Below are 230,686 nucleotides of genomic sequence, written 5' to 3' on the forward strand. Positions count from 1 at the left end.
GGACCTACTGGTGACACCGGACCTACTGGTGACACCGGACCTACTGGTGACACCGGACCTACTGGTGACACCGGACCTACTGGTGATACTGGACCTACCGGACCTACCAGTGATACCGGACCTACTGGACCTACCGGCGATACTGGAGCCACTGGACCTACTGGTGATACTGGACCTACCGGACCTACCAGTGATACCGGACCTACTGGACCTACTGGCGATACTGGACCTACTGGACCTACTGGACCTACCAGTGATACCGGACCTACTGGACCTACCGGCGATACTGGACCTACCGGACCTACTGGTGCTACTGGGCCTACCAGTGATACCGGACCTACTGGACCTACCGGCGATACTGGACCTACCGGACCGACCGGTGCTACCGGTCCAACTGGACCTACTAGCGACACCGGACCTACTGGTGATACTGGACCTACTGGACCTACTGGACCGACTGGATCTACTGGACCTACCGGACCGACGGGGGATACTGGTTCTACCGGACCGACTGGACCTACGGGTGATACCGGACCTACTGGACCTACAAGCGATACTGGACCTACCGGACCTACTGGTGACACCGGAGCATTTATATTAGGAAAACAAAGTGCCCAAAAAAGTACATCTTGACTATATCATAGACGACTGGGTATTAGTTTTAATACATTCAGCTATTCCTCGGTACTCGTTGGCAAATTTCAGTCTAATGCTGATATTGCCATTTTCATGCACTGTTATTTGCTCAACAAGTTCTATCAGAACCTCTCTTGTCAGTTTATCGATATTTTCATACTTTTTAAAGGTATCTAAAAACAAATTCTCCGTACAAGTCTCATTTTCAAGCCCCGCCTTTTCTTCTTCTAAATTTATGACGATCCCGTTGATAGCATTTATTTTTCCCTCATAATCTTCCTGCATATGACAGTAATCCCTATGGGTAATCTCTCCGTCTTTCCAATCCTGGTAAATACTTTGCTTATAACCCATAATCTTGGAAAGTTCTCTTTCCTTTGCTTCTATCAGATGGTTCAATCGTATAAAATGGCTTTTCTTCAAGGGAGCATTGTTAATTATGGAGGCTATCTCAGAGAACTCTACTGCAATAAATATCATGTATTGAACCGCACACAATACTCCTTGTTCTAATTGATTGTGTTTTATCGTATGTTTTGTACAAGCTGCTTTTGACTGATCTTTATAAGTACGACAATGATAATATACATTCCCTCCCACATTGCTTCGTGTCATAGCCTTTCCACAATCAGCACAACGGAGAAAACCACTAAATAAGTACAATTCTTTTTGCTTCGGTGCCGTGCGGGTGTCCCTTCTTAAAAGTTCCTGCACTTTGGCAAAATCCTCACGCCGTATTATAGCTTCATGAGTATTTTCAACAATGAACCATTCTTCTTCGGGGACGGCTTCCTGCACATGAATTTTATAGCTTTTAATTCGATACCGTCCCTGCACCATATCCCCTATATAAATGCGATTTTTCAAAATATTATTAATGCTCATTGAACACCATAACGGATTGCTTCCTTCTGCATTAGGGTTCTTGTATTTCATACCCTTACTTTTCTTATACGCCGTAGGGCACAAAATACCGCTGTCATTGAGCTTACGAACAATTGCATTCTTACTCATTCCTTCTAAAAACCAGGCAAAAATACTCCTCACATATTCGGCTGCTTCTTTATCTACGACAAGTGCATTTTTATCTTCCGGATCTTTTAGATAGCCATATGCTGCAAAAGAGCCAATATGCTGTCCTTTCTCCCGCTTCTTGTCAAATGTTCTCCTGACACTTTCTGATGTCCCTCTTGCATGTTCCTCGTTGAGAACACCCTGAACGGGTACTGCAATACTTTGTGCATTCTGGGGATCTTTGTAAGTATCGATAGGCTGTTGGTAAAGAGAAATAAACCTCACATTATTTCGTGGAAACCAATCACCAAGATAAAAACACTGATCGCCATTGTTTCGAAAGCTTCTGGCAAGATTTTTAACGATAATACAGTTGATTAATCCCTTTTGTATATCTGCTAATAACCTTTGAAAATTCTCTCGCTCTTCGTCCGTCGTGCCACTTACACCATCATCAACATATTCATCAACATAAATGTATTCGTCACCATCTTCCTGTTGTTCAAGAAAATCAGTCAAAATAAGCCTTTGATTGGTAATGCTTTCCGATTCGTCTTTTCCTCGTTTCTCTTCTCGTGATAAACGAATGTAGAATGCCACATACCACACCTTGTTTTTAGGTGTTGTTTTGATGATATTGCACCTATTGGCTACTCGAGCCATATATCATTCTTCCTTTCACTACGTCTTTACTATGTTTTCATATTGTGTGCATTTTTCAATGGCACAAAGTAGCATTATAGGCCACTTTTCTTGCGAATGAGAAAATTTGTAAGTATATCTTGGAGAGGTGGAGCATTATCGTCAAATTCCAGTTTTATTCCCATTTCTCCAAAACGAAAGCAAAAGGGATTTATCAACATTTCTAAAGCATAATTGAAACGCTTTTCTTTAGAAAGAGACTTATCCAGCTCTATCGTACTTATGTTAGTCAGTTTCTCAACATCTACTGTGTTCATATTTACTGTCATAAAATTATCAATCATCTCCTGCGTAAGCATAATCATGCACCTCCTGATTTTACATGAATTAATATATGCATATTTGGGTATGTCCTATGAGGGAGCAAGAATGGCCACCAATTAAAACAGTCAAAGTAGTAACTGTCGATTTTTGACACTTTCATAATTTAACTTGAATTTACACTATCCAGGCATTTAGAACTTCTCCATCCTGCACTTATGTACAACAATCTGTAGACAGTGATAGCATCCGTTATATTTCTCCCCCACTCCTGGTACTGTTTTGAAGTTTCCTATTATAAACGGCCTCACCGGACCTACTGGACCTACTGGTGCTACTGGGCCTACCGGACCTACCAGCGACACTGGACCGACTGGACCGACTGGCGATACTGGGCCTACCGGACCTACTGGTGACACCGGACCTACTGGACCTACTGGCGCTACTGGACCTACCGGACCGACCGGCGACACCGGACCTACTGGCGATACTGGACCTACCGGACCTACTGGCGATACTGGGCCTACCGGTGACACTGGACCGACTGGACCTACCGGCGATACTGGACCTACCGGACCTACTGGACCTACTGGACCTACAGGTGATACTGGGCCGACTGGACCTACTGGACCTACTGGGCCGACTGGACCTACCGGTGACACTGGACCTACCGGCGACACCGGACCTACCGGACCTACTGGGCCTACCGGTGATACTGGGCCGACTGGACCTACTGGCGATACTGGGCCGACTGGGCCGACTGGACCGACTGGTGCTACTGGACCTACTGGACCTACTGGCGATACTGGACCTACTGGACCTACTGGGCCTACCGGCGACACCGGACCTACTGGACCTACTGGACCTACTGGTGCTACTGGACCGACCGGACCTACCGGCGACACCGGACCTACTGGACCGACTGGCGATACTGGGCCGACTGGACCGACTGGCGCTACTGGACCTACTGGACCGACTGGCGATACTGGACCTACTGGACCTACCGGCGATACTGGACCTACTGGGCCTACCGGCGACACCGGACCTACTGGACCGACTGGCGATACTGGGCCGACTGGACCGACTGGTGCTACTGGACCTACCGGACCTACCGGCGACACCGGACCTACTGGACCGACTGGCGATACTGGGCCGACTGGACCTACTGGCGCAACTGGACCTACTGGACCGACTGGCGATACTGGACCTACTGGGCCTACCGGCGACACCGGACCTACTGGACCGACTGGCGATACTGGGCCGACTGGACCGACTGGTGCTACTGGACCTACCGGACCTACCGGCGACACCGGGCCTACTGGACCGACTGGTGCTACTGGACCGACTGGGCCTACCGGCGACACCGGACCTACTGGACCGACTGGTGCTACTGGACCTACCGGACCTACCGGCGACACCGGACCTACTGGACCTACTGGCGCTACTGGACCTACTGGCGATACTGGACCTACTGGACCTACCGGCGATACTGGACCTACTGGGCCTACAGGCGACACCGGACCTACTGGACCTACTGGTGCTACTGGACCTACCGGACCGACCGGCGACACCGGACCTACTGGACCTACTGGTGCTACTGGACCTACCGGGCCTACCGGCGATACTGGACCTACCGGACCGACCGGCGCTACTGGACCGACCGGACCGACCGGCGATACTGGACCTACCGGACCGACCGGCGACACTGGACCTACCGGACCGACCGGAGATACTGGACCTGCCGGCGTTGTATTGGCATTTAGTAATAATGTTGCTTCGCTTAAGGTTGATACTGTACCATCTTTAGACACTGAAGTTGCTGTCGCAAATGTTTCTAATGCAGTAATAGCAGGTAATGAAGTGAAGGTTGATTATTCATTGAACTTGTCATATGTTACAACTGCAGACTACGAAATTGCCGCAGAGACACGGTTGTACCGCGATGGAACACTACTAGAAACACGTGAATTTAATCAAAGCGGATCAACTGCTGGCACACACACTTTTGCTATGCTTGGCACTTATGTAGATATTGCTCCTGCAACGACTACTTCCACTTACGAAATACGTATCATAACGACAACAGCTATCAATGTCACCTCTGTATCTGCTGTCTCACGAAATATTAACCTGCTAATATTCTAGCTCTAATCGCAAACAGCCTTGAAATTTCAAGGCTGTTTGTACTATTAAAGGAGTAGAAAATTGGTGTCAGGGTGTGTACCTAACAGTACTCAGAATCAGATTAATCTAATTATCATACAAAATACGATCACTTATGCGGAACCATACTTCGATACCAAAAGCGGTACTATACCGAAGTTTTCCATGAGAAGCGGTTCCTTAACACATTTAAATGAACCCATTTCTGCAGGCACACTTGTGGCCGTGGTCATAGGCTGGAGAGGAGACGGTGTTACAAAAGCACATTCTTCGGCGGTATCTATATGGAATCAATAACATAATCATCAGGAGGACAACCCAAAAACTTGAGCAGGTGCAAAAAATCCCCGAGGTAACAAAGGGAAATACAGACGTATACAAAAATCACTAGTAGTGTTGGAGGTTAAATGTGGCAGCACTTCCTTCATCGGATCCTCTTGACCAGACTTATAATATAAGATAAGCTTATGAAAAGAATCTTCAGGAGGTTTGCCATGGAATTCCACGAAAAACTGCAGCAGCTTCGAAAGCAGAATCAACTAACCCAAGAACAGCTTGCTGAGCAATTATATGTATCACGAACTGCTGTGTCCAAATGGGAAAGCGGCAAGGGATATCCAAATATTGAATCCTTAAAATGCATATCCAAACTTTTTTCAGTCACCATTGACGAGTTGCTGTCAAGTGATGAATTAATTGTTCTTGCGGAAACAGAAAACCGCATAAACATAAATAAAATCTCTAATTTAATTTATGGCCTATTGGATCTATCCACAATACTATTTCTATTTCTTCCCTTTTACGGCCAACCAGATGGAAGCCATGTCCGATTTGTATCACTTATCTCTTACAATGAGTCAAGTACCATACGGCTTACTTATTTTACCTTGCTGATCTTAATGTCTCTTTGGGGAGCTGCAGAACTGATCCTACGAATGTTGCAGTATGAAAACGCATTTAAAACAATCAGGATTTTCTCTTTCCTTCTGCATTCCATTGCAATACTGTTATTTATTATGACAAGACAGCCTTATATCACTGCTATTTCCTTTGTACTTCTGATTATTAAAACAGTACTATTCGTAAAGCAAGCCAAATAGCTGAATGTCCAATAAACCTTTATAAAATCACCTCTGACACGTTTCGTGTCGGAGCTTTTTGTAATTGTGACATCAGGTTTCTTGCATTTTTTTTACCCTCAATTCATAATAGAGAGGTATCCCCAAACAGACTTACTTTTGTTTCGGGAATCAAAAAATTGACGTGATAAAAGGAGGAAATTTCACTATGAACATTGATATGATTAAAATTTTCAAAGTTATTTTTCTTGGAATTGTTGAAGGAATTACGGAATGGCTGCCTATTAGCAGTACCGGACATATGTTGATTGTAGATGAATTTCTACAATTAAATGCAAGTAAGGCATTTAAAGAGATGTTCTTTGTCGTTATTCAGCTTGGAGCAATCCTTGCAGTTCTTGGAATCTTTTGGGGGAAAATGTTTCCCTTTCAATTCAAGGATAAAAAAATGCCCTATATTCGAAAAGATGTATTTTCCATTTGGTTCAAAACAGCCTTTGCCTGCATCCCCGGCGCAGCAGCCACCATTCTGTTTGATGATTATATTGAAGCTCGTTTCCAAACTCCACTTGTAATAGCAGTCGCCTTGATTTTCTATGGCATCGCTTTTATACAGATTGAAAATTGGAACAAAAAACGTTCCCCGAAAATAAATAGACTTTCTGATATTACTTGGCAGACCGCTTTTATCATCGGAGTATTTCAGGTTCTTTCCATTATCCCTGGAACATCCCGTTCTGGAGCAACAATCATTGGTGCGCTCTTAATTGGTGTATCCCGGGTGGCAGCGGCGGAATTTACATTCTTTATGGCAGTCCCTGTCATGTTTGGTTTAAGTGCGCTAAAACTAATAAAGTTCGGCTTTCACTTTACTGGATCAGAATTACTTATTTTAGGCATTGGTATGGTTACTGCTTTCTTAGTTTCAATCTTTGTCATAAACTTTTTAATGAGTTTTATTAAAAAGAACGATTTTAAAATATTTGGTTGGTACCGTATTGCTGTAGGTATCCTTGTTGTAGTTATTTCATTGATTCATTAAACATCTGATCAGAGTTAATCGGAGAATAAGAAAACCGCCTTTCTTGGAAATGAAAGATACCTTTCTTCCATTTCTAAAAAAGACGGTTTTTAATGCTTTATTTTATTTCTCTTTCCTTCTACTCATCATGCTTTTCAGACGCAGACAGGAAAGCTGAGCGATGGAGATAGGGAACCAGAACCGTAGATACGTTTCAATTGCTCCTCAAACGGCTCAATCAGTTCTCGGTAAGAGTAATTAGTCACCTCTAAGGGCGTTCTAACTGCAGAGCATTGCCTTTTGTTATTTTATGACCAACCGATCAAAACATTAACTGAAATATTTAACTCCAGATTCAAATATCTTCATGTCCTGCTCTCCGTAAATGTTTCTGGCTACGGCCTCACCTCTACGTTCAGAATGAGCCATCTTTCCAAAAATACGTCCGTCAGGGCTTGTAATACCCTCAATTGCCATAAAGGAGCCGTTAGGATTCCAACTCTCGTCCATGGTAGGGCAACCATTGCCATCTACATACTGAGTTGCCACCTGGCCATTTTTAAACAGCTTATCAAGCCATTCTCCTGTTGCCACGAAACGGCCTTCTCCATGAGAAGCTGGATTACAGTACACACTGCCTAATTCTGCTCCTGAAAGCCATGGTGACTTGTTGCTAACAACCTTGGTGTATACCATCTTTGAGATGTGACGCCCAATGGTGTTCATCGCTAGAGTTGGAGAATCATCCCTTTGCTCCACAATGGTTCCTTCCGGTACCAGTCCAAGCTTAATGAGAGCCTGGAACCCATTGCAGACTCCTAACATCAATCCGTCTCTTTGATTGAGAAGATTGTTGATTTCCTCTTTTATGAGTTCATTGCGGAACACGGCTGCAAAGAATTTGGCAGAACCATCTGGCTCGTCACCTGCGGAAAACCCCCCCGGGAACATAACAATCTGTGAATTTCGAATATCGTTTTTATATAGTTCAACAGATTCCCTGATACCTTCTGCACTTAGGTTTTTAAATACTCTTGTGGTCACATTGGCACCAGCGAGAGCAAATGCTTTCGTGCTGTCATATTCACAGTTGGTTCCTGGAAAAACTGGAATGAATACATTTGGTTTTGCAACCTTGTTCTTGCAAACGTAAATATGGTCTTTCTGAAACAACTCCTCACGTACCAGAGTCTTCTCTACTCCCGACTCAGTAGGGAATACCTCTTCCAGAGTGTCTGTCCAGGATTTTACCGCGTCTTCCAGGGTAATTGTTGCATCTCCATACGTAAATGTCTCTTTCTCTGTTACCTGGCCTAAGAGGGTGTAGGAGAATGAAAGCTCTGATAATTTATCTTCCGGAATTTCACAAATGATATTTCCCCAACCTGCTGCAAAGAAATCTTCCGGTTTTACGTTCTCTTCTATTGATACGCCAAGCTTATTGCCAAAAGCCATCTTACTGACTGCTTCGCAGATTCCATGATTCTCCACTGCATAAGCAGATAGAATACGTCCAGCTAAAATATCTGCAAACAGCGCCTCATATCCTTCCATGATCTGGCTGTAATCCGGTAAATCATAGGAATCCTTTTGGATTGAGAACAGAACAATTTTACTACCTGCCTTTTTAAATTCAGGGGTAATGATATGCTTCTGATTTGCTATGTCCACAGCAAAGGATACAAGAGTAGGGGGCACATCAATATCCTGGAAGGTACCTGACATACTGTCCTTGCCTCCAATGGAAGGCAGACCAAATCCTATTTGGGCATGGTACGCGCCAAGAAGTGCTGCAAAAGGCTGACTCCAACGAGTTCCTTCTTCAGACATTCTTCTAAAATATTCCTGGAAGGTAAAACGAATCTTTTTATAATCTCCACCTGCTGCCACGATCTTTGCTACGGAGGATAAAACAGCGTATATAGCCCCATGATAAGGACTCCAGCTAGATAAATAAGGATCAAACCCATAACTCATCATAGTAACGGTATCTGTAGTCCCTTCAAGCAAAGGAAGCTTCGCTACCATACACTGTGTTTCTGTCATCTGGTATTTGCCACCAAAGGGCATGAATACACTGCCTGCTCCGATGGAACCATCAAACATCTCCACAAGCCCTTTCTGGGAGCATACATTTATATTAGAGAGCACTTGTAGCCAAGATTTTTTAATGTCTGTTATCTTTTTCTTCTCAAATACATTGCCAGTTTTATTTGGAACCTCTAAAATAACGGAGGCCTCCAGATGAGCACCGTTGGTATCAAGAAATGCCCGGCAGATATCCACGATGGTTTTCCCTCTCCAGCTCATAACCAATCGTTTTTCTTTTGTTACCTCTGCAACAACAACTGCCTCTAAATTCTCTTCTGCTGCAAAAGAAAGGAATTGATCTCTGTCCTTAGGATCAATGACAACAGCCATACGCTCCTGGGACTCGGAAATTGCAATCTCAGTCCCATCAAGTCCTGCATATTTTTTCGGAACTTTATCAAGATCAATTTTCAATCCATCTGCCAGCTCGCCGATGGCAACCGAAACTCCGCCCGCTCCGAAATCGTTACACTTCTTAATAAGTTTACTTACTTCTTCTCTACGAAACAGACGCTGAATCTTACGCTCTGTAGGGGCATTTCCCTTCTGCACCTCAGCACCGCAGGTTTCAATGGAAGCCTCTGTATGAACCTTAGAAGAACCAGTAGCACCACCACAACCATCACGACCTGTACGGCCACCAAGAAGAATGATGATATCTCCTGGATCAGAGGTCTCGCGAATGACGTTGGCTCGTTTGGCAGCTCCCATAACAGCTCCAATTTCCATTCTCTTTGCCACGTAATTTGGATGATAGATCTCTTTTACAAATCCGGTTGCAAGTCCGATCTGGTTTCCGTAGGAGCTATAACCCTTAGCCGCCCCAGTAACAATCTTTCTCTGGGGAAGTTTTCCCTTTAGTGTCTCATGAAGAGGCTTAGTCGGGTCGGCTGCTCCGGTAATACGCATTGCCTGATAAACATAGGTACGTCCGGATAGTGGATCACGGATGGCTCCGCCAAGACAAGTGGCGGCACCACCAAAAGGCTCAATCTCTGTTGGGTGGTTATGCGTTTCATTTTTAAAGTTAACTAGCCACTCCTCTTCCACTCCATCTACTAAAACAGGAACTACGATGCTGCAGGCATTGATCTCTTCTGAAATCTCCAGATCTTCAAGCTTTCCTTCCTTACGAAGTTTTCTCATTGCCATGAGAGCAAGGTCCATAAGGCATACGTATTTATCACTCTTTCCCTGCAAAACCTCTTCCCGATCCGCCAGGTACTGATTGTAGGTATCTTCTATTGGTTCTCTATAATCTCCATCTGTAAATGACACATCCTTTAACTCAGTCTGGAAGGTGGTATGGCGGCAGTGATCGGACCAATACGTATCCAGCACACGTATCTCTGTCATGGTAGGATCCCTGTGCTCCTCACCTTTATAATAATTCTGGATATGCAAGAAATCCTGAAACGTCATAGCAAGATTCAGTCCTTCGTACAGCTCTTTTAATTCATTTTCATTTAGATCCTGAAACCCAACAAATTTTAATACATCTGCAGGTGTTTCAAATGTGGTCACCAAAGTCTCCGGTTTTGTCTCGTCTGCTTCTCTAGAGTCTACCGGGTTGATGCAAAATGATTTGATCTCTAAAACCTGATCCGGGGTAAAGGTGCCAGAAATAACATAGGTCACTGCAGATTTGATCACAGGCTCCTCATCTTCTTTTAAAAGCTTGATGCACTGCTCTGCGGAATCTGCCCTTTGATCAAACTGACCAGGGAGATATTCAACGGAGAAAACAAGATCTTCTTCCTCAGCAATATATTCTTCTAGATAATACTCGTCCACTGGAGGCTCGGAAAAAATGGTAGTAAGAGCCAACCCATAGATTTCATCAGACAGATTTTCCATATCATAACGGATCAAAACCCGCACGCCCTTAACATTAGAAATGCCAAGATAGCTTTTGATCTCTTCTTTTAATTCATTGGCTTTAACGGCATAGGCTGGTTTTTTCTCCACGTATACTCTTCTTACACTCATAATTTCCTCCTTGTAAAGAATCCATTGGTCCATTTATACCAACATCATACCATAAGATACATCAATAAGTGAAATTAATATATCTTATGTTATTAATCAGTACAATTAATATAAAATGCTCTTAATTCTCTTTTACCACTTATTTCTGGCCTCATTCGACAATTTTCGATATTTTTTTCAAAAATGCTTGAAAGTTTAATTAAATTACAATATAGTAATAAAGGATTTTTTACTAAAGGAGCGCAATATAATATGGATCTTAATCAACAATTAAAAGAATTATCCCAGAAATATTTATTTGAGGACACAAACTTCAAAACAGATGAGCAAGCACCAAACCTGGAGGTGTGCTTAACCCTACAGGAAGATCATATCGAATGTTTCATTGAAAAAGCGAGTCAGCTTAATTCAATCATTGAATCCTGTTCTAATATGATTACTATGTTTGATACCTCTGTGCCAAAGGAAATTTTGATGCAGACATCTCTTCGTTGCGGGAAGGACAATCAGCTTTACATCCGCACCACTCCCTCCATGCTGAATATACTGGTGGAAACACTGTTTGGTTAAGGATCAATATTCTTCACATAACGTGAGACGGGTCCCATGGAAACAGGGGAAGCTGACCGGTCATACTGCCGGCCTGTTTCCCCTGTTTGTATTTTAGTAAGTCTTTTGACCGATTATTTAAGGTGAGAGCTTTCATTTCTTTCTAATAATAGAAACTCTTCTGTCACCGGATTAAACTCTAAGGTAGTGATGCTGGCATTTTCTACGATGCCAGGATCTTTTTTTGTATCATACCCCATCATGAATGAAAATAAATGCTTCAAGGTGGCTCCATGAGACACAATGGCTACATCTTCCATTCCTGCAGTGATTTTTCGTATCTCATTCCATGCGCCTATGCAACGGCCTTGAATATGCTCCAGCACTTCACCGCCAGGAGGAGATACCATCTCTGGTTTGACGGTCCATCCCTTAAATTCCTCTGGATATTCTTTTTGAATCTCAGCCCATGTAAGCCCTTCCCATTTGCCAAATTCCACTTCTACAAGCTGTTTCATGGAACAAATTTCAGTATTTTGTCTCTCACCAATCATAGCTGCTGTATTGGCTGCACGTTTCAGAGGACTAGAAAATATCTTAGCCACCGGCCTTGTATCCATGGCTTCTGCCAGCTTTAGAGCCTGTCCCCGTCCAGTTTCATTTAAAGGTATATCATGAGTTCCCTGAATTTTACCTGCTATGTTCCAATCCGTCTGTCCATGACGTATCAGATATATCTTCATCCTTTTTCTCCAAATCTATTATCCTTTGTAGTCTTCATCCTCTTGTTCAATTAAATCAAATCCATCTGCACCTTCCAGTGCTTCCATATCCATATCTTCTGTATTAATACTCATGGCATCCAAAGCGATCTTCATAATTCCATGGATCTCTTCCACTGTCATCTTCATCTTATCCGCTAGTTCATCAATGGTAGCTTCTCGTCCCAGCTCTTTTGCAAGGACTGATGAGACAGTCTGAAGCACGTTGACTCTGGCCGCCAACTCTTCTGCGGTCTGTTCTGCTGACACCTCTTCCTGCACTGCTTCAAGAAGGAATTCGTTCATAAGATCACCAGCGAAACGATCAAACTCCTCTTTTGTTGGAGAACCGTCATATCGCTCTACTGCCATCATGAGTGCCATGTTCGCTTCCTGAACAAGATCGGTAAGCAGTACTCCCTTACCATCAAATTCCTTAGCATAGGAAAGAGCTGTTTTTAGATTCCCTTCCACAAGACGCTTTTTAGCCTCTTTATTGCCTTCTTTTATATTTTTCAAAAGCATCTCAGTCTCTTCTTTCGTACATGGACTGATGTCTTCCATTTCTTCTAAATACATCTGGTAAAAATCATCGTTCATATATTCTTTCCACTCCTTTTTCGTTCATTCCTGATACCTGTGCCCGTTACTATACCGCACCCCAGGAAATTTGTCAAATTCCTTTACAAACCAATCATTATCGTGATAGAATAGCCTTATACTTATAAGGAGGACTAATAATGGATATTAATTTTGAACTTTATAAAGTCTTTTACCATGTGGCTGCAACCTTAAGCTTTTCAGAAGCCTCTAAGCAGCTTTTCATCTCCCAATCAGCAGTCAGCCAGTCCATTAAGGTTCTTGAGAAAAAGCTGAATCAGACTCTTTTTATCCGAAGCACAAAAAAAGTCCAACTTACCCCGGAAGGTGAAATTCTTTTAAAGCATATAGAACCAGCGATTAATCTAATTCAAAAGGGAGAAAACCAGCTGTTAGAAGCCAATACCCTTAATGGAGGTCAGCTTCGCATTGGTGCCAGCGATACCATATGCCGCTACTATCTGGTTCCTTATTTAAACAAGTTTCATAAGGAATTCCCAAATGTGCATATTAAGGTCACAAACCAGACCTCCATTGAATGCGCTCGCTTATTAGAAAATGGTCAGGTGGACTTTATCATTACCAATTACCCAAACTCCGGCCTTTCCAACGCTCAGAACGTCAGAGTCATCAATGAATTTTCTGATGTGTTTGTTGCCAATGAAGAATACTTTCCATTAAAGGGAGAAGAAGTAAGCCTTCAAAAGCTTCAGACCTATCCGATTCTAATGCTGGACCGAAAAAGTACCACCAGTGAGTTTTTGCATCACATGTTCCAAAAGGAGCAACTGGACTTGGTTCCTGAAATCGAGTTAAGCAGCAATGATCTTTTGATCGATCTTGCCCGCATCGGACTTGGCATTGCTTTTGTACCTGATTTTTGTATCCCTGAGCATGACAGAGATTTATTTCAGGTGAGGCTTACAGAAACGCTTCCGATTCGCCAGATGGTTGTGGCCTATAATGAAAGTATTCCCGTTTCTCAGGCCACCAGACAATTTATGGACATGCTGTAATAAGCCTTTTTCCAAACCTGCCTTCTAACAAAATGGCAGGTTTTATTGCATTTATACGGTGTAAGCCATCATTGAGACTTCCCACATCTCATCCTGATACAAGAAGCCTTCTTCCATAATGCTCTCCGCAGAGAATCCAACCTTTTCATAGCAACGTCTGGCGCCTGGATTGGTATCAAATACCTTTAATGTAAGTCTCTTAATGCCAAGAATTTCTACTGCATACTGGACCGCCAAAGAAACCATCTCATACCCTGCACCCGTCCCCCGTAATTTAGGGTCTACCACAATATATCCCAAATGCACACTCTCAGCCGTATAATCTGCCTTCATCTGAAAACTTCCAACTGGTTTCCCAGCCTCATCAAGGGCTGTGAACCCCCATGAACACGTTTCCATCTCAAGCTTATCATAATATTCCACCATTTGTTTCTCCGTAAGAGGAAACGTGAAACCATCTCTGCACCACAAACGCATCATGCGTTCATCAGTGAACCATTGAATGAGGAATTTACCATCAGCTTTCTTACAGGGGCGTAGTCTAAGTGTTCTCTTCATATTCATTCTCTCCTTTTTTCTCTCGTTTGTGCCAGAAATCTTTTACAACATCTCCTACATTGTTTCGTCGGACTTCATAATACTCATCCCATTCTCTTGGGAAAAGGGCTTGGTAATCAGGTCTTAAGAACCGTTCATCTAAAAGAGCGATAATACCTTCATCGTCAACCGTTCGGATCACTCTTCCTGCCGCTTGCATTACTTTATTCATGCCAGGATATTGATAGGCATAATCAAAACCTTTTTGTTCTTTTTCATCAAAATATGCTTTTAATATATGCTGCTCCGTACATACCATAGGAAGACCGGTTCCTACGATGATGGCACCGATCAACTGGTCCGCTCTTAAATCGATTCCTTCTGAAAAGACACCACCCATAACGCAGAGCGCTACAAATGAATTATCTCGTTCTTTGGAAAACTCCTTTAGAAACTGTTCTCGTTGTGCTTCATTCATGCTGGAAGCCTGAGATAGGAATGTAAAACCAATGCTTTCTTCGGATATCTCATAAAGAACTGATTCCACCTCTTTTAAATAATGATAGGAAGGAAGAAATGCCATATAGTTCCCTTTTTGTTCCGAAACAATGACCTTGAAATAATCCACCACCTTCTGATACTCTCTTTTGTTTCTTCTAGTGTAACGGCTGCTGACATCGCCTGCAACCATAAGAAGTCTTTTTTCCTGATCAAAGGGAGAATGAGCATAAACTGCATACTCCTCTTGGTCTCCGCTCAATAGTTCTTTATAATAAGAAACAGGAAGTAAGGTTGCAGAGAAAAATATGGTTCCATTTCCTTTATTCAAGCATTCTTTTAGATTTCTGGAAGGGTTGATGCAAAACAGACGAAGCATAAATCTTCCATCGCTTAAAAGCTCTGTATAAATCCGATAATTTTCATCCACACGCTCATAAATATTAATAAAATCCCTAAGAGCAAAGTAAAAATCCAAAACCAAGTCTCGGTCTCCGAACTCTTGATGAATCTCCATAAACTTTTCCATTTCGCCAAATAGAGATAAGATGCTGGTCATAAAAAAACGGATATCTTCCAGTATCTGGTAACTTTCGCACTCTCGTTTCATCTCAAGAAGTTCTTTGTTGCACCGATCCAAAAGCCTTGCTATCTTCTGATCCATTGGTTTTATGATTTTTTTTACCAGCAGAAAGTCTTCCTTATATAAGACTGCGCTGTACATCTCTCTTGCTCTTGGAACAAGATTATGCGCCTCATCTACCAGAAATAGATATTCTCCGGAAACTCCTTCTGAAAAATACCGTTTGAGCCGGATATTTGGATCAAACACATAGTTATAATCACAAATAATGGAATCCGTCCAATTGCTGATATCTAGACAAAATTCAAACGGACAAACCTGATGTTTCTCGGCATAAGCTAATACAATGTCTCTGGTGATCCCCGTCTCCTGATGAATGATATCATAAACCCCATCTCCTACCCGGTCAAAATGACCTTTTGCATAGGGACATGCGTCTGGATTACATTCTGGGGTATCCAAAAAGCAAAGCTTTTCCTTCGCGGTTATTGTGACAGTATTCAGATACAGGCCTTGTTCCCTCAATAATTCAAAGGATTCCTCCGCTACACTTCTCGTAATGGTCTTAGCGGTTAAATAAAACAGCTTATCCCCCAGGCCCTCTCTCATGGCTCTCACCGCAGGAAATATGGTAGAGAGAGTCTTTCCGACTCCTGTCGGTGCTTGAATGAACAGATTTCTTTTTCTTTGAATGCTTCGGTATACGGAAACCACCAAGTCCTTCTGGCCGGACCGGTAAGGGAATGGAAAGGATAGCTCCTGTATGGATTCATCTCTTCTTAAGCCATGGATATACAAATATCTGGCCCATTTGACATACTCATGAATTAATCCCTGGAACCATGCTTCCAGTTCTTCAAAGGTCTTCTCCACTTGAAAACGCCGTATTTCTTCTGTTTCCATATTACAATAGGTCATCTGAATCACTGCTCCAGCAAGTGTATGGTCAAAGCAGTAAAAGTAGCCATAGCACATTGCCTGGGCAAGGTGAACCGGAACAGGTTCTTCCAAATAAGATAAGTCCTTATAGACGCCTTTAATTTCATCTATGGTAACCCCTTCCGGCTTTTCGATAATTCCGTCGGCTCTGCCTTCTATTAAGATCTGGAACTGATCCTGATCCACCGTATGCTTAAGTGATACCTCCGGTCGATAATCCGGGCCCATACGACGCTGAATCTTTCTATGAATCCTGCTGCCTTCTTGCATGGCAGTTTTTTCAAAGGCTTGGGTCCTGCGATTATCAATGTCGCCAGAACGAAGTACATACTCAACCAGATTTCTGACTGATATCTTAATGATCTTAGTGTCTGCCATGTTCCTCCATCTCTTTAATAATAAAAAAGGAAACTGTATGCCAAGTGGCTTACAATTCCCTTTTATGAGTGTTTGTTTATGCTGCGGAGCATTTCTCCGGAGCTCTCTCCTTTAAAAACGCTTCAAAATTTACATCTTCCCCATGGAGTTGAACGGTCAACACCTGTGTTAAATCCAGGCTCAAAACTCCTAAAATAGACTTTGCGTCAATGGTCACTCTATTGTAATAAACGTCTATGTCGAATTTACATTTTGCAGCAGCGGTAACAAACTTTTTTGCCTCAGCAATGGTCGGCAGCATGATCTTAACCTGTTTCATAATAAAAACTCCTTTATATTAAAGAAAAAGTCACAAATTACTTATATCATGATTGACATGATTTGTCAAATTATGCTTTGGACTTGATCCTAACACACTTTTTGTGCATGTTTTGCAGATATAGAGTTTCTTAAATCGTAATACCTATACATCTTTTTGCTGAGTACCATCATAATTGGGGAATCTTTGTCTTAGATTCTTTTTTTAAGTCAGAGGTTAACAATTTTTGATATGCCTTCTGAACTTCACTTTATTTAATTTTACCACAATCGTTTTCTCTTTAATAGTAGAATTAATTTTTTATTTTATTCGAAAAAATGGTTGCAATTTAAAAACTTCTATGCTATACTTTCTAAGTGCTCGGCTAAGGGTACAAAACGCTTTCCAAAGGGGAATAGTTCAATGGTAGAGCAACGGTCTCCAAAACCGTAAATGGGGGTTCGAGCCCCTCTTCCCCTGCTAATTATAAGTCTTAATTTCCTTGTTTTATAAGGATATTAAGGCTTTTTTGTTGTCTCATTTTTAAATATATGCACAATAAGATCTCACTTTCTTAAAGTTAATCCTTTTTCTCATTTCGATCTTCAAATATATTCTTAAATGCAAATAAGAACAGAACCCCTAACCGCAGTTGCATTTTGAAATTCTGTTCTTTTGATTCTGTTCTTAAGGTTTAATTCTAATTATTTTCTTTCATATGAAGGTCTGCAAAATCCATGTAACAGTTCCAGTCATATTCATCCATATCATGATTGCCTGTTTTAAAGTGATGACCAATTCTACCTTCCTGCACCGGATTCTCCGGTAAAGGTTGTGTTTCCTGCCCAATCCCTTTTACACCAAAGAGCTCATAGACAGGACTAGCCTCTATACAGGACTCAAACTGTCCTTGTGGGTCTGCCCATTTGTCAAAGGTCTTAGCGGAGGTATAAACAAGCCTTGGAGCAATGAGGCCAAGAAGCATATGCTGATCAAAAGGAAGTGTTTCTTCCTTATCAATGTATTTCTGATAGTTCTTACAGAACCAATAAGGGAAGCGATTGACAATATCACCGATTCTCTCACCTTTGGCTCCTCTAGATAATGCATCTCCACTGTTCCCAGCACAGCTACTCACTGCCATGGCAAAGCGTTCATCCTGTGCGGTGCCCCAAAGAGCTGTCTTCCCACCTCTGGAGTGACCAACTAATGCAACTTTTCGCTCATCAATCAGAGGCTCCATTTCAAAATAGTCCATGATACGGCTTGCTGCCCAGGACCAAGCTGTGATTGCGCCCCAGGCATCATCTGGTCTGTTTTCCACGTACTCGGGAAATAGTCTGGAAAATCCGGTGGTAAAACCTTCTTCATAATCTGGAGAAATCTCTTGGGTACGGAATGCCGCGCAGGCATATCCCCTTGAAATAATAGTTTCTGCCGGATAAAAGGGGCTTAGAAAATGTCTGGCAGGATCGCTGTCTTTTATTCCCCTGTTGCATATGGTCACAAAAGCGGGAACAGGCTTTTTCGCCTCTGCCGGAATAAATGCAACAAAAGAAAAAATAAAAGAAATGCCGTTTCTAACCGCTTCCACTTCTACCGTATTTCTAATGGCTCGTCCTTGCATAATATCTGCCGTTCTTTTAGAATCTGCCACCCGAATCTTTATTGTAACATCACTCATGTCAGGAAGAAAGCCGTACTCTTCTTCGGAAAACAGTGTAAGAAGCTCTGGTCTTCGCTTCGTAAGCCAGGTTTCCTTTTCATTGACCTTAGTCCCATCACAGCACGTTAATATGGAGGGGAGGTTTCTATTATTTTCTATCATGCCTTCTCCTCTTTCTTATTTGCCATACTGCTTAATGTCACTAGGAGCAAAACCAAAGCATTTTTTAAATACTTGAAAAAAGTAAGAGTAATCACTATATCCTAACATACGGGACACTTCATTCACTCTATTTTGAGGATTTCGAAGGAGTATCTTGGCGTTTATCATCTTTACCATAGTGACATAATTGGAAAACCCTACCCCTGTTTCTTTTTTAAAGCACTTACTAAAATAAGAAGTGGAAATTAATAGCTCTTCGCAAATATCTGATAGAGATATATTGCGTTGAATGTTTCGCTCCACATGATCGATCGCATTGTATACAAGCTTTGAATATTCTTCCCGGTTAGCACGAATCGATTGAACTTTTCCTTCCAATGAATCTGTCTCCTCTTCTTCTTCTTTTTCTTTTTTTCTAGAGAGCGTGTCAACGGCCTTCTTTAATGCCTGCTCAAGTTCATCTGTCATAATAGGTTTTAACAGAAAATCACTGACACCGTAACGAATTGCTTTTTGGGCATACTCAAACTGACTGTACCCAGAAATTATAATAAACTGAGTATCCTGTCTTTGCTGATTCACTTTTTCGATGATATCAAGACCATTAAATCCTGGCATTTGAATATCGATAATTACAATGTCTGGAGACTCTCTGTGTATGAGCTCCAGACCAGCGATTCCGTCGTAAGCTACCCCGGAGACTCTACAATAAAAGTCTTCCCAACGGGTTGATTGTGATATCGCTGTTACTGCTATCTTATTGTCATCAATAATTACTACTGAATACATAATGATCACTCCTTTTTCGGACTGTTAAGGCAAAGGAAATTCAAGCCTCACCTCCGTGTAATGAAGATATTCCGACTCTATGAATACACCATAATCCGGTCCATACATAAGTTGGATTCGATCTTGAACATTCTTAATTCCAATCCGTTTTTTCCCTCCATGGGTATGAAGGACAGAAACCAGCTTTTCGGGCGGAATTCCCTGTCCGTCATCCCATACTTTTATAATCAGACGGTCTATATCATGATAAACAGATATGCGAATGGTACACAAACCTATCTTTGGCTCCATGCCATGAACCAGAGAATTCTCAATAATTGGCTGTAAGATACAGCTTGGTATCATTGTATTTAAAAGGCTATCGTCCACATCCCACATAATGTTTAATCGATCTGGATAAATATTGTTATATAGTTCCAGGTAATTTTCTGCATATTCTATTTCCATGCTTAAGCTACAAGTAGTCTGAGTGCGGTTAATGTTACCTCTGAAAAATTTAGATAAGAAACAGATCAGCCGGCTGACCTCTTTATCTCCATTAATCTGAGCTATGCCGTTGATGGATTGAAGAACATTAAATAAAAAGTGAGGGTTGACCTGTGCCTGGAGCTCATGATATTTGAATTCCAGAAGCAAATATTCATTCTGCTGCTGTATTTCTTTTGCCTTTACAATCTCACCCATGAGATTTTGTATTCTACCTGCCATCTCATGAATGTGGGTTGAGAGTACATCCATCTGATCGCCTTTAGAGAAGGTGGTGACTTCCATATCAAAGTTACCCTTTGATATCTCGCCGATGTTGTGTAGCAATATTTGAAGATTCCTTGCCATATTTCCAAACATCAACCACAAAAAGATAATAATAAAAACGATCAAAAGAAGCCCCATCGCAGATATAAAGTAAAGTAGGTCGGATAGTGCCCTGTACTTTTTCGTCAAATCTACCTCATGGGAAATCCGTAGCCGACTTCTGTTAATAAAGTATTCTGCATACAGATAATTATGGTTTTTATCCTTTTGACTTATTTCCGAGGAGCCTTGTTTCCTATCCTGTCCAACCATGTTATCGGTGGAAAAGAGTAATTCTTCATTCCTGTCATACAGAGTGTAATTTCCTACTTTATTGCTGTCGATATTTTGAAAAATTTCTTTTAGTGAAGCATTCTGTACTTCTGCGATAACGCTACCGCTGAACTTCATGGTTCCCTGATCAAACAAATTCCTCATTAAAATAATCCCACTCTCGTTGGGACTGCTGGTCCATACGATATTACCTGGCTGATCAGAAAGATTTCCTAAATTTTTAAAATATAGTTCCTGAACCGCCTGATTATCTGGACTTTCTTCTCTTATTCTAGAATCCCTGTAAACAAGATATACGTTGTTAGATGAATCAACGATAGCGACCCAGTTAATATCATAATTTGCACTAAGCATCTCTTCCAAGCGTTTTTGAATTCTCTGTTTTAAGATAGGTAATTCTGTTTCACCCGATCCATTCATCTGACTTAAAAGTGGAGCAAATCGTTCATTCGTCGCAGATAGGGGTATGGTATCCTCTACCAGTTCCTTTAAGGAAATGTCGATATTTCTGCATATCTGCTCCGTTAAGGTATCTGACTGGTTGGTCAACTCTGTCTTAAACCAGTTACTGCTAACTTTATAAATGCATATCAACGCTCCCAGAAATGTAACACCTAAAAGAACGGTGACCGCTATCATTTTAGAATAAAGGGTCTTTCTGAAATGGATTTTTTTTTCGGCAGGTTTCATCAGCCACCTCCTGTTTTTTCCAACTATATCAACTCATAATAAGAATGTCAACGACAGAAAGCGACTGCTAGCCAAAGATCAACCCTTAACCGCACCGGAAGTGATTCCTCCGATAATATATTTTTGCAACATTAGATACAACATCAATATCGGGATAATGGAAAGAATGAACAGTGCAAATGCAAGACCTAGTTCAATGCTGTTCTCTCCAAAGAAGAAATACTGTGTCAGCGGGATGTTTCGTACCGCCTTTTGTTGAAGCAGTGTCAGAGACATCTGGAAATCGTTCCACACATTTAGCGAATTTAAAATGATAGAGGTCATTACAATCGGCTTCATAAGAGGAAATACGATGCGAAAGAAGGTTGAATATAATCCAGCTCCATCTATGTTTGCGGATTCTTCCAGCTCCTTTGGGATGCTCTTTACAAAACCAGATACTAAAAGTACCGTAAAGGCTATCTGAAACCCTACTTTTGCCATAATGAATCCATGAAGGGTATTTAACAGCTTCCATTTTGTCATATCAATATAGAGCGGCGTCATAATCGACTGAAATGGGATGATCATCGCTCCTATAAACAGATAATAAATCCCGTTATAAAACCAGTTGTTCTTTCTGGCAATAATATAGGAAGCCATGGTACAAATTAAAGTGATAATGACTACGGATACCACCGTAGTTACCAAGCTGTTTTTAAGGGCAAGACCAAAATTTGAGGTTTCAATGGCACGTGTAAAGTTATCCCAGTGAATTACCTTTGGAAATGCCAGACGATTGGCAACCATCTCTGGTTTTGATTTGACGGAGTAAATGATTGCAATATAAAAAGGGCTGGAAACCAAAAGAGTTACTGCAATTTTCAAAAGAAGTGTCAAGCTATTTTTTAATGACCGGCTCATTATATTTCCACCTCCCTGGCTCTTAGATTCTTTGATACCAGAGTACTAACAGCAAAAATAGCTAAGGTAAATACCACCGCAATTGCCTGTCCGTAACCTGCTTTAAAGTAAGTAAATAAATTATTATAGATTAACATTGCCACTGTCTCTGATGCCCTTCCAGGCCCACCTGCGGTTGCTGCCATGGGATAATCAAACACTTTCATTCCCCAAGCTAGCAATAGTGTAAAGTTTGCCGTCACTGCCGGAGCAATCATTGGAAACGTAATTGCTTTAAACTTCTGCCATGGGGTAGCACCTTCTAGTTCAGCCGCTTCATAATAATCTTTGGAAACTCCTTGAATTGCCGCGATGTAAACCACCATGCAGTATCCCGTATCTCTCCAAATGGAGATCACTGAGAGTCCAAACATAACCCAGACTGTGCTGCCTAGAGGACTTGGAATCCCAAAAACATCAAAAAACACATCACTGTATACATATCTCCAAATGTAAGAAGATAATACCAAGCTAAGACAATAAGGAACAAAGATACAAGTCCTTAAAATATTGTTGATTTTTGATTTCTTAGAAATCATCAAGGCAAAAATCAAACCAAAAATATTAGAAAATACCATTGTGACTGCAGTAAAGATTAACGTGTTTTTTATGGCATTTAAAACATTGGTATCCTGAAAAATACGGATATAATTGCTAAAACCCACATATTTTTTTACAGGACTCATTCCATCCCACTTTGTAAAGGATATAGGAAATCCTTGCAAAAATGGGTAGACCACAAAGATTGCGAATATAATCAGTGCCGGCAATACAAAGGTGAATTCCTGTAGCCGTTTTTTCGTTTTCTGGTTCATTCATGCCTCCAATCTATTAAAAAAGTCAGGGTTACACATAGCTAAAGCTACTCGCCACCCTGACTTCGTGATTTATAATATTACTTCATGAAATTACTGTCTGATGGATGCGATCTCATAATCAATGTCCTGAAGTAATTTTGCTACATCACGCTTGCTGTCATCCAAGGTGACAAACTCCTGAAGCTTGGTGCGGAATGCAGTAGAATACTCAGATGTGTAATCTGGCACAAGACTCTTAGATACAATCATATCGTTATCGATGTATGATTTGATCTCCTTGATAAATTCATCTGCATCATCGGTTGAAACAGTTACGTTACTTGTCATTAACTTAGCTGTATTCATCCATACCTTAGAGCTATCCTCACTTGCAAAGTAGTTTAATAAAGACATAACTGCTTCTTTTTGCTTTGTCTGAGATGATACTACGAATACGTCATCAATACCAACCCATAATTTATTTTCCTTAGGATCGTCAGACCATGGAGTTGGGAACATTCCAAATTCTCCGTCAGGACTAGCTGCAATTACATCTCCCATGAGCCAGCCACCGTTCATATACATAGGTCTCTGACCTGCTGCAAAGTTCTGAATTCCCTGAGTCTGGTCAACGGCTGTATCACCTGCATCTTTATAAGAAGCAAATTTAGAGAACATTTCCATTGCTTCTTTTACCTTCTCATTGTCAGACAGTTCTTTCTTGCCTTCCTGAGAGTCTCTCCATACACTTTCATTTCCAGTTGCTGCTGCCATACTTGTAAAGAAGGAGTCAAGCTCATGGAATACTCCATGAATGAAGTTGTAAGGATGGATAAAAGGTTTAATTCCTTTATCATTAAATGTATCAGCTACTTTAAAGAATTCTTCTTTGGTTTTTGGAGCTTCTACTCCAGCTTCTTTAAACATCTTCTTGTTGTAGAAAGTTGCCTTTACCTGAGCATCGATTGGGAAGCCATATACTCCGCCGTTAATGGTACATTCGTCAGCAAGCATCGGAAGTACATTCTTCATGCAATCTTCCCCTTTAAGATCCATAAAATAGCCGCCATCAACAAATTCTTTCATTGTCTGAGGTTTTCCAAACATAATATCCGGAGCTTCGCCTGCAGCAATATAATTTTTATAAGTAGCGATGTAAGAGGATGAAGCTACAACTTCCACGTCTACTTTAATATCTGGGTTCTCTGCCTCAAATGATGCGATCATAGCGTCCAAAGCATCTCTTTTTGACTGTTCTCCCATGTAATGAACCAGGCGAACAGTAACTTGATCTCCACTGCCTGTTTTTGCAGTGTCAACTTTGCTCTCTGTCTCTTTTGTCTCCTGGCTAGAAACCTCCCCAACGGTTTCTGTCTTACTTCCTGAGGAGCAGCCTACCACAGTTGCGGCCATAAGACCGGCTAATAAGAGGGCTGAAGCACGTTTTAAATACATTTTTTTCATTTTACTTCCTCCTTAAATTTAGGTTAGTAATACTACCTTCTAAATATTTTAGCAAACGAAAGCGTAAGGTCATATATTATTTTTTTGTTGTATTATTATTTATTTTGTCATTTTTACGCAGCCTAGGCATAATACAACGATATATTCTCATTATTGTGTGTCAATAATTCATTTTATCGGTTTATATTATAAGAAGGCATTAAAATACCTGAAATGATACCACCTATGTTTTCATAACTTTAAACGTCATAAGCATAGGTTGCATCTTTTCAGGTATTCTATGTCAATTAATCTGACAATCCTACAATTGCGTCCCTGACATTTCCCACACCAATCAGGCGAATGCCGGTTATGGGACCCATCTTTTCCATACATATCTTGGGAAGGATACAAGTCTTAAATCCAAGTTTTTTTGCTTCATTCACTCTTTGCTGAGCCATAGAAACGGCGCGAACCTCTCCAGATAGTCCTACCTCTCCAAATATAATGGTTTTAGAATCTACCGCCCGGTCCTTCATGCTAGACACTATGGCCATGAGGATCGCAAGATCAAGGGCCGGCTCGTTCATCCGAAGCCCTCCTGTAATATTCACATAGGCATCAAAATGGGAAAGGTCATAATGGCACCGTTTCTCAAGAACTGCCATAAGTAGGTTCACTCGGTTATAATCGGTACCTGCCGCGGTTCGCCTTGGCATACCAAATGCAGTTGCGGTAATTAAAGCCTGAACCTCCAAAAGCATGGGCCTTGTCCCTTCCATGGAGCAGGCCACTACGGCCCCAGAGGCATCCTCTGGTCTTCCACTTAGCATAAACTCGGAGGGGTTTGCCACTTCTGCCAAGCCGCTTTCCACCATTTCAAATACTCCAATTTCATTGGTAGAACCAAATCTATTTTTAACTCCCCGTATGATTCGGTAAGAGGCACTTCTCTCTCCTTCAAAGTAAAGGACCGTGTCCACCATATGCTCTAGAACTCTCGGACCTGCCACAACGCCTTCTTTGGTCACATGCCCCACAAGAAATACAGCAATTCCTGAACCTTTCGCAATTTGCAGAAGAATATTTGTAGATTCCCTCACCTGACTTACACTTCCTGGAGCAGAGGAAATCTCCTCCCGAAACATGGTCTGTATGGAGTCAATAATCACAACATCTGGTTTTTCCTCTCTTATGGCACCTTCAATTAAATCCAGGCTGGTTTCACAAAGAAATAACAGATCTCCGGTTATTTCTCCAATCCGATTTGCCCTTAACTTAATCTGTTTCAGAGATTCTTCTCCTGATATGTAGAGAACCTTTCGTCCGGAAGCGGCAAGGTTTTTGCAGACCTGTAACAGTAAGGTGGATTTTCCGATTCCCGGATCTCCTCCCACCAATACCAACGATCCTTTTACAACGCCTCCCCCAAGCACCCGGTCCAGTTCATCATATCCGGTTTTCATGCGGTCTTGCTCATCTAAGAGAATTTCAGACAGTCTGCTGGGTTTCACCTTTATGCCAGAATGACCACCTTCACTTACGGCTCCTATCCCTCTTTTCGAGACAGGCTCTTTCTTTCCCACAGGCTCTTCCACAAATGTATTCCAATCCTTACATCCTGGACACTGTCCCAGCCACTTTACAGACTCATATCCACATTCCTTGCAAAAGAATGCGGTCGTCTTCGCCTTTGCCATCTGCTTCCTCCTTAAAAAAACTGGGCCCAGCTCTTTTTAAAGAACCGAACCCAGCTAGTATTGATGTTATTTACGGTTGATCTTTACAGATACCGGTGTTCCTTCATTTAGCTCAACACTTACATAAAGCTTACCACTCATATTGGTTCCCATGCTTCCAGCAGCTTCGCCTTCTACATAAACCTCATACTCGGTATCTTCTGCTAACTGAACAGTTAATTGTGCATCTTTATCACCCTCAACCAAAAATGCAACTCCGTCATTGGATACTGCAAAATTCTCTACTGCAGTACCAGGCACGGATTCGTATACAAACATGCCGTTTCGCTCCAGCTTGGTTATCTCATAGAAAGTCTTAACTTTATATAAATCACCTGCGTGTTCAAAATCCTGTAATTTTGACTTTGTTTCTAATTTGTAATTACCAAAACTGATTGTTCCGTCTTGTTCCGTGCGGATTAACTCTTCAATTACCGGCATCGATTTGCCCTCCTAGTATTTTGTTTACTTATCCCTAATAGCGAAGCATAGATCCCATCGCTTGTAGCTATTATACACGAACCAGTGGGAAATGGCTAGCTATTTTACAAGCTCTCTGACAGAAAATTTAAGTTCCTCTTCGCCTGCTGTAACCACCACTTCATCCCCATTTTTCACTCCACCACTTAAGATCTCTTCTGCCAGCTTATCTTCCAGACTATTTTGTATGGTACGTCTAAGAGGTCTTGCTCCATACTTTTCATCATAGCCTTTCTTTATTAGATATTCCTTGGCATTTTCTTCTATAGTAAGTGAAATATTCATCTGTTCTACCGTACGTTTCATAATATCATTTAACATGATGGATACAATATCCTTCATATGATCTTTATTCAGGGTATGGAAGACAATAATCTCATCTATACGGTTAATGAATTCTGGCTTAAACAGACGTTTTACTTCTTCCATTACACGGTCCTTCATAAGTTTATAATCTGCTTTTTCATCTCCGATAGCACCAAATCCCAAACGTTTTGGCGAAATGATATTTTCAGCTCCAGCATTGGAAGTCATAATTATAATTGTATTCTTAAAATCAATCTTTCGGCCCTGGGCATCTGTAATATGACCATCATCAAGTACCTGCAACAAGATGTTAAACACATCTGGGTGGGCCTTTTCTATCTCATCAAATAAAACAACAGAATAAGGATTCCTTCTTACCTTCTCACTGAGCTGTCCGCCTTCGTCATAACCTACGTATCCTGGAGGGGAACCAATGATCTTTGAGACACTGTGCTTTTCCATGTACTCGGACATATCTACCCGAATCAGGGCATTATCAGACCCAAACATTGACTCAGAAAGGGCTTTGGATAATTCTGTTTTTCCTACTCCTGTAGGTCCTAAGAATAGGAATGAGCCAATCGGGCGTTTTGGATCTTTTAATCCTACTCTACCACGACGAATCGCTTTTGCCACAGCGGTAACGGCTTCCTCCTGGCCAATGACTCTTCCATGAAGAATGGTTTCTAGGTTTCTAAGACGCTCGCTTTCCCCTTCTTCTAATTTTCTGACCGGAATCTTTGTCCAGTTGGAGATTACATCTGCGATCTCAACCTCATCCACAATAAGACTTTTGGTTGTTTTTTCCTTCTGCCATTTTTCACGAATCTTTTCTATCTTCTCTCGCTTTTTCTCTTGCTTTTTCTTAACGACACCAGCTTTTTCATAAGCTTCTGCTTTAATAAAGGCTTCCTTCTGGTCTTCTATCTGTTCGATTTCAAGCTCCAGCTCCTTAATCTCTGCAGGTTCTGTATACATGGTCAGACGCACCTTTGATGATGCTTCGTCAATAACATCAATGGCTTTATCCGGAAGAAAACGGTCATTGATATAACGAGAGGATAATTTGACAGACGCTTTGATGGCTTCATCGGTAATCGTTACCTTGTGATGTTCCTCATATCGCCCTTTTAATCCTCTTAATATACTGATTGCAGCTTCTTCAGAAGGTTCTTCAACCGTTACTGGCTGAAAACGTCTTTCAAGTGCGGAATCCTTTTCAATGTACTTACGGTACTCTTGTATGGTGGTAGCTCCGATTAACTGAAGTTCTCCTCTTGCCAAAGAAGGTTTTAATATATTGGAGGCGTCAATGGCACCCTCCGCACCGCCAGCTCCGATAATGGTATGGATCTCATCAATAAATAAAAGAACCTCTCCATCTTCAATAACCTCAGCAATTACCTTTTTAATTCTTTCTTCAAATTCACCACGGTACTTAGATCCAGCTACCATTCCAGATAAATCCAGAGTCAAAAGGCGTTTTCCAGCTATGGTCTCAGGCACATCTCCATCGGTAATTAACTGAGCCAATCCCTCTACCACTGCGGTCTTACCAACTCCTGGTTCTCCAATGAGACAAGGATTGTTCTTGGTTCTGCGGCTTAATATCTGAATGAGACGTTTGATCTCAGATTCTCTTCCAATTACAGGGTCAAGCTTTCCTTTTAACGCAAGCTCTGTTAAATCTCTGCTGTAGCTGTCCAAAGTAGGTGTATTGCCCTTTTTATGTGTTTTCATCAGCTCTTCCTTATTAGCAGGAGCATCCTCACCCATGGCTGCCAAAACGTCAATATAGAGCTTTTGTACACTGACCCCAATGGTATTTAAAAGTCTGGATGCAACACAATCATTATCACGAATAATGGAAATGAGAACGTGTTCTGTTCCAATTAAATTTGCTTTAAAACGTACCGCTTCCCGGTAGCTGTTTTCCAAAACCCTTCTTGCTCCAGGAGTATAACCCCCGTCTTCTTGAAGGCGGACTGCTTGATCCGGTGCAATCAACTGACTGATTAAGTTTAATACTTTATCTTCTTTTACTCCATTTTCTTCCAATACTCTGGAAGCGACTCCGCTTCCTTCTTCCAGAAGGCCGATAAGCAAATGCTCTGTTCCTACATAGCCATGCCCGAGACGTTCTGCTGCCTGTACGGCCAGATTAATAGCCGTCCTGGCCTTTGTCGTAAATCTGTCTATCATAATTACATCCTCCTGCTATTTTAATTCCGGCAATTCTTTACGAATAAATTCTGCCCTGGCAATATCAAGGTCTTCCTTGCTAAGGGGGCGGTCAGAAATTTTTTGAAGAACAGCCGGCTGTATTCCAAGCATCAAGCGGTAAACCGAAACTTCATTCTTTGCCAGTACCAATCCGTCTGAAAGTGCGGCCATCAACTGGGAAAGAAAAATCATGGCATCACGAAAGGTTAGTCTTCTGGCATATTTTAGTACTCCGAAAGATTTATAAACTTCATCTTCTCTCTCAATTCTTCGTCTCTGCAGGGAAAGCTTTCTTACCTGCATCTCTTGATTGGTCAACTGAATGGCGGCTTTTGTTACCGTATCAATGATTTCCCGCTCGGTCTGGCCTAAAGTCTTTAAGTTGGATATCTCATAAAGTGATCCAAAATTTTCTTCCACATCTCCGTAAACACCTCGGACAGAAGCTCCAAAACGGCTCATATCCCCAATCAGACTTGAGAACTTTCTTCCCTGAGAGAGCATCGGAAGGTGAACGACCACAGAGGCACGAAGCCCAGTACCTACATTTGTAGGAAATGAAGTCAAATATCCAAATCGGTCATCAAATGCATATGGAAATCTTTCATTGATACAATCGTCAATCTTATCGGCCTTATCCCATAACTCATCAAGACAAAGACCTGCTCCCAAAAGCTGTATTCGAATGTGATCGTCGCAGTTTAGTACGATCCCCATATCTTCCTCCTTGGAAAGTAGAATTCCAGAAGGGTTTTTCTTTAAAAGCGCAGCTGAATTTAAAACTCTTCGTTCTTTTAAAGCAGCCCTGTCCAGTTCTTCCATCTCATTTAGAAGGGAAAATTCAAAGTTTTTTTCAGCAAAATTCCCAATATCCCTTAATCCGAATTCCAGTCGGTGAACCATCTCGCCGCTTTCTTTTTCATCAAGTTTTGCAGGGAAAGAATACTCCTGCAGATTCCTAGCAAGACGAATCCGGCTGCTAATTATCCCTGGGCGACCTGCAGGAGTCTGCTCAAACCATCTATGCATTCGTCTCATTTCCTTTCCTAATTTCTTTGATTCGGTCGCGGCAAACGGCTGCGGTTTCATAATCCTCAAAACGAAGTGCTTCTTTCAGTCTAGAATCCAGTTCAGACAATTCCTTCTCTTCCTCAGAAGTCTCATCTTTTATGGACTTTCCTCTGGTTTTGGCAGCACTCTCACTTAAACTTTCAATATTTTGATTAACAGGAGATTTTCCCGTATGGAGTAAGCTACCTTGTAGCTGTTTTATGCTGTCCTCCATTAAGGGGCCAAACACACTGTAGCAATCAGAACACCCAAACCTGCTATCCCGGACAAATGCATCATAGGTGGTTCCACAAGTGGGACATGCAATCTGATGAAGCTTATCAGGTCCTTGGTTATCATCTTCAATTCCAAGCAAGCCAGAGAGCAGCTTACCGATTGGAAACTCTCCGTCAAAAATGGCTGCGTATACTCCAAAATCCATCTCTTTCGCACACTGAGCACAAAAATGATGCTCTTTTTTTACTCCACTCACTACTTCTGTATATTGTATATTTGCTTCGCGAATCTTACATCTCTCGCATAACATAATGAACCTCCAATCCAGTGAATCACTCTTCCCTTTGGTCTGCTATAAATGACTGGAATATCTCATCTACCAGCTGGTGCATTTCTTCACTCGTTACATTTTTACAGACACCTCTAGCTAATACAACGCTTAAATCTCTGCGCATCTCGTCAAGAACCTGTATTTTATCCACATCCAGAGATACAACGGCACCTTTGCGACGGTCAAGCTTTACAAAGCCTTCCTGTTTTAGAACAGTGTACGCCTTATTCACCGTATGCATATTAATTCCTATGTTGTCGGCCATCTGGCGTACGGAAGGCAAGGGATCCCCTTCTCGAATACTTTCTGTGGCGATTCCTATGATTATCTGGTTTCGAAGCTGAATATAGATGGCTTCGTTACTGTTAAAATCAATTTGCAAAAACATATTTTCACCATCTTTCGTTATATCTGTTATATGAATATTAGCACACATCACTTATTTTTTCAATAGTCTCATCCTTTCCAGATTGCAACCTTTTCACCTTATTAATTTTATCCTTTTTTGTTTATTTCCATTTTATTCTGCAGGTCTTCCATATTTTCCTTTTGTATCTAAATACATTTTTTTATGTAGTTCAATTTTGAAAAAAAGCTGCTGCATGTCCGGGTAATCCAGCCATCATGCAGCAACTTTTTTAATTATATTATGAAATAATCTTAATTTTTAATCATCAAGATCCATAAATTCAAAATCATCTTCATCCGGATCAGACTCTTTGACAGGTTTGGAAATTGATTCTTTCTCTGGAATCTTTGGTTCTACTGGCCTTTTACGCATCTGGTCCTGAGCTACATGAGTGGCTAAGTCCCTCTCAACATCTTCAAGGCTTGATTCTACAATAAAATCATCCTCATCCAGTTTTTCCCGGTTGTTGGTAGATGGCTTGTCCGGATTTCTTTCCGGTCTTTTCGTCTCTGGAATGGTTTCTAATGCTTCCCGGTCAAATTCATCCCGGCTGTAGCGTTTGATCCTGCTTCCTGGGGCATCAGCTTCTGGCTCTTTATAAAAACGAGAATCCTCAGATCCAGATTTTTTCTTTCTGCTGTTATCAAGGTCATCTCTTACCAAGCGGTCCTTTCCAGAACCATTGTTTCCTTTTTTCAATAAAAGAATTACGACAACAAGGAGCACTAATGCTATCACGCTTACAGCTATCATAATATAAAACTGTATGCCATAATCTTTTCTAAGAGCTTCATATGTCTTTACAAGCTTCACATGCTCGTCGTAAGACACTTCTGATGCAAAATATCGCTGAACTGTCTTTTCTTTCAGATCGTAACGGTAGAATGCTTTTTCTCCATTCCAGTTCATGGCATAGAATACACAGTATTCTGGTTCTGCCTCAGAATTTACTACCCAACCAGTCACTCGAATACCATCAATATCCACGCTACGCTCTACAAAACCTTCCGGCACCTTTGTATCGGTATCAAGAGGAACGACTACAATCGCCTTTGAACTAGTTTCAACTTGTACAAATTGAGACCAGGTATCGGATTTTTCATTGTAAACAAAGAAACCACCGTTACCTCCTGCGTCTTTTAAATAAAGGAGAAGAAGGTCTTTTTCCAGTCCTTTTCCAGACATCACTTCTGTTCCCTTATAAGAATAGCTTGCTGATTCAAACCCTTCGGGAAGCGTAGATTCATCAAAGGAGGTTGCAATGCTGTATTCCGTTCCGTTAACAGTTACCTTTGCATCTGCAAACTCTGCTTCCTTTGTCTCGCCATTTTCGTTTGTAGCAGGTACCGTTTCTCCGCCTTCTGGCTTTTTCACGGTTATGGTATAGTTTTTAACGGTCTGCCCATCTTCGGCAGTGACCTTAATTACAACCGCATTGTCACCGGCTTTTAATCCTTTTTCCCCTTGAAGCGTTACGTTCGCTCCTGCATTGGCTGCCACCGCATTGACCACTAAGTCAGCCGTATTGGCATCCACCTCTGCTGTGTACTGGTCCACAGAGGCTGAAAATCCAGGGCTTAATGTTCCAGGAGAAATTTTTAAAGACTTTAATGTGGCATCCTTGGAAAACGTAGCTGGTGAGGTAACCTTAACCGTTGCACTCCCCTGCTTACTCAAAGTAATGGCTTGGGAGTTCACATCGTAAATTTCCTGGGAAGTAACCTTAATTGGTGCGTTTCCAGCCTGTAATGTCTTAAATTTCAAAGAGAAGTTAAACGATTTCTGGTCTGCGGAATCCATGGTTCCCAGAATCTTAATGGCTCCTGCACCACCGTTGGCACTGGTGCCGCTTACAAATTGTAAAATCCCTGGATCATATGACAGCATAATTTCTGCTGTTCCCAGTGCAGTGTCACTGGTGACCTTCATATTAACCGTCACTTCATTCCCCACCATAACGGAAGGGTCTGAAAATGATATCTTTGCGTTGGAAGCCCAGGATATCATCTGACCAAAAGGTCCGATTACTGCTATCATGAAGGCGGTCATTACACTGATTATGAGTTTTTTCAGTTTCCTATTCATATTGTCTCCTATTTCTGCCGAGCATTAAAGTCCCAGAACCTTCTTTTTCATAAGAAGAAGATCCTTTGAATCAACCTTGCCGTCTCCATTTAAGTCAGCGGCCTTTTTTTCTTTTTCAGACAACTTTTCCAGTCCAAGGATATAACGCTGAACCTTTAAGACATCCTTACTGCTGATCTTTCCATCTCCATCAATATCTCCAGAGGTGACAGAAGCTATCTGCGCGGCAGTCGTCTCCTGAGCCTGTGTCTGCTTTACTGTCTCTGTTACTTGTTCCGTCACCGGTTTGCTTCCTCCCGGTCCCTGTGTTATAACTCCTGTTGATGTCTGTACGGAAATATTAGTGTTTCCTACCGGGGCAATGGTTACATTGCTTCCTCCCGGAGTTCCTTTGTTTGCTTCTTCATTCGTTTTTGTCTTGCCAGAACCGCTGCTTCCAGGACCGCTTTTTCCAGACCCACTGCTGCTTGATCCGCTGCTGTTTCCAGATCCACTGCTTCCTGATGTGCTGCCTGGATTGTTTGGCATACTACCAGAATTATTGTTCCCTGTTCCAGAAGAATAAGTTGGGCCATTATTCTGACGTACTACATGAAGGATATACTCTCTGACGGTACCATTTTGTGCTGTAACTGATATCTTAATATCGTTATTGCCGTTTTGTAGTGCTATGGTTCCAGTTCCACTCACTGAGGATGCCGATGTTAAGGCAGAAGCGGAGACTTTAATGTTTGTAACGGTTGGGTCAACAATCAGATTGTATTCCAGGGTATCTCTGTTAAACGTTGGTGTCATAACAAAACCTTCCACGTTTAAGCCTGCTAACATATTATTGGTATTGCCATCACCTGTAGGCTGACTACATGGAGTTTCCGGCATATTGTTATAAATCGGTATCTTAAACTCAAGAGATGTTTTTTTCATATCGCTGTTATAGGCCTTTGAAAAAACTGCTCCCTCTGATGCTGCACCCTGTACATTGGTCATATACTGGTGTTTATATATGTTTGCACCTTGTACATTAAATTTCTTCAGATAAAATGTATCCTGCCCAACTTTCACATAGTTATTACCATAATATAGAGCTCCCCCTAAAATTGATTTATCGGAAGAGTTCCATGGTCTACCATAATTACCAGTTTGAGACGCCCACCATAAGCCTCTTTGTACCGCTGACATATTGCCAGACTGATAGGCTTCAATATTAAAGAAATTATAAAATCCTTCATAACCAGATTCAGTTCCTGAAACACTCTTTCCATTACCTGCTGATCCCTGCTCCTGAATAATCATTGCAGCAAGTACATAGGGATTGACTCCTGATTGGGTAGCCGCATTCATAATCATATTCGCATAGGATGAGCTACCTGACACCGTACCGGTGGTATCATTGGAAGAAGGAGCCGAGGTCGAAGGTCCCGTAAGACTAGCCCCTGGACCGTATTCCATAAGCACACGAGGATTCTTAGGCGTAATGGAGGCATGAGGTGCCTCTAGGCTTACATTGCCAGATCCAGAGCTTTCTGGACTTCCTCCTGTGGTTGGGCTTACTGTTCCGCCTGGACCATTGTTTTGTGTGTTTCCGGTTGGATTAGATGTATTTGACGAATTTGTAGAATTCCCGCCACTGGAAGAACCGCCGGATAAAAAGGTTCCTTTTGTCATTGTTTGAAGTCCATCCATAGTCTGTTTATTGCTGTCATAGGAATGGCTTAAAAACTGAAAAACGTTTGTCTCATCAATAAAGTTCCTAGGATCCATATAATACTTTACAATATCTTCAGAGGCAGTTACCCAACTGCTTCCGTCAAAACCTACCCAAGTACTAGTGTCCCAATTATAAGCTCCATTAAGCATGGACTTCCAGGATGACATACTGCCTGTATGTACTAGAGTCTTACCTACCTGACTCTCTTCCTTAACCGCTGTATTCCAGTCAAGGTTGGTCTTTTGAGCACGAAATACCCACTGAGGGTGCTGTGCGTGAAGTGCACGAAGACGTATCTTGTAACTCTCCGGAAATCCTTCCGCAGCTAACTGGGACTCAAAATTCCCATCCTGAGTATAGGTAGCAGGAAACTTAAGGTAGCTTTTGGTTACATAGCCAGTAACCTTTTGGCCTCCTGAATTGGATACGCGAATTTGATACCACAACGCTCCGTCAGATCCATTCTTCTCATCGATAACGCTTACAGAAGCTCCGTTGGTCAGTTTTGTTACGATAGAATAGGTCGTACCTGGCCCGCTCCTCACATTTAGTGAAGTAGCATTCACCGTGGCCGACCTCTCTGTGTAAGCATACGCATTTATGTAAGGCGTGACAACTCCAAAACTGGAATCCAGCACCAAAACACTGGCTAAAATTGCGGCCATCCTACGAGCCTTTTTATACTTTTTCATCTGTTTCTCCCAATATGCCCTAATGTATTTTAAAATTAACAATTATATGTAAATTATCCATTTATTTATTATAAAGACAAATCATACCATGTGTCAACTGAATCATCTAAAGTTCAGACAATTGGAATTATTTGTAAGAAAATCTTTATAGTTTTAAAGATCATTTCAACAAAATAATAGGTCCTTGCTAACAAATATTGCTTATGATAGACTAAAGTTCACAAGAAAATCCTATCTATAAGAGCAAAAATTCATATGATAGAATCTTCACGCGATCAACCGCAGTTTTACAAAGGTGGGTTTTCTCTTCCATCAATGAGCAATTGATCCATATAAGATAGCTCCATTTTTATTAAGATACTTATTACGGAAAGGAGTATATGATGATTCAATCATCATATAACACAAAATGCATACAGCAGATTATTTTATACAGAAGTTAGAAATGACACCTCATCCAGAAGGTGGCTTCTTTAAAGAAAACGAAACCTCCAGCGATCATACTCTGGTGACCAATGACGAAACCGGAACATCAAAATCACGAAAATTATGGACAAGCATATACTTTCTCCTAAGAGACGGTGAAGTATCAAACTTCCACCGCTTAGAGTCAGATGAAATGTGGTATTATCATGCCGGATCTTCCTTGACCATATATGTAATAACGCCAGAGGGAGAATTGTTAACAAAAGAACTTGGACTGGACATGGAAAAAGGGGAACAACCACAGGTTTTGGTTCCTAAGGGGACTATCTTTGGTTCTGCTATGAACAAAGAAGGATTCGCCTTAGTTGGCTGTATGGTTTCCCCCGGATTTGTATTTGAAGACTTTGAGTTAATTGACCGTGCTGATTTATTAGAGAATTATCCTCAGCATAAAGAGACGATTAAAAAGCTTTCCATGGAAACCACTTAAGTATTTATCATTTAAAAAATATAAGGCTCCCCTAATCGGGGAGCCTTATGCTTTTTAAACTGGATACGCTTTGCTATCCTTATCTGCTATCGTTACATCAACACCTGTCTGCTGAGCTGCACGATATTCAAAAAATTCTTTTGCAACAGCTGGGAACAGTGCGTAGGATAATACATCCTCATCCTGCTGTTTCCACTGAGCGCATTCCTTTTCAAATCTAGGAAGCTGTGGTTCAATATTATCTGCCGGACGACAGGTAATAGGAGTTTCGTTTCCGATGACCTTTTTCTGGATTTCAGCATTAAACGGTTTTACCGTCTGGCCAAATTCTCCTAAGAACATCTTTCTTGTCTCTTTCGTAACCATCTTGTAACGCTCACCGCTGATTACATTTAAAACAGCCTGAGTACCAACAATCTGGGAAGATGGAGTTACAAGTGGAGCTTCACCAAGATCCTGTCTTACTCTTGGAATTTCCTGAAGAACTTCCAAGTATTTGTCTTCCTGACCCGCTTCTTTTAACTGGCTAACCAGATTAGAAAGCATACCGCCTGGTACCTGGTACTGTAATGTCTTAATATCAACACCGAGAACCTTAGGATTTAAAAGACCACTCTTTAATGCTTCTTCACGGATTGGCTGAAAAAATCCACAGATTTCTGCCAGAAGATTCTGGTCAAAGCCTGTATCATATGGAGTGCCTCTAAATGTCTCTACCATAACCTCAGTCGCTGGCTGGCTAGTTCCAAGTGCAAGAGGTGAAATTGCAGTATCAATGATATCACATCCTGCTTCCACTGCCTTTAAGTAAGTCATAGAAGCAACACCAGAAGTGTAATGGGTGTGAACGTCGATAGGAAGCTTTGTAGAATCCTTTAACGCACCAATCAGCTCTTCTGCTTTGTAAGGAGTTAAAAGTCCTGCCATATCCTTTACGCAGATAGAAGCTGCTCCCATATCTTCAATTCTTTTCGCAATATCTTTCCAGTATTCTAAAGTATAGGCATCACCCAGAGTATAGCTTAACGCTACCTGTGCATGACCATTTTCTTTATTACAAGCACTTACAGCAGTCTGTAAGTTACGGATATCGTTTAAGCAGTCAAAGATACGGATAATATCAATACCATTTGCCAGTGACTTCTGAACAAAGTATTCAACTACGTCATCAGCATAATGATTGTAACCTAAAATATTCTGTCCGCGGAAAAGCATCTGCAGCTTTGTGTTCTTAAAACCATCCTTTAACTTTCTAAGTCTAGTCCAAGGATCTTCTTTTAAGAAACGAAGGCACGCATCAAAAGTTGCGCCACCCCAGCACTCTACTGCATGATATCCAACCTGATCCATCTTCTCTACGATCGGAAGCATCTGATCGGTTGTCATTCTTGTAGCAATCAAAGACTGATGAGCATCACGAAGGGCTGTCTCTACAATCTTGACTGGCTTTTTCTCTATATCTGCCATTGTCTTACCTCCTGGTCATTGTTAATTCTGCTCTGATTCGAGCGTTACAGGTACCGGCAGTAACCACCGGCATTATCATCTTAGTTCAGTGTTACTAATGTTGAGCCAGAATCTACGGTATCACCATTAGACACATTGATGCTAGCAACGGTTCCATCAGATGATGCTACGATTTCATTTTCCATCTTCATAGCTTCAAGAATAACTAAAACATCGCCTTTTTTTACTGCCTGTCCTACGCTTACCTTAACACCAAGGATTTTACCTGGCATTGGAGCTAGAACGGTAACAGAACCCTGAGAACCTGCTGGTGCTGGAGCCGCTACTGGTGCTGGAGCCGCTACTGGTGCTGGAGCTGCTACTGGGGCTGGAGCTGCTGCTCTTGGTGCTGCAACCTGTGTTGTACCTTCTTCTACGGATACGTTATAAACATTACCATTTACTGTGATTGTATAATTTTTCATGATGAAGATCCTCCTGATTATTTAAGCATTTTTCCATTTACTAGCTGGTGCACGTTTGATTGAACGGACAACCAGACCGCTTGGTGAACTTCCTGTACTTGCTGCAATTGCAGCAATAAGAACAATCACCAATTCCATATCATCCATAAGATTTACTTCTGCCTGACTTGCTGTCCCTTCCTGTGGTGCAGATGAAACAGCCGCTGGTGCATTAGTGCTCGATTCCTCGGAGGAACTATCTTTAGATCCACCGTTGAATTTGCGCACACCAATGATCGCCAGTACAAGTACGATAGCTCCAACTGCCAGCCAGCCATATAAATCTTCCTGGCTGTTAGCACTCTTCTCTGGTGTGAAGTCTACTGACACTATCTTTGTTAAAGTAGAATCCATTGCGACTGTGAACGTTATGCTCTTCTTTTCAAAAACAGCATTCACGGTTGCACTGTATCCTTCTGGTGTAGTCGTTATCTTAACATCGTCTCCGATGGATACCAATTCTCCCAGTTCTGGCTTTAAGCTCTTCCAAGAATCTGCCGCCTTAGAAAAGATAGCCGCCTGTTCAGCCTGAGTCTTAAACTTTTCCACATCTTCGTCCTTTAAATCTACAAACATCTGAAGAAATGGTTCTGCAATCTGCTCAAGCTGTGACTGTGCATTGGGATCTACCTGTTGTGGAGCGGTTTCAGCCTTACTGTTTATGGAGAATGAGAGGAGGCAGACAGCCATAGTAAGTCCCATTGCTATTCGTTTCAAATTCAGTTTCATATTCCTGTCACCTCATTCTAAATCGTGCCATGTTTTTTTGCGGGACGATCCTCATTTTTTGTAAATAACATCTCAAATGCAGCTGCAACCCTTGCTCTAGTCTCGCTGGCATCAATGATATCATCAACATATCCTCTCTTTGCTGCGGATACAGCGCTGGACTGAACCTGCTTGTAGCTCTCAGCCTTCTCTGCAATAAGAGCTTTTCCATTATCAGCTTTTGCGATCTCATCAGCATACATAATCTTTGCAGCTTCCTGTGAATCCATCATTCCGATTGATGCGTTCTGCCATGCATATACAACATCAGATCCAATGGACTTGCTGTTCATGGTTAAATATGCGGTTCCAAATGCATTACCGATAACAACCGTTACTTTTGGTACAGTTGCATTCGCAAATGCATAGGTCAGCTTTGCAGAAGCTTTGGCGATTGCTTTTTCTGCGCATTTTGTCGCCTCATAACCTTTTACATTAACAAGGGTAAGAAGAGGAATTTCAAATGCATCGCAGAAATTTACAAATTCAGCCGCTTTTACACAACCCTCTGCTGTTAACAAAGCGTCATACTGAGCCGTCTTAACGCCACCTTCATCATAAGCTTCTGTCTTATTTGCAACGCAGCCAATTGTCTGGCCGTTTAAGCGAATAAAGCCGGTAACCATAGAAGGAGCATAATTCTTCTTTGTTTCCATAAAGAACTGATCATCGGAAATCTGAGTCAGTGCGATGGTTGTATCTCCAACATAATTTGACAAATCAGAGCTGATGCGATTTAAATCATCACTGCACTCGCTGTAAGAAAGGTCATCTTGATTGTTAGCAGGAAGAATGGAAATCAGTGTCCTAATCTGTGACAAGATCTCTTCTCCTTCTCCAATAAAATCTACCAAACCAGTTTCTTTGCTCTGAAAATCAGCGGAAGCAGTGTTGCACTTTTCCGTATAATTTTCTTGAATGGCGTTAGGAGCGTTGACAAACAGCTTACCGCCTTTTGTCTCCATGAATGTGAAGTCTGACATCGCTGCTGATACAGCCATTCCGCCGCCACAAGCTCCAAACACTGCTGTAATCTGAGGAATTACTCCAGATGCCAGTGTCTGGCTTAAATACACTTCGCCAAAACCATTTAATGCATCTGTTGCTTCCTGAAGTCTTAATCCTGCACAATCAACGAGGCCAACGACTGGAGCACCTGTCTTCATAGCCATATTGTAAAGTTTTGTAATCTTTTTCGCATGCATCTCACCTACTGAACCACCGAGAACTGATGCATCTTGGCTGTATACATAAACAAGACAGCCTTCAATTGTACCGTAGCCAGTAACAACACCGTCAGCCGGAGTTTCTTTTGCTGACATGTTAAAGTCAGTGCTCCTTGCTGTTACGTAGCCGCCAACTTCAACAAAACTATTCTCATCAAGCAAAGCATGAATTCGATTACTTGCTGATGTTTGTGTTGAATTACTCATTTTGCAATCCTCCATTTTGTAATAAATATATAATTCTATGCGATAGGAAACCGATGAATTATAATTAACACTTATTTCTGCCGATTATAATTGTATAATTAAACCAGATGATTTACAAGCAGTTTTTAACAAAAAAAGAACAGAAAACTATGTGGTTTCCACAACTAATTGTTCCCTGTTCTCTGCGATTCTAATCACTTTGACGTATTATGTCGAGATATCCGTCGTTTTGTATATTTTTGTCTTTTAATTTTGTTAATTTTGAACATAGCTATTCTTTGATTTCAATTATGCCAAAACTGCCTTCCTCGTTCGACTGGAATGTGATTTTGGATTCGCCTTCTCCCAGCACTATATTCTTTTCTATCGTATTAAGAGAACCCGTGTCGACATTAGCCACCGCTATCATCAAATCATCTCCAAATACCATATCCGGATTTAATTTTATTAAATCTTCCCTTTTTTCAAATACTATGGTTTCTTTATCCATGCTTATGAAACTACAAGGATATTGTAACAAATCTGCCAATGACTCCAAGTCCCGATCTGCGATTGCCTCCTGGATCTTCTCAGCAAATGCCTCTGCCCTATGATCTAGTTCAAGACTTTCGCTGCTTTCCGTTGCTCCCGGTCCTTCCTGGCCTTCCTCTTCTACTGAATCTTCCTGTATCATTGCTTTTTCCAAATTGCCGGCCGCAGTTTCTGATTCCGTTGTTATCCCTGGGGTCTCTACGGAATCTACAGCTTTCTTACTGCCGCAGCCAGCCGTTAACACTGCCGCCATGATTATGACGAAACAGATACAACCGGTTTTATTCCTTATCATGTTATTGGTTCCTCCCTGCGTCCTATCTTTGCTTCGGCCACAGTATAGCACCTAAAAAGATTATAAGTCAATAGAGTTTTTAAAACTGTAAACCTTAGACTGTATTCTGTAAGAACCCGTAATTTATCCTTACCTTCGTCTGTATTCTTTATGAAGGGTAAAGCCCCTTCCTCGTACTTCATTGACCTTATTAATGATCATAAATGCCTGAGGGTCGATGCTCATTACGAGCTCATTTAACTTAGATAGCTGTCTGCCAGATATCACCGTAAGTACAGTAAATGAGGCCTGACGCATATAACCACCTTCGCTGCCTAAAAGAGTGGTTCCCCGATCCATCTTTTCCTGAATATTATGGTTGATTTCTTCATATTTATCACTGATAATTTTAACCTGCATCTGATTTCTGCCAATCAAAAGTACCTTATCAAGTACTACCGTATAAATAAGTACTAAAAGTATTCCATATAAGATCTGTTCTTTATTGGAAAAAATCATCTGGGAAAGCAAAATCATGCAATCAAATGCTGACATTGTAAGTGATACGGACAAATGTTTCTTCTTATTTAAAATCAAAGGTGGAATATCCATTCCTCCGGTTGAAGCCCCGGCCCGAATTACCATTCCGATACCAACACCAATTAAAATACCTGCAAATACAGTCCCCAGCATCCGATCATCCGTAAGGCCAGATTTGCCCAGTACCCGTTCAAAAACCCCAAGAATAAACGGATAATAAAAGGTGCTGATCAAGGTGGTAAATGCAAATGCCTTTCCAAGGACCATGACTCCCGCAATAAACATGAAGATATTAAAGACGGCTACGAAAGCAGCGATGGGAATGTTAAACTGGTTGTACGCCACCAGTGCAAGCCCGGTTGTTCCTCCTGTAATCAAGCCACCCGGTAATATAAACAGTGAAACTGCCAAAGCATATATCGTATTGCCTGCCAGAACCGTTGCAATTTTTTTCATATCCATAGTACCAAACTTCCTTTCCCACATTAAATAAGCATACCTACTATATCACGGGATATTATTTTCTACAATTTATTTTCTTCTTTTCTTATAGAGGAATTTTATGCTATACTTGATTCTGACACCGAAATCAAGGAGGGAATTCATGGAAATATATCTAATCGTAGCAGCCATTATCTGCATTCTCTGTATTCTGGCAAGTAACCTGTCTTACCGCATCGGCGTTCCGTCACTGCTTCTTTTTATCCTTTTAGGCATGATGTTTGGAACCGACGGGATCTTTAGAATTAATTTTTCCGATTATGCACTTTCTGAAACCATCTGTTCCATCGCACTGATTTTCATCATGTTTTATGGAGGATTTTGTACCAACTGGCATGAGGCAAAACCTGTTGCTGCCAAATCCATTATTTTATCCAGCTTAGGCGTGATTCTAACGGCTGTTTTGGCCGCATTCTTTTGTTATTTCGTTTTAAAAACATCTTTGCTTGAAGGTTTTTTAATCGGCTCCATCTTAAGCTCAACGGATGCCGCAAGCGTATTTTCCATATTAAGAGTTAAAAAATTAAATTTAGTAAATGGAATGGCCTCTGTTCTTGAGGTAGAAAGCGGAAGCAATGACCCAGTTTCCTATATGCTTACCATTATTGTTCTTGGGATTATGAACGGGAAATCTTCTCCTGCTACTGTGGGTCTCATCTTTGGAGAAGAGATTGTATTTGGACTTCTCTTTGGAGCGTTAGCCGGCTTAGCTGGGTATTTTATATTCCGCATGGAACATTTCAGATCCAAGGAAATGTTACCCATATTTGGTCTATCTGTGGCTCTCTTGACCTATGGCTTGTCCAATTCCGTAGGTGGAAACGGATTTTTAAGTGTATACATTGCGGGTGTCATTATAGGTAACAGCAAAATACATTACAAGGCGGAGATGGTCCACTTTTTTGACGGAATCACCGGAATGATGCAGATTGTATTGTTTTTCTTACTTGGGCTTTTGTGCTTTCCCTCGAGAATCACACCCGTTATTCTGCCATCCATAGGCATCTGGGCTTTCTTACTTTTTGTAGCCAGACCTCTAGTGGTATTCCTGATTCTAACTCCTTTTAAAGTTCCCCTTCGTCAACAGCTACTTATTTCATGGGCTGGACTAAGAGGCGCTGTCTCCATAGTCTTTGCCATACTGGCTGTTTTAAGCCCTTCTGTACTGGAACTTGATGTTTTTCATATCGTCTTTTGTGTCTGTCTTTTGTCCGTCTCCATTCAGGGCTCTCTGCTTCCATGGATGGCGAAAAAGTTAAATGTAATCGGAACTACAGACAATATCTTTCGTACCTTTAACGACTACAGCGATAACCCAGCAGTTAATCTAACTGAAATACGTCTTCCAAAAGGACATCCCTGGATTGACAAGACGTTAAAAGATATTATTATTCCAAACGGAATGATGGCTGTTATGATTATTCGAGATGGCAAAACCCTAATACCAAGAGGGGATTCCATGGTTCTTGCAGATGATTCTATTATCTTAAACACACCTGTTTACACCGATCATAGCATGAAGCTTCGTGAAGTACAGATCGGACCGTATCACCCTTGGGTAAACCAAAAGATCAGCGAGCTGACTCTGCCAAGCGATACATTGATTTTTCTGATCCAACGGGCTGGGAAATCTTTGATACCTGATGGACAGACTTCTCTACAGGATGGGGATTGCCTTATTTTAAATGCATAAGAGCATTAAAAGATTTGCAATACACCGCCTAGTATCTTACTTTATAAAGTAAAATTAATATAATGATAGATTTATAAAGCAATTAGAAATACCCTGGTAATAAGACACTTTTTATGTATCTTACCATCAGGGTGTTTTATCTTTTATAGGAATGCAATACCTACATTATATTATTCCATAAAACTAGCAGTTAAAAACTTTTGCCTTAACAAATTCTTTTTCTCCAAAGAAAGACCAATCCGTTTTGTAAGATATGTATCTATGGTATCGTAACAAGATTCAATCGCATGAAATGCCTGATTGATATAATCTTCCGATACCGTTAATAGTACACGGACGCAGTCTGCCAGCAGATCGTCTCCTGTCTTATCTCTGACAACCTTGGCAACATTTTCTGCTCCCTCCATTACATAAGTATTGGTCTGTACAAAATCTTTTACAATGGTTTCACGATCAACAGATAAGGCAGACAACAAAAGGGCCGTTCCAATTCCTACTCTGTCTTTGCCTGCGCTGCAGTGCCAGAGTACGGCACGGCCATCCGCTTCAAGAAGAAGATCGAAAAAACGTCCGTACTGCATTGCCGCTAAATCGCTGAGAACAAGGTCTTCATATAACTTACTAATATATAGTTCCGGCTTACCGCCAAGAGATGATGCATGGTCTATGAGATTTGCAAACAATTCCCTTTTCTCATGATTTTTCTCTTCTTCAAAGGTAATCCCTACTGTCTTTTCATCAAGAATTGGATTGAATATATTTAATATCCCCGGTATCTCAGGGTCTGGTTTTTGTTTTCGTTCCGTCTCAGTCCTAAAATCAATCACTGTCCCAAGACCACATTCCTTAGCTAATATCTGAAGATCTCCCTTAGTGGCCTCAAATAAGGTGCCACTGCGTATCAGCCTTCTTGGAAGAATGCTTCTTCCGTCTGCAGTCTTGATTCCGCCCAGATCCCTTGTATTTGGAAGCTTCTCAAGACTGATTCGTCCAATGGCCATATTCCCTGCTTCTTTCATCTTTATGTCATCCTCCAATCGTAATCATACCGTCAGTAACGTCCTCTAGTATACCATATTGAATTTTTAATAGAAAGAGAATATGGATTTACAACCTGGCATGGATAGATAGTTTTTTATAATGGTCTTTGCATACCAGAAAGCATTTAGTCGATTGGCACCTTCTTTTAAGGAGACGGGATAACTTTTTAAAACTTCTCCATTTAACAGGTAGACCACAGAACCAACCATCTGACCTTTTGTAACAGGAGCCTTTAATTCCCTCGGTATCTCAGTCTGTACCGTTACCTTTTCATCCTCCGCTAGAAGCATCTTTAGACTCTTTTCTTCTGAATCACTAATTCCACACGATACCATAACTGGTTCTTCCAGCCTGCCTGATGGGGGTACCCCTTCTTTTATATAGATATCTTCAAACCTAGTTTCCTGAAAAACATCTTTGTAATTGAAACGCTCTAACCCATATTGGAATAGCTTTCTGGCATCCGACCATTTATAGGTCTTATGAGGCGGCCACCCACACCCTAAAAGGGCAATGGTAAATACTCTATCGTCATCTTTTAAAGCACCAACATACGAATAACCGGCGCCTCCAGTGAAACCTGTTTTTCCAGAGATGGCTCCGTTCATGGAGTTTAAAAGTGCATTGTGGTTGTTGCAACTAAAGTTTTGTTTTCTTTTCAAATCCTGGAACGAATAGTTTTGAGTCCCAGTTATCTCCAGAAACTCCTTTTTTTTAGGTGACTGCCCGATGCAGTAATTCATGATTCTGGCAAGGTCTGCGGCAGTGGTGGAATGTTCCTTTACCTGTCCATCTTTTTCTTCCTTCGCATCTAACCCATTTGGCGTAATAAAATATGTATTGCTGCATCCCAAATCCTTTGCCTTGTCATTCATCATCTTAGCAAAACCTTCCATGCTTCCTCCCACATGCTCCGCAATCATCATTGCTGCATCATTATGGGACTCCAGCATCAAACTGTAAAGCAAGTCTTTTAAAAGGAATGTTTCCCCTTTGTAAACGCCTAAATGAACCTTAGGCTGAGAAGCTGCATTCTGACTCGCAGTTACTTCATCCGAGAGATTTCCGTACTCTAAGGCAACAATGCAGGTCATAATTTTAGTCGTACTGGCCATGGGACGTGCCAGCTCCTCATTCTTTCCATATAAAACGCGGCCTGTTGAGGCATCCATTAATACTGCGGATTGAGCATAAAGGTTTAATTCATCCTTAGTCTGAATGGGCTGTTTTTCTGTTTTCTCTTCTTCTACCGTTATTTTTTTGTTGGCAGTCTCTGTTTCTTTCAGGTTAGAAACTACAGTTCCCGTTATTAAAAGCAGAACAAAGGCTGTTGCTACCAGTAATGCTCCTATGACACGCCTCATAAAAGAGCCTCCCGCTTGACTTTATTTTATCCTATTCCGCAGTTTTTTTAAATATGCCCTTTACTTTTCGAACATATTTTCGGTATAATAAGATAGAAAGAAAGGAGTCTATTATGGAACTTAAGCGCCTGATTTTTCATATTGATGTAAATTCCGCTTTTTTAAGCTGGGAATCTGTAGACCGACTGGAAAAAGACCCAGACGCACTAGACCTTCGTACGATTCCTTCCGCAGTTGGAGGCGATGAAAAAGCCAGACACGGAATCGTGCTGGCGAAATCTACACCTGCTAAAAAATTTGGAATTACCACCGGAGAACCTCTCGTCCACGCTTTGAGAAAATGCCCTGATCTTACGATCGTACCTCCACACTTTGATACGTATTTAAGAAAATCACGACAACTCATGGATGTTTTATCCGATTATACGCCTGATATGGAAAAATTCAGCATAGACGAAGCGTTCCTTGATATGACCTCTACCATCCACCTATTTGGATCCCCCATTACTGTAGCAAACCAGATACGGGAACGGGTCTCAAAAGAACTTGGATTTACGGTTAATATTGGAATTGCACCCAACAAGCTTTTAGCAAAGATGGCTTCTGATTTTAAAAAACCAGACCTATGCCATACCCTGTTCGCCCATGAGATTGAGAAAAAGATGTGGCCACTTCCTATCGGAGAACTATTTTTTGTAGGTCACTCTGCAAGAAAAAAGATGGAAAATATTGGCATTCATAGCATCGGTGATTTAGCCGCCTGCAACGTCAGTTACTTGACTCGCCTTCTGGGGGAAAAGTATGCCATACTTATCCATAATTACGCCTGTGGAATTGATAATGATCCGGTAGAAGAACGAGAACCCTTAAACAAGGGGTACGGAAACAGCACCACTCTTTCCCATGATATCGAGGACTTAGATTCCGCTAACCAGGTTTTGTTGTCTTTATGCGAGACTGTGGGAGCAAGGCTTCGCCAAGATCACGTGCTATGCGACTGCGTTTGTGTGGAGATTAAGGACTGGGATTTTCACAGCCAGTCTCATCAAACCACCATAAATAATCCTACGGATTCTACATCAATCATTTATGAGACTGCCTGCAGGTTATTAAAGGATTTTTGGGACCGTACACCTCTTCGTCTTATTGGCGTGCGCACCACCAAAATAACGGAAGAAGGATACTGCCAGTTAAACCTTTTTGAGTCGGAGCAAGTTAGAAAAAGAAAAGAGATGGAAAAAGCAGTTGACCATATACGCAATAAGTTTGGGACTGACAGCGTGAAAAGAGCCAGCTTCTTAAAAGATGACCGCATTGTCGACCACGTATCAGGAAAAGAAAAGCATTACCACTGACCTCCGATTTCTTTAAATCCTTCCCCATAAACTTCATTGGAATCCGTTATAATCAAAAACGCCCCGGAATCCACTTCATGAATGGCTCTTCGAATGGGCACTACCTGTTTGTTATTGCAGGCGCACATAACAATCTTTTTATCATCCAGAGAGTAGGAACCTTGGCCATGCAAAAAAGTACAGCCTCTTCCGGTAACTTCTTCAATATGCAGTGCCACCTCTCTCTCATGATCAGTAACAACAAAGACCAATTTCCCCGCTCCCAGTCCATACATGATCTTATCTATGGCCATGGTCGTCACTATAGAAGAGACAAGACCAAGGATAACTGCATCAACATTTCTAAATACGAATCCTCCTAAGAGTATCACGATGACATCAATAACCAAAGAAATCTGGCCTATGGTAAAATGAGGAAATATCTTTCGGATGGCCATGACCAAGAAATCAGTTCCCCCAGTAGAGCAGTTTCTCATATAGACAATGGTCAGGCCTAATCCGGAAAAGATTCCGGTGCAGGCGGAGGCATAAAGAGGATCTCCATTATATACAGGAAAAAGAGGGACCACATAATCCAGAACCAAGGCGAATATAACCATGCTCTTCATGGATCGAAGCAAAAAGCGTCTTCCAAGAAGCCTATAGCTTACGAGTATAATAGGAATATTTAAGACTATAGTCATGATACCCATAGGCAGACCAAACAGATAACGCAAAATCAATGCGATACCTGATATCCCCACCGGAGCAAACTCTGCATTTAGGGCAAAATTATAGATAGCAATATTAAACAAAAGTGCTCCCACCACATCGCACAATAAATCAATTACTAATTCCTTTGGCGAGTATTTCTGACGAAATAAATTCATAAGTAATACGCCTCCATTTCCTATTTAATTATGGATTACAGAAAATAATCTTCTATCTCAAATTCTTTCTTTCCAATCTTCACCCGCTTGATAAGTACCACTACTTCTTCCTCTTCTTCCGAGCAGATTCCTACCGCTTCTACAACCGTCTTTCCATAGGATTCCTTTAAACTTACTTCTTTATCCATAATTCCCTGATCTGCCAAGGCTTCTGATAAATCAAGTAAAACTTCTTCCACATCTTCTTCTAGATGATTCTTTTCAAATTCCGCTTCTAACAAATCGTAAGTTTCCTGATTGAACATAAAATGTCCTCCTTTGTTTTATACAAGCTAATTATAACCTCTCGTTTTATCTTGTCAATCCCATGATGACATGATAAAATCCCTTTATGAAAATGACTATGACTTACCAAATAACACAACCTCATAATGATATGACAGTAGAACGGTATCTTCTAGATCAAGGATATTCCCAAAAACTCATCCGTCACCTGCGTAATACGGAAAATGGCTTGACCATTGATCAAAAGCTTGTATACACCATCCACAAGTTAAAGGAAGGAGATATTCTTACGGTTTTGATTTCTGAGGAGGAAAGTTCTGAGAATATTGTTCCCACAAAAATGCCTCTTCATATCGTCTATGAAGATGAACACCTTATGGTGGTGAATAAGGAGGCCGGAATTCCTATTCACCCATCCCAGGGTAATTTTTATAATACACTTGCCAATGGTATCGCCTATTATTTCAAAGAAAAAGGAGAGAATTTTATTTACCGGGCGATTAATCGGCTAGACCGAGATACCACAGGTCTTTTAATTCTGGCAAAAAATCCTTTCAGCGCATGCATTTTATCTGATATGGTAAAAAAAAGAGAGATCAGCCGTAGATATCTTGCCATTGTCTGCGGTAAGCTTCCAAAACAGGGAATAATAGATGCCCCCATCAGTCGAGTGGAAGGTTCTACTATAGAACGTTGTACAAGCCAAGATGGAGAAGAGGCCCGCACCCACTATAAGCGGTTATATTACGAGCCAACCACAGATCATTCCCTTGTAGGGCTTAAACTGGAGACAGGACGCACCCATCAGATTAGAGTTCACTTAAAGTCCATTGGGTTTCCTCTTCCTGGTGATTTTTTATACAATCCCGATTATCGATACATCAAGCGTCAGGCACTCCATTCCTTTCGTCTTGATTTCCTTCATCCAATCGAAAAAGTGCCTCTTTCTTTTGAGGCACCAATCCCTGAGGATATGCAATTTATGGGAATTACATCCGCAAAAGACCTATGGGATCGCGAGTTCTAAGTTTTAATGTATCCTACTAAATTATATTTTTTATAAAATATCTTAAATTTGCTATTATTTTCAATAATTTTTGACACAATATTAAGAGATAACTTTTGGGAGGTTCCATATGCTCTTAATAACCATAACCGCTTACATTATAATCCCCGTATATACTCTGCTCTTTGCCTGGGGAACTGATTGGTTTACTACGAATTTTTCTGTACTGGGAAACTTATACGGGCGAAAAAATATATTTTTGCTTTGGGGCATTATTGTGGGAACCTATTTTTACTGTGTACTAAAGCGAGTCATCTGCAACCTTCCCCGTAATGAAAAAGAGAAAGCCTTTAGCATAGCTGCCCTATTATTCCTGACCTTTGGAGTTTTAACTCCTTACTTACCAGATGCCCAGCCACTTCAATCCGTACTTCATGTGGTCTTATCCTTCATGGCTTCCTTTTCACTGCTTATCTGCCTGTACATGGTAATCTGGAAATTATACTGTATGAATCAGGCAGAGTATCAACCTTATCTCATCTGTATGATGGGAATCACTATGATATCTGCTGTTTTACTGGTAATCTCAGGCATTGTAAGCACAGCCCTTGAAATCTTTTTTATCTTGTCCTGTTCTGCACTTCTTCAAAAGCTTTACAGCAAAGTAAGCTCCCCCAGGTTATATTTTCGGTGGCCAGAAGAGCTATAATTCAAAACCGGGGCATGCCCACATAAGGACATGCCCCGGTTCTCAAACGATTATTCCTCGTCTTCGCCTACCAGTTCATCATATTCAGCTTCATCCAGTAATTGGTCAAAAGCATCTGCAACGATCTCATATTCATCATCATCTTCAATATTCTGAAGATCTGGTTGTCCGTCTTCGCTTTCAGAATAACGATACAGATACACTTCTCCTTCTTCTGCCTCAGGGCCTTCCATTGGTAGAAGTGCAATGTAGTCTCTCTCTGCTGCTGCAAAAATGGTAAGTACTACGCACTCCAGCTCTGATCCGTCATCCAAGGTAAGTGTTACTGTCATCTCCTCCTGGGATTCCATCTCTTCGTTTACTAAATTAGGATCCTGTGCCATCCTGTTACCTCTCTTTTTCAATTAATCTAGTTGTGGAGACATACATGTATGTCTGCCTACACTCTAACAGACAATTTATGAAAAATCAAGGGATTTTGCGTTTAATATTCAATTCCTCTTCTTGCATTAAGCCCCTGGTCATAGGGATGCTTTACCTTTTTAATCTCTGATACATAATCAGCCATAGTAACAAATGTTTGGGATGGGTTTCTTCCAGTCAAAACTACCTCCAGCCATTCTGGGCGTCCAGTGAGAAACTTAGAAACTTCTTCCTCATTCACCAGTCCATAGTTGCACACTGCCATAATCTCATCCATGACCAAAAGATCGTATTCCCCATCCACCGCTTTTATTAAGGTAGACTCAAGCAATTGGGAATAATAGATGGCTGCTTCTTTTTTTTGTTCCTCAGTCATTTTAGTAAAGAATCCAAAGCTCCGTTCGCAAGGCGTAACCGAGATACCAGGGATGTCACCTAAAGTTTTCACCTCACCAGAATGATCTGTCTTTAAAAAACGAGTGATAAGGACTTTTTTGCCGCAGCCAGCTGCCCGTACGGAAAGACCTATCGCTGCTGTTGTCTTCCCTTTTCCATCACCACAATAAATGTGTACGCAGGACTTCATCACCAATTCTCCTCTCTTAATCCCGATTGAGATACTCTTTTACAAAGCGGGAAACTTCTTGCTTTTTACTGTATCTTTCCCTGACATAATTGACATGAAGCCGTTCCTTGGCCCTTGTCATAGCTACATAAAACATCCGCCTCTCCTCTTCTAAATCAGCAGGAAGCACGGCCTTATGATGAGGGGTAACGCCTTCATTTGCATCTAAAATATAAACAATTTTGTATTCCAGCCCCTTAGAGCTATGCATGGTCATAAGGGCAACACCGTCTATACTCTGTCCTCGTTTCAATGCCTGGGCCCTAAGTTCTTCCCCATATTCTTTCATATGAAGGAACCACCGCTCATAAGTCGGATAACCTGCCGCGCTATCTTTCATCTGATCCAGGACCTCAAAAAGCTCCTCCGGTTTCATCCTTCGGTACTGAGCGTATTCTCTGATATAATCATCGTATCCAATCACTTTCCTGATATAGTTTATGGCAGCGATTGGGTCCATGGTTTTAATCATTCTAAGATCATATTCCATCTGTTCCACTCTCTCTATCATAAATCCCTTATCCTGATAAAAAGATTTTATAGATTCAAAGCTTACCGTTGGTCCTTCCAGAGCATCCCGGCTGATATAACGGTTTGGTCGGTTTAAAAACTGAAATACATTGGAACGGCTTAAATCTCCAAGGCTTCCCTTTATATAAGCTACAATGTTTTTACAGATCCAGTGATCATAGAGATTAGGGACAGAATCCTTCATGGAAAATGGTATATTGTATTCCATAAGCTTTTCAATGAGAAGCCCCGGTCCCATATTCGTACGGTAAAGAACCGCTATGTCTGACCAGGAAAAACCAGCTTTTTTATAGTCCATAATTTCCTGGACGATTTCCGAAGTCTCCTCTTTGGGATCTTGCCAGGTTCTTGTGATCACTGGCTTTCCGGGTCCTTTTTTTGGTACAATATTTTTAGGAAAACGCATTTCATTGTTCGATATTAATTTCCCGGCGGTCTTTACAATATCCCTAGTACTTCTGAAATTAATGTTTAAAAGAACTTTTTTAGCCCCCTTATAATCTTGTTCAAATCCCAGCATGATCTCAGGTTTTGCTCCCCGAAACCGGTAAATTGACTGATCGTCATCACCTACGATAAAAAGGTTATTTTGTGGTGATGCCAACATCCGAATGATTTCATACTGCACCCGATTGATATCCTGAAATTCATCTATCAGTATGTACTGATATTTTTTCTGCCATGCTTCTAAAATATCCTTTCTCTGAGTAAACAATTCATAGCACAGCACCAGCATATCGTCAAAATCAATCAGACCTGCTCGTCGCAAACGGTCTTCATATCCATGATAGAGCTGTTTAAAGATTTCCTCTGAGCAGTTTTTCGAGTAATAGTGTTCCAGTCCAATCATTTCCCCTTTTACCGAACTGATCTCAGTGAGAATTGACGCTACAAAATCCACTTCATCCTCTACCTCTACACTGCACTTATCCATCTCCTCTTTTATGTACTGGATCCTTTGATCTTCTCTTACAATACTTCTAGCATCATAACGATAGGCAAACTTTAGGATACGGAAAAAGATGGCATGAAATGTACCAAAGCTCACAGAGGTCGTTCTCCCACCCATAAGGTCTTCAAAACGGTCCTTCATTTCCCCTGCGGCTGATTTGGTGAACGTAATGACTAGGATATTTGCAGGATCCACACCCTGGTTTTTAATCAAATGACAGATGCGATGAGTAATAGTAAAGGTTTTCCCGGACCCTGGCCCGGCAAGTACCAGCATAGGACCTTTAAAATGAAGGATGGCTTCTTTTTGTGCTCCTTCGTAAATAACCTCTTCCTCCATATTTTCCTCCCTTGTGATGAAAGAAAAGCAGGGGCTCGGACGAACCGAAACCTCTGCTTCTCCTTTATTTGCTTATAAAGACTGGTTGCTCAAAAGTTTTATTCCTTTTCGGATCCTGCTTAAAGATTCCTCTTTGCCAAGGACCTCCATAATCTCAGTTGCACCAGCAGGTGTCATCTGCTTACCAGATACAGCGGTGCGAATTGGCCACATAACAAAACCTGTCTTATATTCTTTTTCTGCAACATACTTTGAAAGTACGCCATAAAGAGCATCATTGCTATAATCCTCCTGAGCTTCCAGGATAGGTAGGATCTCCTCTAGTAAAGCAAGAGAGGTCTCGCTGCCTGTCTTCATCTTTTTATTGGTGTACATGGATAGATCGTATTCCGGCAGGGATTCAAAGAAATCAATAAGATCCGCAATGTCTGGGAAAACTTCAATTCTGGTCTTCACCATAGAAGCGATTTTCTTAAGATTCATATCTTTTTTAATTACTGCTTTTATATGAGACTCTGCAAGCTCATAAAATTGATCCAAATCCATGGATTTCATATATTCGCTGTTCATCCATTTCAGCTTTGTCATATCAAATACAGCCGGAGATTTACTTAAATTATGGTAATCAAATTCCTTTATCAGCTCATCAAGGGTAAATATCTCCTGATTGCCTTCTGGAGACCAGCCTAATAATGCTACATAATTAACGACTGCCTCTGAGATAAAGCCCTGCTCAATGAGATCCTCATAAGATGCATGTCCGCTTCTTTTGCTTAGCTTTTTGTGCTCCTCATTGGTAATCAGAGGGCAATGGACATAGACTGGAACTTCCCAGCCAAACGCTTCATAAAGACGATTATATTTAGGGGAAGAGGACAAATATTCATTTCCTCTAACCACATGAGTAATGCCCATTAAATGGTCATCTACCACGTTAGCGAAATTATATGTGGGATACCCATCGGACTTAATTAATACCATATCGTCAAGTTCTGAATTGTCTACGGAAATATCTCCATAAATCTCATCATGAAAGGTAGTTTTCCCCTCGGTAGGATTGTTCTGGCGGATGACATAAGCAATACCTGAAGCCAGCTTCTCTTCTACTTCTTCTTTGGAAAGGTGAAGACAGTGCTTATCATATGTCATAATCTCCTGTCCATCTACCACCTTTTTTAAGGTATCTAGTCTTTCCTGGTTACAGAAGCAGTAATACGCTTCTCCCTTTTCAATCAGCTTCTTTGCATAATCCAGATAGATACCGGATGCCTGGCGCTCACTCTGAACATAGGGGCCCACGCCTCCGTCTTTATCCGGACCTTCGTCGTGAATCAAACGAGTCTCTTCCAAGGTTCTGTAAATAATCTCGACTGCGCCTTCTACAAAACGTTCCTGGTCTGTATCTTCTATACGGAGAAGAAAATCACCGCCTTCATGTTTTGCAATTAGGTAAGCATACATTGCAGTTCTTAAATTACCTACGTGCATGCGGCCTGTAGGACTCGGTGCGTATCTTGTTCTTATTTTACTCATTGTGAACACACTCCTATATCTTCTTTCTTATGATGGGCCAGCCCAAATGACTGGCTCTTTGGCAATTTAATTGCCGCATAGCCCATTATATACCCAACTACTGGAAAAAACAATGTTTTGAAGCAATTATCATAGATTACATACCCGGTTCCTCCTGGACTGGACCATAATCGAAACCGCCTGGACTTCCATCTGGCTGCCCCACCCCACCGGGATCCATATCTCCAGGAAAAACAGGGGTTGTAGTTTCAACTGGCTTTGTCATACCAGGACCAATCTCCTGAGGTTTTGTGGTAGACTCTTCCTTTTTTGGAAGAGACATGGCATGGTTAATCGCGCTCTCTAACTGAGGTTTTAAGCCATCATAGTACTCCGTACCAACCAACTGTTCAAGTAGCTTTCGAGCTGTATTTATCTTATCATCGGTTGTGCTGTCCCGGTATTGAAGTCCATTTAATTCCGCAATGGTAGCCGAAATTGCAGCCGCAGCCTGATCTGCTGCCATCTTTGATGCTTGGGCTGATTCTAAGTTTTTCTGGGATTGGGAATCTAGCTTTTTACGCTCTTCCTCCTGCTGCCACTTTGAAGAATCGGATCTTGCTGCTGCTTCTGCTATGGAAGAGAATAAATCCTTTCTTCCTGTCTCACTGGTTGTTTTCTCTCCTATGGAGTCTACATTTGACAAGGATACCGTTGCTGGCATATCCCAGTCCATGGCAGGAAGATCTTTGTTGATCTCAGCCATGAAATCGTGCCATATTCTTCCGGAATAAGTCTTACCGTAAACACCTGGCATCGCTTTTGGAGTATCGTATCCTACCCAGATAGCAGTTGTGTAATACTTCGTATAACCACAAAACCAGGTATCTTTGTTGCTATTAGTGGTACCAGTTTTACCTGCTGCCGGAACATTAAGGCCAAGACCAGCTCCTGTTCCGTAAGGCTTATCAAGTGTTCCCTTTAAGACATCCGTGACCATGTATGCAGTATCCTCTGTAAAGATCCGGTCATCTGCCTGATTTTGGTTATAAACCTCACCATCATACTGGCTTTTAATGCTAGTGATACAGGATTTGTTGCTGTACATTCCTTTGTTTGCCAGTACGGCATATCCTTTTGCCATGTCAACAACTCTTGCTCCCTCGGTGAAGCCACCAATACTCATACTGGTATTTCCGTTATCCATATAGCTTAAGCCGATAAAACGCATTTTTCCAAGATATGCGATCCCCTTATCCACACCAATATCTGCAAGTACCTGCCATGCAACCGTGTTTAAACTTCGGTTTAAGGCTTCCCTGACTGAAATAGGGCCAAAATACTTACCACCACTGTTTTTAGGTCCTTTATCAAATAAATTATCGTTTACCAGTCTGGAAGGATAATAAAATCCGCTTTCAAAGGCTGGAGCATAGTCTATCAGAGGCTTAATGGTGGAACCTGGTTGTCGTTTGCTTAGAAAACCTCTATTATATTCATCATCAGTTCCACGACCTCCTACAATGGCTACCACATAGCCGGTTCGGTTGTCGATACAAACAGCCGCTCCTTGAAGAGCAAGCTTACCATTCTCCTGAACGTCCTTGAATTTCTTAAGCCGCTCATCAATATTGCTTTGAAGTAGATTCTGAATATTAGTATCAAGGCTTGTATGTATTTCAAACCCGCCTTTTCTTATCATATCGCTTTTTGTTTGGTAAACCTCTTGATACTGTTCCTTATAGGCATCGTAAGCTGTCTTATTATTAAATACATATTTAAATACAAACCCATCATTCTTCATGAGTTCTAAAGTAGTCGAATGAATGGCATAGCTGGTCTGATAATTTTCCTTCATTCCAGGTTCGTATATCTTTGCCACGGTTAAAGGCTGTTCTTTTGCAAAAGTACTTTCTTCTTCTGTAATCAGTTTACGCAGTGCCATATTGCTAATGATCTGATTTCTCTTTTTCTGAGATGTCTCAGGATGGGCTACGGGATCGTATTTTGATGGATTGTTGCTAATTCCCGCAAGGGTAGCAGCTTCCCAAATAGTCAGGTCCTTGGCTTCCTTATCAAAGTAATACCTACTGGCCTCTGATACACCATAGCAGCGATTGGCATAGTAGTTGGTGTTGCAATAAAATTCCAGGATCTCTGGCTTAGAGTATTTTTTCTCCATCTGAGGTGCTGCAAAAAATTCTGTCAGCTTTCTTTGAAACGTCCTCTCCTGAGATAAATAAGTATTCTTAATTACCTGCTGAGTTATGGTGCTTCCTCCCTGGGTAATGGTTCCCTTATTCTTTACATATACTAATCCAGCACGGAGAAGGCCTATATAATCAATTCCATGATGCTTATAAAACCGCCTGTCCTCCTGAGCGATATAAGCATTCTGAAGACTTTCGTTGATTTCCGCAATCGGTACATACTCATAATGACCTGAATTAATGGTTCCTATTAACGTACCGGAGGAATCGTATATTCTCGTGTCAGTAGGCTGCGAAAAATCAGACTTGCTTGTCTTACTCATAATAGACTCTGCTTTTTCTTTGCAAGCTAAAATTTCTTTTTGATATTTTAAAAACACGGCGCCGCCAGCCAAGCATCCTAAAACCATGACTGCCAGAAACGTATAAAGAATGATTTTTATTGGTTTTAAAAATATGGACCACTTACTTTTTTTCTTCTTTCTTGTTTTTTTCATATCCGTGCGCCTCCTTCTTTTCATTTTTATATGACAAAAACGGGAAGTCTCATAACTAAGACTTCCCGTTTGTTTTCAGAGCTGCTGACGGGAATCGGACCCGTGACCTCCTCACTACCAATGAGGTGCGCTACCATCTGTGCCACAGCAGCATCTATATGGTTCTACCTTCGAACCTCGTATATCATAGCATGGGAAAATCTCTTTGTCAATATCATTTTAAAGTTTTTACATTAATGCAAATAATTACAAAAATTTCATTATTAAAGACTTGAGAACGAGGAAGAAATGACCTAACAGCTCTCCCCTCGTTCCAAAACATGTCCTCGTTAAAGAATCCCTTCAAAGCTTTCCCGAAGGGTATTACAGGAATTATTAAGATGTTCCTTCTCATCCTCTGTTAAGGTTAAAGAAAGGACCCTCTGGATTCCATTTTTATTTATGATACATGGTACACCTGCGTATACCTCTGACTGTCCGTATTCTCCACGAAGCATAGCTGATACGGTAAACACGCTGTTTTCATCTCCTAATATAGCCTTTGTAATTCTGGTAAGAGCCATACCGATTCCATAATAGGTGGCCTGTTTTGCTTCTATAATTTTATAAGCAGCTCCACGTACATCTTCCTCTATGCGCTTTAATTCCTCACGGCTTACCATATCTTCTTCTCCACCGGATCCACAAAGAGACAATATTGGCTTTGTGGCTATCATAGCCTGACTCCATGGAACAAACTCACTATCTCCATGCTCTCCAATTACATAAGCATGCACATTCCTTGGGTCTACTCTTAAGGATTCTCCAAGAAGATACCGAAGCCTTGCCGTATCAAGAGTGGTTCCGCTTCCGATGACCCTTTTGGGATTAAATCCAGATAAGGAATAGGTGATTCTTGTCATAATGTCCACCGGATTCGTCGCTACAAGAAAAATACCGTTGAAACCGGATTCTGTCACTGGTTCCACAATGGAACGAAATACAGAAGCATTTCGTTTTAACAGATCAAGTCTGGTTTCTCCTGGTTTTTGAGCCACTCCTGCACAAATAACAACGATATCTGCATCGGAGCAATCTCTGTATTCTCCAGCATAGATTTTCATATTGGAAGAAGAAAAAGCAAGACCATGATTTAAATCCATCGCTTCCCCTTCTGCCCTCTTTTTATTAAGATCAATCAATACTAATTCATCACAGATTCCCTGGTTTAACATGGAATACGCATAGCTCATCCCTACCATACCTGTGCCGACCAATGCAACTTTTCTTTTATCTGTTCTCATAATCAATCACGCTCCTGTCATTGTCATTGTTATAGTTATTTTATCGTTTGATCCAGAAAGTATACACCTTACATTCCCCGGTCAATCTTTTTAGCCATTAATTCACTGTTGCTGCTGTAAATAACTGCATTTTCACGGGTAATCTTTCCTTCCCGGTACAAGTTTAAAAGGCTGGAATCCATAGATACCATTCCTTCCGACTGACCAGTTGCTATGACAGAATCGATCTGATGGGTTTTTGACTCTCGGATCATATTACGGATTGCATTATTAAAAAACATAATTTCAAATGCTGGCTCCACGTTTCCATCCGTGTTAGGTATGAGCTGCTGGGAGACTACCGCCTGGACCACCATAGAAAGCTGCATCCGAATCTGCTGTTGCTGATTGGATGGAAAGCTGTCGATGATCCGGTCTATGGTATTAGCTGCACCTACCGTATGAAGCGTCGATATGACCAGATGACCGGTTTCTGCCGCCGTCATGGCGATACGGATCGTCTCATAATCTCTCATCTCTCCCACAAGGATGACATCAGGCGCCTGCCTAAGTGCTGACCGTAAGCCAGTTACATAACTGTCTGTATCTGTGGTAATCTCCCGCTGGGTCACTACGCTTTGCTTGTGACGATGAAGATACTCAAGAGGATCTTCCAGGGTAATAACATGGGCATTCCTGGTATTGTTGATTTTATCTATGATACAGGCAAGTGTGGTTGTCTTTCCGCTTCCCGCAGGCCCTGTCACAAGTACAAACCCTTTGTTCATTCTTGCTACATCCATGACTGTTTCAGGAATATGAAGTTCCTTATAATCTGGAAGATCAAAGGTGACCACTCGTATCACCGCCGCCAGTGAACCCCTTTGACGAAATACACTGGACCTGAATCTGCATATACCAGGTAAGGCAAAGGAAAAATCATCATCCCCATGCTCCCTTACCTTTTCCATGCTCCGGTTCCCTGCCAGATCATATAATTCCTCAATTAAAGCTTCCATCTGAGCTGGAAACAGCTTTTCTTCATTCTGGTATACGATCCTGCTCCCTATCTTATAAGAAAATGGCATGCCTGGAACAAGAAATATATCTGACGCTTTCTTAGCCACGGCTGCATTCAATAATTCAACTACCTTCATTTTCCCGTCTCCTGCTTATTTGATTCCCCTCCGTCCCAAACGGGCATGGTAGTATCAACCGCATAATCTTCGGTCTGAATCACCTTCCATTTCGCCACCCGGACGCCTCCTTCTCCATCAAAGCTTGGAGAAAGTTCAATGGAAAGGGCTTGGGAATGTGCCATTGGTATCTCGGTTGACACAGTCTTATTCTCTGGGTTGTAATAATCCCCCAGTTCCTGTTTCAAGACTTCTTCATATCCCCCAGGATCTATTACGCTTCTCTTTATTTCTTTTACATCTTCTAGAACCATCTGGTAAAATTCTTCTCCCTCAACGTCTGTTAAGTAGTATTCAGTCACTGCAGAAGCATTGCGATGTGCCAGGTCCCTCTCACTTTTTGCTGCACTTAGTGAAAGCATTCCAAATGTCACAAGGCACATAACAATAAAAATTAGAATGAGGGAAGGACCGCCAATACTGGCTCTATAAGTTATTTCTCTTTTTGCCATATTCCCACCTCCATCAGCCACCGTTTTCATGGCGCTTTACTGTAAGGCTATACAGAACCTTCTCGCCTTTTTTTATTGCCAGGATCATCTCATCTTTTTCCTGAAAATCAGCTTCTGCGACAAACACAGCCTGACCGCTTGTGATAGCGTCCCCATTCCTATCGAATTTCATAAGGTAAGAATCTGCTTTTGCATCTCCTTCTTGTAGAGAAAAAATTTCCTTTAATCCTTCATTTCCTCTTTCTTTATAAACCTCACCTGAACTTTGTGCAATCAAAACAGCTCTGTTTAAATCAGCCGCTTCCCGGCTCATAAGATCTGCCTTTACAAAGATCCTGGTGCATATTCCAGCACAGAGAAGAAAGAAAAAAACAACACCTATCATTTCCATAAGAAATACACCTGAATGACTTTTTCTATTCATCTTGTACTCCTTTACTTCGTAAGGAAAGCCATAGAGAACCGCCCTCGTTTCCTTGGGTTCTTATATGAAGAAGACCGTTATTCATCTCCATAGAGACAGGACTGCAAGATAAAATCTCATTGCCTTCTCCCAAAAGAAGTCCACTGCCCTCATCAGAGAATAGTTCCCATAATTTTCCATCCTGATAATAAATAGATGTTACATAGACAGAACCCTCTATGTCTTGTTTTATCTCAAGAACCTTAGTGCCTGACTCTTCTTTTAAAGAAACACTGCCAGCTTCATCTCCCTGTCTAACTTTGTTGGCGATATAGCTTAGAGCCACGTCCTCACGGTAAGTCATTTCCGTCCTATTATTAATATTCTCATATACTTTTCCACCCATAAGAACCAAAAACAGAGCGCTTAATACAAATACAAGAAACAATAAAAGGGTGAAAAGGGCGCCTGTCAGCCGGACTCTTTTGTCATCGTTCCCGCTCATTTGCCACCTCCCGGTGATTCTTCATGTAGATTGACGGTGATATCCGGCATAAAATTTGAGGCGAAACCACTGTAAAAAACATCATACCGTTCCTTGTCAATCTGTATTCCATAATGTTGCGCCAGATACTCCAAACTGGGTGGATATCTCCCCTCAATGGCGTAGCATTGAACCGATGCTCTCCGCAGAGCATCCTGAAGAGTATCTGCTCCTTTTGTATCTGCCTTTTGGGAAAAAAGCAAAATCCCCATTATGAAAGCCACAATCATACAAGGGAATAGGGCAAGAGAAAGAAAATTGCCTAGAACTTCTTTTAAGGAATTTCTATACTTCACTATTTTTCCCTCCTATCCAATCGCAGATAATACACCCATAAGAGGTAGCATAACAGAAAGAAGGATCAGTCCTACCGATATCGCTAGGACAGCCACCACAGTTGGCTCAAACCGGTTAATTATGTTCTCAATCCCAGTATCTGCTTCTTCTTCATATTTATTTGAAATTTCCTGCATTACACTATCTAAACGGCCACTTTTTGTTCCAACCTTAATCATCTGAACATAAAATCCAGTAAACAAACCAGTGCTCTTTAAGGCCTTATAATAATTGGAACCTGATTCTAGTTCCTCCGAACATAACCTTATTTTTTCTTCTACGGATTGATTCTCCACCAATTGACCAGCAAGCTCCATTCCTTTTTCAAGATCCAGGCCTGTTTTTAAGGTAAGTGCCAAAACAGCAGTAAAACGACGTTTCGCCGTTGCAAGAGCAATCTTGTTTTTATTTTTAAGACGACCAATCAACTGCTCTGCTGCTGGAATCTTATTTCCACTCTTTCCAAGAATCCATATAACGAATATAGCCACTCCCAAAAGACCTCCTAAAACAAGAGCAGATCCACTGAAAATACCGCCTAGTCTGGCGGCAGCAATAGAAGCCGGCGGCATCTCTGCCCCCAGCTGCTGGTATACACGTTCAAATATAGGCATTACCTTCGTAAATAAAACCAGCAGAACAACCAAAAGCATAGTGATCATGATGATAGGGTATGTAAGTGCATGTCTTATGTTTTTATAAAGCACATCTTCCTTATCATAATACTCCGCCAGAGATTCCATAATTTGATCCAAATTACCGGTTTCTTCCCCCAGCTTGACCATACGTATTACATAGATAGGATAGACATCTGCCCGTTCTAGCACTTTTGAAAATGGAATTCCAAGCTCTGCTTCCTCTGCCATTGAAAGCAATATCTTTTTCTCTTCTCCCCATACCGCATCCTCCGCCATAACAGACAATCCCTCGTCAAGAGGGATTGCAGCATGAAGAAGAAGTGATATTTGAAGGCAGAAAGCGGAAATTTCTCTAGAAGAATAAATTTTTTTCGCACTCTTTGCCATATACCGTTTCTCCTTTTCTTATATGGTTTTATTAGTAAGTGTATTTTCCTTTATAATTGGTACTTTTGGTTATATATTCTTTTATAGACGGATCGTTGCCGCCAGATGATGCAAACGTAGGGTCCATGAGCTTCCAGTCGTACCCATCAAAATAAATGACATTGTCAACCCAGCCCTGCCCTTCAATATAGACATTGACCCAGGCATGATATAGACTTCCTGTATAACCAACCACTAACTTGGTAGGAATCCCCTGAGAACGTAACATAGAAGTCATAACGGCTGCATAATCAAAACAGATTCCTTTTTTCTTAGCTAAAACCTGGTCAACATCGGGCAAATATCCAGATTGAACTGAATTAGCCAACGCAGTATCATAGGTAAAGTTTTTAACCACGTAATTATAGACGTTGGTCACCACACCCAGAGAATCTGGTGCAGACGCAGCAAGTTCTGCCCCCTTTGCGACCACCGCACTGCCAGAAGAAAAATTCACATACTGGTTTGGGTAGAGAAAAGGTTCAAACTCGTTGGTCAGGTTGACTTGCAATTGATTACTGGATTTTATGGCATACTGAGTTCCCTGGACCTGTTCCAGCACTCTGACTGTATAAGTTCCATTTCCTTCTGTTAAAGGAAATACCTCATAGGCTGATCTGGCATTCAAGTCGTAGGTATAAGTCTCTCCACCACTTTTTATTACCTGAACCTTTATTTTTTGTGAATCACCGCTATACTGAACCATGACATAGCCACTGCCCGTATTGGAGGCATCCACAAGCACTGAATTGCTGTTAAAAGTAACGGTTCCAGAAGCCTTTGGTACTTTTACGCTACCTCCTGCTGGTTTTGATGCCAGCGGAACAGCTTCTTCCTTAATGCTTACTACCGTCTTCCATTCAATGCTTTCATTTGTATTTTCAGATGCAGAGATTGATCCCTCTGGGCCCCAACCAGCGATGTAGAACATACAGGCTGCAAAAGCCGCTGCAAATAGAGTCACACCTTTTTTCATCATTATCATTCCCCCAATGCTATCCCAGACGTTGTCTCACGATTTCATAGGCAAGAACCCCAGCCGCAACCGAGGCATTTAAAGAATCAATATTTCCCTTCATGGGAATAGAAGCAACCATATCACATTTTTCTTTTAAAAGCCTGCTTACGCCGCTTCCTTCACCGCCAATAACAAGTCCGATTGGACCCTTTAAGTTTGTACGATACATGACCTCGCCTTCCATATCGGCACAGACAAACCACATACCTTTTCCCTTTAACTCTTCCATGGTAGCTGTTAAATTTGTAACTTTAGCCACTGGTGTATAGTTAAGCGCACCAGCAGAAGTCTTTGCAACCGTTGCTGTCAGGCCAACTGCACGACGTTTTGGAATTATGACACCATGAGCTCCAGCTAAATTAGCAGTACGGATAATAGCTCCCAGATTATGAGGATCTTCAATACCATCTAGTAAAAATAAAAATGGAGCCTCTCCCTTTTCCTCTGCTGCTTTTAACATATCTGCCACTTCTCCGTACTCATAAGCTGCTGCATGAGCAATTACACCCTGATGATGTCCTGCTTCTGACATCTGGTCTAAGCGCTCCCGCTCTACATAATTAATAATGGTATCTACCTTTTTTGCTTCTCTAATAATGGACTGTATTGGTCCGTCCTGAACTGCTTTTTGCACATACAACTTATCAATTGTTTTTCCGGCGCGAAACGCTTCCAATACTGCGTTTCTTCCCTCTATGGTAAATTCCTCTATCATTCTAATTCTCCTATTCGTTCTAGTCCTTTGCTTACTACGGCTATGAGCCGTTCTAACTCTCCATTTAAATAAAGATAACCGCAGAGTGCTTCAAATCCAGTGGCAGTCCTATAATCTGCCATGGTGGCATGCTTAGCCGTAGTCACTGATTTGGCATTACGCCCTCTCTTATATACGGCAATCTCTTCCGGTGTTAAATCTTCCTCTTCCAAAAGTCGTCTGATGATATCTGCTTGGGTTCCAGCATTGACTAACTTGGCGCTCTTTTTATGCATATTATTAACCTGAGTGCTTCCATGATTCATTACCTTTGTTCGGATAATGACCTCATAAACTGCATCACCCATATAGGCGAGAGCCAGAGGAGAATAACTTTTTATATCTACTACTTTTAAATGCAATGATTCTTTAAAAAGATCAGAAAATCCAGTTAAGGTTATTATATTCTCTTCCATTTTACACCTTCCCTGGTGTCCTCCAGAACAATTCCCTGATCCAGTAATTTTCCCCGGATCTCATCTGCAAGGGCAAAGTTCTTGTCTTTTCTGGCCTGCTGTCTTCCTTCTATCATAGCTTCGATCTCTTGTGCAAGAATTTCTTCTCTTTTTTCTGTTATGATACCGAGAACACCGCAGAACTTATCAATGGTTTCCTTTAAAAATGATACATATTCTTTTGAGCTGTTCCCATCTGTAGTAGAATTACTCAATTTCACCAACTCAAATATAGCAGAAATGGCATCCGCTGTATTAAAATCATCATCCATGGCAGCTTCATATTTGGCGGCTAGTTCCATGGCAAACTTTTTATCTTCTTGTTCGGAAAGAGCCACTGTCTTTGCTCCTGCCTCAAGATCTTTCAGCTTATCTACCGCTGTCAAAATACGATCCAGGCCGTTTTTGGAGGATTCCATTAACTCTTCGCTGAAATTAAGAGGACTTCTGTAATGAGAACTGAGCATAAAGAAACGAAGCACCTGCAAATCATACTTTTCACTGATGTCTCTCACCGTAAAGAAGTTTCCAACCGATTTTGACATCTTCTTATTGTCAATATTCAAAAAGGCATTGTGCATCCAGTATCTTGCAAACTCTTTCCCATTAGCCGCCTCACTCTGAGCAATCTCATTTTCATGATGAGGGAATATAAGATCCTCTCCACCAGCATGAATATCAATCTGGTCTCCCAGATATTTCTTAGACATTACAGAGCATTCAATATGCCAGCCAGGTCTTCCCTCACTCCATGGAGATTCCCAGAAAGGTTCCCCCTCTTTTTTCGGTTTCCAAAGAACGAAGTCAGAAGATTCTTCCTTCTCGCTCTCTCCAGTCACCTTAATCTCACGATATCCGGACTGCAAATCTTCCAGATTCTTATGTGAAAGCTTTCCGTAACCATCAAACGACTTGGTGCGGAAATAGACCGTACCGTCAGTTGCCTGGTACGCATGGCCTGATGCGATTAAGTCCTTTATCATATCAAGCATACCGCAAATTTCCTCAGTCGCAAGAGGATTTTTGGTAGCAGGCTTTACATTCATGGCTTCCATATCCTTTTTGCACTCTTCAATATAACGCTTGGATATGGTATCTGCATCTACGCCTTCTTCAATGGCTTTTTTGATGATCTTATCATCTACATCGGTAAAGTTGGATACAAAATTAACCTCATAACCTTTATATTCAAAATATCTTCGCACTGTGTCAAATACAATCATAGGTCTTGCGTTGCCAATGTGAATATAATTATATACCGTGGGACCACATACATACATCTTGACCTTTAATGGCTCTAATGGCACAAATTCTTCTTTTTGTCTGGATAATGTATTAAAAACCTTCATAATTTTCTCCTTTCTGTTAATTGGTCTCTATCTCCCGCAACAGCCTCCTGAACAGCCTTCGCAACCTGAAGACATGATCTTGTCATCAAAACAATAATCTTCCACAGAGGTAAGAAGGGTGATGGCCTGAGCAGAGATACCCTCTCCATTTCCGGTAAAACCTAGCCCCTCTTCCGTAGTCGCTTTTACATTTACCTTGCCCACTGGCAGATTCAGTGCATCTGCAATATTCTCCACCATCTTGGGACGATAGGACAAAAGCTTTGGTTTCTGAGCAATGATGGTAGCATCAATATTCTCAATGATATAGCCACCTTCCTCCAAAAGCTTTCCTGCCTGCTTTAATAACTCAATACTGGATACATCTTTATAGGTTGGATCCTGATCCGGAAAATGCTCTCCGATATCTCCCATTGCCGCAGCGCCAAAAAGCGCGTCGATGACAGCATGAACCAGCACATCTGCATCAGAATGACCTAACAATCCTTTTTCATATGGAATCGTTACACCTCCAATGATAAGATCTCTTCCCTCTACTAATTTATGAACATCATATCCCTGTCCAATTCTCATAATTATTCCTTTCTTCTATATATATACATTCACAGTTAAACAATCACCCGCAATTTTTTACTAATACATCGAATCTGTACATCCTTTTGACAAAAACAACTTTCTCCGTCTGTATGAACTGCCATGGGATGCTCCATGTGAATGGCAATTTCCTCGCAAGTATAAAAACGAATCCCAGTATTGGGTATCTTCATGCCTAACAAGGAACAAGCCAGTACCGGAACAAGCTTACGTTTCTTTCTATTATTCATGATACAGACCGTAAGCTTCCCATCTTCAAAACTTGCACCAGGTGCAAACTTGAACCCGCCGCCTTCGTATGGATGAATGTGGGCGGATATAAAATACACGTGATTAAATTCCACCTTCTGAACACCGTTTATTAAAATATGACCCTTTGACGGCTTCGCCAGAGCAAGCTGCTTGATTCCGATTAAAAGATAAGCCAGCCTTCCTATATGAAGCCTATGAAACAGTCCCTTTGATTTTGAAAACAATATATTATGACAAACAGCCGCATCCATGCCGATTCCTGCGCTTACAATGAACCGTCGATGTGCTACTTCTCCGTCCCCATAGGTAATAACCCCGTAATCCATGAGTTTAAAGTATTTCGGATGTAATATCCTCTCCAAACAACGGACCGGGTTCCTTGGAAGTTTTAAGCTTCTTGCCAGATCATTACCGGATCCAGCCGGAATATACCCTAAAGTAATCGAACCACAAAAGCAAAGTCCGTCTAGGATCTCGTTCACTGTTCCATCTCCGCCTACGGCAACAATCACATTGGATTCTTTACATCCATTTGTTAATTTGCCGGCATAGATTCTCGCATCTCCCGGCTTCTCTGTAAAATAAACTTCATACTCCACTCCAGATTCCTTTATGGTTTCCTCAAGCTTATTCCAGGTGTTTTGTCCACGTCCGCAGCGTGAGTTGGGGTTTACAATAAAATAGTACATGGGATCCCTCCACTTTTTGCTATTTGATAGTATATCATAAAACAGGAGAAATGAATATAAAAAAAAGGGAAAAGCTCGGCGGAACTTGACAGAATATAAAGAAATATTAACTTTATTATTTTCATTTTTATATTATCAAGTTTATATTGCGCTTCTTCTTGACTTTTTATATAATAATTATATATATGTCTGTCAGGTTTATCACCTGTGGCAATTTAATAAAATAAAATGGGGGTATTTCACATGAGAAAAGTTTATCTGTTTCTCGCCGCTGCGATAATGACCGCAGCATTCAGCATTACTGCATATGCAGGGGATTGGAAAAAGAATGATCAGGGATGGTGGTATCAGAATGACGATGGTACCTATCCTGCAAACAAGCTGACAAAAGTTGGTGAAAATTGGTATTATTTCAACGAAGTCGGTTATGCTCAGGGCGGCTTCGTCGAACTTCCAAACGGCTGGTTTGAACTTGCCGACAACGGAATCTGCAAAAACCCAATCGACCCAACCACTAAGGAACCAGCAGGTGCCCCTTATGGAGGCTGGATTCAATATGTTGATTGGTTTGGAAACAAAGAAGAACTTGGCGCCGTATATCATAATAACTTTTACTGGATCAAGTTTTATAATGTAACAAAAACTGACACATACAGTGCTTCCCAGGTAATTGAAACGCAAAACTAAACACACGAAGTACTTTGGCCCGTGTCTCTGATACCGGCCAATTTGCCTCCCGAAAAATCCATTTACAAAACAAAAAACACATTGAACCCGACTTTAACATCAGACTTCCAATGTGTTTCCTTTAGTAGCGGAAGGGAGATTTGAACTCTCGACACCACGGGTATGAACCGTGTGCTCTAGCCAACTGAGCTATTCCGCCATATGAATTTGTTTGATAGACGCTTGTCTATCAGTGGGACCTACAGGGCTCGAACCTGTGACCCTCTGCTTGTAAGGCAGATGCTCTCCCAGCTGAGCTAAGATCCCAGTGCTTATCAGGAATTTTCTGCTCTCGCTCCCGACTGCTACATTAGTATAATATGAATTGTATTAATTGTCAACACTTTTTTGTCAATTTTTTTCTTTTTTCTTTTTTCTTCCAAAACCCTGATTTCTACGTGGTTTTACGCCTTATTTTGCACCCAATAAAAGACAAATTATTTCTTTATAATAGGATTTGTATCTACTTTCCTCTCATCAGATAAAGCTAAAATCATGTTCCAGATTAAACTTCAGATCCAATCAAGGTAACAAACAGTCAATGATACAAAACTTCATCTGCTGGTTATGCCTTGCCGAATTAACTAAGGCATATTAACTGGTTCTTTAAACCAGAAGTAGAAAGGCCGCCCTGGAAATATTCCCGGACGGCCTTTCTATCTTATACAATACTATTTCAAAAAAACCGCTTTACTATTATTCTTATTCTCACGCACTTCCAAAGTGGAAATACTGTGGACAAATTTTGAAAAAGTGGAATAGCCATAATCCTTTACCTTAAAGTCTGCAAATTTCCGATGCATTCCATTGCCCAAAGCCGCCAGCTCCATTCCGTTTTTACCAGCGCCTTTCACAAGTTTGACAGCGTAATCATCAAGCTCCTGCCGTTTGGTGCGGTTATCCTTAATTCGGACTGTTACTACGTTATTGGATTTTCTCAGTTCAAAGTTATCCATCTCTTCCAAAAATTTAGAGAGGGAGCTGTATCCATAATTTCTCACGTCAAAATCAGAATACTTCTTCACAAGTCGATTGCCAATCTCTCCTAGCCCTGTCGCCTTATTTTTATCATCATTCTCTAATATAATAGAAGCAATGTCTTGTTCAATAACTTCTTTTCCGATAGCTCCGCCTCCGGTACCTTCTTCATCCTGGTCAAGAAGGACTTCCAGATTCGTAAAAACCGTACAGGCTGCACGGAAGGATTTGGGTGTTTTTTCTTCGCCCATGCCAATGACTTCTTTTCCAGATTCCCGAAGTCTACTTGCCAAGCGGGTGAAATCACTATCACTAGAGACGATGCAAAATCCATCCACATGATCTGTATAAAGCAGATCCATGGCATCAATAATAAGTGCAGAATCAGTAGCATTCTTTCCAACGGTATTGGAAAACTGTTGGATTGGAGTTATGGAATTTTCCAAAAGCTCCATCTTCCATTTACCCATCTGGGCGCTTGTCCAATCTCCGTAGATCCTTTTGTAGGTAATAACACCATAACGTGTCATCTCATCCAGAATACATGTAATATACTTCGCTGAAATATTATCTGAATCAATTAAAACTGCAAATTTTTTGTCACTCAAAACCCTATTCTCCCGTCTTTAATTGTTTTCCCTTATCCTGTCTTTTTTCTCTCGTCCACTTTTATTATATTTCATTTTTCCATTTATTACAATAACATGACAGTGGTTAATATGGGAGAATTTTAGTCACGTAATATCTTTTTTTATGTTCATAATAAAAAAGAAGTATTGAGTCAGCTTTGAAAGGAGCGTTATGATGAACAAAATTTCTTCTAGTGATAATGAAATGCCAAAAAGAGATCCTGCAACACCAACGGAATTTGTTCCCCTTGCAATTGCCACCGTACCCATGCAACCTTGGGAACAACCATATGACCCCGCATCTGCGTTAAAGAATGGAACGATTTTCCCATGTCTTAACCTTCCTTTTTACGTTACGGGAGGTGATTTGTAATGGCAGATCGATGTAATCTTCTTCAACAGATTAATGAAATTAGTTTTACGGTCAATGATTTAAATTTATATTTGGACACTCATCCTTTGGATGAAAATGCGCTTGATGCGTTTAAGCAGGCTATGGAACAAAGAAAGCAGCTCTTACAAACTTATGCCGAAAACTTTGAACCACTAACCATGAACTGTATATGTCCTGATACAAACAACAAAAGCCAGACAAAGACAAAATATCCAGGTCAGAGACATTTTACCTGGTCGGATGGCCCTTTGCCATGGGAAGGAGGAACGTTATAATGTGGACCTATGAAAAAAGATTACAGTTTCCTGTAAACATCAAAGAAACCTGTCCAAAAACTGCGTCTCTTATTATTAGCCAATTTGGTGGACCAGATGGTGAGTTAGCTGCTTCTATGCGGTATCTTTCCCAAAGATACACCATGCCATGCAAAGAAGTTGGTGGGCTATTAACCGATATTGGTACAGAAGAGCTAGGACATCTGGAAATGATATGTTCTATTATCTATCAGCTCACCAAAAATCTTTCTGTAGAGCAAGCAAAAACAGCCGGATTTGACGCTTATTATGTGGACCACACTTCAGGACTTTGGCCTACTGCTGCTGCAGGAGTACCTTTTAATGCCTGTGAATTTCAATCAAAAGGTGATGCCATCACTGATTTGATTGAAGATTTAGCCGCCGAGCAAAAAGCCAGAACCACCTACGACAACTTGATTCGTATTATCCCGGATCCTTCCGTAAGAGAACCGCTTAAATTCTTACGGGCAAGAGAAGTTGTTCATTTCCAAAGATTTGGGGAAGCTCTGGAAAAAATCAAATCTGATCTGGATGCAAAGAATTTCTACTACTTCAACCCTGAATTTGATAAACAGTTTGTAAAAAAGCCAGCCGATCAAGGATAAAGAGTCTGGCGCTGACGCGCTGTCACTTTAGTGACATCTTCCTCTTAAGCGCCATGTGCATCCTGCAGGTCGTGCTTTTTATTTTATAGGAGGGTTCGTAGAACTCCCCTATAAAATAAAAAAAGAAAGTCCGTTGATGCATACACTGCATCTTTCGGACTTTCTTCTATATTAATGTGTTATTTCTGTTCTTCGTAACTGTATTTAAGAAGCTCATATATCTCATCGGTAACAGGATCATCTTTATAATAATCATCTAAAAGTGTTATGATCTTTGCAGCAAACTCCGACGGGACAGGAAGATTCTTCACCGCTCCATGAAAATCCTCTTTCATTTGACTTACCATTTCCCTTTTTCCCGGAATAGAAAGACCATATATCTTATAGAGCATTCCCATAGCCGCACATGCCTCATTTGGTGAGGTCAGCGGTGCGTTTTCAAATCTAGTTTTAATTTCTACCGCCTGTTTGTTGATATAAAATATCATAAAATCACAATCCTTTATATATTTTTTACCTGTGCAATATCAATGAGGGTCAATTCTTTTGCTCTGTTTTCCATACTGGTTACTAAGGCTGCTGCCGTATCCAAGGAAGTGAGAACGGTTACACCGGTTTCAATGGCATTTCTACGGATAACAAACCCATCCTTGCTTCTATCAGCACCTTGAGGAGGTGTATCAATGACAAGATCAATTTCATGACCTAGGATCAGATCCATGAGATTTGGAGATTCCTGTTCCAGCTTGCGGACCATAAGTGCTTTTACTCCGTTATCATTTAATACCTTAGCAGTACCAGATGTGGAGAAAATCTTATATCCCTGAGCCTGAAATCTTCTTGCGATTTCAATGACCTCTTCTTTGTCAGAATCCTTAACCGTAATAATCATATTTTTATGTTTTGGAAGCTTGATGCCTGCTCCTGCGAACGCCTTATACAAAGCCTCATTAAAAGTCTTTGCAATTCCAAGACACTCACCTGTGGATTTCATCTCTGGTCCAAGGCTGATGTCAGCGCCACGAATCTTCTCAAAGGAGAATACCGGCATCTTAACTGCAATGTAATCCGCTTCCGGCTGAAGTCCTGGTTCATAACCAAGCCCTTTAATGGTATGGCCACAGATTACCTGCGTCGCTAAGGATACGATAGGGATACCTGTAACCTTGCTGATGTATGGCACGGTACGGGAAGAACGAGGATTTACTTCAATTACATAAACATCACTTCCGCAAACGATAAACTGAATGTTGATCATTCCTTTTACATGAAGAGCTCTTGCCAGCCTTCTGGTGTATTCCACCAGTTTTTCCTTCACCTCTTCGTCAATGCTTTGAGATGGGTACACGGAAATACTGTCTCCAGAATGGACACCTGCACGCTCAATGTGCTCCATAATTCCAGGAATTAGAATGTCTTGTCCATCACAGACTGCATCTACTTCAATCTCTTTTCCCATAATATACTTATCCACCAGGATAGGGTGCTCCTGTGCAATTAAGTTAATGATTGCAATATATTCTTCTACATCTTCATCTGATATGGCAATCTGCATTCCCTGACCGCCCAGTACGTAGGACGGCCTTACAAGGACAGGATAGCCCAGCTTATTTGCCGCAACTTTCGCTTCTTCTGCTGTATATACTGTGTGCCCTGCTGGTCGTGGAATCTCACATTCTTCTAGGATCTTGTCAAACAGTTCTCTATCTTCTGCTGCATCTACATCTTCTGCTGCCGTTCCAAGAATGGGAACTCCCATCTTCATTAACGCTTCTGTCAGCTTAATGGCAGTCTGTCCTCCAAACTGTACCACTGCTCCATCAGGCTTTTCTACATTAACAATACCTTCTACATCTTCCGGTGTCAGTGGCTCAAAATAAAGCTTATCTGCAATATCAAAATCAGTACTTACAGTTTCCGGGTTGTTGTTTACGATAATTGTTTCGTACCCTTCCTTGCTAAAACTCCAGGTGCTGTGAACAGAGCAGTAATCAAACTCAATTCCCTGACCGATACGGATCGGACCGGAACCAAGAACAAGAACCTTTTTCTTTCCGGACGTTTGAATGGCTTCATTCTCGCTTCCAAAGCAGGAGTAATAATAAGGAGTTTCAGCAGCAAACTCTGCCGCACAAGTATCTACCATTTTAAATGCTGGTATAATACCGTTATCGTTTCTTTTTTGATGGATCTCATCAACGGAAACGCCTGTCAGTGTGGAAATCACTGTATCAGGGAATTCCAACCTTTTTGCCTCTTTTAACAATTCTGTGGTAAGTGGACCTTTCTTAAGAGCCACTTCCATCTCCACAAGGATTGCCAGTTTATCAATAAACCAGAAATCGATTTTTGTAATCTCATGAATCTTCTCATAGGAGAATTCTCTTCTGAGTGCTTCTGCTATGACCCAGATTCTTCGGTCATCTACCAGATGAAGTGTTTCTGTCAGCTCTTCGTTGGAAAGCCCGGTAAAGTCATAAGACATCAGACTGTCTACGTGCTGTTCCAAGGAACGAATGGCTTTCATTAAACCGCCTTCGAAATTGGTACAGATACTCATAACCTCACCAGTTGCTTTCATCTGGGTTCCAAGGGTTCTTTTGGCACCTAAGAATTTATCAAAAGGAAGTCTTGGCATCTTAACGACGCAGTAATCAAGCATTGGCTCAAAGCTTGCATAAGTTTTCTTAGTCACCGCATTCTTGATTTCGTCTAAGGTATAACCTAAGGCGATCTTAGCTGCCACCTTGGCGATGGGATAACCAGTCGCCTTAGATGCCAAGGCTGATGAACGGCTTACACGAGGATTCACCTCGATTACGCAGTATTCAAAGCTTTCTGGGTGAAGGGCATACTGAACATTACATCCGCCTGTGATTCCAAGCTCACTGATGATATTTAACGCTGAAGTACGAAGCATCTGGTATTCCTTATCCCCTAGCGTCTGGGAAGGAGCCACAACGATGCTATCGCCGGTATGAACGCCTACAGGATCAATGTTTTCCATATTACATACGGTAATCACGTTTCCAGCGCCATCACGCATTACTTCATATTCGATCTCTTTCCAGCCAGCGATGCAGCGTTCAACAAGAACCTGTCCCACACGACTTAAGCGAAGTCCGTTTTCCAAAATCTCACGGCACTGTGCCGGATTTTCAGCGATACCACCGCCGGAACCTCCCATGGTATAGGCTGGTCTAAGTACGATAGGATATCCAATCTCTTTCGCAACTCTTAAACCATCTTCTACATTCTCAACTATATCAGAAGGAGCAACCGGCTCACCGATTTTTTCCATGGTGTCTTTAAACATCTCACGGTCTTCCGCCTTTTTAATGGTAAGAGCGGTCGTTCCAATGAGCCGCACGTTATGCTTTTCTAAGAATCCACTGTCATCTAATTCCATGGCCAGGTTTAAGCCTGCCTGTCCACCAAGAGTTGGTAGTACACTGTCTGGTTTCTCTTTTAAGATAAGTTGCTCTACCACTTCAACCGTAAGAGGTTCAATGTATACCTTATCCGCAATATCTTTGTCTGTCATAATGGTAGCAGGGTTTGAGTTTAATAAAACTACTTCCACGCCTTCCTCTCGTAAGGAACGGCAGGCCTGTGTTCCAGCGTAATCAAATTCTGCAGCCTGACCAATGATGATCGGACCAGATCCGAGAACGAGCACTTTTTTAATATCCTGAATTTTCGGCATTATTTCCCCTCCTCCATCATCTTTATGAAACGATCAAATAAGTAACTGGAATCCTGAGGTCCAGGACAAGCTTCCGGGTGATACTGAACTGTAAATATGTTTTTGTTGGTGTATTTCAATCCTTCATTGGTTCCGTCGTTGACATTAACGAAGGCGGGAACTGCTACGGAAGGATCCATGGTATCCACATCTACCACATATCCATGGTTCTGGGAAGAAATATAAACACGTCCTGTTTCCAGATCCTTTACCGGGTGGTTTCCACCTCTGTGTCCGTACTTTAACTTATGAGTATCCGCTCCTGTTGCAAGGGCCATAAGCTGATGTCCCAGGCAGATGGCAAAGATTGGTACGTTTGAATCATAAAGCTTTTTTATTTCAGCAATGATCTCTGTACACTCCTTTGGATCACCAGGACCGTTCGATAACATGATTCCGTCTGGATTTGCAGCAAGTATGTCTTCTGCTTTTGTAAGAGCAGGATACACAGTTACTTCACAGCCTCTCTCATTTAATGAACGGGCAATGTTCTTTTTGGCACCTAAATCTAAAAGTGCAACTTTCTTCCCACTACCAGGAAGAACATGGCTTTCCTTACAAGTGGTTGCCTTAACTACACCTGTAACTCCATATTTTTTCATACGTGAAATGACGTCATCGAGATTAAAACCTTCATCGGTTGTAATCATGCCGTTCATCGTACCTTTTTCTCTTAAGATTTTTGTTAGGGCTCTTGTATCGATACCACTGATACCTGGAATGTTATTTTCTTCTAAGAAATGCTGAATGGTACCCTCGCTTCTAAAGTTGCTGGGCATTCTAGATAATTCTCTGACAATGTAGCCATCCGGCCACGGTTTTAATGATTCCATATCTTCCTGACATATCCCGTAATTACCGATCAACGGATAAGTCATGACCACTGCCTGCCCCGCATAGGAAGGGTCTGTGAGAACTTCCAAATAACCTGTCATGGAAGTATTAAATACAATCTCACTAATAACTTCCCTTGTAGAACCAATGCTTGTTCCCGTAAACACAGTACCGTCTTCCAGTATTAAAAAAGCTTTCATACGCAAAGTCCCAATCCTTTCTTAATTGTATGGTTTTGAGCTGTCTAATATCAGCCCAAATTGAATAGATTATACATTATCCTGTGACATTTTTCAACTGTTTTTTCGTATTTCTTTTATTAAATTTTATACATATTATTTGAATATTTAGTATCATACGATGAAAACGGTGCATAATTATGCGTTTCCATCCTTTGAATCATATTTCACAGTATACTTTAGAGTCAATTCGGGGAAAATAGAATGGAGGTGATGAATATGATAGACAACAGTGATCTGCCCATTGGATTTACCATGGAATTAGCTCAGCACTCAGAAATACTAAACCGTTTTGCAGGACTTCCTGAAACTCAGAGAAACTCCATTATTGACGGCGCAAGAAGCATAGAAAGCCGAAATGAAATGCGCAATTATGTGGAATCTATATTCCATGAACCAAAAACATCATTTTTCTAAAAAGTCCCCCGCAGAATGGATTTCTCCCAATCTGCGGGGACTTTTGTAATGATTCCATTTCTATTGTAATATATTTATAATAATTATTTATATAAGGGGCATTCCATGATTCCATACCAAACATATAGTACGCAGGAGAACAATTCAACTGGTCTTCTTCAGATTAATGTGGTCTCTGCGGAAACCAATTTTCCCATACCCGATGCAGAAATTTCCATTTCCTATACAGGAGATCCTGAAAGCTCATTGGAGCAGGTCGTAACCGATTCTTCCGGTCAGACAGAGGAAGTCAGCCTAGCAGCTCCTCCTGTGGAATTAAGCCGTTCTCCCAGCCTGATCCAGCCCTACTCTGAATACACGCTTTTGATCCGGGCACCAGGATTTGAACCTGTTGCTATCTCAGGTACGCAAATACTTGCAGATACCATCGCTCTTCAACCGGTTCGAATGACTCCCATCGAAGATGAAGTATCTCCAGATGTACCCATCGTTATTCCGGATCATACTCTATATGGGAGTTATCCTCCTAAAATAGCGGAATCAGAAGTAAAGCCTGTTGCAGAAACCGGCGAAATCGTACTTAGCAGGGTGGTGGTACCCCAAACCATTATTGTACATGACGGAGTTCCTACCGATCCGACCGCCCCCAACTATTATGTGCCTTATGGGGAATACATTAAAAATGTGGCTTCCAGTGAAATCTATGCCACATGGCCAAGAGAAACCATTATTGCCAATGTTTTAGCGATTATGAGCTTTACATTAAACCGGGTCTATACAGAATGGTACCGAAACCAGGGATATGATTTTACCATCACCTCTTCTACTGCCTTTGACCACAAATGGATTCGGGAACGCAACATATATGAAAGTATATCTGAGGTTGTAGATGAGATCTTTAATAGTTACCTATCCAGACCTGGAATCAGACAGCCAATTCTCACCCAGTACTGCGACGGGCAACGCGTTCGGTGTCCAAATTGGATGACACAATGGGGTAGCAATACCCTTGGCGAACAGGGCTATACTGCGATCCAGATTTTAAGAAATTTTTATGGAAGCGATATGTACATTAACACGGCGGAACAAGTTTCCGGAGTTCCATCTTCCTTCCCTGGCTATAATCTCACCATTGGAGCCAGCGGAGATAAGGTACAGCAGGTTCAGGAACAGCTAGATGTTATCGCAGGTGTTTATACTGCGATTCCTAGAATCACGGCTGATGGCGTTTTTGGTGAGCAAACGGCGGAGGCCGTCCGTCAGTTTCAAAAGATTTTCAAACTACCCGTAACCGGAGTCATTGATTTTGCTACCTGGTACCGAATCTCTCATATTTATGTTGGAATCACAAGGATTGCCGAATATTCATAGATTTCTTTGTTCTTGCAACAAAAAGGAAAGCTCTCTCTCATACATTTAAACCATCACCAAATGTATAAGAGAGAGCTTTCTTTTTGTTTATAATATAGTTAACCTTCTCCACCTAAAAGATCTGCAGCTACATATCCAAGTAGAGCAAGGGATATCCCACCCATAAGCGCATAAAGTTCCACACTCTTCCAATTGACATCCCACAAGATAACAAATGGGGAGGAAAATACAAGACCAATGATAATCCGGTACATCTGGCATTCATGTTTGGTTAGGAGCCGCTCAACCACTTTTGCAAAGAGAAATATCCCAAAAGCCATACCTATAAAATAAGGGACCAAGACCATGACATTAAGAAACAAACTCGAAAAATTCATTGTGGTTAATGCCCGAATACAGGCATTGTTGGTCTGAAGAATGGGTTCATAAAATCCCAGCATCATCATAATCATGGAACCGCTGACTCCTGGAACAATCATCGTAGCCGCCGCCAGCAAACCTACAAAAAACAAGGTAATCACCCAAAGTCTTCCTGAGGTAAGATAATCGACTCCTGTTAAAACCTCCACCCCTGTGTCTCTTCCTGATGCAATCACAGTCTCAGCTATGAACGTGATTAAAATAACGACTCCGCAGGTAATTGCGGCCGTCAAAATACCCTTATTCCGGTCTGGATGTTCCTTATTAAAGGACTTTTGAAACAGAGTAGGAAGCCCCCCACCAATCAAACCTAAAAATGAAAGCTTTGTCTGTAAGGGATATGTATGAAACAGATATTCAAAGGCAAGAGAAAGGAACACAATACCTGCTACAGCTCCGATTCCATAGGGAAACAGAGTTCGTATGCTTTTTATTGGCTCTTTAAAAAGCTGTGTCACTGCATGGATAATCGTATCGTATACTCCCATGGTGATAGCAAGCATTCCTCCGCTAATCCCTGGAAGTATGTTTGCTACGCCTATGATAACACCCTTTAATAGCTCATTGATATACTTCAAGTAATTCCTCCCAAACTTCTATGGTATATCATATCCTATGCCTTTTTCACCGCTTCTAATACATCTTTTACCTGTGCAAGTCTGTAATCTGCCAGACTCTGATCAAAGCCGTACCGTTCATCTATTATGGCCGCAATTTTCATACCTGCCCTGTGGGCCGCCGTAATTCCAATGGTGGAATCCTCAACCGCCATACATTCCTCTGGCTTAACACCAAGGCATCTTGCTGTATGTAGATAGATTTCAGGATCTGGTTTACTCTTTTTAAATTGATTGCCGCTGACAACCGTTTCAAAATAACTCCGTATGCCATTTACCTCTAAAACATGCTCCACCAGTTCCAAGTGAGTTGAGGAGGCAAGCGCCAGTCGGTAGCCCTCTTTTTTAAGAAATGCAAGAACCTCAGTCGCTTCTTTCCGGTATAGCTCCCGGTAATCGATCTCCTCATATGTATGTCTTTTTCGAAACTCCTCCCGTAGCTCTTCCCAGGTTTGTCCATTGTCTACTGCCCGTTCGACTACTTCCCAGGAATCCTTTTTCGTCGCACCCACCATGGGATAAAGCTGCTCCATTTTTACAGCAGGATTCTTTGTCCTTGCGAAATCAAGCTGGTATTTTAAATAGATGCCTTCGCTGTCAATTAAAACCCCATCCATATCAAATATAACTGCCTTAATCATGTTGTCTCTCCTTGTCTTTCTTCCTGATTCAGACATTACGGGAAGAGAGACGGTTTGTCAAGCTGAAATACAAAAAAAGCCGCAGGGGCGGGGCCTTTCTCATAAAGCCTTCGTCCCGGCGACCCATAAGTGTCAATATACAGCCGGCCTTTTAACCATAAATGTATTATATCCGTACCGCCTGAGGGCCTGCTCCATACGTACTGCATTGTCAATATTGCGGAACGCACCTACCCGAACCTTGTAGAGTCCATCTTCCATCACTACAAAAGCTGGAAATGCCTGCGCTTTCAAATCATTGACCTGATCTTCCGCAAGAGAACGGACCCGATACGCTCCGGTTTGAACCTGATAATATTCCACTTGAGATTCTGATTTCTCTTGAATGGTCTTTAAAATGCTTTCTGCAATTGACTGCGCTATCTCATCAAACTTCTGATCAAACAAGTAATTATCTGCCTCATTGTCTATGAACCCAGCTTCTATCATAACCGCCGGAATATTTGTCCTTCTAAGAACTACCAACCCCGGGCGTTCAATGACTCCTATTTCACTAAATCCGGTCTTACTTAAGGCTTCCATAATGTTTTTTGCCAGCATAGCCTGTGTGCCCTGATTTTCAAATACAAGGACTTCCACCCCGGAACCGGATCCAGGAACAGGCATCGCATTGCGGTGTAAGGAAACAAAGAAATCAGCTTCTGCATCATTTCCCATCATGGTTTTTTCAAGAGGTGTATTATAGGTATCGTCAGTTCTTGTAAATCTAACATCAAGTCCGTTGTTTGCAAGAACTTTACCTACTGCCAGCGCAAGCTTTAAATTATCATCCTTTTCTTGCCGTCCGTTATAGGTCGCACCTGGATCTGCACCGCCGTGGCCGGCATCTATCACTACGATCTGTCTCTCAGCCAAAAGAAAAACTCCTTTCACATATCTCTATTGTATAACTTATGTGAGAGAAGCATCTCAAGTACCACTTTTTAATTATTTTTATTCTTTTTTCTTACAGTTGTGCCATCACATCCACGCCTCTTGGCCCTACTGGAGTTGAGAAAACAATCTGAGTACTGGTTTTTCCATATTTTTGAAGCTGTCCGATAAAAACATCAAGTTCCATGGTGCTTTCAAATGCGACTTTAATCAGCATGGAAAAATCTCCTGTCACACAATTGCATTCCAATACATTTGGTATCGACTCCATAGAGGAATAAAACTGAAGCTTATCCACTGGAGATACATCCAGATTTACAAATGCAGTGATGTGGTAGCCAAGCTTCATAGGGTCTACGCTTGCATGGTATCCGGTTATAATTTTTTCCCGTTCCAGCTTCTCAATTCTGGAAGAAACCGCAGGTGAGGATAAAAAAGTATTTTCTGCTATATTCTTTAAGGATGCTCTGGCATTCCTTTGCAGGGTCTGCACTATTTTCTTATCAATATCGTCCATATCTTCCTCCTTGAAATAAAAAAAGCGCCAGTACTACCTAAGTACTGAACGCTTTTGTTCTTATATTTTTAGCCGTTATCTTATATATCTTCTATTATTTTAATAATATCTAATTATCAAATACTTGTCAATATTTATTTTCTTAAGGAAGGCATTTTTTTAAGTCTTTCCATGGCTTCCTTTGTGTTTTCATAAGTTCCAAAAGCAGTGAGTCGGAAATATCCTTCTCCACTTGGTCCAAATCCGCTTCCAGGGGTTCCAACTACGCTGGCTTCTTCCAAAAGCAGATCAAAAAATTCCCAGGAGGTCATTCCCTTTGGTACCTTAAGCCAGATGTAAGGAGCATTGACGCCTCCATAAACCTCACAGCCAATTTCCTTTAAGCCATCGTAAATAACCTTGGCATTTCTCATGTAATAGGCTACCTGCTCTTTTAGCTGCGCTTTACCAGCTTCTGAGTAAACTGCCTCACCTGCTTTTTGAATGATATAAGGAGCACCGTTAAATTTGGTTCCATGGCGTCTTGCCCACAATGCGTGTAGGGCAACTCCTCCTCGAACCAATTCTTTTGGCACTACGGTAAATCCAAGACGAACACCGGTAAATCCAGCATTCTTTGAGAAAGAACGGAATTCAATGGCACAAGTTTTTGCCCCTTCAATCTCATAAATAGAGTGAGGGATGTTATCCTCTGCGATATAAGCTTCATAAGCAGCATCATAAAGAATTACTGCACCTGTCTCATTGGCATAATCTACCCAAACCTTTAACTGATCTCTGGTTAAAGTGGTGCCAGTTGGATTGTTTGGAACACATAAGTAGATAAGATCTGCTGCCTCTGTTGGCAGCTCAGGTACAAACCCATTTTCTGCCGTACAAGGCATGTAAACCACCTTGCTCCATTTCCCAGTCACTTCATCGTAGGTTCCAGTTCTACCGGCCATAACGTTGGAATCTACGTATACAGGATACACAGGATCACAGACTGCAATGATACTGCTCTCGTCAAATATTTCCTGGATATTGCCGCAGTCGCTTTTTGCGCCGTCAGAAACAAAAATCTCATCGGCTTCAATCTGGCATCCTCTCGAACTATAATCTTCTCTTGCAATGGTCTCTCTTAAAAAGCCGTACCCTAGATCTGGTGCATAGCCGTGAAATGTTTCTGCTGCTCCCATTTCATCCACTGCCCCGTGAAGCGCTTCTACAATCGCAGATGACAAAGGCATTGTCACATCGCCAATACCAAGGCGTATTACCTTCTTATCAGGATTTTCAATCATATATGCATTCACTTTTTTTGCAATTGTGGAAAACAAATAGCTTCCCGGAAACTTTAAATAATTTTCATTTACCTTAACCATGGGTTCCTCCTGCTTTATCTTATAGATTCGTTATGTCAAATTCCCCTTCAAATACTTCCACGGCAGGACCGGTCATAAATACATGACCGCTCTTTTCTCTGTCCCAGAAGATGGTCAGATTGCCACCCTTTAATTCTACTTCTACCGTATTTTCAGTCCGTCCACTAAGCACGGAGGCCACTGCACTGGCAGTTGCTCCCGTACCACAGGCCCAGGTCTCTCCACTTCCTCTTTCCCATACCCTCATTCGGATATAGTCTCGGCTCTTTACTTCAATATACTCTGAATTCGTCCGTTCTGGAAAGCGTTCATGGAATTCAAAAGCAGGACCAATGGATTCCAGATCCAGTTCATCGATGTGATCCATAAAGTAAACGGCATGAGGATTACCTACGGATATTCCGATAAATTCATAATCCTTACCATCAATGACAATGGCTTCTGGCAGAGTGCTGGTCACCTCAGGTATTCCCATGTCAACGGTGATCTTAACTGCTTTGTTATTTTCCTCAGTAATCTTTATATGCTTAATTCCTGCATCTGTCTCAACATCAAATTCAGCTTTATCCACCAACTTATGATCAAACACATATTTTCCCACACAGCGTATCCCATTGCCACACATGGCGCTTTCTGATCCATCTGCATTGAACATGCGCATGCGGCAGTCAGCGACCTTGGAGGGACAAATAAGAATCAAACCATCAGATCCAATACCAAAATGGCGGTCGCTGACTAATTTAGAAAGCTCTACCGGATCAGGAACCGTTTCCTCAAAGCAATTGATGTATACATAATCGTTACCTATTCCCTGCATTTTTGTAAATTTCATAACTGTTTCCTCAATTCTTATTGATTAATCAAACTCATGATCATTTGAGCGGTCTCCACCATGTTGGTACCGCTGTCCATACTGCACTTTTGGATGTATCGGTGTGCTTCTGTTTCCGACATGTGGTTTCGCTCCATTAAAAGCTCCTTTGCCTGTTGAATCATTTCTGCTTCTTCCCGGCTCCGCTCTTTGGGCTGGTTTTTTAATTTCTTACGCCTTCTTGCAAGGGTTTCAAGCATCATCCCCAGGGTGCTCACAAGATCTTGAACCTTTAAGGGAAGTCCAAGGCAAACCATATCATCTGGCACTCTTCCAGACCACTGGCTTGGAGAGGCCACCAAAAGCATCTGCATTCCAGGAGGAAGGCATTCGTAAATTTCCTGATAAACCATGTCTGCAAATCTGCATCCGCAGACCACAACTCCGCTTCCAAGTTCATCTGCACTGTTGACCGTTTGTGAACCAGAGGTGCAAACTGCGGAAACTGTAAAGCCGTTTTTCATAAGAATATTCTTTATATTTTTCGCATCCTCCGCCTTGGAAAATGCCACAATCACATTGGTCAAGCACTCTCACCTCCAGATAGCTGTATCAGGGATACAAAAGTTAATACTTATACAGGTATTCTTCTACTTCCCAGTCAGTTACATGGGCACGGAACATGCGCCACTCAGCTTCCTTTGCTTCCAGATATTTGGTAAAAATATGCTCTCCTAATACTTCTTTCACAAATTCATCCTTGCGGAATGCCTCAATCGCTTCCCCAAGAGTCTCTGGGAGCTGTTTGATTCCTCTGCTTATAATCTCCTCTTCAGGCATGCCAAAGACATTGCTGTCAACGCTCTCTGGTGGAGTCATTCCCTTTTCAATGCCATCAAGTCCTGCCGCAAGACAGGCTGCCAGTGCAAGATATGGGTTTACCGCAGAATCTGGACTGCGAAGCTCGATTCGAGTACTGGATCCTCTGGAAGAAGGAATGCGAATGAGCTGGCTTCGGTTTGCTTTTGCAGACCACGCAATATAAACAGGTGCATCATATCCTGGAACCAGACGTTTATAAGAGTTAACAAGTGGATTGGTTAAAATTGTCATGCTCTCCATATGATAGAGAATTCCTGCGATGAATTCATAAGCCGTCTTACTTAATCCCTGCTCATCTTGCGCATCCTCAAATACATTATTTCCTTTTAAATCTGAGAGAGACATATTGATGTGCATACCAGAACCATTGACTCCTGCTTTTGGCTTTGGCATAAATGTGGCATGAAGTCCATGACGCTTTGCGATAGACTTTACAGCCAATCGAAACGTCATAATGTTATCTGCTGTCACAATGCCTTCTGCATATTGAAAATCAATCTCATGCTGTCCCGGAGAAATCTCATGATGAGAGGCCTCAATCATAAAGCCCATTTCTTCCAAAGATATCACCATGTCACGGCGAACATTCTCTGCCTGGTCAATGGGAGCTACATCAAAATAACTTGCTATTTCATGCGTATGGGTGGTTGGTCGCCCCTCTTCATCTGTATGGAAAAGAAAGAATTCACATTCTGGGCCAGCTTGAAACACAAATCCCATATCATGAGCCTTTTTAAGTACCTTTTTTAATACAAATCTGGGATCTCCTTCAAAAGGAGCCTTATCCGGGCAGTGTACATCGCATATCAGTCTTGCCACTTTCCCTTGCTGAGGACGCCATGGAAATATCTCAAAGGTATCCAGATCCGGATGGAGATACATATCAGACTCTTCGCTTCGAATAAAGCCCTCGATAGAAGAACCATCAAACATGCAGCGGTTGTCTAAGGCCTTAGGAAGCATGTTCTTAGTAATTGCCACATTCTTCATCATACCGAAAATATCCGTAAACTGAAGACGGATAAATTCTACATCCTCTTCCTCCACAATACGGAATATATCTTCCTTGCTATATTTGCTCATAATACATCTCCCTTTCTTATTTCCAGAATAAAGAGTCCTTTTTCTAGGGACTCTCTGTCACATTACGTTCCTTAAAAAAGCATATTTGCTTTAAAAACAACAAAACATCCTATAGGAAGTATCTCCAAAAAAGGGTGAGCAAACACAGCCTTTTAATGGACCGTCTTTGCACCACCCTTATATGTGTAAAATATAACAGCTAACAAAAATTTTGTCAATGTTTTTTAATCTTTAAGTTTATATTTTAAAGCGCGGACCGCATTTAAAATAGCGAGTACCGATACGCCTACGTCGCCAAATACGGCTGCCCACATGGAGGCAAATCCCAGGGCTGTCAATATGAGGATAATGACCTTTACACCAATGGCAAAAACAATATTTTGCTTCACAATTTTCATTGTTTTTCTTGCAATCAGTATGATGTCAGTAAGCTTTGAAGGTTCATCGGTCATGATGACGATATCTGCAGCTTCCACTGCAGCGTCGGAACCAATTCCGCCCATGGCGATTCCTACATCTGCCCGAGCCAGAACAGGAGCATCGTTGATGCCATCTCCTACGAAAGCCAGCATGGTTCCTTCCGCTTTATTCTTAAGGAGTTCCTCAACTTTCCCTACTTTATCTCCCGGTAATAACCCGCCATAGACTTCATCAAGTCCCAGGGCCTTACCTACCGCCTGGCCAACCTCTGGTTTATCACCAGTAAGCATTACCAGTTTTTTAACGCCAGCCGCTTTTAGTCCCTTTATGGCCATAGGTACATCTTCCCTGACTGTATCGGATATGGTGATGGAACCAAGATAGGTGGTTTCTTCTGCTACATACAGGGTGGTACCCATAACGGCCTGATTCTCAGGAACCGATATTTGTAGTTGCTCCATGAGTCTCATGTTGCCAACGGAAATCTCACGTGTTTCTCCATCTAACAAAAGTTCGGATCGAATGCCGTAACCTGGAGTTTCTTCCACAGTTCCAATCATCGCTTTATCCAGAGGCTCTCCATAAGCCTCCTTTACGGATATGGCAATGGGGTGATTGGAGTGGAATTCTCCATAAGCAGCCAGTTTAAGAAGTTCCTCTTTTGATCCCTGAACCGGGTCTATATCAGTAACCTTGAATTTCCCTGTGGTAAGTGTACCAGTTTTATCAAATACTACAGTACCCAAAGAAGCCATGGATTCCAAGTAGTTGCTTCCTTTTAAGAGGATTCCCTGACTTGATGCAGCGCCAAGACCTCCAAAAAAGCTTAAAGGAACGGAGATAACCAGGGCGCATGGACAGGAAACCACGAGAAAGCTTAAGGCACGGTAAATCCAGGTATTCCAGCTTCCACCAAATAAAAGAGGAGGAATCACAGCAAGAAGCAGGGCCAAAACCACAACCACAGGAGTATAAACTCTTGCAAATCGGGTGATAAATGTCTCCGCTTTTGCTTTTCTAGAACTTGCATTTTCCACTAATTCTAAGATCTTTGCTACCGTAGAATCATCAAACAGCTTTGTCACCTGAATCTCCAGAACGCTGTTTAAGTTAATGGAACCACTAATGATGTCATCACCCTCTTTTACCTCAGCAGGCATGGATTCTCCAGTAAGGGCCTTTGTATCAAGTTCACCTGCTCCTTTTATAAGGACTCCATCAAGAGGTACTTTTTCTCCTGGCTTAACAACGATGATATCTCCTTCTTCTACCTCATAAGGATCTACTTTTTCTTCTTTTCCATCTCTTATCAGATTTGCATATTCCGGGTTGATATCCATGAGTTCTGTAATGGATTTTCTAGATTTATTAACTGCGTAATCGTTAAAAAGTTCACCGATCTGGTAAAACAGCATAACGCCAACTGCTTCTTCCATGGCACCAATGGCAATTGCACCAAAGGTCGCAATGGACATAAGAAAATTCTCGTCAAAAAGCTGACCATTTCTCATGCTACGGATCGCTCTGATTGGAACGTCATAACCTGCCGCAAGATAGGAGATGATAAACGGAATCAGATACCAGGAAGTCTTTCCTTCCAACACCATTCCAATTGCAAAAAATACAGCGCTTGTAATAAGCCTGATCACCATCTTTTTTTGTTTCTTTGTCATAGCAGCTCCTTTTGCCTTACCGCAGTATCTTAAATTCTGCTTCAGGCTCAATCTTGTTTGCAAGTTTTCTGGCTGCTTCCATAATCGTTTCGGATTTATCTTCTTCAATTTCCATGGTTAATCTCTGAGTCATAAAGCTTAAAGAAGCACTCTCCACTCCAGATAACTTCTTAACCCCCTCTTCTATCTTGGCTGCACAGTTGGCACAGCATAAACCTTCTAATTTAACAATTCGTTTCATATTATTACACTCTCCTCCATGATTTATTTAAAATAATTATTATTCGCTGATATGCTCCATTCCCTGAGCCAATATGGTCTCAATGTGGCTATCTGACAGAGAATAAAAAACCGTCTTTCCGTCTCTACGAAACTTCACCAAACGCATCTGCTTTAACACTCTAAGCTGATGAGAAATGGCTGACTGGCTCATCTGTAAAAGATTGGCGAGATCGCAAACGCACATCTCAGATTGGCTGAGTACATAAAGGATTTTTATTCTGGTGGCATCACCAAATACTTTATAAAAATCAGCCAGGTCAAGCAACTCCTGTTCCTTAGGCATTGCATTTAATACTTGGTTCACAACACTTTCATGGACGCAGATAAAATCGCATTGGTCGAAATCACTCTCGGGCTTATTATTTTTAAGATCCGGTTCCATAATGTACCTCCTTTATTACTATTATTATATGAATAACTGTTCATATGTTTATATTATCATACTTGAGTTTTTTGTCAAGGCAATTTTACGCCTGAACTTGACACCTTATTTTAACAGTGGTACACTAAGATTCCTTTTCTAATTCTATCATCACATCTAATTTCAGGAAAAGAGAATATTAATGCCACGGTAGAGTCCCCAGGAACATAATTCTGGAGAACAGCGCTTTCACTAACTGACTGCGCTCGCCGCTTGGAAAGATATTAGAACGCTCCAACCAGTTAAGACAGCTCCTACTGTCCGCTGCCGGAAGGATCACGTTCCCAAATATTACTACCAGGAGGAACTAACATGATTCAAGTGGAACACATGAACAAGACTTTTAAAGTCGCAAGAAGAAGCGCCGGCTTTTTAGAAGCTATGAAGGCACTTTTTCACAGAGAGAGTGAAACCATCCATGCTCTTTCCGATATCTCCTTTTTCATAGGAGATGGAGAGATGGTGGGCTATATCGGCCCGAATGGGGCAGGAAAAAGCTCTACCATTAAAATCTTAAGCGGAATTCTTACCCCGGATAACGGTACCTGTATCATTAATGGCCGCATCCCATGGAAGGAACGCAAAGAGCACGTAAAGGACATTGGCGTTGTATTCGGCCAAAGAACCCAGCTTTGGTGGGATGTCCCAATTATTGACTCTTATGAACTTCTCAAAGACATCTACGAAATCCCAACACAAACCTACGAAGAAAACTTAACAGAACTAACCAAACTTCTATCCCTTGGGGAGCTTTTAAAAACCCCAGCCAGACAATTATCCCTGGGGCAGAGAATGCGTTGTGAGATTGCCGCTTCTCTCCTTCACAGTCCAAAGATCTTGTTTCTTGATGAGCCTACCATTGGCCTTGATGCTGTTTCAAAGCTTGCGGTGAGGGAGTTTATTCGAAATCAGAACAAAAGGCATAACACCACGGTTCTCATTACCACTCATGATATGCAAGACATTGAGGCCCTGGCTGACCGGGTTTTATTGATCGGAAAAGGAACGCTTCTCCTTGATGGCTCCCTCTCTGACTTAATGAACCATCGGCCGAAAGAAGATGCTACCTTGGACGAAATCATCGCTACCCTTTACCGGGATTACGATATATAGGAGGCGTACATGAAAAAATACGGTTCTTTTTTTCGCATCCGTTTTATCAATGGTCTGCAGTACCGAATGGCCGCTCTTTCTGGAATAGCCACTCAGTTTATCTGGGGGATTATGGAGGTTCTTTTATTTCGTGCCTTTTATCAGGCATCTCCGGATAGCTTTCCAATGACCTTTCAAGCACTTTCCTCTTACATATGGCTTCAACAAGCATTTTTAGCTCTTTATCTCATCTGGTTCTGGGAATCCCAGTTATTTGATTCCATTACAAATGGAGATGTTGCTTATGAGCTATGTCGCCCGATTCGCCTCTATAACATGTGGTTTGTAAGGGGAATGGCTGTCCGTCTTTCAAAAGCTACACTACGGTCTTTTCCAGTTTTATTTTTTGCGTGGCTCTTGCCATCGCCTTATGGCCTTACCTTACCAGATAATTGGTACACATGGTTTTTCACCTTGCTTGCCATGACATTGGCATTTCTTCTTGTGGTAGCCTTTGGAATGATTGTTTATATGTCCGTTTTTTATACCATCTCGTCTCAGGGCGTCAAGCTATTAGCTTCCTCTGTATCTGAATTCTTAGGGGGAGCCGTAATACCTTTGCCTTTTTTGCCAGATAAGATAAGGGAAGTAGTCAATTTGCTTCCATTTGCATCTGCTCAGAACGTACCCTTTCGTATCTTTGGAGGAGATTTGGTGGGTAAGGAAATGTATCAAAGTCTTTTGATGCAGTGTTTTTGGCTCACTGTCTTTCTTTTGATTGGACGGGCCATGGAACAAAGGGCATTGAAACGTGTTGTCATTCAAGGGGGCTAAAAAGGAGGTATCTCATGAATTCATTTGGTTTATACAAAAAATATTGTCTCATTCATTTAAAATGTGTTATGCAGCATAAAGTATCTTTTTTCCTAACCACCTTTGGACTCTTCCTTATGTCCTTTAACATATTTCTGGGAGTCTATTTCATGATGATTCGGTTTCATCAGGTAAATGGATTTTCTTATCAGGAAGTGCTGCTTTGTTTTGCGATTACACTTATGTCTTTTACCATAGCAGAAGCATTCTTTCGAAGCCTGGATACCTTTGATTCCATCATTAGAAGCGGCGAATTTGACCGCATCCTTCTTCGCCCAAGGAATTGCCTATTCACTGTGATATGCAGCAAAATAGATTTTACAAGAATCGGGCGACTGTTGCAGACCATACTCATGTTTGTGTATGGTATTTTATTTAGCACCATACACTGGACTCTCTTCCGGATCATCGTCATTGTGTTAATGATTTTAAGCGGGATTATTGTGTTTGTCTCCATCTATCTTATATTTGCTTCCATCTGTTTTTTTACTCTGGAAGGGCTGGAATTTATGAATATATTTACTGACGGCGCCAGAGAATACGGGAAATACCCCATTGGGATCTATGGCAAAACCATTGTCACCATCTGTACCTACATCGTTCCCTTCTCCTTATTTCAGTATTATCCCTTTCTCTACTTAACCGGCAAAACGGAGAATGCATGGTATGGTCTATTGCCAATAGCCGGCTGTTTCTTTTTAATTCCTGCTATACTATTTTGGAGATTTGGATTATCCAGATATCAATCCTCCGGTTCTTGACATGAAAATACCAAGGGTATATAATGATTTTAATATAGTTAGTTGCAACTAATTGTTATGTGCACTCAAAAAGGAGGAGCATTATGTCTACAGAGCTTGGCGGAGTTATGGAAACACTATTAATCACACTTTATATTCGGGCAAAGGATGCCAAAAGTACAAATCCAGTTATCAACGACAGGAAAGCGGCTGAGATTGTAAAGAATATCGACTACGATTTTAAGAAGTTTGACAGTGGCACTTTATCTTATTACGCTGTGTTGGCACGAGCAAAGATGATGGATCAACAGGCAGCTGATTTTATTAAAAAGTATCCAGACTGCGTGGTGGTTTCTGTTGGTTGCGGCCTTGATACCAGATTTTCACGTGTGGATAACGGAATCCTACATTGGTATAACCTTGACTTTCCGCAGGTCATCGCTCAGCGTGAACGGTTCTTTGCACCCAATGACCGTGAAAAAAACATAGCGAAGTCGGCTCTGGACCCAACCTGGCCAGAAGATGTGAAAACAAACGGGAAGAAGCTTTTAATTATTTCAGAAGGTATGATGATGTATCTTAAGGAAGGGGAAGTGAAAGATTTTCTTCAGATATTAACAAATGGATTTGACCGCTTTGAAGCTCAGTTTGACCTTTTGTATAAAGGAATGGTCAACAAAGGGAATATACATGATACGGTTAAAAAGACAAATGCCCGTTTTAGCTGGGGTGTAAAGGATGGCAGTGAAATTACAATGCTTTGTCCAGTAATGAAACAGACAGGGCTCATTAATTTTACCGATGAACTAAAATATCTGATGCCAGGCATTAAAAAGCTATTGATTCCCTTTCTATACATAACAAATGACAGACTTGGGATATATCAATTTAAAAAGGCACAATGAGTGAAGACGATATGATGCTTCAATTTGAACCATATGATAAGGCCACCCAAATGGGTAGCCTTATGCTTTACAGGGAGTTTGTATGTGAATCATGCTATCTTCCTGCTTCCTATCTACTTAGTGACTGTTCCATCTGATCCAAAGCGAAAGGTCGCTCCATCTATTACCATATCAGTATCATGAGCCATAACTCCGTTCTGATCCAGGTAATACCGTTTTCCCTCCAGTTGAATCCAACCAGTCTGTTTTCGGTAATTCTTCATGTAATACTGATTTCCGTCAATGGTTTTCCAACCATCTGGGGAAATCAGGCCATTGTAATCTTTAAAGGAGAACTCAATGGTCACATCTCCCTCGATCCCAGCCACTCGTCCCTGGTCCGTACACTGCCATATGGTTCGGTTTTTGCAGTCATTTATTGTGCCATATCTTGCATACCAGACGTCGTATGGAATCTTACTCATATCAATGTGGTAATTAAGCCACTTATTGTTGGCATATACAATGGGGCGATACCCTGCATCAGTAATAATCTTACAAAAAGCATTGATATTATCCGTAATCTGTTGTCTGGTCAAATGATTGTCCAACAAGTACTGAGATTCTACATCATAAGCAACTGGGTAGGAAATTGGTAAATCCTTGATTTCACGGAGCACATATCTTGCCTCTTCTTCTGCTGTCATCACATCCAGTGCCTGAGTGTAAAAAAATACCCCTGTTTTAATTCCACTCTTTGCTGCATTTGTCATATTAACAACATAGAAAGGATCCTCATCATTAAGATAACCAAGTCGTATCATAGCAAAGGATACACCCGACTGAGCTACCTTATTCCAGTCAATCCCACCACTGGCTTCATTTTGGCGGTTCTGGTATTTAGAAACCGTAATTCCCTTTTCCAAAGCACCGTCGATGGGTTTTCCTGACGCATCTATATACTGACCATTTTCCTGGCTCCAAGCTTCTCCTGAAAATCCATTCATAGGTGTGGCAATTACAGTTGAGGTCACAAGGCCTGTTATGATACCTACGGCAATCCTCATTCTTAAGTTCATGTTATCATTTCCCCCAAATAAAACTATTTATTCTTCTTTATCCGGCTCTTTCCGGAACACATTGATATCATGAATCAATGTCCTAACACTGCTTAATAGCAAATCAAATGTTCCAAATTCATACAAACTAAGAAACAGCATTCCAATGGGAACCGCTAAAATCATTCCTGCAATTCCACTTATTTTAAATCCCAGATATAAAAACAGCAACGTCATAAGAGGGTCTAGACCCATGGTATCCCCAACGATCTTTGGCTGTATGATCTGTCTTAACACAAGTGTCAGCACGTATATGGCAACAAGTCCAAGTCCAAAAGCGTATTCGCCTGATACCATACGAACCAATGCCCAAGGAATTAAGATAGTACCCGTTCCAAGGATGGGAAGAAAATCAAGAAAAGCGATAATCACTGCAAGTAAAAGAGCATAATCGACTCCGAGCACCAAAAAACCTACTGCTAAAACAGTGCCGATGATAAACATAATCTTAAACTGTGCCAGAAAATAGCCACTTACCAGATGTTTGACATCCTTTTTGAAATAGCTATAATATCTGGTTCCGCCTTTGGGAATGTAGCGATGAACAAACTCCATGATCTTATCTCGATCAACAATGAAGAGATAAGAAGAAAAGATTGTCACAATAATATAGACAAGGGCTGCTGGAATGCTTTTCACCACGCTGCCTGCTGCCATGACGGTTGGAGATGCAATCTTTTGAACTGCCACATTCAGATATTGCTCGATATGAGCAAAAAACTGATTGACGGATTCCTGCATTCCCTGAGGTAAAAACTTTAAAAGTCCCTGTACACTTAATAGAAACTTCTGAATCTCTACCCAGGCCATCTCATAATACTGAGGAACGTGTTCAACAAAACCAATGGTTTCATAAATAAGTTTGGAAATCAGAAAATAAAGTGCCGCTATAATAAGAGTAAGTACACCTACCACAATCAGCACAGAACTATGCTTCCTAACGATCTTTAAACGTTTTTCAAAAAAACGCACCAAAGGATTGGCTATCACCGAGATGACCCAGCCAATCACAAAAGGCAAAAAAAACTTTATCACCCTTGGTCCCCATACACAGATTAAGTATAGGAATAGGATTGGTATTACAATATTCAATATTAGTTTCAAATATTTTTTCATAGAATCCAATTTCATCACCTATCTATATTATACTATCCCAGGAACCTTCTGGCAAATAAATTAATTCGAAAGAAAAACCTCTAAAAATGCAAATAACTGCCTCATCTCTTCCTCGGTGCCAATGGTAATTCGTAGATAATTGTCAAGTCTTGGCAGATTAAAGTACCGTACAAAGATACGATTTTCTCGAAGGGCTTTATAAATATCTTCCGCTCTTCTCTCCTTATGAGAGGCAAAGATGAAATTTGTCATAGAATCCGGAAAGATAAAACCGAGTTTAGAAAGACTTACTTTTGCTTCTTCTCTAGTCTTTATGATTTTATCAAGGCATTCTTTGAAATATTTGTCATCCTTAACGGCTTCCACTCCCAATATCAGGGAAGGCATATTCATGGTATAAGAGTTATAGGAATACTTCACATTATTCATGGCACGAATCAAGTCCGGATGTCCGATGGCATATCCGATTCTAATACCGGCTAAGGAGCGGGATTTGCTAAATGTCTGCACCACAAGAAGGTTTTCATACTTTTTAGTAAGTTCCATAGCACTTTTGCCACCAAAATCAATATATGCTTCATCAATGATAATCACAGAATTTTGATTATGTGCAATCAGCTCTTCTATCTCTTCAAGGGGCATAAAAAGACCAGTGGGAGCATTGGGATTTGGGAATATGATTCCCCCATTTGCCTTATAATAATCTTCTTTCCGAATGCTAAAATCTTCTTGAAGTACTGGTGTCTCATAGGGAATCTGGAATAGATCCGCCCAAACCTTATAAAAAGAGTAACTCACATCGGGAAATAGGATAGGAAGCTCTGAATTAAAAAAGGTGAGGAAAGCCATGGCAATTACATCATCAGAACCAACACCTACAAATACCTCATCTTCCCCAACCTGGTAATATTGTGAAAGCGCACTTACCAAATCAGAAGCTGTTGGATCTGGATATTTGCGAAATGGATCATAGTCCATCTCCTTCAATGCTTGTTTAACCCCAGGTGCTGGCGGGTATGGGTTTTCATTGGTATTAAGTTTTACCAGATCCATACCTTTTGGCTGCTCTCCAGGTACATATGGGGCAACCTTTCTTATATTCTCTTTCCAGTGTCTCATCTATTCTCCTCCTTCTTTCCCCCAAGTCCATACGCTACTGCGATTTTTTCAAAGACTGGAAGGGAACGAAGAATCTGATCATAAGAAACACAGTATGCGATTCGGACATAGGATGGACAGGCAAAGGAACTTCCTGGTACCATAAGAACTCTGTGCTCCTTGCAGAACTGGCAGAATTCTTTATCGTCTACAGGAGTCTTAACAAACAGATAGAAGGCACCCTCCGGTTTAATGCACTCAAATCCATATTCTGTTAAATGACCATAAAGTAGCTCACGGTTTCGATTATATGACTCTAAATCCACCTGCTCGTCCACGCAGCGCATAATCACCCGCTGCATAAGGGAAGGAGCATTGACGCAACCAAGCACACGATTGGCAATGGATGCGGCGGCAGACAATTCTTGAAAATCATCCATTTCATCTGGAATGACAAGATACCCAATCCTTTCTCCAGGAAGAGAGAGGGATTTGCTGTAGGAGTAACAAACGATAGTATTGTGATAAAAAGGTGTCACATAAGGAACTTTAGCCCCATCATAAGCAAGCTCTCTGTAAGGCTCATCGGAAATCAACACTATGGATTTGCCATACTCCTTTTCCTTCTCCTTCATGATCCGGGCGATGCTTTCTAACGTCTCAGAAGAATAAATAACACCACTTGGATTATTGGGGGAGTTAATAATAACTGCCTTTGTTTTATTTGTAATACGAAGCTCAAATTCTTTCAGGTCTGGCTGAAACGTTTTTGTATCAGGCGGTACCACGGACAGTACACCATCATAATTCCTTACATAAGAACCATACTCCATAAAATAAGGAGCAAACACCACTACCTCATCTCCTGGATTTAGTATGGTCTTAAATATAACGTTCATGCCGCTGGCCGCACCAACCGTCATCAGTATGTTTTCCAAACGAAAACCAGTCCCAAACCGTCTGTTTAAAGAATGGGCGATGGCATCTCTCACGTCCTCGTAACCGGCATTGCTCATATAACCATGTACTAAGGTTGACTCTTCCTCATTAAGGATATCCAAAATGGCCTTATTAACTGCCAAAGGAGCCGGTACATTGGGATTTCCCAAGCTAAAATCATATACGTTTTCACGTCCGTATAATGCTGCCAGTTTTTTTCCTTCCTCAAACATGGCACGGATGGCGGAATTGTTTTCTACGAGAGGTCTCATCTTGTCTGATATCATTATCGTTACCTTCCTTTATCCTGAAATGGTTTTACGGAAATTATATCACAAGTACTCATAGTGGTCTATGCTATTTAATACTTTAATTCATTAAATCAAGGTTGTCACTGAGAGTTCCTCTCACCTTTACAAAACAGGTATTAAACTCTTTCTCACTTATCCCAATCATGGCAAATGCTCCTCTTACAGGCTGGAAGTTTCTTTTTTCTTCCCCTGACATGTCTTGATTTAAACTTTTTGTGATTCCACTGACTTTCATCTCTATATCACATTCCCGAATGTTTTTACAAAGCACAACTACCTCATACCCACCATTTAAGCAGAGCAAATCCTCCTGCCGGAAAAAGCGTTTCAAGCGTTTTACCTGTTTGGAAAACAGAGTCCTCGCATTCTTAGCCTCCTGACCGTTTTGGTTTTTCGGGCAACTCATTACAAAAACTGCCAAGGATGAAGTCTGGAATCTTTCACGCTCCAAATACTCTTTTAATCGTTCTTGAAATCCCATGCGATCCAAGACCCCATTTACTTCAGTAGGCAACCATAATTCCTGAGAGTCAAGTCTAAGAGTCGTCCCTTTGCTATCATTCCATATCGTGCGGTAGGCTTCCATATCCTTCCTATCTATCATAACTCCATAAAGGGTGCTATCGTCTTTGACCGATAACCTGAAGTTGGATAGGACTGTAATAAAGCCCGCCTTCGTCTGTACCCGATACTGAAAATCCCACAAAGTAACTCCTGGGCTAAGTTCCTCTGACATTCTAAGGATGGCTTCCCTGTCATCAGGATGAACCATCTCTAGAAAGCTTCCCTGGAACTTTGCAGCCAGCTCTTCTCTTTTATGTTCTGTGATATCATGAAAGCGGGAGCTGGTATACTTAAATTTCATGGCTTTGCCTTTGCTGCATCTAAAATATCCACCAGGGATTCCTGAGCTTAAAAAATCCAGCTCGTCCTCCTTCTTTTCAAGTACTTCAACGGTATGCTTAAGCTTCTGTTCCGCAAGAACTGTATTGGTAATATCCATGCAAGCGCTTACCACTGCCAGTCGACCATCTTCAGCCTGAACTGTACGACCCTTGGTCATAATCCACAGATAACTTCCATCCTGCTTTCTGATCCGATGTCTGAGATTATATTCCATACCAGGATCATTACAGCAAAGAATGACTTCCCGTATGAGGCCCCTGTCGTCGGGGTGAATGATCTCAACTAGTTTTTCTCCAATGTCTCTTGAAAATCTTTCATAAGAATCGTATCCCATGAGACTTAACATCTCGTTATTGGCAAAGTAAAGAGGCAGATCTTTTTCACAATATACGCCTAGAAGACCACCTGGAGCAGCCTGGGCAAAAATGGCACTTGCCGCCCACTGGTTCTCCTCCGCCAGATTGTCAAAAGAAAGATTGCGTCCGGCAAGCTTTAATACCTCACTTAGCATTTTCTGAGAATCTTCCAACTTTTTTCTTTGTTTCATTTGTTCTGTGGCATCTTGGACCGTTCCATAATAGAGCCGGTGTTCATCCTGTTCTCTTAAGAAGAATACACGCAGATGCACCCACATCAATTCTCCACTTAACCTGTAACGCCTAAAAATACCTTCCGCTCCATGGACCGGATTCTTATATGCGTTTTCAAAGATACGCAGTACCCAGTCAATGTCATCTTTATAGACCTTGTGAAGCATGAATTTCCCGCGATCCCCTCCATCAACCGGATTATCTCCGGTAATGCGGTAATACTCTTCATTCACCCTGAGTACCTCGCAGTGATCTTCATACACATCATATAAGGCAATTGCCCCCAGCATGTTATTTAACATTGCCTCGCTGGTGATATCTTCGTTAAACAGATCTTCCAACTTAAGCTGCTTCATCTGCCTCGCCTGAATGCCTCTATAATCTAGATTCTTCTCATTCTTTAAAAGCACCTCCACATCTTTAACCGCCATCGGTTTATAATAATAATAACCTTGTCCGTAGATGCAGCCGATGTTAATTAAGAAATCAGCCTGTTCCTTTTCTTCTATTCCTTCTGCGATCACCTTAAATTGCATAACCCTGGCCATTCTTACTATGGTTTCCAGAATTCCCATGCCCCGTTTGATGCTGTTTTCATTCATATCCAGAAACTTGGTATCAATCTTTATTACATCCACATTTACATCTTTTAACATGTTAAGGGAAGAATAACCACTCCCAAAGTCATCCATAAATACAGGGAAACCCGCACGTCTAAGATCTTCCACTACTTTACGAATGAGATCGTAATCCTCAGCATATGCACTTTCCGTAATTTCAATTTCCAGTAATTTGGGATCTATCTCATATTTCTCTGCCAGCTCCTTAAAGGTCTCAACCACATTGATGCCGTAAAGATCCATACGAGACATATTAACCGAAACAGGCACTGGTACAATTCCCGACTTAATCCAGATGCTTAGCTGTTGACAGACCATCTCCCAGATATAAATATCAAGGTGTGTAATAAATCCATTTCGCTCCAATAAGGGAATGAATTCACCCGGTGTAATGATTCCCTTTTTTGGATGGTTCCACCGTACTAAGGATTCCATGCCAACGATCTTCCCGGTTAACATATTACACTGAGGCTGTGCATAAAAAATAAACTCTTTATTTTCAAGGGCAGTCTGAATCTCAGATAAGAGAACCTGGTCATTTTCCATCTTACGCTTCATACCAGGATCATACCATCCCATTCTCTTTGCATAATTGCCTTTTACGGAATTCAGTGCGATAATTGCCCTGTCGTACATGGTGCTGACTGTTATGTCCCTTTCCTCGATGCAGTAAATGCCAAAAGCAGGCAGAAACCCCGCATTCCCCCCATATTGTCTGGCATAGCATTTAATCTCTTCTTCCAGCTCTTTTAAAAGCTCAGAATCCTGGGGCTGAATGATGACAAAGTCATCTCCTCCCATGTAGCCTGCTATGGTATCACGTGTAGCTTCCATCTTTATTAAATGCTCACTGATTTTTATTAAAAAGCGATCCCCTTCTTCTTCTCCGTACCATTCATTATAGAGTTTAAAATGCTCGATATCGATAGCAATCATAAAAAAGTGTTCATGTGGTCGTTGCTCTAAAAACTGCCTTGCTCTATCAAAAAATGGACCATATCTTAAGAGACCCGTCAAAGAGTCGGTTTCATCTCTCTTCGCCTGTTGCTGCTTCTGCTCCTCTTCCTTCTTTTTCAAATTGTCCACGTCTTTTACATAACACATTACAAGGGATTCATCTCGAAGTTCATCAAGAAATAAAACCACAGTCAGACTGACCCAACGATAATTACCATCTAAAAGCTGTCTACGAAATTCCCCTTTTAAAATCTTCTCACTCTTATTAAGGCGATCAAACAAAGTGAGCCGATCCCAGAATTTCAAAAACTCCTCCCTGTCATTTGGGTGAACCATGGTTCTGAGCACCTCAGCATACATAGGAAGTAGTTCTCCCTCTTCTTGGGGAAGCTTAAATTTGTCCTTCTCACTAAAAATAATTTTATATGTATTTGAAATCAGATTCAGTTCAAATAATTCTTCATATGTTGTATTATTTGTAAGGCTATAAAACAGGCTTTTATTCTGTTCGCCAACAGGGCAAAACATAATTAACCTGCTCCCCGGATATCCCGGCCAGTCGATATGACCTGAGGATAGATTCAGCCACAGCTTGGAGGCAGCATCATAAAATATCACTTGTCCAGTATTATTTAACACTCCCGGACAGACCTTACAAGGAACCGAATTTTTCCCTAATTCCTCATAACAGTACATTCCTGCTTTCAGATTGGGATAATATGTTCTTGCCATATCATTCATATAAATGATCCGGTATTCCTGGTCAATGATGTAGATACCGGCCTCTCCATTATCAGCCGACATTTGATTCATACGTTCCCGCCTCTCCTGCATCTCATTAACTACGCACCTACTAAATTATTGTTTATTATAGTATGAAAACGATGGTTCCGTCAACAGATTCACAAAGGGATTGAATAGTATTTTTATGCACTTTTTTGACGTTTTACTCGATTTTATGCAAATATATAAGTAAAATACAAATAAATTTGTAAGAAATACGACACTCAAATTAAAAAGCCAGTGCATATCATGCGTTGAAAATTCCATACATTTTTTTTGAGTTAGAGTCCACAAAAACCAGCCACGTGTCTGGCAGGGCTTATGTCCTGTTTTTCCACATGACTGGTTCTATTTCCAGGTAGTAACATTCACTCATTTATTGAAGGGATTTTAGCTGCTCCGCCATCTCATGGGAAAGGATAAACCTGCCCACATATCCTACTTCTCCGGTCATTAGTACATTTTCATTTTCTTCAATTTCTACCTCTAATACACCGCCTGGCATATGAACATACATCTTAGGATCTGTAAGTCCCATCCGATATGCTGCTCCGGCTGCTGCACAACCACTGGTACCAGAAGCGAGGGTATACCCGGCACCTCTTTCATAGATTTCAATTTCTATGTTTGTACGGTCTAAAACCTTTAATAGCTGGGTGTTAACTTTTTCTGGGAAACAATCAGCAGATTCTGAATGTTTTCCGATCCGGCATACCAGATCTTTTGAAATGTCATTTAACCAGATTACGCAATGAGGATTGCCTATGTTTACGCAGGTAACCCGATAAGGAATGCTACCAAACATCATAGTTTCATTGAGCACCTCTCTTCTTGGTCCTGTTACGGGAATTTCATCACTGTAAAAGCTCAATTTTCCCATGGAAACCTTAATTCTGGTTCCTTCTTCATTTAAGTACTGTAAGGTTTGCTGCCCGCTTAATGTATTGATGGTAAAACGATTTTTTTGTACATATCCAGCGTCTTTTAAGTATTTTCCAAAAATTCTAACTCCATTACCGCTAATTTCTGCTTCACTTCCATCGGGATTAAGGATTTTTACTTCCAGCTTATCATTCCCAAGGATAGGTCCTACTAAGAGTCCATCAGATCCCACTCCAAAGTTTCGGTTACAGATTAACCTGATATTTTCTGTTGTTAGCTCCAGGTCGTTTTTATTAGGATCAAAGATCAGGTAATCATTCCCCAGTCCATGGTATTTTTCCAAAGTTATATTCATTATAAAACTCCTCTCCAATGATTGGCTATATCGTCGCATAAATCAGCATATGAAATTCCAGCAGCCAGGGCTTCCTGAGGAAGAAGACTAAAGGGAGTCATACCTGGCAGTGTGTTTGCTTCCAGACAGTAAATGTTTCCGTTCTCTTCCATTAAAAAATCTATTCTGGAATAATATCCAAGTCCAAGAGCCTCGTGAACGTTAAGTGCCAACCGCTCCATCTCATCCGCTCTTTTCTTTATGATGTTTGCAGGACAGATTTCCTCTGTTCTATCTGACTGATACTTATTTTCATAATCATAAAATCCAGATTTAGGAATGATCTCTATGGCCGGCAACGCCTTTCCCCCTAGAACTCCTACAGAGAACTCTCTACCGGTTATTTTTACCTCAGCCAGTATCCGCTCTTCATACTTAAAAGCGGTACGAAGTGCTTCTTCCCACTGGCTTTGATCCTCAACCATAATAACTCCTACACTGGATCCGCCGCCGCATGGCTTTGCGACACACGGGAAAGAAAAGGATTCCATAGCCTTTTCTTTTGTATATAGCTTCCAATCTGGAGTCGGTATACCAGACGCCCGCATTATTAGCTTTGCCAGATGCTTATCCATGGCTTGTAAACAGCCCGCATAGTCCGATCCTGTATAAGAAATTCCATGGGCATCCAGTACTGCCTGCATCTGACCATTCTCCCCTGCTCCTCCATGAAGAGCAAGAAACACCACATCTGCGAGACTGCAAATTTCAATCACACGGTTTCCTATAAAACCACGTTCCTGAGTAATATCAGTTAAATGCTTTAAATCCGGAGCATTTTTCCCAATCTGATGATAATAGTTTCCACCATCCTTTTGGCTTTTAAACCAAACCTCTTCGTTATCAGCCACTCCTAAATAAGAATCCACAAGGCAGACATTATGACCTTTCTCTATTAGTGCATTGGTTATCATTGCACCTGAGGATAAGGACACTTCCCGTTCAGGACTGTATCCACCTGCCAATACTACAATTTTCAATGTAATCATCCTTCTTCTTGTTGTGATCATCGGTTATATAGTTTAATTATATACAGCACTATTTATCATTTCTACCAAAATAATGCTTTTTATATTGCAGATTGTGTTGTATTATAAAAAGAGCGAAAGGAGGTAACTTTACCTATGGACAATTATGAAAAACGAGGATATTTAAACAGTGATTTCAAGTTATTTCATCTCCTTGATACAAAAAAGCAGGATTTTGAATACCACTACCATGATTTTGACAAAATTATTATCTTCATCCAGGGAGACGTGACTTACCGGATCGAAGGCTGTGCATATAAACTGGAGCCCTATGACATTTTACTGGTAAACCATAATGACATCCATAAGCCAGATATTGACCCGTCTGTCCCATATGAGAGGATCATCGTATACTTATCTCCTGGCTTTTTACAGGCTTACCAGTCAGACAGTTATGATTTAAGTACCTGCTTTAAAAAATCAAAAGAACTCCATTCCCATGTACTTCGGCTTCATTCCATGGAGAAAAGCAGTTTATACCGTACACTGACAGACCTTGAATATGACTGCACCCATGACGGTTATGCCAGAGATTTATACTGCCAGGTATTGTTTCTGGAGTTTATGATCCAGATTAACAGGGCCTCTCTGACCAATCTTGTGACGTACCTGCCTCCTGCTACCGGAGATCATAGGATAATAGCGATTATGGATTTTATCAACAGCCACTTAATAGATGATATGACCGTAGATACCATTGCAGAATCCTGTTTTATCAGTCGGTATCATTTGATGCATTTGTTCAAGGACGAGACTGGATATACCCTTTTTGATTATATTACTGAAAAGCGGCTTCTCCTTGCAAGAGATTTACGAAAGACCGGGATATCGGTAACGGAAGCTTGCTTTCGGAGTGGCTTTAAAAATTACTCCACCTTTTCACGCGCTTATAAAAAACATTTTCACGCCTCTCCTTCAGAAACGATAAAAGACAATCCCCCCATATAAACAGCTTCAATCGGGGGGATTGTCAAACTTTGATAGAACTAATCATGCTATTATTATTTAACTTTCTTCATAACAACAGTGGATAAACCATCCAGCTTCTCCCCTTTTGTCCCATAAACAATCTTATAACCTTTTTGTGGTAAGATCATCTTGACTGCTTGGGAATTAAAGTTCTGAACGATCAGATACATTGCCTTATCCGATTCTCTTGTTGTCACTTCAACGCCTTCCGGAATAAATGAAAGTGGTTTTTCAATGCCTTCTTCCTTCAGAACCGTCTCCAGAAAATCCGTATAGAACGCTTCTTCCATATCTGCGCATACATAATACATCTTCCCTTTTCCATATTGATTGCAGGTCAAAACCGGAAACCCTTTGTAAAAATCTCTTTCATAGGTCATAAGAACCTCAGCACTTGAAACCTTCACCAATTCACACAGCTTCCTGCAGATGTAGTTTTTATTTAGGAAAAGTGAGTTATTCTCTTTCGGAATAGCTATATTTTCTTCTTCGTCATAAAGTCCATCAATCTCTGTTTTTCTAAAGCCCAATACATCGGTTAAATTCCCCGGAGTCTCTCCTAAGAAGCAGCAATCCGTATCGTCTACAACACCCGACCAAAAGGTCATAACAGCCGTCCCGCCATTTTCCACAAACGCCCTTATCTTATTCTCAATTCCTGCACGGAACATATAAAGCATAGGAATTAATATAATACGGTAATCTTGTAATTCTTCATCCATATCAATGATATCGGTATTAAGTCCCTGCCTGCGAAGGGCTGCATACATTTTGTCCACCGTTTCTTTGTATGGCATCCCACAGTTTCTTGGTCCTTGGGCATCTGTAAGGGCCCATCTGTTTTCCGTATCATACAGCAGTGCTGCCTTCGATTTTTGTACGGTTTCTCTCAATTGAGCAAGTTCGAAAAGCGCATCCCCCACCTGACAAACCTCCCTAAAAACTCTTGTGTCTTCTCCTCCGTAATGGTCGATTACCGCTCCATGGAACTTCTCAGAGGCCCCACGGCTTTGACGCATTTGAAAGTATAATGCGCTGTCAGAACCATGGGCAATGGCCTGCAAAGAGGCTGCACGAAGAATGCCTGGCTTTCTTAATTTACTTACATCCTGCCAATTAGTAGATGAGGGAGATGACTCCATTAACAGAAATGGCTTTTTTAATAAACTGCGCATAAAATCATGCTGCAGCGCAGTCTCTCTTGCCGTCTCTATCTCCGGCTTCCTATGCCATTCCGGGTAACTGTCCCAGTAAAACCCCCGGATGATTTCCCAATTCCTTTGCAAGAAACTGATTGATATCCCAAACCTTTCTGCGGTAAATGGCAGAAGTATAACAATGATTATGACGGCCGCCAAAAAGCTCCCTCTCCCGTTTTGCATTCACACGAAGAACTTCCGGATATCTTTTCGCCAGCCACTGCGGCCTTGCTCCTGAAGGGGTACCAAGAATTGTATGTATTCCATTTGCATACATTTTATCCACAAGTTTTAAAAGCCAATCGATTTGATACGTTCCTTCTTTTGGTTCCAATGAACTCCATGAAAACATCCCGACTGTAATAACATTAATGTTTGCTTTCAAGAAAAATTCCAGGTCTTTTTCCAGGATTTCCGGAGAATCCAACCATTGCTCCGGATTGTAGTCACCCCCATGCAGTAGTTTACCAAATCTGTTTTTCCCACTCTTCTCCATATTTATCTCCACACTTTTCAAATATTCTAATAGCTACATTGTAGAATCTTTAATCAACACATTATAACCGAGAATTATTTTATTATAGTCTGCTTTTCCGTTTATGGCGTCTAATAGTTTTTTAGAAGCAACTCCACCAATTTCTTTGATGTCAAATTCCAGACAGGTGACTGGCGGATAAGAGTTTGCTAACAACCTGCCGCCATAGCAGGACACAACTTTTATATCCTGAGGAATCTTTACCCGATTTTTATTCAGTGCATTTAACACACTCATACAAATATTATCATCAAGGCAAAGAAGGCATTCCACATCTTTTTTCAAAAGTTCTGCCACGTCTTTTTCTACAATGGAGGGATAAACGGCTCCCGTATAAAGAAGATCTTCCTCCATAGGAACACCCGCTTCCCGAAATGCAGCCCGTATTCCTTTTAAACGGCTCTGTGTTACAATATGTCCTGCATCACCGCAAACACAAGCAATTTTCTTTATATTCATTCGAAAAAGCACTGATGTTAAATCCTTACAGCCTCCTTCCTGGTCGAAATCCACCTGAATCACTTGTTTATCCGGCCAGCTTCCAATTACAACAAAAGGAACCTTTTGTTTTTCCAGGTAACGGATCGCCATGTCACCTTCCATGGTTCTCGTAAATACCGCTCCATCTATTTTCTGCTGTTCAACCAAAGATTTTAACTCTTGAATATTGGTTGTAGTAGTCTTAACCAACAGTACCCCGTAATTCCTCGCGGAGAAGCAATCATATACACTTAGCAAAATCTCCTGAAAATAAGGTAATTGCGCATGACCTTCCTCCCCAGGCAAAAGCACACAGATATTTTTTGATTTCTTCTCTGTTTTTTCTATTATATTAGGTACATACTGGTTCTCCTTTATAAATTGAAATACCTTATCTTTTGTCTCCGAACCAATTCGACCGTTTCCTGAAATAGCTCGTGATACGGTGGTTGGAGACAGGTCTAATTTTTTTGCAATTTCTTGTAATGTAATTTTCTCGTATTCATTCTCTTTCCCATGGCGGAACTTCATAATTACCTCCTGGTCCCTCTAGCTCTAATTATTTATACCATTATACCTATTTTCAAACTCAGAAGAAAGAGAATTATCAGCCTGCCGCCGTTTTATTTTAATCCTGTACGGGACAAGTAAGCTTCATATTGTTTTTTTAACTCTTCGGTCACTTTATCAACTCCTGCACCACTTAACTTCTTTTGAAAATTAGCAAACTCTTTTTCTGTATTGTCACCATAAATACCAAGCGCAAAACTTTGTTTATACTCATCAATAATTGACTTAACTACCGTATATTCTGTTTCTACATTCTTAGGATCAAATGTAAAACCTGCAACCTCCGGATGATACTCATGATCCACTAATATCTTAGAGATCGCAACCTGTCTTTCATCCAATCCTTTTTCATCCGGCTCATCTTCGCGATTCAATGCCCATGCCCAGTTATTCCAGCTATAGTTTTTCCCTCCATCTAACGTAACACGAGTTCCTTCCTCTGATAATTCATAATGAGTTCCTTTCACTCCTCCAAGCAACAAACGATTCAAATTCACATCACTCTTCATATAATCTAATGCAAGTGCAGCTCTTTGCTGATTTTTCGATTTTGATGTGATTGCAATTGCATCAGTCGCATAGCTTGCACGACACCTAAGTGCATCTGGTGTCAAATCATACACCGCATAGGTTCCTATGTTTGCTGACTCTAAGTTTTTCCCCGCCTGGAACACACTTGTATTCCATACAAAAGAACCAGAAGTTCCGTTTTCATAATAAGCCTGTGAATCTGTTGTATCATTGATTGCATCTGCTGACCAAAAACCCTTTGCAGCAAATTCTGACATCTTCTTGCAATATTCCAAATTCAAATCAGAGCCATAGAAATAAAAGATATCGGCCGGATCTGGTGCATCTTCTTTTCCTTTGTTATAATACATCCAGTCATATCCTTCCGCAACATTTTGAATCCCCTTTGTCTGTAAGAAAGTAGTAAGTAATTGCTCTCGATTTGCATTGGTATTTAATGGTACTACACCTGTTTCTCCTTTTAGTCCTGCTAATTCCTCCAGATATTTTTGGTAGTTATTAAAACTATCGGGTACGGTTAATTTATATTTATCAATCAGATCCTGGCGTACTGCAGTCATGTTATATGCAGTAAAGGCTGCTTTTGCTTTTGGTACCGCGTAGATTTTTCCATCAATAGAAATCTGATTCCAGCTTTCTTTGGGCTGCTGTTCATGCGTGTATGGCATATTTTGTTTTAAGAATTCATCTGTCAATTCCACAAATGCTCCCTTGGCAGCCTCTTCATTATAATAGCACCATGCCGCAGTGTAAATGAGATCAACCGGTTCTCCACCCGAAAGCAAAAGAAGATACTTAGTCGTATAATCACTCCAATTTAAGAATTTAATTTCAACCGTTGTATTCAAATTAGGTTCAAAATAATCTGCGTTGGCCTGATCAGCAATTATTTGCATATCTTTTGGTTCATCCCCTAACACATACATAACGATATTTTCTCTTTTTGATAAATCATATCCTTTCCCTGCATACGGACTATCGCTTGCGATTTCAGTAGAACCTGTGCTACTTGCACCTTCTTTTAATGAATTTGCTGCTTCCTTGCCTGATCCTCCACACCCTACCAGAGTAAAAGCAGTTACACCCGCCAACGTAAGAGACAGTAGTTGTTTCAATGTCTTTTTCATTCTAATTTCCCCCTTAGAATCTTTCTTTTTTATAAGCTTGAACCTTACTCACCCCTTAACCGCTCCAATTGTAAGACCCTTTACAAAGTACTTCTGTAAAAACGGATAAAGCAATACGATTGGTCCAGTTGCTATTACCGTCATTGCAAGCTTCAATCCTTCTGAAGGAAGCTGCCCAACCTGCATTCCAGTTTGTGCCGCAACACGTTTTAAAGCATTGGTACTGTTTAAAATATTCTGTAATGTATACTGTAAATTCCAGTTATCACTGGTACTCATAAACAGCATACAATTATACCAGTCATTCCAATAAGCTAACGCAACAAACAGAGCCAGTGTTGCAATTAATGGTTTTGCCATTGGTAATATCACTTTATAAAAGATATAAAAATCTCCTGCTCCGTCAATTTTAGCAGCTTCTGTCATCTCAAACGGAATCCCTTTCATAAAACTTTTTGCAATAATCATGTTCCAGACTGAAAACAATCCCGGAATAATTAATGAATAAATATGGTTACTAAAATTAAAATATTTTGTACAAAGCAAATACCAAGGAACAAGACCACCGCTAAACAATGTCGTAAAGAAGAAGAAAAACGAGACTCCATTTCTCCAGGGAAAATCAGGTCTTGACAATACATACCCTGTCATAGCAGTAAAAAAGAGAGACAATGTGGTTCCCACTATCGTCACAAATATAGTCACGCCATAAGCACTTATTATACTTTCCGGGCTTTTCAAAGCCATTTTATAGGCTTCCAGTGAAAACTCTCTTGCTGTAACAAAAAATTGATATCCTTCCGTAACAATAATTTTTTCCTTTGTTATGGATCCAACAATAATCAAATAAAAAGGGATTACACAGGCAAGGGCAAAAATCCCGACCAATATGTATGCCATAAGATTAAATGTAATAACATCTTTTCCTTTTTTAACCTTCATCTTTTCTGCCCCCTAAAACAATGTGTAGTCTGGCTCAAACCATTTCACAAGATAATTAGCTGTACAAATCGTGACAAAACACAATACCGACTGATACAGTCCTGCAGCCGTAGACATCCCGATATTTGGCGTTGTTATCAAAGATCTGTAAACGTACGTGTCAATCACATCCGAGGACTGAAGGAGTAACTGATTGGATCCTACTAACTGATAAAACATTCCAAAGTCACCTCGGAAAATATTACCAATTGCCAAGAGTGTCATAATAAATATGGTGGGTTTTAAACTTGGTATTGTAATATAGCGTATTCTCTGCCATACCGATGCACCATCAATTTTTGACGCCTCTGACATCTCTTGACTGATACCAGCAATGGCTGCCAAATAAACAACCGTTCCGTATCCCGTTTGCTTCCACAATCTAACAAATATCATTACAAGCGGCCACTGGGATACTTGTTGATAAATGCTAAATCCCTTTATTCCAACTGCTCCTAATATGGAATTTAAGACTCCATTCTCCCCAAAGATATTTAACATTATCGTTGATACAACTACCCATGAGATGAAGTAAGGAAGGAAAATAAATCCTTGAGCTACCTTTTTAAATACCTTACCAGTGATTTCGCTTAAAATAATCGCAAACCCTACTTCAAAGATGATTCCAAAGAAAATAAAAGCCATATTATAAAGCAGAGTATTTCTGGTAAGCTCCCAGATCTTTCCAGTCACAAATAAATAATGAAAATTATCAAACCCCACCCAGGGGCTTTTTAAAAAGCCGTCATAATAATTATAATTTTTAAATGCGACAACAACACCAGCCATTGGAATATAGCTAAAAATAACAACAAATATAATTGACGGCACCAACATCAGTAAAAGTGTTCTATTTTTTTTAATATTTATTTTTAAGCGGTTCATGAATCCATCCTTTCTCTTCCGATACTCCAGGTTTTGAATCATTACACCTATTAAAATTAATGGGAGGCTGCATCCTTTATCTTACAAAACACCTGCAAAGAATCCAATGCCTTTCCCTTGGAATCAAACATGGCCATGTTGTCCCAAGAACTTCCTTTATCCTCTGTCGCATATTCGATCACTTTATCGTGGAACAGCAATTCATAATTACCAGATACCTTAGATGCAAAACCAGTTCCATACCGTCCACTTTTTTTAACATCTGCACCAATCCACGCAGGTTCCCAATAAAACCCACCCAAACCATATCCTTGTGTTCCTTCCTGCATATTCACAGATGCAACCGCCATAAAGACTGCTTCAATTGCTTTCTTTTGACCAGCCACACTTACATCATAGCCGGAATATGACATGTCTTTTAAAGAACTGACATTGTTCCCTGTCGCGTCAGCATTAGCAAAGGTATACGGATAAGCGGTTTCTGCTACCATCACTTTCTTGTTATAAGTCTTAGCAACACTTTTTAGGGAAGCGGCCAATTCATCGGGACTACCGTGCCAAAACGGATAGGCAGATACTGCAAATACATCATAATTAATTCTTTGCAAAGCTGCTTGCTCGGCATACCAGGAAGCGGTTGTATTGGGATCAGTAAAATGAAGTGCTTTCAAAATAGCTTTATTTCCAGATAAGCCATATTGCTTGTTAATCGCATCAACAGCCCCGCATCCTTTTTGCATCGCTGCCCCAACTCCAGTGGTAAGATTCCATGTGCCATCATAAAGCCCTCCCATCCCGGCCATCGTTCCCATTGTTTCGTTACCGATCTGTACCATTCCTACGTCCACTCCCGCCGACAGAAGTTTAGAAAGTGAATTATAGGTAAAATCATAAACTGCATTTGCCTTTTGCCCTGGAGTATAATCCTTCCATGCTTTTGGGGCATATTGCTTTGCGGGATCTGCCCAGAAGTCGGAATACTGAAAATCTACAAGCAATCTCATCCCATGTGCCTTCGCACGCTGTCCGATTTTAATCGCTTTTGAAATATCACTATTCCCTCCTCCATAGCCCAATTTGCTTTGAGTATCATAGGGATCATTCCATACACGAACTCGTATATAGTTCACTCCTCCATCTTTTAGAATATCAAACATATCTCCTTGATTACCATTTGCATAGTAAAATTTCTGCCCCATCTCCTCAAAGGCTACGATACTAGATATATCAACTCCCCGGATAAAACCTTCTGTAATTCCCGTTTGTTTTTGTGCCGCTTCTACCTCACAGTTTGCTTGGAAAGCCATTGCCGCACTTGCAATCAAACTAAATGCCAATGTCACACTCGTAGTAACCCATTTCCACTTTCTTTTTTCCCCCATTGCTCTACCTCTCCATTTCATATTTGCGCAATTTAATAATATTGCATAGTTTTATTGCACTATATTTATATTTTATGACAATTTTACCCAATTGTAAATAGCTACGCTATACAAATATCACAGCATTTTCTCATTTACTTTTCTATCAATCCAAAAATGCGCAATCATTAAGATTAATTGCGCATTTTTCAATATTTCTATGGTTTCTTTATAAAATCATTATTGAATCAGAGAGAAGTCTAAATGAAGTTGATAATAGAACAAAGAGTCTGGTTTGCCAGACTTTAACGCTACCACAATAGTGGCATTTTTCCTTAAGCGTATCACGTACAGCCCGCCCGTTAGAGCTTTTTATTTAATTGGATGCAATTTCTTATACATAAAAAAATACACTTTGATTTGGCTCTAAAAGCCGTTTCAAAGCGTATCTTTCTTGCCTATTTTTATTCAAGCTGCTTTCAGGAATCCCTTGTAGCACCTTCTCTATTTACCCATGTCTCCCATCATTCCTCCACGAACAGAATAGATACAACATACCAGTAAACCCTAAGTAAAACCAGGTGGCTGGATTGCTAAACCAAGTGGTAAAAAAGGACAGGATCATATATATGGCAAACTGAGCGTAAAACAGGTAGCCAATGGGGTTACGGACTCTTTTTGCCATGCGCATAAGGAAAAATGCTATAATTCCAAGAATGCAGCCAAGAAGAAGCACTCCAACGATTCCAAAGTCATAAAAGGAATCATAAAAAAGCGTAACCGTGGTCAGCTCTTCCTTTGTTACGTAGATTGGAAAATCCACAAGAGCCGGGACAAGGAACTTAAGTCCTGTAAGTGCCCATAAGGGAAACAGCATGCGAAGCCCAAAGGTATGGGAAGGAAGCCACTCCACCATACAGTTAAAATTATCATAATTGTTTGCAATATACATATATGGCTGAGTAATAAAGATTGGCATGCCACTATTCTTCATCTGGAAGATTCCGTTTAAATAAGATACATCATGACCTCTTGCAATGGTCAGCACCACATAAATCGGAATAATACCCAGAGTCAGGCCCACTGCGTAAGCGATCTTCAGTCTGTGTTCCATGGCAATATAGGTAAGAACGGCCAAACCGATTGATAAGATAAGCTGAAATCTGGATACGCACAATACAGGGATTGCACAAGCAATGATATCCATAAGCACCACCAGTACGAGTCTGATTCCATTTCTTCCCTGCTCTATACTAAAATAAATCACAGATAAGGCTGGAGCGAGAACACATAACACGGTAAAATAATGAATGCCTGTAATGTGAAAAGTGGAATAGGCATGAGGTACTCCCTTTACAAAAAACGGAATAAATCCAAGCAACATTGCCTCAGCAATAAATGCTGTGAGGGATAAAACAGTGACTAAAACCAAAGAAAAAAACAACGGTTTTTCATAACCTTTAAAGCTAAACCAGCTGGGACGATGGCCACCTATCTCTCCCTGCATTCGGGCGAAAAACTCAAACGAAACCCAAAATCCCAAAAAGGCGAGTAAAAAGCAGAGCCAGGTGATAATATTCCAATCGCTAGATAGCTCTGAAAGCTTTAAGCAAGCGATCCCCTGCCCACCTACCCAAAATAGGGAAAACAGTCCTCTCAGATGAACGATATTTTCTGTTCTCCGATAATCATAATAATACAGAAAAAGAGCGGCCAGCACTAAAACCAGGCCTGACAACCAATAAAATCCTGCCCTTGCAAACAAATAAGATGCTGCATAACTGATCAGATATACACTCATTACTTAATCCCCTTTGGTAAAAAATGACATTGCTCTACTTCTATGAAAAAGGCAGCCAACGCCCTGGCGATAGCTGCCCTTCCACTATAAATCTATTAAGAATGGCTAATAAAATCCTTCATAAAATCTTCTATTTCCTTTACGGTAGTAAAGGACATGGCTTGATCAGCCATTGCTTGTAACTCCTTCGTGCTATAGCTGGTAATTAACTTTCTCGCATTTAAGATAGCAGAAGCGCTCATACTGAATTCATTTAAGCCAAATGCAAGAAGCAGAGGAATCATTGACGGATCACTTGCCGCCTCTCCGCACATTCCAACCATAATACCTTCTTTTCGGCCACATTCAATCACATGACGAATGCTCCTTAATACGGCTGGATTTAATGGGGAATAGAGATAGGAAACCTTATCGTTGCCCCTGTCTACTGACATGGTATACTGGGTAAGATCGTTGGTGCCTATGCTAAAGAAATCTACCTCTTTCGCAAACGCGTCTGCCATCAAAGAGGCAGCAGCAGTTTCCACCATGATACCAATCTCAATATCCTTCTTATAAGCAATTCCCTTCTCATCTAGTTCCTTCTTCATCTCTTCCACAAGAGCCTTAGCTTCCCTGATCTCTTCCAGACAGGTAACCATTGGCACCATGATACGGATATTACCAAATGCACTTGCTCTTAAAAGAGCACGAAGCTGAGGTTTATAGACATCATCCTTACGGTCCAGACAAAAACGAATTGCCCGGTAGCCTAAGAATGGGTTTTCATCCTTACTAAGACCCATATATGGAATCTCTTTATCTCCACCAATATCCAGAGTACGGATAATAACTGGTTTCCCATTTAATGTAGAAGCAACTTTTTTGTAAGCTTCAAACTGTTCTTCTTCTGTTGGCATGGAAGCACGGTCCATAAATAAAAATTCGGTACGGAATAAGCCAACGCCTTCTCCATCATACTGAAGCACCTTTTCAACATCTTCTGGTTTTCCAATATTAGCAACCAGCTCCACGGTCACGCCGTCTTTTGTAATGGTTGGCTTTCCAATGTATTGCTCCAGTTCTTTCTTCTCTTTTAAGAAGATTTCCCTTTTGGCAGCATATTCTGCTTTAACGGATTCTTCTGGATTTATAAATACGGTTCCATCGGAACCATCTATTACGAGATCTTCTCCCTCAGTTACCTTATCTATAAAGCCCACCAGTGCAACAACAGCAGGAATTTCCAAAGCTCTTGCAAGAATGGCGCTATGAGAGGTCTTACCTCCCAGTTCTGTTACAATACCAGTGACATTAGCCGGGTTAATTCCAGCCGTCATAGAAGGTGTTAAATCCTTTGCAACAATTATGCTTCCCATTGGAAGGGATGCAATATCTACAGAGCTGACACCCAGAAGAATCTTCTGAATGCGAGTTTTGATATCGCGCATATCTGTCGCTCTCTGCTGCATAAGCTCGTCTCCCATGGAGGCAAACATATCAGCATATGTGTTACACACAGCCTCAACCGCATATTCACTTACAACATTCTCCCCAGATATTGTAGTCTCAATCTCTCCTACCAGCATAGGGTCGGAAAGAAGTAGAATATGCCCGTTTAAAATTTCAGCTTCCTTTTCTCCAACTCTTGTGGCAAGGTCCTTTGCCAGAGTCTCGGTTTGTTCCACCGCTAGTTTAAGTGCTGACTGAAAACGGACTTTCTCCGCCTCAACATCCTCCACTAGGTTTTTGCTGATAATAAGTTCTGTCTCTTCTACGATAACGGCTTTCCCAATGCCGATTCCCGCAGATGCGCTTGTTCCTTTCAACATTACATTTCCTCCTTATTAATGAGTGTAAATTTATCTATTCGCCAAGTCCATCCTCAACAGCCTTGACCATGGCAACCAGAGCTTCCTCTTCGTCTTCCCCCTCGCAGACAAAGGTTATCTCATCGCCGCTTTTTACGCAGGCACCCAATACACTAAGCACGCTTTTTGCATTGGCAGTCGTATTCTTAAAACGAAAACTGACTACTGAGTTAAAGTTCATGGCTTCCCTACAAAGAATTCCCGCTGGTCTTAAGTGCAGACCGGTAGGATTCTTGATAGCAATTTTAGCACTGACCATACTGAATTCCCTCCCTTCATTTATCACACTGTTTCTGACATAAGAAACAGTCTATCTATTGCGGCCCGGCCGCTTCTGTCGTTGATGCTGTAGAGCTTTCAACCGCAGTATTTGCCGGTTCCTTATGAGCAAGCACTACTATAAATGGTGTATAACCAACCACTTCTAACCCGCCCGGAATCTCTAATTTTAAAATACCCTGATTTTGTCCGGGGTGGAAATTTGTTACATCTAGAATGGCACCTAATTTCTTCACATCTAAAGAATCAAGGTCTTCTTTCAAACCTCTGACTGTGACATCTGAGGTTTCCTTGTCAAACGTATAGTTAGAATCAGCATCCATACCCTTTTTATCAAGGGTATCTAGATCCAGGCTAAATACTTTCGTAACCAGCGGTTCCACTTTCAACTTAACTTTAACGTTTTTATATTCATTTCCAACCACGGTAGTATTCGGTGGTAGATATTGACTCAAATCCAGCTCTACGACTTTATCTGCCGTAGCACCGTCAATGTTTAGCTTATCAGAGGTGATAGAAAGTGCGGACAAAGATGCTAGAACTGATTTCGTTCCCACAACCGGCACGCTTTTTACACTACTTTCAAGACCTGTGTAACGATATCCACCTGCAACCGCTCCGGATACTTCAAAATTTACAGCAATGTTCTTAGCCTTTAAGATTGATATATGACACTCTATCTCATGAGGATTTACTGTCACTTTGTTTCCCAGATCCAGCTTATTGCCATTCGCATCATATAAAATAGGAGTAACCTTTACATCCATGTCTGCATTGGCATTATTCACATCCACTTCCACTCCAATTCGACTAATCTGCCCGATTAAGGTGGAACGCCCCTCTACCGTAACGAAACTAGGCGTAGGATTAATAATCCCTAAAGCATACCCTTCTTCTGGAGTGCCTTTCGTATTAACTTGTAAATCGAACTGCTTACGTTGCAACGCCTCTGTGACAATTCTAATCACCATAGGCTTTGCCGTAATTGCGTCACTTTTCACAAGATTTTCTTTATCTTTATTAATTTCCACTGTAATCGGAACCGCTCCGGTTACATTATAATCTTTTAAATCAGCATATGCATGAAAATCTGAGGCCTTTACAAGTGATCGATCTCTTGTTCTTACCTGATAACTGACTGTTACCACATCTTTGCCTTCTATCTCGTACGCTAAGTTTCTGGCTGCCAGAACTTCTGTATTACGAATTTCTACTGTGACCGATTGGGAGTCATCAATAATAGGATTCGAGATATTGACAATCGCCATCCACACGGCAAAGGCAAGTACCAGGGATGCGACTTTCAAACCAAGATTATTTAGTAGCTTTTCCTTCATTCTTCCGCCTTCCCTTCAATATCCTAAATCTGCTTCCTTCCTCCTCAGACTGCTTTACACCGACTAATACGGAACGCAGCCCATCAGCATCAGTTATCCGCTTTAATCCTCCCTCAAGAGCTACTGTCACACGCCCAGTTTCTTCTGAGACTATGATTGTAATGCTGTCACTTACCTCACTAACACCGATTGCCGCCCTGTGCCTTGTTCCAAGATCCTTACTTATGGTCATGTTATCAGACAAAGGAAGGTAACAAGTCGCTGCTGCTACCCGGTTTCCCCGAATTACTACTGCTCCATCATGAAGGGGAGTATTATGCTCAAAGATATTAATAAGAAGCTGGCTGCTTACAATTGCACCTACCTCAATCCCTGTCCGTTCGATCTCCTTTAAGGAATCGCTACGTTCAATTACCATAAGGGCACCTGTCTTTACCTTAGCCATCTCAAAAGTTGCTTTTACAACTTCATTGATAGTCTTTTCCGTAAAAGCAGAGTTATCTTTACCATCATCAAAGGTTAAGATGCCGGTAAATGGATTCTTGCTTCCTAACTGTTCCAGAGCTTTCCGAAGCTCTGGCTGAAAGATTACGATTGCCATGGTGACGGCAGGCGTTGCTATTTTATTTAGTATCCAAAAAATATTATCCAAACGGAACACATAGGCAAAGACATAGAAAAGAAGAATTACTACAATTCCTTTCAGCAGTGTCCATGCTCTCGTATTCATAATCCAGGTTAAGACTTCATACAGCAGCACAGCTATAATCACAATCTCAACTAGATTTGTCTTTGAAATCCTGGGAATAAATGAAACCCAGGAGTACATCCCTTCTAAAAAATTTGCCATTCAAACCACCTCCCTTTTATTCCTTCGCTACCTTTGCGGTCTTTGGAGTTTTGTGGCATTTATTTTCTGAACTTTTACATCTGGCGTGCTGACTGTCAGCTTTGGTACGGCCTTGACGTAATAATAATAATCATCATCTTCAAATTGTACGTATTCCGTACGGGAATAATCCACAGCAAATACAAAAAAAGTATAAATTGCCGAAATCAGAATGGAAACAAGCATTCCTAGCAATAGGCCCAGAACAGATACTGTCACATTAAGAGCAATGTCTCCTATGAATATGACACTAAGCTGAGTAATCGTTCCTGCAATGATTGCAATCAACCAGGAATAATCTACGGATAGGTTCCGTACGATCACTACCACTAAAAGGGCCAAGGCAAAAGCACCAACCATAAGAAGCATCTGCTTATTGGCAAGAAGACTGTTCATGATCTGCATAAACTTCTGAACCTCATTCACAGACATATCATTGGTTAATACACCTGCATTCTGTTTCACATACAAAAGCGTATAATAGATAAACACACCACAACTCACAGGAATCACTGAAACAATGCTACCTGAAAGCCCTACAATGAGGGGAATGGCATAAGGAATCTTTAACAGGAAAAACAAAGGAGTTAAAACCAAAAGATAGCTATCTCCCGGCTGGAATCCATAATAAAGAAGTCCTACTACAACGATGAAAATTGCCATTACCAGGGTGATTTCTAGGGAAATCCCTGACAGGTGAATCAACATAAAACCGGATGCCAGGAACGATATCGCTCCATATGGCAAAAAAGAGCACACCAAAGCCAGAACCAATGGTACAAAAGGCTCTGTTAGTTTTGATGAAAAGCCAATATTACCGTTCATCAGAAAAAATGCCATGCAACTGAAAATGAATTTAATCAAAGGATTTACGTATATATCAAATCTGGCATAAAATCCTTTCAGCCGCTCTTTTAAAACAAGAAGGCCCATCATGATGTTCGCCCTCCTTTAGTTCTTTTTAGAGGTCTGGTATTTCCCTCGTATCGCTTGTCCAGTCTTTTTAGTTTCGATAGGTATACTTTCCCTCCGCGGATGGCATATTCATACCGTTTCCTGTAGATAAGAAAGCTAATACTTAAATAAACCAAAAGACCAATGCCATAGAAAATACCAATCCTAATACCGGCGCCAGTCAGCCGTGTCACATCCATGGTGCTGAGCCACCGTTCCATATAATACAGTCCCCATAAAAAAAGACACAAGACAAAGCTTAGAGTGTAATTGAAAAAGGACTGAAACAATTTACTTCCTATATAATCACCTTTGAAATACCGGTTTACAGGAAATATCCTCTTTCCTTCATGCTTCTCAAACATGGCAAGACTGGTCATTAATTTTATTTTCTCTTCACTTAGCATATGGTTTCCTCACTATACCATAAGATATCAATTTATTATAGCATAGAACTTTTGACAATGCGAGCCAAATAAGGAATTTTTATTATTTTATAACGAATTCTGTGTTTCCATTCATTGGTCGTTTATTTTGGATAAAAACAAGCGCAGCGAGACCGCTGCGCCGTTTTATTCATACCTTAATGCGTCGATAGGATCTGCACTTGCGGCCTTGGAAGCCGGATATATTCCAAAGAAGACTCCGACAAACGCAGAAAAACTTACTGCGGTCAGTATCACCGATGGTTTTACCACAACATGCATTCCAAGAATGGCACCGCCCAGATATACAAGACCTGCACCTACTGCGATTCCAAGGATTCCTCCAAATGCAGAAAGTATGGCAGATTCTGTTAAGAACTGGATTAGTACATCCTGTGTTTTCGCTCCAAGTGCTTTACGGATGCCAATTTCCCTTGTTCTTTCTGTAACGGAAACCAGCATAATATTCATGATGCCAATTCCTCCTACCAGAAGGGAGATGGCGGCGATACCTCCTACCGCAGCGGACAATCCACCCATTACCGAATCTACGCTTTTCATCTCATCTTCCGTGGAACTAAAAGTTATATCTTCCTTTTCCCGGTTCTTTGTCCTTGCTATATAGGATGTGAATTTGTCGGAAAAAGTCGTCATATTCGTGCCTTCCTTGGCATAGAAACGGATATTGAACAAATTGTCATCAGGCCATACAAGCAATGAATATGGAATATAACCAGATCTCGTATCGTTACTTTCCTGCATCATCTTCTCAATGGGAGTCAGATCCAAACGGTAAACTCCAACCACATTATAGTAACTGGTTACGTTATTTATAGTAGTTCGAAAGGTCTTACCTATTGCATTTTCTGTTCCGAACAGATCCTTGGCCCCACTGGCCTCTAAAACAACATTGTTCTTTCTGGCTTTTATATCGGCTTCACTGATGTTTCGACCATAAATAATATTAATTTTCTTTACATCAGGATAATTGGAATCGATTCCTTCAAATTTATATTTTATTTTATTTCGTCCCTTGATAGCCTCTCCTGCAACATTTGCCTCGCTATCCATATAGACGATCTCATCTTTGAAAGCCTCTTTGATTCGTTCCATTTCATCAAGTTTAAAGTAATCCCCACTTCTCATATCACCCCCATCTTTTGGCCATACATAAACATAGGCCAGATTGGTACCGACGTTCTTATAAAGATCAGATACCATAAAGCGCATGGTATCTCCGATTGAAACAATAGAAATTACTGCACCGATACCAATAATAATACCCAGCATCGTCAACAAGGACCGCATCTTGTTGGCCTTAATTGCATGAATGGCCATTGACATATTTTCTAACAACATGATGCTTCCTCCTTCTACTCAAATCGTAGTGCTTCAATGGGATCTGCATTGGCGGCTTTAGACGCTGGATAGAGTCCGAAGAAAATTCCCACAAGTGCGGAAAATCCTACGGCAAGAACTATAACAGCAGGATTAACCACCACAGTCATTTTAAGAAGAGTTCCTCCAATTTTTACTAAGGATATTCCTAAGATCACTCCAATGATTCCACCGCATGCAGACATGAGGGCTGATTCCGTGAGAAACTGAATCATGATATCCTTTGTCCTCGCCCCCAAGGCTTTTCGTATTCCAATTTCCCTGGTACGTTCCGTAACAGATACCATCATAATATTCATGATGCCAATTCCGCCTACCAATAGGGAAATAGCGGCAATACCACCAACGGCAGCTGACATGGTTCCTAACTGCGCATCCATGGTTCCCATCTGGTCCACCGCAGACATTGCCATAATTTCAGATTCCGGCCTGCCTTTCAGCTTCGCTACATACTGTTTCAGATCCACCGTAAGCTGCCTCATGTTTGTTCCATTACGGGAATAGAGATTAACTGCCTGAAAGGTATCGTTGGATCTGGTCAAAACGGTATCCGGAATAAAACCGGACTGGCTCTGCCCGTTCCCCAGCATCATGGCGACCATTGGGGACATATCTTTGTGATAAACCCCAACCACTTTATATTCCTGAGTAATTTTGTTTAATGTCATACGAAAGGTTCTTCCAACACTATCAGCAGTTCCAAAGAGTTTGATTGCTCCCTTGTCTTCTAAAACAACGTGATTGGCAGCTCCTTTTACATCAGATTCATTTAGAAATCTTCCATAGACAATATCCAATGGTTGCACATCAGTGTAATTGTAATCCACTCCCTGAAACTGATAAGAGACCTTTCTGCGGCCATTCACTGCCTCAACTTTATTTGAGGCGTTGCTATCAATATACTCAATCCGGTCACTGAAAATATCCTTAATCCGATCCATCTCAGCCCTTGTAAACTGATCTGACATACGAAAATCATCTACTTCCCAAGAAACCATAACCGCAGCCCTGTTTAAACCTACATCTTTGAAGGCATCTGTAAACAGATTTCTCATACTATCACCAACGGCTGCAATTGCAATTACTGCTCCAATTCCGATGATGATACCAAGCATGGTAAGAAAGGATCTCATTTTATTGGCCCGTATGGCGTGGAATGCCATACTCATATTTTCAATCAGCATGGCTTCCCTCTTTCTGCATTGTCACAGCCTCCTCTTCGGTCTGGATTTGAGGCTTGTTTTTTGTATCACTAACCAATTTTCCATCCCGAAACCGGATAATACGCTCCGTAAATGCTGCAATATCTTCCTCATGAGTTACCACAACCACGGTAGCCCCTTCCTTATGAAGTTGGGAAAACAATTCCATAATCTCAACAGAAGAAGCCGTATCTAAGTTTCCAGTAGGCTCATCTGCAAGAATCAAAGGTGGCTGGTTAGCCAAGGCTCTTGCAATCGCCACTCTTTGCCTCTGACCTCCAGAAAGTTCATTGGGCATATGTTCATAACGAGTTCCAAGTCCAACCCTCTCAAGAAGTTCCTTGGCTCTTTGTTCTCTTGCCTTTTGATTGACATGAGCATACGTCATTGGAAGCTCCACATTTTTTAAAGCGGAGGTACGGGATATCAAGTTAAACGACTGAAAAACGAATCCGATCTTACGGTTTCTAACGGTAGATAATTCGTCGGGTTCAAGGTTAGCAGTATCAATGCCATCCAGATAATAATGACCCATGGTAGGTCGGTCCAAACAGCCCAAGACATTCATCAGCGTGGACTTTCCAGAACCGGACTGTCCCATGATAGCTACGAATTCTCCCCGTTTAATGGTTAAGTTTACTCTATGTAGCCCTAACACTTTAATGGTTCCAGTATCATAAACCTTTACCATATCCACAAGCTTTATCAGATCCTCTCCCATATATTCTGTTTCATGTACGGGTTGGCTCTTTTTCTTTTTCCACATGCTGCCTCCCTCCTTTACTGACCGGACGGAGCTACTATCACCGTCATGCCGTCCTCTAACAGTTCGGCTGGAGTATCAATCACCTGCAGCCCTTCCTTAAGGGCACCTTCTTCTACCGGAATGATCTCAGTCTGAATATCACTTTCTACTCCGCTCTTTATCGGTATCATTTTTACAATATTTTGATCTACGGTTGCTATTACCATGGTTCCGTCAGTTTTCTGTATTACAGAAGCAAATGGAACTACCCATACGTTTTCAGCTTTATTTAGCTCTATCTTTGCCTTTGCAGTAATTCCAGCTATCAGGCGGCTATCCTGGTCAAGAATACGGATGGTGGTAGGAATCACTCGTTCCGTAGAACCATTGCCCTTTTCTTCTCCCGTTGGAGAAATCGAGCCTATCTCACCTTTTACTGTCTCAGCGCCTAATATATCAGCTGTGATCTCTACCGGCTGTCCTACGGACACCTTACCAATAGAATACTCACTAACATTGATTTTCATTTCTAAAACATCCAGATTGTTAATGATAAACATCGGCTTATCATCGTCTGTTTTATCTGCAAATCGGCCTACCTTACAATTAACCCGGACCACGGTTCCTGCAATGGGACTGATAACCTTTGTATTGTTTAAAGATTCTTTTTTCTGTTCCACTTCAAATGCTGCTTTCTCAATTTGAAGGGTATAAGATTCATTGGCTACTGGTTTGCCGTTTTTTAAGGTAAAGTTGCTTAGCTGGCGTTTGGCATCATTCATGGTATTGGATGCAGTCTCCATCTCTACCTGAGACGAGCTTCCTGCCTGATAGAGAGTCAGAGTTCTGTCATAATTGATTTTAGCGGTATCGTAATCCTGTTTTGCCTTGGCATAGCCATTTTCCGCTTCTCTCTGCTGATCCTGATATGTACTAACTGCCAGATCGTAGGCATTCTGTGCGATGTCCAGCTCTTTTTTTGCATCCTTATCATCGAGAACTGCTAGTACCTGGTCTTTCTCTACTTTTTCCCCTTCCTTTGCTGGAAGATCCAGAATTTCAGCATGAAGATTGGATACAACTTCTACGCTGTCTGTTCCCTGCACAGGACCACTAATCGATAATTCCTCTACTACTTCTCCCTTTGCCAAAGGAAAGGTATGAACTACCATTGCCTGTTTTTTTCCTCCTAAGATAGAAAACAGCAGGAACAGACCAAAAAATGCTCCCACACCGATGGTAATGATTTTGCGTTTCTTGCTCCACTTTTTTCTTATTTTTTTCTTTTTGTTGTTGCCTCCGCTCTCCTCCTTCATAAGATTTTCCAGTTCCTGTTCAAAGACTTCATCTGGCATTGGCTCCTTTAAGGATTCTATTTCCAGAGTATCATTATTTTCTTTGCCCTTTCGCTTAAAAATGTTCATTCCTTCTTCCCTCCTGTTATATTCCATTCCCTTTGCTTCATTATAGCGGTTTTAGAGAAGTTTTTTAAGTATAAATTTCTTATAATTTTCTAAATTTTTATACTTTTCATGTTATAACAAAAAAAACCGCCTTGCTTCCAGGTTAAACCTGGGAACAAAACAGCTTTTTTCTCTTATATTTTAAATTTGTTAGCCAGTTCTCGTAACAACCCAGCCTGTGCAGATAGTTCTTCGCTGGCAGCTGAACTTTCTTGAGCCGTTGCAGAGTTTGACTGAACTACAGAGTTTACCTGCTCCAATCCCATCAGTGCTTGACTTAGAGATTCTGCCTGTTCTCCAGAAGCATGAGATACTTCCTTAATTCTATCTACCGTATCACTAATGCCTAAAAGCACTTCGTCTAGGATTCGGCTGGTTTCTTTGGCCATCTTTGTCCCATTATCTACCGATTGTATGGAGCTGTCGATTAAATGCGCTGTGTTTTTCGCGGCCTGGGCTGATTTGTTTGCCAGATTTCTCACCTCATCTGCAACCACTGCAAACCCTTTTCCAGCTTCCCCTGCCCGTGCTGCTTCAACCGCTGCATTTAATGCTAATATATTGGTTTGAAATGCGATATCTTCAATGGTCTTTATAATTTTCCCGATTTCAGAAGATTTATGATTGATATCATCAATGGCGCTCAGAAGTTTTTGCATCTGTAAGTTGCTTTGACCAGCCGCTTCTCCCACTTGAATGGCCCGTGCCTCTGCCTGTATGGAGTTTTCAGCTGTCTTTGTAATATTTTCTGATATTTTTTCCATGGCTAAAGAAAGTTCATCCATTACACCGGCCTGCTCCATGGTTCCCTGCGCCAGAGCCTGAGAGCCATTGGCAACCTCTCCTGAACCGTTAGATACCTGTTGTGAAACTTCGGCGATCTCTCCAATCGTCTTTTTAAGTACTTCAGACGTTTGTATCAGAGAATCCTTTACCGAAACAAATTCACCGTCATAGCTATGAGTTAAATTCAAGATGAAATTTCCTCTGCCAAATTCATCAAGGGTGTGTGAGATTTCATCAATGTATTCAATATACATTACTAACCTGCCTGTCAGATTTTTCAAAGATTCTGCAAGCTGTCCTACCTCGTCTTTGCTGGTCACGGATATTTCTACTGCCAAATCGCCTGCAGCCAACTGATCCGTTACTTTCGTAAGCTTTTTCAATGGTTTTGCAATGCTCTTGGCCACAATATACATGGTAACTATCAAAATAATTCCGATGACAACAAATAACGCTGTCATGCTGATACCTGCGGCAGCAGCCACACGTGTAAAATCATCCTGATCCACAGTAATGATTGCCTTCCAGTCCGCACTGTCTATGGCTCGTGTTATTCCGCAAACCGTCTTGTTCTTATCTTTATATGTAATTACATTTTTCCCTGGATTTTCATAGTCAGCTACCATCTTAGGAGCCAGTCCGATCTCTTTGATATCCTTTAAGACCTCATTGGAATCAGGACTTACTAGTATTTTACCTGATGTGCTGATAAGACGTATTTTCCCACTGTCATGGGAGAGCTTAAATCCTTGAATTTGCTGAGTAAGGCTAGTTAGCTTCACATCAAGAGCTGCAACTCCTAACACCTCACTTCCTGAGGTGTCATAAACTGGGGCTGAAAAAGTAATTACCTGCTCTCCAGTATCCAGATCTACATAAGGCTCTGTAATAATATATCCCTTTTTTAACTGGTCATCTGTTTGAAAGACATAATCCCTTTGGTTTAAATCAAAATCAGAATCTGCGACCCAGTCTCCACCATCAAAAGCGATATTGGTATCTGCATCTGCATAATAAGCAGATAAAATTTCATCATCAGATCCCATGGTCTTTTTTAACATCCCGTAGGTCGATGGCCAGTACTGAGAGCTTTTAAGATCATCTTTGGAACTGGTGGTCATTAAAAGATTCATTCCGCTGTAATCCTTTGCCATCTGCTGGGCAATAGAAATATATCTTCTAAAATAGCTATCTGCTTCCACCGTCATTCGCTCTGCAGAAAGCGATGCGATATTGCTCTCATTGGAAATAACAGTTTTCCTGGTAAAGGAGATCATAAGAATTCCAGTACACACCATGAAGAAGACGATGACCCCTCCAATAATCAATAGAATCTTTGTCTCAATTTTTTTCATACGACTTTCCTTTCTGGAAAAAATAACATATTTTAACGTTTAGTATTATGTCATCTAAAAAAGAAAAAGTCAACTTAGTTATAGACAATATTTTCCATCAAACTACAAATAGCGACAATTTGTCAATCTTGTCCTAATTTTCTTAAAAGTTTGGTTTATTTTCCAATTTTTTTATACGAACTATAGATGGAAAATCGAAATAATATCTTGATTTAGTTTAGAAGATAAAATCTGTATCAGTAATTCTTCTATTGCAGAAATAGTTGCAATCAAACATAGCATAACTGCCACCCTCTGAATTCCTATGGTTTGAAATAACAGTGGGAAACTAAAAAGGAAAAAGCCTGTTGCCTTATTTGAATACGTATGAAGAAATACAAAAGAATGGTACTTCATAAAAGAAACAATGCCGGAAGCAAACCGAATTGCTGCAATCATAGCAATCCATAAAATAATTGGGAGTTTTAGATCAAGGTATGGGATCATGATATAAAATACTATCACTAGCATGAAGAAATCCCCCACACTGTCTAGGGCGGCTCCAAACGAACTGGAAACTCCCCATTTTCTAGCCAGATAACCGTCAGACATATCACTTAACCCACAGATTAAATAGATGATTAAAAACCAGAAAGAAAAAGGCTGAGTAAAAAGGAGCAGGAAGGATAATATGATTCTCATTGCAGATAAGATATTAGGAATATTTTTCATCATAGCCACCTCTTATCCTCCTGCTTACAGGAGGAACTAATACGTTTCATTTCTATCATTATACTGACCAATAACAGAAATAGAAAGTAAAAGTTCCTCCTAGCTTATTCTTATATCATCCAATAATTATCATTGCAGACAATGCTTCGATAGGTTTCAAATCTGGACCATTTATTTACAAATGCTCCCCTGTTGTCCTTATCAAGATGGTTGCATTCTTTCAAAAAAAGATCAAGATCTGTCTTTGATTTTACATCAAGAGCAAATCCTCGTTCATCTAGAAGCGGTAGACCGGAATATTCATATTCACCAAGGCTTATGATGTCTTTAATAGAAGCATTGCGAATGAGAACTGCTGCCGAATGCTCCACATCAATGATATCAAAATAGTCTGGATAGCAGAAGCTGTCACCCTTTACCGGGATATTGTCACCTACATGGTAGGTTTTATCCTCTGACTTTGATTTGGATAAAAATGCATGCTCCAGATTAAAATACAATTCTTCAAATATATAGCCATCCGCCCGAATGGAACCATTAACAAAATAAGGCTTCTTATTTTGGTCCTCCACATACTCTACAACACCACAAGCAGAGGTCATGTGGCTTAGACGATCAATGAGGATCAGCTCTCCTAGCGTCTTGCGATTTTGAAACAGATCTGCCACAACGTGTTCGGAACATTCTATTTCGCAGAAAAGGATTTCATTCTTCTCTCCTTTATCAGCCCTTAGATGTTCCCCGGTATTTACATCTACTTTGTATTCAATTCTTTTAATTATAGCAGGAAGCCGCTTTGTTCCCAGCTTTATTAAATAGTCCTTGGCAACACTTAGGGGTTCATCGTCCATCCAGAGTAAGGAAGCCTTTATGCTCTTTCCAGTTGGAAGTGATTGACTATCGGTAAGAACACATCCCCTGCTTACATCCACCTCCCGGTCCAACTGTATGGTAACTGCCTGCCCGGAAAATGCCTCTTTTACATCCTGATCTCCAACAAGAATCCGCTCTACCTTGGCGCTTTCGCTGCCTGGAAGAGAATATAACGTTTGACCGGTTATTACCTTTCCCGATTCGATTTGTCCCTGAAAACCTCTAAATTCATGACTCGGGCGGCAAACTCTCTGAACCGGCATATAAAAGTCGTCTCGATCCTCGTTTTCGTCTATATCCACAGTCTCTAAATATGACATCAGGGTATCCTCTTGATACCATTCCATGTGGCCTGATCTTTTTGTTACATTATCACCCTCTGTAGCACTGACTGGAATGATTTTAATATTCTTTAAATCAAGCTCTTTCGCTAAGGTTAAAATCTCTTTTGTTATCTCATTAAAACTTTCTTCCTTATAATCCACCAGATCCATCTTATTTACCGCAAAGACAAAATGATGAATTCCCATAAGAGAACAGATTCTAGAATGCCGTCTCGTCTGCACCAGCACTCCTTGCCTGGCATCCACTAAAATTACTGCCAGACTGGCAAAGGAGGCTCCCACTGCCATATTTCTTGTATACTCTTCATGTCCCGGTGTATCAGCAACAATGAAGCTTCTGCGTTCTGTGGTAAAGTAGCGGTAGGCAACGTCAATGGTGATTCCCTGCTCCCGCTCTGCCATCAAGCCGTCTAACAACAGGGAATAATCGATTTCTCCGCCTCTGGAGCCAACTTTGCTGTCGAGAATCAGTGCCTTTTCCTGGTCTGCATACAATAGCTTGGAATCATATAAGATATGTCCGATCAACGTTGACTTCCCATCATCTACGCTGCCGCATGTAATAAATTTCAACAATCCATTCATTTAGAAATACCCTTCTCTCTTCCTTTTTTCCATACTTGCCGCGCCACCGTCTTTGTCAATAATACGACTGGTTCTTTCTGACTCTACGGAGCTTAGTGTCTCTTCAATAATCTCATCTAAGGTAGAAGCCTGAGATAAAACACCTCCGGAGAGAGGATAGCAACCGAGCGTCCGGAAACGGACTTCTTTTATCTGAGGAACTTCTCCCGGATTAAACCGCAGGCGTTCATCATCCACCATAATGATATTCCCATCCCGCTCCACCACTGGTCTTTTGGCTGCAAAATAAAGGGGTACGATTGGAATGCTTTCTTGTTTTATGTATTGCCAGATATCCGTCTCTGTCCAGTTGGAGATTGGAAATACCCGGATACTTTCTCCCATGTTGATTTCAGTATTGTATAGTTTCCACATCTCCGGCCTTTGATTTTTAGGGTCCCATGCATGGGATGCATTTCGGAAGGAAAAGATTCTTTCCTTGGCACGGCTTTTTTCTTCGTCTCGTCTTCCCCCACCAAATGCGGCTGTAAATCCGTACTGATTAAGGGCTTGTTTTAACGCTTGTGTTTTCATGATATCCGTATAAGAGGAGCCGTGGTCAAAGGGATTGATTCCTTTTTTCACTCCGTCTTCATTGATGTATTCGATCATTTCAATTCCAAGGTCTTTCGCCGTCTGATCCCGAAACTCAATCATCTCCCTAAACTTCCAAGTCGTATTTACATGAAGAAATGGAAAAGGGGGCTTCTCCGGATAAAATGCTTTCATGGCAAGGTGAAGCATGACCGAACTGTCCTTGCCGATGGAATAAAGCATAACCGGCTTCTCGCATTCTGCTGCAACCTCCCGTATGATATAGATGGCCTCTGCCTCCAACTCATCTAGATGTGATAATCTGCTCATAGTTATCTCTCCTAATATTTATTTGAATCCTTGCTATTTACATCAATTGTAATCATTGTACCGTCGCTTTTCTTGACGTTCCAATGAAGAATCTCACCTTCTATCGATACATTCATGGTACTTCCATTTCCACCAATATCTGCTCCCAAATAAAAGTCAATGGCAGAAAACTTGCATTCCTTCACACAGGAGACGCATCCCCAGCAATCTTTTGGGTATCTCATATGAGCCTTATGATCTTTTTCCTCAATCAAGCTCCCTGGACATACCTCCAAACATTTCATACACCCAACACATTTATCTTTATCAATCCTTATGCTCATACTCTGCCCCCTCTACGATGTCTCTGTAAATCATCTTAAGAGTTTTATCAGTCATTTTGGAATTCACGTATTTATAATAGGCTTTGTCTGTGTCTTTATGATCCAGATTTTCATTGAAGCAATGCCATCTGGTTTCCTTTCTGTGATACAAATGAGCGATGACTGATTTGCATACAATCAGCCGCTCTCTTAATTCGTAAACCTCCAGAAGTTCTCGCATATCCCTAGCCTTTAGATTCTCCCATAACTTTAGGAGCTGACTGATTTTCTCATCTGCAAGCTGGAGATTCGTCTCATTAAACTGATAATAGGCTGTGATTCCACCTGCATATTCATCCATGATCTTTTGCATGGCCTCTTCCAACTCCTGAGCGGTAAATAATTCGTTATCACCAGTAAGTATGGTTTCATATTCTTCTATTTTAGAAGCAACAAAACTCTGGTCCACAGATTCCTTATATCCCTTATGTAGTTTGCTGATGATATCTAAGGCAGCGATCTCCCCTTCTGCCAAAGCTCCGGTCACATACTTTTGGGGACAGCCCCCTGACACATCACCTGCTGCATACAAGCCTTTTATGGTGGTTTCCCGTTTTGTATTCACCCAGTAACCACTTGCAGTATGTCCTCCCACAATATAAGGCTCTGTTCCCGAAATCTCTACGTCCTGTTCACTTGGGTTTTTGCCTGCCTCCAGCCATTTTAGAGTCTGGCTTGGCGCCATATTTAGATACGCTTTTAAAAGCTCTTCATCCTTTTCTTCACCCACCACACTGGTCTTAAGATAACAAGGACCTCTTCCTTCCAGGTTTTCCTTCACTGTGCCATATAATCGCTCACTTGTGGTAATTCCGTATTTTCTTTCATAATCTTCTCCAAGAGAATTCATCTGCTTCGCCCCAGCTCCCTGAGCGATGGTCCCCGTAGGTGCTATCGTATCCTTACACCTTAATGCGATAAAGCGCATTTCAAATGAAGTCATTTCGGCACCAGATAAAATTCCCATGGCATAACCTGCTCCTGTATTAAAAGGCGGATACCACATCTTGTGCCTGGAAAACCCTGGATTATTCGGTCGATATAACCCGGCGGCTCCCCCTGTTGCCATTAAGACAGCACCGGCTCGAATCTCATAAATCATCTCATCTAAAATACGAAATCCAATGGCGCCCTTTACCTCATTATCCTCCACAATCAGATCCGTCATGTTAACCTTATTTAAGACCGTGACACCAGGTGCCTCTTTGGCTGCCTTTGCTAGAAGTGGTTTGAAATTCTCTCCATTAATTTTAATATTACGATTCCCTCTTGCTGCGTAATTGCCTTTTTCATCTTTTAAGATTACAAGGCCCATCTCCTCCATGGCAGCTGTAACTGAGTTAAAGCGCTCTGCCGCTGTAAGGAGCAAATCTCTTCTTACGATGCCTTTGGCATCCTCTGTGGCATACGTTACATAATCTTCTGGCGTTCTTCCTTCTATGATGTAGGCGTTGATGGCATTGACCCCTGCCGCAAGACAACCGCTTCTTTTTATATTTGCTTTTTCCGCAATTACAACGGAAAGACTAGAATTTCGACTGACGGTAACAGCAGCAAAACAGCCTGCCGTTCCACCACCTATGATTAAGACATCCGTATGAACAATCTTGTGACCCAGCTTCTTATTCATGTTATCTCCTATCTCTTTCTCTATACCGGAAATTAAAAGGTGATCATTTCCTTACCAATCAGCTCTTTGTTTTCCAGTAAATAGGCACGATCATCGTCATAGGCATACATCCGGTACACAATGACATGCATTCGCTCTCCAATTTCAACAGGTCTTCGCTCCAGGGAACGGTGAGTCGTCAGCAAAATGTCTCCCACCCGTAATTTGACTTCAAGGCAATTTCCTCGAAAGGAGATGTCTTCAATCACCCCTTCCTCCGAATAATCAATGATGTCCTTAAATTTAAGGTTATCGTTTTTAAAGCTTTCTACAAATTCCGGTCGAATGACTGCGCCTTTGTATTTGCCTTTATCAAAGCCTTTTAACTGATGATATCCTTCCACCTTGGAAGATTCTCCTATAAATTCTGCCACAAAAGGAGTTCCTGGGCTTTTATAGATTTGAAGAGGCGGACCGGACTGTTCAATGCGCCCTTGATTGGTGATGATGATTTCGTCTGCTGCTTCCACAGCTTCATCCTGGTCGTGGGTGACAAAGATGCTGGTGACCCCCACCTTGTGAATCATATCACGAAGCCATTTTCTGAGTTCTCCTCTGATTTTGGCGTCAATTGCTGCAAATGGTTCATCTAAAAGGAGCAAGCTGGGATTTGGAGCGAGGGCTCTAGCAAAGGCTACCCGTTGTCTTTGACCACCGGAAAGTTGATTGGGATATCTCTTTTCCAGTCCATTTAACCCCGTCAGCTCCATAAGCTCCATAATTCGTTCCCGAATCTGCTTTTTAGGTACCTTTTTAATTTCCAGACCAAAGGCAAGATTTTCATAGACTGTCATATAGCGAAACAAAGCATAATTTTGAAACACAAAACCAATTCCCCGTTCCGCCGGGGGGATGTCATTGACTCTTTTCCCATCAATGATAATGTCACCGGAATCCGGGGTCTCAAGTCCTGCTATCATGCGTAGAATGGTGGTCTTTCCACTGCCACTTGGTCCCAACAAGGCTGCTAACTTTCCCTTTTCAATTCCAATGTTTATATCTTCTGAAGCTTTGTAGCTGCCATAGTTCTTGTGAATATGTTTCAATTCAACGTACATCACGATTTCCTCCTTTCCTATGATTCATATCTCCCTTGCTTCTTTCCAGCCTGATATTCCAATATATTTCTGGCTACGATTACAGTCACTGCCATGATAACAAGTATCGATGAAACTGCAAATGCGGCAGTAATGGAATCGCTGGAACCCGCAAGATATAAGGCATCTATCTCAAGAGGAAGTGTAAAGGTCTTTCCTCTGGCCTTTGAAAGAGCATTCACCGCACCGAATTCTCCCAGTGCTCTTGCCGTACATAAGATAACACCATATAGCAATGCCCATTTGATATGGGGAAATGTAATCTTGCGGAATATATAAAAGCCACTGGCTCCCATAAGCGCCGCTGCCTCCTCCTCATCCGTTCCCTGAGCGTGAAGCACTGGAATGATTTCTCTGGATACAAAGGGAAAGGTAACAAATATGGTGGCAAGAACCACACCCGGCAAAGCAAAAACGATTTTGATATCCACCCCAAACAGTTGATTGATTTGATTGATATAGGAATTGGCCCATCCAAGCCGACCAAAGGTCATTAAAAATGCCAGACCTGCTATGACTGGAGATATGGAAAATGGAATATCAATCAATGCGGCAAGTGTCTGCTTGCCTTTGAATGAAAATTTGGTAATGAGCCAGGCAGCTACGATACCAAAAAAGGTATTAACAAGAACGGCGATCACAGCCGCTAAAAGCGTCACCATAAGAGCAGATAACGTATATTCCGTATGTAGGGATTTTAAATAGAAAGGTATGCCAAGACTTAGAGAATTGACAATGACAGAAACGAGAGGCAATACCAACATGATTGCCATAAAAAGAACACTAACTGATATTAGAACCCATTTGATTCCTTGACTCCCACTTTTTCGATTACTTTTCATTTTGTACCCCCCTAAATATAATTCGTACGCCTTGACTGGCAGATCTGGATCATATTAATTAGCAACAATATGAGAAAGGAAATAATAAGCATCACCAGAGCGATTGCAGTGGCTCCTGCATAATCCACATAATTGAGTTTTTGCATAATTACATAGGAAACTACCTGAGTCTTTTCTTTGGCACTGTTTCCTGAGATATAAATTACGCTACCATACTCTCCCATACCCCTGGCAAATGCCAGACCAAAACCAGTCCATAAAGCAGGTTTTAATTCTGGCAATACGACTTTTACAAAGGTCCTTATCCTTCCAGCCCCTAATATGTAAGCCGCCTCTTCATATTGAGGGTCCAGCTTCTCAAGCACTGGCTGGATGGCACGAACGACAAAGGGAAGACCGATAAATACAAGGGCAATGAGAAGTCCTACCTTTGTATAGGAAATCTTTAAACCTAACTGGGCAAGGGGTTTCCCAAGAATCCCCGTATCTGAATAGAGCTTTGAAAGAGTAATACCAGCCACTGCGGTTGGAAGGGCAAAGGGTAATTCAATGAGTCCATCCATAATGCGTTTCCCGGGAAATTCATACCTAACAAGGACCCAGGCCAAGATGATTCCAAAGAAACAATTGATTACCGCAGCGATCAGAGAACACAAAATACTTGTTTGAAATGAATTTATAACGTTTTCCTTTGTTATCAATTGGATAAATTCTTGTGGCGTAAGTCTCATGGAAAAGACAAGCACTGATAGTAAGGGCAATAAAACAAGGAAAGAAAGCATCAGCAGTGTAATTCCCATGGTCAGACCAAAGCCGGGAATCACCCGATCTTTTTTTATGTACTTTTTCACCATATTAAACTCCTGTTAGAATTTTTAATTTTCATATATCTCATCAAAAATGCCGCCGTCAGCAAAAAATTTCTCATATGCCTCATCCCAACCTCCAAAATCATCAATGGTACATAACTTTGTCTCTAGATTGAACTTATTGGAGAATTCCTTTAAGATTGCTTGGTTTGAAGGTCTGTAGCCGTATTCTCCAATTAATTTCTGGGCCTCATCGGTATAAAGGTAATCCAGATAATCTTTCGCGGCTTCCTGAGTGTTGTTTTTGTCGGCATTTTCATCTACTATGGCTACACTGGGTTGGGCTAAGATACTGCTACTAGGAGATACAATTTCATATTTATCTGGATACTCCTTCATAGCCATAATTGCTTCATTTTCCCAGGCGATTAATACATCTCCCTGACCATTCTCCACAAAGGTGGTAGTGGCGCCTCTTGCCCCTGGATCCATGACGGTCACATTGGCATAAAGCTTCTTTAGAAAGTCCTTCATCTGATCCTCATTCTCATGAAACGAATTCCCAGCATAATACCATGCCCCTAAAAAGTTCCAGCATGCTCCACCGCTGCTTTTGGGATCCGGCGTAATGATGGATACTCCTTCTCGAATCAAATCATCCCAATCCTTAATTCCCTTTTCATTCCCCTTTCTCACCAGAAAAACTATGGTTGAAGTATAAGGAGCCGAATTATCCTTAAATTCCTTGATCCAGCCTGGCTCAATGAGTCCTGCCTTTTCAATCAAGGTAATATCATGTGCCAGAGCCAGAGTTGCCACATCGGCACCAGCTCCTTCTATGACAGATCTTGCCTGACTGCCAGAACCTCCGTGAGACTGTATGACTTCGATTTGCTTTCCTGTCTTATTGAGGTAATACGCCTCAAACTTCTGGTTATAAGCAGTATAAAACTCCCTGGTCGGGTCGTAGGACGCATTGGTAATGGTGAGTTTGCCGTCCGCTTGTTTTACAGTTGGTTTTGCACACGCCATTAGCAAAGACAAGGTACCAAATAGCAGAAATAAAAACACCCATCTTCTTCTCTTCTTCATAATCCCTCCTTTTGCTTTCAAACATGCAGTTCTCACATTGCATTTTCATTTTCATATCTACAACAGAAACAGAGTTTACTCCCTTCTTAATATATATTCTCGGACCACAACATATATACATATTATTTATATATGTTATTAGGGTTTGTGTCAAGTTTTTTTGTGTTAACTTCTTATTTTTTCACAGAGTGTTGTGATCCTTCGTTTTTTAGTGAGCCATAGCTCTGAATCTAAGTTGATTTCATCTAGGAAAACAACCGGAACTTTTAAATTGTGGTTGACCTGGAAATTGACTCATTAAAGTTCCTATTTCTTTTCTATATTTCCACACATCTACAGTTTCAACAGAATATGATATAACAAAAATATAAACAGGTTTTTTATGAACGAGCATTATCCATTTGTAAATCCTCCGCTCCCTTATGCCTATAACGCTCTGGAGCCATTTATTGATACAAAAACCATGTGTCTGCATCATGACAGACATTTACAAACTTATGTAGATAACTTAAATGAAACATTAAAGGGCTGGGATGATCTTCAAGACTGGTCATTAGAGAAACTGATTTTAAATGCAGACTGTCTTCCAGAAGTCATTCGGCAATCCATAAAGAACAATGGAGGTGGCGTTTATAATCATATTTTCTACTTTAATGGAATGTCTGACCTTCGTTCCAGAAACAATGCCGGAATGCTTTTTTCTGCAATATTAGATGATTTTGGTTCCATTGATTCATTTTTTCAGGAATTTAAAGACAAAGCATTATCTGTGTTTGGATCTGGCTATGCATGGCTTGTTCTAGACCGTAATCATGGACTTAAGCTGGTGACTTCAGCGAACCAAGATACGCCCATTGTCAAAAATCTCTGCCCCATTGCGACTATTGATGTATGGGAACATGCATATTATCTGAAACATTATAACCAAAGGGCTGCCTACATTGAAGACTGGTTTCAGGTGGTGGACTGGTGCTATGCCAATAAACTCTATCGAAACTATATATCAGGGTGTGAATAAGCACAAAAAAGAGGAGCCTTTCTAAGAAGGCTCCCCTATAAAAGCGACAGCATTACTCTTCGCTGTCCACATCCATAAGTATTTCCAAAATTTTAATTGCTTTTTCATAACTAATCTGCTTTACATTACGCATCTTGTGCATTACCATTTTTGTTACATGTTCCTTTGACCCATTAACATCACTTTCGGTTGACATGATATGCACCGTGTTATCATTTAAATCAATGGTCTCATTGATGTAATAACAGGAATCATTGGACAACTTCACATAATCTTCTGTAGCCTCTGCTACGTGAAAGCATTTTTGTTTATTCTCATCATATACCATTATTTTATCTCCAGAATTTAAAACCATAGCAACCTCCACAAATATTATATAGATAACAATTACTATTATTAATATATCACACCCTAGAAAAAAACAAAAGTTTTTTTTCTAATACCAAACGATCCTATAACACATAAAATTTAAGGAGCAAACTTTAATTACCAAATTTATCCATAATTATATTATCAATAAACCTTAAATAAAACAACAAAATTATGAGTATTATTTGATAAAATAACAAATTAAAAAAATCCAGGATTATGAGAATTATTTACTCATTCCTGGATTTTATTCTATATTCAATATCTTAAACTAAAATCAAAAAAAGCAGCTTATTCATTGATCGGATTATTCGTATGAGTTTGCTTTCTAAGCTTGTTCATCGTATTAAGGGTAAACTGTATGATTGGACCATAGGACAACGTTGCAATTAGAGTACCAAGCCCAATACTTCCCCCTAATAAGGTTCCTATTGCGACCAGGCAAATATCCATTGTGATTCTTACAAAACGGACTTCTTTTTTAAGCTTATCAGCCGCAAACATCATCCAGGCATCAAAACCACCCTCTCCTAATCCAGCCGAAACATATATTCCAATTCCAATACTCACTAAGAGTATTCCAATGATTAACATGATAATTCTTAAAGTGAAATTTTCGTTTAATTGGTTCACAATTGGCATAAAAAAATTAGCAGAAGCGCCTACTAATACCCCATTGGCTACAGAACCTATTCCCACTCGTTTTTTATCTATGAAAAACAGTATTACTATGATGGATACAACCACGAGCTGGGATGCCGTACCTAACGGAACACCAAGAAGCTTTCCCATTCCTTCGTTAAATAAAGACAGTGCGTCTAAACCAAATTTGGACTTTGCTTCGAAAGCGATACCGCCCCCCATAATAATAGATCCTGCTATCACCAGAAATAAATCCCACATTCGTTTTGTCATTTCTTTCTCCTTTATCAGAATTCTTTCCAGTAGCCCATTCACTTTTCATCTAGAAATAGTCTAGTCCAAACGACATCTTTCTATATGATACTATAAAAAGTTAAGAAAGAAAAGAAGATTTCACGGGAGAATAAAGCGGTTTAACTTGCATTAGAAAAGGCATTACTGAGGGCATTACTTCACCTGACAATTGGCATTTATGATTTCCTTTAATTGTATATTAGGGTTTATAAATCTAGCTTTACTTTTCTCGGATTTTAAATGCATGGCATTTTGAGGACAATGGTGGATACAAGAGAGGCAGGCTTCGCAATGATGAGAAAACTCCGGTGTTTTAGTCACACTGATATTATTTGCTGGGCAGACCTGTTCACATACCCGACAGCCATTGCAGCTATCGTTAACTTTGATCTGTTTATAGGCAAAATTTTTACTAACGTTGTCGGCTATCTTGTGAACATATTTTGATAAAACATCTGATGCGACGCCTTTCCGAATAAGCTGATTCTTTCTTGCACTAATATCCTTTTCAATTTGTACAATCTTTTTCTCAATTTCATCTGAACTCTTGTTTTTGATTTCACTTTCCATCTCAAAAGCGGGCAAGAAATTATCTACCATCATGATCTCGTTGGTATAGTTAAAATGAATTCCTGATTTGGCTGCGATTTCTTCCATATTGTGTAGCCCGGAAGCTGATTTCCCTCCATAAGTCATAATTGCAAAAAAATAATTGGATTTAAATTTGGATTTTTTTATATAGTTGCTGATCATCTTAGCCATACCAAAACCATAACAGGGGAACACAAAACCGATTGCTTCATCCTCAAATTCATACCTACCTTCTTTTATCATCTGAGGAATTGAATATACTTCTGCTCCAATTCGTTTCGCAACATATAAGCTATTTCCGGTTCCAGTAAAATAAAAGATTTTCATACTTGATTTCTCCTTACAATTCATTTATTTTTAACTTATATCTCTTTCATACGAGGCACAGTGACCATTAAGACACTTGTTGATTTTCCAACATTTATTCAGTATAATAATACTATCAATGTAGGAATTAAAATTCAATGGTTAAAGTAAGTGCATTTGTTTGATAATCAACAAAACACACTTTGATGTTGAACAAATATAGGAGAACTTTATGGATAGACGTGTTGAAAAATCGAAGAATGCTATTATGGAAGCATTAATTGAGCTGATGAAAGAAAAAGATTTTGATAAAATTACAGTCAATGAAATCGCTGAATTGGCAAATGTTAATCGTGGTACAATCTATTTGCATTTTGAGGATAAATTTGATCTACTAAATTATTGTATTAAAACTCATTTAGATCAGCTATTTAAACAATGTACCCTGGGAGATGATACCAGTCAAAGTTCTCCTAAAAGTGGCATGCTTCAAATCTGTAACTATTTGAAACAGAATATTTATTTCTATCAATTGTTATTAAAAAAAAGAGGAACACCCGCTTTCAGAGATCAGCTCCTTCATCGGATTCAGGAAATGCTTCAAGAACAGCTTAACAAAAGTGGGATCTACCAAGATACAAATAATGAAATTCTGATACAGTTTATCTCATCTGCTACGGTTGGAGTTTTAGAATGGTGGATTATAAATTCCATGCCCTCTTCCGCTGATGAAACGGTGGATCAATTATGGGAGCTCTTTGAAAAGATCCAGGTGGTTGGTTCGTAAGAGAGAAAGAAAGCCGTCACATGTTCGAGACGGCCCCCAGCCAGTTTATAATTCAACCTTGTCAAGTGATGAAGTAACGTTACTTCTTATTTTATTGCGATGAAAATATCAATATCACAGTCGTTAATATCATCGTTACGATATTCTTCAAAATCTCCTGTAAAGCTTCTGTCTAAATCCATCTGCCAAATCTCTCCCCAAGCCTTTGCAACTGCCTTTTCCATATGTCCACGCACCGAGAATCTTGCATATTTACCAGCGGGAATTATTTTAATGGTCAAATCAGGGTTTTCTGCCCTGGATACCTCATTGCCCACTGTAACGCAGTATTGATCGGAAGTATAATCAGAATAAAGCCCTATGGCATATTTGTTCGATTTATTCTTTATTATGGAATTGACGCCACCTTGGTAAAAATCGTTCCAAAGTCCACCTATGATTGTTCCCATGTCAGGATCATTATTTCCTGTCATTGCACTTAACCCAACAATGACTTTTTCTTCTAATAGCACAACTTTATACTCCATTTTAAAAGCCTCCTTATCTTTGATATGCTTATATTATCAAAGATAAAATGACAACTATATGTCATATTATAAAGATCAATTTCGTTCCTATGTAACTTTCCTACTCAGATTCCGGCAGTCTTACTTGGTCCTATTACCAGTAACTGAACCAACTGCTCTGCCACAAAATTCGACGAATATTTCATATCACTATTTAGCCACCATCGGATCGCCGACATATAAAGTGATGCAGTCAGTTCTAAGAATAAGTCTCTTGAAATCAAAATATCTCCAGGGAAACATTTGTCAAGTTTTTCAATCAGAGCATGCTCCAATGTTCTACTTACCTCGGACATTTCTTTATCATTTAAAATCACTTTATAAAGCAAAGCATCTTTCTCAATCGTTTTAAAAATTGAGTTTATATTTTGTACAAAACTATCGTATTCCAACTTACCGTCTATAATATGTGCTTCCGGAGCCACTAACTGCAATATATTTTGTATTGCTTCCTCTGTTGTTTTTTGCATCAAATCAAATTTATCAGTGTAATGAAGGTAGAATGTGGAACGATTAATCATTGCCATATCTGCTATATTATTAATTGTGATTCCATTAAACCCCTTCCCATCTAATAGTTTAATAAAAGCTTCTCTTATTAGCTTGCGTGTCTTCCTTATCCTTAGATCATTTTCATTCGACATTTTCATTCCACCTATCTATTATATGGTAGATCATCGACAGTTATAGTAACTACGTTGTATAAGCTGCGATTTCTATTTTATCGGTCATTGAACATAAAATCTGGCTCCATTATACTACTTCTTGTAAGAACAAGAAAGGAGTTTTAAATAAGATGAGACAGTGGACAACAAAAGATTTTCCCATAGGCTTTTATCATTTACACCCGGATTTTAGCATTGATTTTCAAATGAATCGTTTTTATAATTGGACAAACGACGAAACAATGCTTGAGGAAATGCGCAACGCCAGTAGTACAATTCTATCCTACAATGATTTAATTAAATCATTTGTAGAACTTGGGGAAATTTCTCTTAGGAAGAAGGAAACCTTAAAGGCTGCCTATTATTTTCGTGGGGCCGAGTTTTATTTACCGGAATCTGATCCAAACAAACAAGAGTTACGCAAACAATTTATAACTCTTGTACGTGACTTTTATGGGATTACAAAGAATCAGCACTATATGATTCCATATGAGAATGGGTTTCTTTCCGCTTACCGCATATCACCGGAAAGGCCAAAAGGCACCATAGTTATTTTTGGCGGTTTTGACAGCTATGTAGAAGAACTCTTTATGATGACAATGGTATTTAGAGATGCCGGATACGATGTGATCTGCTTTGACGGACCTGGTCAAGGTAGTGCATTGGAAGATTATAAAATACCAATGTCGCACAAATGGGAACGACCTGTGAAATCAATTCTTGATTATTTTGAGTTAGACGATGTTACATTAATAGGCGTGTCACTGGGCGGCTATTTATCACTAAGGGCTGCAGCGTATGAAAAAAGAGTGAAAAGAGTGATTGCATATGATGTTTTGATGGACTTTTATGATGTCTTGACCAATCAATTGGAACCTGATTTCAGAGAGATATTCAATGACTTGATTGCTCAAGAAAAGGCGAAGGAAATTAATGAAGTGTTGAAAAAACTGATGGGAAAAAGCTTAATGCTAGAATGGGGGATCATGCAAGGAATGCATATAACCGGAAGTAATTCTCCTTATGATTTTTTTCAATGCATAATTGCTTATAATACAGAATCCTTTTCACATTTCATAACACAGGATGTTCTTCTTCTCGCAGGACAGAATGATCATTATGTTCCAATCAAGCAGTTTACCAATCAGATCTCCGCATTGACAAAGGTCCATTCGCTTACTGCGCGTATGTTTACATCGGAGGAGTCAGCTGATACCCATTGCCAAATAGGAAATTTGGGGTTGGCAACAGAAGTCATACTAAATTGGATTAATCAGGTCAGTTGAGATTTCCAATGATAAGATACTCTTTGACTTACCCTGCCTTGCAAATAGAGTCATTGTAACAAAAAAGTGTAGCGGCATCCTGGCAGCTACACTTCTTCTCTTAGACGCAAAAAATTAATTTTGCACTTAGATAAATCCTTTTTTATACAAAATATATCCAACCACAAAACTTATCACCACTGAAGCACCCGCAATGAGCCAAAATGAGGCATTCGATGTTAATGGTATCATAACATTCATACCAAAGAAACTGGATATCATGGTAGGAATCGCCATTACGATCGTAATTGACGTCAACACTTTCATGACAATATTTAAATTATTTGAAATAAGGGAAGCTACCGTTCCCATTGTCCCAGTTAAAACGCTACTGTAAATATGAGCCATCTCTATGGCCTGCTTATTCTCTATAATTACATCACCTAAAAGTTCAGCATCTTCTGAATAGTTTTTAATATGTTCGTATTTCATGAGCTTCTCAATCACCATCTCATTTGACCTTAATGAGGTTGAAAAATAGACCAAGCTTTTCTCCAATTGAAGCATTTTAATTAACTCATTATTTTTCATAGATCGATAAAGGCGTTGTTCCAGATCACCACTGGTTTTATCAATATTTCTTAAATAGTGTAAATAGAAATTTGCATTTTTCAACAATATCTGCAGAACAAATCTTGTCTTGAACTGGCTTGAAAATGTTTTGTTTTTGTTGTTCCTAAAATCATCCAATAAAGTATGATCTCTCAAACAAACTGTGATAATTAAATGTTTGATAAGTATAATTGCCATAGGAATTGTAACGTACAATTCCTTTCCACCACCCTTTTCTATGATGGGTATATCAATGATAATTAGTGTTTGTCCATTCACATTTTCAATTCTCGAACGTTCCTCTTCATCCAATGCAGCTTTTAAAAATTCCATCTCCACATGCAGGCAATCGCTTACTCTGTTGAGCTCTTCCATATTGGGATTGATTAAATTTACCCATGCGCCCTCTTCAAAATCATTCCTGCGAATGACTTCTTTGTTCTCTGTCACAAAAATTTCAAGCATGCAATTCACCTCCTTCTTAATCTTACGTTGAAGGCAATTCACTCAAATTAAGGTAAGGGAATGAAAATGCCTTCAAATTATAAATTAAATTACTACTTTCCGGGTCACTTTCCATTCCACTCACCTCCTTTTATTTTCGTTTCAGTTAATTGTGGCATTTCAGCTATTCATGCTTTTGAATCACCGACAAGATAGTTTGAAGTTATCTCTTCAATGTCGAATCAAAGAATGATTCCAATGATATCAGTTTTAAATATAAAGATAATTGCGGATAAAGTCAATATAATACCATACATATATACATTTGTTTTCTTGATAGTCTATTTGTGTCGAAAAAGCTGTTGGTAACTATCACACATATAAAACTTAAGTATGTGTCTTACGCATGCATATGTAAATGCTATGCGCAAAAGTGCTTTGCCGCATTTGCCTTCTTATTAGATATGTCCGTAAAAAGTTCCGAGTTGCTTTTTACTTTCAATGTATGATATCATACTAACACGATTAGGCGAATCAAAGTTTTAAATTATTTTCCCTTTTACAATCGAAATTTCAGATGGAGGATTTACTATTGTGGATACGCGTTTACTTATAGCATTTGTAACTGTAGCTTCCCTTCATAACTTCACAAAGGCAGCAGACCAACTGGGATATGCTCAATCAACGATTACATCCCAAATACAGCTCTTAGAGAAGGAGTTGGGGGTTAAATTATTTGATAGACTAGGCAAAAAGATCTCTCTTACGCCTGAAGGTGAACAATTTCTTATAAATGCAAGGCAACTACTCTTTTCATGGGAAAAGGCAAAAGGTTCCATTTCTCTATTAAAATCTCCCCATGGAATTTTAACGATTGGAGTCAATGAATCTGTTTGCTCGGTTAAATTACCTAGGCTATTAGAGGAATACCGTAAGCGGTATCCAGAGGTTGAATTTCATATAAAAATTGGTTCAACCGATGAATTAGAATTATGGTTACATGAAAACCAAATTGATGTGGCCGTTTTATTAGATAAGTTTTGGAATGTCCCTGAGCTAGCCGTTAAAGTACTTCAGGAAGAATCATTGGGGTTTTTTGTTTCTAAAGATCACCCTTTGGTTGGGGTAAAAAACATACTTCCCTTTGATTTATCTAATCACCCTATGCTTTTAGTTTCACACAGCAGTTGTTGGAAAAATATCTTTCAGGCTGTGATGGACGAGGCAAATGAGACTTATCGGATTATGTTGGAAACAGCAAGCATTTCTGATCTTAAGCAATTTGCTATATTGGGCTTTGGTGTCGCTGTTTTACCCTTATATGCGGTTCATGAGGAAATAACATCCAATCGTCTTTCTATGATCGATTGGAAAGGGAAAGAGTTGAAATTGTTCGTACAGGTTGTACACCATAGAGATAAATGGCTCTCTCCTTCAATGGAAGCGTTTTTTAAAGTATGTGAAGATATTAAGTGGTAATAGACGTTTTGACAACCAAGAGTACTGAAACGTTTCAACATAGTTGAAAAATATATTTTGCTTACTAATAGGCAAATAACCCACATCTTTCTTAATTAGCAAGAAAGATGCAAATATGTGGATTGTTCTATCTGACATAAAAGACAGAAAAACATATGATACAAGAGCAGTAAATGAGAGGATGGTAAAATAAATGAAACGTATTTTTTTAGTGGAGGACGATAAAACAATCGCTAAAAATCTGATACTTTTGCTCCGCTCGGAGGGATTTACAGTCACTCACTCCGCTACGCGAAGCGAAGCCATTGCTACACTTGAAGGTAATAAATTTGACTTGGCATTGATTGATATTTCACTGCCTGACGGAAATGGTTTTACAATTTGTACGGAGATCAAAGAAACACATGATATTCCCGTTATTTTTTTGACAGCTTCTGGAGATGAGGCAAGTGTAGTTACTGGTTTGAACATGGGTGCAGACGACTATATCACCAAGCCATTTCGCCCTCGTGAATTAATTGCACGGATTGGAACTGCACTGAGAAAATGTGGGCGTTTGGAATCTGATTTTGAAATTCAGGGTCTTCATGTGGATATCACAAGTGGCGTTGTGAAAAAAAATGGGAATGAGGTTTTTCTTTCAGCATTAGAATACCGTTTATTGCTGGTGTTTATCAGCAACCCTAAAAGTATTATCACGAGGGGCCGGCTGCTTGATGAACTATGGGATGCAGCGGGCGAATTTGTTAATGATAATACATTGACCGTGTACATAAAACGCTTGCGTGAGAAGATAGAGAATGATTCAGCAAACCCACAAATAATTCTTACTGTACGCGGGACGGGTTATCGATTGGGGGAGGATTATGCTTCGAAATAGAGAATTTCGACAGTTTGTCATATTGTTTTTTTTGATAGCCGCTGTTTATGTATTACTGGGATTTAGATTCAATCAAGCGGCAGGAATCCTCGCTATTGCTTCTGCTATTGCCTTTGGTTCCTTATTTTTTATTTACACGAAAGCTCGCTACAAAAGTATTGCGAGAATCTCAGAGCAGATCGACCTTTTGCTTCATAATGCTGACCAGCTAACTATTAATAATACACAAGAAGGCGAGCTATCCATCCTGCAAAGCGAAATATCTAAAATGATGCTGCGCATCCGGGAACAAAACGATGCGCTGAAAAAAGAAAAAGAAAATCTAGCCAACTCCCTTGCCGACATTGCACACCAGCTCAGAACTCCTCTTACTTCTGCAAACCTCATACTGTCATTGTTAGCCAATAATCCTGACGAAAACCAGCAAAAAGCGTTTGTTCGGGAAACAGAGGAATTGCTAGTTCGCATGGATTGGCTCATTACTTCCCTGCTTAAATTATCCCGTTTGGAGGCAGGTATTGTAATGTTTCAAAGTGAACAGATCGATATAAACAACCTGATACGAACTGCGCTTCGCCCATTCCTAATCCCAATGGAGCTTCACAACATAGATTTTCAAATAGATTCACCAAAAGGAATGATGATCCAAGGAGATTTCAGTTGGCTTTCAGAAGCCATTCAAAACATCCTTAAAAATTCCATTGAATGCATAGGCGAAAACGGAAAGATTGAAATTAATTGCGTGGACACTCCATTGTTTACCCAAATTGACATTCACGACAGTGGTGGAGGTTTTAATATGGAAGATTTACCCCGCTTGTTTGACAGATTTTATCGTGGAAAAAGTCAAAATGCAACAGGGTATGGGATCGGATTGGCTCTCTGCAAGATGATTATCGCAAGGCAGGGAGGGTCGATCATCGCAAAAAATCACCCCTTAGGCGGTGCGGTTTTTGCGATTCGTTTCCCAAAGTGACGAATCTCTCACTTAAAAGTCACAGAGATGTCAGTTGAAAGTTTTATTATATGGGTAAAACATGAAAGGAGACTCATATCATGGAGTTTCTAAAAGTCGAAAATTTATGCAAGGTCTACGGCAAAGGCGAAAACCAGGTTACCGCTCTTGACCACGTTTCCCTCACAATTGAAAAAGGCGGCTTTACAGCAATCATTGGATCTTCCGGTTCAGGTAAATCCACATTGCTACATATCATCGGAGGTGTGGATATACCTACAAGCGGAAAAGTGTATTTGGAGGGTCAAGAGGTCTATGCTCAAAGCAATGAAAAACTGGCCATTTTCCGCAGGCGGCAAGTCGGACTGATTTATCAGTTTCACAATCTCATTCCCACTCTCAATGTGATAGAAAACATCACCCTTCCTATTCTTATGGATAAGCGTAAGGTCAACGAGGAGCGGCTTAATGATCTGCTTAACATGCTGGGATTACAAGAACGTAAGAACCATCTACCCAATCAGCTTTCCGGCGGTCAGCAACAGCGTGTTTCTATTGGACGCGCCTTAATGAACGCCCCTGCTGTCATGCTCGCCGATGAGCCCACGGGAAGTCTGGACAGCCGAAATGGGCACGAAATCATAAAACTCCTGAAAGAAAGCAATAAAAAATATGGGCAAACCCTTCTTCTCGTCACTCATGATGAGAATATCGCCTTACAGGCAGACCGCATCATCGGGATCACCGACGGCAAAGTTACGCGTGATGAGAGGTTGGTGCAGCCATGAATATATTTAACAAAGTCACCCTTCAAAGCATGAAAAGGAGCCGAACCCGAACGATTGTAACGATTATCGGGGTGGTTCTCTCCACTGCCATGATTACGGCAATTGCTACCTTTGGTACTTCCCTGCTAAATTATCTGATAAAAAGCTCCATCGCCAAATACGGGGGTTGGCACGTTGAATTATTAGAGGTTGCTCCCTCTTCTGTAGAGACACAAAAAAATAACATTCACGTTTCAGATACAGCAGTATTTACAAATATAGGCTACGCAACACTTGATGGCAGTAAGAGTCCCGAAAAGCCCTATCTTTTTATTGCCGGATTCAATGACAAAACATTTGATACCTTGCCTGTAAAACTGATCTCTGGCCGGTTTCCCAGAACCAGCAACGAAATTCTTATTCCTTCTCATGTAGCGGCAAAGGCCGGAGTGAGATTCGAAGTGGGCGACACCATTTTACTTGATATTGGAAGCCGAATGGACGGTAATAAAATGTTAGGTCAGCACGATCCTTATCAGTCTGGTGAAACACCGGGTGAGATAAAAGAGACGCTTGTTACAAACGCCGAAAAATCTTACACCGTTGTCGGAGTATATGAAAGACCTGGTTTTGAGGAACATTCCGCGCCGGGCTACACCTTGATCACAAAAGATGATGCCAGGGACCAGCCAAATAGCTACAGCCTGTTTGTCACTCTTAAAAATCCTCGTCAGGTAAAGGATTACACAAGTAGTATAACCGGAGCACAAACTTTCGTTTTCAATGATTATGTGCTGCGTTTCATGGGAGTTTCAGACAATACATTGTTCAACGCACTCCTTTACACGGTTGGTGGGATTTTAGTTGCTATTATTATGATAGGTTCCATTTTTTTAATATATAATTCCTTCCATATCTCGCTGAATGAACGCACGCAACAGTTTGGTATTCTCTCTTCCGTAGGGGCCACAGCAAAGCAGTTACGAAACTCCGTGTTGTTTGAGGGACTTTGCATTAGTGCAGTCGGCATACCCCTTGGAATCTTTGTAGGCATAGGTAGTATTGGACTTGTAATTCCTATCGTAGCAGAGAATTTTAAGAGCATTCTCCACAGTACTGTGCCTCTAAGCTTGTGGGTCTCCTTGCCAGCAATTGCAGCGGCGGCAGTGGTCAGCTTAATCACCATTTTGATTTCCGCCTATATTCCGGCCAGGAAAGCCGCAAATACTCCCATCGTGGAAAGTATTCGTCAAACCAACGAAATTAAAACGGAAGCGAAAGCAGTAAAAACTACCTTGTTCGCTCAGCGCATCTATGGATTGGAGGGCACTCTTGCACTCAAGAATTTCAAGAGAAACAAGAGACGATATCGCAGCATTGTGCTCTCTCTTGTCTTAAGCATTGTTCTGTTCGTATCAGGAAGTGCTTTTCGATCCACGCTGAAACGACTTTCAGAACGGTTGATTATGGACATTGACTATGATATCCTTTTTACCGCTGAAAATATGGATGACAAGGAAATGTTCCAACTTTATGACAAACTAAAAAATACAGATGGTGTTTACGAGAGCTCGTACCAGACTGTTTTTGCATATGGTTCCACCGTTAAAGCAAGTGATTTATCTGACTCGTATCGGGAATACAGAGGAGATACTGCCCTCAATGAAACGATTTCATTTCCAATGGACATTCAGTTTTTAGAAGACGGTGAGTATCTACATTTTATCAAGGAACTAGGGCTGTCTCCAGAAGAATATACGGGGCAGGATGGTAAATTGATTGCCGTTGCCAAACAGCGGGTGGATCAGAAAGATGGGCCCAGTGAGACTCTAGATCTATTTGCAAGTCATTCCATGACCTTACAAGTCTCTCCCGAAATGAATGATAAATCAACTTTGGAGCATGGGCAGAACATAAATATAACCTTCGTAGATACGTACCCTGTGGACCCTCCACCAAAGCAACCTTCCCAAAAGAGACCTTATGTATTTATGGTAGTAGCACCCTATTCTCTCAAAGAAAAATTTGAAACCCCTGAAACTCATTCTGATATAGGCCTAGCTTTTCTATCGAAAAATCACACGCAAACAGTGGCCGAAATGGAGACCATCATCCAGAATGCAGGGATTACGTCTTCCTATACGTTATACAATGTGTACGAAATTGTTGAACAGTACCGTAGTTTAACATTTGTTATCGATTTATTTACCTATGTTTTTGTCATTATGATCTCCCTAATTGCCGTTGCCAATGTGTTTAATACGATTTCAACGAATATCCGGCTGCGCCGACGGGAACTTGCCATGCTGCGTTCCGTGGGAATGTCAGATCAAAATTTTAATAAGATGATGAATTTTGAGTGTGTCTTCTATGGCATGAGGGCCTTGTTATTGGGGCTTCCTACCGCTGGAATCATCTCATGGCTTATTTACGCAGGTATAGTGTCTGTTGAAAGAATGGATAACTTCGATTTTGTATTCCCGTGGGGAAGTATGGCAATTAGTGTGGTCAGCGTATTATTTATCGTTTTTATCACTATGCTATATGCCGTTCGTAGAATCAAGAGGGAGAATATTATTGATGCACTCCGGGATGATATGACTTGATTTAAAAATCATATATAATTAGAGGCCGTTTCATAATCAATCTATTGTTGAATAGACCATACATACCATTCGCATTAATATCATGGATATTAAATAAAAAAAAGACTGGTTAAATACGGTTCCTATCCCATTTTTACCAGTCTTTTTCGATTTAATTCTGTTGCCATTAAAAGACATGCTACCGTCACTTTGAGTATGACTCATTTTTATATCTTGTCCTAATTATGTCCTGTTTTTCAAACTGATACTGCCCTGCGTCCACAGTCATACGGCACATCGTAAGATCCAAACCAAAACGCTGCTTGCCACAGCTACCTGGATTAAGAAACAGCACCCCATCTATCTCCTGTGCAGAATACTTGTGAGAATGACCATAAATAACCACATCAATATTAGTCAAATTCTTTGGAACATCTTTTTTGTTATGAACAACGAAGAAGTTCACTCCTTCAATTTCTACAATAATGCTTTTAGGTAGGTCTACTGCCCAATCTTTATCGTTATTACCACGCACGATATAAGTCTCACCTAGCTGCTCCATGGCATGGACGACATCTGGAGTGTCGATATCACCGGCATGAATGGAACAATCGGCTGCTGCCAATTCACCCATGACTTGTTCTCGCAGCAAGCCATGGGTATCGGAAATAATTGCAATGTGCTTCATAAATGTCTCTTTCTAAATTTGCTTCATGATCGAGATTTTTTATTCATGACAGATTCTCATCACCATCTTTTTGCTAACTATTTATCCGCAATCGAGGTTTCAATCATTTCTAGTGTATCCGCATACTTAGCAGCAATCCCAATTATAAAGTATCTTATTAAAGTTACAATTTTTCAAATCTTCCTTGTTGATAAAGAAATTACCTACGCCACAATCTCCCCATAGCACCAAATCACCATATTTATCTTCATAATCTGAATCCAATTGAAACAACAAGGTATCATAATAACTATATTTTTCATTAAACTGTCTGGGATCTGTCTGTGTGAAAAACGGATATCCCAATAACCTACTGCTTGGTTCTCTTTTTTAATTCTTCCATAATAGGTCTAATATCGTTGTCGTTCATCATCATGCACCTCTTCCTATGTAATTGAATTGTTCGAAGGCAGAACCTTGACCTGATTCTATTCCCTCTTAATTTCGGGTATCACCATACGCATCATAAGTCCGTTGTCATCGTACATTGGTTCTGCAGGTATGGAATCCCCATTTCCCTGATCATTTAAATTTGCTGTGACAGCAAGACATATGGCATCTACAATATCATCTGCTTTACATTTTAATTCTTTGGCTTTCGTAAGGATAAAATTTATTTCTAAATCAGGAATGTATTTTTTCAGAATATGAACTCTCTCACTCATACCATCGAACTCTACTTTCTTTGACATAACTACGGTTCCATTCAGCCTTGCAAAGCATACTTCTGGGTGGCTTTCTTTTATTACATTTTTATATTGGGGATTGGCATTTAGAAAAATGTCCAGTTCCCTCATCTTAGCCATGATAGCCATCGTCTGCTTCGCTAATCCCTTTTCAAGTATCCTTTTATTTGCCTCTATCTGTTCTGCTTCGGTATTCATATAAACAGCCTGTCTGCTTGGAACGGCAAAAATTGTTGATGTTCTTCCTGGAATTAAGCTTCTTGCTGTTGTGTCAGGCCTTATGTGACCCTGATTGCTTGGAAATCCAATCACCATATCAATCAAGAAATCATTAAAGTGTGGATAGCGCTCTATGATTTCTTCTATTACATGATACCTTTCGATTTGCAAATGACCATGGTCGTAAACAGCAGCGATCCATCCCCCTTTGCATCCATCGACGCCAATACATAGCGATCCATTGTTAAGATTGTCCCATGCCTCTTGAGACAACGGATATTTTAAAGCTACATTTACAATATGACCAATATTTTGCTCACCAGCAAATCTGCTTTCATCTGTGAAATGTTCCGTTAGAGGAAGCCATTGTATGGGATTGATTTCTTGCACCAACTTCATATCTTCTCGCAGTTGTCCTACAAAAAACTCCAGAATAAGATCCTGGTAATAGTATGTGATATCCATCAGCCGATGTAATGTAATATGAGATCTTGATATACCAGTCTCCTCCTGCAGTTCCCGGTATGCTGCGTTGATACTACTTTCATCAGCTTCTATTTTACCACCCACAAAATTATATAATCCTTTATATGGGTTTTTAACTCTTTTACAGAAAAGTATCTTATCTTTATTTGAATTAAATACAACGATGCAATTATATTTTTTCATCTTTTCGCCTATCATATGTTTACTACATCACTTCCTTCGTAGGAATCAATGCAAATATATCTTATCTTTATTAGTAATCGTAGCATGTATCATGAACCGATTTTTCTTACTGCATGCTTTTCAGGCTACTGCAATCTAAAGAATATATCAGATGGAGATAATCCTTATCCCTCAATGTGTAATTATAGACTTTTTTACTATTGATGAAGCCAAGCCTTTCAGAAAGTGCAATCGATTTTTCGTTGCCAACATATATATGCGCATGGATCTGCTTTAATGGCATGATCTCTATTCCATAAGCTATTATTTCCTTCAAAGCTTCCTGCATATAGCCATGTCCACAAAATTCTGCCTGCAGGTCGTATCCGATTTCAATCGTTCCTTCCCCTTTGTTAAAACAGTGAAATCCACAAGTTCCCATCTTTCGGTTATCTGTCTTTCTCACTAGAATCCAGCGGTATAGCCCCTCATGCTGCGGGTTCGTATAGGTATGAATAATTTCATCCGCTTGTTTTATATCAGTCAAAGGTTCTTCATCGTATAAATATTTTGATATTACAGCATCCGAAAATTCCGAAAAGATAAACTCCCTATCCTCTTCAGATATACTTTTTAGAATTAGCCGTTGGGTAATTAATTTTTTGTCCATATAGCCACATTCTTTCATTATATTTACAGGATTATTCCATTCATTTAGAAATCTATAGATTCCCACTGATTCCATGGCTGCTTTTTGATTTGCCTGCTGTTCCCAATAGACAATAAACAAAAATTCAATACACTGCATCATAAATGGCAGTGCTTCTTTTTCTTCTCTTTCTAACAAAGTGATACTTTCATAACCACTCAAAAATTGGTGGATAAATACAAACCACTTATCCCTGATCGCTAATAAATCCTTTTGTTCCATTAATTGCCCCAAGAGAAAATAAGCTATGTCAAACAAACGAGCATCATGTTTGCCCAAATCAAAATCAAGTACACCCGTCAACGTGTTTTCTTCAAATAATAAATTACCGTAATGTAGATCTCTATGTATTTGTTGATGAGGCAGTGAAGGATAAATCTCCAATAGAACATCCATTGGTTTCTTCCATTCATCTTGTGTAAGTAAATTACTAGCACATAGTCCCTTATGAATCCACCCTCTTAATTCCTCATCAAATGGAACATTTTTTCCCTTCTCATAGGTTATTGTTGTAAGTGCATTATGGATTTTTGCTATAATAACACCTACCTCAAATGCAATGGACTCATAATCTTGCTGGAATATACCTCTTATATGACTACCAGCTAGCTTCTCCATCAACAGATAACAGCCGTCTTGCGTTATAACATAATCATCACCAGCTTTAAGCGGTATAAAACTTGATACAGGAATCCCTTCTGCGCGCAGAGCTTTGGAAAACCTTACATTGTTCTGAGCATAGTTCTCTGTTTTTACGTTCTTCAAGATATATTTTCCATTTATATCCCAGGTTGTTGGCGTTGTTACCACTGCAACTAGTTCTCCTTGAATATCCCAATATTTACTGATATCTAAAACCACATTACGCCCCCTTCTTACCATTACCTAGATACTGCTTGTTACATAAGAATACTGCCAATGATTAATTCTAATCAATATAATAAGACCACAATAATGCTTCTTAGTTAGAAATCTCATATAAAATCTGTTTTTTGTTATTCATTATTCTAACATAATTTGTCAAAACATTCCATATACGTTGAGCAGTCAAAAGGACTTCTAATATTTCATTCACATCTTTAGAGATTATTAATACCGTACCAAGGGATTAAATATAAAAACAGAAAGCTTTGTCTTACAAAACTCTCTGTTTCAACGGTAAATATTAGATTAAACGAATGGATTTACTTTCTTATTTAAGATATTTCTATGATATGACATATGACTTGTACAAACTGTTTTTTCTGCGTTTATATTTAATCAAATCTATAATAGAGAAATCAAATAAAATTAATTAAATCGAATTTTATATTGTGAATTGTTGCAGTAACAATCATTCGTATTTCATAAGTAGCTTTTTAGATCTATGTAAACCTAGCAGATGATAATCCCCCATCATCATGACCTTGCACAATTAGATACCTTACCTAACAGCACATTTAGTCCATGAGGAAGCTGGTCTGCAATACACTCCATACTTTCTTTCACTGCTTTTGGACTTCCTGGAAGGTTCACAATCAGAGTTTTTCCACGGATCACACTGGCTCCCCGGCTGAGCATTGCTCGATTCGTAATTTTCATGCTGTGTAATCTTATTGCCTCTGCGATACCGGGCGCATTTCTTGTGGCTACTGCAAGCGTTGCTTCTGGCGTGCAATCTCTCGGGGAGAACCCAGTTCCGCCGGTTGTCACGATTAGATTTACCTCTCTCTTATCAGAAAGTCTGATCAATTCTTCTTCGATTTGGCTCTGTTCATCGGGGAGTATTAAATATTCCACAATGCAGTAGCCTTTCTCTTTTAAAATAGCTGATAATATTAATCCGCTTTTGTCTTCTCTTTTACCAGCAAAACCAGAATCACTTAGTGTTATGACAGCAGCCGTAAATCGTTCATCCCGATCTTCAAGCTGAATTAGTTTATCTCCCACAGAAATGGTCCCACCTTGAATAATCTCTGCAAAGGTACCCTCTGTCGGCATGATACACTTTCCCATTTTATCATATATCTGACAATGAGTATGACACTGCTTTCCATGTTGGGTTAGCTGCAAAATTACGTCATTGCATTGAAATCTAGTGCCTATTGCTATGGAACTGAAATCAAATCCCTCCACAATCATATTTTCACCAAAGGCACCAGGGGTTACATCCGCTCCCTCCTTCTGAAACGCCTCTATCTTTTCATATGATAAAAGACTTACCTGGCGATGCCAGTTCCCTCCATGTGCATCTCCTACAATTCCATGGTTTACGGCAAATTTGGCTGTTTTAACGTTGGTCTTTTGAGTTCCTCGTATCTCGCTGATGCACACTGCTTTTACAGTTCCCATAATCCTCCCAATTCCTACTACCGGTCTTCACTTCGTTCTAGCTTTCGTATGCAATTCATGTATTTTACGTTTCTGATACAATAATCGAAATAGAAATCATATTTACATATCTATCTTTCATGAGAAAAATCTCCGCTTTTTCCACCTGATTTATGTTCCAAGTAGATGTCCTTAATCACCATATTTTTATCAATTGCTTTACACATATCATAAACCGTTAAGAGTGCAATACTTACACCGGTCAGAGCCTCCATTTCAACACCAGTTTTTCCAGTTATCTTTATGGTACAAACTGCTTCAATCTCATGGTTTACCTCATCCATATTAAAATCCACAGATGCTTTCGTAATGGCAAGAATATGACACATTGGAATGAGGTCAAAGGTCTTTTTTGCCCCCATAATTCCAGCGGTTCTCGCAATTCCCAGCACATCACCTTTTTCCACTGTACTGTTTTTGATTGCTTCGTAAATGGCTTTGTTGACCTTTATTCTTCCTTTTGCTATCGCTTCCCTGACTGTCTCTTTTTTCTCTGTCACATCCACCATGACTGCATTTCCATGGTTATCAAAATGTGTAAAACTATTCTCTTCTCTCATTTTCCATACCTCTTTTCGCTCCACAGGTTGTCTTATGAAAGATACTGGATCTCCCCTGCCAGATCATACTGATATCCGCCAATCTGGTCCATACGATGGTGAAGCTCCTCACCTTTTAATACCCTAATAAAAGATAACATCTCTGGAAGATCTAAATATTTGACCGGGACTGCAAAATCATACTCTTCTTCTCCAATAGGAAGAAATTCCAGTCCCATTGCATTTGCTGCGGCGAAGATTCCCATGGCGGCATCTGCGCTGTTACTGGACACAAGAGCTGCTGCTGCCATATGGGTAGCCGCCTCTCTGCCATAGCCGGTTATCAGCAAAGGATCAATCCCTAAAAGCTTTAACTTATAATCAAAAAGTACACGGGTTCCTGCTCCTCTTTGCCGATTTACGTAACGACATCTGGTTAAATCCTCTATGCCTTTTATATTTAACGGATTGCCTTTTTGAATCATTAGGCCCTGAATCCGTTTCACACCTTTTATGATTGACATGGGCTCCTGAAATAATCGGACTAAATATGGAAGATTATATACCCCTGATTCTTCATCCAAAAGATGAATTGGAACCATATGGGCTTCTCCCCGTTTTAGGGCCATTAGTCCTCCCATACTTCCCACATGAGTACTGGACATGTAAATTCCTGGGTCATGAAATGACATCAAATCACCAATAAGATCAAGAATAAGATCATGGCTTCCAATGGAAACTAGGGTATGCCTAATCTCAGACATACTTCTGTATAGTTCCACCGTTACTGATTCCCCAGCCTCTATACCTTCGCAGTTTTGATCTATCACACAGAAGCCGTCTGCGCGCACAAGACTCATTGCCGCCCCTGCTCCTCTTGAAAGTGGAGATGCCACCAGTCTTCCTCCTACCTCTCCGACTTTTACCCTTACGTATTCTTTGTGTTTTAAGGAAGACACCAGACGTTTTGAAAGGACAGCTTTTACCTGGTTGCTTTCATAGCCGTATTCACCGGAAAACATGGTAAGGATAGGCTTAACAAAATTCTCAAACCCAATGTAAGCTGACACCGGATATCCTGGCAGACCGATTACCGGCTTATCCTTTGCCACCGCAAGTATCACCGGCTTTCCAGGTTTTATGGCAACTCCATGAACCAAAACTTTGCCAAGTTCTCTTAAGATATGAACCGTATAATCTTCGGTTCCAGCACTGGATCCAGCATTTATAATCACAATATCGTAGTGGACAAGGGCGTCAGATACCGCCTTTTTGATCTTCTCATAATCATCTTCAATCGGTGGAAAACGATGAGCGATTCCTCCGTAGGAAGTTACCATGGCTTCAAACATCCTTGAGTTGGATTCTAAGATATCCCCTTCTTTTGGCTCACTTTCCGGCTCTATAATCTCTGTACCGGTAGGAAAGATGGCTACCTTTGGCTGTTTTACCACTTTAATTTTTGTGATTCCACCGGAAAAAAGAACCCCAATGTCAATGGGGCGAATCTTGTGCATACTGGCTAAAAGCATCTCCCCGCATACAATGTCCTCTCCCACAGGCCTAATGTGCTGCCAGGGTGCGGCTGCTTCCAAAATACTTACGGTACTTTCATCAATTTCCAGAACATCTTCTGCCATAATGACCGCATCATAAGGATATTTAACCGGATCTCCAGTATCCACAATAATAAAATCCTCTTGCTTTTTTAATTCCAGAGGTTCTCTTTCTATTGCTCCCTTTGTCCTTTCGGCAATCACAGCAATTCCATCCATGGCGGCAGCATTAAACATAGGAGAAGAACATAATGCAAACACCGCCTCTGTTGTAATCCGTCCTAGACTCTGTTCCGTAGGAATTTCTTCGTATTCCATCTTAATTCGATCTTTAAGGGCATTTTTATAAATAATACGGGCCTCCTCCACAGGAGTATTGTTCAAGTATAGATTTCTTTTTCCCATAACCTCTGCCTTCTCATGAAGATTTTTATCATACATAAAATACTTCCACCAATTCGTCTTTATTTAATCCTTCCTGGTTTTGTCCAATCATCAAATAGCCATCTGCCCTTGTTAAGCTGGTAATTAGCCCGGATTTACCATGTACGGGCTCTGCATAATACTCTTGCTCCTTCTTAATAAGCCTTACCAACTGACAGGTGGTTCTGCCCGGTGAACCGGCCAGATTGGTGGTCATACGGGCGAAAAGGGAATGACCTTCTTTCTGACTCGTCATATACTTATAGAGCCATATAATTAGAAGATCAAATACCAGCATGGCTGCGACGGGATGACCTGGCAGACCCGTCACCAGAGTAGCCGTTGACTGATCGTACCCAAATATGGAGGGCTTTCCTGGCTTTAAAGCTAGTCCATGAATCAGAGTATGACCATCTGTCACTTCATCAATAATCTGACTAGTAGCATCCTTCTTTCCTTTGGAACTTCCGCCAGATATTATGACAAGATCGCTGATTTTCATCAACTGGCTTACCTTGCCTTTTAAAGTCTCCTGGTCATCTTTGCATACCATAACTTCCTGTATCTTAAGACCATATGTTTCTGCCTGGGCACTCAGTGCATAGGAATTAATATCTCTGATCTCTCCAGGTGCTGGTTGGTGAGAGGGGTGCACCAGCTCGTCTCCAGTTGAGAAAATGGTTATTGTCCAAGGCTCATACACCATAACATCCATAATTCCAAGACTGGCCATAACGCCGATCTCCTGAGGACGGATTCTGGTTCCTTTTTTTATAACCAGTTCACCCTCTCTGATATCTTCTCCCTGGGATACGACATCCTTTCCATGTGCTACCGGACAATAGACAGCCAGATGATTCTCATCAAATATCTCACAGTATTCCTCCATAACCATGGCATCGGCCCCCTCTGGGATCATGCCCCCTGTAGGCACATACCCACAGGTTCCGGTTTTCACGGGACAACAAGAAGGGTGACCCATGGATACTTCTTCCACCATTTCTAACAACACAGGAAGGCTTTCCGAAGCTCCCGCAGTATTCCCAGACACCACAGCATATCCGTCAACTGTGGATCGCCGAAAGGAAGGGACCGGCTCTTGTGCTATAACATCCTGAGCCAGTATATGACCAAGAGATTTTAATAAGTCTAACCGGACTATATTAGGCTTTTTCTCCTGCATGGCATTTACTAATTTCTCTCTTGCTGCTTCTATGGTATCAACCCTTAGTAACTCCATTGTTTTTCATGCCTTTCCCTCATAAAGTATCCCGTCTCTTTTGGTGTTCCTGAAAAGAGGTGGCTCCCGGCTTCCATCATATGTACCTCCTGGCAAAGATTGTAGATATGAGCAGGTTGATGGCTTACAATCACCCAGGTAATAGGATCTTCCTTTTGAATGTTTGTTATGATGCTTTCAAATACTCCAATGCTCTCCAGGTCCATATTTGCCATAGTCTCATCAATAAACACAAGCTTCGGCTTAAAAATCAGAGCTCTGGCAAAGGAAAGCTTCTGGCGTTCTCCACTTGAGAGGCTTGGAGCAAACTGCTGTTCTTTTCCCGTGAGACCACACTGTTCAAGCCATTTCTCAGTCTCCTCCTTTGAAGGCATCTGATTTCGAATCATTAATGGGTAGATCAGGTTATGGTAAACCGTATCATGAAGCATATAGGGCCTTTGGGTGGTGAATGTGATGTCCTTGCTCCTAAGTCCGCCAAGATCAATGGTCCCTTGATCGGGTCTCATTAAGCCAGTAATGAGTTTTATCAATGTGGATTTTCCGCTCCCGTTATTGCCAATCAACCCATGTACCTTTTTATCCTGAAGAAACAGCCCTTTAATATCCAGTTGAAAACTTTCTATTCTTTTTTTCAATTTAATAATTTTCACCATTGTTCTCGTACCTTTTTAACGTATCCATTAGTGTCTGTATGCAAAATGAGAGGATCAAAAGAACCACCCCAAGAGTGATGGCTTCGCTATAATCCCCTTTGTTCCTCATTAATGAAATTGCGGTGGTCATGGTTCTTGTCTTATACTGAATATTACCGCCCACAATCATGACGGCACCTACTTCACTGATGGACCGCCCAAAGCTGGTTGCCAGTGCAAAATAGATGTCATGCTTCATTTCCTTTATCAGCAGGAAAAAAGTCTGGCTCCGGCTGGCGTTCATGCTAATGGCAAACGTCCGGATCTCAGGTGCCGCATTCTTAGCCGCTGTGCAAACCATTCCGCTGACAATGGGCGTGATAATGAATAATTGGGCTATGACCATGGCAGGGAAAGAAAACAGCAGGGAGAGTTCTCCAAAAGGGCCTCTGCGCATGAGAAGAAGATAGACCATAAGACCAACCACCACCGGGGGAAATCCCATAAGAGTTCGATTCACTCTTAAGATGATTCTCTTGCCAAAAAAATCTCTTCTTTCCAACAAGAGCCCCAGAGGAATTCCAAATAAGGAGGAAAGAAAGGTTGATACAAACCCCAATTTCATGGTCAGCCATATGGTTTCCAAAGTTTCAGGACTAAGGTTAAGATGGAAATTGGAAAGAACCAGCATAAGCCTACTCCTTTATTTATTTGCTCCTGCATTTGGAGTAAATAAAGACTGTCCATATTCATCCATTCCAAAACTACCAATTAGAGTTTGAGTATCATCAGATAGAATCCAGTCCACAAAGTCCTTTGCTCCCTCTTCATTAATCTTGCTATTTTGTTGAGGATTGACAGCAATAACGCCATAATAGTTGAGTAGCTGCGTATCTTTTTCACAGATGATATCCATGGAAGTCTTCTTTTTAGTCGTCAGCCAGGTAGCACGGTCGGATAAGGTATAAGCCCCTTTTTCATCTGCCATGAGAAGTGTGGCTCCCATTCCCTGACCGGAACTGATGTAATTTAAATTCTGATCTGGCACGAGATTTAATGTCTTCCAGATAGAAAGCTCTTTTGTATTGGTTCCTGAATCATCGCCTCTGGATACAAAGGGATATTGATTGTCGAAAATTGCCTGGAATGTTGTTTTTACATCCTCGTTCTTATCAATCTTTCCGGTAGGACCTACAACAACAAAATCGTTATACATTACATCATAGCGTTTCACTCCGTAACCCGCTTTTATAAACTCTTCTTCTTTGGACTTGGCATGAACAAGGAGCACATCCGCCTCTCCGTTTTCTCCCATTTTTAATGCTTCGCCAGTACCCACTGCTACCGTATCCACTTCCCAGCCTGTCTTTTTCGTGAAATCGGGTAGAATTACATCTAAAAGTCCAGAATCCTGGGTACTTGTGGTAGTGGATAATATGATCTTACCTTTTACCGGTACAACCTGAGTATCTTTCCCTGTAGCAGCTTGCTCAGGTGCTGTGGTTACTGTAGTTTCTGTGGTTTTGACAGTGCCACATCCCATTAATAAGGTGCTTACCATAAGGCTTAATAGTATCATTCGTACAAATTTCATCTCTTGCTCCATTCTATCTTAATATTTTTTTATCTGCTTAATCGCTGTCTTTTTCTTATCCGCCAATTTGTGACATATAATCCTGCTCATGGAACCCTGGATACTGGGGCAAATGAAAGCTATGGCCACCTGGTTTTCCATAGATGCCAAGAGCAATGGCCCGTTCTAAGGTAGAATCTGTTGTCTTCTGCCTTAGCATAGACTTTAGATCCCATCCTTTTTCATATTGGAGACAAGTCTTTAGATGTCCGTCCGCTGTCAGCCGTATCCGATTGCATTCATTACAGAATTTGTGGGACATAGCACTGATAAACCCGATGGAACCAAGAAAGCCTGGTATGGAATAGTAACGGGCGGGACCGCCCACTCCCGTCGAAGGAATGGGAGTTAGTTCTCCATAGGCAAGTGTAATCAGGGAACGGAGCTCCTCTTCATTTTGAAAGGAATAGTTCTTTCCTAATCCAATGGGCATCATCTCAATAAAACGAACACTTAATAGGTTCTCTCTAGCAAGTTCAACAAGATCTCTTATATCTTCTTCTGATGTATCTGCCAAGGGAACACAGTTTATTTTAACCCTTAATTCACTATATTTAACTGCTTCTTTGATGGCAGTACGTACCTGATAAAAACAGTCTCTTCTTGTAATTTGCTTGTACCGTTCTGGATCTAAGGTATCAAGGCTTATGTTTACCCCGTCTAATCCTGATGAAAGTAGACAAGATAAGTGTTCCATTAATAGTGCTCCGTTGGTAGTTAGCGTAACGCGGCTGATTCCTTCCAGACTTTTAATCTTTCCTACCAAGGATACGATATCATTTCTGACCAGAGGCTCTCCCCCAGTAATCTTTACCTGTTTAATTCCAAGCTTAGCAAAGCACCGACAGAGCCTTATGATTTCATCGTAAGTTAAAATCTCGCTCTGGGGAAGAAAAACAGCTCCTTCTTTTGGCATACAATATACACAACCCAGATTACACCGGTCTGTTACTGAAATTCTTATGTAATTGATATCTCTATTGTATTGATCTATCATATCTTATCCTTTTAGCATGCTCCTATTTCATGTACCAATGCTCCTACGGTAACATGACCGGCTATGTCTTTGCTTACGGTGTCAAAGGTATCAAACTGGCAAGTATCCTCAATGGATCTGGAGATTTTAGTTAAGCCCTTTCCAAGCCCCATCTCAATGAAATTTTTAGTTCCTGACTGAGAGAGCATAGCAATCGATTCCCCCCATTTCATAGTACTGTACATATTCCGAACTAATTCATCTGTAATGTCCTGAGATTTCCACCGGATGCTCTGATCTATGCTGGACACCACCGGTATGGTGGAATCAACCACTTTGATTTTTTCTACGCTTACAGTCAGATCCCGCTCCGGTCTATGATACAGTGGGGTGTGAAAGGCGAATTTGGAATCAATGGCATATATTTTAAGGGCACCTTGTCCTGCTGCCTCCTGGCATACCGATCGAACGTTATTTTCATATCCTGAAATACCAAAACAATAAGGGTTGTTTTCGCAGGCAACAAACACCTTTTCTTCACAATGACTCTCCTTTATGATCCGGCTAAGCTCGTCCTTATCAAACCCAATGATGGTTGCCATTCCCTCATTTTCACTCACGTTTTGGTTAATATCATAGAGCAAAAGAGCTCCTGCCTCAAAGGTAATGGCATGACTGCAGGCCAGTGCTGTTATAAGCCCCATGCTATATCCAATTAAATAGTCCGGTACCACTCCTTGGGATACATACCATTCGTATATGGCATAATCACAGGTATAAATACTGAGCCAGTTATAGAAATTACACTCCAAGTCCATGGGATCTCCATTAAGATAAGAATCAATATCCAGTTTATACTTCTCTTTTAATATGGCAGATAGCTGATGGATTCTCTCTCTTTCCTTCCCTGGAATCTTATGAATTACCTTTCGATAATCCGTACCGATACCGGCAAACATCATTGCCATACTATTATTCTTTCTGATCTTACGTTCCATATCTGTCTCCTATATTTTTTTGATTCTTTCTGGACTTAAAATAGATTCTATTTGTCCGCCTGTCCCATATAAACCTACTGATAAAAGATAAGATAATAGCCGTGACACACATTGATAACACTTTTATTCCTTTCAACATTCCATCCACGCTCCTCTCCAATTAAGATAAGTTCCCTTATATAATTTCCCGGTACAAATAGAATGCTTCCGCATAAGCCGTATTAATTTCCGCTCCCCGATATCCAGCCACAATTCTGCTGGTATCTAAGGTTCTTGTCTGTGCATTGATCTCTGTGGAATAAACAGAAAGAGCTGCCAACTTATCCTCTATCTCATTGCTGATATCGACATAGTAATTGGGGTCAAACTTCTGTGTGGAAGCAAATATCTCATAAAACAATACTTTCTTTAAAAAGGGGGTTTTCGATGGCCGGCACCAGACCATGGCGGCTTGGGAGACAATTCGGTGATCAGAGTTCATATCAGCATCATAATGGCAGTATAAAACTTCTGGTTTTATATCAAAGATAATACGCTCCAGAGATGTAACTATATCAAGTTGAGGAATGGTATCTAACATGATTAAGGGGTGGTCTGCGAAAAATATCTCCTGTATTCCCAACACATCTGCCGCATTTTTTGCATGAGACTTTCTTGTGTTTATAAGCTCTTCATCAAAACGCTTGGAACACTGTGAACTAATAAAAACCACATAAACCTGATCTCCTGCCTTTGTATGCTTTTTTATGGTTCCTCCGCACCCTAACACTTCATCATCAATATGGGATGCTATCACCAGTACTTTCATCTTTCTGTCCCTCCCTTTTGTGATTCGTAATAATCCTCTAATATATCATTCATGGTTTTAGCTGGCTGAAAGGATAATTGCTGTCGTGCCTTATTAGCATTGATGAGAGAAGGGATCTCTTCTTTCTCTTCCCTTGTCAAAAGCAAAGACTTTGAATCGCATAGCTTACGAATTTTATTTACCAATTGAAGCATAGTCATAGAATCCTCTGGGGCTAAGTTAAAGATCCCACTGCCCGAAAAACCAAGACACTGACTGATAGCCTGGGTAAAATCAGATACAGCGAGTAACTGGATGATCTTATGACGAGACACAGAGAGTTCCAGCGCTTCATGGTTCCTTGCTCGTTCAAAAAACAGGGGAACTGCTGCTATGTTCTTTTGCCCGGCTCCAGTAATGTTAACGGGTCGGAGAATTACTAACTTATTATTGGGAATGAGGCTTTGGCAGAGAAGCTCCGCCTCATATTTTGTCTTGGCATAATTTCCAACTGGAGCTATGGGAGATTCTTCTGTGATCGATTCACGTTCTCTTACGTATACGGCAGCCGTGGATATATAAATAAACTTAGAAAAGCTACAAGCGTGAATGAGATTTTTTGTTCCTTCCACATTTACCTGATGAAAGATATTGCTGTCGATGTCTGCTCCAATGGTGGTACGATTTAGTGCCGCCAGATGTATAACCGCATCAAACTCCTGATCCAACTCAAATCTCTTTGTGATATCCACGGAAAAATATCCATTTAGGGCATGAACCGAAGATGATTCTCTCCCCAGGCCATAGATCTTATTTTCAGGAGACTTTAGTTTGGAAAAGAGATGTCCGCCTACAAAACCATTGACGCCTGTGATTAGCAGATTCATAATTCTTCCTCCCAATATGCAATTGCAATCTGATTGTCTTCTCTTGTGATCCACTGAATTTTTAACACCGCGCGGTAATATTTTAGTGAAAGTATGGCACCAGAAAGATCCACTCCAATGGGAAGGGATATCTTATTTAAATCAGCGGTAAGGCCTAAGGTGAGCGCTTTTGTGACTGCTTCCTTCATAACCCAAGTTCTGCAAAACATCTGATACTGTTCTCTCATGGAGAGCGTCTGATAGAAGACAAATTCTTCTGGAGAATAGATAGCTTCTAAGGTCTCATACTTTCTTTTTCTGAAGGATTGGGCTGTTTCTAAATCTACGCCAACTTCCTTATTCCTATCTGCAATCAGTATTAGGTATTTTCCGCTGTGGGATAGATTAAACCTTACATCAGTGACTGGTTCTAAAATATAGGGCTTTCCATAAGAATTCCTGCAAAACCGGATCTTGTTTGGAGAACAGCCTAGAAGGCTGCTCAATATGATTCTGGTTAGTGAACGCCGGAGCATCACTCTGTTTCTCGATACTGGAATCGTAATAAGGTCTAACCGGACTTTTTCTTCTTCCGATAAATAATCTTCGTAAGATATTTCACTCACCGCTTTGCATTGATCTAGGTCTGCCAGATACACATCTTCTTTTAAGAGGGTGATCGCCCCTAGTTTCATCAGAGTTAAAAGGCCGTACACCGCAGCTAAAACCGCTTTATAAGTTCCAATATGGTTTCTTCTTTGCGGGTATCAGCCATATTTGGATCAAAGTGATTCTTTTTTGCAATCTCCGTCAGGATCATTCTTATGAGAAAGTTCTGAGTAGAAATATCTAGTTTTCCTCCCAGATAAACACTGTCATAGCTTTGGCTGTCTAGATACCTGCTTACCCCTTGATTCACAATCCGGGAATAGATTTCCTGAGAATCCAGTCCGTGGATAAAAAAGGTGACAGGCCTTTGGCAAAGACTTTCTTTGTTCTTCTTTACATAGGTTGTCACAGAATTGGGAAGCTTTCCTCCATAAATCCCTGCACCAATGTAGATATGGGAATAGCCGGATAAATCTAAGTCCCCGACCTCTGATATCTTATGGATGGCAAGTGGGTGGATTGCGTGAGTCATGATTCGCGAAACAGTTTCCTCTGTTGTGTTATTTTTAGATGCATACAGTATCAGATTTTTCATGCCGCCTCCTGTTCTTAGTCCCAGAATCCTTTGAAATAGCGCTCATCCATGCCATCTCTTAATTTCTTCCAGTAATCAACATGATTGACATACCAATCTACTGTTTTAGAAAGCCCAGTTGTAATATCATATTGTGGCTGCCAGCCAAGAGCCCGGAGTTTGTCGGTATTTAGACTGTAACGAAGATCATGGCCCGGTCTGTCGTTGACATAACGGATAAGGGATTCATCTTTCCCCATAAGAGATAGAATCCGTTTTGTCAGATCTATATTAGTGACTTCCTGGGCACCACCTACATTATAAACCTCCCCGTTTTCACCATTCTTTATGACCTGGTAGATCCCGCTGCAGTGATCCTTTACATAAAGCCAGTCTCTAATCTGGCTGCCGTCACCAAACACAGGAACCGGAATTTCCTCATAGAGATTGGTTACAAATAAGGGAATTACTTTTTCCGGGTATGCAAACGGGCCGTAGGTATTGGAAGCTCTTGTAATACAAATAGGGAGGCCATAGGTTGCATAATAACTGTAGGCAAGGCGATCTCCCCCAGTCTTTGATGCTGAGTAGGGATTTCTTGGCTTTAATTCCGATGTCTCGTAAAAACTTCCCTCCTGTATCTGCCCATATACCTCATCCGTAGATATCTGAATGAACTTTTCCAAAGTGTCACGGTTTTTTAATGCTTGCTCCAAAAGCACATATACTCCAATTACGTCCGTCATTAAAAACCCCTGGGTGTTTCCAATGGAACGATCCACCGCGACCTCTGCTGCAAAATTGACCACGACCTGAATCCCTTCCATTAGCGTCTCTACCAGACTAGAATCGCAGATATCTCCTTTTACAAATGTAAAATCTTCCCGATCTATTACATCTGCCAGATTATCCATGTTACCAGAATATGTAAGCTTATCCAGCACGGTCACATGGATATCCGTTTCCTTCTCATATAAATATTTCACGAAGTTTGAACCGATAAATCCAGCACCGCCAGTAACTAAATAATTTTTCATCTTCATTCTCCTTCGTATTTTTTATATAATATGCTGGCATTATGCCCTCCAAAGCCAAAGGAATTAGAGATTGCCATCTTTACTTCTTTTTTGACCGGAAGATTGGGTACATAATTTAAATCCAGTTCCGGGTCTGGTTCCTTATAATTGATGGTGGGAGTAATGATGCCACGGTCCATAGTTAAAACTGTAACAATTCCCTCAATGACTCCGGAGGCCCCCACCGTATGACCAATCATGGATTTGGTTGAGGATACGTAAAGGTCACTGGCATGGGAGCCAAAACAGGATTTGATTGCCATCGTCTCGTATTTGTCATTTAAATAGGTGGATGTGCCGTGTGCATTGATATAATCAATGTCTTCTGGATTTACACCAGCCTGATCGATGGCAAGCGTCATGGTCTTTGCCATCATGACGCCATCTGCTTCCGGTGCAGTAATGTCTCCGGCGTCACTTGTGATAGCACAGCCTCCTACTTCTGCATAGATTCTAGCATTTCGTTTTTTTGCATGTGCTTCTGATTCTAATATCATAATACCGGCTCCCTCTCCCATTACAAATCCATCCCGGCTTTTGGAGAATGGACAACAGGCAGTTTCCGGCGTTTCATTCTTTACGGAAAGCGTCATAATCTGGTTAAAACCTTTGATATAATCTTTTTGAATGTGTGAGTCAGCGCCCCCTGTAATGACCACATCCACAAAGCCGGAATGTATCAACTGCTGCCCCAATGCAATGGCATAAGCAGATGAAGCGCAGGCGGTGGATACATTAAAATTGGGACCCTTGAGCCCGTATCGGATGGAGATCCATGCACTGGGAGCATTGGGCATGGATTTGACAATGCTGTTGTTTTCTGATTGTTCCTTTTCTGTGTCACTATAAGCAGTCGTTACAATTCCCAAAATCACGGCCACACGGCTCTTATCACAGGAATTAAAATCTATTCCGCTGTCTTTGACCGCCTCATCCGCCGCCACTAATGCCATCTGAGTTAAGCGGGTCATCTTGCCCCGTTCCCTCTTTTTAATCAGCTCTTTTGCTTTTTCTAAAAAGCTATTATCTACCTCGGCGGCAATTTTTGTCTCTAATTCAGAAGGATCAAACAGAGTGATCGGTCTTACTCCAGAGGCTCCCTCAATCATTTTATGAAAGCTTTCTTCCATGGTGTTCCCTAACGCATTAATCATTCCCATACCTGTAATCACAGTCTTATTCTCTTTCATGAATACCCCCTTATGTTTCACGAAATACGTTAAAATCTGATGGACAAAACAATGGATCCAAAGTCTTTTTATATTCTTCGATTAAGGTTTCTAATAGCGTATCCTCCTGAAGTTCTTCATAAAGAGCATTTAAGGAAACGGATAAACCTAAGACTTCCTGAATGCTTTCCTCAAACTGCTTTTTGTCTAAAAGAGGATCCCTCATGTACCGCGCAATTTCATTGAGCAAAAATGAAAGGAATTTCAACCCGTATGCCTCATATTGTTCTGCCCGGCTTTCCATAATTGCAATCTCTTTCCTATGAGGGTCTTCTAAGGATAAAAGTCCCTCTCCACTTCTACCATCTTTCCCTTGTTTCATTAAGTCAGTTATTTGTAAAAGAAGTGGTTGATAAAGGGTAACATGAAGATCGTCCGGCAAATTGGTGAGACACTGAGATATGATTGGAAAACCGGTGGAATCCACCATCTCAAAGATTCCAAAGAGAAGCATCTGCTTTGTGATCCCGTCAAGTTCTTTTAAAGTCAGTTCCCCATCAAAAGACAACTTATAGGTATATGCCGCCAGTGAGATCAAAAGCTTTGATAACACCAGTCGGTTTTCTCCTCTTAATATCAAAGGTTTTCTGCCGATCATAGAAAGGAACTTAACCATCTCTTTGACCGTCTCCTCACTTGTATCTGTACCTACATTTACTTCTACCGTGGAAATTACTTTTAACGGATAGAAAAAGTGAAGCCCCAGGCACCGTTCTTTTGCCTTTCCATAATTAAATACATTGGTTACATCAAGAGAAGAGGAATTGGTTGCAAAGATACAGGTATCTTTTGCAATCTCTTCCAGACGTTGAAAAATCTCCTGCTTCACGTTTAAATCTTCTATGACAGTCTCTATGATCACATCACAGCTTGCTAAGTCTGTCAGTCTGTCAGTTATAATGGGAGTTTCTTTTCCCATACGCTGTGGATCTCTTTTTAATATTCTCTGGGTTTTCTTTGTTATCTTCTCTATCTGTTCCGGGCTTTTTGATACCAATATGACACTGCATTCACACCCGATCAAGGAATAGAAAAGATCCTGTCCCATTCTTCCTGATCCAACGATTCCTATTGTCATACGTTTCCTATTCTACCAGCAGGTCACTTCCGTATTTTTGGCGATATTCATCTCCTGCAAGTTTACTGGTCTTATATAATTTTCCAACCTGTTCATAAAACTTCGCCTCTGGTAACACAGTTTCTACCACTGCGTTGGTTAAGTTGTAATAATCCAGATTGTGATTGATAATGTCTTTTTTCATGGTCTCATAAAGATCCGTTCCAGGAAATGGGGTAAGTACCGTAAAACCGGCATGATAAATGGGATTATCGTTTACAAATTGAGCGACCCGGTCAAAATCCGATTCCACATATTCCGGTCTTACAATGTAATTGCCGTTGACTAAGATGCCAAGGCTATTTAAAAACTTTAAAGCAGTGGAAATATTCTCTATGGTGTTTTGTTTGTTATAAGCTTCTAGCTCTTCATTGCTGGTGGCCTCTAATCCGCAAATTGTGATCCGAAGTCCTGCTTTTACAGCAAGCTCAATAATATCTGGATGCCGAATCACGGTATCCGTCCGCACATCCGCCAGATAATAATGGTTATTTAGCCCTTCTTCAATAATTCTGGTAAATAAAAGTCTAGCCTTTTTAATATCACCAAAGGTATTGGCATCGCAGAAACGAATAATAGGGTATTCATCCATTGTTTTTAATTCCCGGATAATGCATTCCACATCTTTGTGAAAATACCGTCCGCCAGTGGTCTGCCAGATGCTGCAAAAGTTGCATTTGTGAGTACACCCCTGAGAGGTACTGATATAGTGGATCTTTTTTCCCATCTGGCGAATGGTATAATTATATTTATCCGTCAGCTTCCGGTTTGGCATAACAGTATCCAAAATATGCTGTTCCTTAATATCCTCAGTAGTAAGGCTGCAGATGGACTGAGTATAGAAAAGGCTTGTCCCCTTATTAATTCCTAGTCCCGGTATCTTACTAAAATCTGCCAGCCAGCCATCAGCCTTAAACATCTCTATCATTTTCTTAAAGCTGTATTTACCAATTCCAACTGTAACAAGATCAGCCTTTGAGCCAGCAAACGAATCAGGACAAAGGGTGGGATGGATACCGCCTACCATGGTTAAAATGTTCTTGTTATATTCTTTTGTCATATTCAAGATTTTTAATACGGAATTATACTGTGCCGTGATGCAGGTGACTCCCACGAAATCAGGAGAAAATCGCTTTAACTCCTCCATATACGCCTGGGCAAAATCATACCCCTCGGTATTATCCTCTTCTGTCTTCTGATCCATAATCACCACTTCATCATTAGGAACCATACTTGCCAGTTCATTAAGAGCCAGAGGTGGCCCCACCATGACTCTTCTACCAAAGGATTTTCTCACGGCATCGTCAGCAAAATCAAACATACGAAAAACTCTGGGTATGGGAGGATTTACCAATAATATTTTCATGTCCTGTTCCTCACTTTATATTTTTCTTAATGTAAAACCTGCCTGCATAAATTTACTCACCTCCATAACAAAGCTAAATATCAAATCTCCGCTCTGGTAGGTGTGTTCCTTTAACAGGTTATCAATGGAAATAAGAGCGGCAGGAGGACCTGCATACCCAACATCTTCAATGGCACTGTAAAACTGGTCTTTTCGGATACCAAGTCCAAGGCATTCTTCAATAATCAGTTCTCTTACAAATTTTGATGGCATATTTACTACAAAATGCTTTAAGTCTTTTAGATCTATATCTTTTTCATTAATCATACGAATCAAAGCATTGTGAAAGATGGATTTTCCATTTTCCTCCATCGCATAGTCCCGCATCTCATTTAGATAAATCTGACGAATATGATGGTAGCCGTTTTCATAATCCTCTTTAGGATTGGTCCAGTGGTAAGGATAGCTGTTTCCCATGGCTGACCGCTTTTTGCTGCCAGTGGATTCAAAGTAGGTATCTTCCAAATACAAGCCCTCCTTTTCATCTTTTACCGCAGAAAATACCATAGCCCCTGCCCCATCGCAAAGATACCAACGAAGGAATATGTCTTCTTTGGTAATTAGACTCTGATTATAAAATTCCGGAATAAAACAGGAACTTGCCACGCTAGAGGAGATAACAAGCGCATTCTTATATTCCCCTGAAGCCAGCATGATATGGGCCAACTTAATCGCTTTATAAACGGAAGTGCAGTTGGAATGAATGTGGATTTCACCACACAAGTCAATTCCCAGCTCTTCCTGGATTCTGGTGGTGATGGGCGGAATCTGGTGGGAAAAAGCACCACCATATATTAAAAGATCAATATCCTTTGCTAATACGCCAGCATCTTCCATGGCCTTTTTTGCAGCTTTGACGGACATGGTCAAATTATCATCGGTAAATGTCCTTGTCTCATTGTCAAAGGCATAGTAACAGTGGTTGATCCCAAGCATCTCTTTAATAATAGGTTGAACTCTTCCTGCCCAGTTTTTAATCTTTTTAGGTGCCTCTTGAAATTCTCCCAGATAATGATTGATTTCGTCAAAATCAATCGGATTCCCTGGAAGATATGTACCTACGCCAGATAACTTTACATTGATTGCCATCGACTTGACTCCCTTCTCTAACTAAAATAGTATTCTTTAAACCCATCTAAGAAATGAAACCGGTTGGCAAAACTATAATCGCTGCAATGTTCATTGATAAAAGCAATGAGTTTTCTTGCATAATCCAACGAGCTTTTTCTCTGTACCAGAAGGTCAATCATTCCCATCTGCTTTGCCTCCCTAGAATCAATTAGGCTTCCCTTTACAATCAACTCATAGGCATGAAAGAAACCTGCTTCTTCGGAAAGCCGAAAGGTTCCGTTTACCCCTGGTAAAAGTCCAAAGGTGGATTCTGGCAATCCAAGCCTGGCACCTGATTCACAGATTCTTATATGAGAAGATAATGCAAGTTCAAATCCAGAACCAATGCAGAAACCTCCAATGGCACTAATCACTGGAATCTTCATATGAAAGAGTTGCATAAAGCTCTCTTTACAATCCAAATACCATTCCGGATAATGGGTCACCGCACCATCTTCTACTATAGTATGAGAACTAATAAACTCTAGGAGTTCTCCAACATCCGCCCCAGAACTAAAATGCCTTCCGCTCCCATATATGATGATCCCAGAAGCATTGGTGGTTAAGGCATACTCCTTTATAACCATTGAAATTTCCATGAGAAACTGGGATTTCATTTTATTGGCTGGGGGCATATTGATACAAAGATATGCTATACCTTCTGATTCTTCATATATAATAGTCTCAAATTCATGTCTCATCACTTCTTATCTTCCTCAGTTTTCAAAAGGGCCAGTTGACAAAAACAACTGGGTTCTGGATCGGTTATGAGTGTCTTGCCAAACAGACAGCAGTCTTTATAAGCATTCATACAGCTTTTGATCCCATAAAGCTGTTCTCTTGTCCTGTCCATTGTAAGACTTCGAATTTCTGATTCCAAATCTTCAATTAAGCTTTCTTTTCTTAAAAAAGCATTGGCAAAACCATAGTTTTGGAGTTCCTGATAATCTAGGATCCTGGCTTCCTTCCCCAGTGAAGTTTTGGGAGAAAATAGTAGGTGCAGAAATCGGAGACCATTCTCATGTTTCGGGTCAAATTGCAAAGCCCCGCCATTGGAGACAAAACACAGATCAAAAACATACATCTTCTCGTATAGACTCATAGAAAATTCACAGTCAATGATCAGAATAGCTATGATATTTGGATCAAATAAGATTCTTTTTACCTGCTCAAATTCTGTGTCTTCCATAGCGTTAAAACAGTCTTTTTTCAGATGCAAAACTATGGTGTTTCTCTCCCCTATTTCAGTGGTTCCGCTTACAAGTGGCGCTAAATCCCTGACCGTTTTAATCTGGCAGATTAACAAATGCTTGTCCATCAAATCATTCCCCCCTATGGGCTATGATTGGTTCTTCGGCTAGAAAAACTTCTTTGATATGAGGTGGAATATCATATACAAGGCGATCCTCAGACACTAAAAGCATCTTTACCTTTGCTTTCATCATGGTAGATTTTCGATCGTTGCACACTGCTTTATGATCTGATACAATATAGTTATTTTCAATCCAATAACGGCTGGTTATGACAAACTTATCAAATAGCTTCAATTCTTTGATGTATTTAACGTTTACCTCTATGACAACCGGGTATAGCTTTTCCCGTTCTAAGTCCTCCATCATGGAAAATTCACGAAAAAAATTCCAGCGCACGGTTTCTAAATAGTTTAAATAAACGGAATTATTTACATGTTTGAAAGAATCCAGTTCATGTCCCTGAACTTCAAACCAACACTGATTGGTTAAAATAATATCATCTCCTGCCCTATCCCATATCCATGGTTTTTATCAGCTCCGTAAAATTTTTGCTTTCTTTCTCGTACATGGGCAAGCAATCAGTCCATGGCTGGTCCAGCATTCCACTCAAGTATTCCATTTGTTTGCCAGAGCAGTGATTCACCATTCCCTCAATCAGCTCCACGGCTTTTTGAAACGCTTCCTTTTTACCAGTTATCTCATCTGTCAGACCAATACGCATCGCATCCTCACTGGTTATCATATTTCCTGATGAGATCAACCTTTTTGCAGCCCTCTGCCCAATTAGGGCAGGAAGTCTTATGGTACCTCCAAACCCTGGCAAAAGACCCAGGGTGACTTCCGGAAAGGAAAACAAAGCATTTTCTGCCGCCAGTCGGTAATTACAGCTAAGGGCAATCTCAAGCCCAGCTCCAAAGCAGGCACCTTCGATTGCAGCCACTGTTATAAGTGGCAGGGCTTCTATATAAGATAAGATCTTTTTTCCCTCATTCAGTTCTTTTTCCAGAATCTCCGGACAACCCTTATACTCCCTAATCCGGTTTACATTGGCGCCCTTGCTAAAGTTCCTTCCTTCTCCCGTAAGTATTAATCCCTTAAACTTATAATTATTAAGCCACTGTTTCAGTTGAAAAAGATCCAGAAAAATGGCATGATCCACCAGATTATCTCTTCCATTATGAAGTCTTAGAACGCCGATATTCTCTCCCACGGTATCATATTGAACCATGGGAGCAGACTCTGTGTTTATGATCATAGCACCTCTACAATATCGTTTTCCTTTTCATAAACCAAATAAGCAGTTTCAACCACTTCTTTGATGGTATTTGCCGGGTTTTTAAGCAGATATTTTCCAATGTTCTGCATCTGGATGTTTAAACTATATTTCTTTTTTAATTGCTCGATCATCTCAACAAACATAAGAGAATCTCCATCTAAATCATCAATTACAGATAAATCTCCCTTAAGTTCTGTTACAGGAACCTCACACTCATCTGCTAAAAATGAGTACACCATCTCTTTGATTTCTTTTTTTGTCTCTTCATTTAATTGTCTCATAGGTATCTCCTTTGTTCTTTTCTATTATTCTTTGATATTTTTTAAAAATAAGTAAAGGCATCTACTTAAAATAACTGCAATCACCAGAAAGACTACAAGTTCAGAACCATCAGTAGATAATCCATTGACTGCCTGATTGATAAACATGGCAATAATTACAATGACAAGGACCATTTGCTTAATTACCATAACTGGTGCTAAGAGGTAGCCAAACTTATTCTTTTTCATTAGTAAAATTCCTGCTAGAATTCCGGTTGGTAGTAAGATGGCAAGGTCTAGAGCCTGAATGACCATAGTGGTGTAATGTTCCAGCTCCCCTGGGACTTCCTGATTAATCAGGGGAATGCATATTCTCTTTAGCCACATCATGGATGCCGCTACCGCTGTTACAATGAGGATACCCCCTACAAACTTCTCCGGAAATTTCGTATCTAATCTGGATTGTATATCTTCCTCCCATAGGGACAGGAATGTCAGAATAAAAGCGAAAAAACAAGTAGACATCAATGCCACATATACGAGAAATAACCCGTTATACATTGCTCCAAAGGAATAAGTTGTATAGGTGTAAAGTAGGTATCCCAAAAATCCCAGAAGAAGAAATCTTCCTTTTAAAGAACCTCTCCTCGCAATGAGGAACGACCATAACAAAAAAGGAATTCCAAGAAAAAGGGTTATCCCATCCTGAGCTCTTGCCTGTAATGCCATGGATACGGATTCATTCTTATAAAGCCCCTGTCCATATACCATCACCAGATTTTGGTGGAGGGACCGCAAAGGGACTTCTTTCCCTCCTCCTGCTAAAAAGATCCCGCAGGCAGCTGCAATGCCAGCCAGTATTACAATCAATATGGTTAAGTAACCTACTGCATTTTTATATCTCATCATTTTCCCCATTTGATTTTGTTAATTGACTCATTTCAAATCCGATTTTAAAAGCTTTCAAATTAATATCTGCCAGCTTATCCGGCACCGATTCTTTTATTGCGGTATGCCATTTCTCTTCTTCAATGTCTGTGGTGGAAGCAAGCGCTCCGATTAAAACCACATTAATCGTCTTTGGATTTCCAGCTTCCCTAGCATAGGTAAGGGCATCAATAACCTTATAATGGATTGGCAGCGCTTGAATTCGTTCTTCTAAATCCTCTGGATATTCTGCAGTGCCAGTGATGACCGGCATAGGATCAATGCGCTGGCTACTGGTGATTAAGGTTCCGCCTGGTTTTAACCATTCCACATACCTAGCCCCCTCAAGCATCTCAAAGGCAAGAATTATATCCGCTGTTCCTTTTTCTATGATAGGTGAATGAATCTTTTCGCCAAACCTCACATAAGTGACAACACTTCCACCTCTTTGAGACATGCCATGCACCTCGGAAACCTTTACATCAAGCCCGCTGTTTTGTGCCATCTTACCCAGAATTCTGCTGGCGAGCACAGCACCCTGACCGCCAACTGCCGCTAAAAGAATATTCATCTCATATCTCCCCTCTTATGCCTCTTTTTTAATGGCATCAAATTCGCAAATTCTAGTGCAAAGTTCACAACCAACACAAAGATCTTTTTTAATCTCTGCTTTACCACTAGAAAATGATATGGCTGGACATCCGATTTTCATACATGCTTTGCAGCCTTTGCAGCCGGTGATGCTTAGAGGCTCATGGATTAGAGAAGCATTTTTAAGGAGTACACAAGGACGCTTAGTGATGATTACAGATGGTTCTTCGGCCTGAGTTTCCTCTAGAACGATTCGCTCCAGCTCTGTAATATCATGAGCATCGACGGTTTGAATTCTTTTGATGCCAATGGCCTTTGCTAGAGCTACAAAATCAACCGCATGGCTTTTTTCGCCTCGAATGGTACAGCCAGTTCCTGGGTGATCTTGGTGCCCGGTCATGGCTGTGGTTGAATTATCAAGTATGATAACCGTAGTATTTCCCTGATTATATACCACATCAATTAAGGCTGTGATGCCGGAATGAATAAAGGTGGAATCCCCGATCACCGCTACAGTTTTTTTGGAAAACTCTTTTCCTCTGGCCTTCTCAAACCCAAAGGCCATTCCGATACTGGCTCCCATGCAGATGGACGTATCCATGGCGCTTAATGGTGCAAATGCCGCTAGGGTATAACAGCCGATATCCCCGGAAACATGAAGCTTTAGCTTTTTCAAAACATAAAATACCCCTCTGTGATGACACCCAGGACAGAGAACTGGAGGCCTTACAGGGATTTCTTTTGACAGTTCAGACTTCACTCCATCTATGGTTTTCCTTAGCACCGATGCCCGGACGATTTCCTGGTTTAACTCACCGATAATAGGAATTACTTCTTTTCCAATAACCGACAACCCCCAGGACTTAATCTTTTCTTCCATAATGGGTTCCAGCTCCTCAATGACATAAACAATCTTACAGTTTTTAATAAATTCCGTAATTTTTTTCCTGGGAAGAGGATAGGAAAGTCCAAGTTTTAAATAAGAAGCATCTGGAAGCACCTCCTTGGAATATTGATACGCAATACCACTGGTAATGATTCCGATATCCCTATTCTTATATTCCACCGTATTAAGCTCTGTGGTCTCTGCGAATTCTTCCAGTTTTCTTAACCGTTCCTCAGCTATGACTCTTCTCTTTTTCGCAACTGCCGGAGCCACAATGTACTTGTTTGGATTTTTGTCATATTCTTTTAGCTGGTATGGAACCTTTTCTTGAAGCTCCACCATGCTTTGAGAATGGGAAATCCTCGTATTGAGCCTAAGAATCACCGGCGTGTCAAATGTCTCACTGATCTTTAATCCATGGCCCACAAAATCTTTGCACTCCTGGCTGTCCGATGGCTCAAGAACCGGGACTTTTGCCGCCATCCCATAATATCTGGTATCCTGCTCATTCTGGGAACTGTGCTGGCTTGGATCATCCGCAACCGCAAGCAACAGACCTGCGTTCACTCCCGGATAGGAAATTGACATAAGAGCATCAGCCGCTACATTCAGCCCCACATGTTTCATGGAAACAATGGTTCTTGCTCCTGCAATGGAAGCTCCAATTCCTACCTCCAGGGCCACTTTCTCATTGGGGGACCATTCTGTGTTAATGTTTTCATATTTTTTGATATTCTCTGTTATTTCCGTACTTGGCGTACCCGGATAGGCAGATGCAACTGTTACTCCATATTCAAAAGCGCCTCTTGCAACTGCTTCATTTCCTAAGAGTATATTTTTCATACATGTATCATTTCCTTTCGAAATGTTCCTGGAGATTATGAATGTCGTTTACAACCTTTTGAAAATGCGCTTCTCGTTCCAGGCTGATCACATCGGCTTCTTCCATGGAAAAATCCACGGATACCCCTTCGTCGGTAACTGCAAACAAAAAAGTTCCTACCGGTGTATAGGGACCGTTTAAGATTAAAAAAGAGATCTTCTTATAACGATCACATTCTATAATCTTATAATCCGCTTTGATGGTTCTTGTGGGAGGCCCCTTCATCTCCTGTAAAAACACAGCACCAGCACCAATGGGTTCCTCTGACAAATATTCCACAGTTTTCACACCAGGCCGCCAAGTTTGATTGTTTCTTCCATCTAATATATATTCAAAGATTTCCTCTAATTTCCCCTGTAACACGACGCTTGCGTTCGCATATGCCACTGCTCTATCTCCTTTATCTGCTATGTTAAAAAACCTCATTATCCCCAATGACCAGATTGCAGGTATCTCCAAGTGAGACAGGGCCTTTTGCCATTGGAGTATATGCTATTAAATTGCTATATTCTGCACTTTGGTCAAATCCAGCACGGTTAAAATAATCCAAATAAATGGTAGAGCCTAACACATTAATCAGTGCTATCGGTTCCTTTATCGTACCTGCTGCCTTTAACAACTCCAAAAAGATGGCCTCACTCTCTGCCTCCACATCAAGAATATGTAACCGGCAGGAAGGCTGGTAGTATTTATAAACCACGTATCCTCTCACCTTTTCATCCTCTTGAAAGATAAATATCTTGTAATCTCCAGAGGGACGTTCCAAATAACGCCAGGAAAAGTAATCTGCCCCTTTTATAATGGAGAAAGATCTACCCGCCGCAATATTAATGGCAAACTCCGTGAAAGCCTTTTTCCACAGTGGAAAATTGAGAGGGGTAACAAGGCTGATTCGTTCATCCAACGTCTCATCAAAAACTATATCTTCCATCTTCTTTTCCAGATAATGATTCTTTGGAAATGTGGTCCACCCTACTCTCCGGTGACCTGGAAGGGAGTTCTCATTTGGCAGACCAACTAAAATCTGTATCCCCTGCTCCCCAGCTTTTGAAAGTACATACCGCCCAAGCTTGGTAAACAAATGGCACCCCTGATATTCTGGTGTGACAAATACATTGTTGCACAGTCCGCCCTTTACCAACTGCCCATGAAAGACAGTCTGATTTTGCAAAATACAATAACCAGAGGAGAGAACCTCTTCTTCAAAGGCTCCATAGACAAGATTTCTTGAATCAAAGATCCAATTATAATCACGCATTTCAAAAGACCGGTTAAATGCATGTTCCCAGCCAGTTATAAACCTAAGCTTTTCAGAAGATTCGGTCAACAATCTAAATTCCATGATATACACCTCACATCATTGATTTCACTTAAGCCTTTTTTTTGCTTCCAGCCGCTTTGCCAGTTCTGCAAACGTCATGGTTTTTTCCACTTCTTCATCCTCAATGTCCATTTCAAACGCATCGCTCAGTTCAATGATAAACTGAACCAGATTCATAGAATCAAATCTCTTTGCTTCTTCCAGTCTGGAAGTAGGCAAAATATCGTCATCCTCAAAAACATCTGTGGCTAGTGTCATGATCTCATTTAACATCAATTACTTCCCCCTCTTTTTCATTTATTTCACATGTTTTTCTTTAGATAGCATCCACCCCAGGAAAGACCTCCCCCAAAAGCCGCCAGAAAAACATGGTCTTCTTTTTTTGCTTCTTCCGATTCCAGATATTCGTTTAAGGCAATGAGAACAGAGGCACCAGCAGTATTGGCGTATTTCTCCACATTGATGAAAAATCTCTCTTCTGGAATGCTGGTACGCCTACCAATCTCTTTGATAATATTTAAGTTAGCCTGATGAGTGATAATCCTGTCAGCCACAACCTCATTCCTTTTTGCAAGGAGTTCAATCAGCTCGCTTCCTTTTTCACAGGCAAAATGGTATACACGTTGTCCCTCCATGGAAAAATAATAATCCCGATCTTTTTTAACGGCTGATGCCGGAAGCATACTTCCTCCTGCCGGAACCTGAATTACATCACAACCACTTCCGTCTGAAAAAAGCAGGATATCATTAAGTTCATAGATCCCATGATCAGACAATAAAACAGCGGCAGCTCCATCTCCAAAATAAGGGAACGTAGCAATGTCTTTGGGATTTAATAATTTGCTGTACACCTCTGAGGCTACTACAATCACATTCTTTGCTCCATCTTTTATGAGAGAAGAAGCAATTTTTAATCCATAAATTCCACCGCTGCAAACGGAATTAAGGTCAAAAGCATAAGCATTTTCTAATCCACATATATCCTGAATTCTCGTAGCAGTCGCGGGCTGTATCCGATCAGGAGACGATGTAGCGCAAATGAGAACATCTATCTCCAAGGGATTTATCCCGCTCTTTTCTAGGAGTTGCTTTACTGCCATGGCCCCTATATCTGAAGTACACTCATCGGTCACGTGTCTTCTTTTCTTAATTCCTGCCTTTTCTTCAATGAGCTGTCGGTATTTTGGTGGAAACTGGGTTAATTCGTCATTGGATATCTCATTGACAGGCAGGTACTGCGCTGTATTTACGATAAAAGCCATAATCCATCTCCCTTATGTACGTATCAGAACAATTGAAATTCCTGGTCTAATTCATCAACCACCTTTTTAAAACCAGGGGATTTTAAAAAGGAACTGCGATATCTTGATAAATTCTTTTTCATATCATCATCTTTAATTACTTGAAGAATCAGCGCCTTAAGGTTATCCTTTTGAAACTCCTTGGTATTTGCCATAAAGAGCTTTCCGCAGCCATCCGCTTCTACCACTCTTCCATTGCTGGCCTGCTCCGCATGACCAGGGCAAATGATAAGGGGGGTCTCATAAAGAATGGAATCACTAATGCTGTTAAAACCTCCATGAGAGATGAATAAAACGGATCTCTTTAATACGCCTCGGTATTCTTCTAAGCTAAGATTTTCATAGATTTTTACGTTTTCTGGTAAGTTGGCCGCATTTACTTTGTTATTGCTGTTGCCACCAAAGGATACCACAACCTGATATCCCAAATCTTTAGAAGCATCAATGCAGATATCCCAGTAGGTATGGCTAAAACAGATGGTTCCAAGGCTGATAAAGATAGTATTTTTTTCTTCCGTGAGGTCTTCTTTATCGACAAAGGCTGGGCCTACGAATTTAACATTGGAAGGATATTGATATCCGCCCGGGTGAAAATCTTTGGATGTCACCACCATGGTGAATTTACCACCTGGTTCCATGATATTCCAAGGTTTATCCACTACCTTGCCATACTGCTTTTCCAGCCGTTTGATGATGGTGTTAAATTTCATAATATAGGGAATGGAAACTGCCGCACTTTTTACCAGACTTCGAGTAAAAGCAGGGGTCTCTTTCATCATGATCTTATCCCCCATAAAGCTGCTTACAAAATACACATAGGGAATTTGAAAATATCTGGCGGCAATCTTACTCCAAATGGCTAAAGTATCACATATAATAAGATCCGGCTTCTCCTTTTCCACCTCTTTCATCATGAAGGGCATGAGCTTTTCTGTGAATGTATAAAATACATAGAGCAGATTCATGAATTGGGATTGAAGCTTCTCATCGGCAGCTAGCTTATTGTAATAGTGATAGAAATCATCGGGATATTTCCGCAGATCCACCCCATCCATCTGGTCGAACTTGTGGAAATATTGTTCGAACGTATAATAGATAAGGGTCACATTTCGCTGAGACAGTTCCTTACACAGGTTGAGCTGAGGGTTTACGTGTCCTGACACCGGAAGGCTGATAAACATGATCTTTTTCAATTTCCTTTTTCTCCTTCTCTTCTAACTCTTTCATTAAAACGGTTGCCTCATATAACTGTTCGAACGTCCCCGCATCGGTCCATTTGGATGTTAAGATTCCGTAAGTAAGCTTTTCTAGTTCCGCATAGTAATGGAGAACATCGGTGGTTTCATATTCATTTCTTGTACTTAACTTCATCTTTTTCAAAAGCTCAAATACCTCTGGCTTAAAGATCCATAAACCGGTGTTAACGTAATTGGAAAAAGGAACTTTAGGTTTTTCTACCAGCCTGGTTATTTTATCTTTCTTAAATTCAACAACGCCGTAGAGCTTTGGGTTATCTGATTGGGTAATAAGAATCTTGGCACTGAAGGTATCTTTTTCTGTTTCAAAAGCCTTAACAAAGGAGGTTAAGTCTTCTGTCACGATGTTATCGCCAAGAATCACCATAAACTCATCCCCTCTTACAAACTCTTCCGCGCACAATAAAGCGGCTCCGGTTCCTTCGTTGCCTTCCTGAATCTCATAATGAAGCTTTACTCCAAATTCTTCCCCTGTTTTTAGAAGTTTGTAGAAATGGCCTAGATATTCTCCGCTTGTTACGATGAGGATATCTTTGATTCCCACTTTAGCCAGGGTCTCTATGGGGTAATAGATCATAGGTTTTTTATAGACCGGAAGCAAATGTTTGTTGGTAATGATTGTTAATGGATTAAGACGGGTCCCGTGACCTCCTGCTAAAATAACACCTCTCATAAACAGCACCTCTCTACTTATGTAATTTCTTGTTTCTTTCAAGTTCTTTTTTAATTTGCCTTTTCAAAACCAAATATCTCCAATTCATAAAAGCCAGATGATTGGGAACCAAACAAAAAACATAGTATTTATGGAGAAACTTATTTTTTCCAGATAGTATATGAATGTTTTCCAATATGACCCCACCTTCTGCGGGATGGATATTAAAGTACGCCTTCCCTCTCATGGGACCGCCAGCTCCGTTAAGGACAATGGATTTTCCCATTACCACTTCTGTAACCTTTAATTTGTAATAAAACAGGGGCATGGTAAAACAAATTGTCCCAACGCAGCCTATATCCAGATGACTTCGATCAAAGCTGATCCAAAGCACAGGAATAAAGTCAAACCAACGATGAAACTTCTCTCTGTCATATATATAATCAAAAACAATGTCTATATGATTCTTGGAAATGGGAATGAAAACTGATGACCTTATCTCTATTTTCTCTTCATTTTTTAACCAACCCATGGATATCCGCCTCTGTGAATGCTACTCATTTTTCATGTGACGCAGTGCCTTTTCATCCTGCTTTGTCATAAGCTTACAAATCAGGGAACTCATAACCTCGTTGATCCTGTTCTCTTTCTTCGTCAATTTGGCATTTAAATCGATTTCTTTTAACAAATCTTCTATTGAAATAACGTCATCAAAGTCTGTTGCTTCTGCTTTTTTTATGTACATGGAGAGTCCCAATTCATGAAAGCGTTTTTGGGTAGGTGTACCTTCTGGTGTCAGACCTCTGTACCGAAAATACTCCGGAAGCATCCCTTCTTCTCCGCCAACCTTGATGTTTGTATCTTTAATGAATTTATCGTTCACACCATGTTCCTTTTTTCGTTCAGGCCATTGATAATCTTCCAGCTTTAGACCACATGCCACATTAAAAGCGTTTTGAAGCTGATAAATACGTTCACTGGCAAAGTACATATCTTCATCCGTTAAATCCATATGAAGGATTGCGTTTGTGACCTCCGCAAATTCATTAAAATAAGCGACTCCCGCGCTGGGGAGTGCGGTTATGGCAAAAAGGCAGAGACCCAGGCAGTCGATGACGTATTTGTAATTTTCATGCCAGCACACCACGCGGCCTTTTTTCCCTACCTTTGAAAAATTCTTCTCTGCTTTGGTTTTAAAGATATGTTTTGAAACTACCTCAGAGAAAAATCCGCCAAAGACTGCGGTAAACACATAACCCTTTAGATGATCTGCCCCTCTGGTGGAGGTAAGATAGCTTAAAGACTTCGCCAGATGGGAATTGGAATGAAGCCCGGAAGAGGACTTTCGGATACAAAATGCATACTCCTTAGCATGTAACACAATAGATGCCCGGTAAGCACCTTCTGCAGCAATATCTCCAATTCCTTCCCTGCGGCAGATTTTATAGATCAATTCTTCCACGTCATCTGCATTACCAAATTCATAGGTTTTTTCGGGATCTTTAATGATTCCTTTCTCATAACACTCTAAGATGAAACCAATGGTTGAACCACCTTCAATGGCATCAAATCCAAGATTGTCACTTAGGTTCTTTAGATGAAGAATACTTGCCCAGTCAAAGATGCCGTTTAACGGCCCGAGGCCTGCTACTGCACCATAGTCAAGACGATCTCCCTTTTCTCCCTTATGACGTCCTTCTTTAATCTCATATTCTCTGGCGCACCCAACGGGACAGTAGATACATGCTTTTCGCTTAGTCTCATGTTTGTACAAAAAGTTTTCAGCATATATTTCCTTGGCCTTTTTATCATCAGCCATCTGAAAATTCCGGATGGGTAAAGCTCCTTGTTTGTGATACCGCTTGATTAGCATTAAGGTTCCCTGAATGTTACCTGATTTTAAAATGACCGATGCACGGCATTTCTTAATCCACTGATCCCGGATTTCCTTTACCTTTTCTGGATTAAATATCTGAGGTTTTCCAACCTTTTTTTCCACTACAACGGCTTTTAACTTCTTTGCCCCCATGACACAGCCCATGCCGGTTCTTCCTGCCACATGGCATTTTGACATGATGACGCTTGCAAAGCGCACCAGATTTTCTCCTGCCGGACCAATGCAGGTCACTTCCGAACCTTTTCCGTGGCGCTCCATCAAAAGCTCTGTGACTTTTTCTGTATGCATTCCCCAAAGCTCGTTGGCATCTAAAATTTCTATCTCTCCATTGCTTTTGATGAGAACATACACCGGGTGATCAGATTTTCCTGAAAACACCAGATGATCAATTCCCACCGTACGGAGTCTGACGTTGAATTCTCCGCCCAGGTTTGAATCTCCATACGCATCGGTAATGGGACTTTTGGCTGTAATCGTACAACGGTTACTAGCTGGAAGTCCGGTACCTACACTTGGCCCAATGCCAAAGATCAATAAGTTTTTTTCTGAAAGCGCATCGTATTCTGCTGCATCAGAATCATACAAAATCTTTGTATTAATTCCCGGTCCACCTATGTAGTTTTTCCTAAGGTCACTGGTGATCTCTTCTAATTTCACGTCACCAGTGGTCAAATTGATATAAGCAATCTGATTGTCATGAATTTCTTCCACGATTACCAGCCTCCTTGCTGAATTTGCCTCATTCTCGGGAATATGCCCCCTTGGTCACCTTCAAAATAGAATAATCAGTGGCTGCGACTATAGGTGTTTTGCAAAAGTCCCAGAATCTCAGTTATTACCATTAGAGCAATAGTGATTGTTACAATCCATACACCCTGGAAATAACCAGTTGCATAGAATAAAAGACCAATAAAAACTTCAACTGCCAGTACTGCCCGAGTACGGATTCCATAAACTCTTTTCTCAACTTCATCGAGAGGTTTGTTTAAGTTCTCCACAGGAGCCATAATTGCCGCCAAACCTGAGGATAGAATTAAGAGGAACAGACCTGCGCCCCGCTCCACTAGCACTGGAGGGGTGCGCATAAGAAAGAGAATTAGAACAATAACCGCATTCGACAAGAAATAACAACAGATAGGATTACCGGCATGATATCCTCCCGCATGGCAGCGAAGAGGGATAAACAGTGCCAAGAACATAAAGCATTCCAGTGGTTGTCCCATGCCAAGCCCGATAAAAGTTGCGGTTGAAATGTTAAAGATATTCAAGAGTAACATCTCAAGACCAAACTGATAGATAGGCCTATCCTCTTCTTCAAATCTCCCCATTGAGATCAAATGATCGGCTATCACGTGACTTAATCTTCTAAGCATAATCTTAGAATTTTCTTAGTTTCTTTGCTTCTTTTGGCATCTCTGGCTGATAATAAATGTACCCACATGCTAAATTGCTTGTTACAACTGCAGATTTAAGAGCAAGAGCAGATACCACGTTTCCCATAACAACAGATAATTTCTTCATTTTTATACTCTCCTTCGTATTAAAAGATTAAATTAAGTTACCTAATTTTGCCCAGTATAGCATAATCCCTTTTTCGATAAAATAGCTTTTCATTTTCTCTTATAAAACAAGCAAATTCTCTTATACTTCTTTTTTCAACACTTTTATTATTTTTTTTTACACATTACTGTGATAAAATGTTATCTAGTAAAAGAATGGAAGGAGACAAAGAGATTCATGATTAAAATTGCTATCTGTGACGACGAATCCATATTTATTGAGCAGATCAAATCCATGATTAAAAGCACATTATCAGAAGCGCATATCTCTTACTTAACCGATTCTTTCACATCAGGGGAGATGTTGTGTGAAAAACTAAAAGGAGGTACTATTTATGATTTGGCATTTCTGGATATTAGTATGAATGGTATGAACGGAATTGAAGTTGGAGCTAAATTAAGATATTATTTTCAAAACAAAAAAACCATTATTATTTACATTTCGTCCTATGATAACCGGGCAAAAGAAGTTTTTTGCCTTGACACCTTTCGCTTTTTGTCAAAGCCCATTGATCCTGAGCTTTTTAAAAAAGACCTTTTGAGTGCCTATAAACGGTTAAATGAAATAAAGGACGACTTTTTTTGTTTTAAGGATATTGACAGAGGGCAATGTAATATTCCTGTTGAGGATATTATTTATCTTGAAATATCCAAAGGACATAAAATCAATGTGATTACAAAAGACGCCCGCTATATTTTCTATGGGAAACTTATGGAGGTATTTGAGAAGTTAGAAGCCCAGGGGTTTTTATTGATTCATCATTCTATTTTAATCAACTATTACCACATCCGGCAGATATCCTATGAGAAAGTTCTCATGTCTAATGATGCAAGCTTGACCATAAGCGGCCCAAAGAGAAAGGAAATAAGGGCGAACTATTTACAGCTTAGGAAAAATAAGGAAGACGACAAATGAACGTAATCATTACATATTTATTCATGAATATCCTTAGAACTTATGTAATATACGATTTTATTCAGACTTTTTTAAAGAAAAGGAGAGTCCCCATTTGGGCCATCGGGATTGCTTATACTGCCTATTACCTTGTGGGAGCATACCTATACTTTAATTTGTTTAACCCAATATTAAATATCGTTTTTAACTTGGGAATCTGTTTTTTTATTTCTTTTTTGTATCAAACTTCCGTGTTTAAACGCTCTCTAGCTGCCTCTTTTATATATATCTTATCTCTTGCAAGTGAAGATTGTACGGCGGCTTTTCTCGTTCTTTTTGTTGGAGCCTCTTTTAAAACCATAATACAGCAAGACTGTTTTGTACTCATTGGGATCATCTTATCGAATACCATGATGTTTGGTCTGGTGAAATGGAGTAAAGTCTTCTTTTATAAACAGGAGGTTTATAACACGGAGGTCAGGCCGACTCGCTGGCTGGCTATATTTTTGATTCCTGCAGGAAGTATCTATATCTTAAACAGTTTGACGTTAGAGATTATTTCCAATCAATCGGAATCTTCGTTTTTACTGACAAGTGCAGTTCTTGTTTTATTGGCCATTAATATCTTGCTATTTTATTTATATGACAAGCTTTTGCTGGAAGAAAATCTAAAGTATGAAAATCTCCTGCTCTCGCAGCAAAACAATGCCTACGAAAAACAATCTGTACTGATCCAACGGTTTCAAAAGAGTTTGCGGGAGGACCGACACAACCTGCACAATCATCTGGCTGCGATATCCGGTCTCGCGGAACAAGGCCAAAACACCGAATTAATCGAATACATAAAAAAGCTCACCGTTAACGTAAAAGCACAAGAAGCCGGTATTGACAGTGGTCATCCTGTCATTGATGCATTGATTAACAATAAGCTTTATCTCTCTCAACATTATCACGTTAAAACAGAAGTACATATTCGCCTACCTAAAGTTCTTGGCATAGATAAGATGGACCTTACGATTATCTTAGGCAACCTTTTGGATAATGCACTGGAAGCCTGTATGAAACTTGCGAAAGAAAAAAGAGAGATATTTGTTGATATTTCAGAGTTTCATGAGGTTCTTACCATCCAGGTGACAAACGCCTATGACACCTCTCAACTATGCATCAAAAACGGGAGGCCCTATTCCACAAAAAAAGATAAAGCCTGGCATGGAATCGGGTTAAATTCTGTTAATCATACCATCAAAAAATATAACGGTATCTTTGAATATAATTATAGTGAACCACGAACAGGAGAAACGAATCTCTTTACCGTAAGGGTTCTATTATATTTGCTTGACGAAGCTTCCTAAGAAACCTGATAAATCCGAAAAGGAGAAGCCCATGCCAGATAAAAACCACATCAGCCAAACCCATAAAATCCTATTATGCAGTACGCAAGAACAGTCAGAGGAATCACAGGAGATTCTCATTGAATACAAGTTATCTATCTATGTGAATGGCATTCGTTATGTTAACCTAATATGTACTCACAAGAATTTATATGAATTGGTTCTGGGGAATTTATTTACAGAAGGAATCATTCAAGGAATTTCAGATATCGAATCCATTGAGATCATGGAAGACGAGGGCAAAGCCTTTGTGACATTAATTACTAAGGATACCTTTAAAGATATGATTGAAGCTACAGAAGGAATTCGTACGATTACCACCGCTTGTGGAAAACAGCACTCCATCGCTTACTATCTCATGAACGATGAGAATCTAACAACTTTGGATTACAATTTTACCATCCGTTTTTCAAGGATTTTATTCTATGTAAATGAATTTCAAAAAAGCAGTGACATCTATAAATTAACACGAGGAATTCACTCTTGTGGATTATACGATGAGGAAGGTATGCTCTATCTAATGGAAGATATCGGAAGACATAATGCAGTAGATAAGGTACTTGGCTACGCCATTGACCATGGGATTGATTTATCCAAGACAGCTCTTATTACCAGTGGCAGAGTCCCTAGTGATATGATATTAAAAATTATTAAAGCGAGGATTCCAATCCTAGTGGCCCGCTCCGTTCCCACAGATGTCGCCATTGAAATGGCAAACAAATACAACATTACATTGGCTGGCTTTGCAAGAGGAACCAAAATAAATTTGTATTCCAATGAGCAAAGGCTTCTCTTTGAATGAGAAAGAACTGTGATCGAAAGTAATAAAAATATCCTAAACAACGCAAAAAAAGGATTTGAAACACTAGGTTTCAAATCCTTTTTATATGCATTCATTATAAAGGTAAAATAGTCTTCTTAAATTCCTGGTTTAAAACCTGTCCCATAGAATTATAAATAGCGGAAAGTCCGCAGAATATTCCAACATATCCAGCAATCGTATGTATAGATTCTACGCCGGTAAAGTTAGCAAGTGAAAGCAGGAAGAATAAAACGGTAAGAGAACCAAATACTACCTGGCTTGCACGATTGTGTTTCAGTGTTCCGATAAACATAAAGAGTGTGAATACACACCAGAGACCTAAATAAAATCCCATGCTGATAGGATCAGCAGCTTTGATACCTTCAAATGGATTAATCCAGATGATAATCAAAGACCACCAAAAGAAACCATATGCCGTAAATGCGGTAGCACCAAAGGTATTATTTTTCTTGAATTCCATGATGCCAGCTATAATCTGAGCGGCGCCTCCTAATGCAAATCCCATAGCTACAATCACGATAGAAAGAGGAATTATTCCTGCATTGTGAAGATTTAACAGGCAGGTGGTCATTCCGAATCCTAAAAGCCCAAGAGGAGCTGGATTGGCAATGGTAGAAGAACTGGATTGAACGGTTGGTGTTGACTGTATAGATTGAGTTGTTTTGGTTGACATTATTTGTAAATCCTTTCGTTTTGTATATGCGAAAACGCACCTGACATATAATATCATCTATTAAAATATAATTCAACATAAATCGACACTGAAACCGAATTTATTCTAAGATATCATTTCATCTTGTGACAAATAAAGGATTTACTGTCATACTTATCTAATATGCATTTGCTATTATGACATGTATTTGATATCATGTAAATTACAGGAATCGTTCAAACCGTCCGTTAGGGCGACGCTTTGGATCATATATAATTAAAACATTTTAAAAGGTGGAAGCAAGAATGGATAATCAGGAACAAAAACATCAACGTCGGCCTAGGTATAAAGGTACTCACCCTAAGGCTTTTAAGGATAAATATAAGGAACTGCAACCAGAGTTATATGCAGATGCCGTGAAAAAGGTAATTCAAAAGGGCAATACTCCTGCTGGTATGCATCGTTCCATTTGTGTGAATGAGATATTGGAGTTCTTACAAATAACCCCTGGACAAACTGGACTAGATGCCACCTTGGGTTATGGTGGACATACGTTGGAGATGCTTAAATGCTTAGATTCAAAGGGGCACCTATATGCGACTGACGTAGATTCGATTGAATTACCACGAACCAAGGATCGTTTAGAACGTTTGGGTTATGGCCCCGAGATATTAACAGTAAGGCACACGAACTTTTCCAACATAGATCAAATTACTTCCGAATCCGGACCTTTGGATTTTATATTGGCAGATTTAGGAGTCTCTTCCATGCAAATCGATAATCCTGAAAGAGGATTTTCCTTTAAGACGGAAGGCCCGTTGGACTTACGATTAAATCCATCCAAAGGCATCTCCGCAGCAGATCGACTTAAATCCATTGACAAAGATGAATTACAAGGGATGTTGTTAGAAAATGCGGATGAGCCATATGCCGCAGAAATCTCTCGTACCATCGTTACCACTATCAAAAAGGGAACAGACATTGTAACAACAAGTATGTTACAGCAAGTGATCAAAGACGCTCTTAAATTTTTACCGGAAAAAGATAGGGACGAGGCAATCAAAAAATCTTGTCAAAGATGTTTTCAAGCCTTACGAATTGATGTCAATAAAGAGTTTGAAGTATTATATGATTTCTTAGAAAAGCTTCCTTCTGCCTTGGCTGAGGGTGGGCGTGTTGCGATTCTCACGTTTCATTCTGGAGAAGATCGTCTGGTTAAAAAATCATTCCAGCGTTTCTATCGTGATGGCCTCTATAAAGAAATAGCGCCTGAGGCGATTCGACCATCTGCAGCTGAACGCGGTGAGAATAGTCGGGCTCGATGTGCTAAATTACGTTGGGCGATTAAAGCTTAAGTATAATTCAATTTACTGATGAATAATAAGGAAAAAGCAAGCAGGACAAGTTTCAATACACATGCCCTGCTTGCTTTTTTTATATCATATCCCACGTAATAATTTTGAAAATTTATTGATAGGAGGCCTATACTCATGCAAAGGGCTTGAGTACTTAGTCCAATGCTGAGATAACTTCTATTGAATGCCATTTCCTAAATCTTTTGCTGCCGCAAGGCTAGAAAGACCACTAATATCCCCTTTTTCCATAACTTCCGATTGTGTTACAATTCCGCAGTCTCTCCACCCCATATACTTTATGATCGCTTTATAATGGCTAATGGTTGCTTCTACCGCTTCCGTATCCGTATCTCCATATACTGCAAGCAACGCGGCATCGGTTATAGGCATCGGTTTTGCAGTGCTTACATTCATTCTATCTATTACGGATTTTAATTGTGCTGTCATGCCATGCCAATAAACAGGACTGGCTAATACTAATAGATCCGCGTCATACAAAGCTTTATATATCTCTTGCATGTCATCCTTTTTTGCGCACTCTCCCAGATGAGTAAAACAATATTTACAATCAGTGCATCCCGTAACCTTCATTCTACCCACATTAAATTTTGTGACGGTATTCCCACTAGCTTCCGCTCCCTGTATAAAAACATCTGCCAAAATCTCTGTATTACCATTTTTTCTTGGACTCCCATTTAATAAAACAATCTTTTTAGACATGATCAATTCTCCTTTTATATTCTTATACCATTTGGGGGAATTTTTAATTCTTTTGCGTATAGTGCTGTGAATCAAGATGTTACCACTTTTCATAATGAATTTTTTCAGCATGATATCGATCTATAAATTGATTCTTATTGCTCTCCGGGTAACCAATGGCAATGAATGCAAATGGTCTAATATCTGATGGAAGTTCATACATCTCCCGCACATAATTGATAGCAGAATCAACCGATGTAATGCTCATCCACACGGCTCCAAGATCCAAATGTACCGCTTCTAATAAAATATTCTGGGCCGCAGCACTCATATCCATCATCCAATCAGGTTCATATCTGAATTTCTTGCTATTTGCTACCAAAATAATTGTTAGCTCGGAATTAGAAACTGGTTTGGCATCTGGCATCGCTTTGGATAGCTTCTGAAGAGCTGTCTTGCTTTCAACTACAATAAATTCCCATGGCTGTTGATTTAATGCTGATGGTGCTTGCATAGCAGCCCGTAATAATTGATCTATCTTTTCTTTCTTTACCGGTGTGTCTTTAAATTTACGAATACTTCTACGAATGAAAATTTCTTTCACAGGACACCTCCATGTTCTGTCTTAATAAAAACTTGAAACCAAGCATTGGTGTTTATTTTATTATTTGATATCATGATAACATGCTAGATTCAATAGGTGAAATTGATTGTTTTTATTGATGTAATCGAAAAATCAGATGATTGGGGCAAAGTGATGAATCTGTGTTTGATTATTTCATTTTCGATTATCACAACAAAGTATCACTCTATAGAAATGGAATACTTGAATAAGTTCAATCAGCCATTACATTCCAATTACTCTTTCATATGAAAATATGAGAAGTCGGTGGCTGAAAATATCAGCCACCGACTTCTCATTTACTCTATATTATCTTAAAAATCTCATAAGGATATTTATATATATATTGATTACTTTGTCTTGTAATACTCTATTTTAGTTACCTAAGACTAACTCACAATTAATATTCAGCTTCATAATAGCAAATTAAATGTTGCTAATAGCAGCATTTGTTACACAGTCATGCATCATTGTTTATCCGTTTAATTTTTAATATTTGAAGAAGACAAAGCTATTTATAAACAGGAAATAGATGGCACATGACTTTAATTTGACAAAGGCGCTTCCAGATAAAGAAGCCTAGACAGCCTTTTTATTCCATCCCTGCTAACAGGTAATTTTATATCATTGATCAATTGGAGCTGTTGTGTCGTGCACTCGGTCACAAAGGAGCTGTTTACGATACAACCTTTATCTATATAGATAAAAATCTTTTTATCTAGTTTTTCATAAATCTGAAGTAAACTCATCCGAAAGGTTACACATCGATTGTCAGCAGTAAATATGTTTACATTTTTCCCATCTCGATTAATGTACAAAATATCGTCGTAATAAATTTTATCATATCTTGTTTTACTGGTTAATTCCAGACTTCTATTTCTTTTACCAGTAACGATATTGTGTAAGATTGAAAGAATTGTTTCTAGTTCCTTCATAATGTTTTTCTTAGACATATACTTAAAAATTTTATACTTTAAGAACCAGTCGATGCATTCCAAATCATCAATTAAAACTATGATTTTAGTATGGGGATACTGCTTTATTACTTTTGATATGAATCCGCACAACTCTTCTTTTGTATTGTTAGTGATATCAATAATAAAACCGTCACAATACTCTTCATCAATAAGAAATAATGCGCTCTTTATATCTTCCCAGACAAATAGGTCCAGCTTGGAATATTTACATTGCATAAAGGTATGTATTACTTTTTTGACCGAGCTCATGAAACATAGATCTTTCGTATAAACTCCAATATTCATACTATTAACCTCCGCAGGTAATAGGTTATCTTGTTTTATGCTCATTATTTTCACCATGTAAAAATCACCGCTCTTATTGTACTTTTTACCTAGTATCTATTCTTCTATATGTTACAGGTCTAGATTGCACTATGTATATCTTCCCATTTACAATTCCCCATTCGATATCCTGGGGGCAGCCAAACTTACCTTCAATTTTTTTACATACCTTCACCAATCTCCATACATTCAGATAATTCATTGAATATGAGTGAATCATTTTACTGCTATTAAATACTTTTTTTATACCAGAGTCGGAATTTACATACCGAAATTCCTTTCTCCCCTTTTTTCTGTAAGTAATCCTCTTATTATTAATATCGTAGATATAAGTATCTGGTGATATTGCACCGGAAGCAACGGCTTCACCCAGACCGTATGCGGAATTAACCAGCACCTCTTCCTTTCGATGATTCATAGGATTGCAGGTAAAAACAACTCCAGATGCCTTGGGACTGATCATTTTCTGAATAAGAACCGCCATTTTGATGTTATTGTTTTCATAATTTCTTTTCATTCTGTAATCAATGGCTCTCGGAGACCAGAGTGATGCCCAACATCTTTTCACATATTCTATAACGTTATAATCTCCAGAGATATTTAAAAACGTATCCTGCTGCCCTGCAAAACTTGATTCTTCCAGATCTTCCATATTGGCGGAGGATCTTATGGCAACACTTACATTTTTGCCCAAGGCCCGGTATTGCTTGAAAATCTCCATTCCCATGTGATTTGGCATGCTTCCATGCAGAAAACTTTTTATAATGTTAACACTGCACTCATCCAATGATATCTTGCCATTCTTATTTTCATCTAAATAAAGTTGAATGAATTTATTGATTCCATTCTCCTTTACAAATTCTTCATATGCATTGTAAGTAATGCAAAAACCCTCTGGAACGTTCACTTTTAATGCGTATAGTTCTCCTAAATTTGCGGCCTTACTACCAACAATGACATTATCACGAATATTTAAATTTTTCAGATTTTTAGCATACATATGCATATATCCCCTTATCTTCCTGAAATATGTGTTTAATCTGCAACGTATTTTATGCTGATAGCACTAAATTCTCTTTTCTTTGAAATACTATACACAAAGAACTCCTTTTCATTGTTATCCTTACAATATTCAATTCCTTTCTTTATATCAAAGATTGTTTGGGAACCGGAAGAAAGAGGCAAACCATAGATCTGTTTATTTGTTTCTCTTAAGTAAATTCCATGACTTCCAGTCACTTCATTACCAGCATCAACATTTAATCTCTCCCAGATCGTTTCCTGTTCACGCAAAATTCCCCTGTAGATACCTGTTATTTCCGCCAAAACTCCTGCTTCTAACTGAGAATCTAGTAATATTGCTGCCCCGCTCTCACCAAAATCTTTCCCATCAGAACTGGTGTAATTATTTAGTATCTTCATTCCATATTCACTAGAACAAGAATCACTGCTGGCAACTAACACATGTCTCTCTCTCTCTTCCATGATTAACTCATATCCGTCAATCACAGCATCACAGGACGAATTCATGCCTGTTGATACCGTATAGTTAGTACCTCTTAACTGCAAAGCGATTGCTATAACAGACGCCTGCATATTGGAAAGTATCTTGGTGACAAAGATTGGTGATACCAAACCGGTATCATGATATTTGATTACATCTTCTGCTAGCGTATCCAAAGCTCCAAAGCAGGTTGCTGCTAAAACACATATATCCTCTCCATATCTAAAAAAGTCTGGATTGCTTTCCTGTATCCTTTTGGAAGCTGCTAATGATATCTGAGAATACCGGTCGAGCTTTCTTTTTTCCTTCGGATGCAAAAAAGAATCTATCTCTATGCAGCCACTAACTGCATCCGGGTAAAGACAAACGATATCTTTGATGTATGTACGCTTCAAATGGATTCTCCTTTCCATTTTTTTAATATCAGCGACGCATTTTGACCTCCAAAAGCAAATGTATTATTCATGACAATGTTCACCTTCGTCTGTACATCTTCCGACAGCAAATTGATGTTACTTTTTTTTATCGGGTCAATTAAATTTACAGTTCCAGGAATTAAATCATGTTTGATTGATAGACAGGAAAAAATAGTTTCCGCGATCCCACAGGCTCCTAACAAATGACCTGTCATTCCCTTTGTTGAACTTGCATGAACCCTGTGATCAAAGATCAACTCCATTGCATTGTATTCCGATTCATCATTTAACTTCGTTCCTGTTCCATGACAGTTAATATAATCAATTGTTGTAGATGGAATATCTGCATCCTTTAGCGCCATCTTCATCGCCAATGCAGCACCTTTCCCTTTCAGATCAGGAGCAACGATGTGATAGGCATCGCAACTGGCACCATACCCAACAATTTCCGTACAGGCACTCAAATGGTCTTCCTCAATAAAATCTTCTCTTTGCAATATTAAGGCTCCCGATCCTTCGCTTAAAATAAATCCGTTATGATGGACATCAAATGGTCTCATTGATTCACTAGCACTCAAGACCCCTAACGCAGCAAAGCTGGCCAAACCCATATCAGAAAGCACCGCATCAATACCGATAACATAAGCACAATCAATACTATTATTTTTAATTAGTCGATATGCTTTCCCTATTGCATTTGACGATGACGAACAGGCACTGTTTATAACTATTACAGTGGTATTCACAAAATACTTTTCAGCAAGCTTATGAGCCAGAACCTCAGGTAATATCTCATCTAAATCCAGCTCCCCAGTCTCATCCGTTATACTTTTAAACATATATTCACTGTTTCCTAAGCTACTGCCGATGATCAATGCAGTTCTTCCAAGATTTTTTTCCGGACTAATTCCTGATTCATGAATGGCCTGAATCAAAACGTCTTCCGCCAATTTACTGTATTTCTTCTTTTCTGAATTACAAGAAACCTTTCCTACATAGAATTCTTCTTTCCTTCTGCCTTTCCCCATAAATATTTCATAGGGCACAAAGTGATTTTTTCTTTCTAAAAGGTTCTTCCAGTTGAGATCAACATTATCACCCAGAGGTGATATCATACCCATTCCCGTTATAAAAACACGATTTGTCATTCGAAATTAATCCTTTCTTTGCAGATTGAAGTCTATATATATTTCATTTGGTTCAAATCCGTTTTCCATTGTTATCATAAGTTACAATCCCTTTCGGATCAACGGAATGAACAATATGGATTACTGACTGGAATGAATAGGTACTTTTTTTAAGTAGGAAGAACTTTATCATAATAGATCACTCCGGTCTCACCATCTAATAAGACCCGGTCTCCATCCTCCAGGGTTGTCGTGGCATTTTCCACATTAACTATAGTAGGTATATTGTATTCTCTTGCTATAATTGCTGCATGAGATAATATGCCTCCCAATTCAGTAATCAGACCACCCGCAACGGAAAATAGAGGGGTCCAGCTAATATCAAGTGATTTAATCACAATAATATCACCCTTTTTTATATTCCCGGCATAATTATGATTTATTACCCTTACATTTCCTTTTACCCTACCATAACAAGCTGGTATTCCTCGAAGGACCTTTTTCGATGATTTTTTAGTTTCTGGTTCTTTACTATTTGTCATGCAATCAGAATAAATTTTCTTCCTTAGAATGACTTTTGATTTTATTTCAGCAAACTCTGTGAAATCCTTAATCAAACGCCTTACTTCATCATAATGCATAAAATAAATATCATCCGGTTCCATTTCTGGTATAACGCTGCATAACTTATTATTTAATACTCTTGAAACTCTTTTAATCTCAGCTATTATAATATATAAATAGTGTTTGTTATTTTCTCTTAATTTCGTGAAAGTTCTGGCCTGGGTAATTAATTTTCCAAACTTTTTATCATCTACGCTTGTTTTCTCCTGCTCTCTCAATCTAACTGCTTCTTTATTTAAACATCTCTCTATTATCATATCTAGAAGCATACGCGGATTTTCGGCCCAATAAGGTTCCTTTATTTCCAATTCATTTTTTCCCCGGTGTCCATACTTTTCAATGATATTTTCATTGATAAAATTGTATACCTTTTCAAAACCGGAATCGATTAATAGCTGCTGCCAGTTTTCACTTTTCAGACATTCCAATATCTGTTGGCTTTTTTCTGATGGCACGATTATATTTTTCAAACGTTCCATGTAGCTACTGATTTCAGCCATTTCAATGCCTTCAATATCATTCACCAGTTTTAATAAAGTAGAATTGTCATAACCATATTTATTCAGCTTCCATTGAAGTAATGCCATCTTAGAAAATGCGGCCGTTGTTGCATCCGTATGCAGATGCATGTTTTCTTTTCCGTATGTAATTCTTTCATTAAGCAAACTAAAAAGCATATTTAAATCAAAGGTATTATAATCAAGATCAACCCATTTTTTCTGGTAACGGAGAAATTCTCTCCACTTCAGCTTTGATTCTGCTTCCAGTTGCTTATTATTTTTTTCTGCTTTTATACTTCCTGGCATATGAACCATAAATCGAAGCCAATGTATTCTCTCTTTGCGATGTTTATTACTATACGCCGTTTCCCCTCCGATAATCGTATCCATGGAAAACAGCCCGATTCTTTTCATGTAAAAATTCACTAAGCCAATGTTATAGTAAAGCTTACCGCCATTTAGCATGATAAAACACTTTTCTTTCACTTCAGGTGAGAACGAATAGTGCCGGAAAGAATCTCTTAACAATTCATTCATGGCCTCTCCCCACAGAGACCAGCTTAACGGTGTCATGATATCAGGAAAGGCTTCCGCTACATTCCCCCTTGTCCAGAGATCAAATCTTGATTTTTTTCCCGGATAGCATGTATTTCCTGTATATATTTCATCCCTATTTTTGCTATTGTGTTTCATATGCATACCCTCCAAAACTGTATTTTTAAATCAAAGATGCACCACCATCCACTACAATTGTCTGACCTCGAATCATTTCAGAATTAGAATTACATAAAAATGATACTAAATTTGCAATGTCTTCTGGCACAACCAGGCGACCTGCCGGAACTCTCTTTTTAAATTCCTCAATAACCAGTTTTTTATCTTGAAAATAATTTAAAGAGTCCGTCTCAACCAGACCTCCCGAAACGGCATTTACATTAATTCCATCGCTGGATAATTCACATGCCATATACTTTGTGAGATTTTCGATGTACGCTTTTGTTCCTCCTATGAGAGAATAGCCTGGTATGTACCTTTGACTCCCGGTACTGGTTATATTCACGATTGACTTGTACAACGATGTACTTGCCTTCATTAAGGGAACTGCATATTTGCTGCAAAGAAAAGTCCCTCTAGCATTTACCTCGAATGTAAAATCCCAGTCTCTTTTCCTAATATCTACAATGCTTTTATGAACCCCTGATGCCGCATTGTTTATTAATACATCTAAGTATCCCGATTCCTCTTTAATTTTTTCAAACATCTTTTTTATTTCGTCTTCATTAGAAATATCCGAACAGATCAGTCTGGTCTTAAATTTTCGATTCAAAAATTCTTCATATGTATTTTTAGCCAATTCTTCATTCATACAATAATGAAGATATACCGTATAACCTTCTAACAGTAATTTTTCGGCAATCACTTTCCCGATTCCTCTAGAACTGCCTGTAACCAGCGCTATTTTTTCCATTCTAATAACACGCCTCCATACATCCACTTTGAGGCTTCTCCCCCAATGATGGCAACTTTGTCTCCCTCAGTAAGTTCCCCATTTTTATCAATTTCGTATAACACATGAAACAGCGATGCTGTCGCACTATTTCCAACCTTATCTACGTTATATCTTATCTTTTCAACTGGGAACCCGTTAGACCTTAATCCTTCAATATCATTTAGAAGTAAGGATGGATTGGCCTGAGGAAAGATAATCCACTTCAACTCGTCTATTCTTATACCGGTACCTTCTGCCAGTTTTTCGATTGCATTCTTTGATAATGTACTGCCATGTTTCTTAATCAGCTTCGGTCTCTGACTCCACTTATGCCGTTTCTCTGCAAAAGTGGTTTTGTCTCCCGGATATACAGCTCCACCCATGTCCAGAAAAATGCCCTTTTCGATCCCACTTCCGACGCTTTCTGAAAAGCTGTATAAAATCCCTTCTTCTTTTGATTCCTGTATAATAATGGCACTGGCACTATCTGAAAACATTGCCATATTTAATTGATCTGCCATCCCCTCTATCTCACCATTTTTCCAATCTCTAAGCCAGTAGGTACTCATTAGGTTGCCTGCTGCTATCGCGACTGTTTTGGCCTTCCCGCATTTAATATAACAATTTGCGATATCAATTGCCTGCAACGCTCCAACGCAGCCACAATGAATCTCCAGGGCATTGCACTTTTTGATATCTAGCAGTTCTTGTACCAAAGTGGCGGTTGTCGGAAGGGTATAATCTGGAACAGTTGAAGTGGTAATTAGTAAATCAATCTCATCTTTTTGGATTTTTGAATCTACAATTGCTGCTTCTATGGCCTTCGCCATCATTTCACTTTGTGTTTCATTCAGGGTATAATCCTTAGGATCCGATGCCCAAAATCTATTTTCTACCCCTAATTCCTTCAACAACCAGGGGTCGATATCAAACTCTTCTGACAGCATCTCATTTGATATAGCAGTTCCTGGGAAATAAGAACCTATTCCGGATATTCTTGAATTCATAATTCATTCCTCCTTATTATCATTATGGATACTTGTCCTCCAAAGCCAGCGGATATTTTCATAAAATCCTGGGATTTATTATGATTTGACCCGCTATCATTTAAATCACTGGTAATTTCCACAATACAAGCTGCTCCCATGAGGTTTCCAAGCTGTTCCTTTAAGTTTATCTGCGGAATATCAGGTAAGATATCTCGAATGGCTTTCTCTTCTATTTCATTATAATTCTTGTAAGACATCCCGTCCGTATTGATAAAAGCAATATCCTTAGCATCCTTATGTGCCATTGCTAAGCTTTTTAATATTCCTTGTTTCAAAATTCTTATATTGTCTGCTTCTTTGTTTTCAAAATCCAGTAAAACTTCCCCGTGCCCGATGATTTCTCCATATATTTTGGCATTTCTTAAAACAGCATGTTCATAATCTTCCACGATCATGCTTCCAGCCCCTTCGCCTAATACTTCACTACTTTTTTCATCGCCCATGTCGCTGACTCTAAATCCATATTGTTCATAATTGTAAAATTCATTTTCTTCCATATGAGAGTCGAATCCCCCAACCAAACACCAGGTACAATCTCTTCTAAGGATTGTATGATACGCGGCGGCTAGCGCTTGGGAACTGGCTACTCCATTTGTTATAAATAAAGAATTGGTTCCTCTGATGCCGAATTCTTCAGCCGCATAATGCAAACATGCATTGGGCAGAGATTTTACCACAAAAAGAGGAGACATATTTTCTACGACTGCTTCGGAAAATTCCTTATGTCTGATTTCTCCATCATAAATGCTCTTTAACACATTTAATAATTCATTTCTTGAAGAAGATTCCTTTGTTGTCCCAAGAAAGATCCCTCTTTTTTCCTTTGCCGTATCGATTTCTAATATTCCTGAATCAAGAACCGCATGATTGGCAGAACTGCAAAATATCTTTTCTCCTCTGGACAAAAGCTTTTTTATTTTTCTATTTTTAAATGTCTTATTCTCTTCAATTCCAGTAATACCTGATTCCAAGGTAATACCTAATCCTGTGATTGCAACTCTTTTTCCCATATACAGTTCTCCTTCCCAACTACAACTTTAACTTCTTTTAACTTAGCTGCTATCATTTCATTATTGTAAATATTGGCATCAAACAAATAATAATCATCGACTTTCCGAGTTAAGGATACCTCCGTAATGATTGCATCTCCAGGAAACAGGGCTTTATATACTTTTAGCTTTTTGATGCCATTAAAAAAATATACCTTACCCTCCTCCCCGTTTTTTTTCATGAATAAATCAATGCTCTGTTTGACATTTTCCAACAAGAGCACAGCCGGAAGTACCGGAAAGAAAGGGAAATGTATTTCATAAACAGGTTCAGCAATTGACAATAGCTTTATTGTTTTAATACTGGAGGCATTGACTTCACAAACCCTATCAACCATAATAAAACTCATTCTTCAAACCTCCTGAAAATAACACTTGTATTAGACCCGCCAAATCCAAGTGAGTTTGACATGGAGTAATCAATTTTTCTTTCTAATGCACTATGGATATGACACAAAGAACATTTTCCATCAATGTCTTCAAGGTTTAATGTAGGCGGCAGGCACTGATCTTTTAGAGCCATAATTGAAAAAATAGCTTCTATCGCTCCCGCCCCGGAAATCAAATGCCCCGTGGATGCCTTGGTGGAACTTATCGGGACACTTAAAGTATCTTCTCCAAATACGTCAATAACAGCTGCTGACTCCGATGAATCATTATCACGTGTTGACGTCCCATGGGCATTGATATATCCCACTTGCTTTTTGTCAATTCCAGCTTCCTTCATGGCATTTCGCATAGCCTGGGCTAAATTCTCGCCATTGGGAGGTGTGTCAAGAATGCTATATCCAGAAATGGCATTTCCAAAGCCAGCAATTTCAGCGTAAATCTTTGCATTCCGCTTCATAGCATGTTCTTTCTCCTCAAGTATCAGCATACCGGCTCCTTCCCCCAAAACAAATCCACTTCTGTCTTTATTAAAGGGCCTGCTTCCTTTTGAAGGATTTTCGTTGTATCCGCTTGTTACCGCTCCCAACATGCAAAATCCCATTAAATCTATTTCCGTTATCATGGCATCGCATCCTCCTGCAAGCACAACCGTATTCTCTCCGGTCTTGATGCTATCAAAGGCCAGACCAATCGCCTGGGTTCCTGATGCACATGCTGTGGTAATGGAATAACAGCCTCCATACATCTTATATTTCTTTGCAATGGTTTCTGCTGCGGCCGAATATCTGCTTTTATCAAATTGGCTATCACTGTTTAAATCTCTCAAGGTTAATTCTTTTAAATTACGGGCATGGAATTCTTCTGAAAAGTCGTCCAACCCGGTTCTGTTCCCTGAATTGCCAATGAAAACTGCCATCTCATCAAGTATTGCCTCGTCATTTATTAAATTCGCATCCTCAAGAGCTTCTTTTGTTGCAGCTAATCCAAAATGGGTACCCCTACTGTGTGGCAGATCAGTGTTATAAGTCTCATCATTCACCTGGCCTGCAATTTTACAGGAGAATCCTTCCGTATCAAATAGTGTGATTTTTTGGATCCCTGACTTGCCATTTAATAAGTTATCCCACGATTGAGCCACATTATTACCAATAGGGCTTATCATACCCATGCCTGTGACAACAACTTTTCTATCCTCATTTGACATAATATTTTCGCCTTTCTAAAAAGGGATGTTAAATTCCAACATCCCCTTTGATTTGAGTCAAGTACTCTATGTACTTTTTAGTTAATTCCGGATCTTCTAAGTCTGATGTATCAACCAGCTTTAATATGGCATTTTTTAACGAAGCACATAATTTATCTTTTTTATAGACGTCTCCGCGAATGGTTGCGTACTCCTCATTATAATCCTGAATGTCGACCTTAATTTTTAACTGCTCTCCTGGACACACTTGTTCAAATATCTGATACCCTTCTGCCGTCACGATGGTGGGCCTCAGTTTTTGATCGGAAGATATCACAATCAGCCAAGCAGCACACTGAAATATGCTTTCCAGGAAAAGAGTATCATCCATATAATGGCTGTCATTTATAAATTCCGGATTCCCATACGTCACATTCTTTAGTGCCAAGGCTTCCTTCCACTTCGAGTAGGAAAGCAATTTATCAATCAAATGGAAACGCATATTACACTTCTCCAGCCGGGGTTTCTCTGAAAATTTTCATAATATATTTAATGTCAATCAACTTTAAAACTTCTTTTGAGGTTATATTTTCCGTCTGTATATTGTCATTCCCCATTGCCGCCTTGATCTTTTTAACTCCTTCTTCCGTAATATATCCATCTTCATCTATAAATTCATCTTCCGTCAGACCGCCTCTTACATCCTTTTGAATCACCTGCATCGTGATCTTTTTACCTGTTAACCGGCTTAACTTAAATAAGATATCCAGCAGATCCAAAGACTCCGCATCCAAATCAACAACAGGCCTTGTGCCCTCATTGATCTCCTCTTTTTCCACATCCAAAACCTCTGCAACCGTACTTTGTACCATATCGAATAATTCCATGCTTTCCATTGTTTCCATTGTTTCTCCACCTTTCTTTTTAGCTGACCGGGAGTGTTCTCCCAAGGCCACCGCCTACCAATATATTTTCACCATTAATATAACTTGCCTTATCAGAAATCATAAATTCCATTAGATCAGCAACATTTTCTGCTGTACCAAATTCTCTGCATGGAATTAATTTTTTTACACTTTTACCAATTTGTTTTTGTGCTCCCACTGACATCTGAGTATCGATCATTCCAGGACTGATGCAATTTACACGGATTCCAAACCTGGCCACTTCTGAAGCCAGAGATTGTGTAAATCCGATGATGGCGCTTTTCGATGCACAATAATCTTCCATGCCAGGAATACCAAAGGTCCCTAAGATCGAGGAGACGTTTATGATCACACCACTATACTGCTCCAGCATAATGGGGACTACTGACTTGCAGGAATAAAAAACGCTAAATAGATTTGTTTCTAAGACTTGTTTCCATTCATCAACACTTTTGTTTACAAAGAGACTCTCCCCTGAAATGCCTGCACAGTTTATTAAAACATCCACTCTGCCACATTCTTTTTTGACTCTGTCAATGAAAGCTTCCACCTCTTCAGGATTGCGCACGTCGCAGAAAACACCATGCAAATATCCAGGAAAGGCCTGTTCCATTTCGCTGGCAGAAACCTGATTTCTTAAATAAGTGAAATATGTATTATAGTTTTCGCTTGCAAGCCTTTTGCAAATTTCACTTCCTATGGCTCCTGAACCTCCAATCACAACCGCTGCCTTATTCATAATTCACCTCTCTCATAAAATTCATTTTATTAACTAGAGTCCCTCCTATTTTTTAGTATATTATTAAGTAAGAGTTTATCCTCCTCATCTTCATAAGAATATATTTTCCCCTTACTTAAATTCCGTTTCATAATACCTTTTAAAACACTCTTTGGCCCTAAATCTATGTAGATATCAACACCTTCCTCTTCCAGATATTTGACTGATTCATACCAACGAACCGTGGAAATCATCTGCTTTGACAACAGACTATTAAAATCTCCTTCATAGGGAAGACCGCTGACATTTGAAATCACCTTGCATTCTGGTATGGAAAAGTTAATCTTTGATAGTAAGGTGGAAAAAGCAGAGGATGCTGTTTCCATATGGCTGCTGTGAAATGCAGCCCCAACATTTAATTTGGTTGTCAATATTCCATTCATTTCTAACGTTTTTTCTGCTATATTTAATGAGTTTGAATCTCCAGAGAGGACGATTTGATTTTTTGAATTGTAATTAGAAATACTGATTTTGCAATGATGTTTTTCCATAATTTCTTCGCATATCTGGTTCACATTTTCATAGTCCCATTTTACGGCGAGCATTCCGCCCTGGGATTTCTCTGATTCTATCTGCATTAGTCTTCCTCGCTCAAGAACTAATTCCAAAGCTTCTTCAAAAAACAATGCCCCAGATGCTACAAGTGCTGTAAATTCACCTAGGCTATGACCCGCCATATAATCAGGTTTGATTTTATATTCATTTAAAAAAGCCAAATAGTTTATGTAGCTTGCTACAAATATAGCGATCTGGGCATTGTCGGTCCTTGTCAGATATTCTAAATCACTTTCACAGATCCGTTTGTATATATCAAACGCAAAACGATCACTCACATTCTGATATATCTTTCTTACCCAATCGAATTTTTCATAGAGACGTTTTCCCATACTTGTATATTGAGCTCCCTGGCCCGGAAATAGCAATGCTAATTTCATTATCCCATTTCCTCCCTTCCCCCACGTAGTAGCTTTTCCTTAAGAACTTTAAATCTAAGCTCTTCTATCTATTGGAACTTAGTATTTATATGTTATGGATTAAAGCATAAAATCAATGATATTTGAAAAAATGTCCACTTTCTGTCGCTTTTCGTCCACTTTTATTTCTTTTAAATATTCGACATTCCGTCCAACAATAAGTCTTTAATGTTTTTTTATCATTATTTATAGTTTTACTTGACATACTTTTAATATTTGTATACAATTTAAAAAACCGACCAGCGGTCTTTTAATGAGAGGAGGAGGAATGGATAACCATGTTAAGGATAGACAAAGCTAACAACACAAGGCAAAAGATTATTACCAGTGCCACCACTCTATTTTTCCAAAAAGGGTTCGAGAACACAACCATGCAAGAAATCATGAACACTACTGGATTATCTAAGGGCGCTTTATATCATCACTTTATTAGCAAGCAGGAGATTCTTGAATCTATTATTATTCAAAGCAAAGAGGATATTATTGATTTTTTTGAACATCTGATTCTGGAAGACGAATTAAATTCCATTGAAAAAATTGATCTTCTTGTAAGAAAACTACAAACCGATCATGCTCTTTTGAATTTAACTCAGAATCATTGGGCTGAGAAGGTTCCATATGCTTTACTAAATACATTGAGAAATTCAATTAATATTTTAAGTAAATACGTGGAAGAGATAATCCGTCAAGGAAATGTCTCTATGGAATTTAATTGCCAGTATCCCAAAGAGGTTTCTGAAATTTTCATTCTGCTATTTGATGTATGGCTGGATCCCATAATTGTCAACAGCACTTACCCGGAAGCATGCAACAGAATCCAGTTTATTGTGACTCTCCTCAAAAAGTTTGAAGCACCACTTATCAGTGAAACCAGCGAAAAAATGATTAAAGAAAGGTTAAAAGAATATTATGATAAGTAAAAAGAAAATTCTAATGGTCAATCTCCCCTTTTCTGGACACACCAACCCTACCCTTGGATTGGCAAAGGTTATAACTTCCTTAGGACATGAGGTTACTTTCGTCCAGTCACCTGACTGGAAATCAAAGGTGGAAAAAACAGGGGCTCACTTTATCCCGTATGATCATTACCCGGAAACATTGTCCCCCTCCCAAAAAGAAATAAAAAGTTGGGGCGCTGCGTACGATACGGTAAAAAGAATTGGTCACGATTATGACTGCCTTATTTATGAAATGTTGTTTTTGCCTGGAAAATCCCTGGCTGATGAACTGGGGATTCCATCCTTTCGGCTATTTTCTACTTTTTCCCTGAATGAACGAGTTCTGAAATATTTTGGTCAGACCGGAGGCTGGTATATGACCTGCATTTTCCGCTACCCCAAGTTATGCAGCCTTATCTCTAAGAAGCTTCAAAAAAAATTCCATTTACGCTATAACAGCATTGAAAAAGAGATGGTGGATAATGCCCCGCCTCTAAACTTCACCTACACAATAAAAGAATTTCAAATTTATTCTAATGATTTTAATCCCATATCTTATAAATACATAGGTACCGCGCTTAAGGACAGGGAAACAGAAACCTCATTCCAATTTCCTAAATTACGCTTTCCCTTAATTTATATCTCTCTTGGCACACTTTTAAATACCTCCACAACATTCTTCAAGAAATGCATTCAGGCATTTAAGGATAAACCTGTAACTGTAATTATTTCAATTGGAACAATTGTAAAAGCAGAAAAACTAGGCATTATTCCAGATAACATCTTTATTTATCCCTTTGTACCCCAGTTAGAGATCTTGAAGCGCACAAGTTTATTTATCACTCATGGTGGAATGAATAGTGTCAACGAATCCATATATTATGGAGTCCCTATGCTAGTAATTCCTGTAGGAAATGACCAGCCTGCTGTAGCAAAACAAATAGAGACTCTTCATATGGGCAAATCTATCTCAAAGAAACATTTAAAACCTGAATTTTTAGCAAATAGTGCAATGAATTTGTTAAAGGATGATTCTTATAAAAAAACCATACAGTCCTATCAGGCGATTATGCTTAACGCTGGGGGGAATGATCAAATTGCAAAAGAGATTTTAGAATATTTAAATTAAAGTTTTTTTCAGCCTTTTGATTCTTAGGTATCAAACTGCCTTCGTTGATCACAACTCTCTCATCAACCGCTCATTATGAACTTTTTAGTATTTATTCTTCGAAGTTTTAAATCTTCCTATGATATCGAATCAAGTTACCACGCTGTTGATTTACAATACAAATGATTGATTATCTCAATTGGTAAAGATAAATATTCCCACAAAAAAAGCCCTCAGCGATATGAGGGCTTTCGTTTAAATAGTTTTGGGGATAACATATCCCCCCCTATTTCTATAAATCTTATAAAGGTAAATAATAGTCTTTTATATAGAAGAAACAGTATAAGTCATTAAACGTTTGCATCTGTCGCAAACGCCTCTGAACCCATAGGTGAAATTGTAACATAAAGACGCAAAACATCTTCACCTACGTTTATGACCTGTAAGCTTTCCTTACCATCCACTTGCATTAATTCGCCAGTCTGCAACAAGGTCTCATTGCCATCAGTAACAACCTTGGCATTCCCCTCCATGACCTGTAAAAAAAGAGTTGATTCCATATGTGTGTGCCCTGGGAGTATTTCACCTTTCGCAATGTTTAATACAAAGGCAATTACATCATCGCTCTTAAAAAGCATCCGCTTCGCTATTTTTCCCTCAGGCTCTGTAAAATAGTCTTTGAAAATATACTTGTTCATAGATAAATCCTCCTTTTATTTAGGCTTAAAATTGAATATCCCCATCATAGGGATATAATGAATCATTTCCTTCTTACTAAATGCTTCATATATCATTGTCTTTTATTTTATAATAATTCAAGGATATTATACAGAATTCTTTGAAATATTAACGTAATAACTTAATCTTAATAATGCAAAGTAACTGAAAATTAATTAGTACTTCTATCTTATCATAATTTTGCTCATATTGATATAATTTCATCCTGCTAGTTGAATGCTTTTGCTTTCTTTTGAAGTATCCTGGGAAGCTATTGTCGCTATCATCTCTTTTATTACATCCAATATAGTTTAAGCATATCAAAGTTATTAGAAAATAAAAAATACCGATTCTCCCCCCTACTATAAATAGGCTCTAACGGAAAAAGAATCGGTAATCGTGTTTCTAATGTTCTCGTCTATGTCATAAGACAAACTTATACATCTAGCTTAACTAGATAATAATAATATCATCAGAACTTAATAAGTTCCTATAAGTTTCACCATCTAAAACTCTATGTTATCTACATAATCTAAAGTCAACGGATATGCAAAAAGTAAACTGAGCTTTGGTGTAAATGTTGTATTTTTATTATAAGTAAAATTTATTTGCCAACTACCTTTCAGTGGCATATTCATGGAAGCAAGTCCAGACTTATACCAGGAATAATTACTCAAAACAACAGTATTATTACTGGTTGAATTTTTCACTGTAATCCCGTTTACTGAATTGCTTTTTACCCCGCTCATTGATATTTCATATACAATAGATCCTTCTGGTATTGCACTTTTAAAACGCAAATCAACAGGTACTGTAACATTCTTTCCACTCATATTTACGCTTCCTAAAGATACGGAACAAGTTCCAACTGAATATGTAGGTCCCCCAACCAATAGAATATAACTTGAGGTTGCCGATGTAAGTCCTTTAATTTTAACATAATAATATCCTTCTGATGTAGCTTTAAAAGAATATCCTACTGGAAATAAGCGACTTTTTGTATAGGTACCAGAAGATACTAAGTTATTATTGGAATTATATATTTCGTAATCAAACGGCTTATCATTACAAGTAATATATTGTACACCAGCATTTAGATAGACTTTATACCAATCTTCATCGTTGTTACTAGTATTGCCTTTCACTACATATTGATTGGGTCTACTGCCGTTAACAACCTGGGCTGCTGTTTCATAATTTGCTTGTATCAGCTGTGCGGTATCCATACTATCATTCGGTTCTGTTTCAGACACACTTTGAGCTTTAGCAGTAATGCCATTTGTCCATACGATACAACACACCATCACGACTGTAATCAATGCTTTAAAGTTTTTAGTTTTCCTTATCATTTAACTATCCTCCACCTTTTATTACTTTAAGTTATTTTGCTTGTACATTATAAAATAACTCACCTTATAATCTTATGTGAAAATGAGGGTATTTATGACAATTTCTATCAATCAATTATCTGGATCTTCATGATCCCAACTTTAGGATCTGCCACCCCATAATGGATATATTAGTTCTGACAGTTAATTGGATTAGAAACCTGTGAAAACTACTGGCTTTCAATTAGTTATGAGAAGAGATAGCTTTTGGGGGCATCCACTTCAAAGATCTCTCATCCCATGATGGATAGATTTCCATATCATAGCGATATGAAGGTACATAATCTGTCACATAATATCCTGTAGCCTCATAAAATGGCTGATCCCCACCAGTCATGCCTTTGCATTCTGGGTATTTTTCTAACACTCGATTGGAAGCCTCATTTAATATAGCGGTTGCCAAACCTTTTCTTCGTTCCCAAAAAGCAACTCCAAGAGGTTCTAATTCACAATACGGCATTCTCTTGTCATACCATATAATTGCCATTGCTACAGGTCTCTTCTGAGGATCTAAAATACAGAGATCTAAGAATGGGTCGTAATGCTTTTCATTACGCATTTCAGAAAATGCGTTTGCACAATCCGGCACGTCATGAATGCTATAGTGAAATGCTGCCATATGTACATTCGCCAGATAAAATGGAGGGGTTTCATTACCATCAGCAAAGGTATACCCTTCTGGTAGCTTAACAGGATATCGTTCAGCACCAAATGTACGAATTCGTATTCGTTCTCCCCCCTCTTCTTTTACAAATCCTTCTTCTAAAACCAATTCTGATAGAGTCACATTCCATTGAGGAATCAAGATACGAACAAAACGTTGTATCTTATTCTTATCTTTCACACACGACATAGTTGTTTTTGCAAAATAAATCATGTCGCTAAGAAGTTCTTTATGCTCCGCAAACCTTTTCTCTCTAAAAAGGAAAAAGACTGCTCCGTTATCATTAGCCTCATTGATCGCACAAGCAACTATAGTTTTATCCAGGAAATACACACCAACGGTTCGCTCCCATACATTAGAAAAATGCAAAAAAGATGGGTGTAAACCATTCGTAAATTCTAATCGACTCAATCCATAAGTAGGATTCTCCCATTGGTATGAATTTAATATCAACTCTTCTATTTCATCAAAATAATCTTTTCTATAAAAATCAAACCTATAATTCATTCCCCCACCAACCCTTTCACATAAATTCCAATTTGATATTCCAATGGAATAATACTGTTTTTGAATTCCTACCTTTTATTTAGCTTTAATGCTTGAAAACATCTATATTTAAATTATATTCGTTGATCTCTTTTGTTACAACTTGCCATTCCAATACTAAGCAACAGCCACATCATCGGGGATGTAATCGGTAAACTTATATTAACAAACGCTTGAGTGTTATAACAAATCAAGGCAAAACAGCATCCTATTATATAAGGCTTTTCCTCCACTCGTTTCCAGATACGGGTAATTGCAGAACCTAAAAAAACAACATAGGCAATCAAACCAGCCGCACCGGTGGTCATAAAATATTGCAAATATTCATTATGGGTATTTTCATAACGCTGTGGCATTTCAGCTCTGATTTTGCTTACGGTAAGTATTCCAAATGTATCTGGCCCATGTCCGAGCAATTTGTGAATTGGTTTAAAATCACTATATAATTCCAAGGATTTTCTCCAGATATAACCTCGGTTCGTTCCCCAGCTATCATCTAATACCAAATACCTTCCTAACCCGCCATACCTTTTTGCATTTCCCGCCACATTTGCATCAAACAATAAAAAACAAACCGCTAATACGGAAAGTAACAGCACACCTGCCCACCCATATACCAACACTTGGCCAGCTTGATCCCCCTTATTCTGGTTACTCCTGTTCCATATATTGACTGCAACATATGCCACCCACAATCCTATTACCACATACATCAAGCCATTAAAGTTAGCCAATACCTCAAATAAACTGTCAAGTCCAATAACCCTATCCGCATAGGCCTGGTTGATGAAGGCAATGCATTGCACCACCGTACCAAATGTTGCAATCATCAATAAATAACGCCGAATCCCAGTTTTACTTTTAAATAATATCAACGGCAGAAATCCAAATAATGCTGCCAACGCCAGATATGCATTATCACTACATCCCATGATAATTGCAAAAAAACCCACTACCATACATAAATAACACCAAATTACTCTTACCTTATTCCTTGTCACCCCAAACCAAGCCGCTGCAACACCTAAAACCAGTGCGATATAAGCGGTATATATATTAATGTTACCTATGGTCGAGGTAAATATATCCCATTCTTCCGACGCAATTTTATCATGGAAGTGCAAGATGTCCATTCTAAAATAATCCGTAATTCCAATAAAGCATACCACCATGCCACTAATCAGGAAAATATCCAGAACCCATTCCTTGGCCTTCCAAAACCGACTAATCATAAAGTATGATGCAACATATAATGTGAGTAAAAATAGACCGGAGTACCGCCCTTCGTTCCCCCAAAACGACTCATAAAAATAATCCGACTGAAATGTAGAAATTACAAGAATGATCCAAAAAACTATAACTGAAACATCGGTTATGCTAAATGTTTTACTCCAGTTTTTGGGGTGCAGCCTGGAAAAAAGCATTTTTGCGTGCTTCCCCTTATTCTGTAAATTATCGATAATTAACATATTGAAAGAAAGAACGAGACAAAGCGCTAACATAAGCACTATGCAGCCCCAATAGAATTGATATTTGATCACTAAGATATCTATGTAGGAATTATTATATCTCAGTGGAAATACCAACATTAGTAATAGAATAAAAAAACTGATTACCCCGTTGATAATGGATGAACAAGTTTCTGCAAAGATGTCTCTATCATCTTTTGTTTTATCACTTTTAAATTTCAAATCATCGCCCCCGTTTTTCATAAATACTTAATATAGTATAACATTTAACTATTTTATATACAATTTAAGATTCAATTAATACACAAAATCATCTTGTGCTTATGCTTATGAAACCATTCACGGGTAGAAAACTGCTGCATGAGATAATCAATTACCGGAATAAATACAACGTCGACCAGCATATCCTGCATTCGGACACCCGTTGTGGTAGTAATTATATTATTTTCCTGTTAATACACCGAAAAGCACTGACAATTCGCTATTACAGATCAAATACTCATTTGATAAACTATAGATATCAAATGGAGGTAAAAGAGATGAAAAAAGTAATAAAAGTGATTTGTTTTGCAGTGAGTTTATTTATGGTACTTGGAGCTTTTGTATTTGGTCCAATCAATACCGTCAGTGCAAAGGAAACATCGACTCAAAAGAAGGTTCTTATGGTAATTGCACCAAAGGATTTTGAAGACTGTGAAGTTGTTGAACCCATGGCTATTTTAAAGGCTAACGGTGCAGAAGTAATAATCGCTAGCACAACAACGGATACAGCAATTGGTATTAATGGATTTAAATTAACACCAGATATCAGAATCAGTAATGCAAAGACTGATGACTATGATGCCATCGTATTAGCAGGAGGAACCGGCGTTATCAGTCATTTATGGGACAACGAAGAACTGAGAACACTGATTCAGCAATTTAATTCTCAAAGCAAAATAGTTGCAGCTATGTGTGCAGCTCCCCCAGCTCTCGCTAAGGCCGGAATCTTAAAAGATAAAACAGTTACCATGTTTCCTTGGGACGATGGAATCAAGGAACTTACCTCAAGAGGTGCCATATATGTGAATGAGGAGACTGTTACGGATGGAAATATCGTAACAGGAAAAAATCCAGCTGCGTCAAAAAGCTTTGGACTGGCTATCTGTAACGCTTTAAAAATCAGAAAATTCTCTAAAAATATATTAATGGTAGTAGCCCCAATAGATTTTGAAGATGTAGAGTTATACGCTCCCAAAACGTTGCTTGAGATAAACGGAGCTAATGTAACTGTAGCAAGCACTACAACAACAGCTCTTGGGCTAAATGGATCAACTTGTACCACTGATATTATGATATCCGATGCAAAAGCAACGGATTATGATGGGATCGTTATCGTTGGTGGCACAGGAGTAATCGGTAGTTTGTGGGATGATAAAGATCTCAGAAATCTACTAAAAGATGCAGATAAAGAAAAAAAGATGATAGCAGCAATATGTGCAGCACCGCCGATTCTGGCAAGAGCTGGTCTTCTTAAGAACAGAAAAGCAACCATGTTCCCCTGGAGTGATGGTATTAAGGAATTAACCAAAAATGGGGCTAACTATGTTGATCAAGAGGTTGTTGTATCCGGTAATATTGTTACAGGAAGAAATCCAGATGCTTCCGTAGCTTTCGGATTAAAGCTGTGTGAGGAGCTAAAAATACTTGGCAATTAAATGAAAATTCTATATTTCTTTCCTGAGCAGTGATATAATTAAATATATCATTGCTCAGGAGGGGTCGTATGAGTACATACTTTACAGAGGGTAAAATATTTTATCCGGGCTTTCAGTTTCCTATCCACCATACAAGCGCCAACTGCTTCACAGATGGTGCAAATAAGCGAGACCATTATAAAATGATTTTTGTTATTTCTGGTACTGGAATACTTACTCTTAATAATCACAAACAAATCATCGTAGCTCCATCTGCTCTCTGTCTGAATGAGACAGATACATTTTCTTTGGAATCAGAAGTATCTCTTCAGTGTACGGCTATCTTCTTTCACCCACAAATTATCAATCAACATTTCGATTTTCCTGTACTTAGAGCATCTGATCATCAGCTATCTTTAAATGAAATACAAGATCTATACTGGTTAAACCCGTTTTTAAGAAAAACAAATGAATTTATGGGTTTATTGCATCTTGGCCCCAGCAACGCACGCAGAATACATAACATTATTGACAATATAAAAAATGCCTTGGATATTCAATTGGATGATGATTGGCCCTGCAGAAGCAGAACCTATCTAATTGAAATGCTTTTTTTGTTATCAAGATTACTCATTATTGATGAGGCCCTTGAAAGCGTAGAGCTTGATAAAGACCCTGGCGATATCAAAGAGATCATTCTGTATTTGTACACAAATTATATGAATAAGATAACCATACAAGAGCTTACCGATAAATTTCATATCAACAGAACCTCGTTAACAGAAAGATTTCGTGGGATTACAGGTCATTCAGTAATGGAGTATCTCATTAGTCTAAGACTGTATTTAGCGTCGAAAATGCTCAAAGAAACTCTATTACCTATCTCTGAGATTATCGAGAGGGTAGGTTTCTCTGATATCACGCACTTTGGAAGGATGTTCAAAAAAAATTTTGGCTATTCTCCTTCCGAATATAGATCGATTCATTGCACCATGCTGTAAAAATTTAGGTTTTTCAAGATAGGCGGATACCAGGACATTTATTCTCTTCCTTCTTCCGTCTTCCCTTCCATCGCGTCTTTGGAAGGTCTTTCGGTGGTGTCATGCATGCCCTTTGTTTTGAATGATTTTGCAGTTTAGTTAGTAAATACTAACCTAGGTTCAAAAAAAATCATTTTTGCATTTTCAAAGAGCATCACCTTGTACCAACCCCAAATATTTTTTTAGAGCTAAAATAGCATCATTACTAATAATATGTTCTATTTTACATGCATCTGCGCTTGCGATCAGTTCATTCACATCACAACAAGTAATTAGAAATTGGCTTATAACCTGAAACTTAGTTGTAATTATCTCTCCTTGTTTGCGGCCTTCCTCAGTGAGCTGGATTTCACCACCCAAAGGCTTGATAACCAACCCTTCTTTTTGTAATGTAGTCACAGCACTATGAACACTAGGCTTTGAAACTCCTAAATATACAGCAATGTCAATTGAGCGTACTAATTGCGTTCTTTCAGAAAGTTTATATATAGCCTTTAAATATTCCTCTCTTGAAGGACTAAGTTTTTTCTCCAAATGATGACACTTGTTATGTTTCACAGCAGATCCTCCATTTTAACTTTAGTGCAACGTGTATAGATACCATACACTTTAATTCAATTAATTTTCCCATTATTTTAAACCCTTTTTATTCTCGTTATCACCCGGATGCTTGATAAACGAGTCGGTTTGTGGAAATATTGTATTGTCATATGGATAAAATGGAACACAGAAGCATTGGAAAAAAGAATTTAAAAATGTTTGATGTATTCTTTGGTCAACTTTAAGTTTTTCTCGATACTGCCGTTCGCTTTCCTCATTATTATCAAAGGTTTGATGTTCTATTATTTTCTTTTTAATGTTTGTACCTCCTACCTATTATGTGTAAAATGTGTATGGTTGCTATACTCTTTAATAAAATTTTTATTGAATGATATTTTCATCAAAGTTTTGAACCTTGCTGATTAAAGCTAACAAAAAGTTTGACAAAAATTGAATTTCCGCCTCAGTAGCATTTTGCAGCTCAGTGTCCACCATGTTGTTTATAATATCATGGTAAATCATATGATTTTTATGGGCTTTTTGCCCCTTTTCCGTTAGACTCAGCAAATATCTAGATAAATTGAGTTCATCAACTTCTTTTTTAACCAAAGCCTTTCTCTCCAGTTTTTTAAGAATTTCGGAAACAGCTCCCTTTGTTACTCCTAGGATATCGGCTAGACCACCCACATGAATGTATGAATGTTCGGCGATTGCCTTTATTACATGAATTTCAGAGTGAAAAATAGGAACATCCGTTCCGTAGTAACGTGTCTTTTTATCTAGTTCCATTAAGGCCAACGCCAAATCTAAGGATTCATTTGCAATGTCATGTTTGTTGTTTTTCATCTTTTCCATACCAATAGTATATGGTTGCTATACGCTTTTGTCAAGTCGATATTGCACATTTTTTCGTTATCACAATTACTCCCACCAATGCTTTATTTCTGCAATGCTAACATCCCATACTTTAGCGTTTCCAGTGACTATGATTTTAACATCTTCAATTTCCGAATCAAAAAACATTCTCATTTTAAACGTATTTTTATCTTCGTCCTTATCACTAAATTGAATCAGCTCTTCTCCATTGACCATAATCGTAGCGGAGCCACTATATTCTTCCCCGTCGGGAATACCAATATTAGCATAGAACCATAGATTTTCCTTGCCTAACTTAAAAAGATAATCTTTACTCATTCCATCACTGCTGCTAAACAAATTTAAAGTAGGCTCTATTTTTTCGCCTTGAACCGAGAACGTTGATATACTTTCAGTTACTGGTGCGGTTCCACTTATTTCGTTTATTGCTTCAACAGGCCCTATTCTTTCATTCACATGTACAACATAATCAATTGTTTCAGAAGCAGTCATAACCCCAATAAATAATATAAGAACAGAGACTGCCGAGGCAACAAGCTTTTTAAAGGTTATCTCAGAGGAAAACCCTACTTTATAAGCAACGAATCCCATGATTGCACCTAATGTATTCGATATAATATCCATAACGTCAAACGTACCCAGGAATGTTAAAGACTGTAGCACTTCCAAAAAGCCGATCACTAATATAAATAATGTGATGAACTTTCTAAAACGGGTTCGATACAGCAATGGAATTATGATTCCAAAAGGGATAAAAGCGGCAATGTTTCCAAAATCGTATAACCAAGACATTGTTAGTTTTGGAAACCTTAGGAGAATCCCTTCCGGGACAAATATAAATGTATACTGATTATAATCGATTTTCTGCTCGATTCTATGAAACCCAAAGAACATGAGGTACAAAATTAAAGCTGTATATATTATAGTTCCTATAAGAATATATCTACGTAACTTATTATTGATAGCTACAGGATTATCAGATAACACTTCATTGCCATTTGGTGTTTCTTTTTGTTGGTTTTTCATTCTTAGCACCTCCATTTATAGAATATCATAATATTCTTACCTCTTCAATCTGCAATAAAAAAGTATCTATCGTCATCTGTCATAGATCCTAATTAGACTCGTTATTTTCAATAGTCTCAGGCTATCTTTAAAACCACTACAACCTCTACATGCCTTAAGTTGGCTAGTTGTTTTTTATCTCTTGATATAGACTTATTCGGTAGTAAAATTGGTTATCGTTTCTATATGAATTGATATCCAATAATTTCTATATAACCTTACTGCAAGGCTTACTCTTCTAAGATTGGAGAGTTATTGCAGTTCTTTGTGCCGGTTTTCTGGTGGTTCGCACACTCCCACAGGACACTTTTGTATCCATATTTCGATCAGACCAGCTTGTCCACATTTCTTGCAATCAGTGATATTCGTTAGAACATATCCTAAGGTATAAATGGTATAAGTTTAGTTTTATCCCCATACCCCATTGCTATTCCTGCAGTATCAAATCATGAGGAAAGAAGTAACACTTAAAAAACAGTAATTAATTTATGTGTCTGATTTTGGATTGCCTGTACGATTGCTTCCTACATCCATCCCTTCGTAATATACTAAAATCAAAAAACTTCTTGACATTATTATTTAGTTACTATATTATTTAGTTACTATGAAAAACAAAGAACATTTAATAGAACAATTTTATCAGATGGGTAACCTGATGATTCAGGAGATGCAGACACCTTGGTCCTATGGGGGTGATTTCTTGCTTTCCCATTCTGAGATTCACCTACTGGAGGCCATAAAGTCCCAGGAGGGAGCAAATGTAAGCGAACTGGCTGCTTATTTGGAAATAACCAGCGGAGCGGTGAGCCAGGGTACAAAGAAGCTGCTGGATAAAGAACTGATTGAGTCTTACAAAAAAGATGGCAACCGAAAGGAGGTTTTTTCCCGGCTTAGCCCCCTAGGAGAACAAATCTGTGAAGGGCATCAAAAACACCATGAATGCATGTGGGAAGTTTGGCAAGAGTTTACAACAGGATTGGATCAGAAAGAAACACAGTTGATTTCTGATTTTCTAGAAATGGTAACCAGGGGTATGACACAGATGATTGCTCAAGGGGGACGTCGTCTAAACGATTGAGATTGGATTGATTACGGCAGTCTTCACAGATAAGGATATTGAGGGGGCTCGGGTGGATGGAATCACCTGCCAGTAAAGGAGGTACATAAAGCCTTAATTTATTACCATTCTGAGAGCATTGATTAGATCCTGGAAGATCTTGTGCAAATGATAATCAAAATATTTATTAGAAAAGGAGATGTGAGAAATGCCATCAGTAAAAAATAATGAGATATTAGCTGAACGCATGAATTCGGAAAGCAGGCTCTTCTTCATGGACCCCGAAGACGAAGATCTGGATTTCATATTTCAATGGTTCGTTGGATGGATAGCCTATGGTGCCTGCACGCCAGGTGAGTTGTTTAAAGTCGCTCGCAAAGTTGATGCAAAGTCCGCTGTGAGCTGGAAAGAAGGGTTTGAGAAAGAGGCAAAAAAGATTGAAGCAATTGGCGAAGACTGCCTGAAAAAAGGACATCGGATTAGTGCTGGACAAGCGTTCTTACGAGCCTTCGGGTACTACAGAGCATCCTACTGCGCGATAGATCCGACGGATGCGGATTTCTTTCCAGTCTATTTTAAGACCGTAGAGTGTTTCAAGAAATATCTTGACGCTATGTCTAAAACGATAAACCATGAGTTTGTGGAAATCGAATACAAAGGCTATAAGTTTCCGGGCATTTTTCTGAAGGCTGAGAACAGTAACAAGCCAAAACCAACAATCATTTTCCACAACGGTGGAGAATCACATAAGGAGGACACCTTCTTCCTTGGAGGAAAAGAAGCCATTGATCGAGGGTATAACGCATTGCTCATAGATCTTCCTTATGATGTGCAACCAAGATCCTATAACCCCGAGATCACAGCAAAGAACTTCCCAAAAGCCGATTTGCTAGGTGCCTATCATGCAGCCACTGATTTCCTTGTTGCTCGTCATGACGTAGATGCTAAACGGCTGGTCGTATGCGGCGATAGTTATGGTGGTATGAAGAGTACCTTCAATGCGGCTAATGATGATCGTTTTGCTGCGTTAGTTGCTAGTGCACCATTATATTCTTGGCCACTCGTGATTAAAAATGGTGTTATGCCTCCGTTCATTATGGGGGATGCACAAGAGTCCAAGAAGATTATAAATAGTTTGCCATGGCTTTCCCGTGTAACACTTAATCGAGTTAGTTGGATGCATGGTTTCGACAGTATTGTAGAATGGTTGCCTGCAACAGAAAGTAATATGGAGCTGGATCCTCGAGATCTCAAATGCGCTTTCCTGTCTATTCGCGCAGAATCTGAGGGCCCTGAGGTTGTGAGGCAAGCAACGGAATGTTATGAAAAAGCGTCCTCCAAGAAGAAAGCTTTGTGGATCGGGAAAGCAGAGGATGGAGCCGATTTCCACTGCCAAATCAACAATCTGGCGTTGCGGTTCCAGGTGCAGTTCGATTTCTTGGACGAAGCCCTAGACTATAACTGTTAGCCCTAGGTAAAGAGTATGGCGTTCTCACATCAAGAATATGTATTTTGAACTGCTGGAAAGCTCCTTGGAATAAGCAAATCCCAACTCCTTAAAATCCTTGAGACCATTCAGATCAGAAATATTATTCTCTGCCATGAACCGTACCATACCACCTCGAGCCATCTTAGATATTGTTCCCTTTTGCTTCACTTTCCCTTCCACCAGCTCACCAAACTCAATCGTAATAAATTGATCCTTTGGTGTGATATGTTTTTCGATGCATTGTGAGTATTCCTTCGAAGCCAAGTTAAGGATAATTCTGTCATCGTCCATCAGACTATGATACAACCGGTCTCCCCAGAAATCATATAAATCTTTGCAATCATTCACGGATAGCTTTGCCTGCATCTCTAGTCGATATGGCGTTACCCCATCAAAGGGCCTTAGTACTCCATAGAAGCCTGACAGAATACGCAAATGCTCTGATAGGTACGAAAGTGCTCTAGCTGTGAGCACTTTCGGAGCCATATGCTGATACTGCAAGCCTTCATATGCTATTACTGCCGGTGTCAGTTTACGCATCAAAGTCATATCTTTATAGCGCTTATAGTTTAATTCTGCTAATTTATCATTGCATTTCCACAATTCCTTACCTTCTAATAAGGACATGGATTTCATTTCATGCATCAATATTTTTGCATCATTAATAAATCCGGGTATTCCGGTAACCTCAATGGAATCCGTATCCTCGTTCATCTTCTTTGCTGGAGAAATTATTATCTTCATATCCTATAAGTGAGCCAGCATTTGTGCCGGATTCTCCTCTGCCTTCACTTTACCAAAGGCTTGTACAATTACCCCATCTTCATCAATGAGATATGTGGTTCGAACCACAGCCCCCTTTTCCTGAAACTGCGGATACAACTCTCCAAAGTTGCAAGCCTGCTTGGTACAGCCCGGAGTATTGTCCTTTGGATAGAAATATAAAATAACCTTCCTACCCTTGTACTCCTCTAACGTGTGCATCAGCCCATTCTGATCCGGCAATGAAAATGCTGGTGCTTTTGTTCCTGTCTCTATCACAATCTGACCTCCTGATTCTTATGTTAAATATAAAATCCTTCTCTTCCGCTTTTCTAGTATTCATTTCACTGTTACAATTTCCATCATTGCCTATTCTTCTATATCACGATGCCATCGCAATGGTCAATTTCATGTTGTATAATCTGTGCAATCCAATCAGTAAACTTCTGACACTGTTTATTGAAATTCATATCCCAAAACTCTACCTCGATATCCTTATATCTGGTAGTCTTACGAACTCCAATCAAAGAAAGACAGCCTTCTTCCGTCACGTACTCACCAGACTTTTTTACAATCACTGGATTAATCATCGCAATATTAGCAAAGCCCATACTCACTGCTATTATTCTCTTCTTGACACCAATCATATTAGCCGCCATTCCTACACAGCCTGCTTCATTGGCTTTTAAAGTGTCAAGCAAATCCTGAACAACCTGCATGTCCGCTTCCGTTGCCAGTTCTGACTTCTGATTCAGGAAAATGACATCCTTCATTACTGATCTAATCATTACAAACCTTCTTTCATTTGCTCAAAATAGTTGTGTTTCAGAGTATTCTTCTGCCAAGGCAATACCGTATATTTACCATATGGTACAATTACGCTAATGCCTGTCTTTATTTACTGTATTATTTGCTTATCTGTTTTAATAAGTCAGATTGGCATAACCTTTCTGCACTTCTGCCTCAGGCTTTCTGCTACAACCAACTTCCTCCTCGGATAAATAGATATTATTTGAACTACACTGTAGTTCATTTTTTACATACAAATTATAACACATTACCAGCTTAAAAAACACTTCATTTCCTCTTACACTCTATCAAATATATGTTTTGATACAATAGCAGGATGAGTATCAAAAAATCCCCAAACCAGATGATACCTGGTTTGAGGATTTAATAAATCGAATAACAGAACACCCAGAATGTCTACTTCTCATGCTCAATTTTGATAGTGGAACTATACGGTACTGCCGGGTTCTTTGCCAAATACTTTTACTCCTGCATCATATACCGGAATATATGCTGTTTTTACGGTATTTCCGGAGGTAGCTCCAGAAAGGTCCGTATAGGAAAAATCATTGGCATTGTTCCAGGTTACTGTGGATGGCGCTGCAATCCGAAACTGTACTTCTTTTCTGTAAGCAGACTGTCCGCCAGGATAAATCTTGGTTCCGGTAAAATCTGCATTGACATAATAGATATTGGACGCTTCATTCCATGGCAGTAATTTGGATACCACAGCTCCGTTATTGTAATTGGTATTTACCGTAATATCAGATGCTTTATATCCCAACTTTTTCACTTCTGAAATATCGATGAAGTATTTAAAGGACAGCTTATCTCCCATTTTAGCAGGCCAGCCAGAGCGGTTGTTTAAAAGTGCCTTGATTTCAATAAAATTACTGCCGGAGGCATTGATTCCTGCTTCTACAAAGTACTCATCATTGGTTACCGGTTCGATTGCTTTAAAGTCAGCAATTGGCATTCCGCCGTACACCCCATATAATTTAGCAAGGGCACCTACAAATCCTGCATTGTAATCGCATGCAATTTCATTATTTACATAATTACCGATATCATCGGTGTAGCTGTCATCTCTTCCGGGACCGCCAACTAAAGCACCGTAGATTGTATGTCTGTGATAGGTGGGAACCGTCTGACTGTCAGCCCAAGAACTGTGAGCCGTTCTGTGGTGAGGTCTCTTTGGAGGATTTTCACCAAATCCAACCACAAAACTGTGTCCTGCGCTACCCAGAGCATAATCCACCTGCTGCTTGGCAAAGGTATTATACGCAGTTACCTTGGAAGCGGTACAACCGGACCAGTCTGCATAAACACTTGCTAAGAAGGCTGTGGTAGTAGCATAACGCAAAGCTCCCCAGGAATCCAACCAGGCAAGGCCTTTTGGTGTATAGGAGACACGTTCTCCGTTATAACCGGTGGACCAGTAATCCAAATGCATTTCTGATGCTGTCTTATAAATTGCTTTGTTTGTGATCCTGGCAAGAAGGATTTCTGTGCCATAATGTACATCATCCCAGTTATGAGCCCATCTGTAAGCAAAGGTAGTGGACTGGGATTCTGTTCCCCAGTTTTTCACATAGGATTCCGCTTTGTTTAAATAAGTGGTTTCTCCTGTTGCAAGATACAACCAGGTACCTGCCCAGCTAAGTTCATCATAAAAACCGCTGTAGGAGGTGTAAAAACCATTGGCTGCAGTATAGCCTGCATCACTCTTGGTGGTATCTGCAAAAGCAAAGAGCTCTTTGGCATGACGGACGCATTCTGCGGCATAAGTCGGATTGCTTTCTGCAAATATAGCACCTGCGGCAGCTAAAGCTGCTGCTGACCCAGCTACTACGGAAGAACCAGGCCTTGCTAAATCTACCTTAAAGGATGGACGTGCCATCTGCATAACCTCGGCAGGTCCCCACCAGGAATGGTCAGCATTGCCGTCACCTACCTGATAGTAGAATACATTAGCAGATGGATGGCATTTTATCAGATAGTCGGTTGCCCACTTGATTTCCTCTAGCAGATAATCAAGCTGACCGCTCTGTTTCAAGGCGGCCCTTGATTCATAAACGCTCCAGGCTAACATAGCAGCCGTGTACGCCAACGGTAGGTTGAATTTCGGGTGATCACCTGCATCGTGCCAACCGCCGGTCAAATCAAGTCCGGCGTCTGCTCCATCCGTCAGACCGGAATCTCCTCTCCAGTTATTCCGGATGGTTTTCGGAAGTTTTCCGGAGCGCTGGAACTCATAAAACATGATTGCTTTTTGTAATGCTTCTCCGTAATTATAATTTGTCTGCGCTTTTGCAGTTTCTGCTGATTCAAGCCCTGTTAAGTTGGGATTTCCACCCATATTTTTATGTTCCTTAGTAAAAGCTTTTCCTGAAGAATTAACATTCATTTTTATTTCCTCCTTTAGATTTTTAACATTTAGTTAGGATATAACTGAATAAATATGTTGCCGGCGTTTTATATATCTTCCAGTTACATACTATAAAAAGAAATAAAAAATTATTTTGTAAACTAATTTATAGTTATTATTTAATACCTTTAATATTTTCACTGAATCAACAAATTCAAAGATGGAGCTGTTGCAAATTTTGCAACAGCTCCATCTCGAGTTAATTCACCCTCATTAAAAACATTTTTTATGTGGCGTGAGATAGTAGACTTATCTCTCTGAAACAATTCGGCCACCTGATCAATTGAAAGCCAAACAGTATCATTAGCAAGTTTCAGTTCAATTTTTTATTCCCGTCTTACCCACATGCACGGAGTATTATATTGGTATATTCTTTAAGTAAAAACTCGGTGATATCAAATTATTCACCTTAATTCGCTCCAATAAGCAAAGCCAAATATCCCCATTCCCAGATTAAGTTTTTAAAGCTTTTATCCAGATATTCACAGATATCTTCTTGGTCATATCCCATCATTCGTGATATAACAACTATATAATTACGTACCACTGTATAAGACAGTTTTTCTTGTTCATCAAGTAACCAACTTAGAAAGATTGAGTGCCTCATTATCGCATATTCCATAGCAATCCACTGAATCATAACAACCATACTTTCCAAATCCGAGTCTGGCATCAGACTATTTGAAAAAATTTCTACAATAAGATAATTGCGAAATAACTTTTCATAAGAAGAAAACTGCTTTTCGAATTTCTGTAATTGTACAATCATTTTACGTTTATCATAGTCTCTCGATAAGTTTTCCGCTAACACAGCTATTGGTTCCAGATAACTGGTATATAGTTCTTGCTTTCGATAATTTTCAGCTATATCTAAAAAAAGTTCATTATTTTCTTCAAAAGTATCTAAACTTAGAAATTTCATGTTATCTATGGTATCTGATAATTCTTTTAAGACAGCTTTGTCCTTATATTCGTCTATCTCTTTTTTTAATACAGATTCATTTTGATGAATCTCCAGAAGGATATAAAAAATCATCATCACACTCTTTGAAATAGAAAAGTGTTGATTTTGTATAATAGTAATCATCATAGTTCGAATCTGCAACAAAATGTCTTCATCCATATCAAACATATTCTTCGTAAAACAAATTTTATCCTGCTGATTCATCAAATCCACAACTTCTGGGCAGCAGGATACCAAAGAGTATTCTTTTCTATCTGCAAATTCGTGTATCTGCCTTGGGAAAATCGCACAAGTTTCAGACAAAACTTCATCTCCAAAAGTCAATACTAGATTGCAAAGTTTCTGTTCATTTAAGAAAGGACACTGCTTCTGTTCATTCAAAGCAATGACACGTGTGCCATCTTTTTGTCTTACATATTGATCTAAATAATCATTGTTTTGCTTTGTTAAGCTTAAGTGATTCCATTTTATATAAGTATCATCATCTACTGCAATCTTCCACTCTTGGCAACAAGTAAACGAACACCTGTCTGCAATGCAGGTAAAATTGTCATAGTAATCCGTTTTGATTTCATTCTTCATAATCATCTCCTAAAATACACTGATAGCGTCATTTTGTATACTTCTTATTTTCTCAGTGCTTCTTACTAAACCCAGTATATAACTATTTTGTTGTTTTTTCAGATAACCCATAGACTGTTATTGTTTCAATAATTGCTCCATCATTTTCCCAAGACTGTGTAGCAGGATATTCTTTTCTGTTTTGTAAGATATGATTCTGACTTTTTTATCTCTTACCATCAAAATCACCTATGCCAACAATATTTTTCCCTAAAAATCAGGGCAAAAATCGGCCATTATTTAGCCTGATTTTTGCCCGTTTTTCACACTGAAACCGCAACATATTGAGGTTTCAGTGTTCTATTCATCATTTTGACCTCAACGTGTCATTAGAATTACTGTCTCCACATGCCCCGTAATAGGAAACAGGTCCACTCCCCAACCTTTCTTAGCTTCATACCCTCTTTTCCTAAAAAGATCTAAATCTCTTGCAAGCGTCTCCGGTCCACATGAAATATATACCACTTTTTTAGGATTTAATTTAGCAACCGAATCAATAAATTCCACTGTACTTCCACTTCTTGGGGGATCAAGGAATACTACATCAACATTCTCTCCGTTTTCCGCCATATTTTCCATGAATTTTCCTGCATCGTTACAGAAGAATTTCACATTATTTAAACCATTTATTTTTGCGTTTTCGAATGCATCTTTTACAGCATCGCGATTAAATTCCACACCAATGACCTCTTTTGCATACTGGCTGGCAACGATGCCAATGGTTCCAATTCCGCAATAAGCATCAATGACTCGTTCTTTTCCGGTCAATCCGGCCGCTTCAATGGCCTTTTTATATAGAATTTCAGTCTGAACCGGATTCACCTGATAGAAAGATTTAGAAGAAATTCTGAAGCGATATCCACATAAAATATCCTCGATAAATCCTTTACCATACAGTACATGTTCCTTATCTCCCAAAACCATGTTGGTTCCACGACCATTAATATTTTGGATTACTGTGGTGATTTCCGGTTGCTTCTCTAGTAATGCCTTCACAAAATTATTTTTAGACGGAAAGATTGGTGAAGCAGTAACTAAAACAACCATAATTTCCCCTGTTGCAAAACCTCGTCGGATCAAAACATGACGAAGTAAACCATATCCCGTATCTTCATCGTAAGTACGAATTTTAAAGGATTTAAGCATGCCTCTGATGGTACCAATGATTTCATCTGCCTTTTGATCTTCAATCAGGCAGCTTTCAACTGGAACAACATGATGTGAATTTGCCTCATAGACACCTGAAAATGGATTTCCCTTTTTATCACGATCAAAAACAGCATGTACTTTATTACGGTAATGATAAGGGTTTTCCATACCGATCATTGCTTCAAGTTTACAATAGGGCTTCAATAACTCTTCAAGCCGCTTTTGTTTCTGCTCAAGTTGTTGTTTATAAGGTATATCTAGTAGCTGACACCCCCCACATATCCGAAAAACAGGACATTGGGTTTTGTTTCTTCTTTCCCCTGGATTTCGCTCAGTCTTGTCATCAGCTCCCTGCCAAGTTTTCTCTCCGTACTTCTTTCCGGCCTTTTCCCCAGATTTCTGCCAGGTTTTCTCGCCAAACTTCTTTCCAGTTTGCTCGCCTGCCTTAGACCAGGTCTTTTCTCCTGATTTCCGCTCAGTGTTTTCATCAGCTCTCTGCCAGGTTTTTTCTCCGTACTTCTGTCCGGCCTTTTCCCCTGATTTCTGCCAGGTTTTCTCGCCAAACTTTTTTCCAGTTTGCTCGCCTGCCTTAGACCAGGTTTTTTCTCCTGATTTTCGCTCAGTCTTTTCATCAGCTCTCTGCCAAGATTTCTCTCCGTACTTCTGTCCGGCCTTTTCCCCTGATTTCTGCCAGGTTTTTTCGCCAAACTTCCTTCCAGTCTGATCACCTGCTTTAGACCAGGTCTTTTCTCCTGATTTCCGCTCAGTGTTTTCATCAGCTCTCTGCCAGGTTTTCTCTCCGTACTTCTGTCCGGTCTTTTCTCCTGTTTTCTGCCAGGTTTTATCGCCATACTTCTTTCCAGTCTGCTCACCAGCTTTAGACCAGGTCTTTTCTCCTGATTTACGCTCAGTGTTTTCATCAGCTCTCTGCCAGGTTTTTTCGCCAAACTTCCTTCCAGTCTGTTCACCTGATTTAGACCAGGTTTTCTCTCCGTACTTCTGTCCGGTCTTTTCCCCAGGCTTCTGCCAGGTTTTCTCGCCATACTTCTTTCCAGTCTGCTCACCAGCTTTAGACCAGGTCTTTTCTCCTGATTTCCGCTCAGTGTTTTCATCAGCTCTCTGCCAGGTTTTTTCGCCAAACTTCCTTCCAGTCTGATCGCCTGATTTAGACCAGGTTTTCTCTCCGTACTTCTGTCCGGCCTTTTCCCCAGGCTTCTGCCAGTTTTTTTCCCCATACTTCTTTCCAGTCTGCTCACCAGCTTTAGACCAGGTCTTTTCTCCCGATCTGCGCTCAGTCTTGTCATCAGCTTTCTGCCAAGTTTTCTCTCCGTACTTCTGTCCGGTCTTTTCCCCTGATTTCTGCCAGGTTTTCTCGCCAAACTTCTTTCCAGTCTGCTCGCCTGCTTTAGACCAGGTTTTTTCTCCCGATTTCTGGCCGGTCTTATCTCTCGTCCTTTCTCCTTTTTTCTCACCTTTTATCATTGCATCACCACGAAATTTGTCTTTATTAAACCTGTTATCTGCCATTCATTTATCCACCTTTTTTTTAACATCAAACATAACAAACCCCGGCTTATCAGTTAAGGAATCTGCATCTGACTTTACGCCGGGCTATCATTGTTTACGATATTTACTTCTATTATAATACATTATTCCCCATAAAACCATTAAAATCCTACTTACCTTTGAAAAAGGCTTGCATTTTCATTCTACAAGGATATAATTATCTAAAAAACACAAAGGAAATATAATGATGGACGATGAAAATGACTCTTTTTATCTGGATAAAACTGTATATAAAGGAAGACCTCTTAATCCAGTTGGACGCCTCCCAAAAGAGATCCGCACCTATGATTTCTTAGATCAACTAGAGGTCCCCTTTATTCGACTGGACCACTCTCCCCTTCCTACCATTGAAGCCTGTCAGGAGGTTGATTCTATTTTGGAAGTTCAGGTATGTAAAAACCTATTCCTTTGTAATGCTCAAAAAACCAATTTCTATCTTCTCCTGTTACCAGGGAACAAAAAGTTCCGTACCGCTATACTATCCAAGCAAATAGGGTCTGCTCGATTGTCCTTCTCCGACACTGAATTTATGGAGAAATATCTGGATATCACCCCTGGCTCTGTTTCTATTCTCGGTCTTATGAATGATAAGAACAAGCAGGTTCGCCTACTCATTGATGAGGATGTTTTATCTCATGAATATTTTGCTTGCCATCCCTGTATCAATACATCTAGTTTGAAGTTCAAAACCAAAGACCTCTTAGACAAAATATTGCCAGCTATCAACATTGACTATACACTAGTTAATCTGCCATAAAAATCAGTGATTTTAAGCATAAAAAAAGGGGCAGGTCTCTGCACCCCCTGTCCCGTAACTTTATCTACATCTCGTATTCTTTATAATATCGTGGCCCAACTATTATGATAAAAAGCAATCTGGTTTTTTCCAGATTCCTTTGCACGATACATCGCACGGTCCGCTCGGAAAAAAAGCTCTTGATAATTCTCTTTCTTTTTTCCAGAACTTGATACGATTCCTATACTAGCTGAGATTCGCCCTTCCTCCTCTGGTACAATGCTTTCCACCATATCCAAAAGGCTCTTAGCTCTCTCACCAACATCTTCTGTTGAGGTAAAAACCACAAATTCATCTCCCCCGACTCTTCCAACCAAGTCAGGTTCTGGGAATATATGACATAACATTCTTCCCACTTGCTCCAGCATACGATCTCCAGCTGGATGACCAAAGCTGTCGTTGATTACCTTAAAATTGTCAATATCAATCATGCAAAGCCAGCCTATACGGCCACCCTTTAGCTTTTCCTCTACCCGAAGTTCAAAAGCAGTCTTATTATATACTCCAGTCAATCCATCCTTTAAGCACTGAAATAAGAGCTGCTCCTCTCTTTTTTTCAGACTAGTGATATCTTGTAATTTACCAATCAGGCTCACCGGTGTATTTGTTCCTTCCTCCCATTTTGTACTCAGTTTGCATGAGCACCAATGGTATGGTTCTCCGGTCTTTCCAAGACAGGTCTCGATTGACAAGACCTCTCCAAACTGGGGAGCATTATCCTTGTATGTATCAAAGAAATCTTTGAATGCAGACAAATTAAGCTGCCCTTTCGCATTGGTTGATAAATATAACTGTCCATCTTGGTAAGTATATTCAAATAATATTGTATCTGCAAAATGAATTATGTTTCTATATAGATGATCCGCCTCACTGTAATGGAAGAATTGATACTCTTTTTGAGTGCTCCCATTCACCAATTCCTTTCTCGATTTTCCTACCATGATACTTCCCCCTGTACCTTCCGGAATCCATCATTCCGCATCTTTTCCACTGGTATAACATATATGATAACGCTTTTTAAACGTATATGCAACTTGTTTTTTAGGTATTATTACGCATATAATACGTAATGTTTGGATAGATTATCCTATATGATTAACCAAGAGGTGATTATGTTGAATGAGCAGTTCGTAAGGAATCGAATCACAGAGCTCCGCCTGAAAAAAGATATC

At 40.1% G+C, this 230,686-nt stretch carries 220 protein-coding genes, 4 tRNA genes and 2 pseudogenes (1 of these 226 cut by a window edge); 45 read left to right on the forward strand and 181 right to left on the reverse strand.

What is annotated here, in order from left to right; all coding sequences use genetic code 11:
* The coding region (locus BET01_RS12555) for a hypothetical protein (protein WP_243117212.1) at nt 1-601 on the forward strand (601 nt) is incomplete at its 5' end.
* 32 nt (nt 602-633) lie between these two features.
* On the opposite strand, the gene BET01_RS12560 is transcribed toward BET01_RS12555, so the two are convergent.
* Entirely contained in the window at nt 634-2,313 is a 1,680-nt protein-coding gene (locus BET01_RS12560) for a recombinase family protein (RefSeq protein WP_120197164.1), read from the reverse strand.
* Nucleotides 2,314-2,387: 74 nt separating this feature from the next.
* Complete coding sequence (locus BET01_RS12565) at nt 2,388-2,651, reverse strand: DUF6870 family protein (protein ID WP_120197165.1); 264 nt, start codon at nt 2,649-2,651, stop codon at nt 2,388-2,390.
* 293 nt (nt 2,652-2,944) lie between these two features.
* On the opposite strand from BET01_RS12565, the gene BET01_RS12570 reads away from it, so the two are divergent.
* From BET01_RS12570 to BET01_RS12585, 5 genes are all read left to right on the forward strand, one after another.
* Nucleotides 2,945-4,420 carry a hypothetical protein gene (locus tag BET01_RS12570; RefSeq protein WP_330512841.1) on the forward strand — a complete coding sequence of 492 codons (1,476 nt, stop codon included), beginning with the start codon at nt 2,945-2,947 and terminating at the stop codon, nt 4,418-4,420.
* A complete protein-coding gene (locus BET01_RS22330; RefSeq protein ID WP_330512842.1) occupies nt 4,366-4,758 on the forward strand; it encodes an SH3 domain-containing protein in 393 nt (130 codons plus the stop codon). Before BET01_RS12570 ends, BET01_RS22330 begins: the two co-directional genes overlap by 55 nt.
* A gap of 63 nt (nt 4,759-4,821) precedes the next feature.
* Nucleotides 4,822-5,073, forward strand: a complete 252-nt coding sequence (locus BET01_RS12575; protein WP_120197167.1) for a hypothetical protein — start codon at nt 4,822-4,824, stop codon at nt 5,071-5,073.
* 197 nt (nt 5,074-5,270) lie between these two features.
* Complete coding sequence (locus BET01_RS12580) at nt 5,271-5,876, forward strand: helix-turn-helix domain-containing protein (RefSeq protein ID WP_120197168.1); 606 nt, start codon at nt 5,271-5,273, stop codon at nt 5,874-5,876.
* A 187-nt stretch (nt 5,877-6,063) separates the two neighbouring features.
* Nucleotides 6,064-6,897, forward strand: a complete 834-nt coding sequence (locus BET01_RS12585) for an undecaprenyl-diphosphate phosphatase (protein ID WP_120197169.1) — start codon at nt 6,064-6,066, stop codon at nt 6,895-6,897.
* Nucleotides 6,898-7,206: 309 nt separating this feature from the next.
* Here the strand turns inward: BET01_RS12585 and BET01_RS12590 are convergent, their stop codons facing one another.
* Nucleotides 7,207-10,956, reverse strand: a complete 3,750-nt coding sequence (locus BET01_RS12590; protein ID WP_120197170.1) for a phosphoribosylformylglycinamidine synthase — start codon at nt 10,954-10,956, stop codon at nt 7,207-7,209.
* A 252-nt stretch (nt 10,957-11,208) separates the two neighbouring features.
* Here BET01_RS12590 and BET01_RS12595 point away from each other — a divergent pair, with 252 nt between their 5' ends.
* Nucleotides 11,209-11,526, forward strand: a complete 318-nt coding sequence (locus BET01_RS12595; protein ID WP_120197171.1) for a hypothetical protein — start codon at nt 11,209-11,211, stop codon at nt 11,524-11,526.
* Nucleotides 11,527-11,639: 113 nt separating this feature from the next.
* On the opposite strand, the gene BET01_RS12600 is transcribed toward BET01_RS12595, so the two are convergent.
* Nucleotides 11,640-12,248 (reverse strand): histidine phosphatase family protein, encoded by a 609-nt coding sequence (locus tag BET01_RS12600; RefSeq protein ID WP_120197172.1) that lies wholly within the window; start codon nt 12,246-12,248, stop codon nt 11,640-11,642.
* Between the two features lie 18 nt (nt 12,249-12,266).
* Entirely contained in the window at nt 12,267-12,866 is a 600-nt protein-coding gene (locus BET01_RS12605; RefSeq protein WP_120197173.1) for a sigma-70 domain-containing protein, read from the reverse strand.
* A gap of 140 nt (nt 12,867-13,006) precedes the next feature.
* Here BET01_RS12605 and BET01_RS12610 point away from each other — a divergent pair, with 140 nt between their 5' ends.
* Nucleotides 13,007-13,882: a LysR family transcriptional regulator gene (locus BET01_RS12610; RefSeq protein WP_120197174.1), complete on the forward strand. Its 876-nt coding sequence runs from the start codon at nt 13,007-13,009 to the stop codon at nt 13,880-13,882.
* Nucleotides 13,883-13,933: 51 nt separating this feature from the next.
* On the opposite strand, the gene BET01_RS12615 is transcribed toward BET01_RS12610, so the two are convergent.
* The 3 genes from BET01_RS12615 to BET01_RS12625 form a co-directional block, all read right to left on the reverse strand.
* Entirely contained in the window at nt 13,934-14,440 is a 507-nt protein-coding gene (locus tag BET01_RS12615) for a GNAT family N-acetyltransferase (RefSeq protein ID WP_120197175.1), read from the reverse strand.
* Complete coding sequence (locus BET01_RS12620) at nt 14,424-16,817, reverse strand: ATP-dependent DNA helicase (protein WP_120197176.1); 2,394 nt, start codon at nt 16,815-16,817, stop codon at nt 14,424-14,426. The genes BET01_RS12615 and BET01_RS12620 overlap by 17 nt, the downstream gene beginning before the upstream one ends.
* Before the next feature lie 76 nt (nt 16,818-16,893).
* The gene (locus tag BET01_RS12625) at nt 16,894-17,136 is read right to left on the reverse strand and encodes an HPr family phosphocarrier protein (RefSeq protein WP_120197177.1); all 243 of its coding nucleotides are present in this window, start codon (nt 17,134-17,136) and stop codon (nt 16,894-16,896) included.
* 388 nt (nt 17,137-17,524) lie between these two features.
* On the opposite strand from BET01_RS12625, the gene BET01_RS12630 reads away from it, so the two are divergent.
* Nucleotides 17,525-17,595: transfer RNA gene (locus BET01_RS12630), tRNA-Trp, on the forward strand.
* A gap of 220 nt (nt 17,596-17,815) precedes the next feature.
* Here the strand turns inward: BET01_RS12630 and BET01_RS12635 are convergent.
* From BET01_RS12635 to BET01_RS12700, 14 genes are all read right to left on the reverse strand, one after another.
* Nucleotides 17,816-18,943: an alpha/beta hydrolase family protein gene (locus tag BET01_RS12635; protein ID WP_120197178.1), complete on the reverse strand. Its 1,128-nt coding sequence runs from the start codon at nt 18,941-18,943 to the stop codon at nt 17,816-17,818.
* Between the two features lie 15 nt (nt 18,944-18,958).
* Nucleotides 18,959-19,732 carry a response regulator transcription factor gene (locus BET01_RS12640; protein ID WP_120197179.1) on the reverse strand — a complete coding sequence of 258 codons (774 nt, stop codon included), beginning with the start codon at nt 19,730-19,732 and terminating at the stop codon, nt 18,959-18,961.
* A gap of 24 nt (nt 19,733-19,756) precedes the next feature.
* Nucleotides 19,757-21,508 (reverse strand): sensor histidine kinase, encoded by a 1,752-nt coding sequence (locus BET01_RS12645; protein WP_120197180.1) that lies wholly within the window; start codon nt 21,506-21,508, stop codon nt 19,757-19,759.
* A 78-nt stretch (nt 21,509-21,586) separates the two neighbouring features.
* On the reverse strand, nt 21,587-22,411 hold the full coding sequence (locus BET01_RS12650; RefSeq protein ID WP_120197181.1) for a carbohydrate ABC transporter permease: 825 nt from the start codon (nt 22,409-22,411) through the stop codon (nt 21,587-21,589).
* The gene (locus tag BET01_RS12655; RefSeq protein ID WP_120197182.1) at nt 22,411-23,265 is read right to left on the reverse strand and encodes a carbohydrate ABC transporter permease; all 855 of its coding nucleotides are present in this window, start codon (nt 23,263-23,265) and stop codon (nt 22,411-22,413) included. Before BET01_RS12655 ends, BET01_RS12650 begins: the two co-directional genes overlap by 1 nt.
* Before the next feature lie 93 nt (nt 23,266-23,358).
* A complete protein-coding gene (locus BET01_RS12660) occupies nt 23,359-24,711 on the reverse strand; it encodes an ABC transporter substrate-binding protein (protein ID WP_120197183.1) in 1,353 nt (450 codons plus the stop codon).
* Between the two features lie 287 nt (nt 24,712-24,998).
* Nucleotides 24,999-26,390, reverse strand: a complete 1,392-nt coding sequence (radA, locus tag BET01_RS12665) for a DNA repair protein RadA (protein ID WP_120197184.1) — start codon at nt 26,388-26,390, stop codon at nt 24,999-25,001.
* Between the two features lie 66 nt (nt 26,391-26,456).
* Complete coding sequence (locus BET01_RS12670) at nt 26,457-26,870, reverse strand: endosialidase (protein WP_120197185.1); 414 nt, start codon at nt 26,868-26,870, stop codon at nt 26,457-26,459.
* A gap of 99 nt (nt 26,871-26,969) precedes the next feature.
* On the reverse strand, nt 26,970-29,417 hold the full coding sequence (locus BET01_RS12675) for an ATP-dependent Clp protease ATP-binding subunit (RefSeq protein WP_120197186.1): 2,448 nt from the start codon (nt 29,415-29,417) through the stop codon (nt 26,970-26,972).
* A gap of 15 nt (nt 29,418-29,432) precedes the next feature.
* Nucleotides 29,433-30,467 (reverse strand): ATP--guanido phosphotransferase, encoded by a 1,035-nt coding sequence (locus tag BET01_RS12680; RefSeq protein WP_120197187.1) that lies wholly within the window; start codon nt 30,465-30,467, stop codon nt 29,433-29,435.
* Nucleotides 30,460-31,035: a UvrB/UvrC motif-containing protein gene (locus BET01_RS12685; protein ID WP_120197188.1), complete on the reverse strand. Its 576-nt coding sequence runs from the start codon at nt 31,033-31,035 to the stop codon at nt 30,460-30,462. The genes BET01_RS12680 and BET01_RS12685 overlap by 8 nt, the downstream gene beginning before the upstream one ends.
* A gap of 22 nt (nt 31,036-31,057) precedes the next feature.
* A complete protein-coding gene (locus BET01_RS12690) occupies nt 31,058-31,444 on the reverse strand; it encodes a GntR family transcriptional regulator (RefSeq protein WP_120197384.1) in 387 nt (128 codons plus the stop codon).
* A gap of 279 nt (nt 31,445-31,723) precedes the next feature.
* On the reverse strand, nt 31,724-33,550 hold the full coding sequence (locus BET01_RS12695) for a cadherin-like beta sandwich domain-containing protein (protein WP_120197189.1): 1,827 nt from the start codon (nt 33,548-33,550) through the stop codon (nt 31,724-31,726).
* 24 nt (nt 33,551-33,574) lie between these two features.
* Nucleotides 33,575-35,950: a dockerin type I domain-containing protein gene (locus BET01_RS12700; protein WP_120197190.1), complete on the reverse strand. Its 2,376-nt coding sequence runs from the start codon at nt 35,948-35,950 to the stop codon at nt 33,575-33,577.
* Between the two features lie 409 nt (nt 35,951-36,359).
* Here BET01_RS12700 and BET01_RS12705 point away from each other — a divergent pair, with 409 nt between their 5' ends.
* A complete protein-coding gene (locus BET01_RS12705; RefSeq protein ID WP_120197191.1) occupies nt 36,360-36,866 on the forward strand; it encodes a cupin domain-containing protein in 507 nt (168 codons plus the stop codon).
* 54 nt (nt 36,867-36,920) lie between these two features.
* Here BET01_RS12705 and BET01_RS12710 read toward each other — a convergent pair whose 3' ends face one another.
* The 6 genes from BET01_RS12710 to BET01_RS12735 form a co-directional block, all read right to left on the reverse strand.
* On the reverse strand, nt 36,921-38,333 hold the full coding sequence (locus BET01_RS12710) for an oxaloacetate decarboxylase subunit alpha (protein ID WP_120197192.1): 1,413 nt from the start codon (nt 38,331-38,333) through the stop codon (nt 36,921-36,923).
* Between the two features lie 80 nt (nt 38,334-38,413).
* Entirely contained in the window at nt 38,414-38,797 is a 384-nt protein-coding gene (locus BET01_RS12715) for a biotin/lipoyl-containing protein (protein WP_120197193.1), read from the reverse strand.
* A 21-nt stretch (nt 38,798-38,818) separates the two neighbouring features.
* Entirely contained in the window at nt 38,819-39,565 is a 747-nt protein-coding gene (locus BET01_RS12720; protein ID WP_120197194.1) for a DUF3887 domain-containing protein, read from the reverse strand.
* A 17-nt stretch (nt 39,566-39,582) separates the two neighbouring features.
* On the reverse strand, nt 39,583-41,037 hold the full coding sequence (locus BET01_RS12725; RefSeq protein WP_120197195.1) for an acyl-CoA carboxylase subunit beta: 1,455 nt from the start codon (nt 41,035-41,037) through the stop codon (nt 39,583-39,585).
* 271 nt (nt 41,038-41,308) lie between these two features.
* Nucleotides 41,309-41,863: a hypothetical protein gene (locus tag BET01_RS12730; RefSeq protein ID WP_120197196.1), complete on the reverse strand. Its 555-nt coding sequence runs from the start codon at nt 41,861-41,863 to the stop codon at nt 41,309-41,311.
* A gap of 129 nt (nt 41,864-41,992) precedes the next feature.
* On the reverse strand, nt 41,993-42,844 hold the full coding sequence (locus tag BET01_RS12735) for a YitT family protein (protein ID WP_120197197.1): 852 nt from the start codon (nt 42,842-42,844) through the stop codon (nt 41,993-41,995).
* A 142-nt stretch (nt 42,845-42,986) separates the two neighbouring features.
* Here BET01_RS12735 and BET01_RS12740 point away from each other — a divergent pair, with 142 nt between their 5' ends.
* A complete protein-coding gene (locus BET01_RS12740; protein WP_120197198.1) occupies nt 42,987-44,576 on the forward strand; it encodes a potassium/proton antiporter in 1,590 nt (529 codons plus the stop codon).
* A gap of 170 nt (nt 44,577-44,746) precedes the next feature.
* Here BET01_RS12740 and BET01_RS12745 read toward each other — a convergent pair whose 3' ends face one another.
* Both BET01_RS12745 and BET01_RS12750 read right to left on the reverse strand, forming a co-directional pair.
* Complete coding sequence (locus BET01_RS12745; protein WP_120197199.1) at nt 44,747-45,595, reverse strand: tyrosine-protein phosphatase; 849 nt, start codon at nt 45,593-45,595, stop codon at nt 44,747-44,749.
* A 66-nt stretch (nt 45,596-45,661) separates the two neighbouring features.
* Nucleotides 45,662-46,981: a D-alanyl-D-alanine carboxypeptidase family protein gene (locus tag BET01_RS12750; RefSeq protein WP_120197200.1), complete on the reverse strand. Its 1,320-nt coding sequence runs from the start codon at nt 46,979-46,981 to the stop codon at nt 45,662-45,664.
* 113 nt (nt 46,982-47,094) lie between these two features.
* Here BET01_RS12750 and BET01_RS12755 point away from each other — a divergent pair, with 113 nt between their 5' ends.
* A complete protein-coding gene (locus tag BET01_RS12755) occupies nt 47,095-48,336 on the forward strand; it encodes a DNA polymerase Y family protein (protein ID WP_120197201.1) in 1,242 nt (413 codons plus the stop codon).
* On the opposite strand, the gene BET01_RS12760 is transcribed toward BET01_RS12755, so the two are convergent.
* Complete coding sequence (locus BET01_RS12760; RefSeq protein ID WP_120197202.1) at nt 48,327-49,205, reverse strand: YitT family protein; 879 nt, start codon at nt 49,203-49,205, stop codon at nt 48,327-48,329. The two genes, BET01_RS12755 and BET01_RS12760, sit on opposite strands and share 10 nt — an antisense overlap.
* 35 nt (nt 49,206-49,240) lie before the next feature.
* Nucleotides 49,241-49,510 (reverse strand): U-box domain-containing protein 56, encoded by a 270-nt coding sequence (locus tag BET01_RS12765; RefSeq protein ID WP_120197203.1) that lies wholly within the window; start codon nt 49,508-49,510, stop codon nt 49,241-49,243.
* A gap of 86 nt (nt 49,511-49,596) precedes the next feature.
* Between BET01_RS12765 and BET01_RS12770 the strand changes: the two genes are divergently transcribed.
* Nucleotides 49,597-50,517: an RluA family pseudouridine synthase gene (locus BET01_RS12770; RefSeq protein ID WP_120197204.1), complete on the forward strand. Its 921-nt coding sequence runs from the start codon at nt 49,597-49,599 to the stop codon at nt 50,515-50,517.
* Nucleotides 50,518-50,626: 109 nt separating this feature from the next.
* Nucleotides 50,627-51,205 (forward strand): hypothetical protein, encoded by a 579-nt coding sequence (locus tag BET01_RS12775; RefSeq protein WP_120197205.1) that lies wholly within the window; start codon nt 50,627-50,629, stop codon nt 51,203-51,205.
* Nucleotides 51,206-51,255: 50 nt separating this feature from the next.
* Here BET01_RS12775 and BET01_RS12780 read toward each other — a convergent pair whose 3' ends face one another.
* The 19 genes from BET01_RS12780 to BET01_RS12870 form a co-directional block, all read right to left on the reverse strand.
* Entirely contained in the window at nt 51,256-51,588 is a 333-nt protein-coding gene (locus BET01_RS12780) for a DUF1292 domain-containing protein (RefSeq protein ID WP_120197206.1), read from the reverse strand.
* Between the two features lie 101 nt (nt 51,589-51,689).
* Nucleotides 51,690-52,214 (reverse strand): cob(I)yrinic acid a,c-diamide adenosyltransferase, encoded by a 525-nt coding sequence (locus tag BET01_RS12785; RefSeq protein WP_207667614.1) that lies wholly within the window; start codon nt 52,212-52,214, stop codon nt 51,690-51,692.
* Between the two features lie 16 nt (nt 52,215-52,230).
* Nucleotides 52,231-54,075, reverse strand: coding sequence for an ATP-dependent helicase (locus tag BET01_RS12790; RefSeq protein WP_120197208.1), 1,845 nt, complete (start codon nt 54,073-54,075; stop codon nt 52,231-52,233).
* Between the two features lie 72 nt (nt 54,076-54,147).
* On the reverse strand, nt 54,148-55,608 hold the full coding sequence (gltX, locus tag BET01_RS12795) for a glutamate--tRNA ligase (RefSeq protein ID WP_120197209.1): 1,461 nt from the start codon (nt 55,606-55,608) through the stop codon (nt 54,148-54,150).
* Between the two features lie 136 nt (nt 55,609-55,744).
* A complete protein-coding gene (locus BET01_RS12800) occupies nt 55,745-58,294 on the reverse strand; it encodes a transglycosylase domain-containing protein (protein ID WP_120197210.1) in 2,550 nt (849 codons plus the stop codon).
* Between the two features lie 79 nt (nt 58,295-58,373).
* Nucleotides 58,374-58,446, reverse strand: a tRNA-Thr gene (locus tag BET01_RS12805).
* 177 nt (nt 58,447-58,623) lie between these two features.
* On the reverse strand, nt 58,624-59,577 hold the full coding sequence (locus BET01_RS12810) for an L-lactate dehydrogenase (protein ID WP_120197211.1): 954 nt from the start codon (nt 59,575-59,577) through the stop codon (nt 58,624-58,626).
* 68 nt (nt 59,578-59,645) lie between these two features.
* The gene (locus BET01_RS12815) at nt 59,646-60,713 is read right to left on the reverse strand and encodes a type IV pilus twitching motility protein PilT (RefSeq protein ID WP_120197212.1); all 1,068 of its coding nucleotides are present in this window, start codon (nt 60,711-60,713) and stop codon (nt 59,646-59,648) included.
* Nucleotides 60,710-61,204 (reverse strand): short-chain dehydrogenase, encoded by a 495-nt coding sequence (locus BET01_RS12820; protein ID WP_120197213.1) that lies wholly within the window; start codon nt 61,202-61,204, stop codon nt 60,710-60,712. Before BET01_RS12820 ends, BET01_RS12815 begins: the two co-directional genes overlap by 4 nt.
* Before the next feature lie 13 nt (nt 61,205-61,217).
* Nucleotides 61,218-61,628 (reverse strand): hypothetical protein, encoded by a 411-nt coding sequence (locus BET01_RS12825; protein ID WP_120197214.1) that lies wholly within the window; start codon nt 61,626-61,628, stop codon nt 61,218-61,220.
* Nucleotides 61,621-62,112, reverse strand: coding sequence for a DUF4860 domain-containing protein (locus BET01_RS12830; protein ID WP_120197215.1), 492 nt, complete (start codon nt 62,110-62,112; stop codon nt 61,621-61,623). Before BET01_RS12830 ends, BET01_RS12825 begins: the two co-directional genes overlap by 8 nt.
* The gene (locus tag BET01_RS12835; RefSeq protein WP_330512847.1) at nt 62,109-62,447 is read right to left on the reverse strand and encodes a hypothetical protein; all 339 of its coding nucleotides are present in this window, start codon (nt 62,445-62,447) and stop codon (nt 62,109-62,111) included. Before BET01_RS12835 ends, BET01_RS12830 begins: the two co-directional genes overlap by 4 nt.
* 12 nt (nt 62,448-62,459) lie before the next feature.
* Nucleotides 62,460-63,512 (reverse strand): type II secretion system F family protein, encoded by a 1,053-nt coding sequence (locus tag BET01_RS12840; RefSeq protein WP_120197217.1) that lies wholly within the window; start codon nt 63,510-63,512, stop codon nt 62,460-62,462.
* A gap of 31 nt (nt 63,513-63,543) precedes the next feature.
* Nucleotides 63,544-64,527, reverse strand: a complete 984-nt coding sequence (locus tag BET01_RS12845) for a transglutaminase-like domain-containing protein (RefSeq protein ID WP_120197385.1) — start codon at nt 64,525-64,527, stop codon at nt 63,544-63,546.
* Between the two features lie 19 nt (nt 64,528-64,546).
* The gene (rlmB, locus tag BET01_RS12850) at nt 64,547-65,284 is read right to left on the reverse strand and encodes a 23S rRNA (guanosine(2251)-2'-O)-methyltransferase RlmB (protein ID WP_120197218.1); all 738 of its coding nucleotides are present in this window, start codon (nt 65,282-65,284) and stop codon (nt 64,547-64,549) included.
* Nucleotides 65,281-65,739: a Mini-ribonuclease 3 gene (locus BET01_RS12855; RefSeq protein WP_120197219.1), complete on the reverse strand. Its 459-nt coding sequence runs from the start codon at nt 65,737-65,739 to the stop codon at nt 65,281-65,283. The genes rlmB and BET01_RS12855 overlap by 4 nt, the downstream gene beginning before the upstream one ends.
* On the reverse strand, nt 65,724-67,127 hold the full coding sequence (cysS, locus tag BET01_RS12860; RefSeq protein WP_120197220.1) for a cysteine--tRNA ligase: 1,404 nt from the start codon (nt 67,125-67,127) through the stop codon (nt 65,724-65,726). The genes BET01_RS12855 and cysS overlap by 16 nt, the downstream gene beginning before the upstream one ends.
* Before the next feature lie 27 nt (nt 67,128-67,154).
* The gene (gene ispF, locus BET01_RS12865) at nt 67,155-67,700 is read right to left on the reverse strand and encodes a 2-C-methyl-D-erythritol 2,4-cyclodiphosphate synthase (RefSeq protein WP_120197221.1); all 546 of its coding nucleotides are present in this window, start codon (nt 67,698-67,700) and stop codon (nt 67,155-67,157) included.
* Nucleotides 67,701-67,735: 35 nt separating this feature from the next.
* Nucleotides 67,736-68,662, reverse strand: a complete 927-nt coding sequence (locus BET01_RS12870) for a diacylglycerol/lipid kinase family protein (RefSeq protein WP_120197222.1) — start codon at nt 68,660-68,662, stop codon at nt 67,736-67,738.
* A 243-nt stretch (nt 68,663-68,905) separates the two neighbouring features.
* Between BET01_RS12870 and BET01_RS12875 the strand changes: the two genes are divergently transcribed.
* On the forward strand, nt 68,906-69,349 hold the full coding sequence (locus BET01_RS12875) for a hypothetical protein (RefSeq protein ID WP_120197223.1): 444 nt from the start codon (nt 68,906-68,908) through the stop codon (nt 69,347-69,349).
* Nucleotides 69,350-69,474: 125 nt separating this feature from the next.
* On the opposite strand, the gene BET01_RS12880 is transcribed toward BET01_RS12875, so the two are convergent.
* The 3 genes from BET01_RS12880 to BET01_RS12890 all read right to left on the reverse strand — a co-directional run bounded on the left by BET01_RS12880 (nt 69,475) and on the right by BET01_RS12890 (nt 70,974).
* Nucleotides 69,475-69,548: transfer RNA gene (locus BET01_RS12880), tRNA-Met, on the reverse strand.
* A 34-nt stretch (nt 69,549-69,582) separates the two neighbouring features.
* A tRNA-Val gene (locus BET01_RS12885) sits at nt 69,583-69,655 on the reverse strand.
* 404 nt (nt 69,656-70,059) lie between these two features.
* Nucleotides 70,060-70,974: an NYN domain-containing protein gene (locus tag BET01_RS12890; protein ID WP_120197224.1), complete on the reverse strand. Its 915-nt coding sequence runs from the start codon at nt 70,972-70,974 to the stop codon at nt 70,060-70,062.
* A 226-nt stretch (nt 70,975-71,200) separates the two neighbouring features.
* Here BET01_RS12890 and BET01_RS12895 point away from each other — a divergent pair, with 226 nt between their 5' ends.
* Genes BET01_RS12895 through BET01_RS12905 form a run of 3 tightly spaced genes read left to right on the forward strand, consistent with a single transcriptional unit; the run spans nt 71,201 to nt 72,290 of the window.
* Complete coding sequence (locus tag BET01_RS12895; protein WP_243117218.1) at nt 71,201-71,368, forward strand: spore coat associated protein CotJA; 168 nt, start codon at nt 71,201-71,203, stop codon at nt 71,366-71,368.
* Nucleotides 71,368-71,664, forward strand: a complete 297-nt coding sequence (locus tag BET01_RS12900) for a spore coat protein CotJB (RefSeq protein ID WP_120197226.1) — start codon at nt 71,368-71,370, stop codon at nt 71,662-71,664. The genes BET01_RS12895 and BET01_RS12900 overlap by 1 nt, the downstream gene beginning before the upstream one ends.
* The gene (locus tag BET01_RS12905; RefSeq protein ID WP_120197227.1) at nt 71,664-72,290 is read left to right on the forward strand and encodes a manganese catalase family protein; all 627 of its coding nucleotides are present in this window, start codon (nt 71,664-71,666) and stop codon (nt 72,288-72,290) included. Before BET01_RS12900 ends, BET01_RS12905 begins: the two co-directional genes overlap by 1 nt.
* Nucleotides 72,291-72,469: 179 nt before the next feature.
* Here BET01_RS12905 and BET01_RS12910 read toward each other — a convergent pair whose 3' ends face one another.
* Genes BET01_RS12910 through BET01_RS12920 form a run of 3 tightly spaced genes read right to left on the reverse strand, consistent with a single transcriptional unit; the run spans nt 72,470 to nt 77,069 of the window.
* Nucleotides 72,470-72,778, reverse strand: coding sequence for a DUF3837 family protein (locus tag BET01_RS12910; protein ID WP_120197228.1), 309 nt, complete (start codon nt 72,776-72,778; stop codon nt 72,470-72,472).
* Between the two features lie 14 nt (nt 72,779-72,792).
* Nucleotides 72,793-75,996 carry a carbamoyl-phosphate synthase large subunit gene (carB, locus tag BET01_RS12915; RefSeq protein ID WP_120197229.1) on the reverse strand — a complete coding sequence of 1,068 codons (3,204 nt, stop codon included), beginning with the start codon at nt 75,994-75,996 and terminating at the stop codon, nt 72,793-72,795.
* Entirely contained in the window at nt 75,996-77,069 is a 1,074-nt protein-coding gene (locus BET01_RS12920; RefSeq protein ID WP_120197230.1) for a carbamoyl phosphate synthase small subunit, read from the reverse strand. The genes carB and BET01_RS12920 overlap by 1 nt, the downstream gene beginning before the upstream one ends.
* Nucleotides 77,070-77,327: 258 nt before the next feature.
* On the opposite strand from BET01_RS12920, the gene BET01_RS12925 reads away from it, so the two are divergent.
* The gene (locus tag BET01_RS12925) at nt 77,328-77,525 is read left to right on the forward strand and encodes a hypothetical protein (RefSeq protein WP_166428731.1); all 198 of its coding nucleotides are present in this window, start codon (nt 77,328-77,330) and stop codon (nt 77,523-77,525) included.
* A gap of 105 nt (nt 77,526-77,630) precedes the next feature.
* A complete protein-coding gene (locus tag BET01_RS12930) occupies nt 77,631-78,896 on the forward strand; it encodes a peptidoglycan-binding domain-containing protein (protein WP_120197231.1) in 1,266 nt (421 codons plus the stop codon).
* A gap of 98 nt (nt 78,897-78,994) precedes the next feature.
* Here the strand turns inward: BET01_RS12930 and BET01_RS12935 are convergent, their stop codons facing one another.
* From BET01_RS12935 to BET01_RS12985, 11 genes are all read right to left on the reverse strand, one after another.
* Entirely contained in the window at nt 78,995-79,894 is a 900-nt protein-coding gene (locus BET01_RS12935; protein WP_120197232.1) for a DUF368 domain-containing protein, read from the reverse strand.
* A gap of 35 nt (nt 79,895-79,929) precedes the next feature.
* Nucleotides 79,930-80,574: an HAD family hydrolase gene (locus BET01_RS12940; protein ID WP_120197233.1), complete on the reverse strand. Its 645-nt coding sequence runs from the start codon at nt 80,572-80,574 to the stop codon at nt 79,930-79,932.
* Nucleotides 80,575-80,706: 132 nt separating this feature from the next.
* The gene (locus BET01_RS12945; RefSeq protein ID WP_120197234.1) at nt 80,707-81,489 is read right to left on the reverse strand and encodes an N-acetylmuramoyl-L-alanine amidase; all 783 of its coding nucleotides are present in this window, start codon (nt 81,487-81,489) and stop codon (nt 80,707-80,709) included.
* Nucleotides 81,490-81,580: 91 nt separating this feature from the next.
* Nucleotides 81,581-82,024, reverse strand: a complete 444-nt coding sequence (locus BET01_RS12950) for an Lrp/AsnC family transcriptional regulator (protein ID WP_120197235.1) — start codon at nt 82,022-82,024, stop codon at nt 81,581-81,583.
* Nucleotides 82,025-82,158: 134 nt separating this feature from the next.
* The gene (locus BET01_RS12955) at nt 82,159-83,388 is read right to left on the reverse strand and encodes an LL-diaminopimelate aminotransferase (protein WP_120197236.1); all 1,230 of its coding nucleotides are present in this window, start codon (nt 83,386-83,388) and stop codon (nt 82,159-82,161) included.
* Between the two features lie 19 nt (nt 83,389-83,407).
* The gene (gene dapF, locus BET01_RS12960) at nt 83,408-84,220 is read right to left on the reverse strand and encodes a diaminopimelate epimerase (protein ID WP_120197237.1); all 813 of its coding nucleotides are present in this window, start codon (nt 84,218-84,220) and stop codon (nt 83,408-83,410) included.
* A 17-nt stretch (nt 84,221-84,237) separates the two neighbouring features.
* Complete coding sequence (locus tag BET01_RS12965; RefSeq protein WP_120197238.1) at nt 84,238-84,786, reverse strand: ANTAR domain-containing response regulator; 549 nt, start codon at nt 84,784-84,786, stop codon at nt 84,238-84,240.
* A gap of 40 nt (nt 84,787-84,826) precedes the next feature.
* Nucleotides 84,827-86,164 carry a type I glutamate--ammonia ligase gene (glnA, locus tag BET01_RS12970; RefSeq protein ID WP_120197239.1) on the reverse strand — a complete coding sequence of 446 codons (1,338 nt, stop codon included), beginning with the start codon at nt 86,162-86,164 and terminating at the stop codon, nt 84,827-84,829.
* A 224-nt stretch (nt 86,165-86,388) separates the two neighbouring features.
* Nucleotides 86,389-88,257 carry a heavy metal translocating P-type ATPase gene (locus tag BET01_RS12975; protein WP_120197240.1) on the reverse strand — a complete coding sequence of 623 codons (1,869 nt, stop codon included), beginning with the start codon at nt 88,255-88,257 and terminating at the stop codon, nt 86,389-86,391.
* A 16-nt stretch (nt 88,258-88,273) separates the two neighbouring features.
* The gene (locus BET01_RS12980) at nt 88,274-88,498 is read right to left on the reverse strand and encodes a cation transporter (protein WP_120197241.1); all 225 of its coding nucleotides are present in this window, start codon (nt 88,496-88,498) and stop codon (nt 88,274-88,276) included.
* 39 nt (nt 88,499-88,537) lie between these two features.
* Nucleotides 88,538-88,921 carry an ArsR/SmtB family transcription factor gene (locus BET01_RS12985; RefSeq protein ID WP_120197242.1) on the reverse strand — a complete coding sequence of 128 codons (384 nt, stop codon included), beginning with the start codon at nt 88,919-88,921 and terminating at the stop codon, nt 88,538-88,540.
* A 351-nt stretch (nt 88,922-89,272) separates the two neighbouring features.
* Here BET01_RS12985 and BET01_RS12990 point away from each other — a divergent pair, with 351 nt between their 5' ends.
* The 4 genes from BET01_RS12990 (at nt 89,273) to BET01_RS13005 (ending at nt 92,570) form a co-directional block, all read left to right on the forward strand.
* Nucleotides 89,273-90,073, forward strand: a complete 801-nt coding sequence (locus tag BET01_RS12990; RefSeq protein WP_120197243.1) for an ABC transporter ATP-binding protein — start codon at nt 89,273-89,275, stop codon at nt 90,071-90,073.
* 9 nt (nt 90,074-90,082) lie between these two features.
* Nucleotides 90,083-90,886: an ABC transporter permease gene (locus BET01_RS12995; protein ID WP_120197244.1), complete on the forward strand. Its 804-nt coding sequence runs from the start codon at nt 90,083-90,085 to the stop codon at nt 90,884-90,886.
* 14 nt (nt 90,887-90,900) lie between these two features.
* Complete coding sequence (locus tag BET01_RS13000; protein WP_120197245.1) at nt 90,901-91,686, forward strand: ABC transporter permease; 786 nt, start codon at nt 90,901-90,903, stop codon at nt 91,684-91,686.
* Between the two features lie 83 nt (nt 91,687-91,769).
* Entirely contained in the window at nt 91,770-92,570 is an 801-nt protein-coding gene (locus BET01_RS13005) for a class I SAM-dependent methyltransferase (protein WP_120197246.1), read from the forward strand.
* Between the two features lie 113 nt (nt 92,571-92,683).
* Here BET01_RS13005 and BET01_RS13010 read toward each other — a convergent pair whose 3' ends face one another.
* From BET01_RS13010 to BET01_RS13040, 7 genes are all read right to left on the reverse strand, one after another.
* Nucleotides 92,684-93,628 carry a glycoside hydrolase family 25 protein gene (locus tag BET01_RS13010; RefSeq protein WP_120197247.1) on the reverse strand — a complete coding sequence of 315 codons (945 nt, stop codon included), beginning with the start codon at nt 93,626-93,628 and terminating at the stop codon, nt 92,684-92,686.
* Nucleotides 93,629-93,655: 27 nt separating this feature from the next.
* Nucleotides 93,656-94,798: a sporulation integral membrane protein YtvI gene (gene ytvI / locus BET01_RS13015; RefSeq protein ID WP_207667615.1), complete on the reverse strand. Its 1,143-nt coding sequence runs from the start codon at nt 94,796-94,798 to the stop codon at nt 93,656-93,658.
* A gap of 45 nt (nt 94,799-94,843) precedes the next feature.
* Entirely contained in the window at nt 94,844-95,902 is a 1,059-nt protein-coding gene (hisC, locus tag BET01_RS13020) for a histidinol-phosphate transaminase (RefSeq protein WP_120197249.1), read from the reverse strand.
* Entirely contained in the window at nt 95,899-97,107 is a 1,209-nt protein-coding gene (locus BET01_RS13025) for a pyridoxal phosphate-dependent aminotransferase (protein WP_120197250.1), read from the reverse strand. The genes hisC and BET01_RS13025 overlap by 4 nt, the downstream gene beginning before the upstream one ends.
* An 82-nt stretch (nt 97,108-97,189) precedes the next feature.
* Nucleotides 97,190-101,017, reverse strand: coding sequence for an EAL domain-containing protein (locus tag BET01_RS13030; RefSeq protein WP_120197251.1), 3,828 nt, complete (start codon nt 101,015-101,017; stop codon nt 97,190-97,192).
* Nucleotides 101,018-101,363: 346 nt separating this feature from the next.
* Nucleotides 101,364-102,224 carry a diaminopimelate epimerase gene (dapF, locus tag BET01_RS13035; RefSeq protein ID WP_120197252.1) on the reverse strand — a complete coding sequence of 287 codons (861 nt, stop codon included), beginning with the start codon at nt 102,222-102,224 and terminating at the stop codon, nt 101,364-101,366.
* On the reverse strand, nt 102,224-103,243 hold the full coding sequence (locus BET01_RS13040) for a D-alanine--D-alanine ligase family protein (RefSeq protein ID WP_120197387.1): 1,020 nt from the start codon (nt 103,241-103,243) through the stop codon (nt 102,224-102,226). Before BET01_RS13040 ends, dapF (BET01_RS13035) begins: the two co-directional genes overlap by 1 nt.
* A gap of 144 nt (nt 103,244-103,387) precedes the next feature.
* Here BET01_RS13040 and BET01_RS13045 point away from each other — a divergent pair, with 144 nt between their 5' ends.
* Nucleotides 103,388-104,239, forward strand: a complete 852-nt coding sequence (locus BET01_RS13045) for an AraC family transcriptional regulator (protein ID WP_120197253.1) — start codon at nt 103,388-103,390, stop codon at nt 104,237-104,239.
* 53 nt (nt 104,240-104,292) lie between these two features.
* On the opposite strand, the gene BET01_RS13050 is transcribed toward BET01_RS13045, so the two are convergent.
* From BET01_RS13050 to BET01_RS13180, 28 genes are all read right to left on the reverse strand, one after another.
* Complete coding sequence (locus tag BET01_RS13050) at nt 104,293-105,546, reverse strand: beta-galactosidase (RefSeq protein ID WP_330512859.1); 1,254 nt, start codon at nt 105,544-105,546, stop codon at nt 104,293-104,295.
* Entirely contained in the window at nt 105,485-105,955 is a 471-nt protein-coding gene (locus BET01_RS22335; RefSeq protein WP_330512862.1) for a beta-galactosidase, read from the reverse strand. Before BET01_RS22335 ends, BET01_RS13050 begins: the two co-directional genes overlap by 62 nt.
* 33 nt (nt 105,956-105,988) lie before the next feature.
* Nucleotides 105,989-107,005, reverse strand: a complete 1,017-nt coding sequence (locus tag BET01_RS13055; protein WP_120197254.1) for a LacI family DNA-binding transcriptional regulator — start codon at nt 107,003-107,005, stop codon at nt 105,989-105,991.
* Between the two features lie 92 nt (nt 107,006-107,097).
* Nucleotides 107,098-108,702 carry an ABC transporter substrate-binding protein gene (locus BET01_RS13060; protein ID WP_120197255.1) on the reverse strand — a complete coding sequence of 535 codons (1,605 nt, stop codon included), beginning with the start codon at nt 108,700-108,702 and terminating at the stop codon, nt 107,098-107,100.
* Nucleotides 108,703-108,750: 48 nt separating this feature from the next.
* The gene (locus BET01_RS13065) at nt 108,751-109,644 is read right to left on the reverse strand and encodes a carbohydrate ABC transporter permease (protein WP_120197256.1); all 894 of its coding nucleotides are present in this window, start codon (nt 109,642-109,644) and stop codon (nt 108,751-108,753) included.
* 12 nt (nt 109,645-109,656) lie between these two features.
* Nucleotides 109,657-110,568, reverse strand: a complete 912-nt coding sequence (locus tag BET01_RS13070; RefSeq protein ID WP_120197388.1) for an ABC transporter permease — start codon at nt 110,566-110,568, stop codon at nt 109,657-109,659.
* A 56-nt stretch (nt 110,569-110,624) separates the two neighbouring features.
* On the reverse strand, nt 110,625-111,950 hold the full coding sequence (locus BET01_RS13075; protein ID WP_158585050.1) for a glycoside hydrolase family 53 protein: 1,326 nt from the start codon (nt 111,948-111,950) through the stop codon (nt 110,625-110,627).
* A 487-nt stretch (nt 111,951-112,437) separates the two neighbouring features.
* Nucleotides 112,438-113,730: an O-antigen polymerase gene (locus BET01_RS13080; protein ID WP_120197258.1), complete on the reverse strand. Its 1,293-nt coding sequence runs from the start codon at nt 113,728-113,730 to the stop codon at nt 112,438-112,440.
* A gap of 95 nt (nt 113,731-113,825) precedes the next feature.
* Complete coding sequence (ptsP, locus tag BET01_RS13085) at nt 113,826-115,541, reverse strand: phosphoenolpyruvate--protein phosphotransferase (protein ID WP_120197259.1); 1,716 nt, start codon at nt 115,539-115,541, stop codon at nt 113,826-113,828.
* Between the two features lie 34 nt (nt 115,542-115,575).
* A complete protein-coding gene (locus BET01_RS13090) occupies nt 115,576-115,839 on the reverse strand; it encodes an HPr family phosphocarrier protein (RefSeq protein WP_120197260.1) in 264 nt (87 codons plus the stop codon).
* A gap of 55 nt (nt 115,840-115,894) precedes the next feature.
* Nucleotides 115,895-117,196 carry a CdaR family protein gene (locus tag BET01_RS13095; RefSeq protein WP_120197261.1) on the reverse strand — a complete coding sequence of 434 codons (1,302 nt, stop codon included), beginning with the start codon at nt 117,194-117,196 and terminating at the stop codon, nt 115,895-115,897.
* The gene (gene cdaA, locus BET01_RS13100; RefSeq protein WP_120197262.1) at nt 117,174-118,046 is read right to left on the reverse strand and encodes a diadenylate cyclase CdaA; all 873 of its coding nucleotides are present in this window, start codon (nt 118,044-118,046) and stop codon (nt 117,174-117,176) included. Before cdaA ends, BET01_RS13095 begins: the two co-directional genes overlap by 23 nt.
* A gap of 27 nt (nt 118,047-118,073) precedes the next feature.
* A complete protein-coding gene (locus BET01_RS13105; protein ID WP_120197263.1) occupies nt 118,074-119,021 on the reverse strand; it encodes an ABC transporter permease in 948 nt (315 codons plus the stop codon).
* A complete protein-coding gene (locus BET01_RS13110; RefSeq protein ID WP_120197264.1) occupies nt 119,018-119,446 on the reverse strand; it encodes a hypothetical protein in 429 nt (142 codons plus the stop codon). Before BET01_RS13110 ends, BET01_RS13105 begins: the two co-directional genes overlap by 4 nt.
* A 165-nt stretch (nt 119,447-119,611) precedes the next feature.
* Nucleotides 119,612-120,823, reverse strand: coding sequence for an ABC transporter permease (locus BET01_RS13115; protein ID WP_120197265.1), 1,212 nt, complete (start codon nt 120,821-120,823; stop codon nt 119,612-119,614).
* Nucleotides 120,824-120,837: 14 nt separating this feature from the next.
* Nucleotides 120,838-122,046, reverse strand: a complete 1,209-nt coding sequence (locus BET01_RS13120) for an ABC transporter permease (RefSeq protein ID WP_120197266.1) — start codon at nt 122,044-122,046, stop codon at nt 120,838-120,840.
* Nucleotides 122,036-122,830 carry an ABC transporter ATP-binding protein gene (locus tag BET01_RS13125; protein ID WP_120197267.1) on the reverse strand — a complete coding sequence of 265 codons (795 nt, stop codon included), beginning with the start codon at nt 122,828-122,830 and terminating at the stop codon, nt 122,036-122,038. Before BET01_RS13125 ends, BET01_RS13120 begins: the two co-directional genes overlap by 11 nt.
* 14 nt (nt 122,831-122,844) lie before the next feature.
* Nucleotides 122,845-124,233 (reverse strand): efflux RND transporter periplasmic adaptor subunit, encoded by a 1,389-nt coding sequence (locus BET01_RS13130; protein ID WP_207667616.1) that lies wholly within the window; start codon nt 124,231-124,233, stop codon nt 122,845-122,847.
* A gap of 173 nt (nt 124,234-124,406) precedes the next feature.
* Nucleotides 124,407-126,413, reverse strand: coding sequence for a methyl-accepting chemotaxis protein (locus BET01_RS13135; protein ID WP_120197269.1), 2,007 nt, complete (start codon nt 126,411-126,413; stop codon nt 124,407-124,409).
* A 180-nt stretch (nt 126,414-126,593) separates the two neighbouring features.
* Nucleotides 126,594-127,127, reverse strand: a complete 534-nt coding sequence (locus tag BET01_RS13140) for a CDP-alcohol phosphatidyltransferase family protein (protein WP_120197389.1) — start codon at nt 127,125-127,127, stop codon at nt 126,594-126,596.
* Nucleotides 127,128-127,234: 107 nt separating this feature from the next.
* Nucleotides 127,235-128,926, reverse strand: coding sequence for a sulfate adenylyltransferase subunit 1 (locus BET01_RS13145; protein WP_120197270.1), 1,692 nt, complete (start codon nt 128,924-128,926; stop codon nt 127,235-127,237).
* On the reverse strand, nt 128,927-129,829 hold the full coding sequence (cysD, locus tag BET01_RS13150; protein WP_120197271.1) for a sulfate adenylyltransferase subunit CysD: 903 nt from the start codon (nt 129,827-129,829) through the stop codon (nt 128,927-128,929).
* Nucleotides 129,830-129,840: 11 nt separating this feature from the next.
* Entirely contained in the window at nt 129,841-130,152 is a 312-nt protein-coding gene (locus BET01_RS13155) for an indolepyruvate ferredoxin oxidoreductase subunit alpha (RefSeq protein ID WP_120197272.1), read from the reverse strand.
* Nucleotides 130,136-131,821, reverse strand: a complete 1,686-nt coding sequence (locus BET01_RS13160; RefSeq protein ID WP_120197273.1) for an adenylyl-sulfate reductase subunit alpha — start codon at nt 131,819-131,821, stop codon at nt 130,136-130,138. Before BET01_RS13160 ends, BET01_RS13155 begins: the two co-directional genes overlap by 17 nt.
* A gap of 32 nt (nt 131,822-131,853) precedes the next feature.
* The gene (locus BET01_RS13165) at nt 131,854-132,918 is read right to left on the reverse strand and encodes an ABC transporter ATP-binding protein (protein WP_120197274.1); all 1,065 of its coding nucleotides are present in this window, start codon (nt 132,916-132,918) and stop codon (nt 131,854-131,856) included.
* A gap of 17 nt (nt 132,919-132,935) precedes the next feature.
* Nucleotides 132,936-133,799 (reverse strand): sulfate ABC transporter permease, encoded by an 864-nt coding sequence (locus tag BET01_RS13170; RefSeq protein WP_120197275.1) that lies wholly within the window; start codon nt 133,797-133,799, stop codon nt 132,936-132,938.
* A gap of 11 nt (nt 133,800-133,810) precedes the next feature.
* Nucleotides 133,811-134,653 carry a sulfate ABC transporter permease subunit CysT gene (gene cysT, locus BET01_RS13175; RefSeq protein WP_120197276.1) on the reverse strand — a complete coding sequence of 281 codons (843 nt, stop codon included), beginning with the start codon at nt 134,651-134,653 and terminating at the stop codon, nt 133,811-133,813.
* Nucleotides 134,654-134,674: 21 nt separating this feature from the next.
* A complete protein-coding gene (locus BET01_RS13180) occupies nt 134,675-135,700 on the reverse strand; it encodes a sulfate ABC transporter substrate-binding protein (protein ID WP_120197277.1) in 1,026 nt (341 codons plus the stop codon).
* A 382-nt stretch (nt 135,701-136,082) separates the two neighbouring features.
* Between BET01_RS13180 and BET01_RS13185 the strand changes: the two genes are divergently transcribed.
* The gene (locus BET01_RS13185; RefSeq protein WP_120197278.1) at nt 136,083-136,718 is read left to right on the forward strand and encodes a superoxide dismutase; all 636 of its coding nucleotides are present in this window, start codon (nt 136,083-136,085) and stop codon (nt 136,716-136,718) included.
* A gap of 52 nt (nt 136,719-136,770) precedes the next feature.
* Here the strand turns inward: BET01_RS13185 and BET01_RS13190 are convergent, their stop codons facing one another.
* The 3 genes from BET01_RS13190 to BET01_RS13200 all read right to left on the reverse strand — a co-directional run bounded on the left by BET01_RS13190 (nt 136,771) and on the right by BET01_RS13200 (nt 138,941).
* Nucleotides 136,771-137,073, reverse strand: a complete 303-nt coding sequence (locus BET01_RS13190; RefSeq protein WP_120197279.1) for a hypothetical protein — start codon at nt 137,071-137,073, stop codon at nt 136,771-136,773.
* Between the two features lie 305 nt (nt 137,074-137,378).
* Nucleotides 137,379-138,002, reverse strand: coding sequence for a YczE/YyaS/YitT family protein (locus tag BET01_RS13195; RefSeq protein ID WP_120197280.1), 624 nt, complete (start codon nt 138,000-138,002; stop codon nt 137,379-137,381).
* A gap of 174 nt (nt 138,003-138,176) precedes the next feature.
* The gene (locus BET01_RS13200; protein WP_120197281.1) at nt 138,177-138,941 is read right to left on the reverse strand and encodes an EFR1 family ferrodoxin; all 765 of its coding nucleotides are present in this window, start codon (nt 138,939-138,941) and stop codon (nt 138,177-138,179) included.
* Nucleotides 138,942-139,152: 211 nt separating this feature from the next.
* Here BET01_RS13200 and BET01_RS13205 point away from each other — a divergent pair, with 211 nt between their 5' ends.
* Complete coding sequence (locus BET01_RS13205; RefSeq protein ID WP_120197282.1) at nt 139,153-139,707, forward strand: TetR/AcrR family transcriptional regulator; 555 nt, start codon at nt 139,153-139,155, stop codon at nt 139,705-139,707.
* Between the two features lie 86 nt (nt 139,708-139,793).
* On the opposite strand, the gene BET01_RS13210 is transcribed toward BET01_RS13205, so the two are convergent.
* Together BET01_RS13210 and BET01_RS13215 are read right to left on the reverse strand one after the other, a co-directional pair.
* The gene (locus BET01_RS13210; RefSeq protein ID WP_120197283.1) at nt 139,794-140,234 is read right to left on the reverse strand and encodes a GyrI-like domain-containing protein; all 441 of its coding nucleotides are present in this window, start codon (nt 140,232-140,234) and stop codon (nt 139,794-139,796) included.
* A 104-nt stretch (nt 140,235-140,338) separates the two neighbouring features.
* The gene (locus BET01_RS13215) at nt 140,339-140,917 is read right to left on the reverse strand and encodes a TetR/AcrR family transcriptional regulator (RefSeq protein WP_158585051.1); all 579 of its coding nucleotides are present in this window, start codon (nt 140,915-140,917) and stop codon (nt 140,339-140,341) included.
* Between the two features lie 152 nt (nt 140,918-141,069).
* On the opposite strand from BET01_RS13215, the gene BET01_RS13220 reads away from it, so the two are divergent.
* A complete protein-coding gene (locus tag BET01_RS13220; RefSeq protein ID WP_120197285.1) occupies nt 141,070-142,224 on the forward strand; it encodes an alpha/beta hydrolase in 1,155 nt (384 codons plus the stop codon).
* A 126-nt stretch (nt 142,225-142,350) separates the two neighbouring features.
* On the opposite strand, the gene BET01_RS13225 is transcribed toward BET01_RS13220, so the two are convergent.
* Nucleotides 142,351-143,280, reverse strand: coding sequence for a magnesium transporter CorA family protein (locus tag BET01_RS13225; protein WP_120197286.1), 930 nt, complete (start codon nt 143,278-143,280; stop codon nt 142,351-142,353).
* Nucleotides 143,281-143,853: 573 nt separating this feature from the next.
* Here BET01_RS13225 and BET01_RS13230 point away from each other — a divergent pair.
* From BET01_RS13230 to BET01_RS13250, 5 genes are all read left to right on the forward strand, one after another.
* Nucleotides 143,854-144,738, forward strand: coding sequence for a LysR family transcriptional regulator (locus tag BET01_RS13230; protein ID WP_120197287.1), 885 nt, complete (start codon nt 143,854-143,856; stop codon nt 144,736-144,738).
* Nucleotides 144,739-144,931: 193 nt separating this feature from the next.
* The gene (locus BET01_RS13235; protein ID WP_120197288.1) at nt 144,932-145,618 is read left to right on the forward strand and encodes a response regulator transcription factor; all 687 of its coding nucleotides are present in this window, start codon (nt 144,932-144,934) and stop codon (nt 145,616-145,618) included.
* Complete coding sequence (locus tag BET01_RS13240) at nt 145,605-146,594, forward strand: sensor histidine kinase (protein WP_120197289.1); 990 nt, start codon at nt 145,605-145,607, stop codon at nt 146,592-146,594. Before BET01_RS13235 ends, BET01_RS13240 begins: the two co-directional genes overlap by 14 nt.
* An 80-nt stretch (nt 146,595-146,674) precedes the next feature.
* Nucleotides 146,675-147,361 (forward strand): ABC transporter ATP-binding protein, encoded by a 687-nt coding sequence (locus BET01_RS13245; protein WP_120197290.1) that lies wholly within the window; start codon nt 146,675-146,677, stop codon nt 147,359-147,361.
* Complete coding sequence (locus BET01_RS13250; RefSeq protein WP_120197291.1) at nt 147,358-149,946, forward strand: ABC transporter permease; 2,589 nt, start codon at nt 147,358-147,360, stop codon at nt 149,944-149,946. The genes BET01_RS13245 and BET01_RS13250 overlap by 4 nt, the downstream gene beginning before the upstream one ends.
* Before the next feature lie 184 nt (nt 149,947-150,130).
* Here BET01_RS13250 and BET01_RS13255 read toward each other — a convergent pair whose 3' ends face one another.
* The 40 genes and pseudogenes from BET01_RS13255 to BET01_RS13450 form a co-directional block, all read right to left on the reverse strand.
* Nucleotides 150,131-150,613 (reverse strand): metallophosphoesterase family protein, encoded by a 483-nt coding sequence (locus tag BET01_RS13255; protein WP_120197292.1) that lies wholly within the window; start codon nt 150,611-150,613, stop codon nt 150,131-150,133.
* Nucleotides 150,614-150,739: 126 nt separating this feature from the next.
* Nucleotides 150,740-150,961, reverse strand: a pseudogene (locus tag BET01_RS22535) (DUF1963 domain-containing protein); the annotation flags it as partial.
* A 119-nt stretch (nt 150,962-151,080) separates the two neighbouring features.
* Nucleotides 151,081-152,226: a DUF429 domain-containing protein gene (locus BET01_RS13265; RefSeq protein WP_147422812.1), complete on the reverse strand. Its 1,146-nt coding sequence runs from the start codon at nt 152,224-152,226 to the stop codon at nt 151,081-151,083.
* A gap of 106 nt (nt 152,227-152,332) precedes the next feature.
* Nucleotides 152,333-153,775 carry a GNAT family N-acetyltransferase gene (locus BET01_RS13270; RefSeq protein WP_158585052.1) on the reverse strand — a complete coding sequence of 481 codons (1,443 nt, stop codon included), beginning with the start codon at nt 153,773-153,775 and terminating at the stop codon, nt 152,333-152,335.
* 537 nt (nt 153,776-154,312) lie between these two features.
* Nucleotides 154,313-155,245, reverse strand: a complete 933-nt coding sequence (locus BET01_RS13275) for an MOSC domain-containing protein (RefSeq protein ID WP_120197296.1) — start codon at nt 155,243-155,245, stop codon at nt 154,313-154,315.
* 110 nt (nt 155,246-155,355) lie between these two features.
* A complete protein-coding gene (gene moaC / locus BET01_RS13280) occupies nt 155,356-155,844 on the reverse strand; it encodes a cyclic pyranopterin monophosphate synthase MoaC (protein WP_120197297.1) in 489 nt (162 codons plus the stop codon).
* Between the two features lie 32 nt (nt 155,845-155,876).
* Entirely contained in the window at nt 155,877-157,820 is a 1,944-nt protein-coding gene (locus BET01_RS13285) for a molybdopterin biosynthesis protein (RefSeq protein WP_330512870.1), read from the reverse strand.
* Nucleotides 157,813-159,042 (reverse strand): molybdopterin molybdotransferase MoeA, encoded by a 1,230-nt coding sequence (locus tag BET01_RS13290; RefSeq protein ID WP_120197298.1) that lies wholly within the window; start codon nt 159,040-159,042, stop codon nt 157,813-157,815. The genes BET01_RS13285 and BET01_RS13290 overlap by 8 nt, the downstream gene beginning before the upstream one ends.
* Complete coding sequence (locus tag BET01_RS13295) at nt 159,030-159,680, reverse strand: ABC transporter ATP-binding protein (protein ID WP_158585053.1); 651 nt, start codon at nt 159,678-159,680, stop codon at nt 159,030-159,032. The genes BET01_RS13290 and BET01_RS13295 overlap by 13 nt, the downstream gene beginning before the upstream one ends.
* Nucleotide 159,681: 1 nt before the next feature.
* A complete protein-coding gene (locus BET01_RS13300) occupies nt 159,682-160,368 on the reverse strand; it encodes an ABC transporter permease (protein WP_207667617.1) in 687 nt (228 codons plus the stop codon).
* A gap of 12 nt (nt 160,369-160,380) precedes the next feature.
* Nucleotides 160,381-161,271: a substrate-binding domain-containing protein gene (locus BET01_RS13305; protein WP_166428732.1), complete on the reverse strand. Its 891-nt coding sequence runs from the start codon at nt 161,269-161,271 to the stop codon at nt 160,381-160,383.
* 55 nt (nt 161,272-161,326) lie between these two features.
* The gene (gene moaA / locus BET01_RS13310) at nt 161,327-162,307 is read right to left on the reverse strand and encodes a GTP 3',8-cyclase MoaA (RefSeq protein WP_120197300.1); all 981 of its coding nucleotides are present in this window, start codon (nt 162,305-162,307) and stop codon (nt 161,327-161,329) included.
* Nucleotides 162,308-162,318: 11 nt separating this feature from the next.
* Nucleotides 162,319-163,284: an ACP S-malonyltransferase gene (locus BET01_RS13315; protein WP_120197301.1), complete on the reverse strand. Its 966-nt coding sequence runs from the start codon at nt 163,282-163,284 to the stop codon at nt 162,319-162,321.
* Nucleotides 163,285-163,459: 175 nt separating this feature from the next.
* Nucleotides 163,460-164,092, reverse strand: a complete 633-nt coding sequence (locus tag BET01_RS13320; protein ID WP_120197302.1) for a PIG-L deacetylase family protein — start codon at nt 164,090-164,092, stop codon at nt 163,460-163,462.
* Nucleotides 164,089-164,958, reverse strand: coding sequence for an NAD-dependent epimerase/dehydratase family protein (locus BET01_RS13325; RefSeq protein WP_120197303.1), 870 nt, complete (start codon nt 164,956-164,958; stop codon nt 164,089-164,091). Before BET01_RS13325 ends, BET01_RS13320 begins: the two co-directional genes overlap by 4 nt.
* Nucleotides 164,955-165,632, reverse strand: a complete 678-nt coding sequence (locus BET01_RS13330; protein WP_158585054.1) for a 4'-phosphopantetheinyl transferase family protein — start codon at nt 165,630-165,632, stop codon at nt 164,955-164,957. The genes BET01_RS13325 and BET01_RS13330 overlap by 4 nt, the downstream gene beginning before the upstream one ends.
* Before the next feature lie 26 nt (nt 165,633-165,658).
* A complete protein-coding gene (locus tag BET01_RS13335) occupies nt 165,659-166,141 on the reverse strand; it encodes a flavodoxin domain-containing protein (protein WP_120197305.1) in 483 nt (160 codons plus the stop codon).
* 14 nt (nt 166,142-166,155) lie between these two features.
* Nucleotides 166,156-167,157, reverse strand: coding sequence for a dTDP-glucose 4,6-dehydratase (gene rfbB, locus BET01_RS13340; protein WP_207667618.1), 1,002 nt, complete (start codon nt 167,155-167,157; stop codon nt 166,156-166,158).
* Nucleotides 167,158-167,159: 2 nt separating this feature from the next.
* The gene (locus tag BET01_RS13345; protein WP_120197307.1) at nt 167,160-168,386 is read right to left on the reverse strand and encodes a beta-ketoacyl-[acyl-carrier-protein] synthase family protein; all 1,227 of its coding nucleotides are present in this window, start codon (nt 168,384-168,386) and stop codon (nt 167,160-167,162) included.
* A gap of 10 nt (nt 168,387-168,396) precedes the next feature.
* On the reverse strand, nt 168,397-169,503 hold the full coding sequence (locus tag BET01_RS13350) for a 3-hydroxyacyl-CoA dehydrogenase family protein (RefSeq protein WP_120197308.1): 1,107 nt from the start codon (nt 169,501-169,503) through the stop codon (nt 168,397-168,399).
* 7 nt (nt 169,504-169,510) lie between these two features.
* Nucleotides 169,511-170,908, reverse strand: a complete 1,398-nt coding sequence (locus BET01_RS13355) for a B12-binding domain-containing radical SAM protein (RefSeq protein ID WP_120197309.1) — start codon at nt 170,906-170,908, stop codon at nt 169,511-169,513.
* 15 nt (nt 170,909-170,923) lie between these two features.
* Nucleotides 170,924-172,036: a 3-oxoacyl-ACP synthase III family protein gene (locus BET01_RS13360; RefSeq protein WP_120197310.1), complete on the reverse strand. Its 1,113-nt coding sequence runs from the start codon at nt 172,034-172,036 to the stop codon at nt 170,924-170,926.
* 17 nt (nt 172,037-172,053) lie between these two features.
* The gene (locus tag BET01_RS13365; protein ID WP_120197311.1) at nt 172,054-172,758 is read right to left on the reverse strand and encodes an enoyl-CoA hydratase/isomerase family protein; all 705 of its coding nucleotides are present in this window, start codon (nt 172,756-172,758) and stop codon (nt 172,054-172,056) included.
* Entirely contained in the window at nt 172,758-173,375 is a 618-nt protein-coding gene (locus BET01_RS13370) for a hypothetical protein (protein WP_147422814.1), read from the reverse strand. Before BET01_RS13370 ends, BET01_RS13365 begins: the two co-directional genes overlap by 1 nt.
* A 4-nt stretch (nt 173,376-173,379) precedes the next feature.
* A complete protein-coding gene (locus BET01_RS13375) occupies nt 173,380-173,829 on the reverse strand; it encodes an acyl-CoA thioesterase (RefSeq protein WP_120197313.1) in 450 nt (149 codons plus the stop codon).
* Entirely contained in the window at nt 173,819-174,565 is a 747-nt protein-coding gene (locus tag BET01_RS13380; protein WP_120197314.1) for an enoyl-CoA hydratase/isomerase family protein, read from the reverse strand. The genes BET01_RS13375 and BET01_RS13380 overlap by 11 nt, the downstream gene beginning before the upstream one ends.
* Nucleotides 174,562-174,867 (reverse strand): acyl carrier protein, encoded by a 306-nt coding sequence (locus BET01_RS13385; protein WP_120197315.1) that lies wholly within the window; start codon nt 174,865-174,867, stop codon nt 174,562-174,564. The genes BET01_RS13380 and BET01_RS13385 overlap by 4 nt, the downstream gene beginning before the upstream one ends.
* 24 nt (nt 174,868-174,891) lie before the next feature.
* Nucleotides 174,892-175,755 carry a hypothetical protein gene (locus BET01_RS13390; protein ID WP_147422815.1) on the reverse strand — a complete coding sequence of 288 codons (864 nt, stop codon included), beginning with the start codon at nt 175,753-175,755 and terminating at the stop codon, nt 174,892-174,894.
* On the reverse strand, nt 175,742-176,344 hold the full coding sequence (locus BET01_RS13395; RefSeq protein ID WP_120197317.1) for an indolepyruvate oxidoreductase subunit beta: 603 nt from the start codon (nt 176,342-176,344) through the stop codon (nt 175,742-175,744). The genes BET01_RS13390 and BET01_RS13395 overlap by 14 nt, the downstream gene beginning before the upstream one ends.
* Nucleotides 176,345-176,359: 15 nt before the next feature.
* Nucleotides 176,360-178,093 (reverse strand): indolepyruvate ferredoxin oxidoreductase subunit alpha, encoded by a 1,734-nt coding sequence (gene iorA / locus BET01_RS13400; protein WP_120197318.1) that lies wholly within the window; start codon nt 178,091-178,093, stop codon nt 176,360-176,362.
* Nucleotides 178,094-178,100: 7 nt separating this feature from the next.
* Nucleotides 178,101-178,520: an SRPBCC family protein gene (locus BET01_RS13405; RefSeq protein ID WP_147422816.1), complete on the reverse strand. Its 420-nt coding sequence runs from the start codon at nt 178,518-178,520 to the stop codon at nt 178,101-178,103.
* Between the two features lie 25 nt (nt 178,521-178,545).
* Nucleotides 178,546-179,475 carry a GNAT family N-acetyltransferase gene (locus tag BET01_RS13410; RefSeq protein ID WP_120197320.1) on the reverse strand — a complete coding sequence of 310 codons (930 nt, stop codon included), beginning with the start codon at nt 179,473-179,475 and terminating at the stop codon, nt 178,546-178,548.
* A gap of 24 nt (nt 179,476-179,499) precedes the next feature.
* The gene (locus BET01_RS13415; RefSeq protein ID WP_120197321.1) at nt 179,500-179,727 is read right to left on the reverse strand and encodes an acyl carrier protein; all 228 of its coding nucleotides are present in this window, start codon (nt 179,725-179,727) and stop codon (nt 179,500-179,502) included.
* 29 nt (nt 179,728-179,756) lie between these two features.
* Nucleotides 179,757-180,716 carry a 3-oxoacyl-ACP synthase III family protein gene (locus BET01_RS13420; RefSeq protein WP_120197322.1) on the reverse strand — a complete coding sequence of 320 codons (960 nt, stop codon included), beginning with the start codon at nt 180,714-180,716 and terminating at the stop codon, nt 179,757-179,759.
* 23 nt (nt 180,717-180,739) lie between these two features.
* On the reverse strand, nt 180,740-181,948 hold the full coding sequence (locus BET01_RS13425; RefSeq protein WP_120197323.1) for a nucleotide disphospho-sugar-binding domain-containing protein: 1,209 nt from the start codon (nt 181,946-181,948) through the stop codon (nt 180,740-180,742).
* Nucleotides 181,881-182,684: a sugar phosphate nucleotidyltransferase gene (locus BET01_RS13430; RefSeq protein WP_120197324.1), complete on the reverse strand. Its 804-nt coding sequence runs from the start codon at nt 182,682-182,684 to the stop codon at nt 181,881-181,883. Before BET01_RS13430 ends, BET01_RS13425 begins: the two co-directional genes overlap by 68 nt.
* A gap of 13 nt (nt 182,685-182,697) precedes the next feature.
* On the reverse strand, nt 182,698-183,195 hold the full coding sequence (locus BET01_RS13435; protein WP_120197325.1) for a hypothetical protein: 498 nt from the start codon (nt 183,193-183,195) through the stop codon (nt 182,698-182,700).
* 21 nt (nt 183,196-183,216) lie between these two features.
* Nucleotides 183,217-185,271 (reverse strand): aldehyde ferredoxin oxidoreductase family protein, encoded by a 2,055-nt coding sequence (locus BET01_RS13440; protein WP_120197326.1) that lies wholly within the window; start codon nt 185,269-185,271, stop codon nt 183,217-183,219.
* A gap of 74 nt (nt 185,272-185,345) precedes the next feature.
* Nucleotides 185,346-185,933 (reverse strand): accessory gene regulator B family protein, encoded by a 588-nt coding sequence (locus BET01_RS13445; RefSeq protein WP_120197327.1) that lies wholly within the window; start codon nt 185,931-185,933, stop codon nt 185,346-185,348.
* A 4-nt stretch (nt 185,934-185,937) separates the two neighbouring features.
* Nucleotides 185,938-186,081, reverse strand: a complete 144-nt coding sequence (locus BET01_RS13450) for a cyclic lactone autoinducer peptide (protein ID WP_120197328.1) — start codon at nt 186,079-186,081, stop codon at nt 185,938-185,940.
* Nucleotides 186,082-186,297: 216 nt separating this feature from the next.
* Here BET01_RS13450 and BET01_RS13455 point away from each other — a divergent pair, with 216 nt between their 5' ends.
* From BET01_RS13455 to fdhD, 3 genes are read left to right on the forward strand one after another with little or no spacing between them, the layout of a single operon-like run.
* Nucleotides 186,298-187,035, forward strand: a complete 738-nt coding sequence (locus BET01_RS13455; RefSeq protein ID WP_120197329.1) for a LytR/AlgR family response regulator transcription factor — start codon at nt 186,298-186,300, stop codon at nt 187,033-187,035.
* Nucleotides 187,032-188,366 carry a sensor histidine kinase gene (locus BET01_RS13460; RefSeq protein WP_120197330.1) on the forward strand — a complete coding sequence of 445 codons (1,335 nt, stop codon included), beginning with the start codon at nt 187,032-187,034 and terminating at the stop codon, nt 188,364-188,366. Before BET01_RS13455 ends, BET01_RS13460 begins: the two co-directional genes overlap by 4 nt.
* Nucleotides 188,367-188,397: 31 nt before the next feature.
* Nucleotides 188,398-189,207: a formate dehydrogenase accessory sulfurtransferase FdhD gene (gene fdhD, locus BET01_RS13465; protein ID WP_120197331.1), complete on the forward strand. Its 810-nt coding sequence runs from the start codon at nt 188,398-188,400 to the stop codon at nt 189,205-189,207.
* Nucleotides 189,208-189,301: 94 nt separating this feature from the next.
* Here the strand turns inward: fdhD and BET01_RS13470 are convergent, their stop codons facing one another.
* Nucleotides 189,302-189,901 carry an acetate uptake transporter gene (locus BET01_RS13470; protein ID WP_120197332.1) on the reverse strand — a complete coding sequence of 200 codons (600 nt, stop codon included), beginning with the start codon at nt 189,899-189,901 and terminating at the stop codon, nt 189,302-189,304.
* 284 nt (nt 189,902-190,185) lie between these two features.
* Between BET01_RS13470 and rsmH the strand changes: the two genes are divergently transcribed.
* The gene (gene rsmH / locus BET01_RS13475) at nt 190,186-191,235 is read left to right on the forward strand and encodes a 16S rRNA (cytosine(1402)-N(4))-methyltransferase RsmH (RefSeq protein ID WP_120197333.1); all 1,050 of its coding nucleotides are present in this window, start codon (nt 190,186-190,188) and stop codon (nt 191,233-191,235) included.
* Between the two features lie 177 nt (nt 191,236-191,412).
* Here rsmH and BET01_RS13480 read toward each other — a convergent pair whose 3' ends face one another.
* The 16 genes from BET01_RS13480 to BET01_RS13555 form a co-directional block, all read right to left on the reverse strand.
* Nucleotides 191,413-191,955, reverse strand: coding sequence for a flavodoxin family protein (locus BET01_RS13480; protein ID WP_158585055.1), 543 nt, complete (start codon nt 191,953-191,955; stop codon nt 191,413-191,415).
* A gap of 79 nt (nt 191,956-192,034) precedes the next feature.
* Nucleotides 192,035-192,538, reverse strand: a complete 504-nt coding sequence (locus tag BET01_RS13485; protein WP_120197335.1) for a nitroreductase family protein — start codon at nt 192,536-192,538, stop codon at nt 192,035-192,037.
* Between the two features lie 563 nt (nt 192,539-193,101).
* Entirely contained in the window at nt 193,102-193,818 is a 717-nt protein-coding gene (locus BET01_RS13490; protein ID WP_158585056.1) for a LytTR family DNA-binding domain-containing protein, read from the reverse strand.
* An 85-nt stretch (nt 193,819-193,903) separates the two neighbouring features.
* Nucleotides 193,904-194,857, reverse strand: coding sequence for a PEP/pyruvate-binding domain-containing protein (locus BET01_RS13495; RefSeq protein WP_158585057.1), 954 nt, complete (start codon nt 194,855-194,857; stop codon nt 193,904-193,906).
* A gap of 35 nt (nt 194,858-194,892) precedes the next feature.
* A complete protein-coding gene (locus tag BET01_RS13500) occupies nt 194,893-195,756 on the reverse strand; it encodes a beta-ketoacyl synthase N-terminal-like domain-containing protein (protein WP_158585058.1) in 864 nt (287 codons plus the stop codon).
* Nucleotides 195,753-196,925: a beta-ketoacyl-[acyl-carrier-protein] synthase family protein gene (locus BET01_RS13505; protein WP_120197339.1), complete on the reverse strand. Its 1,173-nt coding sequence runs from the start codon at nt 196,923-196,925 to the stop codon at nt 195,753-195,755. Before BET01_RS13505 ends, BET01_RS13500 begins: the two co-directional genes overlap by 4 nt.
* 149 nt (nt 196,926-197,074) lie before the next feature.
* Nucleotides 197,075-198,721 (reverse strand): PEP-utilizing enzyme, encoded by a 1,647-nt coding sequence (locus tag BET01_RS13510; RefSeq protein WP_158585059.1) that lies wholly within the window; start codon nt 198,719-198,721, stop codon nt 197,075-197,077.
* A gap of 25 nt (nt 198,722-198,746) precedes the next feature.
* Nucleotides 198,747-199,496, reverse strand: coding sequence for an SDR family oxidoreductase (locus BET01_RS13515; RefSeq protein WP_120197341.1), 750 nt, complete (start codon nt 199,494-199,496; stop codon nt 198,747-198,749).
* Nucleotides 199,484-200,524, reverse strand: coding sequence for a 3-oxoacyl-ACP synthase III family protein (locus BET01_RS13520; protein WP_120197342.1), 1,041 nt, complete (start codon nt 200,522-200,524; stop codon nt 199,484-199,486). Before BET01_RS13520 ends, BET01_RS13515 begins: the two co-directional genes overlap by 13 nt.
* The gene (locus BET01_RS13525) at nt 200,521-201,576 is read right to left on the reverse strand and encodes a beta-ketoacyl synthase N-terminal-like domain-containing protein (RefSeq protein ID WP_120197343.1); all 1,056 of its coding nucleotides are present in this window, start codon (nt 201,574-201,576) and stop codon (nt 200,521-200,523) included. Before BET01_RS13525 ends, BET01_RS13520 begins: the two co-directional genes overlap by 4 nt.
* Nucleotides 201,546-201,965 (reverse strand): hotdog family protein, encoded by a 420-nt coding sequence (locus BET01_RS13530; protein WP_120197344.1) that lies wholly within the window; start codon nt 201,963-201,965, stop codon nt 201,546-201,548. Before BET01_RS13530 ends, BET01_RS13525 begins: the two co-directional genes overlap by 31 nt.
* Entirely contained in the window at nt 201,962-203,209 is a 1,248-nt protein-coding gene (locus BET01_RS13535) for a beta-ketoacyl-[acyl-carrier-protein] synthase family protein (RefSeq protein ID WP_120197345.1), read from the reverse strand. The genes BET01_RS13530 and BET01_RS13535 overlap by 4 nt, the downstream gene beginning before the upstream one ends.
* 28 nt (nt 203,210-203,237) lie before the next feature.
* Nucleotides 203,238-203,690, reverse strand: a complete 453-nt coding sequence (locus tag BET01_RS13540; RefSeq protein WP_120197346.1) for a hotdog family protein — start codon at nt 203,688-203,690, stop codon at nt 203,238-203,240.
* A 1-nt stretch (nt 203,691) separates the two neighbouring features.
* Complete coding sequence (locus BET01_RS13545; protein WP_120197347.1) at nt 203,692-204,093, reverse strand: acyl carrier protein; 402 nt, start codon at nt 204,091-204,093, stop codon at nt 203,692-203,694.
* Between the two features lie 19 nt (nt 204,094-204,112).
* Nucleotides 204,113-204,853 (reverse strand): SDR family NAD(P)-dependent oxidoreductase, encoded by a 741-nt coding sequence (locus BET01_RS13550; protein ID WP_120197348.1) that lies wholly within the window; start codon nt 204,851-204,853, stop codon nt 204,113-204,115.
* 29 nt (nt 204,854-204,882) lie between these two features.
* A complete protein-coding gene (locus BET01_RS13555; protein WP_120197349.1) occupies nt 204,883-205,827 on the reverse strand; it encodes an ACP S-malonyltransferase in 945 nt (314 codons plus the stop codon).
* Between the two features lie 317 nt (nt 205,828-206,144).
* Here BET01_RS13555 and BET01_RS13560 point away from each other — a divergent pair, with 317 nt between their 5' ends.
* Both BET01_RS13560 and BET01_RS13565 read left to right on the forward strand, forming a co-directional pair.
* Entirely contained in the window at nt 206,145-206,786 is a 642-nt protein-coding gene (locus tag BET01_RS13560) for a TetR/AcrR family transcriptional regulator (protein WP_120197350.1), read from the forward strand.
* Nucleotides 206,776-207,933: a macrolide family glycosyltransferase gene (locus BET01_RS13565; RefSeq protein WP_207667619.1), complete on the forward strand. Its 1,158-nt coding sequence runs from the start codon at nt 206,776-206,778 to the stop codon at nt 207,931-207,933. Before BET01_RS13560 ends, BET01_RS13565 begins: the two co-directional genes overlap by 11 nt.
* A 329-nt stretch (nt 207,934-208,262) precedes the next feature.
* Here the strand turns inward: BET01_RS13565 and BET01_RS13570 are convergent, their stop codons facing one another.
* The 4 genes from BET01_RS13570 to BET01_RS13585 all read right to left on the reverse strand — a co-directional run bounded on the left by BET01_RS13570 (nt 208,263) and on the right by BET01_RS13585 (nt 212,918).
* Nucleotides 208,263-208,610 carry a cupin domain-containing protein gene (locus BET01_RS13570; protein ID WP_120197351.1) on the reverse strand — a complete coding sequence of 116 codons (348 nt, stop codon included), beginning with the start codon at nt 208,608-208,610 and terminating at the stop codon, nt 208,263-208,265.
* 525 nt (nt 208,611-209,135) lie between these two features.
* Nucleotides 209,136-209,978, reverse strand: coding sequence for a hypothetical protein (locus BET01_RS13575; protein ID WP_120197352.1), 843 nt, complete (start codon nt 209,976-209,978; stop codon nt 209,136-209,138).
* 223 nt (nt 209,979-210,201) lie between these two features.
* Complete coding sequence (locus BET01_RS13580) at nt 210,202-211,188, reverse strand: N-acetyltransferase (protein WP_120197353.1); 987 nt, start codon at nt 211,186-211,188, stop codon at nt 210,202-210,204.
* A 113-nt stretch (nt 211,189-211,301) separates the two neighbouring features.
* Nucleotides 211,302-212,918: an O-antigen ligase family protein gene (locus tag BET01_RS13585; RefSeq protein ID WP_158585060.1), complete on the reverse strand. Its 1,617-nt coding sequence runs from the start codon at nt 212,916-212,918 to the stop codon at nt 211,302-211,304.
* 317 nt (nt 212,919-213,235) lie between these two features.
* On the opposite strand from BET01_RS13585, the gene BET01_RS13590 reads away from it, so the two are divergent.
* Together BET01_RS13590 and BET01_RS13595 are read left to right on the forward strand one after the other, a co-directional pair.
* Nucleotides 213,236-214,393 carry a DJ-1/PfpI family protein gene (locus tag BET01_RS13590; RefSeq protein ID WP_158585061.1) on the forward strand — a complete coding sequence of 386 codons (1,158 nt, stop codon included), beginning with the start codon at nt 213,236-213,238 and terminating at the stop codon, nt 214,391-214,393.
* Nucleotides 214,394-214,461: 68 nt separating this feature from the next.
* Nucleotides 214,462-215,373, forward strand: coding sequence for a helix-turn-helix transcriptional regulator (locus tag BET01_RS13595; RefSeq protein WP_120197356.1), 912 nt, complete (start codon nt 214,462-214,464; stop codon nt 215,371-215,373).
* A 183-nt stretch (nt 215,374-215,556) separates the two neighbouring features.
* On the opposite strand, the gene BET01_RS13600 is transcribed toward BET01_RS13595, so the two are convergent.
* From BET01_RS13600 to BET01_RS13610, 3 genes are all read right to left on the reverse strand, one after another.
* Nucleotides 215,557-215,970 (reverse strand): metal-dependent transcriptional regulator, encoded by a 414-nt coding sequence (locus tag BET01_RS13600; RefSeq protein WP_243117215.1) that lies wholly within the window; start codon nt 215,968-215,970, stop codon nt 215,557-215,559.
* A 363-nt stretch (nt 215,971-216,333) separates the two neighbouring features.
* Nucleotides 216,334-216,798, reverse strand: coding sequence for a MarR family winged helix-turn-helix transcriptional regulator (locus tag BET01_RS13605; RefSeq protein ID WP_330512878.1), 465 nt, complete (start codon nt 216,796-216,798; stop codon nt 216,334-216,336).
* Nucleotides 216,799-216,873: 75 nt separating this feature from the next.
* Nucleotides 216,874-217,854, reverse strand: coding sequence for a VanZ family protein (locus BET01_RS13610; protein ID WP_120197358.1), 981 nt, complete (start codon nt 217,852-217,854; stop codon nt 216,874-216,876).
* A gap of 694 nt (nt 217,855-218,548) precedes the next feature.
* Here BET01_RS13610 and BET01_RS13615 point away from each other — a divergent pair.
* Complete coding sequence (locus BET01_RS13615; RefSeq protein WP_158585062.1) at nt 218,549-218,971, forward strand: MarR family transcriptional regulator; 423 nt, start codon at nt 218,549-218,551, stop codon at nt 218,969-218,971.
* Nucleotides 218,972-219,158: 187 nt separating this feature from the next.
* On the forward strand, nt 219,159-220,418 hold the full coding sequence (locus BET01_RS13620; RefSeq protein ID WP_120197360.1) for an alpha/beta hydrolase: 1,260 nt from the start codon (nt 219,159-219,161) through the stop codon (nt 220,416-220,418).
* Between the two features lie 24 nt (nt 220,419-220,442).
* Here the strand turns inward: BET01_RS13620 and yaaA are convergent, their stop codons facing one another.
* The 7 genes and pseudogenes from yaaA to rlmD all read right to left on the reverse strand — a co-directional run bounded on the left by yaaA (nt 220,443) and on the right by rlmD (nt 228,679).
* The gene (gene yaaA / locus BET01_RS13625; RefSeq protein WP_120197361.1) at nt 220,443-221,183 is read right to left on the reverse strand and encodes a peroxide stress protein YaaA; all 741 of its coding nucleotides are present in this window, start codon (nt 221,181-221,183) and stop codon (nt 220,443-220,445) included.
* 3 nt (nt 221,184-221,186) lie between these two features.
* Nucleotides 221,187-221,480 (reverse strand): peroxiredoxin, encoded by a 294-nt coding sequence (locus tag BET01_RS13630; protein WP_120197362.1) that lies wholly within the window; start codon nt 221,478-221,480, stop codon nt 221,187-221,189.
* A gap of 98 nt (nt 221,481-221,578) precedes the next feature.
* Nucleotides 221,579-221,989: a peptide deformylase gene (locus BET01_RS13635; protein WP_120197363.1), complete on the reverse strand. Its 411-nt coding sequence runs from the start codon at nt 221,987-221,989 to the stop codon at nt 221,579-221,581.
* A gap of 449 nt (nt 221,990-222,438) precedes the next feature.
* Nucleotides 222,439-224,397: a glycoside hydrolase family 9 protein gene (locus tag BET01_RS13640; protein WP_166428733.1), complete on the reverse strand. Its 1,959-nt coding sequence runs from the start codon at nt 224,395-224,397 to the stop codon at nt 222,439-222,441.
* A 179-nt stretch (nt 224,398-224,576) separates the two neighbouring features.
* Nucleotides 224,577-224,729 (reverse strand): annotated as a pseudogene (locus BET01_RS22540) (cell filamentation protein Fic); the annotation flags it as partial.
* Nucleotides 224,730-224,827: 98 nt separating this feature from the next.
* Nucleotides 224,828-225,964: a flagellin lysine-N-methylase gene (fliB, locus tag BET01_RS13650; RefSeq protein ID WP_243117216.1), complete on the reverse strand. Its 1,137-nt coding sequence runs from the start codon at nt 225,962-225,964 to the stop codon at nt 224,828-224,830.
* A gap of 357 nt (nt 225,965-226,321) precedes the next feature.
* On the reverse strand, nt 226,322-228,679 hold the full coding sequence (gene rlmD, locus BET01_RS22545; protein WP_330512879.1) for a 23S rRNA (uracil(1939)-C(5))-methyltransferase RlmD: 2,358 nt from the start codon (nt 228,677-228,679) through the stop codon (nt 226,322-226,324).
* A 223-nt stretch (nt 228,680-228,902) separates the two neighbouring features.
* Here rlmD and BET01_RS13660 point away from each other — a divergent pair, with 223 nt between their 5' ends.
* A complete protein-coding gene (locus tag BET01_RS13660; protein ID WP_330512880.1) occupies nt 228,903-229,475 on the forward strand; it encodes a prolyl-tRNA synthetase associated domain-containing protein in 573 nt (190 codons plus the stop codon).
* 80 nt (nt 229,476-229,555) lie between these two features.
* Here BET01_RS13660 and BET01_RS13665 read toward each other — a convergent pair whose 3' ends face one another.
* Complete coding sequence (locus BET01_RS13665; protein ID WP_120197365.1) at nt 229,556-230,455, reverse strand: GGDEF domain-containing protein; 900 nt, start codon at nt 230,453-230,455, stop codon at nt 229,556-229,558.
* Between the two features lie 171 nt (nt 230,456-230,626).
* Between BET01_RS13665 and BET01_RS13670 the strand changes: the two genes are divergently transcribed.
* A protein-coding gene (locus BET01_RS13670; RefSeq protein WP_166428734.1) for a helix-turn-helix domain-containing protein crosses the window boundary here: on the forward strand, nt 230,627-230,686 show its 5' portion. The gene runs 264 nt beyond the window's last position; only the first 60 of its 324 coding nucleotides appear in the window; it begins with the start codon at nt 230,627-230,629; its stop codon lies off the right edge, out of view.

Origin of the sequence: Lacrimispora algidixylanolytica (assembly GCF_003609635.1) — a bacterium.
In the GTDB taxonomy this organism is placed as follows: Bacteria; Bacillota; Clostridia; order Lachnospirales; family Lachnospiraceae; genus Lacrimispora; species Lacrimispora algidixylanolytica.

Coding starts and splice junctions, on each gene's coding strand:
- BET01_RS12560 (WP_120197164.1), bottom strand. CDS start 2,313: ATGGCTCGAGTAGCCAATAGGTGCAATATCATCAAAACAACACCTAAA.
- BET01_RS12565 (WP_120197165.1), bottom strand. CDS start 2,651: ATGCTTACGCAGGAGATGATTGATAATTTTATGACAGTAAATATGAAC.
- BET01_RS12580 (WP_120197168.1), top strand. CDS start 5,271: ATGGAATTCCACGAAAAACTGCAGCAGCTTCGAAAGCAGAATCAACTA.
- BET01_RS12585 (WP_120197169.1), top strand. CDS start 6,064: ATGAACATTGATATGATTAAAATTTTCAAAGTTATTTTTCTTGGAATT.
- BET01_RS12590 (WP_120197170.1), bottom strand. CDS start 10,956: ATGAGTGTAAGAAGAGTATACGTGGAGAAAAAACCAGCCTATGCCGTT.
- BET01_RS12595 (WP_120197171.1), top strand. CDS start 11,209: ATGGATCTTAATCAACAATTAAAAGAATTATCCCAGAAATATTTATTT.
- BET01_RS12600 (WP_120197172.1), bottom strand. CDS start 12,248: ATGAAGATATATCTGATACGTCATGGACAGACGGATTGGAACATAGCA.
- BET01_RS12605 (WP_120197173.1), bottom strand. CDS start 12,866: ATGAACGATGATTTTTACCAGATGTATTTAGAAGAAATGGAAGACATC.
- BET01_RS12610 (WP_120197174.1), top strand. CDS start 13,007: ATGGATATTAATTTTGAACTTTATAAAGTCTTTTACCATGTGGCTGCA.
- BET01_RS12615 (WP_120197175.1), bottom strand. CDS start 14,440: ATGAAGAGAACACTTAGACTACGCCCCTGTAAGAAAGCTGATGGTAAA.
- BET01_RS12620 (WP_120197176.1), bottom strand. CDS start 16,817: ATGGCAGACACTAAGATCATTAAGATATCAGTCAGAAATCTGGTTGAG.
- BET01_RS12625 (WP_120197177.1), bottom strand. CDS start 17,136: ATGAAACAGGTTAAGATCATGCTGCCGACCATTGCTGAGGCAAAAAAG.
- BET01_RS12635 (WP_120197178.1), bottom strand. CDS start 18,943: ATGATAGAAAATAATAGAAACCTCCCCTCCATATTAACGTGCTGTGAT.
- BET01_RS12640 (WP_120197179.1), bottom strand. CDS start 19,732: ATGTATTCAGTAGTAATTATTGATGACAATAAGATAGCAGTAACAGCG.
- BET01_RS12645 (WP_120197180.1), bottom strand. CDS start 21,508: ATGAAACCTGCCGAAAAAAAAATCCATTTCAGAAAGACCCTTTATTCT.
- BET01_RS12650 (WP_120197181.1), bottom strand. CDS start 22,411: ATGAGCCGGTCATTAAAAAATAGCTTGACACTTCTTTTGAAAATTGCA.
- BET01_RS12655 (WP_120197182.1), bottom strand. CDS start 23,265: ATGAACCAGAAAACGAAAAAACGGCTACAGGAATTCACCTTTGTATTG.
- BET01_RS12660 (WP_120197183.1), bottom strand. CDS start 24,711: ATGAAAAAAATGTATTTAAAACGTGCTTCAGCCCTCTTATTAGCCGGT.
- radA (WP_120197184.1), bottom strand. CDS start 26,390: ATGGCAAAGGCGAAGACGACCGCATTCTTTTGCAAGGAATGTGGATAT.
- BET01_RS12670 (WP_120197185.1), bottom strand. CDS start 26,870: ATGCCGGTAATTGAAGAGTTAATCCGCACGGAACAAGACGGAACAATC.
- BET01_RS12675 (WP_120197186.1), bottom strand. CDS start 29,417: ATGATAGACAGATTTACGACAAAGGCCAGGACGGCTATTAATCTGGCC.
- BET01_RS12680 (WP_120197187.1), bottom strand. CDS start 30,467: ATGCATAGATGGTTTGAGCAGACTCCTGCAGGTCGCCCAGGGATAATT.
- BET01_RS12685 (WP_120197188.1), bottom strand. CDS start 31,035: ATGTTATGCGAGAGATGTAAGATTCGCGAAGCAAATATACAATATACA.
- BET01_RS12690 (WP_120197384.1), bottom strand. CDS start 31,444: ATGTTTTTGCAAATTGATTTTAACAGTAACGAAGCCATCTATATTCAG.
- BET01_RS12695 (WP_120197189.1), bottom strand. CDS start 33,550: ATGAATAGGAAACTGAAAAAACTCATAATCAGTGTAATGACCGCCTTC.
- BET01_RS12700 (WP_120197190.1), bottom strand. CDS start 35,950: ATGAAAAAGTATAAAAAGGCTCGTAGGATGGCCGCAATTTTAGCCAGT.
- BET01_RS12705 (WP_120197191.1), top strand. CDS start 36,360: ATGCATACAGCAGATTATTTTATACAGAAGTTAGAAATGACACCTCAT.
- BET01_RS12710 (WP_120197192.1), bottom strand. CDS start 38,333: ATGGCAGATATAGAGAAAAAGCCAGTCAAGATTGTAGAGACAGCCCTT.
- BET01_RS12715 (WP_120197193.1), bottom strand. CDS start 38,797: ATGAAAAATTATACAATCACAGTAAATGGTAATGTTTATAACGTATCC.
- BET01_RS12720 (WP_120197194.1), bottom strand. CDS start 39,565: ATGAAACTGAATTTGAAACGAATAGCAATGGGACTTACTATGGCTGTC.
- BET01_RS12725 (WP_120197195.1), bottom strand. CDS start 41,037: ATGAGTAATTCAACACAAACATCAGCAAGTAATCGAATTCATGCTTTG.
- BET01_RS12730 (WP_120197196.1), bottom strand. CDS start 41,863: ATGATAAGGAATAAAACCGGTTGTATCTGTTTCGTCATAATCATGGCG.
- BET01_RS12735 (WP_120197197.1), bottom strand. CDS start 42,844: ATGGATATGAAAAAAATTGCAACGGTTCTGGCAGGCAATACGATATAT.
- BET01_RS12740 (WP_120197198.1), top strand. CDS start 42,987: ATGGAAATATATCTAATCGTAGCAGCCATTATCTGCATTCTCTGTATT.
- BET01_RS12745 (WP_120197199.1), bottom strand. CDS start 45,595: ATGAAAGAAGCAGGGAATATGGCCATTGGACGAATCAGTCTTGAGAAG.
- BET01_RS12750 (WP_120197200.1), bottom strand. CDS start 46,981: ATGAGGCGTGTCATAGGAGCATTACTGGTAGCAACAGCCTTTGTTCTG.
- BET01_RS12755 (WP_120197201.1), top strand. CDS start 47,095: ATGGAACTTAAGCGCCTGATTTTTCATATTGATGTAAATTCCGCTTTT.
- BET01_RS12760 (WP_120197202.1), bottom strand. CDS start 49,205: ATGAATTTATTTCGTCAGAAATACTCGCCAAAGGAATTAGTAATTGAT.
- BET01_RS12765 (WP_120197203.1), bottom strand. CDS start 49,510: ATGTTCAATCAGGAAACTTACGATTTGTTAGAAGCGGAATTTGAAAAG.
- BET01_RS12770 (WP_120197204.1), top strand. CDS start 49,597: ATGAAAATGACTATGACTTACCAAATAACACAACCTCATAATGATATG.
- BET01_RS12775 (WP_120197205.1), top strand. CDS start 50,627: ATGCTCTTAATAACCATAACCGCTTACATTATAATCCCCGTATATACT.
- BET01_RS12780 (WP_120197206.1), bottom strand. CDS start 51,588: ATGGCACAGGATCCTAATTTAGTAAACGAAGAGATGGAATCCCAGGAG.
- BET01_RS12785 (WP_207667614.1), bottom strand. CDS start 52,214: ATGAAGTCCTGCGTACACATTTATTGTGGTGATGGAAAAGGGAAGACA.
- BET01_RS12790 (WP_120197208.1), bottom strand. CDS start 54,075: ATGGAGGAAGAGGTTATTTACGAAGGAGCACAAAAAGAAGCCATCCTT.
- gltX (WP_120197209.1), bottom strand. CDS start 55,608: ATGAGTAAAATAAGAACAAGATACGCACCGAGTCCTACAGGCCGCATG.
- BET01_RS12800 (WP_120197210.1), bottom strand. CDS start 58,294: ATGAAAAAAACAAGAAAGAAGAAAAAAAGTAAGTGGTCCATATTTTTA.
- BET01_RS12810 (WP_120197211.1), bottom strand. CDS start 59,577: ATGAGAACAGATAAAAGAAAAGTTGCATTGGTCGGCACAGGTATGGTA.
- BET01_RS12815 (WP_120197212.1), bottom strand. CDS start 60,713: ATGAAGGTAGTTGAATTATTGAATGCAGCCGTGGCTAAGAAAGCGTCA.
- BET01_RS12820 (WP_120197213.1), bottom strand. CDS start 61,204: ATGGCAAAAAGAGAAATAACTTATAGAGCCAGTATTGGCGGTCCTTCC.
- BET01_RS12825 (WP_120197214.1), bottom strand. CDS start 61,628: ATGAATAGAAAAAGTCATTCAGGTGTATTTCTTATGGAAATGATAGGT.
- BET01_RS12830 (WP_120197215.1), bottom strand. CDS start 62,112: ATGAGCGGGAACGATGACAAAAGAGTCCGGCTGACAGGCGCCCTTTTC.
- BET01_RS12840 (WP_120197217.1), bottom strand. CDS start 63,512: ATGGCAAAGAGTGCGAAAAAAATTTATTCTTCTAGAGAAATTTCCGCT.
- BET01_RS12845 (WP_120197385.1), bottom strand. CDS start 64,527: ATGAAAAAAGGTGTGACTCTATTTGCAGCGGCTTTTGCAGCCTGTATG.
- rlmB (WP_120197218.1), bottom strand. CDS start 65,284: ATGATAGAGGAATTTACCATAGAGGGAAGAAACGCAGTATTGGAAGCG.
- BET01_RS12855 (WP_120197219.1), bottom strand. CDS start 65,739: ATGGAAGAGAATATAATAACCTTAACTGGATTTTCTGATCTTTTTAAA.
- cysS (WP_120197220.1), bottom strand. CDS start 67,127: ATGAAGGTTTTTAATACATTATCCAGACAAAAAGAAGAATTTGTGCCA.
- ispF (WP_120197221.1), bottom strand. CDS start 67,700: ATGAGAATTGGACAGGGATATGATGTTCATAAATTAGTAGAGGGAAGA.
- BET01_RS12870 (WP_120197222.1), bottom strand. CDS start 68,662: ATGTACTATTTTATTGTAAACCCCAACTCACGCTGCGGACGTGGACAA.
- BET01_RS12875 (WP_120197223.1), top strand. CDS start 68,906: ATGAGAAAAGTTTATCTGTTTCTCGCCGCTGCGATAATGACCGCAGCA.
- BET01_RS12895 (WP_243117218.1), top strand. CDS start 71,201: ATGCCAAAAAGAGATCCTGCAACACCAACGGAATTTGTTCCCCTTGCA.
- BET01_RS12900 (WP_120197226.1), top strand. CDS start 71,368: ATGGCAGATCGATGTAATCTTCTTCAACAGATTAATGAAATTAGTTTT.
- BET01_RS12905 (WP_120197227.1), top strand. CDS start 71,664: ATGTGGACCTATGAAAAAAGATTACAGTTTCCTGTAAACATCAAAGAA.
- BET01_RS12910 (WP_120197228.1), bottom strand. CDS start 72,778: ATGATATTTTATATCAACAAACAGGCGGTAGAAATTAAAACTAGATTT.
- carB (WP_120197229.1), bottom strand. CDS start 75,996: ATGCCGAAAATTCAGGATATTAAAAAAGTGCTCGTTCTCGGATCTGGT.
- BET01_RS12920 (WP_120197230.1), bottom strand. CDS start 77,069: ATGAAAGCTTTTTTAATACTGGAAGACGGTACTGTGTTTACGGGAACA.
- BET01_RS12925 (WP_166428731.1), top strand. CDS start 77,328: ATGATAGACAACAGTGATCTGCCCATTGGATTTACCATGGAATTAGCT.
- BET01_RS12930 (WP_120197231.1), top strand. CDS start 77,631: ATGATTCCATACCAAACATATAGTACGCAGGAGAACAATTCAACTGGT.
- BET01_RS12940 (WP_120197233.1), bottom strand. CDS start 80,574: ATGATTAAGGCAGTTATATTTGATATGGATGGGGTTTTAATTGACAGC.
- BET01_RS12950 (WP_120197235.1), bottom strand. CDS start 82,024: ATGGACGATATTGATAAGAAAATAGTGCAGACCCTGCAAAGGAATGCC.
- BET01_RS12955 (WP_120197236.1), bottom strand. CDS start 83,388: ATGGTTAAGGTAAATGAAAATTATTTAAAGTTTCCGGGAAGCTATTTG.
- dapF (WP_120197237.1), bottom strand. CDS start 84,220: ATGAAATTTACAAAAATGCAGGGAATAGGTAACGATTATGTATACATC.
- glnA (WP_120197239.1), bottom strand. CDS start 86,164: ATGAGCAAATATAGCAAGGAAGATATATTCCGTATTGTGGAGGAAGAG.
- BET01_RS12975 (WP_120197240.1), bottom strand. CDS start 88,257: ATGACAAAGAAACAAAAAAAGATGGTGATCAGGCTTATTACAAGCGCT.
- BET01_RS12980 (WP_120197241.1), bottom strand. CDS start 88,498: ATGAAACGAATTGTTAAATTAGAAGGTTTATGCTGTGCCAACTGTGCA.
- BET01_RS12985 (WP_120197242.1), bottom strand. CDS start 88,921: ATGGAACCGGATCTTAAAAATAATAAGCCCGAGAGTGATTTCGACCAA.
- BET01_RS12990 (WP_120197243.1), top strand. CDS start 89,273: ATGATTCAAGTGGAACACATGAACAAGACTTTTAAAGTCGCAAGAAGA.
- BET01_RS12995 (WP_120197244.1), top strand. CDS start 90,083: ATGAAAAAATACGGTTCTTTTTTTCGCATCCGTTTTATCAATGGTCTG.
- BET01_RS13000 (WP_120197245.1), top strand. CDS start 90,901: ATGAATTCATTTGGTTTATACAAAAAATATTGTCTCATTCATTTAAAA.
- BET01_RS13005 (WP_120197246.1), top strand. CDS start 91,770: ATGTCTACAGAGCTTGGCGGAGTTATGGAAACACTATTAATCACACTT.
- BET01_RS13010 (WP_120197247.1), bottom strand. CDS start 93,628: ATGAACTTAAGAATGAGGATTGCCGTAGGTATCATAACAGGCCTTGTG.
- ytvI (WP_207667615.1), bottom strand. CDS start 94,798: ATGAAATTGGATTCTATGAAAAAATATTTGAAACTAATATTGAATATT.
- hisC (WP_120197249.1), bottom strand. CDS start 95,902: ATGAGACACTGGAAAGAGAATATAAGAAAGGTTGCCCCATATGTACCT.
- BET01_RS13025 (WP_120197250.1), bottom strand. CDS start 97,107: ATGATATCAGACAAGATGAGACCTCTCGTAGAAAACAATTCCGCCATC.
- BET01_RS13030 (WP_120197251.1), bottom strand. CDS start 101,017: ATGAATCAAATGTCGGCTGATAATGGAGAGGCCGGTATCTACATCATT.
- dapF (WP_120197252.1), bottom strand. CDS start 102,224: ATGAATATAACTTTGGAAAAATACCATGGACTGGGGAATGATTACCTG.
- BET01_RS13045 (WP_120197253.1), top strand. CDS start 103,388: ATGGACAATTATGAAAAACGAGGATATTTAAACAGTGATTTCAAGTTA.
- BET01_RS22335 (WP_330512862.1), bottom strand. CDS start 105,955: ATGGAGAAGAGTGGGAAAAACAGATTTGGTAAACTACTGCATGGGGGT.
- BET01_RS13055 (WP_120197254.1), bottom strand. CDS start 107,005: ATGAAGTTCCGCCATGGGAAAGAGAATGAATACGAGAAAATTACATTA.
- BET01_RS13060 (WP_120197255.1), bottom strand. CDS start 108,702: ATGAAAAAGACATTGAAACAACTACTGTCTCTTACGTTGGCGGGTGTA.
- BET01_RS13065 (WP_120197256.1), bottom strand. CDS start 109,644: ATGAAGGTTAAAAAAGGAAAAGATGTTATTACATTTAATCTTATGGCA.
- BET01_RS13070 (WP_120197388.1), bottom strand. CDS start 110,568: ATGAACCGCTTAAAAATAAATATTAAAAAAAATAGAACACTTTTACTG.
- BET01_RS13075 (WP_158585050.1), bottom strand. CDS start 111,950: ATGGGGGAAAAAAGAAAGTGGAAATGGGTTACTACGAGTGTGACATTG.
- BET01_RS13080 (WP_120197258.1), bottom strand. CDS start 113,730: ATGAGTGTATATCTGATCAGTTATGCAGCATCTTATTTGTTTGCAAGG.
- ptsP (WP_120197259.1), bottom strand. CDS start 115,541: ATGTTGAAAGGAACAAGCGCATCTGCGGGAATCGGCATTGGGAAAGCC.
- BET01_RS13090 (WP_120197260.1), bottom strand. CDS start 115,839: ATGGTCAGTGCTAAAATTGCTATCAAGAATCCTACCGGTCTGCACTTA.
- BET01_RS13095 (WP_120197261.1), bottom strand. CDS start 117,196: ATGAAGGAAAAGCTACTAAATAATCTTGGTTTGAAAGTCGCATCCCTG.
- cdaA (WP_120197262.1), bottom strand. CDS start 118,046: ATGGCAAATTTTTTAGAAGGGATGTACTCCTGGGTTTCATTTATTCCC.
- BET01_RS13105 (WP_120197263.1), bottom strand. CDS start 119,021: ATGATGGGCCTTCTTGTTTTAAAAGAGCGGCTGAAAGGATTTTATGCC.
- BET01_RS13110 (WP_120197264.1), bottom strand. CDS start 119,446: ATGCTAAGTGAAGAGAAAATAAAATTAATGACCAGTCTTGCCATGTTT.
- BET01_RS13115 (WP_120197265.1), bottom strand. CDS start 120,823: ATGTTGTTAGAAAATATGTCAATGGCCATTCATGCAATTAAGGCCAAC.
- BET01_RS13120 (WP_120197266.1), bottom strand. CDS start 122,046: ATGCTGATTGAAAATATGAGTATGGCATTCCACGCCATACGGGCCAAT.
- BET01_RS13125 (WP_120197267.1), bottom strand. CDS start 122,830: ATGTGGAAAAAGAAAAAGAGCCAACCCGTACATGAAACAGAATATATG.
- BET01_RS13130 (WP_207667616.1), bottom strand. CDS start 124,233: ATGAACATTTTTAAGCGAAAGGGCAAAGAAAATAATGATACTCTGGAA.
- BET01_RS13135 (WP_120197269.1), bottom strand. CDS start 126,413: ATGAAAAAAATTGAGACAAAGATTCTATTGATTATTGGAGGGGTCATC.
- BET01_RS13140 (WP_120197389.1), bottom strand. CDS start 127,127: ATGATGAAAAATATTCCTAATATCTTATCTGCAATGAGAATCATATTA.
- BET01_RS13145 (WP_120197270.1), bottom strand. CDS start 128,926: ATGAATGGATTGTTGAAATTTATTACATGCGGCAGCGTAGATGATGGG.
- cysD (WP_120197271.1), bottom strand. CDS start 129,829: ATGAGCAGATTATCACATCTAGATGAGTTGGAGGCAGAGGCCATCTAT.
- BET01_RS13155 (WP_120197272.1), bottom strand. CDS start 130,152: ATGAGCATAAGGATTGATAAAGATAAATGTGTTGGGTGTATGAAATGT.
- BET01_RS13160 (WP_120197273.1), bottom strand. CDS start 131,821: ATGAATAAGAAGCTGGGTCACAAGATTGTTCATACGGATGTCTTAATC.
- BET01_RS13165 (WP_120197274.1), bottom strand. CDS start 132,918: ATGTACGTTGAATTGAAACATATTCACAAGAACTATGGCAGCTACAAA.
- BET01_RS13170 (WP_120197275.1), bottom strand. CDS start 133,799: ATGAAAAGTAATCGAAAAAGTGGGAGTCAAGGAATCAAATGGGTTCTA.
- cysT (WP_120197276.1), bottom strand. CDS start 134,653: ATGGTGAAAAAGTACATAAAAAAAGATCGGGTGATTCCCGGCTTTGGT.
- BET01_RS13180 (WP_120197277.1), bottom strand. CDS start 135,700: ATGAAGAAGAGAAGAAGATGGGTGTTTTTATTTCTGCTATTTGGTACC.
- BET01_RS13185 (WP_120197278.1), top strand. CDS start 136,083: ATGAACGAGCATTATCCATTTGTAAATCCTCCGCTCCCTTATGCCTAT.
- BET01_RS13190 (WP_120197279.1), bottom strand. CDS start 137,073: ATGGTTTTAAATTCTGGAGATAAAATAATGGTATATGATGAGAATAAA.
- BET01_RS13195 (WP_120197280.1), bottom strand. CDS start 138,002: ATGACAAAACGAATGTGGGATTTATTTCTGGTGATAGCAGGATCTATT.
- BET01_RS13200 (WP_120197281.1), bottom strand. CDS start 138,941: ATGAAAATCTTTTATTTTACTGGAACCGGAAATAGCTTATATGTTGCG.
- BET01_RS13205 (WP_120197282.1), top strand. CDS start 139,153: ATGGATAGACGTGTTGAAAAATCGAAGAATGCTATTATGGAAGCATTA.
- BET01_RS13210 (WP_120197283.1), bottom strand. CDS start 140,234: ATGGAGTATAAAGTTGTGCTATTAGAAGAAAAAGTCATTGTTGGGTTA.
- BET01_RS13215 (WP_158585051.1), bottom strand. CDS start 140,917: ATGTCGAATGAAAATGATCTAAGGATAAGGAAGACACGCAAGCTAATA.
- BET01_RS13220 (WP_120197285.1), top strand. CDS start 141,070: ATGAGACAGTGGACAACAAAAGATTTTCCCATAGGCTTTTATCATTTA.
- BET01_RS13225 (WP_120197286.1), bottom strand. CDS start 143,280: ATGCTTGAAATTTTTGTGACAGAGAACAAAGAAGTCATTCGCAGGAAT.
- BET01_RS13235 (WP_120197288.1), top strand. CDS start 144,932: ATGAAACGTATTTTTTTAGTGGAGGACGATAAAACAATCGCTAAAAAT.
- BET01_RS13240 (WP_120197289.1), top strand. CDS start 145,605: ATGCTTCGAAATAGAGAATTTCGACAGTTTGTCATATTGTTTTTTTTG.
- BET01_RS13245 (WP_120197290.1), top strand. CDS start 146,675: ATGGAGTTTCTAAAAGTCGAAAATTTATGCAAGGTCTACGGCAAAGGC.
- BET01_RS13250 (WP_120197291.1), top strand. CDS start 147,358: ATGAATATATTTAACAAAGTCACCCTTCAAAGCATGAAAAGGAGCCGA.
- BET01_RS13255 (WP_120197292.1), bottom strand. CDS start 150,613: ATGAAGCACATTGCAATTATTTCCGATACCCATGGCTTGCTGCGAGAA.
- BET01_RS13265 (WP_147422812.1), bottom strand. CDS start 152,226: ATGAAAAAATATAATTGCATCGTTGTATTTAATTCAAATAAAGATAAG.
- BET01_RS13275 (WP_120197296.1), bottom strand. CDS start 155,245: ATGGGAACTGTAAAAGCAGTGTGCATCAGCGAGATACGAGGAACTCAA.
- moaC (WP_120197297.1), bottom strand. CDS start 155,844: ATGAGAGAAGAGAATAGTTTTACACATTTTGATAACCATGGAAATGCA.
- BET01_RS13285 (WP_330512870.1), bottom strand. CDS start 157,820: ATGTATGATAAAAATCTTCATGAGAAGGCAGAGGTTATGGGAAAAAGA.
- BET01_RS13290 (WP_120197298.1), bottom strand. CDS start 159,042: ATGGAGTTACTAAGGGTTGATACCATAGAAGCAGCAAGAGAGAAATTA.
- BET01_RS13300 (WP_207667617.1), bottom strand. CDS start 160,368: ATGCTGGTTCTTTCCAATTTCCATCTTAACCTTAGTCCTGAAACTTTG.
- BET01_RS13305 (WP_166428732.1), bottom strand. CDS start 161,271: ATGAAATTTGTACGAATGATACTATTAAGCCTTATGGTAAGCACCTTA.
- moaA (WP_120197300.1), bottom strand. CDS start 162,307: ATGATAGATCAATACAATAGAGATATCAATTACATAAGAATTTCAGTA.
- BET01_RS13315 (WP_120197301.1), bottom strand. CDS start 163,284: ATGGAACGTAAGATCAGAAAGAATAATAGTATGGCAATGATGTTTGCC.
- BET01_RS13320 (WP_120197302.1), bottom strand. CDS start 164,092: ATGAAAGTACTGGTGATAGCATCCCATATTGATGATGAAGTGTTAGGG.
- BET01_RS13325 (WP_120197303.1), bottom strand. CDS start 164,958: ATGAATCTGCTAATCACAGGCGTCAATGGTTTTGTAGGCGGACATCTC.
- BET01_RS13330 (WP_158585054.1), bottom strand. CDS start 165,632: ATGAAACTAGGGGCGATCACCCTCTTAAAAGAAGATGTGTATCTGGCA.
- BET01_RS13335 (WP_120197305.1), bottom strand. CDS start 166,141: ATGAAAAATCTGATACTGTATGCATCTAAAAATAACACAACAGAGGAA.
- rfbB (WP_207667618.1), bottom strand. CDS start 167,157: ATGAAAAATTATTTAGTTACTGGCGGTGCTGGATTTATCGGTTCAAAC.
- BET01_RS13345 (WP_120197307.1), bottom strand. CDS start 168,386: ATGAAAGAGAATAAGACTGTGATTACAGGTATGGGAATGATTAATGCG.
- BET01_RS13350 (WP_120197308.1), bottom strand. CDS start 169,503: ATGACAATAGGAATCGTTGGATCAGGAAGAATGGGACAGGATCTTTTC.
- BET01_RS13355 (WP_120197309.1), bottom strand. CDS start 170,908: ATGAAAATATTATTGGTAAATCCTCCCATACCCAGAGTTTTTCGTATG.
- BET01_RS13360 (WP_120197310.1), bottom strand. CDS start 172,036: ATGGCAATCAATGTAAAGTTATCTGGCGTAGGTACATATCTTCCAGGG.
- BET01_RS13365 (WP_120197311.1), bottom strand. CDS start 172,758: ATGAGACATGAATTTGAGACTATTATATATGAAGAATCAGAAGGTATA.
- BET01_RS13370 (WP_147422814.1), bottom strand. CDS start 173,375: ATGGACAAGCATTTGTTAATCTGCCAGATTAAAACGGTCAGGGATTTA.
- BET01_RS13380 (WP_120197314.1), bottom strand. CDS start 174,565: ATGATCATAAACACAGAGTCTGCTCCCATGGTTCAATATGATACCGTG.
- BET01_RS13385 (WP_120197315.1), bottom strand. CDS start 174,867: ATGAGACAATTAAATGAAGAGACAAAAAAAGAAATCAAAGAGATGGTG.
- BET01_RS13390 (WP_147422815.1), bottom strand. CDS start 175,755: ATGATGAGATATAAAAATGCAGTAGGTTACTTAACCATATTGATTGTA.
- BET01_RS13395 (WP_120197317.1), bottom strand. CDS start 176,344: ATGAATATTCTTTTAGCGGCAGTTGGCGGTCAGGGTGCTGTGCTCGCC.
- iorA (WP_120197318.1), bottom strand. CDS start 178,093: ATGAAAAATATACTCTTAGGAAATGAAGCAGTTGCAAGAGGCGCTTTT.
- BET01_RS13410 (WP_120197320.1), bottom strand. CDS start 179,475: ATGGAATTTAGATTGTTGACCGAATCTTCTGAAAAGCTTAGGTTTATA.
- BET01_RS13415 (WP_120197321.1), bottom strand. CDS start 179,727: ATGTTAAATGAGATCATGACACTAGCCACAGATGTTTTTGAGGATGAC.
- BET01_RS13420 (WP_120197322.1), bottom strand. CDS start 180,716: ATGGCTTTTATCGTAAATACAGCGCAGTACCTGCCTGTCAATGAGATA.
- BET01_RS13430 (WP_120197324.1), bottom strand. CDS start 182,684: ATGAGAGGTGTTATTTTAGCAGGAGGTCACGGGACCCGTCTTAATCCA.
- BET01_RS13435 (WP_120197325.1), bottom strand. CDS start 183,195: ATGGGTTGGTTAAAAAATGAAGAGAAAATAGAGATAAGGTCATCAGTT.
- BET01_RS13445 (WP_120197327.1), bottom strand. CDS start 185,933: ATGCTTAGAAGATTAAGTCACGTGATAGCCGATCATTTGATCTCAATG.
- BET01_RS13450 (WP_120197328.1), bottom strand. CDS start 186,081: ATGAAGAAATTATCTGTTGTTATGGGAAACGTGGTATCTGCTCTTGCT.
- BET01_RS13455 (WP_120197329.1), top strand. CDS start 186,298: ATGATTAAAATTGCTATCTGTGACGACGAATCCATATTTATTGAGCAG.
- BET01_RS13460 (WP_120197330.1), top strand. CDS start 187,032: ATGAACGTAATCATTACATATTTATTCATGAATATCCTTAGAACTTAT.
- fdhD (WP_120197331.1), top strand. CDS start 188,398: ATGCCAGATAAAAACCACATCAGCCAAACCCATAAAATCCTATTATGC.
- BET01_RS13470 (WP_120197332.1), bottom strand. CDS start 189,901: ATGTCAACCAAAACAACTCAATCTATACAGTCAACACCAACCGTTCAA.
- rsmH (WP_120197333.1), top strand. CDS start 190,186: ATGGATAATCAGGAACAAAAACATCAACGTCGGCCTAGGTATAAAGGT.
- BET01_RS13480 (WP_158585055.1), bottom strand. CDS start 191,955: ATGTCTAAAAAGATTGTTTTATTAAATGGGAGTCCAAGAAAAAATGGT.
- BET01_RS13490 (WP_158585056.1), bottom strand. CDS start 193,818: ATGAATATTGGAGTTTATACGAAAGATCTATGTTTCATGAGCTCGGTC.
- BET01_RS13495 (WP_158585057.1), bottom strand. CDS start 194,857: ATGTATGCTAAAAATCTGAAAAATTTAAATATTCGTGATAATGTCATT.
- BET01_RS13505 (WP_120197339.1), bottom strand. CDS start 196,925: ATGACAAATCGTGTTTTTATAACGGGAATGGGTATGATATCACCTCTG.
- BET01_RS13510 (WP_158585059.1), bottom strand. CDS start 198,721: ATGAAACACAATAGCAAAAATAGGGATGAAATATATACAGGAAATACA.
- BET01_RS13515 (WP_120197341.1), bottom strand. CDS start 199,496: ATGGAAAAAATAGCGCTGGTTACAGGCAGTTCTAGAGGAATCGGGAAA.
- BET01_RS13520 (WP_120197342.1), bottom strand. CDS start 200,524: ATGAATTCAAGAATATCCGGAATAGGTTCTTATTTCCCAGGAACTGCT.
- BET01_RS13525 (WP_120197343.1), bottom strand. CDS start 201,576: ATGGGAAAAAGAGTTGCAATCACAGGATTAGGTATTACCTTGGAATCA.
- BET01_RS13530 (WP_120197344.1), bottom strand. CDS start 201,965: ATGAGTTTTATTATGGTTGATAGGGTTTGTGAAGTCAATGCCTCCAGT.
- BET01_RS13535 (WP_120197345.1), bottom strand. CDS start 203,209: ATGTCAAATGAGGATAGAAAAGTTGTTGTCACAGGCATGGGTATGATA.
- BET01_RS13540 (WP_120197346.1), bottom strand. CDS start 203,690: ATGCGTTTCCATTTGATTGATAAATTGCTTTCCTACTCGAAGTGGAAG.
- BET01_RS13545 (WP_120197347.1), bottom strand. CDS start 204,093: ATGGAAACAATGGAAAGCATGGAATTATTCGATATGGTACAAAGTACG.
- BET01_RS13550 (WP_120197348.1), bottom strand. CDS start 204,853: ATGAATAAGGCAGCGGTTGTGATTGGAGGTTCAGGAGCCATAGGAAGT.
- BET01_RS13555 (WP_120197349.1), bottom strand. CDS start 205,827: ATGAAATTAGCATTGCTATTTCCGGGCCAGGGAGCTCAATATACAAGT.
- BET01_RS13560 (WP_120197350.1), top strand. CDS start 206,145: ATGTTAAGGATAGACAAAGCTAACAACACAAGGCAAAAGATTATTACC.
- BET01_RS13565 (WP_207667619.1), top strand. CDS start 206,776: ATGATAAGTAAAAAGAAAATTCTAATGGTCAATCTCCCCTTTTCTGGA.
- BET01_RS13570 (WP_120197351.1), bottom strand. CDS start 208,610: ATGAACAAGTATATTTTCAAAGACTATTTTACAGAGCCTGAGGGAAAA.
- BET01_RS13575 (WP_120197352.1), bottom strand. CDS start 209,978: ATGATAAGGAAAACTAAAAACTTTAAAGCATTGATTACAGTCGTGATG.
- BET01_RS13580 (WP_120197353.1), bottom strand. CDS start 211,188: ATGAATTATAGGTTTGATTTTTATAGAAAAGATTATTTTGATGAAATA.
- BET01_RS13590 (WP_158585061.1), top strand. CDS start 213,236: ATGAAAAAAGTAATAAAAGTGATTTGTTTTGCAGTGAGTTTATTTATG.
- BET01_RS13595 (WP_120197356.1), top strand. CDS start 214,462: ATGAGTACATACTTTACAGAGGGTAAAATATTTTATCCGGGCTTTCAG.
- BET01_RS13605 (WP_330512878.1), bottom strand. CDS start 216,798: ATGAAAAACAACAAACATGACATTGCAAATGAATCCTTAGATTTGGCG.
- BET01_RS13610 (WP_120197358.1), bottom strand. CDS start 217,854: ATGAAAAACCAACAAAAAGAAACACCAAATGGCAATGAAGTGTTATCT.
- BET01_RS13615 (WP_158585062.1), top strand. CDS start 218,549: ATGATTCAGGAGATGCAGACACCTTGGTCCTATGGGGGTGATTTCTTG.
- BET01_RS13620 (WP_120197360.1), top strand. CDS start 219,159: ATGCCATCAGTAAAAAATAATGAGATATTAGCTGAACGCATGAATTCG.
- yaaA (WP_120197361.1), bottom strand. CDS start 221,183: ATGAAGATAATAATTTCTCCAGCAAAGAAGATGAACGAGGATACGGAT.
- BET01_RS13635 (WP_120197363.1), bottom strand. CDS start 221,989: ATGATTAGATCAGTAATGAAGGATGTCATTTTCCTGAATCAGAAGTCA.
- BET01_RS13640 (WP_166428733.1), bottom strand. CDS start 224,397: ATGAATGTTAATTCTTCAGGAAAAGCTTTTACTAAGGAACATAAAAAT.
- fliB (WP_243117216.1), bottom strand. CDS start 225,964: ATGAAGAATGAAATCAAAACGGATTACTATGACAATTTTACCTGCATT.
- rlmD (WP_330512879.1), bottom strand. CDS start 228,679: ATGGCAGATAACAGGTTTAATAAAGACAAATTTCGTGGTGATGCAATG.
- BET01_RS13660 (WP_330512880.1), top strand. CDS start 228,903: ATGATGGACGATGAAAATGACTCTTTTTATCTGGATAAAACTGTATAT.
- BET01_RS13665 (WP_120197365.1), bottom strand. CDS start 230,455: ATGGTAGGAAAATCGAGAAAGGAATTGGTGAATGGGAGCACTCAAAAA.